This window comes from Trinickia camelliae (assembly GCF_053525655.1).
Genome location: NZ_JBCHAA010000011.1, coordinates 1 through 230686, shown reverse-complemented (window position 1 = coordinate 230686; position 230686 = coordinate 1). Strand labels below are relative to the sequence as shown.

The following is a 230686-nucleotide window of genomic DNA, read 5'->3' as shown; positions in this document are numbered from 1 at the left end:
GGGCGTGCCGTTCTCCGACCCGATGGCGGACGGCCCGGTCATCCAGCGCTCGTCGGAACGGGCGCTTGCGCGCGGCGTCTCGCTGCGCCAGGTGCTCGCCGACGTGAAGCGCTTTCGCGAGCGCGACGACAAGACTCCCGTCGTGCTGATGGGTTACGCGAATCCGATCGAGCGGATGGGCGCCGAAGCGTTCGCTGCGGCGGCCAAGGAAGCGGGCGTCGATGGCGTGCTGGTTGTCGATTATCCGCCGGAAGAATCGGCTAACTTCGCCGAACAGATGCGTTCTGCCGGCATCGATCCGATATTTTTGCTTGCGCCGACGTCGACCGACGAGCGCATCGCCGAAGTCGGCAAGATCGCGAGTGGCTACGTCTATTACGTGTCGCTAAAGGGCGTGACCGGCGCCGCAAATCTGGACGTTTCCAATATCGCGAGTAAAATCCCGGCCATCAAGTCGCGCGTACCCCTGCCGGTGGGCGTCGGCTTCGGCATTCGCGACGCCCAGACGGCGCGCGCGGTGGCCGAAGTGTCCGATGCCGTGGTGATCGGCAGCCGTATCGTGCAGTTGCTCGAGGAAACGGCGCCGGAAGCCGCCGTCGAAAAGCTGACCCAGTTCATCGCCGAGGTTCGGCGTGCTCTGGACAGCATCGGCGCAACTGCCGCGTAAGTAAAACGTAGAAAGGACAAACGATGAGCTGGCTCGACAAACTGTTGCCGCCGAAAATCAAGCAGACCGACCCGAAGAGCCGCAAGGGGATTCCCGAGGGCCTGTGGGTCAAGTGTCCGTCGTGCGAAGCGGTCCTGTACCGCAACGACGTCGAGGCGAATCTGCATGTCTGCCCGAAATGCAGCCATCACATGCGTATCGGCGCGCGCGAGCGCCTCGACGGCCTGCTCGACGCGGAAGGCCGCTACGAGATCGGCCAGGAAATCGTCCCGATCGATTCGCTCAAGTTCAAGGACCTTCGCAAGTACCCCGATCGCATCAAAGAAGCGATGGACGAGACGGACGAGACCGACGCGATGGTCGTGATGGGCGGCGCGATTCACACGCTGCCGGTGGTGGTCGCGTGCTTCGAGTTCGCGTTCATGGGCGGCTCGATGGGCTCGGTGGTCGGCGAACGTTTCGTGCGCGGCGCGCAGAACGCGCTCGAGCAGCAAGTGCCGTTCATCTGCGTCACCGCTTCGGGCGGCGCGCGCATGCAGGAGAGCCTGCTGTCGCTGATGCAGATGGCGAAGACCACGTCGATGCTCACGAAGCTGTCCGACGCGAAGCTGCCGTTCATTTCGGTGCTCACCGATCCGACGATGGGCGGCGTATCCGCGAGCTTCGCGTTCCTGGGCGACGTCGTGATTGCCGAGCCGAAGGCGCTGATCGGCTTTGCGGGCCCGCGCGTGATCGAGCAGACGGTGCGCGAGAAGCTGCCGGAAGGCTTCCAGCGTGCTGAATTCCTGCTGCAAAAGGGCGCGATCGACATGATCGTCGACCGTCGCAAGCTGCGCGAAGAAATCGCGCAGTTGATCGCGCTGCTGACGCGCCAGCCTGCCGACGCGGTGGCCTGAGCGGGCCATCTCGCCGCGTCACCGACTGTCGCGATCTGTCACCCGGAAAACCCGGAAAACGCGCAGACGTAAGTAGCAAACCTAGCGCGCCGCTTGAAGCGAATTCAAGCGGCGCGCTGTCATTTCCGCGATAATTACGGCCTTGTGAAAAGCCGTGCACCGATTGATCCCATGACCACATTCCCTACCTTGGACGCCTGGCTGGCGCATCTCGAGACCGCGCACCCAGTCGGCATCGACATGGGGCTCACCCGCATCGGCAAGGTCAAGGAGGCGCTCGGGCTGTCGTTCGAGTGTCCGGTCATCACGGTCGGCGGCACGAACGGCAAGGGCTCTACGTGCGCGATTCTCGAATCGATCCTGCTGCGCGCGGGGTATAGCGTCGGCTGCCATACGTCGCCGCATCTGCTCGCGTTCAACGAGCGCGCTCGCGTGAACGGCCAGATCGCGACCGATGCCGACCTGCTGCCGCATTTCGAAGCCGTCGAGGCGGCGCGCACGAGCTTTCCCGAACCGGTTTCGCTGACGTACTTCGAATTCACGACGCTCGCGATCATGCATTGGTTCGCATCGCGCGGGCTCGATGCCGTGATTCTCGAAGTGGGCTTGGGCGGGCGACTCGACGCGGTCAACATCATCGATACCGACTGCGCGATCGTCACGAGCATCGATATCGATCACACCGAGTACCTCGGCGATACGCGCGAGAAAATCGCTTTCGAAAAAGCCGGCATTTTCCGGCCGGGCAAGCCCGCCGTTTGCGGCGATCCGAGCGCGCCCCAGACGCTGATCGATCACGCCGAGAAGATCGGCGCCGATCTGTGGCTCTTCGGGCGCGATTTCCGCTACGAAGGGCAGGCGGGCAGCGAGCGCCAGCAATGGAGCTATGTCGGCCGCACGCTGCGGCGTTCGGCGCTCGCCTATCCGGCGCTGCGCGGCGCGAATCAGCTGATCAACACGTCGGCGGCGCTGGCAGCCCTCGAAGCGCTGCGCGAGCGTCTGCCGGTGTCGGCGCAGGACATTCGCCTTGGACTCGCGAACGTCGAGTTGCCGGGGCGCTTCCAGGTGCTGCCGGGCAAGCCGTCGATCGTGCTCGATGTGGCCCATAACCCGCATGCCGCAGCCGTCCTCGCGCAGAATCTCGGCAACATGGGCTATTTCCCCTACACCTACGCGGTATTCGGCGCGATGCGCGACAAGGACATCGCCGGCGTGCTCGCGCATCTGAAGGGCGAGATCGACCACTGGTGCGTGACCGACCTGCCGCTGCCGCGCGCGGCAGCGGCTGCGGAGCTCGAAGCCGCGCTGCGCGAAGCGGGCGTCGCCGACGCTTCCGACAGCAGCGTGACGCGCTTTGCAACGCCTGCGGACGCATTTCAAGACGCACTAAACCGGGCATCCGACAATGATAGAATCGTGGTTTTCGGCAGTTTCTATACGGTAGCGGGCGTCATGGCCTACCGTAAATCGCAGCAACACTGACGCGTCAGCCTCGAACACAGCCAGGATTCATGGGACTTTTCTCGTTCGGCAAAAAAGACGACGACGCGCCTAGCCGGCGCGGCGCGAATACCCGCACAGCACGTAACACGCGCGCGGAGCGCACAGAGCGGGTTGAGCGGCGAACCCGGCGCACGGAGCGCGCGGGCGATGTCGATGCGATGATGCTCGATCCCACCCTTCCGGAAAAACAGCGTGCGCGGCGGCGGCTCGTCGGCGCGATCGCGCTGGTGATTGCCGCTGTCGTGGTGCTTCCGATGGTGCTCGACTCGCATCCGAAGCCCGTCACCGACGACATCTCGATCGATATTCCGAACCGCCCGGCGCACGATACGCAAGCTGCCCGCGACGACGATACGCAAGCGGGCGTCGCGCCCGATAATCCGGCGCCCGAGGCGACGGCTGCGGCGTCCGGCGTTGCACCGCTTGTGGCTGGCAGCGATAAGGCCGCAGACAAGGCCGCGACAGGCGGCCAGGTCACGGCGCAAGCGAAGTCGCAATCGTCCGCACAAAGCACCACTCAATCGACGAAACAGACCGCGACTACACCGGCGGTTCCGGCACAGGCCAAGAAGCCGGCTACGCAGTCAGTCCAAGCTGCCGCCGCAAAACCGCCTGCGCCCGCCACACAAACGACGCAGCAATCGGCTGCCAACACGGCAACCGCGACGCCGAGCCCGGCCGAACCCGATTCAGGCACGCCCGCTGCGCCGCCTGGCGCGCGTTTCGCGGTGCAGCTCGGCTCGTTCGCGGACGACGCCAGCGCGCGCAATTGGGTGACCAAGTTGAAGGCAGCGGGCGTGCCCGCATATACCGAACATCGCAAGCAGGCCGACGGCTCGACGCGCATCCTGTTGCGCGCCGGCCCGTTCGCTGACCGCGCGGCAGCCTCCGCGGCCATCGCGAAGGTGCGCGAGGCGGGCCTGACGGCGAACGCGGGCGGTGGTGCCGCCGGCTCCGACCAATAGGGTAGCGGCGCCGATGTTGACCACGTTCGACTACGCCGTGATGGCGGTGATCGCTTTGTCGGCGCTGCGCGGCGCGTGGCGCGGCTTGCTGTCGGAAGTGTTCGGATTGATCGGCTGGATCGCGGCTTTTTTTATCGCGTGCCGTTGTGTTGGGCTCGTGGTGCCCTATATTCCAGCTAACTGGCCGGGCGGCGCATTGACACAATGGGTGCTCGCGTTTGCCGTGATCGTCATCGGCGTGGTGCTCGTGGCGAGCGTCGCGAATGCGCTGCTGGCCCGGCTCGTCGAAGTGAGCGGCCTCGGCGGTGTCGACCGCTCGCTCGGATTGATGTTCGGCCTCGCGCGCGGGGCCATTTTGGTGGTGCTCCTGGTCGCCCTCGCAGGCTTGACCGAGCTGCCACAACAGGAATTCTGGCGCCATGCGCTGCTGCGGCCCTATGCCGAGCAGGGCGTGCGCGAATTGAAATCGTTGCTTCCCCAACCGCTTGCCGATTACGTCCGCGTTTGATCCGGCAGCCTGCAGCGATTCCACAGTGCCCCTTTTCGTATTTTTGAAGGACATGCCATGTGCGGCATCGTAGGCGTAGTTTCCCAGTCCCCCGTCAATCAGCTGATCTATGACAGCCTGCTGCTCCTGCAGCACCGCGGTCAGGACGCCGCCGGCATCGCGACGGCGAACGGCAGCAACTTCCACATGTACAAGGCGAACGGCATGGTGCGCGACGTGTTCCGCACGCGCAACATGCGCAGCCTGCCAGGCACGGCTGGCATCGGCCAGGTGCGCTACCCGACCGCGGGTTCCGCTTCGAGCGAAGAGGAAGCGCAGCCGTTCTACGTGAACGCGCCGTTCGGCATCATCCTCGCGCACAACGGCAACCTGACTAACTGGCAGCAGTTGAAAGACGAGATGTTCCGCATCGACCGCCGCCACATCAACACCAATTCCGATACCGAAGTGCTGCTGAACGTGCTCGCGCACGAATTGCAGTTGTCCAGCTCGGGCCTGCAACTCGATCCGGCGGCGGTGTTCAAGGCGGTGTCGGGCGTGCATCGGCGGGTGCGCGGCTCGTACGCGATCGTGTCGCTGATTGCGGGCTACGGCCTGCTGGCGTTCCGCGATCCGTTCGGCATCCGCCCCCTTTGCCTCGGCAAGCAGGAAACGGCGCACGGCGTCGAGTGGATGGTGGCGTCGGAATCGGTGGCGGTCGAAGGCATCGGCTTCGAATTCGTGCGCGACCTGGCGCCGGGCGAAGCGGTGTTCATCGATATCGACGGCAACCTGCACAGCCAGCAATGCGCCGAGAAGCCGAGCCTGAACCCCTGCATCTTCGAATACGTGTATCTGGCGCGGCCGGACTCCGTGCTCGACGGCGTGCCGGTCTACAACGTGCGTTTGCGCATGGGTGACTACCTCGCCGAGAAGATCAAGCGCGAGTTGCCGGACGTCGCCATCGACGTCGTGATGCCCATCCCCGATTCGTCGCGGCCCGCGGCGATGCAGGTCGCGGCGAAGCTCGGCATCGAGTATCGCGAAGGCTTCTTCAAGAACCGCTACGTCGGCCGTACCTTCATCATGCCGGGCCAGGCGGTGCGCAAGAAATCGGTGCGCCAGAAGCTCAACGCGATGGCGATCGAGTTCAAGGGCAAGAACGTGCTGATCGTCGACGATTCGATCGTGCGCGGCACCACTTCGCACGAGATCGTGCAGATGGCGCGCGATGCGGGCGCGAACAAGGTGATCTTCGCGTCGGCGGCGCCGCCTGTGAAGTTCCCGAACGTCTACGGCATCGACATGCCGACGCGCGGCGAACTCGTCGCGCACGGCCGCACGGACGACGAAGTCGCGAAGATCATCGGCGCCGATTACCTCGTCTATCAGGACGTCGATGCGTTGAAGCAAGCGGTGCACGACATCAATCCGGCGCTGTCGCACTTCGAGGCGTCGTGCTTCGACGGCGACTACATCACCGGCGACGTGACGTCCGAGTATCTCGACAGGATCGAACGCGCGCGGCTTGCGCCGGACTCGCAGTCGGATCGCGACGCGGCAAGCGATGCGGTGGATGGCGGCTCGTCGCGCTCGCAACTGCACTTGCAGTTGTCGGTGGAGTAAGGACGGGCCTCGTCACGAGGCCAAGCATGGAGCGGCATCGATGCGCGACATAAACGCAAGGATGCCGCCGCCATGCTAGGATGCGATTCAGCGTCGATTTGATATCAGCTTGCGGACGCGGGGCAACCCGAAAACAGCTAAAGCGAAAGGGTAGCACCGCCGCCCGACGCTTTCCGCTGTGGCACCCCCGAAGCCCGCTTATGCCGACGCAAAGCGGGCTTTTTGTTGGCCGCTCAGTTTGCGACTCACGAACGAAACACAACGCGGAAAGACAACGAACATGGATGACTCCCTGAACTTCGACACCCTCGCCGTGCGCTCGGGTACCCTGCGCACCGAATACAACGAGCATTCGGAAGCGCTCTTCCTCACGTCGAGCTTTTGCTTCACGAGCGCGGCGCAGGCGGCCGAGCGCTTCAAGCACTCCGAGGACTACTACACGTACTCGCGCTTCACGAATCCGACGGTGACGATGTTCGAAGAGCGTCTCGCCGCGCTCGAAGGCGGCGAGGCGTGCATGGCGACGGCCTCGGGGATGAGCGCGATTTTGTCGGTCGTGATGGCCGCGATGAGCGCGGGCGATCACATGGTCAGCTCACAGAGCCTGTTCGGCTCGACGCTCGGCATGTTCTCGCAGATTTTCTCGCGCTTCGGCATCACGACGACCTTCGTCGATCCGAACGACCTCGACGCGTGGAAGAACGCCGTGCGTCCCGAGACGAAGATGTTCTTCCTAGAAACGCCGACGAACCCGCTCTGCGAGCTCGCCGACATCGAAGCGATCGGCAAGATCGCGAAGGCGTCGAACGCGATCTTCGTCGTCGACAATTCGTTCTGCAGCCCGGCGCTGCAGCAGCCGCTCAAGCTCGGCGCCGACGTCGTCATGCATTCGGCGACCAAGTTTCTCGACGGGCAGGGGCGTGTGCTGGGCGGCGCGCTCGTCGGCACCAAGCAATTCATCATGGAGAAGGTGTTCCCGTTCGTGCGCAGCGCCGGGCCGACGCTCTCCGCATTCAACGCGTGGGTGCTGCTCAAGGGGATGGAGACGCTGTCGCTGCGCGTCGAGCGTCAGTCGGCCAGCGCGCTCGAAGTGGCTCGTTTCCTCGAGTCGCATCCGGCGGTCAATCGTGTCTGGTATCCCGGGCTTGAGTCGCATCCGCAGTACGAGATCGCGAAGCGTCAGCAGAGCTCGGGCGGTGCGGTCGTCGCGTTCGAGCTGAAGGGCGACACGCCCGAGCAGCAGCGCGAGAACGCGTGGCGCGTGATCGACGGCACCAAGATCTGCTCGATCACGGCTAACCTCGGCGACACGCGCACGACGATCACGCACCCCGCGACGACGACGCATAGCCGCGTCACGCCTGAGGCGCGCGCGGCGGCGGGCATTACGGAAGGCGTGATTCGGCTTGCAGTGGGGCTCGAGAATGCGGGCGACATTTGCCGCGATCTGGCGCGTGGACTCGAGGGCTGAGGGCTAAGCCCCGGGGTGGTGGCGCGTGCTGCGATAGCGCGCGCTAGTGCCGCCCGGTCCGCCACTGTCCGGGCGCGCGCCCGAAACGCCGCGTGAACGCGTGCGTGAAGGCGCTCTGATCACCGAACCCGACTTGCAGCGCGACATCGGTCAGCGTATTGCGCGGGTCGTTGAGCAGCGCGAGCGCGGTGTCGAGCCGCAAGCGCTGCAAGTAGCGATGCGGCGTCTCGCCGAACGCCTCGATGAACAACTGATGGAACCGGCGCATGCCGAAGCCGCAATGCGCGGCGAGGTCCGCGATGCGCAGCGGCTCCGATAGATGCGCGCGCAACCATCGGTCGATGCGCGCATAGTCCAACCCCACAGGCCCCGCGAGTCCGCCGGCGGGCAGCGTCGTATTCGGATCGGCGACGAGCGCGGCACACAGGCGCGCGGCGGCGTCCCAGTGGAAACGATGCGCGTCGAGCGCGTTGCTTGCTGGCGCGCGGCCGGCCGCGCTTGCCGCGACGTTGCGCACGAGCAGGGTCAGCGACGCATCGATCGTCACCGCGCGGGCTCGATCGAACAGCCGTTCGGGCACCGCGAGCGAGGCCGCCGGCAAGTCGAGCACGAGCTGGCGGTTCTCGCCGATGCCCGCATAGTCGTGGCGCGCGCCGGCCGGCACGAGCCACGCGGAACGGCAATCGATGCGTTGCCCGATGCCGTCCACCGCCATCTCCATCGAACCGTCGAGCCCGAGCACGATCTGGTGAAAGTCGTGCACGTCCGACGCTTCGACGACGCCATAGCGGCGCAGCGAAACGGCGGGCGACAGCAACGGTTCATGGGAGTGGGCGGGATTCATACTCGATACGCGCGTTTCAAACGTCGAGCAATTCCACTTCGAACACGAGCGTTGCATTCGGCGGAATCACGCCGCCCGCGCCGCGCGGGCCATAGCCGAGCTGGGGCGGAATCGTCAGGCGCCGCACGCCGCCGACCTTCATGCCCTGGACGCCTTCGTCCCAGCCCTTGATGACCATCCCGCCGCCGAGCACGAAGGCGAACGGGTCGTTGCGGTCCTTGCTCGAATCGAACTTTTGACCGTCGGTCAGCCAGCCCGTGTAGTGGACGCTGACAGTTTTACCGGCGACCGCTTCGGCGCCCGTGCCTTCGGTCAGATCTTCATATTTGAGGCCGGATTCGGTGGTGACGATCGACATGGATTCCTCCCGTAAATAATGGAAACCGTCATTGTAGGCGTTCGAGCAGCAGTACGCGGCCGCTGCGCGCGTTGCCGTGCCTATAATGGTTTTTTCTTTCCTTCGATCGTACGAGGATCGACTGTGACGATGCCATCCACCGCCAACGATGCCGCGCTCGACGAGCGCTTCGCACGCCTATCCGCCGAGGCGGCGCTCTTCATGCGCGATCATGTGCTGTCGCTCGTCTCGCACGATTTGCGCAGCCCGCTGAACGCGATCCATAGTTGGGCCTATGTACTCGAACGCAAGCTCGATGCAAACGACGCATCCGCGCAGCGCGCGCTCACGGGCATCCGCGCCGGCGTCGATCAGCAGGTGAAGCTGCTGGAGGACGTGGTCGACAGCACGCGCGCGCAGACCAAGACGCTTCCACTCGCGCGCGAATCGTTCGCGCTGCGGCCGCTCATCGAGCGCGTCGCAGGCGACGTGCGAGCGATGCTTGCCGACGTGCGGCGCGTCTCGCTTTCGATCGAGTCGCCGCTCGATGCCGAAACCCTTGGCGGCGACCGCGAGCGTCTATCGCAGGCGTTGTGGACGATGCTGACGTTCGCGGTCGAGGCGAGCGCGCCCGGCGCGGCGGTGATGGTCGCGAGCGTGATCGAAGGGGGGCACTGGCGGGTCGAGGTCACGCACACCATGAGCTTCGCCGCGCTCGGCAACGCCGAGCTGCCGCACGCCTTCGAGCCGTTCGCCTGCAAACAGGCGACGCACCCGCGCGAAGCCGCACGGATTGCGTGGGTGCTTGCGCTACCGCAACGTGTCGCGACGGCGCACGGCGGCATGTTGACGCAGGGCGATGCCGCCGACGGCGAAACATCCACGCTGACGCTGCGCGTTCCGCTCGCCGCTTGAGCGCGCGAGCCGCGCATCGAGATGGGGCTGGCCGAAACGCCCCACGCATCTCTTTTAAGCCACCATTTATTCGGCTCCGGTTGCACGCATCTATACTAAGAACCTTTCATTTCCGGAGCCCCTCGCTTTGATTCAGATCGTCGCCGTTATCGGCGCGTTGTTGCTGGTTGCCCTCAACGGCTTTTTCGTCGCCGCCGAATTCGGACTCGTCAAACTGCGATCCACGGCCGTGCAGGCGCTGGCGCGCAAGAACGGCATCCGCGGCCGTCTGCTCGCGACGGTGCATGGGCGGCTCGACGCCTACCTGTCGGCGTGCCAGCTTGGCATCACGCTCGCTTCCCTTGGTCTCGGCTGGATCGGCGAGCCGGCCTTCGCGGATATGCTGTCGCCGGTCTTCAGGCTCCTAGGCATCACGTCGCCCGATCTGACCCATGCGATCTCGCTCTTCTTCGCGTTTTCCGTGATTTCGTTCCTGCACATCGTCGTCGGCGAGTTGGCGCCGAAGTCGATGGCGATCCGGCAGTCCGAGCAGGTCGCGCTATGGGTGGCGTTGCCGCTCTACGGCTTTTATTGGGCGATGTATCCGGCGATCTGGCTGCTCAACACGAGCGCGAACGCGGTGCTCAAGATCGCGGGCTTGTCGGCGGATCACGGCGGCGACTCGAACTACTCGACCGACGAGCTCAAGCTCATCCTGCGCGGCCGCCGCGGCGCGAGCGGCCCGACGCCGCGCATCGCCTATAACGCAGACGAATGGAACACGCTGGCGCATTCGCTCGACTTCTCGTCGATGACGGTGTCGGACTTGATGCGCCCCGCGCACGAGATGATCGGCCTGCGCCGCGATGTGCCGCTGCGCGACAACATGCAGGTCGTCGCGCGCCATCGCTTCAGCCGCTATCCGCTGTTCGAGGACGCGTCCGGCGAGCGCGTCGCCGGCTTGATCCACTTGAAGGACTTGCTGCTCGCGCGCCACGCGGGCTCGACGCTCGACGATCTGTCCGACTACGTGCGCCCCGTTCAGTACGTGAAGCCCGATACACCGGCGCTCGAACTCTTTCGCCGCTTTCGCCGTGGCGCGCCGCATTTTGCGCTGGTCGGCAGCAAGCATCAGAAGCCGATCGGCTTCCTCACGCTCGACAACTTGCTCGGTGCGCTGGTCGGTCAGATTCACGACGAATTCCGCCAGGGCGATGCCGACTGGACGCGCATGGACGACGGCACGCTGATGGGCAAGGGCAGCTTGCCGGTGGTGTCGCTGGAGCGCGTGCTCGGGATCGATATCGACGAGGGGACGGCGGAATCGGTCGGCGGCCTGGTGATTCATGCGCTCAATGATTTGCCGTCCGAAGGGCAGCGCATCGAGTTCGAGCGCTTCGATGTCGTCGTGAAGAAGATGCGCGGGCCGAAGATCGTGCTCGTGCGGGTGTATCCGAAGGCGTTTGAGGATGAGGGGGGGTGACGTAGAGGTCCCATCACCCCCTCGGCACCCCTTCCTCCACCAATATCGCCACCGGCAGCGCCGACAGCGCATCGCTCACCGACAGCTCGCCCGCGTCATCCGCTTTCGGCGCGGCCGGGCTCAGCCAGTCGAACAACGCGCGTGCGCCAAGCGGCTTCGGCAGCGTCACCACCGTGTCTCCCCACTTGGCCGGATCGACATGCGGCACATCGCGGCCGTCGTCGAGGAGCGTTGCCGAGAACCGCGTTCCGATCACGATCGCATACGCATCGCCATGCCGGCGCGCATACGCAATCACGTGACGAGCGAGCTTGCCGCGCACGGCGAGCGGAATATACGAACCTTCCAGAAACAGCGCAGGCGACACCGCCCGCAACGTCAGCGCGCGATGCACGATGCCGAGCTTGACGCGCGCATCGCGCCAGTTCGCAAGCTGCTCGCTCGGCGGCGTGCCGGTGAGCCACGCGTTGCGTTTCGCAAAATCGACAGGGCGCCGGTTGTCCGGATCGACGAGGCTGAAGTCCCATAGCTCGGTGCCTTGGTACAAGTCCGGCACGCCCGGCGACGTCAATCGAAGCACTGTCTGCAAGAGACTATTGAGCGCCCCAGCGCGTCCGATGCGCACGACGAACTCGGGCAGCGCTTGCAGAAAGCCGTCGCGCCGCTGCGGCGCGAGGATGTCGAACAGGAACTCGCGCGACGCCGCTTCGTACGCTTCATCGCGCGCATACCAGCTCGTGCGCAGCTTCGCCTCGCGCAACGCCTTCTCCTGCCATGCGGCGACGCGTTCCGCGAGCGCCTTCACGCCGCCTTCGTCGCTCGGGTCGAGGTCGAGCGGCCAGCAGCCGACGAGCGTCTGATACAGCATCGCTTCGGCAGCCGGGCCCGGCGCCCAGTCGCGATCGTTGCCGTTCAGCACGCGCCGCTGCGGCGTATTCAAGGTGGACCACGCGTGCAGCGTGGCGCTCCATTCCGCTGCGATTTCGCTCAGCACCGCGAGACGCGCGCGCGTGTCCTCGCCGCGCTTATGGTCGTGCGTGGCCGTCGCGAGCATCGCGTGCGGAAAATGCTGGGCGCGCGCGAGATTGGCGGCGTGAAAATCGTCGAGCGACAGCGCGAACTCGCCCGGGTCCGAGCCGACTTCGTTGCGCGACAGCAAGCGTCCATAGCGATAGCAGGCGGTGTCCTCGATCGCTTTCGCGGCGAGCGGCGCGGTGAGCTGGGAGAACAGCGCGGGCGCGGTGCGCCGTTGCGGCGCCGGGGCGTTGCCGCTCTGCTGCTGCGCTTGCATGGCGCCTTCGTCCGGCGCTTTGCCGCCGAGCCATCCGGCAATGCGCTCGAGCACTTCATGATCGGCGCGCGGCAGCGCATCTCGCGCGGCGTCGAGCGCTCGGTCGAAGTAGACGTCATCGGCTGCGCTGCGGATGCCGTTTTGCGGATAGAACCGGTACACCGGAAAACGCACCGCCAATTCGCCGAGCGCGCGGTGTATCGACGTGAACGTGAAATCGCGCGTCGCGGGGTTCTCGCGCGTGATGCGATGGAGCGCGCGCGCCGCGCGATCGTGTTCCGCCGACAAATGCTCGGTCAATATCTTGCGCCGCGCGATGAGCGCTTCGTCGGCGAACGAGCGCTTGCTGCCGCTGATCTCGGCCCATGCCGCGGTGAGCGGCGCGGCGCCGTCGGCGTCGTGCAGCAGCGCGCCGACGTCGTTCATGAAGTCGTAGCCGGTCGTGCCGTCTACGCCCCAGTCGTCGGCCAGCGCCTCGCCGCGGCCCAGAATTTTTTCGACGATCAGATACGCGCGCTGGCCATCGAGTTGCGGCGGTCTCTCGGCTTCGATTTCCGAGAGCCGCTGGCGCAACCGCAGACAGTATTCGCGCGGCTCGACGAGACCGTCGACGTGGTCGACGCGAACCCCGTCAATCACGCCAAGCGAGAACAGCTTCAAGATCAGCGCATGAGTCACCTCGAAGACTTCCGGACGTTCCGCGCGCATGGCCGCGAGCGTACTGACGTCGAAGAAGCGCCGCCAGTTCACTTCGTCCGCCGCGGTGCGCCACCATGCGAGGCGGAAGAATTGCCGTTCGAGCAGGCGATGCAGGCGATCTCGTCCGACCGGCGTATCAGGCGCGTAGGTGTCCAGCAGCGCGCCGATGGCCGGCATGCCGTGCGCGTGCGCGATGAACTCGCGCAGCGTCTTGCGGGCGCCCTCCGCGCGAGGTTGATCGGCGGGCTGCGGCGTGAGTCCGGCGAAGCCTTGGGCGAGCGCCGCCAGTTCCGGATGCTCCGCGGCTTGCAGGATCGATGCGTAGTCCGCTGGGCAAATCGGAAACACATGATGCGCGTAGCCCGCGAAAAACCGTACGGCATCCTTATCGAACTGAAGTGTGATCCTGCCTGCTTCCAACTCTTCGCCATAGGGGGCGCCCAGGCACGGCGCGAGCACCTTGCCGCGCAGCGCCGGATCGGGCGAATGCCAATCGACGTCGAAATAGCGGCTGTACGCGCTATGCCGTCCCCATTCGAGGATGTCGAGCCACCACGCGTTGTGCGCGCCGTCGATGCCCATGTGGTTCGGCACGATGTCGGCGATGAGGCCCATCTGGTGCGCGCGGGCGGCATCGGCCAGGCGCACGAGCGCGCTCTCTCCGCCGAGGTCGGGATTGACGCTCGAGTAGTCGACGGTGTCGTAGCCGTGCGTCGAGCCGGGCACGGCCGCTGTGATCGGCGACAGGTACAGGTGGCTCACGCCGAGCGTGGCGAAGTAGTCCAGTTGCGCCGCGGCATCGTCGAAGGTGAAGCCTCGATGCAGTTGAAGCCTGAGCGTGGAGCGCGGAACGGTCATGGCGTGCGGTCGGGGTTGGGCCGTGGGTGGGAGGGCGCTGCGTCCGAACGTTCGCGGGCGACGGCGAGCAGCCGGTCGGCGAAGACCGCGTCGGCAAACAATTCATCGACGGATTGAGCGATGCGCCGCCGCCAGTTCGGATGCTCGTCGATCGAGCCGGGCAGGTTCGGCTGATCGACCAAGCCCAGCAGGTCCTCGAGCGGATACGTGACGATCGGCGCGGGCGTCGCCGACACGAACGCTAGCGCTTCGTCGACGGGCGCGTGATCTTTCGGCGGCGCGCCGACGTTCCGCGGCGCGAGATGCGCGTTCTGAAACGCATGCCACAGCGCGTCGCGGTCGGCCGCGCGCTCGGCGTGCGCGAGCGCGACCGGATCGCGTCCGTCGGCGCGCGCGGCGGTTTGGCCGATGCGATTGCGCCAGTCGATATCAGCGCCGCGCCACCAGCCGGCGATGGTCGGCAAATCGTGCGTCGTCGTGGTGGCGAGCGCGGAGCGTCCCCATTCGCCGGGCGGCTTGAACGCGGCGCCGTGATGCGCGTGCTCGAACCACAGCACGCGAATGCCGAGCAGGCCGTGGTCGGCGAGACGCTCGCGAAAGCCGGGCGGAATGGTGCCGAGGTCCTCGCCGATCACGATCGCGCGATGACGCGACGATTCGAGCGCGATCAGCCGCAGCAGGTCCTCGGCCGGATAGCGCAGGTACGCGCCGTTCATCGCAAGCTCGCCCTCGGGGACGAGCCACAAACGCCGCAAGCCGAGAATGTGATCGATGCGGATGCCGCCCGAGTGCGCGAACGCGGCGCGCAGCATGTCGATGAACGCGGAAAAGCCTTGCGTGCGCATCGCGCGCGGCGAGAACGTCGTGAGTCCCCACGACTGGCCGGCTTGATTGAAGATGTCGGGCGGCGCGCCGACCGACACGCTCTGCAGCATGTCGTCGCGATACGACCACGCGTGGCTCCCCGCGCTGTCGCAGCCGACCGCGAGATCGGCGACGAGCCCGATCGCCATGCCCGCATCGCGCGCCGCGTGCTGTGCGTGGGCGAGCCCTTTTGCCGCGAGCCACTGCAGGAACAGATGGAACTCGACGTCGTGCCGATGCGCTTGCGCGAACGCTTCCACTTCGGCGCTGCGCGGATCGGCGAGAGGCGCGGGCCAGTTGCGCCAGTGGCCGTCGCCGCCGGCGTCGAGCTGCGCGGCCATCAGCGCTTCGAAACGCGCGTGGTCTTCGAGCGGCGCGCCGCCGTTCGCGCAAAACGCGTGGAATTCGAGTGCGCGCGGCGTGTCCTGGGCGCGCTCGTGCGTGCAGAACTGCTCGAACAGCACGCGCAGCACTTTGAGCTTCGCGGGCACCGCGCGCGGCCAATCGATGAGCGGCAGCGCTTCGAGCGCGGCCCACTCGCCGTTCATTTCGGCCTTGTCGAGCGCCGCGCGCGCGGCAGCCGCGCCGAACACGGCGGCCGGATCGATATGGGCGACGTTCAGGTACAACCGCGACGACGGCGCATACGGGCTGTACTTGTGCGGATCGGCGCTGAAGGCAGCGTGCATCGGGCTGATCGCGAGCGCGTGCGCCCCGCGCTTGGCGCTTTCGATTGCCAGCCTCGCGAGCGCCGAGTAATCGCCGATTCCGCCGTCGCCGTCGCGGCGCAAGCCGTAGGCCTGCACGCCGATGCCCCACAGCGTCGCGGGCGGCGCGGGCTCGCCCGCGAACGCGCGCCAGGCGTCGTCGACCGTATAGCAGCGGGGCGGCGCGACGGCGAGACGGATGTGCTGATCGTTGATGACGAGCGTGTGGTAGCCGGGCTCGCTGATCGGCGCGAGCAGAGCGGCTTCGCCTTTGGGCGCGGTGAAGCGTCCGTCGATCACCGAGCCGTTTTCGAGTTCGATCCGGTAGCGGCTTCCCGACTTGACCGCGGCGGCGGGCAGCGCGATCGCGCGCTCGCACTCGGCGGTCATGAGCGGCGGCAGCTTGCGGCCCGACAGCTCGGCATCGAGCGTGGCCATGCTGTGCTTCGCGTCGGCGGTCGTCGAGCAAGGCAGGCCGATGCGCTCGAGCAGCGCGGCGAGCGTGCCGGCCGGCACGTGGCGCGACATGCCGTGCGCGTCGTCCCATTGGATCTCGAAGCCGGCGCGCTCGGCGAGGCGTTCGATCAGCTCGGCATGCGTGCCCGCCGGCGCGGTTGATTTGAGCTGGTTCACGCCTCGCGCTCCCGTTCTTCGGCTTCGGCGATGCGCGCGTCGTGCCTGAGCGCGTAACTGTTCACGTCGCCCGTCATCCACGCGACGAACGAGTAGGGCGGCAGTTCGTACTCGTTCACGCGGTCGCGGGCGCGCGGCGGGGTTTCGAAGATCACCATGCCGTCGGGGCGATCGGCGAACGGCAGCGCATCTGGCGTCAGATTGAGCGCGACGGCGAGCGTCTCGCCGTCCGCGAGCCGCCAGCGCGCGACGAGCGCGTTCACCGGGTGGCCGCTCGCCGACTGCAGGACGGTCGCGCCGAGCGCGCGCACGGGCGAAAGGCGCGGTGTGATCAGCTTCGCGCGCACCGCGAGCGCCGATTTGTAGAAGTGGCGCCAGGCGTCGCGATCGCCGGTGCCGCGCGTGTCGCTCGCTTCGTCGTCGGCGGGGGACGATAGCGCGAACGTCTGCGGATCGTTCGGATCGGGGATGCGCGTGCGCGCCGATTCGTCGCTGAACGCGTTGAACTTCGCGAATTCGCGGCGGCGTCCTTCGCGCACGGCGTCGGCGAGATCGCCCGTGTAATCGGTGAAGAACAGGAACGGCTGCGTCGAGCCGTTTTCCTCCTCCATGAACAAGAGCGGGATCTGCGGCGAGAGCAACAGCAAGCCGGTCGCGGCCAAGAGCGCCTGCGGCGCGCACAGCGAGCGCAGCCGCTCGCCGAACGCGCGATTGCCGATCTGGTCGTGGTTCTGCAGGAACATCACGAAGACGGTCGGCGGCAAGTGCGCGCTCGGCTCGCCGCGCGGCTTGCCGTCGTGGGCCGGCGACGCGTCGCCCTGATATGCGAAGCCCTCGGCGAGCACGCGTGCGAGCTTGTCGATCGGTTTATCCGCGAACGCGCGGTAGTAGCCCTCCTTTTCGGCCGTCAGCAGCACGTGCAGCGCGTTGTGGGCGTCGTCGTTCCATTGCGCGTCGAAGTGCGTCTCCAGCAGGTTGGCCTCGTTGTGCTCGTTCTCGAGCACGAGGTGCACGTGACGCCCATGCTTGACCGAGCCGTGCACGTGATCGGCGAGCTCGCGCAGCCATTCGGCGTCGCCGATCGCGTGGACCGCGTCGAGCCGCAAGCCGTCGAAGCGATATTCGTTGATCCAGTACAGCGCGTTGTCGCAGAAGAAGTCGCGCACTTCGGAGCGTGAGAAGTCGATCGCGGGGCCCCAAGGCGTCGCGATGTCGTCGCGGAAAAATTCCTGCGCGTATTCGTGCAGGTAGTTGCCGTCGGGGCCGAAGTGGTTGTAGACGACATCGAGGAACACGGCGAGCCCGAGCCCGTGCGCGCAGTCGATCATGGCCTTGAGGTTGTCGGGCCGGCCGTACGACGAATCGGGCGCGTAGGGCAGCACGCCGTCGTAGCCCCAGTTGCGCGCGCCGGAGAAGTCGGCGAGCGGCATCAGCTCGATGGCGGTCACGCCGAGCTCGGCGATGCGCGGCAGCCGCTTTTGCACGCCCGCGTAGCCGCCGAGCGCGCCGACGTGCAGCTCGTAGAGCACCATCTCTTCCCAAGGCCGGCCGTGCCATCCGGTGTGTTGCCATTCATAGGCGCGTGCGTCGATGACTTCGCTCGGGCCGTGCACGTCGCCGGGCTGGAAGCGCGAGGCGGGATCGGGCACGGCGAGCGTGTCGTCGAGCCGGTAGCGATATTGCGTGCCCGCGCCGCAGTCGGCCTCGGCTTCGAACCAGCCGTTGCCGGCGGGCGTCATGTCGATGAGCGTCGCGTGGTCCGTCCCAACGATCTCGACTTGCACGGTGCGTTTGCTCGGCGCCCACAGGCGAAAGCGCGTGCGCGGCGAGGCGCCCCGTGCGCCGAGCAATTGGGCGCCGAACGGCAGGCATTGCACGTAGTGGCGTGCATGCGGATCGAAAGGAGAGTCGGACATGGTTCTCTATCCTCGAAAGAGCGCCAATCGGTTGATGACAAGAAGTTTAGGTTTACGTGGGGCCGCGGCGAGGGCGGTTTGCATCGGGCGCGGTCGGGTAAACGGTGGCGCCCGGTTCCTGACCGGCTGCGGCCGGCGGCTCGTCTTGCCGTGCGCCGTAGCTCGTGGGTCGCGCGGCCAGAACGACGAACGCGTGTTCGCCGACGGTCAGCTCGGCCGTGCCGAGCGGGTGCGCGGGGGCTTCCGGCGCGGCCGTGTCGATGAGCACGGTCCACTCCCAATGCGGCTGCGGAGGCTTGAAGCTGAGCGGCGTTGCCGCCCCGTTTAGCATCATCAGCAACACCTCGATTTCGCCGTCGAGGCCGGGGCCCGCGCGGCGCAGCGTGAGCGCGCGCCGTTCGGGGTCCTGCCACGCTTCGCTCGTCAGCGGCTCGCCGCGTTCGTCGAACCAGCCGACGTCGTTGATCCCGGGCAGCACTTCGTCGTCGCCACGCAGAAAACGCGTCTCGCGCAAGAGCGGATGGTGCTTGCGCAGCGCGATCAGGCGCGCGGTGAACGCCGTCATGGTCCGGCCTTCAGGCGTCGCCGCCTGGTTCCAGTCGAGCCATGAAATCTCGTTGTCCTGGCAGTACGCGTTGTTGTTGCCTTGCTGCGTGCGCAGGAATTCGTCGCCGGCGGCGAGCATCGGCGTGCCGAGCGACGTGAAGACGGTCGCGAGGATCGAGCGCGCGACGCGCGCGCGCGTGGCGTTGACCACCGCGTCGTCCGTCAGCCCCTCGGCGCCCCAGTTCGCGCTCCAGTTCTCGTTGTGGCCGTCGCGGTTCTCTTCGCCGTTCGCCTCGTTGTGCTTGTGCTCGTACGAGACGACGTCGCCGAGCGTGAAGCCGTCGTGCGACGCGACATAGTTGACCGACGCCCACGGCTTTCTGAAGCGGCGGTTGAAGAGTTCGGCCGAACCCGTGACGCGCGCCGCGAGATCGGGCCGCATGCCGGCGTCGCCGCGCCAGAAGCGGCGCACGCTGTCGCGGAACTTGTCGTTCCATTCGGCGAAGCCGGGCGGATGGTGGCCGACTTGGTAGCCGCCCGGCCCGACGTCCCACGGCTCGGAGATGAGCTTGCGCGTCGATAGCACGGGGTCTTGCCGGATCGCGTCGAAAAAGCCCGAGCCGGGGTCGAACCCGGAGCCTTCGCGGCCGAGCGTGACGCCGAGGTCGAAACGGAAGCCGTCGATGTTGTAAGCGGTCGACCAGTAGCGCAGCGAATCCATCACCATCTGCAGCACGCGCGGATGCGAGAGGTTCAGCGTGTTGCCGCAGCCGGTGTCGTTGATGTAGTGGCGCTCGCCGCCGGGAATCAGGCGGTAGTAGCTCGCGTTGTCGAGACCGCGCCACGCGATCGTCGGGCCGAGTTCGTTGCCTTCGCAGGTGTGGTTGTAGACGACGTCGAGGATCACTTCGATGCCCGCGGCATGCAGTTGCCGCACGGCGATGCGCATTTCGTTGAGGCGGCGCGTCGACAGATAAGTGGGGTCCGGCGCGAAGAAGGTCGCGGTGTTGTAGCCCCAGTAGTTGGTGAGCCCGCGCGCGACCAGAAAGCGTTCGTTGAGAAACGCATGCACGGGCAAGAGTTCGATCGAGGTGATGCCGAGTTCGCGCAGATGGTCGAGAAAGCGCGGCGAGCAGAGCGCCGAGAACGTGCCGCGTTCGTGCGGACGCAACTCCGGGTTCAGCATCGACACGCCCTTCACATGCGCTTCGTAGATGACCGTTTCGGACCACGGCACGTTGGGGCGCACGTCGAGCGACCAGTCGAACGCTTCATCGATGACGACGCACTTCGGCAGCGCCGGCGCCGAGTCGCGACGGTCCAGCGACAAGTCCTGCCGGTTCGAATGCACGCGATAGCCGAACAACGGATCGGACCAGCGGAACTGGCCGACGAGCTTCTTCGCGTACGGGTCGAGCAGCAGCTTGTACGGATTGAAGCGGTGGCCGTGTTGCGGCTGATACGGGCCGTAGGCGCGAAAGGCGTACACGGCGCCCGGATGCGCGCCCGGGAGGTAGCCGTGCCAGATCTCGTCGGTGCACTCGGGCAGCGGTAGGCGCGCGAGCTCCTTGCGGCCCGTCGTGTCGAACAGACACAGCTCGATTTTCTGCGCGTTCGCGGAGAACACGGCGAAGTTGACGCCGAGGCCGTCCCATGTCGAGCCAAGCGGGTAGGGCATGCCGGGCTCGAGCTTGTCGGGGAGGGAGTTGGCCATTTGATTTATTGGTTAAGAGACTTTTTTAGGCCGCGCTTAGTCCGCGCGCAGCACAATCGTCGCGAGCGGAGGCAGCGTCAGCGCCGCCGATTGCGGCCTGCCGTGGCTCGCGATGTCCTCCGTATGGATCTGCCCCGCGTTGCCCATGTTCGAGCCGCCGTAGAGGCTCGCATCGGTGTTGAGGATCTCGCTCCAGCGGCCCGCGCGCGCGAAGCCGATGCGATAGCCCTCGCGCGGCACCGGCGTCAGATTGCAGACGACGACGACCTCGTATCCCGCGCCGTCCATGCGGCGGTACGCGAACACGCTGTTGCCCGTGTCGTCGCCGACGATCCATTCGAAGCCGGCGGCGTCGCTATCGAGCGCATAGAGCGCGGACTCCGCCGCATACATCCGGTTCAGGTCTCGCACGAGCGTCTGCACGCCGTGGTGCATCGGGTCGTCGAGCAGATGCCAGTGCGGCGAGCCGTCGTGATCGAACTCGGCCATCTGCCCGAACTCGCCGCCCATGAAGATGAGCTTCTTGCCGGGATGCGTCCACATGAAGCCGAAATACGCGCGCAGGTTCGCGAAGCGCTGCCAGCGGTCGCCCGGCATCTTGCCGAGCAGCGACCCCTTGCCGTGCACCACCTCGTCGTGCGAGAGCGGCAGCACGAAGCGCTCGGAGTACGCGTAGACCATGCCGAAGGTCATCGTGTGATGGTGGAAGCGGCGATGGATCGGGTCTTCGTGCATGTAGTGGAGCGTGTCGTGCATCCAGCCCATGTTCCACTTGAACGTGAAGCCGAGGCCGCCTTCTTCGAGCCGCGCGGTGACGCCCGGCCACGCCGTCGATTCCTCGGCGACCGTCATCGCGCCGCGCACGCCCGGGGCGTGCGCGACTTCGTGATTCATGCGCTTCAGGAACGCGATCGATTCGAGGTTTTCGCGGCCGCCGTAGATGTTCGGCACCCATTCGCCCTCGCCGCGCGAGTAGTCGCGGTACAGCATCGACGCCACCGCGTCGACGCGCAGCCCGTCGACGTGATAGCGCAACAGCCACGCCAGCGCCGACGCGATCAGATACGCGCTCACCTCGTTGCGCCCGAGGTTGTAGATCATCGTGTTCCAGTCCTGATGGAACCCCTCGCGCGGATCGGCGTGCTCGTAGAGCGGCGTGCCGTCGAACGCGATCATGCCGTGCGCGTCGTTCGGGAAGTGCGCGGGCACCCAGTCGAGAATCACGCCGAGCCCTTCTTCATGCGCGCGGTTCACGAACGCGGCGAAGCCTTCGGGATGACCGAAGCGCGCGGACGGCGCGAACTGCGCGAGCGGTTGATAGCCCCACGAGCCGCCGAACGGATGTTCGGCGAGCGGCAGGAATTCGACGTGCGTGAAGCCCATGCTGAGCACGTACGGAATCAGGCGGTCGGCAAGTTCGGACCAGTCGAGATTGCGGCGGCCTTCTTCGTTCACGCGCAGCCACGACTCGGCGTGCACTTCGTAGATCGAGACGGGCACGCGCGGTGTCTGCCGGTCGGCGCGGCCCGTCATCCAGGCGCCGTCGGTCCACGGGAAGTGCTCGATGCGCGCGGCGTCGGCGACGACCGAGCCCGTCGCGGGCGGGCGCTCGGTCTGCATCGCGCAAGGGTCGGCCTTGAGCGGCAGCGTGTGGCCGTCGCGCGTGACGATTTCGTACTTGTAGACCGTGCCCGCGGCGAGGCGCGGCACGAACAGCTCCCACACGCCCGCGATATGGCGCAGCCGCATCGGATGGCGGCGTCCGTCCCAGGTGTTGAAGTCGCCGACCACCGACACGCGCCTTGCATTCGGCGCCCACACCGCGAAGCGCGCGCCCGGCACGCCGTCCATCTCCCACGGGCGCGAGCCGAGGCATTCGAGCACCGCGTACGGGTCCGCGTGCGCGAGGCGCTGCAGCGCGTCTTCGGACAGCACCGGGCCGAACGCGTAGGTGTCTTCGATCTCCTGCTGTGCGCCGTGCCAATCGACGCGCAGCCGATACGGCGCCGCGCGCTCGACAATGCCCGCGAACAAGCCGCCGGGATGCACCTGCGTCAAATGCCCGAGCGATGCGCCGGACTCGCGCTCGATCACTTCGACTTGCGCAGCGCCTGGCAGCATCGCGCGCACCGCGGGGCCGTCCGAGGTGCGGTGCGGGCCGAGTTGCGAAAACGGATCGGGGTGGCGCGCGTCGACGATGGCTTCGATGTCGAGCTCGTTCAAGCCCGCTCGCGGATCGCGACCGGCGATCGGCTTGACGAGGGGTTCGTGAGCTGCGCCGCCTTGTGCTTGCCCGGACGTCTGAGTGGACCGTTCGCTTTCACTCATCTGAGGCTCCCTCTGACGCGGCGTCCGGCCGGGCTCCATTCGGGGTCCCCGTGTCGCCGAGCATGCGGCTCGCGATCGACGCGAGGCCGCGCACCGGCAGCCCGAGCCACGATGGCCGGTTGGCGGCCTCATAGCGGATCTCGTAGGCGGCCTTCTCGACGAGGAACAGATCGAGCAGCGCGGCCTCGGCCTCGGGCGCGACGAGCGGCTGCGCCGCCTCGCCGACGGCGATCTGGTATTCGCGCAAGAAGCTCTCCTCGCCGTAGCCGCGCAGGCGCTCGAACAGCGCGCGCTTGCGGTCGGCCACTTGCGGCGGCGCGGCTTCCATCGTCGATTGCGCGGCGGCGCTCGCATACGACAGCGAACGCACCAGTCCCGCGACGTCGCGCATCGGGCTCGCTTTGCGGCGGCGTTCGTCGAGCGGACGCGCGGGCTCGCCTTCGAAGTCGATCAGGAAGGCGTCGCCCTGCGCGATCAGCACTTGGCCGAGATGGAAGTCGCCGTGGATGCGCGTGCGCCACGCGTCGACATCGAGCGGCACGCGCTGTTCGACCGCCTCGATCAAGAGCGCGCGGCGATCGATCAGGCTTTGCGCGAGGAGGCGCGTGTCTTCGCCGAGCGGGTCGTCGTCGCCGTACTTGGCAAGGCGCTCGGCGAGCAGATCGAGCGCGCTCGCGAGCATCGATTGCGTGCCGTCGATCCACGCCTTCACGTCCTCGCGCGTGGCGCGCTCGGGCGCGAACGCCGGGTCGTCGCAAGGCTGGCCGAGCGCGACGTGCAGCTCGCCGAGCCGCTTGCCGATGATGCCGATCAGCGTCTGATAGCCGGCGATCTTCTCGACGTCTTCGTCGGAGAATTCTTCCGCGTCGGCCGCAAGCGCCAGTTCGTCTACTGTGCGGCGCAAGTAGTCGAGCGCCCAGTTCCACGCGTCGCCCTGGTTGTCGATGAAGCCTTGCAGGATCGCGAGCGTGTGTGGCACGCCGGCCGGATCGACGCGCACGACCACGCCCAGGAGCGGCGCGGTATTCGCGAAGCCGATCTCGGTCAGATGCCGGCTGATCTCCACCTCGGGATGAACGCCGCCGACCACCCGCCGCACGAGCTTCAATACCGCGCGGTCGGCGATCACGAGCGAGCTGTTGCTTTGCTCGGCCGCGATCCAGCGGATTTCCTGCGGCTCGTCTTGCAGGTCGAGGTCGTCGAGTTCACTGAAGCGCGCGGTCGGCTCGAAGCGGATCTCGCTTTTCTGCACGGTCGGCACGGCCGCGTGCTCGCGCATTTTCTTGAGCACGCCATGCGCGAATTGCGGCACCGCGAACGCGTCGGTCAGGTGGCCGATGTTGCGGCCGCGCCGCACGCGCGCGAGCGCGAGCTGCATGTAGAGCGGCACGGTGGTGTCGCTGCCCCAGGAGATCGCGATCGGCAGCACGTAGCGCTCAGTGTGCTTGCCGACGTCCGCTTCGACTTCGGTGAACGCGAAGCCCGCGTCGGGGATCGTCGTCAGCGCGGCGAGGCGCACGCCGTGCAGCTTCTGGTCTTTCGAAGCAAACCAGCGGCGCCGGCTCAGATACGACGGCAGCACTTCCGATTCGAGCAAGCGCACGTTTTCCGGCGTCGGCCCCTGCTGCCCGACGCGGATCACGATCGTCACGAATTCGGGCAATTGCTGCGACGGCGCCTGGCTCCACGCCGGACGCGCATCGCCCGTGCACAGCAGGAACCAGAGGAAGCCGTACGGCGGGAACGTCAGCAGATAGGTGAGCTGGCCGATCGGCGGGAACACGGAGTCGGCCGTCATTTCGATCGGCACGTGTCCCGCGAATTCGGACAGATCGAGCTCGACCGCCTGCGGCGCGCGCGACAGGTTCGCCACGCACAGAATCGGCGCCTCGCCTTCCATCTCGCGCAGGTACGCGAGGATCTTGCGGTTGTTCGGCTTCAGGAAGCGGATCGTGCCGCGCCCGAAGGCGTGCTTCGAGCGGCGCGTCGCGAGCATGCGGCGGGTCCAGTTCAGGAGCGAATGCGGGTCGCGGCTCTGCGCTTCGACGTTGACCGCGTCGAAGCCGTAGAGCGAGCCCATCACGGGCGGCAGCACGAGCTGCTCGGGGTCCGCGCGCGAGAAGCCGCCGTTGCGGTCCGACGACCATTGCATCGGCGTGCGCACGCCGTCGCGGTCGCCCAAGTGGATGTTGTCGCCCATGCCGAGCTCGTCGCCGTAGTAGATGACCGGCGTGCCCGGCATCGACAACAGCAGCGAGTTGATCAGCTCGATGCGGCGCCGGTCGCGCTCCATGAGCGGCGCGAGGCGCCGCCGGATGCCGAGGTTCAGGCGCGCGCGCCGGTCGCTCGCGTAGGTGTTCCAGAGGTAGTCGCGCTCGGAATCGGTGACCATTTCGAGCGTCAGTTCGTCGTGGTTGCGCAGGAAGATCGCCCATTGGCAGGTCGGCAGCAAGTCAGGCGTCTGCCGCATGATGTCGGTGATCGGGAAGCGGTCCTCGCTCGCGATCGCCATGTAGATGCGCGGCATCAGCGGGAAGTGGAACGCCATGTGGCATTCGTCTTCGTCGCCGAAGTATTCCTGCACGTCCTCCGGCCATTGGTTCGCTTCGGCGAGCAGCATCCGGTTCGGATACTCGGCGTCGATCGTGGCGCGGATCTTCTTCAGGATCGCGTGCGTCTCCGGCAGGTTCTCGTTGATCGTGCCTTCGCGCTCGACGAGGTACGGCACCGCGTCGAGCCGCAGACCGTCGATCCCCATGTCGAGCCAGAAGCGCATCACCTGCAGCACTTCGCGCATCACGGCGGGGTTGTCGAAGTTCAGGTCGGGCTGGTGCGAATAGAAGCGGTGCCAGAAATACGCGCCCGCGACGGGATCGTGCGTCCAGTTCGACGGCTCGCTATCGATGAAGATGATGCGGGTGCCCGCGTACTTCGTATCGGTCTCGGACCACACGTAGTAGTTGCGATGGTTCGAGCCCGGCTTCGCGCGGCGCGCGCGCTGGAACCATGGGTGCTGGTCCGACGTGTGGTTGATGACGAGCTCCGTGATCACGCGGATGCCGCGCGAGTGCGCGGCCTGGATGAAGCGCTTCACGTCGGCGAGCGAGCCGTAGTCGGGGTGCACGTTGCGATAGTCGGCGATGTCGTAGCCGTCGTCGCGGCGCGGCGACGGGTAGAACGGCAGCAGCCAGATCGCGGTCACGCCGAGCTCCGCGATGTAGTCGAGCTTGGCGAGCAGGCCCGGAAAGTCGCCGATGCCGTCGTTGTTGGCGTCGAAAAACGACTTGATGTGGACCTGGTAGATGATCGCGTCCTTGTACCAGAGCGCGTCATCGGACAAGAGCGCCGGCTTCGCGCGGCGCGCCGCGCGCGGGGCTTTCTGCGCGTGCGCTTCGGAAGCGGCCGGGTTCATCTGTTCGTGCTGAGCGTCACGCTTCATCGTGTACCTCTGCAGCGGCGGGTTGGGCGAGCGCGCGTTCGTCGCGCGGCAAGCCGGCGGCCGGTGCGATCCGCCAGATCGCGAACGGCCGCGTATTCGGATCGAGCCGCACGTGCTGGCGGCGGCCATGCCATTCGAAGCGCTCGCCCGTCATCAGATCGGTGACGGCGAGCGCATCCCCGTCGTGAAGCCGCCAATGATTGTGCGTATGCCACGACAACTCGAAATCGGCGCCTTGCTCGTTGAACGGATCGAGATTGATCGCGACGACAATCACGTTGTCGCGCGCCTCGGTTGCTTTTTCGAAGCACAGGATGTGGTCGTTGAAAGCGTGCAGGAACGTGAGCCCGAGATGCGTGTGCAGCGCGGGGTTCGCGCGGCGGATGCGGTTGAGCGCCGTGATCGTGCCGACGATGTTGCCGGGGCGGTTCCAGTCCCACGCGCGCAGCTGGTACTTCTCGGAGTCGAGATATTCCTCGCTGTTGGGCAGCGCCGCCGCTTCGCACAGCTCGAAGCCGCAATAGACGCCCCACAGCCCCGACAGCATCGACGCCAGCGCCGCGCGGATCATGAAGCCCGCGCGGCCCTGCGCTTGCAGATGGCGCGGGTTGATGTCCGGCGTGTTGACGAAGAAGTTCGGACGGAAAAAGTCGCGCACGTTCGTCGTCGTCAGCTCGGTCAGGTACTCCGTGAAATCGCGCTTCGATTCGCGCCACGTGAAGTACGTGTACGACTGCGAGAAACCGAGCTTCGCGAGCCGGTACATGAGGCGCGGACGCGTGAACGCTTCGGAGAGAAAGATCACGTCCGGATGGCGCGAGCGGATGTCGGCGATCATCCATTCCCAGAACGGCAGCGGCTTCGTGTGCGGATTGTCGACCCGGAAAATGCGCACGCCCGCATCGATCCAGAACTGGATGATGTCGCGCAGCGCGAACCAGAGCGCGGGCTTGGCGTCGTGCGTGTAGAAGTCCGGGTTGACGATGTCCTGATACTTCTTCGGTGGATTCTCCGCGTAGCGCAGGGTGCCGTCGGGGCGCCAGGCGAACCACGCGGGGTTTTCGGTGAGCCACGGATGATCGGGCGCGCATTGGATCGCGAAGTCGAGCGCGATTTCGAGGCCGTGATCGTGCGCGGCGGCGAGCATGCGCTTGAAGTCGTCGAGCGTGCCGAGCTGCGGATGCAGCGCCGTATGGCCGCCTTCCTTGCCGCCGATCGCGTACGGGCTGCCGACGTCGCCCTCCTGCGCCTCCAGCGTGTTGTTGCGGCCCTTGCGGTTGATCTTGCCGATCGGGTGGATCGGCGGGAAGTAGAGCACGTCGAAGCCCATGTCGCGGATGCGCGGGAGCTTCGCGATCACGTCGTCGAAGGTGCCGTGGCGGTGCTCGTCGTCGCTCATCGAGCGCGGGAAGATCTCGTACCAGCTCGCGAAGCGCGCGGCGAGGCGCTCGGCGTCGATCCGGTAGATCGTCGCGTCGCGCGTGAGGAACGGGCGGTGGCGGGCTGCCGCGATCGTGTCCGCCGTCGAGGGCGCGAGCACGAGATTGAGCCTGCCTTGCGGGCTCGCGTGCGCGAACTGCGTGACGAGGTGTTTCAGTTGGCCAATGGCGGCGTGTTGCGAGGCGTGGTCGTGGTGTTCGTGGGCGGCGTCGGGTTCAGCCGATTGCGCGGCTTCCGCCGTTTCCACTTCGGCCAGCACGCGCGCGAACAGATGGCGCGCCTCCTCGACTTCGAGATCGACGGTCTGATTCGCGTTCAGCTTCTTCTTCATGTGATCGACGAGCGACGCGAAGTCGTCGCGCCACGCGATCACGGTGAATTCGTGCCGGCCGAGCCGTTCGAGCGGAATGCGCGCGCTCCACAGGTCCATGCCTGCCGGCTGCGCGGGCGACATCGGCGTTTCGTGCCACGCGGTCTCGTCGGCGGGGCGCCAGATCACGGCGGCGGCGATCTTGTCGTGGCCTTCGCCGAAGATCGCGGCGCTGATCTCGACGCGCTCGCCGACGACCCGCTTCACCACGAACCGTCCATGATCGATCGACGGCGACACGCTTTCGATCGCGACGCGCGGCGCTTCGAGCGCGTCGTGGATCGCGGCGGCGGCAAAGGCGGCGGCGTGCTTGCCGCTGCCCATCCGCGCGACGACCGGCGCGCCGGGCATCGCGCGATGGAGCTGCGTTGCGCCGGGCGCGAGCACGAACGGCTCGAGCGCGACGGCGGCATCGGTGCAGGGGCTTTCCAGCGGCTTGAAGCGCGTCAGATTGCCGGGGGCGCCGTCGAGAAAGCGCTCGGGGTCGACGAAGGCGGGCATGGTCAGTTCCGGATTGACGACGACGAGGACCGCTTCTTCGGCATCGCGCAGGTCGGCGCACGCGCCGCGCAGCAGCACGGCGACGTTCGCTCCGGCGGGCGACAGCGCGCGCAACTCGCCAGTCGACGCCAGCGCGGGCGTTTCGCGCCGCACGGCATTGGCGTGTTCGAGTTCGGTGCAGAGATTGAAGCGCGGCGCGGCGCACGCGGCCGCGTATTGATCGGCATTGCCCGACGTGTACGACAGCGCCTCCGCGACGCCGTATTCGAAGCCCATCGGCACGAGCCAGCCGGTGCCGAGCGCGGCCGCTGTCCATAGCGAGCGCCGATAGCCGCGCTCGACGATCGCGGCATCGCTCGCGCCGGCAAAGTCGCTGGCGAGGCGCGCGCCGTACGGCGCCTCGGGAAACGCGATCGGCGCGCCGATGCGCGAGAGCGCGGCGTGCTCGTCGAGCAGCCAGTCGGCGCGGAAATCCCACCAGCGCACGGAAGAAAACACGCTGTCGAACCTCGCGTCTTCGAGCGGCGCGAGATCGCCGCGGGCGATCCCCGGGGTCGCCGCGAGAAAGCGTATATCCGCGTGCTTCTCGCGCACCTTCGCGCCGAGTTGGCGCCACACGTGCGGCGGCACGCGATGCGGCGAATCGAAGCGAAAGCCCGCGATGCCTGCATCGGCGAATGCGATCAACTGGTTCGCCCACCAGTTGGTCAGGTGCGCCATGGCTTCGCCGCCGTTGAAGTTCGCATACGCGACGTTGTCCTCGCGCCGGGCGTGGCGCGGATCGAGCCGCGCATCTTCGGGCTCGAACGGCTGGAACCACTGCGGGTTGTGCAGATGCAGCGCGCTGTCGGCCGCCACGCGATCGACGATCACGTCGAGCAGCACCGCGAGTCCGGCCTTGCGCGCGACTTCGGCGAGCATGCCGAGCGCGTCGCGCGCGGGCAATTGCGATTCGAACGCGGGATGCAGGCGCTCGTGATCGGCGATCACTTGAAGATGGCCCGCATGCCCCGGCAGAAACGGCGAGCCGATCAGGACGTGATCGAAGCCGAGCGCGGCAGCATGCTCGAACTGCGCGGGCCATGCACCGAGCGGCCCGACGAGAAGGGGATGAAGGAAATAGATCCGCGGCGCATACGCGTGACGACGTTCCATCGGTCAGTTCCAGATTCGTCCTGCGGTGTGGATGCACGGCAAGGTGCGATCACATCATTAGGCTTCTAGAGCCCCGCGCGCGGTGCTGCATCGTTGCGGCGCGGGGAGCGAGTCCCCGAAGCCCAAGCAGATTGCATGCCGTACTCGACGAAATCCGGCGGCTGGCATCGTGCCGATCCGGATCGTCGAGCGACGGATCGGGCACGTTTGCATCGTCATGCATCGATCGGAACGATCGACTGCGGGCGACGTTGCGCGGCGGATTTCGGTATCTCAGAGAAGTGTATGCGCGCGATGCGGGAAAGGTGAGGGGAGGATTGCACTCCGTTACACCTGCGATTTGGTCGGATGTTTGCGCGGCCGGAATCGGTGGCGTGCGCCTGTAAAAGTGACATCTGGCGGCACCGCTTTTTTACATGACGGGCGGCGGCGGACGGACGGCCAACTCGACCCCATTTATTTCCGGCCTGGCTGCCTCGTTTTCCTGATGTGACCGGCGCGAGACGGTGGAACGGCGGCCTGCGCGACGTATCGACGCAAATTGGCAACAACGAATATTGGATTATTGCGGCGCAGCAGCTCTATCTCTATAATAAGGGTTATCCCTTAGGACAAAACCCTAATCATCATGAAAGCTCTGACTGCCTTCGTCGTGGAATCCTCGCTCTCCAAAGCCCTGGCCGAATTCGCCGCTGCGTTCCGTCGCGAAGCGGGCCGCGCGCTGACGCTGCATCTGCAAACGTGCGCGATCGTCGCCGAGTCGCATGAGCGCCGCGTGCGTGTCGAGTCGCGCCGCCAGTGGTGATTGGCAAGCGGACGGACGAATCATGGTGCCCTATCGTTTTCGAGTTTTCGAGCGGATCGCGTTCTCGTTGGTCGTGATGTTCGCGCTCGGCTGCACGGTGCTGATCGCGTACGAAAACCATCCGGACGCGTTCCAGAACGGCTTGCAGGCCGGCAAGGACGCGCTGAGCTGGACGGGCCAATACACGATGGCCTGTGCCTCGCCGCAAAGCGACGATTGCGAGCGCCTCGCGGCCAAGTAGTACCCGGCGCGGATTCAGCACGGCCACGTCGAAACAGAACGACAAGATCGACGAAAGCAGGCGTGCAACTTGCTCTTGCCAGCGCGGTGATGGCCGGACGGGATGAACCCGCCGATGTCAAGAATTGTGAAATGACCCCATCACCGCTATAGTTTCAGCCAGCGAAACGGCGGCCGATGTGGGACCGCTGCTACCGCCAGAGTGCACAAGACCGCCCTACGGCGGCGATAAGACCAACTCGGGGGCGGACAGCCGGACCAGGCCGGCTGAATCACACAAGACACAAGACATCGTCTGGAGCCCACATGACAGATGCCCAAGCGGACGGCGCGCCAGAGACGGCGTCATCCGCGGTCTCTCGCAGGCAGTTCGTGCTCGGAGCGTGCGCGTCGGCGGTTGCGCTCGCCTTCGGCGCGGCGGCCAGCATCGGTTTGCCGTTCGGCGTTTCGCCCGCGTTTGCGTTCACGCCGCCGGCGGGCGGCGGCGTCGACGCCTTCCTCGCGCTCTCGCAGCAACTCACCGGCCGCACGAGCTTCGATTCGATTCTCGGCAAGCGCGTCTACGACGCGCTTTCGAAAGCCGACAGCCAATTCACGCAGAACGTCGCCGCCCTCAACACGTGGCTGCAAGGGCATGCCTCGGTGCCGAGCGATACCGTCACGCAAGCGCTTGCGGTCGACCAGCCGAATCTCGCGAAGACGGTCGGCCAGGTCATGCGCGCGTGGTACCTGGGCCTCGTCGGCGAGATGCCGAACGTGCAGGTCGTCGCCTACGAGCGGGCGCTGATGTTCGATCCGGTGAAGGACGTGCTGACGATCCCCTCGTACTGCAGAGACGTGCCGTTTTATTGGGCGCAGAAACCGTCGCTCGCGTGAGCGCGAAACCGTTGAGGTCAGGAATGGCAGTCAACAATTCAGCCGATGTCGTCGTAGTCGGCTCGGGCGTCGCAGGCAGTCTGATCGCTCATCAGCTCGCGCTCGCGGGCGCGTCGGTGATCCTGCTCGAAGCGGGGCCGCGCATTCCGCGCTGGCAGATCGTCGAGAATTTCCGCAACTCGCCCGCCAAGGCCGATTTCGCGACGCCGTATCCTTCGGCGCCTTACGCGCCGCATCCCGAGTACTCGCCGTCGAACGACTACCTGATTCAGAAGGGCGCCTATCCGTACAACTCGCAGTACATCCGGCTCGTCGGCGGCACGACGTGGCATTGGGCGGCGGCGGCTTGGCGTCTTTTGCCGTCGGACTTCAAGCTGAAGACGATGTACGGCGTCGGCCGCGACTGGCCTTTTCCGTACGAGACGCTGGAGCCCTGGTACTACGCGGCCGAAGTGCAATTGGGCGTCTCCGGTCCCGATGTGTCGATCGACTTGGGTTCGCCGCGCAGCAAGCCCTACCCGATGCAGCCGCTGCCGCTGTCGTACATGGACCAGCGTTTCTCCGACGTCCTCAACGCAAACGACTTCAAGGTCGTGCCCGAGCCGGTCGCGCGCAACAGCCGTCCCTACGACGCGCGCCCGACCTGCTGCGGCAACAACAATTGCATGCCGATCTGCCCGATCGGGGCGATGTACAACGGCGCGATTCACGCCGAGAAGGCCGAGCAGGCCGGCGCGAAGCTGATTGCGCAGGCGGTGGTCTACCGCGTCGAGGCCGACGACAAGGGCCTCATCACAGCGGTCCACTACAAGGACCCGAGCGGCGCGACGGCGCGCATCACGGGCAAGCTCTTCGTGCTGGCCGCGAACGGCATCGAAACGCCGAAGCTGATGCTGATGTCGACCACCGACAAATTCCCGCATGGCATCGGCAACAGCTCCGATCAAGTGGGCCGCAATCTGATGGACCACCCCGGCACCGGCGTGAGCTTTCTGGCGAACGAGGCGCTGTGGCCGGGACGCGGGCCGATGGAGATGACATCGATCGTGAGCTTCCGCGACGGCGCGTTCCGCTCCGATTACGCGGCGAAGAAGCTGCATCTGTCGAACGGCGTGCCGACGATGGCGATCACCGCCGCGCTGCTGCAGAAGGGCCTGACGGGCGCCGAACTGGATCGCCAGATCCGCGACCGCGCCGCGCGGCTGCTCACGATCAACAGCTTTCACGAGCACCTGCCGGAGCCGGGCAACAGGATCGTCCCGTCGGCCGATCACAAGGACGCGCTCGGCATTCCGCACCCCGAGATCTACTACTCGATCAACGACTACGTGACGAAGAGCGCGGCGAACACGCACGAGCTCTATGCGCAGATCGCAGCGCTGTTCGGCGGCACCGAGGTCGCGTTCGACGATACCTTCGCGCCGAACAATCACATCATGGGCACGACGATCATGGGCAACGACGCGGGCGATTCGGTCGTCGACGCGGATTGCCGCACGCACGATCATCAGAACCTCTTTATCGCGAGCAGCGGCGTGATGCCCTCCGCTGCGTCCGTCAACTGCACGCTGACGATTGCCGCGCTGTCGCTGAAGCTCGCCGACAAGCTCAAGCACGAACTGTGAGACCTGACGGAGACACTCGATGACGAACCCCAGGTCTCGCCGCAAGCCCGCCGACCCGCGCCGCTGGCCCAAGCGCATGGGCGGCCTCGCCGCGGCGTTTTCGCTGTTTGCGCTGTATCTCGCGTGGCACGCGTCGGCCGAGCCGGACCCGTCGCCGGCCGACGAATCGCCGATCACGCTCGCATCCGCCGAGGGCCCGGCGAGCGCTTCGTCGGCATCGGACGCGGAAGGCGCGCTGCAAAGCGACGCAACGGGCGCGAGCCTCGTGAAGCGCGGCGAATATCTCGCGCGCGCGGGCGATTGCATCGCCTGCCATACCGTGGACAAGGCGCGCCCGTTCGCGGGCGGCGTGCCGATCTCGACGCCGTTCGGCACGATCTACACGCCGAACATCACGCCGGACCCCGATACCGGCATCGGCCGCTGGACCGACGCGGACTTCCTGCGCGCGATGCACGAAGGCATTGGCAAGAGCGGGGAGCGTTTGTATCCAGCGTTTCCGTACCCCGAATACACGCGCGTCGCGGAGCGCGACGTGCTCGCGATCCGCGCCTATCTGAACACAGTCGAGCCGATCCACTACGCACCGCCGCGCAACGAGCTCTCGTTTCCGTTCAACCTGCGCTGGCTGATGGTGGTCTGGAACCTGTTCAATTTCAACGAAGGCCGCTTCGTGCCCGACCCGAAGCAAAGCCCGGAATGGAATCGCGGTGCGTATCTGGTCGAAGGTCTCGCGCATTGCGAGGAATGCCACACGCCGCGCAATTTCATGCAAGGGCTGAAATCGAGCGACCGCTTCTCGGGTGAGAAGGTATCGGGCTGGCACGCGTTCAACATCACGCCTGACAAGACGAGCGGCATCGGCGCGTGGGCAGACGCAGACCTCGCGCACTATCTGTCGACGGGCGTTGCCCCGGGCCGTGCGAACGCGGCCGGGCCGATGGCCCAGGTCGTCGAGGACAGCACGCAGTACCTCACGGACGAAGACCTGCGCTCGATCGGCGTCTACCTGCGTTCGGTGCCGCCCGTCGCGGGCGGCGAGACGCGCGCTCGCGACCAATGGGGCCAGCCCGCACACGACGATGTGACCACCCTGCGCGGCACGAAGATCACGAGCGTCAACGGCGCACAGCTTTTCATCGCGAACTGCGCGACGTGTCACAGCTGGAGCGGGCAGGGCGTCGGCGCGAGCGCGCCGGGGGCGTATCCGTCGCTGATCCATAACAGCGTCGCGGGCGCTGCCGATGCGAACAATCTCGCGATGGTGATCCTGCACGGCGTCGAGCGGAAGACGAAGGATGCCGACGTGCTGATGCCGGAATTCGGATCGCAATTGTCCGACGACCAGGTGGCCGCGATCTCGAACTACGTGACCAGGCAGTTCGGCAACCCGGGCTCGACGATCACCGTCGATCAAGTCGCGAAGCTGCGCGCGCAGCAACAATGACAGCTTGTCAAAGCGTGCCTCGACGCGGTCCCGCGATATCTGCCGGGCCGCGCCGCGCGGCACGGTTAAGGTTTTCTTAAGGCACACGTGTTGCGCAGAGCCTACATGGCGTGCGCAAAATTCGCCAATCAGGCGACAAACAGCTTTCCGCCGTCGCCTAAACGTTTCTAGATGTTTCGAACGCTCGGCGCGCCGCAGACGTGTCACGCGGCCCGCACTATGATGCGCTTATGGATACCGAACTCTTCCCTGTCGTTTGCCGCCACGCGTCCAATAGCAACGGACGCGATTTCGTGGTGGGCGACCTGCATGGCTGCGTCGACGCGCTGCGCTACTTGCTGCGGGAAATCGCGTTCGACCCCACACGCGACCGTCTGTTTTCGGTCGGCGATCTGATCGATCGCGGCAGCCAGTCGGAGGACGCGCTCGCCTTGCTCGACAAGCCCTGGTTCTACGCGGTGCTCGGCAATCACGAGGAAGCGCTGTGCGCGGTGGTCGAAGGCACGATGCGGCGCAACTGGTGGTACGGGATCGGCGGCGCGTGGGCTGACGCGTTGAGCGAGGAGCAGTTGATCCTGTACGCCAAGCGTCTGCGGGAATTGCCGCTCGTGCGCGTGGTGGGGGCGGGCGCGGCGCGCTTCAATATTCTGCATGCCGAATTTTTCGGCAGCGACGCGGACCTCGATTCCGCCGATTTCACCGATCACGTGCGGCAGCAAATGCTATGGGGCCGCGAGCTGGCGCTCGGCAATAGCGACCCGGACCGGCAGGCCGGGCTCTCGATCACCTACTGCGGACACACGCCGATGCGCGACATGGGGCGCATCGGCTCGCAAGTGTTCGTCGATACCGGCGCCTTTGCGCTGACGGGCAAGCTGACGATCACCGAGGCGTTGACGCCGCGCGTCTGGTCGGTGTCGCTCGATACCGCGCTGGCCGAAGGCGCGGCGCACATCGCGTTGCCATGATTCAAGGTTGCCTTCGGCAACCCTTTCGCGCGGCTCACCCCACTTGGCTCAATTCGAACACGCTGTCGATCGCGCTGCCGTTCCAGTTGTATTCCAGATACGCCGCGTGATGGCAGTCGCGCAGGATCGTCGTCTTGAATGCCGCGAGGCATTCGCCGCCCTCGGTATCGCGCACGGACGGATACGCAATCCCCTCAGCACCCGCCGCCCGCGCCGCGCGCCCGAGCGCCTGGCCGGCCGTGTAGTCGGTCGGCGACAGCAAAGACGCATGGGCGCCCCCAGGGTCGAGCGCCGCATGGCCGCGCAAATCGACGGCATCGCCCTGCGCGATCACCGTATAGAGCCGCATCTGCTGCCGCATCGGCGCCTCGTTGGTGGCGGCGAGAAAGTTGCCGGTGTGAAAGCGTGTTTCGGCGATCGCCGTGCGGCGTTCGCGCGCGCAATAGAACACGCCGTACGTGCCGTCCGAAAAGCGGCTGCCGAGCGGATTCAGATGCGTGAACGCGGCCATGATCGGCCCGTAGCCCGGCCCGAAACGGCGTTCTTCGAGCGGCACCAGGTCGAGCTCGCCGACTTCGGTGCGCAGGCGGTCGTTGGTCATCGCTTCGAGCGCATAGAGCGCGTCGAAATCTTCGGGCGACGCGACGCGATCGAACAGGTTCACAGCCGGAAAGCGCGTGGGGATCACGCGATACGCGGGCGACCAATCGAGCGGCGTGATCGGCAATGAGTTGGGCAATGCGCGCCAATGGTCCTGCCAGTTCGTCTCCGTCACGCCCAGCCGCCCCGCATCGCATCGAGATATTGGCGCACCGCGACGAGATCGCTGATGTTGCCGGCGAGCATGCGGTCGAGCGCGCGCTTGCCGCCGAAGGGCGGCGCGCTGTTCGGACGCTTGACCCAGCCATCGGCCGCCGGCGGCTGCGGCAGCAGGATCTGCAGCGCCTTGTAGATGCCGAGCAAAAGCGACAGCCGCTCGAGCGTATCGCGGCCAAGGCGAGCGGTTTGCGGCGCGGACTTCCACTTGAAGAACGTCGAGCGGCCCGGCGAGCCGAGGAGGACGATTTGTTCCTCGACCGATAAATCCCAATCGCGGGCGATGTTGAAGAACGCGCGCAGGCCGGCCGCCGACATCTCGGCGAGCGACGCCGCGGAGCGCGGCGAGGGGGCTCGCGCGGACGGCGACAGGTGGGCGGCGGAAGACATGGCGTAATCTCTAAGTGAACTATGCGTAGATATTAGTCTATTTATGGATTTTAGCAAGGCCGAATGGGTGCGGCTCGGCGACGCGCAAGCGTTGCGGTAGATTGCAGGACGGCGGCGCGTCTGCGCCGCTCACGACCGATCACCGATGCGAGGCCGAATTCATGACGATCACGATACGAAGAATCGAAGCGCGCGATGAGATGCGCTGGCGCGAACTCTGGGACGGATACACGCGCTTCTACGAGCGAGAACCCGACGAAGCGATCACGCGTCACACCTGGACACGCATTTTCGACGCGGCTTCCCCCGTGTTCGCGATCGTCGCCGAGCAGGGAGACGGCACGGTGATCGGTATCGCGAACTATCTCGTCCACGAAAACACCTCGACGCTGACGCCGGTCTGCTATCTGCAGGATCTGTTCGTCGATCCGCAGGTGCGAGCGGGCGGCGCCGGCAAGCTGATGATCGACTGGCTCATCGACGAGATGCGGGCTCAGAAATGGTCGCGTCTCTACTGGAATACGCGGGAAACCAACTACCGCGCGCGCGGACTGTACGACAAGTACACGCCGCATAGCGGCTTTGTCCGCTACGTGATTGCCAATCCGGACGCGTAAGGCACGATGCTGCGCCGCGAGTCACGCGCGCTTGCGTTGCTTCGGCTTCGCCGGCGCTTGCCCGAGCGCCGCGCGCCCCAGCTCGACGATCTGCGCGGACAGCTTTTCCAGCCGCGGCGATTGCACTTTCCACGCATGCCAATACAGCTCGACGTCGGTCGGCTCGTTCGGCGCCAGATCGACCAGATCGCCGCGCGCGAGCGCATCGCCGAATTCGAACTCCGGCACCATCCCATACGCGAGACCGCGCTGAATCGCCATATAGCGCGGCAGCGGCACCGGCACGTAGTGGCGCGGATAGGCATCGGGCGCGAGGCCGAAGCGCGCCTCGAGAAAGCGCGCCTGCAGCGCGTCCTTGCGCGACGACAGGATGACCGGCGCCCGGCGCGCCGCCGCGCGGGTGAAGCCGTTCGCAAACCACCGCTCGACGAAAGCCGGCGACGCCACCAGCCGATAGCGCATTGCGCCGAGCCGTTCGGCGAAGCAGCCGCGCATCGGCAGCGGCTCGGTCGTGATGCAGCCGATCGCGAGACCCGTGGCGAGCAGCGCGTGCGTGTGGTCCTGATCGTCGACGGTGAGATCGAGCAGCACGTTCTCCTTCAGCAGCACTTCCGTCAGCGCGGGGAAGAACCACGTCGACAGCGTATCGGCGTTGACCGCGGCGACGACGTGCAGGAGCGCCTCGTTGGCGCCCGCGACGTCGCTCGCGAAGTCGCTTTCGAGCAGCGCCGCGCGGCGCAGGTACTGCAAGAGACGCTGCCCCATCGGCGTGGCGCGGCACGGACGGGTGCGGACGATCAGCGGATTGCCGAGCCGCGTTTCAAGCGCGCGCACGCGCTGCGAGACCGCCGAGGGCGTCACATTCAGACGGATCGCGGCCTGCTCGAAGCTGCCGGTTTCGATGACGGCGCGCACGGCGGCCGTTTGCCGGGGATCGATTTCCATTTGACTAGCCCTGTTTCAGCGCGTTGATCAGCACTCGCAAGGTTTCCATGCCGCGCGCCTCGCGCACTCGTGAATACATCACGACATGCGAATCGGGCAGCAACGGCAGCCCAAGGCGGCTGCCGACATCGACGAGCCCGCGGGGCGCCACCCGCTTGGCGAGCGCCGAAACGGCAAGCCCGGCCGAGACTGCGGCGCCCATCGCCGCCACGCCTCCGCCGACGAACACCTCGTTCCAAGCGATGCCCTCGCGTTCGAGCGCGCGCAGCGCCACGGCTCTGACTTTGCAAGGCTCGGTCTGCACCGCGAGCGGCAGCGGTTCGCCGGCTCGCGGCTCCCAGCCGGGCGCGGCGAGCCAGGAAATCGGCTCGGTGAAGAGCAACTGCCCGCCGTCGCGCGGACGTTCCTCATCGGGCTCGAAGCGCACGATGACCGCGTCGAGCTGCCGCGCGTCGAACTGATCGAGCAAGACGGATGACGTGCCCAGATGCATTTCGATCACGAGCCCGGGATCGTGCCGGTGCAGCGTGGCGAGCAGCGCCGGCAGCTCGGGCCCCGCGACATGCTCGCTCAAGCCGAGCGTCAGTCGCCGCGATTCGATGGCGAGCGACCCGAGCGCGCGCTCGTGCGCGCTCAGCAAATCGCGCGCGGCATCGAGAAACGCGCTGCCTTCCGCGGACAGGCGCACCGAGCGCGGCGTACGCTCCAGCAACGGCTTGCCGAGATGAGCTTCCAGCCGCTTCAACTTCAGGCTGACGGCCGACTGGGTCGTATCGAGCGAATCGGCGGCGCGCGTGAAGCTGCGCAAATCCGCGACCAGCACGAACGCGCGAACCGCGTCGAGATCGAGCACTTTCATTTCTGATTGAAATGGATGAAATCGGGATTGATATCTGTTAATTATGTCAGAGCTGCCGTAACCTGCAAGCACCCATCACGAGCAGGAGAGTCACATGCCGTTCACTCGCATCGCAGTCGGCCAGGGCAAGTCCGCCGAGTACAAGAAGGCGCTGATCAACGGAATTCAGCGTGCGCTGATCGCAACCTTCAACGTGCCCGAAGACGACTACTTCATGGTCATCAACGAATACGACGCCGAAAACTTCGTGTTCAACCGGAGCTACCTGAATATCGCGCGCAGCGACGATCTCGTGATCATTCAGATCACGGCGAATGCCACACGAGGCGTGGCGGAGAAGAAGAAACTCTATGCGGCGATCGCCGCTAATCTGGCGGAAAGCCCCGGTGTACGGGGCGAAGACGTGTTTGTGAACCTGGTGGACGTGCCCAAGGAAAACTGGTCTTTTGGTCTTGGAGTCGCACAGTACGCGTGACGATCCCGGTTTCGCGTCCGCAATTGCGGCGCGGTGTGCGCTCCCCCGTCATACCGCGCCGAACAGCAGCAGCACGATCACGACCACCACGACGATCCCGACGATGCCGGAAGGGTAGTAGCCCCAGGCGCGGCTATGTGGCCAGGTCGGGAACGCGCCGATGAGCATCAAGATCAATATGATCAGCAAGAGGGTTCCGATGGACATTTGGGCTCTCCTTGTTGTCTCTTTTGCATCTCTTTCGTCGCAAGCGGTGTGCCTCCGGTCTTGTTTGGCATGGCGCGCCGTGTAACATGAGGTAACGCTGTCCGCCCCTTTTTTCGGGTTTTTGCATCGATGGGCGTGGGCGGCATCGACTCGAAATGCTCGGGGGAGCGTACATGTCTCGTGTCGTCGAAATGTCGCTGGATGCGCCCGCGCTGGTCGCGCGCGAGTGGATGCAGCAGAGCGTCGAGGAACCGGCTGCAAGGAAAACCGCCTCGGCGCGGGCGAAGCGAAATGCGAGTGCAGGCGGGATCGGCGAGGCGATCGCCGAAGCGCTGAATCATGTCGTCGAGTTTTCTCCGCAGTTGTCGCTGGTTTCCGCCCGCACGCCGCTGACGATCTATCCGCTGGCGCTGAGTCGCAAGCTGGCCGAGGCCGGATGGCGCGCGTTGGTGGAGGCGTCGGGCGAGGGGCGGCGGCTCGTCGTTTCGCGCCGCGAGGCCCATTCGCCGGCCGTGACGGTTCGCGAGATCGTCTACGACGCGCGACTCGAATCCGGCGTCTCGCTCGCCGAGCAGGTGCGCGACTTGCCATCCGAACTGCGGCAGGCGCTGGACGCGGCAGGCGCGCTCGCGTCGTTGGAGTCGGTGCTTGAATTGCAGCGCACGGTCTGGCGCTGGACACCCCATGACGGCCACCCAGTCGACGTCGTCATGAACGACGCGTCGGACACGCCCCCGAACGCGATGCCGCAAGCGCAACCGCGCTTTTGCGAGCTGCTGGTGTCGACGCAGTGCGACGACGGCGAAGCGGAGACTCCCCCCGAAGACGAGCCGCCAGCCCCCGAGAGCGAACAGCCGGACCCGCAAGACGAGCAACCGGATCTCAAAGACGACCAGCCGGACTCGCTGACACGCGCGCTCCGGACGCTTTACGCGGCGGCGCACGCACTCGTCGCCGGGCTGCCCGTGTTCCCGGTCTTGCACGGCTTTCTCGAACGCCCGCCTCACGATCCAGCCGATGAAGAGCCAGCGCGCGCGATACCGGTCGATCTCATTGACATCCAAACGCCGCATGCCGCGCTGATCGCCATCGGCGCCAACGTGGCGCAGCAATGGTTCGGCAACGAACGCGGCGTGCGCGAAACCGCGACCATCGAGTTCGTGCATCAGATGCGCATTGCGCAGCGGCGTCTGCGGACCGCGCTCAGGATCTTCTCGAGCTGGGCCGATGAGGACTGGACGACCCGCGTCGAGCCCGAGTTGCGCTGGCTCGGCGAACGGCTCGGCGAGGCTCGCGATCTCGATGTGTTCACCGATTCGACGCTGCCCGCGCTGGCGGCCGCCGATGTCGACGCGTCCACGTGGTCCGCGGTGCTGGCCGAGGCCGATGCGCGACGGTTCGAAGCACGCGCGCGCCTGCAGGCGGCGATGCGATCGCGCCGGTACGCGCAACTGTCGCTGGCGTGGCTCGCATGGCTCGCCGAATTGCCCATGCGCCGCGCGCCGGAAGCGGCCGGTGATTTCACGTTGCGCGAGTTCGTGGCCAAGCGCGTGCGCAAGCATTTCAAGCGGCTGACCGATACGTCGAAGCTCTCGGAGCTCGATGCCGCAGCGCGCCATCGCCATCGCATCGAGGCGAAGCGTCTGCGCTACATGCTGGAGTTCTTCGAATCGATCGCGTCGGGGCGCACGCGCCGCGATGTCGCCCGGACGTTGCAGCGGATTCAGAGCGTGCTCGGCGACGGCAACGACGCCGTGGTCGCGTTGGGCTTTCTCGAGCAGCTCGACATCACGCCGTATCAGCAAGGCTTCGCGCGCGGATGGAGCCAGGCGGTCAATCACTGCGCGGCTCAGGAGGGCGAGCGTTTGCTGCGCATGCTCGATGAGCCGCGCATCAAGCGCGGTGCGTAGCGATTGCGGCTATATTTAACCGATTGATCACTCGATCTCTTTAAACTCCTCATGACCCATCCCTCTACCTCGTCATCGCCGTCGTCCGAATCGAGCGGCGAAGCGCTGGAACTCGGCGGCTCCGTCTGGCTGCGCGCGGGTCATGAAACGCTTGGCGGGGCGGCGCGCATTGCCCTCCTCGAGGCGATCGGCGCAACCGGCTCGATCACCGGCGCCGCGAAAGCCGTCGAGATGAGCTACAAGGCCGCCTGGGACGCCATCGATACCATGAACAATCTCGCCGGCGAACAGCTCGTCACTCGCGCGGCAGGCGGCAAGGGTGGTGGCGGCACCAAGCTGACGCCGCGCGCGATCCGGCTGATCGAGACGTTTCGCGTGGTCGAGCGCGAGCATCGCAAGTTTATTGAACGCGCCAGCGCGGCAATCGATGGTTTTGCCGGCGACTGGGATCTGATTGGGAGAATCGGCATGAAAATGAGCGCACGCAATCAACTGTCCGGCACGATCACGTCGATCAAGCACGGCGCCGTCAACGACGAAATCTCGCTCGGCTTGCCGGGCGGCCAGATCATCGTGGCGGTCGTCACGCACGAGAGCACCGAGTCGCTCGGGCTCGTCCAAGGCGGGACGGCGTTTGCGCTGATCAAGGCGTCGTCGGTGCTGATCCTGGTCGACGATACGGGTGGCGCGCCGATCAAGATCTCCGCGCGCAATCAGCTGAGCGGCACGGTCTCGAAGGTCACGCGCGGCGCGGTCAATTCCGAGGTCTCGCTGGAACTCGGCGGCGGCACGGTGGTGACCGCGATCATCACGAACGAAAGCGTCGACACGCTCGCGCTTGCCGCCGGCGGAAAGGCGGTGGCCGCGTTCAAGGCGTCCAGCGTGATTTTGGGCGTGAACGGCTAGGCGAGCGGCTGGCTAAGTGAGCGGCTAAGCGTCGACGGCGTCAGGCATCGGAAGGGGGGTGCGCGATCGGCCGCGTATTCTGCTCGATCGCGGCCGGGCGCGGATTGTCGCGTCCGGCTTTCCAGCGGGCCCGGATGAACGGGCGCTCATGGCCCGATAAATGAAGCGCGATGTGGGTGATCCAGCGCTGGGTTGGCACCCGCACATCGTGCAGCGCCACCGTCAGCATCAGAAGGCTCAACGCGACCGGCACCGCATGCAGATGCCCCGGCTTCGCATCCCACGACCACCAGACGAACACCACGGCGGCCAACGCACCAACCGCGCAGCCCGCCACCGCTTCCGACGGCGAGTGCGCGTCGAGCACGACGCGCGAGAGCCCGACCGCAACCCCCGCCGCGAGACCGATTACGACGCCAGCGAGGCGAACCGGCCGCCGAGTGGGCAGCAGCATCAGAAAGAGCGCGACGGGATAGACGGCGGTCGAGAGCATCGCGTGGCCGCTCACGCCGGTGAAATCGAGCTCGCGCACGCCGACGCCCCAGCCCAGAAACGCAATTTTGGTCAACGCGACGACCCCGATCGCCACACCCAAGAGCCCAAGCCACGCGGCCGCGAGCCGCCACGTATAGCCGAGCGCAAGCCAGAGCGCGATCGCGATTGCGAGGGGCAGCGTCAGACCCGCGCCGCCAAGACGCGTGATCGAAAGCCAGAGGTGAGTGGGCAAGTCAGGCATGAAACCAGGGGGCGCACAGCGCACGGCCAGTCGAAGGGATAAATTCTTAACGCGCCACGCGATCAAAGCGACTACAACGAATAGCATCGCGCAAATAGAAGTATAGCGAGGACGGCCGGGTTGCCGGAACGCATCTGTGATGCGCCCCACCAGGCTTGGGCCGGCAGCGTGGCAACGAGCCGCCAAAGCGATCGGCAGTCTCCCAAAAATAGTGTTATGGTGCATTGCACCATCCTTGTAGTTCGCTCGATTGGAACTGCCCCTATTTTTAGCGAGCCGACTCGATGACCAAAAGTCTGACGAAAATCTGGCTGGGCGGCTTGAAGCGCCTCCTGGCGATTCAAGCGGAACACGCGCAAAAGCGCGCCAAACGTACGGGACTCAAGGCGAAACGTCCCGTTGGGAAGCCCGACAAAAAAGCCCGCAAGAGCGCGGCCGTTGCGGCCGTGCCGCCGGCGCGCGAATCGCGCGTGCGTCCGCGAGCGGCGGCCTGGGCCGGCGGCAGCTGGACGCGCTCGTTCCACTCGGCGCCGCCCGCGCCCGGACGGCTCGTCAATCACTTGTCTTACGGGCTCTATCTTCCGGCCGGCGCTGCTAAGGCAGAATCGATGCCGCTGGTCGTGATGCTCCACGGCTGCAAGCAGACTATCGACGAGTTCGCCGAAGGCACGCGGATGAATCTGCTCGCCGACAAGTTCGGCTTTGCGGTCGTCTATCCGGAGCAGTCGAAGCATAGTCACGCGCACCGCTGCTGGCACTGGTACGACGACCGCGAGAACGCGGGCCTCGGCGAGGCGAGGGCGGTGGCGTCGCTCGTCGATGCGCTTGTCGATGAGCACGGATTCGACGCCGAAAGCGTCTATGTCGCGGGGCTGTCGGCGGGAGCGGGTCTGACGTCGCTGCTCGCGCTCCACTATCCCGAACGGATTGCCGCTGTCGCGCTGCATTCCGGGCCGGTGTTTGGCGATGCCCACTCTGGTATCGCCGCCATGGACGTCATGCGGCGCGGCAGCCATCACGATCCGGTTGCGCTCGTCGACCAGGCGACCGATGTCGCCGCGTACCCGGGGATGCCGGCCATCGTTATTCATGGCGACGCGGACCGGGTCGTCGCGCCGAAAAACGCCGATCAACTCGCGGTGGAGTTCGCGCGGCTCAATGGGCTCGTCGATGCCGAGGGCGCCAGCGTGGCCGGGGACGTTCGCGAAAAACGCAAAGACGGGGTGCTCACGCGCGACTATGTAAAGAAGGGCGGCCGGCGCGTGGTGACGCTGTGCCGCGTCGCGGGACTCGGCCATGAATGGTCTGGCGGCGACGACGCCGTACCGTTCCATTCTTCAAAGGGACCGGACGCGAGCGCGCTGATCTGGGACTTTTTTCAAAAGCAGCGCCGTCCGCAAGCCGAACGGGCCACCGCAAGCCCCGCCGCAGCGGGTCTGAGCTCAATCGAAGCAGGCCGTGTCAGTTGAGCAACAGCTCTAAATTTGAGACTAGCATTCAACTAGGGTAATCCCTATAATGCGGGTTATCCCCTAGGCATTAACGCTTAGTCAAATTCTGGAGTCCACCATGTATCTGCTGAGCCGCCTGTTCTTGTTCCTGACGAAGTCCACCGAGCAACGCGTGAAAGAGCACAACGACGCGTATCTGGCCGAAGCCACCGATCTGTACGATCTCGAATTCCGCATGCGCAAGATCGACCGCGAAGCGTCGGTTGCGTATCCCTCGTGGATGGTGCAGCGCTAAGCTGCGCCGGCTAGCGTCGGACGAAGCACATCAAAATGCCGGCCCGTGGGCCGGCATTTTGCATTTCGTTTCGACGCGAGGCCAAGACCTTTTTGATCGTTCGGCCGCGTCAATCAGGGAGCCGGCGTGTTGGGCGCCTCCGGCTTTTCGGGCGTTTGCACGCCGAAGCAGCCGCGATAGGTCGCGTAGAACGAGCAGTAGAGCATCGTGGTCAGGATGACCGATGCGGGCATCAACACGGCGAGTGCGTAGTCGGCCGCGCCGACTGCCTGAAGCAACGCCGACAGTCCGAGCGACACCGTGATGGCCGAAGCGAACCACAGCGCCGCATAGACGATGAACGCGCCGCGATTGCGCCAGCAGCTCACGACGCTGAAGAACATCGCTTTCGCGGGCGGCACGTCGTGCCATGCCGCTAGAACCGGCGCGAACCAGAACAGCATCGAGACGGGCACATAGCACCCCAGCGCAACCAGCACAGCGAGCGGAATCGCGCTGTTGGCAAACTCTGCCTGTGCGACTTCGGCATTGCCCATCATCAGTTTGAACAGCACGCCGCCGTCCGCGAGCGCGGAGCCAGCGAATACGAGCGCCATCGCCACGACGTACAACGCGCCGAGCACGGCCAGCCGTTGCGCGACGACACCACCATACGAGCGGAACCCGTCGATGAGAATCGTCGGAAACACAGGCTTGCCGGCGACCGTGTCGCGACACGCGGCCATGAAGCCCACCGCGACGCCGGGAATGAACGCGAGCGGCAGCACCGTGCCGACGACCGGAATCCGCGAGACGAGCGTCATCGCGACGAGATAGGTGAAGAAGAGCGTCAGGAACGCCAGCGGGTTTCTGCGGAACAGCCAGATGCCTTGCCGGAACCACACATAGCCGGTCTTTGCGGGGACTTCGATCAGTTGCATGTTGGGACGCCGGGGAGCGCGCTGCCGTTCAGGCGTTCACGCAAGATGCGCTCGAAATGGGTGGGGTCGTGCGGCTTGAGCATTTCGGCGGCACGCGGCATATGGAAATCATACAGGCGCGAAACCCAGAACCGATACGCGCCGGCGCGCAGCATGTCACTCCAGTGGCGGCGCTCCTCCTGGGTGAACGGACGCACGGTCTGGTAGGCACGCAGTAGCGCTTCGACACGCGCGGTATCGAGGCGACCGGTTGCGAGGTCGACGCACCAGTCGTTGACCGTGACCGCGACATCGAACAGCCACTTGTCGCAGCCCGCGAAGTAGAAATCGAAGAAACCGCCGAGACGCACTTCGTGGCCAGTGGCCGGGTCGGCATGCGCGAACAGCACGTTGTCGCGGAACAGGTCGCAGTGGCACGGACCTTCGGGCAGTGCCGCGTAATCGCGCGAGCCGAAAAACGCCTGCTGATGCGCAAGCTCGCTCGACAGCAAGTCGCGCTCGGCCTCGCTCAAGAACGCCAGCACGGACGGCACCGTCTCCCGCCACCACGGCAGGCTGCGCAGGTTCGGCTGATGATGCGGGAAATCGCGTCCGGCGAGGTGCATACGCGCGAGCATATGGCCGACTTCGGCGCAGTGCTCGCTAGTCGGCGCGAGCTGCGCCGCGCCTTCGAGCTTGGTCACGATCGCGGTGGGCTTGCCGTGCAGCATGCCGAAGAGGGCGCCGTCGTCGCGCGGAATCGGGTCGGGCACCGGCACGCGATGCGACGCGAGGTGGCGCATCAGGTCCAGATAGAACGGCAGTTGCGCGGCCGTCAGCTTTTCGAAGATCGTGAGAACGTATTCGCCGCGCGTCGTCGTCAGAAAAAAATTGCTGTTTTCGATGCCGGACGCAATGCCACGAAAATCGACGACATCGCCGAGATCGTAATGGCGCATCCATTGCGCGAGTTCTTGTTCGGTGACAGGGGTGAATACGGCCATGCAGGAAACTTCGGAGTCAGGTTGGTCGGACCGGCATTCGCGGCCAGTGCGGGAGTGTGTTGCCGGCTTCGGTCAGAGCCAGCCGTGGTGCCGCCTTTGACGAGGCGGCACGCGCCTTGCATCAATAGTGCAGGTTGATCGAGGGCAGGCGTGTGCTGGGCTGCCCGTTGTCGCGCACCTGCGGCGACGTATCGGCCGGTGCGCTCATTTGATAGTGGGTGCCGAAGTTGGATCGCACGTCGATTTCGACGGGCTTGCCTTTATCGCGGTATTCGGTGATTTCGGTGCCGTTCGGGGTCTTCTCGTAGTAGCTCGGCGTGCGCGGCACATTGATGTCGACTTTCGACGAGACTTGCGCTGCCGGGCGATTGATCGCGTCCAAATCGGGCAGGCCCGCCGCTTCGTTGGCGGCGTGCGCCTGCGCGTGGGCTTGCGCGTCGTCGGTAGGCTGAGCCGCCATGGCGACTCCGCCGAAGGCAAGCATCGCGGCTACGGCGACAGGAAGGTACGGCTTCATGGTGATTCTCCAAGAGAGTGTGCGAATTCTAGCAAATACGTATCCGTCCCCGGCGTGGACCATTCAGTTATTTTGCGCTTTTGCGCGCTCCGCTGCTCGCGCTCGCGGCCTTGCGCGGCGCGGGTGCGCTGGCGCACGGCGCGTCGTCAGGGCGTGATGGTTCCGTGGTAATGTCGTCTCAATTAAGCGAGGCGAATGAAGATGAAGAACGATCTAACGCACAACGGGCGCGCTGGGCTGCCCGCCGAATTTCCCACTGAAGCCTTTACTGATGCAGCGGACGCCGTCGCTCGCTTGTCGGCCATCTACGAATCGAACACGGCTTATCTGCGCGACGCGTTCGCGCGCTATCGGCGCAATGAAGCGTTCGATCGTCACGTGCGCGCGTGCTATCCGTTCGTGCGCATTCGCACCGAGGTCAACACGAACATCGATTCGCGCCGCTCGTACGGCTTCGTTGCCGGCCCGGGCGTCTTCGAGACGACGGTGACGCGTCCGGATCTCTTCGGCAACTACTATCGCGAGCAGCTGCGTCTGCTCGCGAAGAACCATCATGTGCTGATCGAAGTCGGGGTGTCCGACAAGCCGATTCCGATTCACTTCGCGTTTGCGGAAGGCATCCACCTCGAGGGCGATCTCGGTCGCGAGAAGCTCACGATGATGCGCGACGTGTTCGATACGCCGGACCTGGCGCAGCTCGACGACCGCATCGTGAACGGCACCTACGAGCCGCCTCCCGGCGAGCCGCATCCGCTCGCGCTCTTCACGGCGCCGCGGGTCGACTTCTCGCTGCACCGGTTGAAGCACTACACGGCCACTTCACCGACGCACTTCCAGAACTACGTGCTCTACACGAACTATCAGTTCTACATCGACGAGTTCGTGAAGCTTGGCCGCGAGCTGATGTCCCATACCGACGATGACGAGTTGCGCGCGTATCGCGGCGAATACACCTCGTTCATCGAGCCGGGCGACGTGGTCACATACAACGCCAATCTCGACGAGCAGCCGGAAGAGGGGACGGGCACCGTGCCGGCGCGTCTGCCGCAAATGCCCGCGTATCACTTGAAACGCGCGGACGGCAGCGGCATCACGATGGTCAACATCGGCGTGGGGCCGTCGAACGCGAAGACGATCACCGATCACATCGCCGTGCTGCGTCCGCATGCGTGGGTCATGCTCGGTCACTGCGCGGGGCTGCGCAATACGCAGCGTCTCGGTGACTACGTGCTGGCGCACGGGTATGTGCGCGAGGACCACGTGCTCGACGCGGACCTGCCGCTATGGGTGCCGATTCCGGCGCTCGCGGAAGTGCAGTTGGCGCTGGAGCGCGCGGTCGCGCAGGTGACGCTGCTCGAAGGCGCGGAGTTGAAGCGCGTGATGCGCACGGGAACGGTGGCGAGCGTCGATAACCGCAACTGGGAGTTGCGTGACTATCGTGAACCGGTGCAGCGGCTGTCGCAAAGTCGCGCGATTGCGCTCGACATGGAAAGCGCGACGATCGCCGCAAACGGCTTTCGCTTCCGCGTGCCGTACGGCACCTTGCTGTGTGTGTCCGACAAGCCGCTGCACGGCGAACTGAAGCTGCCCGGCATGGCCGATCAGTTCTATCGCGCGCAAGTCGACCAGCACTTGCAGATCGGCGTCAAAGCGATGGAATTGCTGCGGATGAACGGGCTCGACCGCTTGCACAGCCGCAAGCTGCGCAGCTTCGCGGAAGTCGCGTTCCAATAAGCGCTGGTAAGTTGGTAAGGGCCGGCAAGAAGTGTGGCGCGCTCAAGGGTGAGCGCGCCACATGATTACAAATAGAACATCCGGTCCTCGTCCGACTTCGCCGCGTGCGGCTCAGCTTCCTCGCGGTCCTCATAGAACGCGAGCACCGCTTCGAGCACCTGGTCGGGTTCGTCGATCACCTGCATCAGCTTCATGTCTTCGGGATTGATAAGACCCATCGGCACGAGCGCCGATTCGAACCAGCTGAGCAAGCCCTTCCAGAACTCCGCGCCCACGAGAATGATCGGCACGTGGCGCGACTTCTTCGTCTGGATGAGCGTGAGCACTTCAGCGAGTTCGTCGAGCGTGCCGAAGCCGCCGGGCATCACGATCACGGCATCCGAGTTCTTGACGAACGTGACCTTGCGCGTGAAGAAATGCCGGAAGCGCAGTGAGATGTCCTGCCATTGATTGCCCGATTGCTCGTGCGGCAACTCGATGTTCAAGCCGACCGACGGCGCCTTGCCTGCGTGCGCACCCTTGTTGGCCGCTTCCATGATGCCGGGGCCGCCGCCTGAGATCACGGCGAAGCCGGCATCGGACAGTTTTCGGGCGATGACGGTGGCGAGTTTGTAGTACGGCGAGGTCGGTTTTAGACGCGCTGAACCATAGATGCTGACGGCCGGGCGGATCTCCGAGAGGTACTCGGTCGCCTCGATAAACTCTGCCATAATCGTGAACATCTGCCACGATGCGCGGGCCTTCTTTGCCGTCGCGCGCTCTTGATCTGCGAGTGAACGCAGACTCGGAATCACTTTTCTCTTGTTCATAATGCCTGAAGAACGAAACCTAAAAGGTAAGACCCTGCTATTGGTCGACGGTTCGAGCTATCTGTATCGGGCCTACCATGCGATGCCTGATTTGCGTGGCCCGGATGGCGGACCGACGGGTGCGCTGTATGGAATCATCAACATGTTGCGGCGCATGCGCAAGGAAGTCACGGCAGAGTATAGCGCGTGCGTGTTCGATGCCAAGGGCAAGACGTTTCGCGACGACTGGTATCCCGAGTACAAGGCGAATCGTCCGTCGATGCCCGAAGACCTCGCGCGGCAGATCGAACCGATCCACGTCGCGGTGCGTGCGTTGGGGTGGCCGCTCTTGATGGTCGACGGCGTCGAGGCAGACGACGTGATCGGCACGCTCGCCACGCAAGCCGAGGCGCACGGCATGAACGTGATCGTCTCCACCGGCGACAAGGACTTGGCGCAACTGGTTAGCGATCATGTCACCCTCATCAATACGATGACGAACGAGACGCTCGATCGTGATGCGGTCATCGCGAAGTTCGGCGTGCCGCCGGAGCGCATCATCGATTACCTCTCGCTGGTCGGCGATACGGTCGACAACGTGCCGGGCGTCGACAAGTGCGGTCCGAAGACCGCTGTCAAATGGCTCACGCAATACGAGACGCTCGAAGGTATCGTCGCACATGCGGACGAGATCAAAGGTGCGGTAGGGGACAATCTGCGCCGCGCGCTCGATTTTCTGCCGATGGCGCAAAAGCTCGTCACCGTCGAGCGCGCGTGCGATCTGAATGAGCACGTCGAGTCGATTGATGCGACGCTTGCGACGCGTCCCGAGTCGCTCGGCGAGTTGCGCGACATCTTCCTGCGCCATGGCTTCAAGACCTGGCTGCGCGAAGCCGAGACGGCGCAGGCACAGGCTCAGGCGAGCGTTGTGGCTACGAATGGTGCGGAGGGTGTGGCCAAAGCCGCCGAGGCGCAACCCGCTTTGGCGCTCGAAGCGCCGCGCCACTACGACACCGTGCAGACCTGGGAGCAGTTCGACGCGTGGTTCGCGAAGATCGATGCGGCCGCGTTGACCTCCTTCGACACAGAGACGACCGCGCTCGATCCGATGGTCGCGCAGATCGTCGGCTTGTCGCTGTCGGTGGAGCCGGGATACGCCGCTTACGTGCCGCTCGCGCATCGCGGTCCTGATGCGCCGGAGCAGTTGCCGCGCGACGAGGTGCTGGCCAAGCTCAAGCCGTGGCTCGAAAACGCCGGGAAGAAGAAAGTCGGCCAGCATTTGAAGTACGACGAGCAGGTGCTCGCGAACTATGGCATCGAGCTGAACGGCATCGAGCACGACACGCTCTTGCAATCGTACGTGCTCGAATCGCACCGCACGCACGACATGGACAGCCTCGCGCTGCGCCACCTCGGCATCAAGACGATCAAGTACGAAGACGTGGCGGGCAAAGGCGCGCAGCAGATCGGCTTCGATGAAGTACCGCTGGAGAAAGCGGCCGAGTACGCCGCCGAAGACGCGGACATCACGCTGCAACTCCATCAAGCGCTCTATCCGCAGATCGAACCCGAAGCGGGCTTGCTGCGCGTCTATCGCGACATCGAGATCCCGACTTCGCGTGTGTTGCGGCGCATGGAGCGCAACGGGGTGCTGATCGATACCGAGCGGCTGCGCAAGCAAAGCAGCGAAATCGCGACGCGGCTCATCGAGCTCGAAGGGGAGGCTTATGAGTTGGCGGGCGGCGAGTTCAACATGGGCTCGCCGAAGCAGATCGGGCAGATCTTCTTCGAGCGCATGCAGTTGCCCGTGGTGAAGAAGACGCCGAGCGGCGCGCCGTCGACCGACGAAGAAGTGCTGCAGAAGCTCGCCGAAGACTACCCGCTGCCGAAGTTGTTGCTCGAGCACCGCGGCTTGTCGAAGCTCAAGTCCACCTACACGGACAAGCTTCCGCTGATGGTCAACGCGCAGACCGGGCGCGTCCATACGAACTACGCGCAAGCCGTCGCCGTGACGGGGCGGCTCGCCTCGAACGATCCGAACCTGCAGAACATCCCGGTGCGCACGGCCGAAGGCCGCCGCATCCGCGAGGCGTTCATCGCGCCGCCAGGCAGCAAGCTCGTGTCGGCGGACTACTCGCAGATCGAGCTGCGCATCATGGCGCACATCTCCGGCGATGAGTCGCTCCTGCGCGCGTTCGCCAACGGCGAGGACATCCACCGCGCCACGGCAGCCGAAGTTTTCAGCGTGACGCCGCTCGAGGTCTCGAGCGACCAGCGGCGCATCGCGAAGGTCATCAACTTCGGCTTGATCTATGGGATGAGCTCGTTCGGACTCGCATCGAACCTCGGCATCACGCGCGATGCGGCGAAGCTCTACATCGACCGCTACTTCGCGCGCTATCCGGGCGTTGCGCGCTACATGGACGAAACGCGTGCGAGCGCGAAAGAGAAGGGTTACGTCGAGACGGTGTTCGGGCGGCGCCTCTGGCTGCCCGAGATCAACGGCGGCAACGGTCCGCGCCGTCAGGCGGCCGAGCGCGCGGCGATCAACGCGCCGATGCAGGGCACCGCGGCCGACCTCATCAAGCTGTCGATGATCGCCGTGCAGAACTGGCTCGACGAGCAGAAGGGCGGCACGCGCATGATCATGCAGGTCCACGACGAATTGATCCTCGAAGTGCCGGAAGAGGAGTTGTCGCTGGTTCGCAAGCGGCTGCCCGAGCTGATGTGCGGCGTCGCCGAGCTGAAGGTGCCGCTCGTCGCGGAGGTCGGGGCTGGCGCGAGCTGGGAGGAAGCGCACTGAGGGCGCACTGAGCGTTCTTGTTCGCGCATCCGTTGAGCGCGCCTTGAAGACATCTTCAAGGCGCGACCGCAGACGAATGGCTAAACCGTCTATAGCGTCGCGCGCATGACACACATGCGGCGCGGCGGCTTGTCCTGGAAACGATCCCACCCTGACAATGGCCTATCTGGCTCGTCCATTTTTGGCCGAGGACAATTCGCACAACCGAACGGCAACCACGGAGAGTGTCAATGCATCGTTTCATCGTCGTTGGGGGAGGCGCAGGGGGACTTGAACTGGCGACGCGTCTTGGCGATCGCTACGGCAAAAAGAAGAGTGGCGAGGCGCCCGCACTGGTGACGCTTGTCGACCGTTATCCGACGCATATCTGGAAGCCCTTGCTGCACGAGGTCGCGGCCGGCAGCATGGACCCCTTCACGCAGGAGCTCGAATACGCGGCGCAGGCGCGCTGGCACGGTTTCGAGTTTCAGCAGGGCGAACTGGCCGGGCTCGATCGCAAGGCGAAAAAGATCAGGCTCGCGCCGGTCCTCGACGACGACGGCGCCGAATTGCTGCCCGAGCGCGAACTCCAATACGACACGCTCGTGATCGCGATCGGCAGTACGACGCATTTCTTTGGCGTGCAAGGCGCACCGGAATATTCGCTCGCGCTCGATACGGTCCATCAGGCCGAGCGTTTCCGCAAGCGCCTGATCGCGGCCTGCATGCGCGCCGAGCATCAGGAGCATGCGCGCGTCGAGAGCGGCGATGGCATGTCGCCCGATAAGGAAGCGCGCATTCAGGTGGCGATCGTCGGCGGCGGCGCGACGGGGGTCGAATTGTCTGCGGAATTGCGCAACACGGCGCAGGTGCTGTCGGCGTATGGGTTGCACAAGCTCGATCCGCGGCACGACGTGGGCATCGTGCTCATCGAGGCGGGGCCGCGCATTCTTCCGGCGCTGACGGAGCGTGTCTCCGGCGCGACGGCCGAGCTGCTGACCAAGCTCGGCGTGAAGCTCATGCTCGGCGAGACGGTGGCCGAAGTCGCGCCTGGCCTGGTGCGGACCGCGAGCGGCAAGACGGTGCGCGCCGACCTGACGGTCTGGGCCGCGGGCATCAAGGCGCCGCCGGTGCTGGCAAAGCTCGACGGGCTCACGGTGAACCGATTGGGTCAGCTCGAAGTGCGCCGTACGCTGCAGACCGTCAACGACGACGACATCTTCGCGCTCGGCGATTGCGCCGCATGCCAATGGCCCGGCAATGAGCGCAACGTGCCGCCGCGGGCGCAAGCGGCGCATCAGCAGGCGAGCTTCCTGTTGAAATCGCTCGTGAACCGGATGGAGGGCCGGCCGCTCGCGGAGTTCACGTATCGCGACTTCGGCTCGCTCGTGTCGCTCGGGCATTGGAGCGCGGTCGGCAATTTGATGGGCGGGCTGATCGGCGGAAACATGCTGATCGAAGGTCTCTTTGCGCGCTTTATGTACATGTCGCTGTACCGGCTGCATATCGCCGCGCTGCACGGTTATCCGCGGATGATGCTCGATACGTTCGCGCATTGGCTGCGGCGCACCACGCTGCCGCGCGTGAAGCTTCACTGATCGAAGACTGGAAGGGCGGGAAAGGCTCCTGCAAAGGGCGCAGCAAGGTAGATGAAGCCATGCGTCGCTAGAATCGATCGAACGCAGCAACGTCTGCGTGTCTCGGCGGGGCCGCCATCTGGCGGCCCTTGCCGTTCCGGTCGAATTCCGCCCGCCGTTGTGCTCAGCTCATCGCGTTCAGCTCAGGCAGCGGCCAAAACAAGGAGCGCCGTATGCTGAAGCCCGAAATCGACAGTCTGATCCCGCATGTTCCGTTCAACCGCCGCACGTTCATCAAAGCCGCGCTCGGCAGTGGCTTTGCCGCGTGCGTGCTGCCGGTCTCCGCGCAGACCATCCATACCGATAGCGTTGGGCTCGAAGCGGGCGAGATCGGCTTTAATTCGGGCGGCGATCTCATTCCCGCGTATCGCGCGCAGCCGGCGGGCAAGACGCATCTGCCGGTGATCATCGTGATCCACGAGATTTTCGGCGTGCACGAGCATATCGCCGATATCTGCCGGCGCTTTGCCAAGCTCGGCTATCTCGCGATCGCGCCGAACCTGTACTCGCGCGAAGGCGACCCGACCGCTTATCCGACGATGCAGCAACTGGACAAAGAGGTGGTTAGCAAGGTCTCCGATGCAACGGTGATGGCCGATCTCGACGCGGCCGTTCAATGGGCCGGCGGGCACGGCGGAGACTTGCGCCGGCTGGGTGTTGCCGGTTACTGCTGGGGCGGTCGCCAGGCGTGGCTCTTCGCGGAACACAACCCGCGCTTGAAGGCGGTAGTCGCCTGGTATGGGCGCGTGGCTGGCGAGCATGGCCCGATGACTCCGGTGAACCCGATCGATCGAGTGGCGGACCTGCATGCACCGGTATTCGGCTTCTACGGCGAGCAGGACAAGAGCATCCCGCAGGACACGCTCGAGCAAATGAAGGCGTTGATCGCGCAAGGGCCGATGGTGGCGCGAAGCTCGCAGTTCGACGTCTACGGCGACGCGGGGCACGCGTTCTTTGCGGACTATCGGCCGAGCTATCGCAAGGCTGAAGCCGAAGATAGCTGGCGCCGTGCCCTAGCGTGGTTTAACGAGCACGGAGTCGCCTGACGCGATGTCGTACGGCAGGCGCCGCGTGCGCCTGCCGTACGAACGCGCATTCGTTGCTTAGGGATTCGCGCCCGTCGCCACAGGACGCGACGGGTCAGCGCACCATTCGCTCCACGATCCCGAATACAGCGCGGCGCCGTGCAATCCGGCGATCTCCATCGCCAGCGCGTTGTGGCACGCTGTCACCCCCGACCCGCATTGCAGCATCACCTGCTCGGGCAACTTTCCGCTCAACACGGCACTGAAGTCCTCGCGCAGCGAGTGGGCGGACTTGAAGCGCCCGTCCGCCGTGAGGTTGTCCATGTAGAAGCGGTTCCGTGCCCCCGGAATGTGGCCGCCGACAGGGTCGATCGTTTCGTTCTCGCCGCGATAGCGATCCGGCGAGCGCGCGTCGATCACGATGCGATCGGGTGCCGACAAGTTGCGCAGCACGGCTTGGGCGTCGACGGTCGCGACGAGCGGGGCGACCGCCTTGAAGTTGCCTGCCGACTTGGCGGGCACCTGCGTATCGAGCGCGAACCCGGCAGCCTGCCATGCGAGCAAACCGCCGTCCAGAACCGCTGCCGAGTCGTGGCCAAGCCAGCGCAGCAGCCACCAAAGCCGCGCCGCATAAACGCCGCTTTGCGCGTCGTACGCGACGATCTGCTGATTTTGATTGAGGCCCTGCGCGGCCAGTGCCGCAACGAGCGCGGCGCGGTCCGGAAGTGGGTGACGTCCGTTCGTGCCGGTCTTCGCGCCCGACAGGTCGCGATCGAGATGCAGGTAGTGCGCGCCGGGGATATGGCCTGCTGCATAGGCTTGCTCGCCTGCGCCGGGGTCCGCGAGATTGAAGCTGCAATCGAAGACGAGCACGCTACCCGGTGCGTTGGCGATGCGTTCTGCGAGATTGGCGGCCGAAATGAGAGTGGTGTAGTGGGTATGAGGCATGACAGCTCCTGATAGACATGCGTCCGGCTCGTGCTGGAAGGCTGTTGTTAGTCTAAACAAAAAGACGGGCAAGAAGGGTTTCAAACCCAACTTGCCCGTCTTTTCATCTATCAGCGTGCTGTGGCCTAACCGCTCGGATCGCGCTCAGATCGGCCCGAGTTCGCGTCGCAGGAATTCGTGGAAGTGCTGCATGCCGTCTTCCATCGGGCTTTGGTACGGCCCGACCTGCGATTCGCCGCGATTCATCAGCGCCCGACGTCCTGCGTCCATGCGCTCGCCGATTTCGTCGTCTTCGCGAGCCGTTTCCATGTACGCGGCACGCTCGGCTTCGACGAATTCGCGCTCGAACAACGCGATTTCCTCGGGGTAGTAGAACTCGACGACGTTCGTCGTCTGAGTCGGGCTGCGCGGAATCAGCCACGAGACGACCAGCACGTGCGGATACCACTCGATCATGAGACCGGGGTAGTACACCATCCAGATCGCGCCGAACTCAGGCGGCTCGCCGCCGCGGAAGCGCAACACTTCGTCGTGCCACTTGCGGTACGTGGGGCTGCCCGGTTTCGCGAGCTGGTTGTGTACACCCACCGTCTGGACGCTGTACCACTCGCCGAATTCCCACTTGAGGTCGTCGCACGACACGAAGCTGCCGAGCCCCGGATGGAACGGCACGACGTGGTAGTCCTCCAGATAGACCTCGATGAAGGTCTTCCAGTTGTAGTTGCACTCGTGCACTTCGACGTGATCGAACATGAAGCCCGAGAAGTCGAAGTGATGCTTGGTGCCGAGGCGTGCGAGATCTTCCGCGACGTTGCGGCCCTGGGCTTCGAACAGCAGGCCCTGCCAGTTCTGCAACGGCGTGGCGCCGAGGTTCAGGCACGGGTTGTCGGCGAAGTGCGGCGCGCCGAGCAGGTTGCCGTTCAGGTCGTACGTCCAGCGATGGAGCGGACAGACGATGTTCTCCGTCTGGCCGCGGCCGTTGAGCATGATGGCTTGCCGGTGGCGGCACACGTTGGACAGCAGCTCGACTTGCGACTGCTGGTTGCGCACGAGCACGCGCCCTTCGCTTTCGCTCGGCAGCGCAAAATAACTCCCCGCTTCGGGGACCATCAAGTCGTGCCCGACGTAACGAGGACCTTGCTTGAAAAGTGTTTCGATTTCGCGCGTAAGAAGCGCTGGGTCAAAATAAGCTGTGACTGGCAGCTGACTGGAGATAGCCTTCAGCTGCAAAGCATTGCTCAGATTGGACATTCCCACTCCCGATGAAGACGTGAAAGCAGTGAACAACCCAACCATCGATAAGATTCGATTTGGGGAGCCCGCGATTATACCCTTTTCCCCCTCCTTGGGGTGCATAAGTATCTGATTTGGGTCAAAATTGCCCCCGGAGTTCACAGTTTTTCACTCGAATTCGTCGGGGAAATGGTGGATGCCTTCGGTCTGAGGATTGTGTCGGGCAGGTCGGGTTTGTCTCTTTTGCCGTAGAATGTCCGACTTGTTTTTAAATTCCGACTCTGCTCATGGCGAAGACCGCAGCCCAGGACACCGCTCGTGCCGCGCCAGGCGGCGATGGCGCGCCATCGCCGGAGAACTACGAAGCAGCTGTGGCGGAACTCGAGGAGCTGGTCGCGCGAATGGAAGGCGGCACGCTGAGCCTCGAGGAATCGCTTGCCGCGTATCGGCGCGGCGCCGCTCTTGTGGCGTTCTGTCAACAACAATTGGAAAAGGTGGAGCAGCAGGTCCGCGTTCTCGACAACGAGACGCTGAAGCCGCTTTCCTCCAACGCAGCTCCCGCGGATAGCGGAGATGATCTATGACATTTGAAGAATGGATGCGTTCGGTGCTCGGACGCGTCGAGGCGGCACTCGAACACTATTTGCCGGGGCCGGATACGGCGCCTGCCCAACTGCACGAAGCGATGCGCTATGCCGTGCTGGGCGGCGGCAAACGGGTGCGCCCGTTGCTGTGCCATGCGGCCGGCGAGTTGACCGGTGCCAGCGCGAAGGCGCTCGAAGCGGCGTCGGCGGCACTGGAAATGATTCACGTCTATTCGCTCGTGCACGACGACATGCCGTGCATGGACGACGACGAACTGCGCCGCGGCAAGCCCACGGTGCACGTCAAGTATGACGAGCCGACGGCCTTGCTCGTCGGCGACGCGCTGCAATCGCAGGCATTCGTCGCGCTGACCGACAGCGCGGCGCTCGCGCCCGCGGCGCAAGCCGCGCTCGTGCGCGAGCTGGCGCTCGCGAGCGGCTCGATCGGCATGGCCGGCGGCCAGGCGATCGATCTGGCGAGCGTGGGCCTCGCGCTCACGCGGCCGCAGCTCGAAACGATGCATCGGATGAAAACCGGTGCGCTTTTGCGTGCAGCCGTGCGCATGGGCGCGCTGGCGGGCGAGGCGCCGGGCGACGAGGCCCTGCGCTTGCTCGACGCGTATTCGGCCGCGGTCGGCCTCGCGTTCCAGGTCGTCGACGACATCCTCGACGTCACGACCGATTCCGCGACGCTCGGCAAGACCGCTGGCAAAGACGCGAAGGACGGCAAGCCGACCTACGTGTCGATCATCGGGCTCGACGCGTCCCGTGCACTGGCTGCGCAGTTGCGCAGCGAGGCGCACGAGGCGCTCGTGCCGTTCGGCGCACGCGCACAGCGCTTGGCCGAACTGGCTGACCTGGTTGTGAACCGGGTAAGTTGAACGCGGAAGTTAACGCTATAAGCCCGCCGCCGCGCACTAAGCATGACGGGAGTGCGCGAGAAAAGTGCGGGCGCGTAAGTTTTCCTACAATGGAACGACGATGTACGACTTGCTGAAAACTATCGACGACCCAGCGGACCTGCGCCGCCTCGATCGCCGCCAACTGCAGCCGCTCGCTGACGAGTTGCGTGCCTACGTGCTCGACAGCGTGTCGCAGACGGGCGGCCATTTGTCGTCCAATCTCGGTACGGTCGAACTGACGATCGCGCTGCACTATGTGTTCAATACGCCGAACGATCGCATCGTCTGGGACGTCGGACACCAAACGTATCCGCACAAGATCCTGACGGGCCGCCGCGACCAGATGCACTCGCTGCGCCAGTTCGGCGGCATCTCGGGCTTTCCGCGCCGCACGGAATCCGAGTACGACACGTTCGGCACGGCGCACTCGAGCACGTCGATTTCGGCTGCGCTCGGCATGGCGATCGGCAGCAAGCTCAAGGGCGACGACCGCTTCTCCATCGCCGTGATCGGCGATGGTGCGATGACGGCCGGCATGGCGTTCGAAGCGATGAACAACGCCGGTGTTTGCGACGATGTCCCGCTGCTGGTGATCCTGAACGACAACGACATGTCGATTTCGCCGCCGGTAGGCGCGCTGAATCGCCATCTCGCGCGCCTGATGTCGGGCCGCTTCTATGCAGCGGCTCGCGCCGGCGTCGAGCGCGTGCTGCGCGTGGCGCCGCCGATGCTCGAACTCGCCCGCAAGCTCGAAGAGCACGCGAAGGGCATGGTCGTGCCGGCCACGCTCTTCGAAGAGTTCGGCTTCAACTACATCGGGCCGATCGATGGCCACGATCTCGATTCGCTGATCCCGACGCTCGAGAACATCCGCGAATTGCGCGGCCCGCAATTCCTGCACGTCGTGACGAAGAAAGGCCAAGGCTACAAGCTCGCCGAGGCCGATCCGGTGCTCTATCACGGTCCGGGCAAGTTCAATCCGGTCGAGGGCATCAAGCCGTCGACGGCGCCTTCCAAGAAGACCTACACGCAAGTGTTCGGCGAATGGCTGTGCGATGCGGCCGAGCTCGATTCGCGTGTGGTCGGCATCACGCCCGCGATGCGCGAAGGCTCGGGCATGGTCGAGTTCGAGAAGCGCTTCAAGGACCGTTACTACGACGTGGGCATCGCAGAGCAGCATGCGGTGACGTTCGCGGGCGGTCTCGCCACCGAAGGGATGAAGCCGGTTGTCGCGATCTATTCGACGTTCCTGCAACGTGCATACGACCAGCTGATTCACGACGTCGCGCTGCAAAACCTGCCGGTGGTCTTCGCGATCGACCGCGCGGGCCTCGTCGGCGCGGACGGCGCGACACACGCGGGCGCGTATGACCTCGCGTTCCTGCGCTGCATTCCGAACATGACCGTGATGGCCGCGTCGGACGAAAACGAATGCCGCCAGATGCTGTACACGGCGTTGCAGCAGCCGAACCCGACTGCGGTGCGCTATCCGCGCGGCGCGGGCACGGGCGTGGCGACCGTCAAGCAGATGACTGCGATTCCGCTCGGCAAGGGCGAAGTCCGCCGTCAGTCGTCTGCGCCGAAGGGCAGCCGCATTGCGATTCTCGCGTTCGGCACGATGGTCGCGCCGGCGCTCGCCGCAGCCGAGGAACTCGATGCGACGGTCGCCAACATGCGCTTCGTCAAGCCGGTCGATGCCGAGCTTCTGCGCGAGCTTGCCGAGACCCACGATGCGCTCGTGACGGTCGAAGAAGGCTGCATCATGGGCGGCGCGGGTTCGGCTTGCGTCGAATCCCTCCTTGCCGATGGGGTTATGCGACCCGTACTACAATTGGGTCTTCCCGATACCTTCATCGACCACGGCGATCCGGCCAAGCTGCTCTCGATGGCTGGGCTCGATGGTGCGGGCATCGCGAAGTCGATTCGCGAGCGCTTTCTGAAGCCTGCGGCCGAAGGCGAAGCCACGAAGCTGGCAATGCGCGTCGCCTGAGGGCGCGGCCGCTATCGCGGCCGTGGGGCGCTTCGTATCCCCGTTTGAACTACATGGGCCTGCGGGCCCATGTTTCGTTACTGGCATCACGGATGCCAGCCGGCGCGCGGCCTTTTTTTGCGCGTTCGTGAATGTCAGAACAGGAAAGAACAAGATGAATCAGATGAACCCGGCCTTCGTGATGCCCGATGTGCAGAGCACGGTCGATACTCGCCAGATCCCGATTCAGCGAGTCGGCGTCAAGGCGGTGCGGCATCCGCTGACGGTTCGCACGCCTGACGGCGAGATCCAGCCGACGGTCGGCACATGGAATCTCGACGTCCATCTGCCTGCCGAGCAAAAGGGCACGCATATGTCGCGCTTCGTCGCGCTGCTCGAGGAAAACAAGGCGCCGCTCGAACCGGCGACGTTCCGCGCCATGCTCGCGTCGATGCTCGAGAAGCTCGAGGCGAAGGCCGGCCGCATCGAAGTGACGTTTCCTTACTTCGTGAACAAGATCGCGCCGGTGTCAGGCGTGAAGAGTTTGCTCGATTACGAAGTGACGCTCACGGGCGACACGCGCAACGGCATGACGCGCCTGTTCTTGCGCGTGCTCGTGCCGGTGACGAGCCTGTGCCCGTGCTCGAAGAAGATCTCGCAATACGGCGCGCACAATCAGCGCTCGCACGTGACGATCAACGCTGAGCTGGCTGGCGATCTGCCGGTTGAGGAACTGATTCGGATCGCTGAAGAAGAGGCGTCGTGCGAGCTCTGGGGGCTGTTGAAGCGTCCCGACGAGAAGTTCGTGACGGAGCGCGCTTACGAAAATCCCAAGTTCGTCGAAGATCTCGTGCGCGACGTGGCGCAGCGTCTGAATCGGGACGGGCGCGTCGTAGCGTATGTGCTCGAAGCCGAGAACTTCGAGTCGATCCACAATCACAGCGCGTATGCGGTCATCGAGCATGACAAGCGTGATGCGGTCGATGGGGTTTAAGGCGACTGCCTGGAGCCAGAGCCGCGGCTAAGCTAGGCGATGCTTGCGGGCCGTCGCATTGCAAGGTGTGCGGCAAAAACGAAGGGGCGCTTTCAAGCGCCCCTTGTTCGTTCTGGACACGATTTCAGCGTGATTCAGCGTGCTAAAGCGTGAACGGTTACCGCGCGAGCGAAGCAAGGTCCCAGCGCGGCTTCACGGTGAACGCATAGTCCCGGCTGAGCTGCTCGGGCCAGCGCGCGAGACGCAGCGCGCCGGCGAGCGCGATCATTGCGCCGTTGTCCGTGCAGAGTGAGAGATCCGGGTAGTGCACGTCGAAGCCGCGTTTTTGCGCCGCGGCGGAAAGCGCCTCGCGCAATTGCCGGTTTGCACCTACACCGCCTGCGACGACGAGGCGCTTGAGCTTCGTCTTCTTGAGCGCGGCGAGCGACTTGGCCGCCAGCACGTCGACGGCCGCATCGACGAAGCCCCGCGCAAGATCCGCTTTCGCCTGCTCGCAGACGTTCGATCCGAGCTTCTTCATGTGCGTCAACACGGCGGTCTTCAAGCCGCTGAAGCTGAAATCGAGGTCGCCCGAATGCAGCATCGGACGCGGCAGCACAACCGCGCCCGGCGTGCCGAACTCCGCGAGCCGCGACACTTCGGGGCCGCCCGGATAGCCGAGCCCGAGCAGCTTCGCGGTTTTGTCGAAGGCTTCGCCGGCTGCATCGTCGAGCGTCTCGCCAAGCGTTTCGTAGACCCCGACGTCGGTCACGCGCATCAGCTGCGTATGCCCGCCGGACACGAGCAGCGCGACGAACGGAAAGGGCGGAGGCGCGTCGACGAGCAGCGGCGACAGCAAGTGCCCTTCGAGATGATGGATGCCGATGGTGGGCTTGTCCCAAGCCATGGCGAGCGCGTTCGCGACGCTCGCGCCGACCAGCAGCGCGCCCGCGAGACCGGGCCCTTGCGTGAATGCGATCGCGTCGATGTCCGAGCGGGCCGCACCGGCGCGCGCGAGCACCTCTTCGAGCAGCGGCAGCGCGCGGCGGATATGGTCGCGCGAAGCCAGCTCCGGCACGACGCCGCCGTATTCGCGGTGCATCGCGATCTGCGAGTGCAGCGCGTGGGCGAGCAGGCCGCGCTCGGTGTCGTAGAGCGCGAGGCCGGTTTCGTCGCAGGAGCTTTCGATGCCGAGAACAAGCATGGTGTGTATCGCGTGTGGCGTGGAAAAACGCCAGGAGAAGGGGCGTTGGGCCAGCCGTAAAAGGGCTAAAGAGAGCTATTAGGCAAGCCTAAAAGTATACCAGTGCGGCCACGGGTCCCGCAGGCGGCGCAGGTACAATGCGCGCCATGGAATCTTTCGATATAGCGGTGATTGGCGCCGGCGCGGCCGGCATGATGTGCGCGGCGGTCGCCGGACAATTGGGGCGGCGCGTCGTGCTGATCGACCATTCGCCGCGGCTCGCCGAGAAAATCCGCATTTCCGGCGGCGGGCGCTGCAACTTCACGAATCTGCAAGCGGGCCCGGCCAACTATCTGTCGGCGAATCCGCATTTCTGCCGCTCGGCGCTCGCACGTTATACACCGCGCGATTTTCTGGCGTTGTTGAAGCAACATCGCGTCTCGTGGCACGAAAAGCATCGCGGGCAGCTCTTCTGCGACCATTCGAGCGATGCGGTCATCGATATGCTCAAGGTCGAATGCGACACGGGGCGGATTGCGTGGCGCCGGCCGGTCGCGGTCGATGCCGTGCGCCATCAGGACGCCGACGGCTTCGCGCTCGATACCAACGCGGGGCCGATCGGCGCTCGCGCGCTCGTCGTGGCAACGGGCGGCTTGTCGATCCCGAAGATCGGCGCCACTGATTTCGCCTACCGCCTCGCGAAGCAATTCGGCCACAAGCTCGTCGACACGCGTCCCGCGCTGGTCCCGCTGACCTTTTCGACTGACGAATGGGCGCCGTTCGTGCCGCTTTCCGGCGTCTCGCTCGAGGTCGCCTTGGCAACGGGCCAGAAAAAGACCGGCGGTGAGTTCGTCGAAGATTTGCTGCTCACGCATCGCGGCTTGTCGGGGCCCGGCGTGCTGCAGATTTCGAGCTATTGGAAGCCGGGCGAGCCGATTTGCGTTGACCTGCTGCCCGAGCGCGACGCGACCGCCGATCTGCTCGAGGCGAAGGCCGGCACCAAGCGCCGGATCGGCAACTTGCTGGCCGAATGGGTGCCGGCGCGTCTCGCGCATGTCTGGCTCGAAACCCACGGCGTTCCCGTCGAGGCGCGCATCGCCGATCTGCCGGACAAGACGCTGCGCCGGGTTGGTGATGCGCTCAAGCGTTGGACGCTGACCCCGAACGGCACCGAAGGCTACAAGAAGGCCGAGGTGACGAAGGGCGGCGTCGATACGCGCGAATTGTCGTCGGCGACGATGATGAGCGAGCGCGTGCCGGGGCTCTATTTCATCGGCGAAGCCGTCGACGTGACGGGCTGGCTCGGCGGCTACAACTTCCAGTGGGCGTGGGCATCGGGCGTCGCGGCAGGGCAGGCTGCAGCCGATTACGTCCGTAGCGCTTGACAACGCCCGTATACTTATGCCAAAGGTCTGCTATACTCCGCTCTCTTTGGAAAGCTCCCGTTATTGAAAAATGACGATCATCCGCGTAAAAGAAAACGAGCCCTTTGAAGTCGCGATGCGCCGTTTCAAGCGCACGATCGAGAAGAACGGTCTCTTGACCGAACTTCGTGCGCGAGAGTTTTACGAAAAGCCTACGGCTGAGCGCAAGCGCAAGAAGGCTGCCGCAGTGAAGCGCCATTTCAAGCGTCTGCGCAGCCAGATGCTGCCGAAGAAGTTCTACTGATTTTGTTGCGCGCCGCCGGTTTTCCGGCGGCGCGTGCGTCTGGCGAACCCGCGCCATGCCTTGATCATGTCGCATGCCGCGCAAACCCGCTTGAGGAAACGTCCCAAGCGGGTTTTTGTGTTCATGCCTGCCAGGCCGCCGGGGCCTTAACCACTCCAACGCATCCAGGTGAAAGATGAGTCTGAAGGATCGCATCAACGACGATATGAAAGCAGCCATGCGGGCGCGCGAGACCGGGCGTCTCGGCACGGTCCGGCTGCTGCTCGCAGCGATCAAGCAACGCGAAGTCGATGAGCAGATCACGCTCGACGACGCGGCCGTCACCGCCGTCGTCGACAAGATGATCAAGCAACGCAAGGATTCGATCGCCCAGTTCGAAGCAGCGGGCCGGGCCGATCTCGTCGCTCAGGAAAGCGCGGAGCTCGCGGTGCTGGCTGCGTACATGCCGGAGCAGCTCTCCGATGCCGAAATCGCAGCGGAAGTCCAGGCGGCAGTCGCTCAGACGGGCGCCGCCGGTCCGCAGGACATGGGCAAGGTGATGGGCGTGCTCAAGGGCAAGCTCGCCGGCCGTGCCGATATGACGGCGGTGTCCGCGCTCGTCAAAGCGGCGCTCGCGAAGTAATTCGCGCGCTCACGCATTGGTCGAGCATTCGTCACGCGTTAGTTACACGTTGAATCGCTCCGTTCCCTCGGCAGGTTGTGCGGCATGCCTCGCGGCGTGCCCCAGCGACCTGCTTGCCGATGAGGTCGCGAAGCCTGTCCGTTCTAAGTTCGCCAGCCAACCGTGATTCCGCATTCATTCCTTCAGGACCTGTTGAACCGCGTCGATATCGTCGACGTGGTCGGCCGGTACGTGCAGCTGAAGAAGGGTGGCGCGAATTTCATGGGGCTCTGCCCGTTTCACAACGAGAAGAGCCCGTCGTTCACGGTTAGCCCGACTAAGCAGTTTTATCACTGCTTCGGCTGCGGCGCGCACGGCACCGCGATCGGCTTCCTGATGGAACACGCCGGGCTCTCGTTTCCCGAAGCGGTGAACGAGCTGGCGCAATCGGTGGGGCTGACGGTGCCGCAAGAGCCGTCGCCGGTGCGCGGCGGAGGAAAGTTCGGCGGGGGCGGTGAAGGCTTTGCTCCAGCGGTGTCGAAAGCCGTGACGACCGCGCTCTCGGACGTGATGCAGCAGGCTTGCGACTACTACCGCAAGCAGCTGCGCGGCGCGCCGAATGCGATCCAGTACCTGAAAAAACGCGGCCTCACGGGTGAGATCGCCGCGCGCTTCGGGCTTGGCTATGCGCCCGATGGCTGGCAGAACCTCGAAGCCGTGTTTCCCGACTATCGGGACGATTCGCTCGTCGAATCGGGTCTCGTGATCGTCAGCGAGAAGACCGACGCGCAGGGCGTCGCGCGCCGCTACGACCGGTTCCGCGAGCGGATCATGTTCCCGATCCGCAATGTGAAGGGGCAGGTGATCGGCTTCGGCGGGCGAGTGCTCGACGGCGGCGAGCCGAAGTATTTGAATTCGCCGGAAACGCCGCTATTTAACAAAGGCAGCGAGCTGTACGGGCTTTTCGAAGCGCGTCTCGCGATTCGCGAGTCGCATTACGTGCTGGTGGTCGAAGGCTACATGGACGTCGTGGCGCTCGCGCAGCTCGGGTTTCCGAACGCGGTGGCGACGCTCGGCACAGCTTGCACGCCGATTCATGTGCAGAAATTGCTGCGCCAGACGGATACGGTCATTTTCAGCTTCGACGGCGACGCCGCGGGCCGGCGCGCCGCGCGTCGCGCGATGGATGCCTGCCTGCCGCACGCAGGGGACAACCGCACGATCCGGTTCCTGTTCCTGCCGTCCGAGCATGATCCGGACAGCTACGTGCGCGAGTTCGGTTCCGACGCGTTTTCGGAGCAGGTCGAGCACGCGATGCCGCTGTCGCAGTTCATGTTGAACGAGGTGCTGGTCGGCAAGGAGCTCGATACGCCCGAAGGCCGCGCGAAAGCGCTGTTCGATGCGAAGCCGCTTTTGCAGGCGCTCCCGCCGAACGCGCTGCGTGCGCAGATCATGCACATGTTCGCGGATCGCCTCGATATTCCGTTCGAGGAGGTGGCGGCGTTGTGCGAGGTCGATACGCGGATCGCCGCGCCCGCACGCAAGGCGCCCGCCAAGAGCGAGCGGCGCCGCGTGACCGGCAGCGAGGAGCGTGCATTGCGCAATCTGGTGATGCATCCGCGGATCGTTGCCGGGCTCGATGAGGAAAGCGAACAAGCGCTCTTGACGAGCGCCCGCAATGCCGAATTGTTTGAGGAAGTGATCGTGCACGCCCGCGCACTGGGCGATGCGGCGGAGTTCCGGCTGTTGTCGGATCTCCTTCGAGAGTCGGCGAATGCGCCCACTTTCGAAGAAATTTTTCGGGAAATTCTGGTCTATGATGAAAATGTACGAGACCTGTTGCTGCAGAACCCGGAAGACGAGACCGTCATCGAACAGCACCGCGAGCGTGAGCGTATCGCGGGGGAAGAGTTTCAGGCGGCGATTCTGAAGATGCGCTACGACGCCTGCTGCGAGCGGCTCGAGCGCTTGTCTCGGCAGTCGAAGTTCACCCCCGAAGAGATTGCGGAGTTTGCAGATTTGAACCAGAGGCGGGCTGACATGAAACGTCAGCTCGGGTTGTGACTCGGGAAGGGCTGGAACCGACGTGCTATAATAAAAGGTTTTCAGCGGTTTGTTTTCTAAGCAAAGGCGAGATTCGCGATGGCAAAGACGACAGGCGTAACTGCGGGTGGAAAAAAAGCGGCGGACAAAGGCACACAGGGCTCAATGGAGCCGACCAATAAGGTCACAAAGGCCAGGTCCGCAACTTCTTCCGCCAGGAGATCGCCTGTTGCCAGCGTAGCGAGCCCTGCGACGAAAAAGTCCTCGACCGCGCCGGCAGCACGAGCGGCTCCTGCAACGGTGGCCAAGGCCGCCAAAGCAACGAGGACGGCCCCGAAGCCGGAGGTGAAACCCTCCGCGAAGCGGGCGAGTTTGAAAAGCGTAAGGGGCGCGGTTGCCATGCCGGACGATTCGGCAGCCAGCGACACTCCAGTATCCACGGTTCAAACGGCTGAAGTCCAGCAGCCGCGAGTCGAGACTATAGCCGGTACGGCGAACTCCATGACGAAAAAGCTGAACGAAGTATCCGTCGATGACGACGCAACCCAGAGCGAAGAGCCGCAAGCCGCTCCGGGCAAGGTCGAAAAGGCCAAGGCACGCGATCGTCGCGCGAAGGAAAAGGCGCTCCTGAAGGACGCTTTTGCGTCGACGCAGCCGGGCACGGCCGAGGAACTCGAAGAGCGCCGCTCGAAGCTGCGCGCGCTCATCAAGCTCGGCAAGGAGCGCGGGTTCCTCACGTACGCGGAAATCAACGACCACCTCCCCGATAACTTCGCGGAAACCGAAGCGATCGAAGGCATCATCAGCACGTTCAACGACATGGGCGTGGCGGTCTACGAACAGGCCCCCGATGCCGAGACGCTGCTCCTGAACGACAACGCGCCCGCCGCGTCGTCGGACGATGAAGTCGAAGAAGAAGCCGAAGTCGCGCTGTCGACGGTCGATTCCGAATTCGGCCGCACGACCGACCCCGTCCGCATGTACATGCGTGAAATGGGCACGGTCGAGCTGCTCACGCGCGAAGGCGAAATCGAAATCGCGAAGCGTATCGAAGACGGCCTCAAGCACATGGTGATGGCCATCTCCGCGTGCCCGACGACGATCGCCGACATCCTCGCGATGGCCGAGCGCGTCGCGAACGAGGAAATCCGCGTCGACGAACTCGTTGACGGCCTGATCGATCCGAATGCCGAAGATACCGACGGCTTCTCGGCGCAGGAAGCCGAAGCGATCGAGAACGAAGAAGAGGAAGCCGAAGAGGAAGAAGAGGAAGAAGAGGAAGAGGACGACGGCACCGCGCAAGCGACGGCCAACGCCGCTCAACTCGAAGCCTTGAAGCGCACGTCGCTCGAGAAGTTCGCGCTCATCAGCGAATGGTTCGACAAGATGCGCCGCGCGTTCGAGAAGGAAGGCTACAAGTCGAAGGCTTACCTGAAGGCGCAAGAGACGATTCAGGAAGAGCTGATGTCGATCCGCTTCACCGCGCGTACCGTCGAGCGCCTGTGCGATACGCTGCGCGCGCAAGTGGACGAAGTGCGTCAGGTCGAGCGCCAGATCCTGCATACGGTGGTCGACAAGTGCGGCATGCCGCGTGCGGAGTTCATCGCGCGCTTCCCGGGCAACGAAACGGATCTCGAGTGGTCGGAAAAGATCGTCGGCGAGAACCATTCGTACAGCGCGATCCTGTCGCGCAACATCCCGGCGATCCGCGAACAGCAGCAGCGCCTGCTCGATCTGCAAGCGCGTGTCGTGCTGCCACTCAAGGACCTGAAGGAAACCAATCGCCAGATGGCCGCCGGCGAACTGAAGGCGCGTCAGGCGAAGCGCGAAATGACCGAGGCGAACCTGCGTCTCGTGATCTCGATCGCGAAGAAGTACACGAACCGTGGCCTGCAGTTCCTCGATCTGATCCAGGAAGGCAACATCGGTCTGATGAAGGCGGTGGACAAGTTCGAATATCGCCGCGGCTACAAGTTCTCGACGTACGCCACGTGGTGGATCCGTCAGGCCATCACGCGTTCGATCGCGGACCAGGCGCGCACGATCCGGATTCCGGTTCACATGATCGAAACGATCAACAAGATGAACCGCATCTCGCGTCAGATTCTGCAGGAAACCGGTCTCGAGCCGGATCCGGCAACGCTGGCCGAGAAGATGGAGATGCCGGAAGACAAGATCCGCAAGATCATGAAGATCGCGAAGGAGCCGATCTCGATGGAAACGCCGATCGGCGACGACGACGATTCCCATCTGGGCGACTTCATCGAGGATACGAACACGGTTGCGCCGTCGGATGCCGCTTTGCACGCGAGCATGCGCGATGTCGTGAAGGACGTGCTCGATTCGCTGACGCCGCGTGAAGCGAAGGTGCTGCGCATGCGCTTCGGCATCGAGATGAGCACCGATCACACGCTCGAGGAAGTGGGCAAGCAGTTCGACGTGACGCGTGAGCGGATTCGCCAGATCGAAGCGAAGGCGCTGCGCAAGCTGCGTCACCCGAGCCGCTCGGACAAGCTCAAGTCGTTCCTCGAAGGCAATTGATCGAGATGGCGTGAAATGCGCGATTCGATGTACTGCTAAGCGGTTTTAGGCTAAGCTTCGCGTCGAATTGCGATTTGATCGTGCCAATGATCGAATCACGCCGTCAATCGTAGTGCCGGACCCGGCCTAATACACCGGGTCTTTTTTTGTGCAGAGCAGTGAAGTTTCATTGCAGGGCCTGTAGCTCAGGGGTTAGAGCAGTCGACTCATAATCGATTGGTCGTGGGTTCGAAACCCACCGGGCCCACCATCTCTTGTTCCGCCAAGTTCCAAGGCGGTCCGCCTGGATCTCCCAAATCCTTATTGCGCAAGCATTTCCGGCCATCGAGATACTTTCGCTCAGATGTGACGGTAACTTTCGTATGGAATGCAGATTATTTTCCCCTGCACCATGAAAGATACTTCTCGGAATAAAACATAAACTAGAACAAGCGCAAAGTCTGAAAGACGCAGTGTCGGTATTCAGGTCGTAGCGCGCGTCAAGCACAAACATCCGATGCCGCAATGTCGGCAGTGTCCGAGCGGACGATGTTGCATAATTTCCTGTCCAGCCCGCGGACATTTCCCATGGAAAACCTGCTGAGAAAGCTCGACCTGACATCGCTGCGCCTGTTCGTGGCCGTCTGCCAGGAGAAGAACATCGCGCGCGCAGCGGAGCGCGAATTCATTGCGCCATCGGCGGTCAGCCGGCGAATCGCTGAAATCGAGGCCGTGATCGGCCTGCCGGTGATCCAGCGACAGTCGCGCGGGATCGCGATCACCGTGGTCGGCGAAACGGTCCTGAGGCATGCGCAGGCCATCATCGCGAACGTCGAGGCGCTCGGCGCCGACCTGTCGCAATTCTTCTCCGGCGCGAAGGGCAGCGTTCGAGTGGTCGCGAACCTGTCCTCCATCGTGCAATTCCTGCCTGAGGATGTCGCCGCCTTCCAGCGGCTCTTCCCTGCCGTTCAGATCGATCTCGAAGAACAGCACAGCGCGGACGTCCTGAGCGCGATCGACGAGCGCCGGGCGGATTTCGGCATCTGCAATGCCATTGCGGGCATCGAGGCATTCGAGTCCCTCCCGTACCGGAACGACCGGCTGTCGGTGATCGTTCCGCGCGGACACCGGTTGGCGGCCGCTGCACAGGTTCGGTTTGCCGACCTCTTGTCCGAGAGCTTCGTCGGCTTGCGCGGCGAAAGCACCCTCTCGAAGATGCTCGCTGCCGAGGCCACGAAGACCGGCCACGCCCTCGACGTGAGGATCCGCGTCGGCAGCCTCGACGCACTGTGTCGGATGGTGCATGTCGGGCTTGGCATCGCGGTGGTCCCGGAGCAGGTGGGACAGCTGTATGTGAATGCGCTCGAGGTGAATCTGCTGCCGCTCGCAGAGCCCTGGGCGGCGCGCAGGCTCGTCGTCGTGTTCCGCGCGCGCGAGGAGCTCAGTGCGAGCGCGGCGGCGCTGGTGAACTTCCTCGTGCCGAATCGAGACGGCTGACTTGCCAAGACGTCACTTCGGGGCACGCGGCACGGCCGCTATATTCGCGACCAGGAGGAGACGCCATGGAAGATTCGTTTCAACTGACGGGCCGCGTGCTGTATCTCTCGCAGGACCCCGGCTGCATCGACGCGCAACTGGCCGGCCACCCGGTCTCGCTGGCCGACGCCGCACCGCTGAGGGACAACGTATCGACAGACGAAATCACTCCCGTGACGGTGATGCTGACCTACGACGAACGTCTGGGGCAGTTTCCGTATGTCGGCTTCAAAGCCGGCGAGCGGATGCCGATCGGCCGCGACGCGATCCGCAACGGCGGCTTTCAGGTTACGGTGGCTGGCAAGCGCTATGGAAAGGGTTCGTCGCGTGAATCGAGCCCGCTCGCGGAGCTCTCCGCCGGCATCAAGCTGATCGTCGCCGAGAGCTTCGAGCGCATCTATCAGCAGAACTGCGACAACATCGGCATCCTAACGACCACCGATTTCACCGTGCTCGACCGTCTTCTCGCCGGCGAGGCGGTGCCGATCGAAGCGTTTCTCGAGGGCCGCGATGCGCTGACGCAGCGCATTATCCGCAGTGGCGGCCTGCTCGCCTACAGTAAGTTCGCGGACTGGCCCGCTCCGGGCGAGGCGCGTGGCGATCACACGGCCTCGCCCTGCACGCTGGTAGAGAAGATCATCGCGCGACACCTGCATCCGGGCGCCGGCGCGGCGGCGCGCGGCGACGGCGTGTTCATCGCAGCCGACTGGCGGTTCAGCCACGACTACTTCACCGGCATGTGCGCGCACCTGATGCACCGCGCGTTCGGCAATCCGGCTCCGCTTGTCGCCCCCGATCACATCGTCGCGTTCCAGGACCATTTGGTGCTGGCCGCGCAAAGCGTTCCTCACGTGCGTGACGGGCTGCTGCCCGGCGTGGCCAACCTGACACAGGGGCACACGACCTTCGCGCGCGAATACGCGGTGCGCGCGCACGGCGAACTGAATGGCGAACCCGGCTCCGAGGGCATCTGTCACGCGCTGATGGCGGAGAAGTACGCACTGCCCGGCCAGGTCGTCGCAGGGACCGACTCGCACACGCCTCATTCGGGCGCGCTCGGTTGCCTCGCGTTCGGCGCGGGCGCCACCGAAATAGCCAACAGCTGGGTGACGGGCTACGTGCGCTGCAAGGTGCCGCACACGCTGCGCGTCGAAGTGAGCGGCAGGCTGCGCGCGGGCGTCACCGCCAAGGATCTCGTGCTGCATTTGCTGCGGATGGAGCGGATCCGGTCCGGCGGCGCGATCGGCCTCGTGTTCGAATATGGCGGTGCGGCCGTGCGCGAGCTGTCGATTGACGAACGCGCGACGCTCACCAACATGGTCGCGGAGCTTGGCGGCTTCACCGGCATCGTCGAGCCGGATGAGACGACAGTCGCGTTCCTCAAGGAGCGGCGCGGCATTGATTTCATCGTCGAGCCGTGGATGAAAAGCGACCCGGGCGCCGTCTATCACGACGTCATTCAGATCGACGCGAATGAGATCGAGCCCATGCTCGCGCGTCCGGGCGATCCTGGAAACGGCGTGGCGGCCGGCGCGGTGGAGCATGACGTCCAGGTCAACCTCGCTTACGGCGGTTCATGCACGGCCGGAAAGCGCGCGGACTTCGACTTCTATCACGAAGTGCTGCGCTGGGGGCTCGACCACGGGCGGCGCGTTTCCCCGCATACCAAGCTGTTCCTTCAGTTCGGCACGCTTGCCGTGCGCGACTACTGCGAGGAACGCGGCTATCTGCCGACTTTCGAGCAAGCCGGCGTGACCCTGGTGATGCCTGGCTGCGGCTCCTGCGCGAACTGCGGCCCGGGCCAGTCGACCACGGCCGACGACGTGACGATCAGCGCAATCAACCGCAACTTCCCGAGGCGTTCCGGGCCGGGCAACGTCTGGCTCGCCAGTCCCTACACCGTGGCCGCGAGCGCACTGGCTGGCCGCATCACGACGTTCGAAGCGCTCCAGCGCGACGCCCGATGAACGTGTCTGCATGACGGTGATTGCCCGCATCCGGCAGCATAAACACCCAATCAGATGAAGGCCGGCAGAAGACTGGCCTCTCAGCTTTGCATGGGGCCGGAGTAAGTGCTGAAGCACTAACTCCGGCCGACAAAGGAGACAATTGATGACACCGTCCGACAAGGCGATCGCATCGCCTGACGTCGTCGCACGCGCTGCTTCAGCGCATGCGGCCGATCCGCTCAACGTGAATGGCTCGGCGGGTTGCGTTCCGCAGAGCGCGGCACCGGATACGTTGACCGCCGGCAGCATCTCGGCGCGGCTCGACAGGCTTCCCGCGACGCGCACGATATGGAAGCAGGTGGTGCTGCTCAGCCTCGGATTCTTCTTCGAACTCTACGATCTGCTTTACACGGGCTACGTCGCGCCCGGTCTCGTCAGGAGCGGCCTGCTGACCCCGACGACACACGGCCTCTTCGGCACGACAGGAATCGCGAGCTTCATCGCGGCGCTTTTCGCGGGTCTGTTCGTCGGCACGATCGCATGCGGCTTCCTCGCGGATCGGTTCGGCCGGCGGGCGATCTTCACCTGGTCGCTGCTGTGGTACGTCGCGGCAAACGTCGTCATGGCGTTCCAGCATTCGGCGGCCGGGCTCAACACATGGCGCTTCATCGCGGGTGTCGGCATCGGTGTCGAGCTCGTGACGATCGGCACCTACATTTCCGAGTTGGTGCCCAAGCACATTCGCGGCCGCGCGTTCGCCTGTGAACAGGCCGTTGGGTTCACCGCCGTGCCGATGGTCGCTTTCCTTTCCTGGTGGCTGGTACCGCGAGCGCCGTTCGGCATCGACGGCTGGCGCTGGGTGGTGCTGATCGGCGCACACGGCGCGGTGTTCGTCTGGTGGATACGCCGGCATTTGCCGGAGAGCCCGCGCTGGCTCGCGCAAAAGGGGCGCCTCGAAGAGGCCGATCGCGTGATGACGAAGCTCGAGCTGGCGGTCGAGGCCGAGAGCGGCAAGCCGCTGCCGTTGCCCGCCATGGCGCAACCGGTGCCGGCGCATGGGCGCTTTGCCGATATGTGGAAGCCGCCGTATCGGCGACGCACGATCATGTTGATCGTTTTCAACGTGTTTCAGACCATCGGCTACTTCGGCTTCGCGAACTGGGTGCCGACACTCCTCATCAAGCAGGGCATCACGGTCACGACCAGCCTGATGTACTCGAGCATCATCGCCATTGCAGCGCCGCTCGGGCCGGTGATCGGCCTGTATATCGGCGATCGGTTCGAACGTAAGACAGTGATCGTTGCGATGGCCGGCGTCAATGTCGCTTGCGGACTGTGGTTCAGCCAGGCGGCGAGCACCGTTCTGCTGGTGTCGCTCGGCGTTTGCCTGACGCTCGCGGGCAACATCATTTCGTATAGCTACCACGCGTACCAGACCGAGCTGTTCCCCACGAGCATACGTGCTCGCGCGGTCGGATTCGTGTATTCATGGAGCCGCTTCTCGGCGATTTTCACGGCTTTCATCATCGCGGGCGTGCTAAGGGACTTCGGTGTGACAGGCGTCTTTGCTTTCATTGCGTCGGCGATGGCGATCGTCATGATTGCAATCGGCACGTTGGGCCCAAGAACGCGTGATGTCGCGCTCGAAGAAATTTCGCAATAGCGGCGCGTCCGTCCGTAAGCTGCTGCGAGTCAGACCATCATGCAAAAGCCGACCTTTGGGGTCGGCTTTTTTGTTGCTCCGATACTTCTTGAGGTCGCCGAACGCACGTCGAGCTGGCCTTTCCGAGCGAACAGAACAGACGGTGGCAGGGATTGCATGACATCTGTATATTTATACAGTATTCTATTCATCCGGTGCTGTCAGGTTGTCGAATTTGGCTTAAAGGTGGGGAGACAAGATGTTGCGAGTTCTGGGCGTGATGCTGCTGGCCGGCTGTTCCATTGCCAACGCAGGCGAACACTACGTGGAAGTGTGGAACCCGCCTGAGGCCCGGCAAGCGCCCCATGCCGGCAGCCACGCCGCGGTAAAGCCAAAACCACATCGTGTGTCAGCGACCGTCCGCACGGCGAAGGTGAAGCCGAATCATGTTGCGGCGAGCACACAGAAGCCGGCTAAACACGCTCACGCTGTACGCACGCTGACTTGGAACGCGTCCCCGCAAGCCAGGGACCTCCCACCCTTGCTGACGCCGGAAGGCAATGTGCTGCGCGTCGGTGCGCAAGGTGCTCAGCCCCAGGTGACCCGTTAATGGAAGCGGAGCTCTACAACGGCTACTCGATTTGGGGGCACGCCATCCGTCAGGGCACGGGGTATGCCGCCGGCGGCACTGTCACGCGCGACAACAAACTCATAGAAACGTCGGGCGTGTTGGGCAGTTTCGAAACTGAGCTGGATGCGGAGCTCGTCGGCCTGAACTGGTGTCGGGCCTGGGTAGACAATCACGGTTGAACAAGCGATGGGTCGGCTCGGGGACGAGAACACCTCTACAATCGAGCGTTCGAACTAGACAGGGCGGCGGCACGACGAGATGTGTGTCGAACGCGCTGGGTGAGATAACGACGACCTTGGAAGCGAGGCTGCCTGGACACCATGTCAACTGTTTATGACACGCTGGTAACCCTTCTCGAACAAGAGGGTGCCAAATATCGAATTATCGAACACCCCTCCGAGGGACGCTCGGATCTGGTTGCCGCAATCCGCGGAACCGCACCGGGGCAGGGCGCGAAGGCAATGCTCTGCAAGAGCAAGGACGATAGTCAGACGTTGATTCTCGCCATCCTCCCGGGAGACAAGAAGCTGGACTTCAAAAAAGTCGCTGCTGCAGGCCAGATTAAGAAGGCCACACTGGCGTCGGCCGAGGAAGCGGAACGCGAAACCGGATGCGTCATCGGCGCCATCCCGCCCTTTACGTTTTCTCCGGCTATCAAGCTTGTTGTCGATCCGGGACTCGTAGAGAGCTTCGACGAAATCGCCTTCAACGCTGGGCGTCTGGATAAGTCGATCGTCCTTGACTCGGCTGACTACGTGCGAATCGCACAACCCCTGCTCGAACCACTATGCGTTTAGGCAAGGTATCCGGAATTTCCTTCGATCTGGACGACACGCTGTGGTCGTTCGAGTTTGTGGTCGAACGGGCCGAGGCGGCGCTGCATGCGTGGCTCCTCGAACACGCTCCCGAGACTGCGAGTGTTTTGACCGCACCGCAAGCGCTCGCGCAGTTCCGGAATGAGTACGAGCGCTCACGTCCCGACCTGGCCGGCGACTTTCGTGCGTTGCGAATCGGTTCAATCAGTCTTGCGTTAGCGCTGGCAAAGGAAGACGTCACGCTGGCTAACCCGGCCTATGACGTTTTCTATTCCGCTCGGCACCAGGTCGAGTTCTTTGAAGACGTGATGCCAGCGTTGCAATGGCTTAGTGCCAGGTTTCCACTCGTCGCCGTGACCAACGGCAATGCAGACCTTCGTCTGACCGGTGGCGGGGAGTTTTTCCGCGAGACGTTGAGCGCCGCTTCAGTGGGCGTTGCGAAGCCTGAAGCCGAAATATTCCACGCAGCGGCGCGAGCCGTGAATGTCGCGCCAGCGGAAATGCTCCATGTCGGCGACGATTTCCACTTCGATGTTCTAGGCGCGTTGGATGCAGGCTTTCAGGCAGCATGGCTCGTTCGCCGGAGTCGGCTCGAGATCGCGCCGGTAGAGAACAATACGCGCGAGCCTCATCTCACCATCAGCGATTTGTCGATGCTTTGCCAAGCCCTCGGCGGACCTGGCTCGTTGTGATCGTTGAATGGCAAAGGCCGCTGCACCAGCGATAGTGCAGCGGCCTTTGCGTGAAGCATTGCGGTCGGCTTCTAGCCGAACGTAAAGGAGTAGGCCCGCACGCCCGGATCGAGGAATTCGATGGTGAAGGTCCGGTCGCTCACGGTGCCGGTCTGGCGCACGAGCTGATACAGGCGGGCGGCGGTGACCGTGCCGGTGCCGTCCGCGGCGACATCGGCGCCGTGCGAGTCGCCGGGAGGCGCGCCGTCGATCGTGATGCGAAAGCGCACGGGCTTCCCATTCGCGTTCGGGGCGAGCACGAAATGCAAATCGCGCGCATGGAAGCGGTAGGCAATGCGTCCGTTGGCTTCGTTCAGCACGGCAGCTTCGCCGCCGACAGCCCATTGTCCGCCCAGCGCCCAGCGGTTGAGCCGCAACTTCGACGGAACGCTATATGCAGCGACGGCATCGGGGCGGACGTCTTCCGGCGAGGCAAAACCTGTTGCCTGCTTGTAGCCCACATACGTTTCGCCCGAGCCTAAATCCGCTTCATCCGCGGCAGCCTGCGCGCCAGATCCGGAGATCGGCGGCAGCTCGCGGGCCTGCGTTGTCTTCCCCGATTCGGCGAGCAACTGTCGGATGGCTTTTTCGGCTCCGTCATAGTCGCCTTCGCCAAAATGGTGGTAACGGATACGTCCTTGTGCATCGACGATATAGAAGGCTGGCCAATACTCGTTGCCGAACGCCTGCCAGATCGCATAGTCGTTGTCGATGGCGACAGGGTATCGAATGCCGAGATCCGTAAGGGCACGCTTCACGTTCGACGGGTCGTGCTCGAATCCGAATTCGGGTGTGTTCACGCCGATCACGACGAGGCCGTCGTTGCGATAGCGATCCGCCCATGTTTTCAGATACGGCAGCGCGCGCAGGCTATTGATGCACGAATAGGTCCAGAAATTGACGACCACGACTTTGCCGCGCAACGCCTCGCGCGTAAGCGGCGGCGAGTTGAGCCAGTTTTGCGCGCCGTCGAGAGATGGCAGTTGTCCTTCGACGGGAAGCGCCGAAGGCGCCTGAAAGCCAACGCGCTGGATGTGTGCCGTGTTCGCGTTACCAGCGCCATCGGCGCTAGAAGCGTTAGAGGTGTGACCTGCGGCGAGCAAGCCGACCAAACGGCTTTCCACGCCCGTGGTCGAGGTCGAAGGCACGTGTGCAAGTGCACGCGTGTCGAAGCCGAACGCGATCGCCGTGACGCTCAACAGCACCAGCGCGCCCATGACGCGGCGCACGCGCTCGCCGAAACCCAGTGAGCGCTTGAGCGCGTCCAGCGCCTGCTTGCCGAGCCCGCAGACGACGGCAAGCGAACTGGCCGCGCCGAGCGCGTACGCCGTCAGCGCCGCCGCCGTTTGCCAAGTCGCGCCATGCAGCGCCGCTCCCGTGAGAATCAAGCCGAGAATCGGGCCCGCACAGGGCGCCCACAACAGGCCCGTCGCCACGCCGAGCAGCAGCGCGGAGCCGATCTGAAAGCGCGTATCGTGCATATGCGAAAAACTCGCGAACCGGTTGCCGATCTCGGACAACGGGCGCGACAGGCGCGTCGAAATCTCGGGAAACAGCAGCGAAGCGCCGAAGACGGCGAAAAGGCCGAGCGACACCCAGCGTCCGTAGTGACTCAACTGCGCGGCGCCGCTCAACCCGGCAAACCCGACGCTTGTGATGAGCGCGAAGGTGAGCGCGAGGCCGAGCAGCATCGGAAGCCGGCTCGTCGCGAACGGCCGGTCGGAGCGCGCGAAGACAAAAGGCACGACAGGCAGGATGCACGGGCTGAGGATGGTGAGCACGCCGCCGAGAAATGCAATGACAATGAGTAACATGAAGTCAGCTCCCTGATTCGGAATCCGTTGGTCCAACGGGGCACGGTCCACGAGGTGGATGCCACGTGCCTACATGCCGGATTAGAGTCCGCTCACGTATCCGGCGCATTTCAGGGAGGGGGCATTGCGTATTGCGATGTATAGGTCGCGATGGAAGATACACAGCGATACAAACAGTTGGCGGCGCGGATCATGGCCGTGGGACGAAGGCGGACCGTCAGGCGTACATGACAGGTCGAGCAACGGGGCACGCGTCAGGCCGCGTTGCGGGGGATCGAGATGATTCCGTCAGCGACGGCTTGCGCGCTCCATCAGAGATCCGACCATTCGCTGAAGGTCGCCGCTTGCCCATGGTAGACGCCGTCGAGATCAATCAAATTCCACACGATCGCGCTTTCGATCCAGAAGCGGCGTCCCGACTTGGCAATCCGTTGCCCACGATAGTTTGCCGAATAGCCTTTGCTGCGCACTTCGTCGAGCAGACGTGCTCGCTCGTCGCGATTGGGCTGTTCGGCTGAAAGCCTGGAACGCAACGCGGTAAATTCATCCCACGCATATTCGAAGCAGCGCTGCGCGGTCCGGTTGGCGTAGATGAAGCGCGGATCGTCGTCCGTGTTGTGTGCGAGCACAACGAACGGTGCATCGGCATAGAGCCAACGCGCGGTGTCGGCGACTGCGATGTGGGCAGGCACCAATGCGGTGCCGACCAGACGCTGGTAACTATCGGCGAGCAAGGCGGCGAAGGCGGGATCAGTGGCCAGAGATGTCATTGAGAAACCGGCAATGAATCAATTCGGACGTAGCGTGCATGGGTAGCCGCGAATGCGGCTGGCGGGCAAAGATGCTATCACGCGGCCGAAAGCCTAGTGCTTCAAGGCCGCGCGGATCCACCAAACATCCTTCCGCTCAGTGCCGTCGAGTACGGAAAACGCACTGGACCTGGGACATTCCCTATGGCGCGGTTCAAGTTGCATGAGACCTGAACGGGCGCTACAGCCGACCTGAAGCCTGCCATCGGCCGCAAAACCTTGCCGAGACTGGCTGCGCAGAAGTCACATCGTTAGCAGCCCTTTTCCACGCCCGCTACACAAGCGCCTTGCATTACCAAAGGTATGGAAAAGTGCCCAGAAAATGTAGCTGGATGGGTCAATTTGGCTTGCTACTCTGCAATCAATGCATTAAGCACCGACGAGCTTGAGAACCGACGCACGAATATTCTGCATATCGTGCGATGAATGGTGACTTGTTCGACTTAATCTTGAACTTGCCAGTTGGGAAGACAGAATGGCCCCAAACCTGACATTCGCGCGAGAAGGCGTCGTCCATCCGGGCGCGATCCAAGCGGAAGATGTTTCCGCTGCGGCAAAACCCATCGCAGTTTCCGCGACCGATATTCTCACGGTCAGAAACTTGTCGAAGATCTTTGGGCCGAAGCCCGAGCGCGCAGCTCAACTCGTCAAGCAAGGTCTTGGCCGGAACGAAATTTTCGAGCAGACCGGCAACATGGTGGCGGTCAACGACGTCAGTCTCAGCGTCAAGGCGGGTGAGATTTTCGTCGTCATGGGTCTCTCGGGTTCCGGCAAATCGACGCTGGTTCGACTGCTCAATCGGTTGATCGAGCCGACGTCCGGCCAGGTCATTCTCGAAGGCCGCGACATCGCGCCCATGTCTACCTTGGAGCTACGCGAGATCCGCCGCAAGAAGATGGCGATGGTGTTCCAGTCGTTCGCGCTTCTGCCGAACCGCACGGTGCTCGACAACATCGCGTACGGATTGGAAGTCGCCGGCTTGAAGAAGGTAGAGCGGTACGGTATCGCGCGCGCCGCGCTGACGCGAGTCGGTCTAGGTTCTTACGAAAAGCTGCTGCCCAGCGAACTGTCCGGCGGCATGCAGCAGCGGGTGGGGCTCGCACGCGCGCTCGCGGTGAATCCGTCTGTACTGCTGATGGATGAAGCCTTCTCGGCACTCGATCCGCTGATCCGGTTTGAAATGCAGAACGAGCTGTTGCGGCTCCAGAAGGAAGAGCAACGGACGATCGTCTTCATTTCGCACGACATCGAAGAAGCCATCAAGATCGGCGGCCGGATCGGCATCATGAAGGATGGCTGTCTGATTCAAGTCGGCACGCCTGCCGAGCTGATCCAGTCGCCTGCCGACGACTACGTACGCGACTTCTTCCGCAATGTCGACGTTTCGCGGTTTCTCAAGGCCTCGAGTCTCATGGCCCGCGTGGAGCGGGGACTGATTTCCTGCGACATCGGCACGTCCTCGGAGCGTTACCTCAATCCGCTGATCGATAGCGGCGTCGAATGCGGTTACGTATGCGACGAAGCGGGCAGGTACCAAGGTTGTGTCACGCCGGCGTCGCTTCACAAGGCGGGTGCTCGGCCTGTCCGGGACGCGTTGCTCCGCGATATGAAGGCTGTTTCGCTGGATGCGGATTTGCATCAGCTTGCTGATATCGCGTTGAGCCAGGAGCACGACGTACCCGTCACCGACACAGCCGGGAAACTCGCAGGCGTCGTGTCGTGCCGGACGATACTCAAGCAGGTCATGGAACGGAGAGCAGCATGAACTCGTCGATCATCGGCAAGTTGGCGGAAGACGCCGTCAACTTTCTCTTCCAGCATTTCCGCGGCGGCTTCGATGCTTTCTCCGCCGCGCTAGGGGCAGTGGTCAAGCTGCTTGAGGACGGGCTGGGCGCCATTCCGTTCATCGCCATGCTTATCCTCCTCATGGCGTTTGCGTTGTGGCGGCGCGGAGTCGTGTTTTCGGCGTTCGTGGGCGTTGCGCTGCTGGCTATCCATTACATGGGGCTTTGGACTCAAACCGTCTCCACTCTCGCACTCGTTGTTGCCGCAACGTTCTTTAGTCTGGTTATCGGCGTGCCGATGGGCATTTGGGGCGCAAGGAATAGGCGAGTGGAAGTGGTGTTGCGCACGCTGCTGGATTTCATGCAGACGATGCCCGCGTTTGTCTATCTGATTCCAGCCGTCATCCTGTTCGGCTTGGGCCGGGTGCCGGCCGTGATTGCGACCATCGTGTTCGCCATGCCGCCCGTCGTGCGCCTCACGACTTTGGGCATCCGGCAGGTGCGCGAGGAGTTGCTGGAGGCAGGGCGCTCGTTTGGCAGCACGGATTCGCAGCTCCTCTGGAAAATCCAGCTGCCGAACGCGCTGCCGTCCATCATGGCCGGCGTGAATCAAACCATCATGATGTCGCTTTCGATGGTGGTGATCGCATCGATGATCGGCGCCGGCGGGCTCGGCGAGTATGTGCTGAGCGGCATTCAGCGCCTGGACATCGGGATTGGCTTCGAGGGCGGGCTTGGCGTCGTGCTGCTTGCCATCGTGCTCGACCGCCTGACGGAAAGCTTCGGTGTGAAGGCAAAGAAGGCGAGACCCGGTGCTCGCACCGCAAAGCCCGGCGCCCGCGCCGCAGCACGGACCTGACTGACGACTTCGCGGGACAGCCGTCACTTTTTATTCTCAAGTAGGAGTGCTACATGAAAAGCAGTCTCTTCAAATCGCTCATGGCGAAACTGGCGGTGTCGACGGCCGTTGCGATGGGCGTCGGCGTGGGTTCCGCCGTTGCGGCCGAACCGCTCAAGATCGCGGTGACCAACTGGGCAGACGTTCTGGCCGTGGCTAACGTGGCCAAATACGTGCTCGAGACCAACCTCCAACAGCCGGTCAAGTTCGTGCAGGCTGACATTGGCATCCAGTATCAAGGCGTCGCCCGCGGCGATCTCGACATCATGGTCGGCGGGTGGCTGCCGGTGACTCACGCAACGTATTACGCGAAGTACAAGAACGACATGGATGATGTCGGCATCATCTACACCGGCGGAAGAAACGGCTGGGCCGTGCCGGCATACATTCCGGAGTCGCAGCTGTCGACGATTTCCGACCTCAACAAGCCGGACGTCAAGAGCAAGCTGAGCGGGACGATCGACGGTATCGAGCCTGGCGGCGGTTTGATGCAGGCATCCGAAAAGACCATCAAGGCTTACGATCTGAACGGGTACAACCTGCAGTCGTCGAGCGAGGCCGGGATGCTCGCAGGCGTTTCGCGCGCCTATCAGTCGAAGCAATGGGTGGTTGCCACGGTCTGGAGCCCCCATTGGCTCTTCCAGAAGTGGCAGATGCGCTACCTCAAAGACCCGAAGGGCACGCTGGGCGGCGAAGAGCAGGTTCACGCCTTCGCTTCCAAGCAGTTCGCTACCCAGTTTCCGCGGGCGGACGTCTTCTTCAAGCATTTCAAGCTGACTCTTGCTGACGTCGAATCGATCGAGTTCGATGGCAATGCCACGAACGACTACGCAGCGGCAGCGAAGAAGTTCGTCGACGCGCATCCGGAAAAACTGAAAGCCTGGTTGCAGCAGTAAATCTGCCTCACGTCGACTGAATTCGAAGTCCTGCAAGACATGCACTACACGATCTATTCCGGAGTGACCACGTGAACGAGAACTCGCGCTTTTTTGCTGAAACCCTCCAGAGCCGTGACCCCGTTATCGCATCGGAGATTGCGCTCGAGTTGCGCCGCCAGCAAACTCAGATCGAGCTGATTGCCTCCGAGAACATCGTCTCGGCGGCGGTGATGGAAGCGCAAGGGACGGTGCTGACGAACAAATACGCCGAAGGGTATCCGTCAAAGCGCTATTACGGCGGTTGCGAGCACGTCGACAGGATCGAAGCGCTTGCCATCGACCGCGTGAAGGCGCTCTTCGAAGCCGAATACGCCAACGTGCAGCCTCATTCTGGAGCGCAGGCGAACGGCGCGGTGATGCTCGCGCTCGTGAAGCCGGGCGATACGGTGATGGGCATGTCGCTCGATGCGGGAGGGCACCTGACGCATGGGGCCCGTCCCGCGCTTTCCGGCAAGTGGTTCAACGCCGTCCAATACGGCGTGAGTCCCGACACGTATCGCATCGACTACGAGCAGGTTCGCCGGCTCGCCGAGGAGCATCGTCCGAAGCTCATCATCGCGGGTTATTCGGCCTATCCGCGTGCTTTGGATTTCGCTGCGTTCCGCGAGATCGCCGATAGCGTGGATGCCTTGTTGATGGTCGACATGGCGCACATCGCGGGCATCGTCGCGGCGGGCAGGCACGCGAACCCCGTGCGGTTCGCCGACGTGGTGACGTCCACCACCCACAAGACACTGCGCGGGCCGCGAGGCGGATTCATCCTGACCAACAACGGCGACATTGCCAAGAAAATCAATTCGGCTGTGTTCCCGGGGCTGCAGGGCGGTCCGCTCATGCATGTCATCGCCGGTAAAGCGGTCGCGTTTGGCGAAGCGCTTCGTCCCGAGTTCACCGCGTACATCGACCAGGTGCTACGCAACGCTCAGGCACTCGGCAGCGTCCTGAAGTCGGGCGGCCTGAACCTGGTGACGGACGGGACCGACAACCACCTGTTGCTGGTCGATTTGCGTTCGAAGCGGCTAACCGGCACGCAGGCCGAAAAAGCGCTGGAGCGCGCGGGCATCACCTGCAACAAGAACGGTATCCCGTTCGATACGGAGAACCCAACCGTCACCTCGGGAATCCGTCTCGGCACCCCTGCGGGGACCACGCGCGGCTTCGGCACCGAGCAGTTCGAGCAGGTCGGGCAAATGATTCTGGAGGTCTTGTCGTCGCTCGAACGAGAGCCTGGCGGCGATGAGCGGGTCGAGCGCGCCGTGCGTAACCGAGTGCGAGATCTCTGCAGCCAGTTCCCCATCTATTCACACGCCGAAGTCCTTGTTTAGCCAATACGGCGTCTTTATTGAAGAGAGAATTGAAAATGAGCTTCGAGGGAGTCCATACACCGCTCGTCACACCGTTCAATGCGGACGGTGAAATCAACCATGATTTGCTCGGCAAGCATGCCGTCAATCTTGCGGGCCGTGTTTCGGGTCTGGGGATCGGCGGGACCACGGGCGAATACTATGCGCTGAGTTTCGACGAACGGGTTCAGACATTCGACACCGTCGCGGAAGCGGCGGGCGGCAAGACGTATCTGACGGCCGGCATCAACGCGACGACGACGAAGGAGGTCATTCGCCTGGGGCACGAAGCGAAACGCGCCGGCATGTCCGCCTTGCTGGTTGCCGCGCCTTACTACACTCAACCGACGCAGGAAGAACTGCTCAACCACCTTCTGAAAGTGGACGACAGTCTCGACATGCCGATCATGCTGTACAACTTCCCGGCACGCACGGGAACGGAAATCAGCGATGGCGTTCTGGAAAAACTGCTCGAACGGCCGAACTTCATCGCGATGAAGGAAAGCACCGGCGACATCTCGCATCTGCATCATCTTGCAACCCACTTTAGCGGCAAGCTCGTGCTGAGCTGCGGGATGGATGACCAGGCGCTCGAATTCTTCGCGTGGGGCGCAAAGAGCTGGGTCGGCGGTGCTTCCAACTTCTTGCCGGAAGCGCATACCGCGCTCTTCGACGCATGCGTGAAGCGCGCCGACTTCGAAACTGGCCGCAAGCTGATGGCGCAACTGCTGCCGGTGCTCGAACTGCTGGAGCGCAGCGGGAAATTCATTCAATACGTTCGATACGGATGCGAGTTGGCCGGGCTGCCAGTCGGTGTCGCCCGGGCACCGCTCGGCGCGCTCACGGATGAAGAGCGCAGCGCGTTTGCGAAACTCGTTCAACCTATGTTGCGCAACGCGCAGTAACTTGCATGGCCTCGAATCTGGAATTCGTGCGGTTTCCTGCTCCGGACGGTGTGAACGGGTGGTGGGAAAGTCTGCCCGCGCCGCACTCTGCCACCACGGTGTCGTCCGAACATCGATATGACTGGGTGGTGGTCGGAGGTGGCATTACAGGGCTATGCGCAGCCCGGCGCTTGGCTGAGCTGGCGCCCGATGCTTCGATCGCGCTGGTCGAGGCGGACCGTATAGGGCGCACCACAGCCGGACGAAATTCCGGATTCTTCGTCGATTTGCCGCATGACATCAGCAGCGAAAGCTATTCGCGAAGTGTGGAAGCGGACAAGGCCGATGTCCGCTTGCAACGTCACGGCATCGACTACGTGCGCGCTGCGGTGAAGCAACACAACATCGACTGCGATTGGCGGGACGACGGCAAGGTTCATGCATCGGTGAACAAGAAGGGTCACGCTGCATTGGCTCATTTCGCCGAAGGGCTCGCTCGCATCGACGAAGCTTGTGAGTGGCTCGACGAAGCGGCAATCGCGAAGGTCACCGGCACGAGCTTTTATCAGGGCGCGCTGTTTACGCCAGGGTGCAGTACGGTTCAGCCGGCAGCCCTCATGCGTGGTCTTGCTGCGAGCTTGCCGGAAAACGTGAAGGTCTTCGAGCTTAGCGCGGCAAAGGCAATAGAGGACCAGGGTTCGAATAAGGTTCTGACCTTTGCAAGCGGCAAGATTGTGGCGAAGCGCGTGATGCTGTGCACCAACGCTTATGCGGCGAAATTCGGGGGGCATCCGAACGGTCTGCTGCCCGTGTACACGTTTGCTTCGATGACGCGCGTGATGAATCCGGACGAAGTGCAGCGGCTTGGCGGCACGAGATCGTGGGCACTGATTCCGGCCGATCCAATGGGCTCGACCGTTCGACGTCTGATCACCGACCGCATTTGCGTTCGCAACCACTTCGCGTTTCGACCCAATCTCGAAGTGTCCGCAGCCGACTTGGCGAAGGCAAAGAGTCTGCATCAGCGCTCGTTCGACCGGCGTTTTCCGATGTTGAAGGACGTCGAGCTCGAGTACACGTGGGGCGGACCTTTGTGTTTGTCCGTCAACAACGGTGCGCTTTTTGGACGCCGCGGCGATGGTGTCTTTGAAGCTGTCGGATGCAATGGCCTTGGTCTGAGCCGAGGGTCGGCATCAGGCAAGCTCATCGCCGAGTACGCGCTCGGACACGACAACGCGCTCATTCGCCAGCTTTTGAACCAGCCGCATCCGCGCTCGCTGCCGGTTCGTCCGATTGCGGACGTCGCGGTATCCGCGGCTATCTGGGTCAAGGAGTTCTCGGCGGGGGCCGAGCTTTGAACTTTTGAGGACAGCACATGACGACTTATCACGAATGGAAGCAGAAAGCAGAAGGCTTGTCGCTCGACGGACGGGCGTTCATCGCGGGGCAACGCTGTCCGGCTGCTTCGAATGAAACGTTCCAAACCCTCAATCCTTCGACTGGAAAAGGTCTGGCCGATATCGCGAAGTGCGATGCGAAAGATATCGACCGCGCGGTCGTGGCAGCCAGGAATGCGTTCGAGTCCGGCGTGTGGTCGAAGGCCGCGCCGGCGCAGCGAAAAGCCGTGCTGTTGCGGCTGGCGCAACTGATCGAGGAAAACGCCGAAGAACTGGCGCTTCTCGAAGCGCTCGAAGCGGGCAAGCCGATCAGCGAGTGCATGGGGCTGGATATCCCCGAGTCGGCAGCCTGTATCCGTTGGCACGCGGAGGTTACCGACAAGCGATACGACGCGCTGTCGCCGTCGGGCGCGAGCGTCGTGAGCATGATTACGCGCGAGCCGATTGGTGTGGTGGGCGCGGTCCTGCCGTGGAATTTCCCGGCGCTCATGCTTGCCTGGAAAATCGGCCCGGCGCTTTCAGTCGGCAACAGCGTCATCGTGAAGCCTGCCGAGCAGACCTCACTGTCGACGCTGCGCATCGCCGACCTCGCAATCGAAGCCGGCGTGCCCGCGGGTGTCTTCAGTGTCGTGACCGGGTTCGGGGAAAGCGCGGGCCAAGCGTTGGGCAGGCACGCCGACGTCGACCTCGTTGCGTTCACTGGCTCCACGGAAACCGGCAAGCGATTTCTTCATTACTCGGCGGACACGAACCTCAAGCGGGTCGTGTTGGAATGCGGCGGCAAGAACCCTCAAGTTGTGCTGCCCGACGTCGCGAATCTCGACGCTGTCGCCGAACAAGCGGTCGCGGCCGCCTTCTGGAACATGGGCGAGAACTGCAGCGCGGGCTCTCGCATTCTGGTGCCTTCGACGCTGAAAGCGCGCTTGCTCGAAAAGGTCGAGGCCGTTCTGGAAGGATGGAAAACGGGCGACCCGCTCGACCCTGACGTCAAGCTTGGTTCTCTGATCGAAGAAAAGCACTATGAAAAGGTGCTTGCCCACATCGAGAAGGCGAAGGCGGAAGGGGCGCGCTTGGTGTGCGGCGGCAAGGCGACGCGTACCGATACGGGCGGCTGGTTCGTCGAGCCGACCATCTTCGATAACGTCTCGCCGGAGATGAGCATCGCTCGTGAGGAGGTCTTTGGCCCTGTGGTCTGCTTTATCGAATATGCCGATATCGACGAAGCGGTTCGAATTGCCAACGACACATGCTATGGCTTGGCCGCTTCGCTTTGGACGGACAACGTCAACAACGCCCACAAGATTGCCGCGCGAATCCGTGCCGGTACGGTGACGGTGAACTGCTTCGGCGAGGGCGACCTGTCGACGCCATTCGGCGGATTCAAGCAATCGGGCTTCGGCGGCCGCGACAAATCCGTCTATGCGCATGACCAGTACTGCGAGCTGAAGACCACCTGGTTGAAGCTCGACTGAAGCGCGTCATGCAAAAAGAGTCCGACCTGTTAGGTCGGACATAGACCAACCGAGATTAGAACCATGCTCAACACCACACGAAAAATGCTTGTCTTCGCATCGACTGTCGTCGCTATGTCGATTGCGAGCGTTCCATCCTTTGCGCAGCAGGTCGTAAAGATCGGCTTGTCGGCCCCATTGACGGGAGCCGGAGCGCAGAACGGGAAGGACATGGAGAATGGCGTGCTCCTCGCCATCGAGGAGGCTAACGCCCAGCACATCAAGCTGGGCGGGCAGGCGGTGCGCTTCGAGTTGAACACAGTCGATGACCAGGGCGACCCGCGCATCGGTGTGCAGGTGGCTCAGAAACTGGTCGACGATGGCGTAGTGGCGGTTGTGGGCTACTACAACTCCGGCGTCGCATTGCCGTCCTCTCCGATTTTTGCCAAAGCCGGCATTCCTTTGATCGACCCCGCTGCTACGGCCCCCGCCATCACCCGGCAAGGCCTGAAGAACGTGTTTCGTATCATTGCTACCGACGCTCAGAACTCCGGAAGCGCAGGAAAGTACGCGGTAACGGTAAGCAAGGCGCAACGTATTGCCCTGATGGACGACCGCACGGCATTTGGTCAGGGCGCTACGGATGAATTCAAGAAGGCGGCATTGGCGGCCGGCGGGCAAATCGTGACGGCCGAATTTACCAATGACAAAGCGGTCGAATTCAACGCTCAACTGACGAACATCAAGGCGGCGAACGCCGACCTTCTCTTCTTCTCCGGCCTGGACAACCAAGCAGGCCTGCTGGTCAAGCGAATGAAGCAACTGGGCATGAAGACCCAGTTCGTCGGCAGCGGCGGTATCGCTGACAGCATCTTCATCAGCATTGCAGGCAATGCCGCGGAAGGCGCCATGGCGTGGGAGTACGGACGGCCAATCGAGTCGCTTCCTCAAGGAAAGGCATTCGCGGAAAAATTCAAGAAACGATTTGGCGCAGACAGTTTGACGTTTGCTCCATTTGCCTATGACAGCGCCTGGGTAGCGATCAACGCAATGAAGCAGGCGGACTCGGCAAAGCCTGAGGTGTTCATGCCTGTGCTGCGAACCACCCAGTACGACGGCATCACCGGGAAGATTGCATTCGATTCGTACGGTGACTTGAAGCATCCGACCTCGACGCTCTATCAAGTCAAGGATGGGAAGTGGGTGGCGATAACGACGATAGGCGGGGAGTGACCTGCGAAGGGGGCTTGTGCAAACCGCTATTGTCGGGGGCGGTTCGGTTGCGGGCCTCGGTTGCTTGCTACTCGGCTTAGGGAGGACCACTCTTGCCAGTGAGCCGCGGGAATCGCAAACTATTTTGTCTGAGGTGTTTTTCGGCTCCCGCCTGAAAGGTGACAACGATGCAAAAGAAGCAGCTATTTGCTGACCGGCTTCTCGCCCAAATGCCGTCATTGCGGGCGCTCAGATGTTTCGTCACGGCAGCCCGTTACGAAAGCTTCACTCAGGCGGCGGAGGTGCTCTGCGTCACCCAGGCGGCAATCAGCAGACAAATCAAGGAGCTCGAAGATTCCCTCGACGTGGCGCTGTTCGAGCGCGCTGGGAGGCACATTGCGCTCACGGACGCCGGGCGCATTCTCTACAACGCCTCGTACCTCTCGATCATGAACATCGCGGAAGCGGCGCAGGCGGTACGCCGCTCCGACAAACATGCGCTGACCGTTTGGGTCTCGCATACCTTCTCGGCGCTGTGGTTGGCGGCCAGGCTGCCCACGTTCCGCAAGCGATATCCGGATATCCGATTGCACGTGATGGTGACGGAGCATTTCATGGAGCTCGACGAGCTCATGGAGCCCGATGTCATCATCACCAAGAATCCACCTCGCGAAGCGGAATACGACGTCGAGCCGCTCTTCCATGACATCGTCTATCCGGTCTGCAGCCGGTCGTTTTACGAGCGTCACTTCCACGGCAGGTCGTTGAAGCCGCTGGATCTGCTCTCGCATCCCACCTTGAATCTTTCGTTGCTGGGGCGCGCCCAGGTTTGCGAGCACGTGGATTGGCGCGTATGGAGAAACTGGTTTCAGCAAGGCGATGGTTCGGACCGGCTGGTCGAGAACGAACACCTGGAAAGCAACGACTATCGGCTCCTGGTCTCACAGGCGGAAGCGGGCGAGGGGACGCTGCTTGGCTGGCACCACCTCGTCCATCGTCAGGTCGAGCAGGGCCTTTTGCTTCGACCGGTGCAGGATGCGCTCGTATTCCACGACCGTTACCACTATCTGATCACGCACAAAAACGCCAAGCTTCGGCCCGAGTATTTGCAATTCCGTGAGTGGCTTGGCGAGGAGGTCGGCGTCATGATGCGCGAATGGCAACACGCCGAAGCCGAGACCATCAAATAACGTTGGCTTCATGTTTAACGAGCCCATTCATTCCAAAGCCGGCACCACCCGGCCACTGCGCTTTGGAATCGTGCTATTGCCGAACTTCACGTTGACCGCGTTTTCCGGTTTCGTCGATCTGCTCAGGCTCGCAAGCGACGAAGGCGACATGAGCCGGCCCGTTCGCTGTTCATGGACCATCGTCGGAGAATCGCTGGTGCCGGTCAGGGCAAGCTGTGGCATCCAGGTCACGCCTTGGACAACCTTTGAGGAAGCCGGGACATTCGATTACGTTGTCGTCGTTGGCGGTTTGCTGCATTCGGGGCCGTCGGCAAGCAAAGCCACGCTGCAGTTCATTCGTGACGCTGCGCAAACGCCGGCCACCTTGGTCGGGATTTGCACAGGGGTATTCGCCTTGATGCGGGCGGAGGTCATGGACGGATATCGGATGTGCGTGAGCTGGTTCCACTACTGGGATTTCGTTGAACGCTTTCCGGGCGCCGACGAACGCAACCTCGTCGCGGACCGGTTGTTCGTCATCGACAGACGCCGCATTACTTGCTCAGGCGGCCGCGCTTCGATTGATGTGGCCGCGGCGATCCTGCTGCGGCACTTTGAGGCCACGATCGTCCAGAAGGCGCTGCGTATCATGCTGGTCGACGACGCTCAGAAAGGCAACGCCCCGCAGCCTCATCCTCCGGGACTGGAGCCCGCGACACATCCCAAGGTCAGGCGCGCAATCCTGTTGATGGAGCAGCATATTGGGCAACCGCTGAGCCTCGCGGAGCTGGCTCGACGCCTCGAGATGTCGGTCCGGCAACTCGAGCGGCTCTTCGCTGCGGAGACCGGCAAATCTCCCCACGCTTACGGACGGCAGATCCGGATACGGATGGCGTCGTGGCTGCTGACGAGTTCGGACCGTACCGTCGCCGATATTGCCTCGTCGTGCGGCTTCTCGGATGCCTCTCATCTTGGCCGCGAGTTCAGAAAAGAATTTGGAGAATCGCCGAACGCTTATCGCGTGGCGCGACCGCAGAGCCAATCGCCCGCATTGGCCGCTACGTAGCCGCTACGTGAGTCGCTGACCTATGTTGACCAAAGAGTCGAGATGAAACCGGCAACAGGGACTAAAGGATACCGGCGGCTCATTCCGTCCATGACCGCGCTCGTCGAGTTTGAATCGGTCGCGCGTTTGAGCAGCTTTACCCTCGCGGCGAACGAACTTGGCGTCACGCAGGCCGCGGTGAGCCGGCAAGTCAAATTCATCGAGGAAACGCTGGGGATTCGTCTCTTTCATCGTCTGCACCGCTCAATCGAACTCACCGAGGAAGGGGAAGCGCTCTATCTCGTCGTTGCCGAGTCGATGCAGAAAATTGCGGGTGTGTTCGACCGGCTAGGCAGTGGCCCGGTTCATCAGGAGCTGGTGCTTGCGGCCACTTCCGCGTTCTCGCATTTTCGTCTCCTGCCACGTCTCGCGTCTCTCAAGCAGGCGCAACCGAATCTTCAGCTTCGCCTTGCCACGCAGATGTTCACCGCCGATCTCCGGCACAAGGAGATCGATGTCGCCGTGCGATACGGAAACGGTCGATGGGGAGACGGCACCGCAACGCTGCTGTTCGACGAAGAGGTATTCCCTGTCTGCTCGCCGAAGTGGGCGGAATCGCACGGTACGCCGGTAACGCTGCAGGACGTCGCTAACGCCCCGCTCATCGAATCGGACGCAACGTCGGAAGGTTGGATGGATTGGGAAGCGTGGTTTCAGGCTGTGGGCTTGGGACTGCCGTTGCGACTGAACTTTGCCTTGCGATGCAGTCTCTATACGGATGCCGTTCAAGCTGCACGTTTCGGCCAGGGCATCGCGCTTGGGTGGGGACGCATGGTCCACGATCTCATCGAGGCAGGTGAACTCGTCAGGCTGCCGGTCGCCTCGTTCAAGGTCAGCGACGCTTATTACGTAGTGGTGCCGCATGGGCGCACCATCACCCCCGCAATCGATGGCCTGATCGACTGGCTGCAGCAGGACTCCATCGAGCGTTGAGGCGTTTGCGAGGGCTCGCGGCCTGCGTCAAGAACAGGTTCGGCTCTCGCATAATCCAAAGTCATGCCAGACAGAAAATAAAGCGCGTTGACGCTCATTTTCGTCAATCCAATACTCAAGTCATAGCGGGAACCATCGAAGTCCCGAGACCTTGAACATTGGAGAGCGACGATGTCCGAAGTGCAATTCAAGACCCATGGCGAGTTGATTCGAAGCCGTCGGCCCGGTCACGGCATGCCCGGCGAGCTGTTCGGTCGCCAGGACGTTTTCGAAACGGACGTCGAGGTCTTTTTCCACAAGCATTGGATTCTGGTCGGGGTCACGGCCGATGTGCCCGAGCCCGGCGATGTGTCAACCGTCGATATCGGCAAGGCATCCATCATCATCGTGCGCGACGACGACGAGAACATCCGCACCTACCGGAACGTCTGTCGCCATCGCGGCGCGCGTCTGAAAGAAGCGGGGAAGTCGACAGTCGGCATGCTCGTATGTCCTTACCATCAGTGGACGTACGACCTCGATGGAAGCCTGCGCCACGCTGCCCACATGGGAAAGGACTTCGACGCGACCTGCCGCAGCCTGATTCCGGTGCACACCAGGATTGTCGGGACGCACATCTTCGTGTGCCTCGACGAGCATGCGCCGGAGGACATCTCGAAGCTCGAACAAACGTTGACGCCGCGTTTCGCACCGTACGACCTTCGGAACACCAAGATTGCCTTCGAGCAGGAAATCATCGAGAACGGCAACTGGAAACTCGTGATGGAAAACAATCGCGAGTGCTACCACTGCCAGGCCACGCATCCGGAATTGACGGCGTCGTTCTTGCCGGAAGACTTCGGCTTCTGCCCAGAGAATCTCAGTGACGAATCGCTTCACGCGCTCGAGGACTACAAGGCCCGCAACGCAGCCTGTCAAGCAAGCTGGGAGCGCGACGGGTTTGTCAGCACGTCTGTCGAGTGGCTGGACGAGGAGGCGGTCACGCAGTTCAGAACGCAGCAACTCGTCATCGCCGGTAACGGCGAATCGCAGACCCTCAGCACGAAGGTCGCGAGCACCAAGCTGTTTGGCGATCTTCAGCGGCGCGACCTCGGCGATACGCACCTCTGGACCCACAATTCATGGACGCACGTCATGAGCGACCATGCGGTGATCAGCTACATCATTCCGCTCGCCCCCGACAAAACGCTGGTCCGCTCCAAATGGCTCGTGCATGCCGACGCCGTTGAAGGCGTGGATTACGATCTCAAGGATTTAACGGAAGTTTGGATTGCGACCAACACGCAAGACAAGCACCTCGTCGAAATCACGCATGAAGGCACTCAGGACCCGGCGTACGTACCTGGCACGTTTTCGCCTTTCACGGAAACCTACGTGGACCAGTTCTCGCGCTGGTACGCGGCCCGATTGAACGCACACGGTATCTGAAGAGCTAAGGCCATGAACGCTGTTGAAAGCATTTTCAATCCCGCACCCATGGCGGCCGACCGGTTCGCCGACGCCAGCACGTGGGAAAGCGGCGGCAGTCCCTGGGCGAGCAACGAGCAGCGGACGCTGACGTGCTGCCGTGTCGTCGACGAAACGCACGACGTCAAGAGCTTTGCGTTCCGCGCGGGAGATGGATTGCCCGTGCGCTTCGAGCCGGGCCAATTCATGACTGTGTCGGCGAATGTGCAGGGACAATCGGTTGAGCGCTGCTACACGATTTCATCGCCTCCGACGCGTCCCTATCTGCTGTCCATCACGGTGAAGCGGGTGCCGGGCGGGGTCATGTCCAATTGGCTCCACGACAACATGAAGCCGGGGTGCCAGTTGCAGGCGTACGGCCCTTCCGGAACCTTCACGCCGACCGCTGCTCCTGCGGCGGCAAAGTCGATATACCTGTCGGCGGGTTCAGGCGTGACGCCGTTGATGTCGATGACGCGCGCGAGCATCGACCTCGGGCTCGACCGCGATATCGCGTTCGTGCACAGCGCGAGGACGCCCGCCGATATCGTCTTCCGTGAGGAGTTGCACAGGCTCGCAAAACTGTCTCCCCGTCTGCGCCTTTTCTTCGTGTGCGAAAGCATCGAGGATGAGACGGATTGGCCCGGAGCAACGGGGCGGCTCAGTCTCGAACTCCTGTCGGAGTGGATACCGGATTACGCAGACCGCGAAGTATTCACGTGCGGGCCAGCGGGCTACATGAAGGCGGTCAGAGCATTGCTTCAAGAAGGCGGCCACGACCCGTTGCGCTATCACCAGGAAAGCTTCGACATCACGGCGGGTGCAACGCCGGAGTCCGCTTCATCGAAAGGCGACGCTGCGCAACACACCTACACGGTCAAGCTTTCCCGTTCCGCGAAGACGTTCACGATGAGCTCATCGGAAACCGTACTTGCCGCGGCGAAAAAGGCGGGGGTGGCAATTGCATCGTCGTGCACCCAGGGCGTGTGCGGCACCTGCAAAACCAAAGTGCTCGAAGGCACGGTCGATATGCATCACAACGGCGGGATTCGGGACAGAGAAGTCCAGAAGGGTTTTCATCTTCTGTGCTGCAGCCGCCCTACATCCGATTTAGTGCTTGAACTTTGACCCGGCATCCCATGAACCAAGGCAACGTTGCGTGCGGCGAGAGGATTGATGTGAGCACTGTCGCTCATCAGAAAGGAACAGAAACCACTCTGCTCGACGTCCGGGCGTACAGACTGGCACGCGTGACGGAGCAATTGCGCAAGAACAACTGCCCCGCGATCTTGCTGTACGACCCGGTCAATATCCGTTACGCGACGGATGCGTCCAACATGCAGATCTGGACGGGCCGCAACCCGTCGCGATACGTAATGGTGTTTGCCGATGGCCGCGTCGTCGCCTGGGAATTTCATAGCTGCGAACACGTGTGGGACGGATTGAATCTGGACCTCGAAATGCGCAGCGCGGTCAGTTGGACCTTCTTCAACGCGGGTACCGAAGCGGAGCGCCGCGCCGACGTATGGGGCGCCGAGATAGTCGGAGTGCTGAGCCAGCGTGCGCCGAATGAACTTCGTCTGGCGGTGGACCGGCTCGACCCCGTCGGCGCGGCCTACCTGAGCAAGCATGGCCTGAATCTCCTCGATGGGCAGGCGGTGATGGAGATGGCTCGCGCAGTGAAGTCTCCGGGGGAACTCGTGCTCATGGGCGAGTCGCTACGCGCATGCGAGAAGGGGATCGAGCGCATGCATCGCGAGCTGCGGCCGGGAATGACCGAGCAGGACCTCTGGGCCAACCTTCACTACGAGAATATCCGGCACGGTGGAGAGTGGATCGAGACGCGTCTTCTCGCGTCGGGCGACCGGACCAATCCATGGATGCATGAATGTTCCTCGCGGGTTCTGCAAGAAGGCGAGTTGCTGGCCTTCGATACCGACATGGTCGGGCCGCATGGCTATTGCTCGGATATCTCCCGGACGTGGACCGTAGGCCATACCCAACCTTCCGACGAGCAGCGAAAGCTTTATGAAATGGCCTATTCGCAAGTCCACTTCAACATGGATCTGTTGCGTCCAGGCATGACATTCCGCGAGTTCTCGGAACGGGCCTGGAAAATACCCGAGATCTATCTGAAGAATCGGTACACGTGCGTGGCGCATGGCATCGGCATGGTCGACGAATATCCGAACATTGCGCACCAGGTCGATTGGGAAACGGGCGGCTATGACGGCCGGTTTGAAGTCGGCATGACGCTTTGCGTCGAGAGCTATATCGGTGCGGAGGGAGGGGGTCAAGGCGTGAAGCTCGAGCAGCAGGTCGTGCTCACGGAGAGCGGTTGCGTGCCGCTGACGTCGTGCAGCTTTGAAACCGACTGGCTGTGAGATGGCCGGCGGGCGATTTGCATCCCGGCACGAACAATGTTTTCAGGAATTGAGATCGACTTGGCCCTTTTGCGTGCCGATACTGTGCGCATTCCAGACTGAGCCGAGGGGCAAGCAAATGGACGAGCGTAAGCGAGACAGCATGGTTGCGTATCTGCGCCGCCGCATGGCGCAGGTTGGCATCAAGGTGGCCGACCTCGCGGCGGCGATTGCTGAGGAGCGGATGCGGCAGAAATCGGTGCGTTATCGCAATGCGTTTGGCGACACGTGGGATGGCAAGGGAGCGATGCCGCAATGGCTTATTCAAGCTACGAGCGCCGGGCAGTCGCTGGAGCACTTCGCCGTCGCAGCGAAGTCGGCAAAGAAGCCCGCCCCTGCCAGCCGCGCACCCGCGACCGTCGACTGGAGCAAAGACCCGTTTGCCGGCACTCGTTTGGCGACAGCTCGTTCGTAATACGGCGCAGCGCGCCGGTCATCCTAAGACCGGCTTCAGCCTGGACTGCCGTCCTTTTGAGCCGATTTATCGCATACCGTAGAAATTCTATAGTCAGACCGAAGAAATCATGATTCGACAGCGTCCTGCTATCGCCGTACAGTGTGCCGTGGCAGGCGGATGGAGGCCCTGAAGTGGCGCTCCGCCGGATCTTAACGGAGAGCAGGATGACTGTAGAAAAAGTAGCGTTGATGACGGCGGCCGGCAAGGGCATGGGTGCGGCGATCGCCAAGGATCTTGCGGCGAATGGCTATCGTGTGGCGCTGATGTCGCCGTCGGGCAGTGCTGTCGAGTTGGCGAAGGAATTGGGCGGATTCGGCGTAGCGGGGTCCGTCACCGAGGAGGCGGATATCGATCGTTTTGTTTCCGAAACCCTAGCGAAATATGGCCGTATCGACGCGGTCGTGAACAATACGGGCCATCCGCCCAAGGGCGATCTCCTTGCCATCGAGGACAGCAAATGGCACGAGGGGCTGGATCTGATCGTGCTGAACGTCGCGCGTGTGCTGCGTCGTGTCACGCCGGTTTTTCTGAAGCAGGGCGGCGGAGCGGTCGTCAATATTTCGAGCTTCGCGGCAGATGCGCCGGAGCAGGCCATGCCGGTTTCCTCCGCACTGCGCGCGGCACTCAGTGCATTCACGCGCTTGTATGCCGATCGTTACGCCAAGGACAACATCCGGATCAACTCGGTTCTGCCGGGCTTCATCGACAGCTGGCCGGAGACGCCTGAAATCGTCGCGCGCATTCCGGTCGGCCGGTTTGGCAAGACCCAGGAGATCGCTAAGACGGTAACGTTCCTGCTTTCCGATGGCGCGGGTTACATGACCGGTCAGAACATTCGGGTCGACGGCGGCATCGTGCGAGCTTTGTAAAAGCACGCGGACCTATGAGCGATATGACCGATCTACTCGACCGGATATGGTCGCTGCTGAGTTCCGGCGCAAATGCAGGAGCGACGCGCTCGCCGTTCACCATGCTCCAGGCCGCAACTTTGGGGCTGGACGGGGCGCCGAAGGCGCGCACGATCGTGCTGCGGGGGGTAAGCAAAGATGAAGCCTCATTGACCTTCCATACCGATGCGCGATCGGAAAAGGTCTCGGAACTGAGGAAAGACAGCCGGATTGCGCTCACGGGCTGTGATCTGGACGCGGGCATTCAGATTCGTGTCGAAGGCGTCGCGCGGATAGTGGATAGCGCGGATGAGCGAAGAGAGTACTGGAACGCAAGCCGGCCTCGCACGCTGATCGTCTACCGCGCGCCGCTGGTCCCTGGCACGGTCATCGAGTCGCCGATAGACGCGCATGCGACAGCCAAGCAAGGGAACGTCGACCCGAACGCCGGCTTTGAAAATTTTTGCCTCGTGACTGTCGACGTGAGCAGATTCGACTATCTGGACCTATCGCCAACCGGTCATGCTCGCGCGAGGTTTGTTCGCGAGAACGGGATTTGGCACGGCAGCTGGGTGGCACCATAAGTCCGTCGCCACCGCCCGTCCGTTACAGAGACTCAGCTCGCTCCCTGCAAAGGTTGAGCATTCTCTGAATCATGGTGCTCGAATAGTTGAGCCCCATTTCCTCCGTAAAGAGCGCCTGAACACTCGAGAGCCGCACGGCGATGCCGGCAGTGAGCAGTTCTCTTTCGGCAATTTTCAGCGCAAGTTGGCCGAGTTCGACGCGCTCGAGCCAATCCATCGACACCAGATGCCGCGCGAGCCACGCACGGCAATTGGCCACCACGTGGTCCACTCGCCACTCTTGGGTCAGTGCGTAAGACGCAGCGGCCGTTGCGACTAGAAAGCAGAGCAACTCGGCGCGCCCGTCGGGGATTTGGTTGATATCGCGATTGTTCATCGTTGCTTCGGGTAGGCAAGTGCGGCGAAGTTCAATCAGATCAGAGTAGTCGATTTTTTTGGCGCCGTACGCCTCGCGTGCATCTGCGACGCGGATTGTCGACGTCCTTCCTTTGCCGCGCGGCGCTCTTCCCATGCGGCCAGCGCCGCTTCATAGCGTTCGAGCGCCTCGTCGTACAAATCGAACACACAGGGTGAGCAGCCGCTATGGCAGCAATCCTCGAGGTCCGGCTTCTCCGGCGGAGTCGGGCGTGGATCGTCGAGCGATTGTTCCGGATGGGGCGCTTTTGACACGATTTCATCCGCCTGATGTGGAGTGGTCAGTATAGGTTGAGCGCCATGATCGGCACATTTGCTTCCCGCGCCTGAAATGACAAAGGACCTGAGACTCTCGTGTGAGGATCTCAGGTCCCAGGTTGGCGCACTCCGCGGGAAATACAAGGTGCCCGCGAACTAAGCCGCCGTCAGTGACGGCGCATCAAGCCTCGATCGCAGCCGTCTCTTCGACCAACGGCGTGCGAATCAGGTAATCGAACGCGCTCAGCGCCGCCTTCGCGCCGTCGCCCGCAGCGATCACGATCTGCTTGTACGGCACGGTCGTGCAGTCGCCGGCGCCAAAGACGCCCGGCACGTTCGTGTGCCCCTTGGCATCGACGACGATCTCGCCGAACCGGCTCAGCTCCACCGTGCCCTTGAGCCACTCGGTGTTCGGCACCAGGCCGATCTGCACGAACACGCCTTCGAGCGCGACCGTGTGTTCCGCGCCGCTCACGCGGTCCTTGAAGCGCAGACCGTTGACCTTGTTGCCGTCGCCCGTGATCTCGGTCGTTTGCGCGTTCACGTTCACGGTCACGTTGGGCAGGCTGTTGAGCTTCGCCACGAGTACCGCGTCGGCCTTGAGCTGGTCGGCGAACTCGATCAGCGTGACGTGCGCAACGACGCCCGCCAGATCGATCGCCGCTTCGACGCCCGAGTTGCCGCCGCCGATCACCGCGACGCGCTTGCCCTTGAAGAGCGGGCCGTCGCAGTGCGGGCAGTAGGCCACGCCCTTGTTCTTGTATTCCTGCTCGCCCGGCACGTTGACGTTGCGCCAGCGCGCGCCGGTCGAGAGGATGACGCTGCGGCTTTGCAGCACGCCGCCGTTCTCCATCCGCACGCCGACCAGGCCGCCCGGCTGCGTGGCCGGAATCAGCTCGACGGCGCGCTGCTGCGACATGATGTCGACGCCGTAGTGACGCACTTGCGCTTCGAGCGCCGCGCCGAACTTCGGGCCGTCGGTTTCGAGCACCGAGATGTAATTCTCGATCGACAGCGTGTCGTTGACCTGGCCGCCCATGCGTTCGACCGCGATGCCGGTATCGATGCCCTTGCGCGCCGCGTAGACCGCCGCCGCCGATCCGGCAGGGCCGCCGCCGACGATCAGCACATCGAATGCGTCCTTGGCGTTGAGCTTGGCCGCTTCGCGCTCGGCGGAACCCGTGTCGAGCTTGGCGACGATCTCCGCGAGATCCATGCGTCCGGCGCCGAACACCTCGCCGTTCAGATAGACACACGGCACGGCCATGATCTGGCGCTCGTCGACTTCGCTCTGGAACAGCCCGCCGTCGATCACCACGGTCTGCACACGCGGATTCAGCACGGCCATCAGGCTCAGCGCTTGCACGACGTCCGGGCAGTTATGGCAGGTCAGCGACATATAGACCTCGAAGCGATAGTCGCCGTCGAGTGCCTTGATTTGCTCGATCAGCTCGGGCTCGACCTTGGGCGGATGGCCGCCGGTCCAGAGGAGCGCGAGTACGAGCGAGGTGAATTCGTGTCCGAGCGGGATGGCCGCAAAGCGCAGGCTTTGCTTGCCGCCCACCGGGTTCAGGCTGAACGACGGTTTGCGTGCGTCGTTGCCGTCGGTGCGCACGGTGATCTTGTCGGACAGCCCGGCGATGGTTTGCAGCAGCTCATTGAGCTCGTGCGAGCTCGACTGCTCGTCCAGCGACGCCACGATTTCGAACGGCTGGTTCACGCGCTGCAAATAGGCTTGCAGTTGGGCCTTGAGGTTGTCGTCCAACATGATGATCCCCGATGCTTGAGAGGTTACGAACGTGGTGATTCAGTGCCGGCCGGGAGGACCCCGGCCGGTTCGTCAAATCAAATCAATGACGATGCAGACTCGGGAGAGCCTTAGATCTTGCCGACCAGGTCGAGCGACGGGGTCAGCGTCTTCGCGCCTTCCTTCCACTTGGCCGGGCAGACTTGGCCAGGGTTCTTGGCGACGAATTGCGCAGCCTTCAGCTTGCGCAGCGTTTCCGAGACGTCGCGAGCGATCGCGTTGTCATGCACTTCCATCGTCTTGATCTGGCCTTCCGGGTTGATGATGAAGGTGCCGCGCAGCGCCAGGCCTTCTTCCGGGATGTGCACGCCGAACGCGTTGGTCAGCTGGTGCGTCGGGTCTCCGACCAGCGGGAACTTCGCCTTGCCCACGGCTTCCGACGTTTCGTGCCACACCTTGTGCGAGAAATGCGTGTCGGTCGTGACGATGTAGACTTCCGCCTCGGCCTTCTGGAATGCAGCGTAGTTTTCTGCCGCGTCTTCGACTTCCGTCGGGCAGTTGAAAGTGAATGCAGCCGGCATGAAGATCACGACCGACCACTTGCCCAAGAGCGACTGCTCAGTGACTTCCACGAACTTGCCGTTGTGGAATGCTTGTGCTTTGAACGGTTGGACTTGGGTGTTGATGAGCGACATAGAGTTTCCTTCAGCAGTGGGTGGGTAGAACGGTTGGCGTGTAACCAGGCTCTATACTGAAGGAAAGCTATCGTTTTTGCAATTCGATAGTATCTATCTGTCCGATAGAAAAAATCTACTTAGGTCATAGTGTCGCGGGAAAAGAAGGCAATCAGGTGTCCGGCAACGCCAGCATCCGGTCCCTGCGATCGATCTCAAAACATGCGAAAGATAAATATTGGATCGAGATAAACATATAAAAATAGAATAATTCTCACACCGGTTCTTCGTCGTTACGCTGTGCTCACTATCGACGGCGAGGACCTATGACCGCTACTGTTTCAACGTCTTTTTTCGTGCGGCGGCGCGTCCTGCGCGCACTTGCGGCGGCGCCGCTGGCCGCGGCCGCTTTCGCTTCGGAGCTGCGCCGCGCGAGCGCCGCCGACAGCTTGACGTTGGTGCTCGGTGATCAGGCTGGCGGCACACGGGCGCTCGTCGAAGCGGCCAAGGTGCTGGACGGCGCACCGTACGCCTACCGCTGGGCCAACTTCCAGGGCGCCGCGCCGCTTTTCGAAGCCCAGCGCGCAGGCGCCGTCGATCTTGCGCCGGCGGGCGACTTGCCGGTTCTCGCGGCGGCCGTCGGCGATCCGACCCTGAAGATCGTGGCGACGCGCGTCGGTTCGGGCGCGCAGCTCGGCATTCTCGTCGGCCCGCGCTCGACGATCCGCACCGTTGCCGATCTGAAGGGACGCACGGTTCACGTTTCGTCGGCGCGCGGCAGCATTTCGCAGTTCCAGTTGTACGGCGCGCTCGCGGAAGCGGGGCTCGCGAAAGACGACGTGTCGGTGCGCTTCATCCTGCCCGTCGATGCCTTTGCCGCCTTCGAATCCGGCGCGATCGAGGTGTGGGCGACGTTCGATCCGTACTACGGCATCGCCGTGCAGCATGGCGCGCGGATTCTGCGCGACGGCACCGGCATCAACAGCGGGCTCGGCTTCATCACCGCATCGGGCGAAGCGCTTGCCGACGCGAAGAAACGCGCGGCCATCGCGGACGTCCTGCTGCGCTATCAGCGCGCGGGCGACTGGGCGCTCGCGAATCCCGACGCCTACGCACAGATCTACGCGACGCTCACGCGCTCGCCGCTCGACGCCGCGAAACAAATCACGAAGCGCGCATCGCTCAAACAGCGTTTCGTCAACGACGCCGATATCGAGTCCCTGCAGAAAGTGGCCGACAGCGCGTTTCGGGATGCGATCCTGCCGCGCCGCATTGATGTGCGCGCGATTTCGGACACGCGCATTGCCAGCGCCGCATGACCTCGCATTGACGGAACGCCTAGCCATGTCTACACAAACGCAGACTTTCGACGTCGCCCGTTTCCCCGCGGACGACACACCCGCTTCGCGCGAGAGCGGCAAGCGCATCGTCGCGCTGCTGGCCGCGCTCGGCTGGCTTGGCGGCGCGGCCGTGACGCAATGGTGGCCGGCACTCGACGATTGGCCGCACACGCGCGAGTGGCTGATCGTCAAGCTGCTGCTTGCCGCGCTGTCGCTGGCCATCGCCGTCGCCGGTTGGCGCTCCGTTGCATCGGCGAAAACGCGAACGCAGCCGGGGCGTTTGAGTCTCGAAGCCTGGCTGAACGCGACGCCGTGGCTTCTTGCGCTGTCTTTAGTTCTGACCGCATGGGAAGTGGCCACGGCGCAGCTCGAATGGTTGCCGCGGCCGTTCTTCGCGCCGCCGCAAGCGTTGATTGCCGTCTTCGCCGACGATCTGCCGAGGCTCGCGTCGAGCGTCGCGCATTCTTTCGTGCTGCTCGCCTACGGCTATCTGGCGGGCGCGCTGACGGGCTTCGTGATCGGCGTGAGCATCGGCTGGTCGAAGGCGGTCGGCTACTGGCTGCACCCCGTGCTGCGTCTGATCGGCCCATTGCCCGCGACCGCGTGGCTGCCGCTCGCCTTCTTCTTTTTCCCGTCGAGCTTCAGCGCGAGCGTGTTCCTGATCGCGCTGGCCACGGCGTTTCCCGTCGCGGTGCTGACCTGGTCGGGCGTCGCGAGCGTGAACTCCGCCTATTACGACGTGGCGCGCACACTCGGCGCGCGGCCCTCGTTCCTGATTCTGCGCGTCGCGATTCCCGCCGCGCTGCCTTCCGTGTTCGTAGGGCTTTTCATGGGGCTCGGCGCGTCGTTTGCGGTGCTGATCGTCGCCGAAATGATGGGCGTGAAAGCGGGGCTCGGCTGGTATCTGCAGTGGGCGCAGGGCTGGGCGGCGTATTCGAATATGTACGCGGCGCTCTTCGTGATGGCGCTGATGTGCTCCGGGCTCATCACGCTGCTATTCCGCGTGCGAGACCGGCTGCTCGCCTGGCAAAAGGGGTTGCTCAAATGGTAGCCGCATCGTTCGCACCTTCTCACGCCGGTTCCGAGCCCGCCCAAAAGCGGCAAGGCTCTCGCATCGATATCCGCAACGTCAGTCATCGGTTCGCGCTGCGCGGCGACGTGCTGCCCGTGCTCGACGATATCAGCCTCACCATCGAGCCGGGCGAGTTCGTCGCAGTGCTCGGGGCGAGCGGGTGCGGGAAATCGACCTTGCTGCGTCTCGTCGCCGGCCTCGACGCGCCCGAGCGTGGCTCGATACACGCGGATGGCGAACGCGTGGCAGGCCCGGACCCTTCGCGCGTCGTCGTGTTCCAGGACCCGACGCTGTTTCCGTGGCGCACCGTGCGCAACAACGTGGCGCTGGGTCCGCAGGCGCAGCAGCGCGCGAAGCGCAAGGCACCGGCAGGCGAAGCGCAGCACGACGTCGATAAGCGTATCGATGCCGCGCTCGAACTGGTTGGCCTCGCGGCATTCGCGCAGGCTTTTCCGCATCAGCTTTCGGGCGGCATGGCGCAGCGCGCGGCGCTGGCGCGCGCGCTCGTCAACGATCCGCACCTGCTCCTGCTCGACGAGCCGTTCGGCAAGCTCGATTCGCTCACGCGCCTCCGCATGCAGGGCGAGCTCGTCCGTCTGTGGCAGGCGGAAGGCTTTTCGGTGCTGTTCGTCACGCACGACGTGGAAGAAGCGCTGGTTGTCGCGAATCGCGTCATCGTGCTGAGCGAGCGCCCGGCACGCATCGTCGCGCAGGTCCGCAACGACGCGCCGTATCCGCGTCATCGCGACGACCCGGCACTCGTGTCGTTGCGCCGCGAGGTCTTGGGGCTGCTGGGCCTCGAGACGTAGCCAAGGCAGCGGCGCTAAAAAAACATCACTTCACGCATTGGGAAAGCAACGACATGACTCTCTTCGACGAGAACACACCTTCGAACCTCGCGCGCCGCGCGTGGCTGCGCAACACGGGACGGGTGGCGGGCGCTGTGGCGCTCTCTGGCGCCGCGTTCGGATTGCCTGCCATGCGCGCGTCCGCGGACGAAGGTCTGAAGCCGCTCAAGCTCTCGTGGAACGCGGGCGCGATCTGCACGGCACCCGTCCCGGTCGCCGTCAAGCAGGGTTTTTTTCGCAAGCACGGTCTGGAGGTCGAACTCGTCAACTTCGCAGGCTCGACCGACCAACTGCTCGAAGCCATCGCGACGGGAAAGTCGGACGCCGGCGTCGGCATGGCGCTGCGCTGGATCAAGCCGCTGGAGCAGGGCTTCGACGTCAAGCTGACGGCGGGCATCCACGGCGGCTGCATGCGCCTGCTCGCGACGCGGGCCTCCGGCATCGTCGATCTGCAAGGGCTCAAGGGCCGCACGGTGGGTGTGAGCGACATGGCGAGCCCGGCGAAGAATTTCTTCGCGATCTCGCTGAAGAAGGTCGGCGTCGATCCCGACAACGATGTCCACTGGCGGCAATATCCGGCGCCGCTCCTGGGCGAGGCGCTCAAGAAGGGCGAAGTGCACGCGATCGCCGATGGCGATCCGACCATCTGGACGCTGCGCGAGACGGACCATTTGCAGGAAGTGTCGAACAACTTGTGCGGCGAGTACGCCAACCGCGTGTGCTGCGTACTGGGCGTGCGCGGCTCGCTCGTCCGCCGCGATCGCGCGACTGCGCAGGCGTTGACTCAAGCGCTGCTCGAAGCCACCGAGTGGACCGCGGATCACCCGGCCGAAGCCGCGGCGATCTTCGCGCCGAATGCGCCGGGCGCGAATGTCGAGCAACTGACTGCGATGCTCAAGAGCCATACGGACCGTCATCACCCTGTCGGTGATGCATTCAAGAAGGAAATCGCGCTGTATGCCGACGATCTGAAATCGGTCGGCGTGTTGAATGACGGGACGAGTTCGGATCGTTTCGCTACGCGGGTGTTTGCGGATGTGCTGGTTTGAAAGGCGTCTGCCGTGAGTTGGTGTCGCCGAGTTTTTCCGCTTACGAAGGTCTTCGACGCTGGTATCACCAAGTATCATCGATTTTGATACTTATCGTATTCAGTGAAACCGCATGAAGCCTTCCACGCCGGATACGTGGCTATTTGTGGCGCGGAAGGTTCTCTTGGGGACGAAGCCGCGCAGACGGTCAACGATCAGGGCGCCGCAAACGCAGCGCGCCCGATACTGCCAAGCACCGTATCGTTCTGCGGCGTATGAATGCGCGCGCACAGCACATCGCGATAGTGGCGCTCCAGCGCGTTGTTTCGGCTCAAGCCCGGATTGCTGCTCGCTTCGAGCGCAAGCGCGACGGCGTCGATTGCGTGCTTGCTGACGAGATACTTGATCGTCGGCGCTTCCGACGCGCTAACTTGTCCCGCCGCGCCGGCGTCGAGCAAGACGCGGTTGTTGAACAGCAAGGCGTCGATGCGACCCACGATCTGCTGAAAGCTGTCGAGGCTGGAAAGCGGCGCGCTCAATCCCGAGGGTACGCGATGCGCGGCCCATTGCACGAACCAGTCGCGCGCGGCCCGAGCGACGCCGTCGTAGATCGCGGGCAGCAGCACGTTCATCCAGACGTTCGTCACCGGGTCTAGACCTTGCCCCGGCCCGGGCGCTTGCAGATCGACAGCTTGATCAAGCGGTACGCGCACGTTCTCGAAGATCACTTCGTGGCTGCCCGTCGCGCGCATGCCGAGGTGGTTCCATAGCTCGCCGAAGCGGATGCCCGGCGTGTCGCGATGGACGAGCCAGGTGCCGGAACGCGGCGAGGCTTCGTCCGTGCGTCCCCAAACGGCGAACCACGTGAGCCCCGGGCTGCCCGTCGAGTAGAGCTTGCGGCCGTTCAGAATCCAGTGATCGCCTTCGATCCTACCAACCGTCGCGGGCAGGCCGCCGCGCGAAGGGGAGCCGAGTTCAGGCTCGACGCGTAGCGAATTGATCAGCGCGCCGCGTTCGACGGCGTCGCGCGCGATGCGTTCTTTCAATGCCACGGGCCAATTCGGATTGGCCTGCAAACGCAGATGGTAAAGGCACTGCATCACGAGAATCAGCGCCGTCGACGGCTCGCCGCGCGCGACGCCGCGTATCACCTTCAGCGTTTGCGCGAGCGTCGCTTCGCGGCCGCCGAGCGCGCGCGGCACGGTCAGCGAAAGCAGGCCGGCGCGGCGCAGGCGCGCGAGGTTGTCGTGAGGAAAGATCGGGCCCGCGTCGAGCTCAGCGGCGCTTGCCGCGAATTCTTCCGTGAGTGCGGCGAGCCAGGCGTCGGCGCGCGGACTGTCGAGATCGGCGAGCGCCTCCAGTGCTGCGGCGTCGCGCTCGACGTCGGCGAGTGCGCTATCGGGTTGACGGCTGGTCATGGGCAAAGTCCGTATCGATGCATTCGGACGCGGGCGCGAAGTCAAGGCGCGGCCAGCGGAAATTGCTTGTCGAAGCTCGGCGCCACATCGAGGCGGGTCTTGATGACGTCCGCGCGGTGATAGAGGTCGGCCGTCTTTTGCTGTTCGGCGATGAGGCCATCGTCGATGGAAACGGGATGCAGTTGCGCGCGCTGATACATGGTCTTCAGCACGCCGGGCGGCAATCCCGTGACCTTCGATTGCATCGCCGCCACTTCGTCCGGATGCGTCAGCGCCCAGCGCTGGCCCGCCGCAACGCGCTTCAGGAAGTCGGCGATTTCGGCGTGCTTGGCCTTGATCGAGGCTTCCGTCGCGGCCTGGAAGCTGAGGCCGGAAGACAGGTTCACGCCGTTCGCGATGCTGCGGTCGCCATCGCGCTGCTCCGCGAGCGCAACGTAGGGGTCCCATGTGGACCACGCATCGACGTTGCCCGAGGCGAGCGCCGCCTTGGCGTCCGCCGGCTGCATGAACCGCAGGTCCACGTCGGTGAGCTTGAGGCCCGCGCGCTCCAGCGTCGCGATCACGAGGTAATGACCGATCGAGCCGCGCGTCGTCGCGATGCGTTTGCCCTTCAGGTCGGCGGCCGTTTTGATCGGCGAGGTGTCGGGCACGACGATCGCGAGATCGACCGGCGTCGAGCGCGTTGCAGCCACGGCGCGTACTTGCGCGCCTGCCGCATAGGCGAAGATCAGCGGGGCGTCGCCGAGTCCGCCGATGTCGATCGCGCCCGCGTTGAGCGCTTCGCCGAGCGGCTGTGCGGCCGGGAAGTTGAACCATTCGATCTTGTACCGGACGTCTTTCAGTTGGCCAGAAGCTTCGAGAATTCCGCGCGTCTGCAACTGCTGATCGCCGACTTTCAAGGTGGTGTCGGCAAGCGCGGCATGCGTTACGCAGGCGGTGAGCGCTACGAGCAGGAGGCGAGCAACCAAGGATTGCGGGAAACGATGAGCGGGATGGGCCATGAGAAATGCGATGCTTGAATGAAGTGGCGTAAAACGAAGCTACATAAGCGAAGTCGCCGAAAAGCACACGATACGTACACGCTTTTTATAAGGCAAACGCATTGTTCTTCTTTCCTAATATGCGAGTGAGAAAAGCGATCAGGTGCTTGAATGCGGTTGCGGCGACGCGTTAAGCTCCCGAATCCGCCGTGCAGTTGTCGGCGATTTCATCATTCCATCAAGCAGAAAAGCATCCATGAAACTCGATGAAATTGAAGCTTTCGTCGCCGTTGTGCACAGTCAGTCGCTGAGTCAGGCGGCCGATTTTCTCGAGCTGACGCAGCCCGCCGTCACGCGCCGCATCCAGAACTTCGAGGAAGCGCTCGGTGTCGAGCTGCTCGATCGCAATACCAAGCCGCTGAAGACGACACCGATGGGCCGCGTCGTGTACGAGCAATGCCGTGCGATCGTGCGCGAAGTGGATGCGCTCAGGCACCTCGTGACGGACGACGCGCCGCTCGCCGGAGTCCTGCGCTTGGGCGTCGCGCAGACGGTCGCCGACGTCGCGATGCTCAAGGCGTTGCATGCGCTGCGCGGCGCGCATCCGGAGCTGCAGGCGCGGGTCTCGACAGGATGGGGCAATCCGTTGCTGCAGAAAGTGGAAGACGGGGAATTGGATGCGGCCATCGTGCTGCTGCCGGCGAATCGCATGTTGCCGGAGACGCTCGTGGGCGAGGCGCTCGGCACCTTGAAAATGGCCGTGGTTGCGCAAAAGGGTAGTTTGAAAAAGCGCTCGCTGACGCTGGCCGAATGCCAGCCGCACGGTTGGGTGTTGAATCCCGACGGCTGCGGATTTCGCGCGGGGTTGCAGCAGGCGCTCGCGGCGCAGGGGTATTCGCTGAAGCTCAATCTCGAGACTCTCGGTATGGAGCTTCAACTGGGTCTCGTGGCCGATGGGGTCGGGTTGGGGCTCGTGCCGCTGCCGCTGTTACGCACCAGCGCCCATGCCGCGCAACTCGACGTGCTGCAGGTGAGCGACTTCAAGCCCGAGATCTCGGTGTGGATCGTGCGGGCACGGGCGCTCGGGAAGATGCAGTCGGCGCTCGCTGTGCTTGCCGAGAGTGTGAAGCAGAGCTTCAAGGCGGCGCAGCTTTCGCGAGCCGCGTGACGCTAAGGACGGCGCGATGCAGACAGCCTAAATCGGTTATCCGCATCGCGCCTTGGCGCTGTCGTCAAATCACAAAGAACCCGTGCGTGCCGTCGCGTTCGAGTTGCACGACGAGCCCGTATTCCCACTCCAAGTACGCGTTCATGGCTTCGCGTGCGTTGTCGGTGCCTTCATACGGGCGTCGATAGCGATCGATGCGCGGCGACGCCAAGCGTTCGCTCCCGCTTTCGGTGGGCAAGCCAGCGCGAATCCACGCCGACGTCCCGCCTTCGAGCACATGCACGGGCTTGCCCGTCAGCGCGGCGATTTCAGGCGCGGCGAACACCGCAAGCGCGCTCGTCGCACAGGTGAGCACGTAGCGCTTTGCATCGGGCAGCGCGCGCAGATCGTCGATGGCGTTGACGAGACGCGAGCGCACGATCCAATACGCGCCCGGTATATGCGCTTTTACGTGATTCGCGCTCGACGTGACGTCGATGACGAGCGTGCCGCTCGCGGGGTCGGCGAGGAGCTTGGCGAGTTCGTCGGCGCAGACGCCGGGCGTCGTCGATACAGGCTCAGGCTTCGCGCTTCGCCACGCACCGCTTTCGGTGAGATCCGAGGTTGTCGCGCCATCGACGACGACCACCTCGATGTTCATCTGCGCGAGCCACGAAGCGGTCATGTTCGCGCGCACGCCGTCGTCGTCGAACAGGACGATGCGCGCGCCGCGCACGGGCGCGAACATCTCCGTCTCCTGCACGAGCTGCCCGCCCGGCGCGTTCTGAAATCCTGGCGCATGGGCGCGTTCGTACTCGGCGGGCGTGCGCACGTCGAAGCGATAGGTGGTGCGAGACGCATCGGCCGCCCAGCGCGCGGCCTCGGCGATCGCGATGCGGTTCACGCCTGCGCGGTCGGCCAGCGCACGCGATGCGCTGCGCGAAGCGGCGAGCGACGCGTCGTCGATCCCGGCTTGGAGATCGAACTGACGTTGACTGCCGTGTTCGAGCGTCTGCCCCGCGAGCGTCCAGCCGATCGTGCCGTTGCGCAACGCCGCGACGGGATTCGGCAACCCCGCGTTCACGAGCGATTGCGCGCCGATGATGCTGCGCGTGCGGCCCGCGCAATTGACGATCACGCGTGTCTTGGGATTCGGCGCTAGCGCACGCGCGCGCAAAACGAGCTCGCCGCCGGGCACGCTGACGCTGCCGGGAATGTTCATCGTCTGATATTCGTCGAAGCGGCGGGCATCGAGCACCACGACATCGTCGCCGCCCTTGAGCAGCGTATCGACCGCTTCGGCGGAGAGCGACGGCGTGTGCCGCCGCGCTTCGACGAGTTCGCCGAACGCCTTGCTCGGCACGTTGACGTCGCGAAACACCTCGCCGCCGGCGCGAATCCAACCGTCGAGGCCGCCCGCCAGCAACGCGATTTGCGTGTAGCCGAGCGAAGCGAGCTTGTCGGCGGCTCGTTCGGCCAAGCCTTCGCCCGCGTCGAACAGAACGATGGGCACGTCGCGGCGCGGCAAGCGCGTGTAGGCATCGAGCTCGATCTTCGAATATGAAAAATTGGCGGCGAAGAGCGGATGACATTGCGCATGCGGGTCTTCTTCGCGCACGTCGAGCAGGGCGATTTCGTGTCGCGCGAGCAGTGCTTCGCGCACGTCTTCATAAGTGCGGACTGGGTAGGACGTCATGAGTGTTGCAGTTCCTTGCTGATGTCCCACAGGTTCGGGAGCGTTTCGTTCGAGTAGCCGGAAATGAACGGCTTTGGCAGGCCGTCGGGGGAGTAGGTCGAGCGGCGCACCGCGCCGATATTCGCGCCATAGACGTGGATGCTGATCGAGGTGCGGTCTTCAAAGGCATTGCGCACGCGATGAATATCGCCGATGTGCGGCGACACCGCTTCGACATCGCCCGCTTCGAGACGCACTTCATCGCCGGTCTGACGCAGCGTGCCGTCGTCGTTTCGCGCGTACGGCGCGGCCAGCTCGGCGCCGCGCAGCACGCCGATGAGGCCCCACACCGTGTGATCGTGAATCGGTGTCTGCTGCCCTGGTCCCCACACGAAACTGACGACGCTGAAGCGCTGGCGGGCATCGGCATACAGAAGGAATTGCTGATAGCGCTCGATGGAAGGTTGGGCGTAGGCGTCGGGCAGCCAGTCGTCGACGCGTATCAGTTCGCGCAAGGCATTCGCGCCGTGTTCGAGGCGCTCGGCTTCGCTCGCGCCCGAATCGACGAGCGCGGCAATCTCGCCGACGAAGCGCCGGAGTTTGTCGATGGCCATCAGTCGAGCAGCTCCGGTTCGGTTTCGACGAGCCCTTCATACAGACTCTCGAACGCATGCCGCGCGCCGTTGGCGCGGCCGATCTGCTGATGCGTCAAATCCGCCACGTCGTGCGGAATTGGCTGCGGGGTGCCTGCCGCTTCGGCGAGCAGTTGCGCGTGGCACGCGTTTTCGAGCGCGATGTACCACCATGCCGCTGCTTCGACGGAAGGGCCTGCCGTCAGAATGCCGTGGTTCTTCAGGATCACCGCTTTGTAGGAACCCAGCGCATCGGCGATGCGTGCGCCTTCCGTCGTGTCGAGCACGACGCCGCGAAAATCGTCGAACAGTGCATGGTCTTCGTAGAACGCGCACGAGTCCTGCGTGAGCGGATCGAGCTTGCGGCCGAGCGTGGACCAGGCCTTGCCATACAGCGAATGCGTATGCGCCGCAGCGACGACATCCGGGTGTGCTTCGTGAATTGCGGCGTGAATGGCGAAGGCGGCCTGATTCACGGGACCAACGCCCACCACGATCTCGCCATGTCGATTGACGAGCAACAGATCCGACACCCGTATGCGCCCAAAGTGACGGCCGAGCGGATTGACCCAGAAATGGTCCGTCCACTCCGGATCACGCGCGGTGATGTGGCCTGCGAGCCCTTGTGCAAAGCCGTATTGCGCGAAGAGACGAAAAGCGCCGGCCAGGCGCTGCTGCCGATGCAGACGTTCTTCCGCAAGCGAGCGCTGGGGCGCTTGGTCGTCGTCGAACCAGAACTTGCGGATGGGCGGGTTGCGAAAAGCGAGCTGGGGTTTCTCAGTGGCGATGGTGCTCATGGCGCGATGGCAATTTCGGTTTCAAGCAGCGTGGCGTACGCGTGAAGTCAGCTCACGTGTGGCGGGAATCAACTCGCGTCCGTAGTCGACGGCATCTTCGAGCGGATCGAAGCCGCGAATCAAAAACGTTGTCACGCCGAGCTCGTAGTACTCGGCAAGCGTCTGCGCGACCTGCGCCGGCGTCCCGACGAGGGCGGTGGAATTCGAGCGGCCGCCGATCTCTTTTGCGACGGCTGTCCAAAGTCGATCGTCCGCGCGCACGCCATCACCCGCGGCGGCGAGCAAGCGCCGCGCGCCTTCGCTTTGCTGCGGGCCGCCGCGCGAAAAGCCTTGTTCGACGCGCAGGCGGCGTGTCTCTTCGAGGATGTGTTCTGCTCGCTCCCAGGCCGCTTTTTCTGTCGACGCGAGGATCGGGCGGAACGACACCGAGAAGCGCACGGACCTGCCGTGCTTCGCGGCCTCGGCGCGCACACGGGTCACCTGCTCAAGCACCTGCTGCTTCGATTCACCCCACAAGGCGTAGACGTCAGCGTGTTTGCCGGCGACCGCGAGAGCCGGTTCGGACGCGCCGCCGAAATAGATCGGCACGTGCGGGGTCTGTTTGGGCTTGACGTCGGAGAAAGCCTTTTCGAAGCGGTAGAAGCGCCCCTCGTGATCGAACGGCTGCTCTTCGGTCCATACGCGGCGCAGGATCTGCAGATACTCGTCGGTGCGTGCGTAACGTTCGTCGTGGCTCAGATAGTCGCCGTCGCGCCGCTGGTCTTCGTCGCTGCCGCCGGAGATGAAGTGCACGGCGAGCCGGCCTCCCGAAAAGTGATCGAGCGTGGCGATCTGCCGTGCCGCGAGCGTCGGCGCCACAAAACCCGGGCGATGCGCGAGCATGAAATGAACCCGGGACGTGACGCTCGCCGCGTATGCGATCGTGATGGTCGCGTCGGGACTCGTCGAACTGTGCGGCACCAGAATGCGATTGAAGCCGGCATTTTCGTGCGCCTGCGCGAATGCACGCACGTATTCGGTATCGATTGCGGGGCCCTGCGGAAGATGGGTTTCCGATACCTTGCGCTGCTGGATCATGCCGATGAATTCGACGCTCACGTTGGCTCCTTGCGGGCATCCGCCGCATTGAAGGAATGGCTGTGGAAGCAGACGCGCCGGGCAATGGCGCGTCTGCGAGTCGAATTCAGGCTAACACTGCGTTATGCAAAGGCTAAATAGTAAATTCAGATAAAGATATCGGATGCGCATGTTGCGGACTGCCGCGAGGGATTACTTGGTCTTCGCCTTGCGCGCAGGGGTTGCGGTGTCCGCGAACAGATCGACCACCACCCCGCGCAGCCAGCGATTGCCCTCGTCGTGATGAACTCGTGTATGCCAAAGCAGATGGATCGGCGCGGCGGGCAGCGACATGGGCAACGCGCGCACGCTGAGCGAGAAGGGCGTGGACAATTGCAGGGCGAGGCGCTCCGGCACCGTGGCGATCAGATCGGTGCGTTGCAGGATGTAGCCCACGCTCATGAAGTGCGGCACTGTCAGTCGTATTTGGCGCCGCACGCCGCGCCGTTTCAGCCAGTCCTCTACCTGGCCGTGGCCGGTGCCCGCCGATACCACCACGAGATGTTCGGCCTCGCGCCAGGCAGCGAGCGTGAGCGGCGTGTCCTCGAGCGGATGGCCGCTCCGGAACAGGCAGACATACCGCTGATCGAACAGGCGCCGCTGATAGAAGCCCCCCTTGAGCTGCGGCAGCAAGCCGATGGCGAGATCGACTCGGCCGTCGGCCATCTCTTCGCTCAGATTGATGCTCGTGTTTCGGACGGTATTCAGCGCGATGCCAGGCGCCACGCGCGACAGGCGTTCGAGCAGCGCGGGCAGGAATACGACCTCGCCTATATCCGTCATGCCGATCGTCATCGTGCGTGTGGCGAGCAACGGATCGAAACCGGTCTCGGGATTGAGCGCGGCATGCAGGGTCGCGAGCGCCTGCGAAACCGGTTCTGCCAGACGCAGCGCGAAAGGCGTGGGCACCACACCGCCCGGCCCGCGCACGAACAGCGGATCGCCAAGCCGGCGACGCAGCTTGGCGAGCGCATTGCTGACGCCGGGCTGACTCATGTTCATCTGCTCGGCGACGGTCGACACGCGCCGCTCCTGCATCAACCGTTCGAAAAGCAGCAGCAAATTAAGGTCGACATCGCTCAGTTCCATGGCTCGGGCCTCGCACTCGCTCATTCAATCCGGTGATGAAGCAGATTCCTCGCATTTTATTGTGGGATGAGTCTCCCGTCCTGAGAATACTGACACGGCGCACGCATTCGACACGTTTCTTGCCTGATGCCTCGCCAACTCAAGCCTATAAACCTGGATATCGGAGACACAGTGATGAAGCGGATGGATCTGAGGATAGCGATCATTGGCGCCGGCATTGGTGGCCTGACGCTTGCGCTCGCGCTTCGCGAGCACGGCATTGATGCGCAGCTTTATGAGCAGACCGACGAGCTGCGCGAGGTAGGGGCGGCTGTTGCGCTGTCAGCCAATGCGACGCGCTTCTACGATCGCATGGGACTGCGCGAAGCTTTCGACAGCGTGTGCGCGGAAATACCTGCTCTTGTCTATCGTGACGGGCGCAGCGGCGCGGTCATCGGACATCACAGCGGCGCACCCAGCTATCGCGAACAATTCGGCGGCTCGTACTGGGGCGTGCATCGCGCCGATCTGCAGGCTGTGCTCTCCAAGGCGGTCGGCCTCGAGCGCATCCACCTTAGCCATCGGCTGATCGATCTCACGCAGTATCCGGATCGTGTGAGTTTGACTTTCGATAATGGCCAACGTATCGAGGCCGATCTGGTGATCGGCGCCGACGGCGCGCGTTCGATCACGCGGCGCTGGATGCTTGGCTACGACGACGCCTTGTATTCAGGCTGCTCAGGCTTTCGCGGCGTGGTGCCGGCGGAGCGCATGGACTTGCTGCCCGATCCCGAGACCATCCAGTTCTGGATCGGACCACAGGGACATCTGCTGCACTATCCGATCGGCGACAAAGGCGACCAGAATTTTCTGCTGGTCGAGCGCCATCCGTCGCCGTGGCCGTCGCGCGAGTGGGTCATGCCGGCTAGCGAGGGCGAGCAGCTGCGCCTGTTCGGGGACTGGCATGCGGCCGTAGTGCAGATGATCAGCGCAGTGCCCATCAGTCAGCGGTGGGGCTTGTTCCATCGTCCTCCGCTCGGCCGTTGGAGCAAGGGCCGTGTGACGCTGATCGGCGATGCCGCGCATGCACTGGTGCCGCATCACGGCCAGGGCGCCAATCAGTCGATCGAGGATGCCGTGGTGCTGGCCGCGCAGCTTGCCAAGGCGGGTCCAGGCAATTGGCGCGAGGCGCAGGAAGCCTACGAGCGCTTGCGAAGGGGTCGCACGCGCAAGGTGCAGTACGCGTCGATCACGACTGCGGACGTGCTGCATCTGCCCGACGGGCCGGCCGCGCAGGCGCGCAACGCCCGGCTCGGCGAGCGCGACAGCGTGATGCATCACTTGGATTGGATTCATGGGTTCGATGCGCTTACGGAAGAGCCGAATGAACGTCAGGGGGGCACCTGGCTTTGAGCCGCGCGCGCTTTCGCGAAACGCGAAAGCTGACTTCGTCTCTTTGTCCTTCTCCGCAACCGACCGCTTCAGCAAGATGTCTCCCAGCGCCGGCAAGAGCGCCTGACTAACTGATCGCCGCAGCTCACGCACCAATGGGCGCGGCGACTACTGGAGACACTTGTGAACGAGATCACATCATCGACCCTGCGTGAGACACGTCTAGCGCATGCCAATGAATCGCATGTCGTGCGCAAGGTTGCGTGGCGAATCATGCCCCTTGTCATGGTGTGCTACTTGTTCGCGTTCTTCGACCGCATCAATATCAGCTTTGCCAAGTTCGCGCTGCAGACCGATCTCGGCTTGAGCAACACGGCTTACGGCTTGGGCGCGGGCTTGTTCGTCGTCGGCTATGTGCTGTTCGAAGTGCCCAGCAACCTGATGCTCTATAAGGTTGGCGCGCGCCGCTGGATCGCCAGAATCATGATCTCGTGGGGCATCGCCACCGCCTTGATGGCTCTCGTCCATAACGAGTGGCAGTTCTACACGTTGCGATTTTTGATCGGCGCGATGGAGGCGGGGTTCGCGCCCGGCGTTCTGTTCTACCTGACGCTTTGGTTCCCGGTCGACTATCGCGGCCGTATTACCTCGCTGCTCTTCTTGGCCTCGGCTTTCGCTGGGATCGTCGGCGCGCCCGTCGCGGGACTCGTTCTATCAGGCATGGAAGGCGTCCTATCGATGCGTGGCTGGCACTGGCTGTTTCTGGTCGGCGGCTTGCCGTGCGTCGGGCTCGGGTACCTCGTGCTCAAAACGCTGAAAGACCGTGTCGAAGACGCCGCTTGGCTCACGTCCGATGAGCAGGCGCTGTTGTCTCGTCGTATCGCCGCGCAGAACAAGGACATCGGCGGGCACTCGTTGCTCGAAGCATTGAAGACTCCCGGCTTCCTCACACTCGGGCTGATCTACTTCCTGATTCAAGTCAGTTCGTATGGCCTCAATTTCTGGGCGCCGCAGTTGATTCGTTCTTCGGGGATCGTCGATCCGACCACCATCGGCTTTCTCACGGCGGTGCCTTATCTGTGCGGGGCGGCCACGATGGTGCTGGTCGGCCGTCTGTCCGACGCCAGCGGTCATCGCAGCCGGTTCGTCGTTGCGCTGATGTTCCTCGCTGCAATCGGCTTCTTTGCCGCGGGAATATTCGACAAGCACGTCAGCTTCCTCATCGCCGCCCTCGCGATCATGGGCGCCGGCACGATCGCGTCTATCCCGGCTTTCTGGGCGTTGCCTCCCAAACTCGTCACCGGCGTCGGCGCCGCGGGAGGGATTGCGCTGATCAACACCTTGGGCCAGCTGGGTGGCATCGTCAGCCCAGTGATGGTGGGGCGGATCAAGGACGTCACCGGCAGCACGACACCGGCGTTGTACGTCATCGGCTGCCTTTCACTGCTCTGTGCGGCGATTCTGATGTACGGATTGCCGGCGCGATTGCGTGTCAAAGAAGGGCAACGGCTGTGAGGGTTGCTTACGCGCATCTCATTTGCTGAGGTGCGCGGAAATCATTCTTCGTTCGGACAAGTCGAAATTCGCACAAAAAACGCGCTTTAGAATATCTAAACCCGATCCTCAAATTAAATCGTTTGTGTGCCGCGGCAAGCGACTCTACGCTTGCCAGCAACGATCTCAAGCAAGCGTTCCACCTTCAAACCGGTGTTGCCGCCCGCTTCATTGCACGCATTCGACGGAGGATATTTAGAATGTCTTTGGCGCACATTCAATCTCGGCCAAATAAAATTTTTGAGGTCAATCTCGATCAAGCCGACATTTCGATCGAGCAATTCATTGCAATAGCACGACATGGCGCACGCGTGTCCTTCTCTTCCGCTTATCGCGAACGCGTGTTGAATTCGCGCCGCCTGGTGGATCTTTTTCTCAACCAGAATCGGCTTGTCTATGGCGTAACGTCCGGCTTTGGTGCGAATTCGACACGCGTCATCAGTCCGAGCGACGCGGAACAACTTCAACGAAATATCGTGCGCTCGCATGCCGTCTCGGTCGGCGAGCCGCTGCCTCGCGAAATTGTTCGCGCCACGCTCCTCATGATGCTGATTAGCCTCGGCAAGGGCTATTCCGGCGTAAGCATTGAATTGCTGCAGCAAATCGCCGGGCTATTGAACAACGACATCACCCCGTTCGCGCCGGGCGACGGATCGGTCGGCTATCTCGCACCCGAGGCACATATGGCTCTCGTGCTGATCGGCGAAGGAGAGGCTTACTACGGCGGTGAGCGCATGAGCGGCGCCGAAGCATTGGAGCGCGCGGGGCTAAAACCGCACTCGCTGCGATGCAAGGAGGGGCTTGCGCTCACCAACGGCACCACGTCGGTAACCGCGATCGGAATGCTTTCGCTTTACAACGCGATCGAGCTTGCAAAGACTGCCGACATTGCGGCATCGATGTCCCTGCAGCCGCTCAAGGCAACCACACGCTCGTTGGACGCCCGGTACCACTCCGTCAAGAAGCATGTCCATCAACGAAACACCGCCGACAACATCCGGCGAATGCTGGCAGGAAGTGCGCTATGCGATCGCTTTGCCGATTACAGACTGCAGGACACCTACAGCCTTCGCGGCATTGCTCAGGTACACGGGGCGTCCAAGCGGGCGATCAATGACGCATATGACGCGATTCTCGATGAGGTGGGATCGTGCGGCGACAATCCAGTGATCTACCCAGAGGGCGACGACGGTACCGCGATTTCCGGCGCCAACTTCGACGGTACGTTCGTCGGCATTGCCTGCGATCTCCTTTGTATCGCCATGACGACGCTCGCGAAGATCTCGGAGCGCCGGACTGATCGGCTCGTCAACCCCTACTTCAGTGAACTGCCGGCGTTCCTTGCAAAAGATCCGGGGCTGAACAGCGGTTACATGATCATTCAGTACACCGCGGCAGGATTGCTCGGCGAGATGCGCAACCTCGCGCAACCCGCCAGCGTCGACAGCGTATCGACGAGCGGCAATCAGGAAGACCCGGTGAGCTTCGCCTATCACGCCGCACGGAAAGCCTACGCCACCTCCCGCAAATTGCAGCATGTCTTGGCCATCGAGTTGCTCACTGCCGCGCAGGCGCTTGACTTCTTCGATCCCGCCGACGCATCGCCGGCGACAGCGGCGGTCTATTCGCGAATTCGGCAGGTGGCCCCGACCGCGGAAGGCGACCGTTTTTTCTATCCGGACATGGTGGAAGTGCACAAGCTGGTCGAGCAGGGCGACTTGTTGAGCATCGTCGAGAACATCGCGGGCACGTTGCACAGCTGAAGCGGATACCGCCGGCAACGATTGTGGAGCCAGGACGGCGAGCCGGCGGCCGTGGTTCGATTCAACGATATGGAGGTGTGGTGTGAAAACGGTTTTCGCAAATGCGTTGAAGGTCTCTTTCGTCACAATGCTCAGCGCACTGGCATTGACGGGAAACGGTGCTCAAGCGAAGGAATGGAAGACCGTCAAGGTCGCCCTGGAAGGGAGTTACGCCCCTTGGAACCTGACCTTGCCGAACGGAAAGATTTCTGGATTCGAGCCGGAATTGCTCGACAACCTGTGCAAGCGCGTCAACCTGCAGTGCGAGACGGTCGCCCAGGACTTTGACGGACTGATCACCGGCCTGCAGGCCGGCAAATTCGATGTCGTGATGGACGCGCTTGCCATCACGCCGGATCGCGAAAAGGTCATTGCCTTCTCCAAGCCCTACGCTGCTACGCCGGCCGCGTTTGCGGTGGTGGATGGGCATGGATTGACGAATACGGCCGGAAAAACCGGTTTCCTCAAGCTGACGGGTGACCCGGAGACCGACAGGCCCACGATCGCCCCGCTACGCGATCAGCTGAAAGGAAAGACGATCGGCATCCAGTCCGGCACGGTTTACACCAAGTTCATCTCCGACAACTTCAAGGACGTCGCGTCCGTACGCTTCTACAAGACCTCAGCCGAACGTGACCTCGACTTGGTTAATGGACGTATCGACATGGCATTCGACGACGTGACCTATTACGCCGGAATTGCCGACAACAAGGACACCGCCCGAATCCGGATCACCGGACCCGCGATCGGCGGTGCGATCTGGGGGCCGGGAGAAGGTCTTGGATTTCGCAAACAGGATACGGATCTGAAAGCAAAATTCGACACGGCCATCGCGGAAGCACTGGCGGACGGTACCGTGAGACGGCTTTCGGAAAAGTGGTTCAAGACCGATGTACAACCGTAAGCGTGCGGCAGTGCATGACGTGATCGCGTCTTAAGGCGACGTCTTGAAGGCGACCCTATTCCAAACGACCGTCACGAGCCAGTCTTTGCTAGACTGGCTTCGCGAGTTGACAATGCTTCCCGGCTTGGCATTCCCAACGGCATTGTCTAGGTCAACGACATGAATCGCCTTCCGCCTCTTCGAGCCTTGCAGATATTCGATGCCGTCATTCGTTACGGCAGTGTCGTGGCCGCCGCAGAGGCGCTTCACGTTACGCCGGGGGCGATTAGTCAGCAGATTCGCGTGCTTGAAGACTTTCTTGGGGTTACGCTTTTCGACCGGGAGAATACCGGTCTGCGACCAACGCCACTCTGCGAGTTGTACCACTCGCACATTTCCCGGGGATTCGAGTGCTTCCATGACGCCCAGGCAGCGCTCAAGGCACAGACGGGCCGCCGGCTCACCCTGATGACGTTTCCGTCGGTAGCGACCCACTGGCTTGCCTCAAGATTGGACAAATGGCACGCCATTTGCCCTTACGTGCAGGTTCATCTCGAGGTCGTCGACCACGAAACCAATATCAGCGCGAGAAATGCCGATGTCCGGCTGACTTATGGGGCGCCTCCGGGCGACGGAACGCCCTATCACATTGTCTTTACCGACAGAGTCGCACCTGTATGTGCACCCTCGCTACTGCAGTCGGAAGCGCCGATTTCGCAACCAGCGGATATCTTGCGCTACCCGCTGATTCACGTTGAGTGGGGATGGGGAAAGATGTCGCCACCAACGTGGAAAAACTGGTTTCATGCGGTCGGCGTACCGCTACCTGAGGTGTTGGCGCCACTCACATACTCCGTGTCCGGCATGGCAATCGATGCGGCAATCAGAGGGCGAGGCATTTCGCTGGGGCAGGGCTTCTTTGCCATTGACAGCATCAAGCGACACGATCTTGTCTTGCCGTTCAAGATTGCACTACCCATGCCATTCCCATACTTTATTTGCTGGAAGCAGTCCGTGGAGGACTCCCCGATAGCCAGGCAGTTTCTCGACTGGCTAATCGAGGAAGCCGAGCAAGCGGGACGCGACATAACGGCCATGTTCGGTTGACGGTCAGTCTCTGTCCAGCAAGCGCATGCGGCGTTCAAGTTCGGCCAGGTCTCGTGCGCCCAGCAGGTACTCGTCGTTGCGTTGTTGTTCGATGTGCTCGAGCCAGTGGCTAATCTGCGTGAAAAGAAAGGCAAGCATGACAATCTCCAAGAGGTTGCGCGTGGGACACCGTCGTCCTACCGCGGCGCTGCGCCTATGTCTCGATGATGTTCTCTGGCGCCGATCTGCAACTCAATCGTAGGCAATGGATATGCTTATGTATATTGATCTTTTTTGATCTAATACATTAGCAATTCTGTCGAATGTCCATGGCTCATCGAGGGGAAAAATCATGGAAGTCGGGCGTCTGCGGGCGCTGCTGGAGCTGGCGAGGTGCGGCACGATGGCAGCGGCCGCGGAGGCTCTGTTCCTGACACCGTCGGCGGTGTCGCAGCAGATCGCGCAACTGGAAGAGGAGGCCGGTGTCGAGCTCACGGAGCGCATTGGCCGCGGAGTGAGGCTTACGCCCGCCGGACATGCGCTAGTGGGCTACGCCGAACGCGTGATGGTCGTGTTGGACGAGGCTCGCTCGGAATTGGCGGTGCTGCGGCGCGAGATAGCGGGCGAGCTGCGCGTCGCGGCGTTTCCGTCGATCGCGTCGGCGGTGCTGCCCGAGACATTCAAGGCGTTGCAGCACGCCTATCCGCGCTTGGAGATTGTTCTTGAAGAATTCGATCCGATTGAGGGGCTGACGGCGTTGAAGTCGTGGCGAACGGACGTCGCCCTGATTGACGATCTCTCGGTCGTGGTGGGCGATAGTCAAGAAAGCGTAGGGGCGGTGCAGGTCGCAGAGGATGCGCTCTACGTTGCTGTCGCGGCCGATCATGCGCTGAGCAAAAGGCCGTCTGTGAGCGTAACCGATCTTCGGAATGAAACCTGGGCCATCGAATCGACCTGGAGTGGCTGGGGGGACGTCGTCACCAATTTATGCCGCCGCGCCGGATATGAGCCCAAGGTCAACGCCAAATGTCGTGGCTCCGAGATGGTTGAAGCGATGGTGGCCTCCGGCTGCTCGGTGTCGATCGCCCCCGGACTCAGAATGCTACGCTCGCCGGTCGGCGTGTCATGGATCAAGCTGAGGCCAGAGGTTCGTCGCAAGATCTTCGTCGCTTATCGCCGCGGCGAGCGTAACCACCCAACGGTCAAGGTGTTCGTCGAGGAAATTGTCCGAACGGCATCGCGGCTTCTCGGTTAGCGATGCCGTTGACGGCAAGGGGCAATGCTAAAGAATGGGGCGCTTGCGAGGAGGGCAAAACGGCAAGCAACGCTCCCGTCACTCAGTTCGTACTGGATCACCTGAAGAATCAAGCCAAGCGCTTGACCATGAATACCCGCTTCAGGCCCTTCTCCTCGGCCCTGTGCGTCTCGGTATAGCCGATGCGAGAGTAAAGCGCGATATTTTCCGTCATGGTCTCGTGGGTGTAGAGCCTGAGGATGCGGTAGCCTGCCGCTCTGGCTGAGCGCTCAGCGTATTCGAGCAAGCTGCGGCCTATTCCTGTTCCCTTGGCGGAAGGTGCTACGGCCACGTTGTCCAGTAGCATCGCATCCGGCTCCGGAATGAGCACGACAAGCCCTTGTATGGCGCCTTCCCGTTCGACAACATAGACTCGGCCCGCGGCGATCAAAGCTTCGTAGTCGTCCAACATCGGTCCCGGCGGCCGCCCGATACGATCGATGTAGGGCGAGTAGGCGTCTCGGACGATCTCCTCGATAGCTTGACGGTCGGCGAGAGTGGCGGGTCGGGGATCGGGATGCTTTGTCATTCCGCCATCATACGGCGCCCCGCGTGGCCATGTTCCACTCGTTGGTTCCGTAGGGCTTCAGATCGTTCAAGCGGCCCACGTACCCGCGAGCGGCAGCATCGTCATGTTTGACGAAGCGTTCATAGGCAGCCGCCATGAACCATGTTTCGGCAAGGGCATTCTCAAGCGCGGCGCCATCCGGGATGATGATGACCTGCGTATAGACTTGGTCGATGGACATGCGTCCCTGCATGTACAGCAGCAGCCAGCGGCGATAGTTACCGAACAGCGGCTGTTGGTTGCGGCGAATGTAATCCTCGAAGTACGCGTCCGTGGGCGCCGCGCCATCGCTGCGTGCGCGGGCATACAAGTAGAGCGAGGCCAGGTAGTCCTGATCGAACGGATCGGAGCCGCGCGCGAGGTCCGAGAGCAGGGCGATGGTGTGAGTCCAGTCGCCCTTGAGCAGGTAGGCCCAGGCGGACGACCCCATCGCTTCGACGTATTTCTTATAGACGGAGTTCGGCTCGGCCGCGCCCGCCAGCTCGCCATGCATCTGCGAGAGCAGCGGGGCGGCGAGCGTGATCGCATCATCGACCCGGTTTAGATCGACAAGTGTGGTGATCTTCGATTGTTGCAAGTGGGTGTCGTTTGGCGCTAATGCGATCGCCTTATCGATCGCTGAAAGCGCTTCTTCATGGCGGTTCGTATCGTCCAGGTACACCGAGATATCGCCATAAGCCTTGGCCTTTTCCTGTGACGTCGAGGCCGTCGTCAGCGAGTGCTGAGCGGTCTTGAGCGACTGCTCGGCGTATTCGCGCAATGGATTCGCCGCGCCGAACGGATGCTGTCTTTCGGCTGCCGGATCGATATGCAACTGGGACAGCTTCGTCTGCAACGCCGCGTCGATGGCGGGCTCGGGCGCCCAGCGCGCAAACTGAACGTAATCGTCGCGTGCGCCCGCCATGTCGCCAACGGCTTCGCGCTCCGCGGCGCGCAGGGCATACGAACCGGCAAGCGCGGGCGCGAGAGAAATGCCCTTCGATAGGGCGTCGATCGCTTGCTGGTGATGCCCCGTGTCTGAAAGCAGGCGGCCAAGCACCAGATAGTACGGTGCGCCGAATGTGCTATCCAGATCTTGCTTCGTCTCGTGCGCCGCCCGGATTCGGTCCAGGGTCGCGAGGCCATCCTCGTAGCGGCGATCGTTTTCGTACAGCTTGGCGAGAGAGAAAAGCTGAAGATCGGTTGGCGCGGGCGTGAGGTCGATCGCCGCTCGTTGCGCGTCGAGGGCAGCGTTGGCGTGATGAAGCGCGCTTTCGAGCAGCGCCAGCTGCTGCAGCACGGCTACCCTGGAGGAGACCGGCACACTGTGCGAGGCAAGGCACTGCCGCGCGAGTTCGGCTGCGTCCGCGAGCCGCCCCTCAACCGATGCAGCACCTACGCCCCGGCAAGCGACCTGCACGTCGGGCGGTACGTTGTCCCACGCATTCGCCATACTCGCGGCGTTCATGGCATTACCGGCGTTCGCATTGGGACCGGCGTTGGCGCCAGTGGCCGACGGGGCGGGGGTGTGTGCGCATGCAGATAGACACAATGCGACAGCGACAAGCGTGACGCGGTGGCCGAAGTTGTTGTTTTTCATAGCGTGTTTCGGAGAGAGTGCGCTGAGAATCGCAGGCGCCGCGCCGACGTGATCGGCACGATACGAAAGCCTATTTAACGGCAGATCTTTAACGTTCTTGAGGAAGGGGGGAGTTCAGTGCAAGATGAATTTGACGGCGAGATTCAGCGACCGTCGAACGGTTACACGTCGACGCTATTTCCCCGGCCTTGCACAAACCTCTGCGCCAGCTGCTTCCACAATTGATCGGCCGCCGACCCGCGCGCGTCATCATCTGGCTCGCGAACTCACGGAAGAGCCGAACCTGACAAGCAGACGTTCGCCCTGGATGAGGTGACCGGGGCCGCCCGTACTCACGGATGCGCAGTATTCACTTTCTCCATTAGGCCAGCAGCACGCGTGACACTTATCGCAATGAACTGAACCTGTAGAGCGGGCATCACACTAGAACAGCCTGCGGCCATCCGTCAGCATGTGACCTCACGCAGGCATCGATGTCTGAATTGCCCATTGATCGGCCCTGATCCGGGAGAAAAGGCGGACGTCGTGAAATGCATCCTTCCAGTAACCCCACTGCCGCATTACGCCTTCCTCAACAAATCCCAAGCTTCTTAGAAGCCGGATCGAGGCGTGATTGTCGAGGCACGTTACCGCCTGGATGCGGTTGATATACCAATGCTCATAGGCATGCGTAATTGCCGCGTTCAGGGCTTCGCGCATCAAGCCCTGTCGCCACGCATCACGTTCCAATTCGAAGCTGATACTTGCCGAATTGAACTTGGAATCGAATCTAAACCCGCAAGAGCCGATGAAACGCATGCTGCGTGTCGACACGATGGCCCAGCGCACACTTAATCCTTCCGCCAGCTCTTTAACCATAGCGGAGACAAGCAGCCGGGCATCATCGACGCTGTTTAGCGGTGCTATGTCGTAGAAGCGCATCACTTCGCGATCAGACCAGATGTCGAAAAACCTCTGGGCGTCGGACATTTCGATTGGGCGAAGCTGAACGCGGGCTGCCTTAGGGACGTAGACGTCGGTAAAGAGTGGGGGCATGGGTTTGTCGCGCGTTGACTGGCTTCGATAACGACTGAATGAAGCATAGCAACCCAGTGCGCCGATCTGATCGGCGCCTCTGCGCGGATATTTACTAGCGTTTACGAAAACCACGCTATGTAACCTCTCGTAACCCGAGGGCGCGTAACGATGCCGCCAGGTCCCCGCCAATGGGCAGTGTGGTGATGGAGTCGGAGTCGGAGTGCTTCGCCTGATCGGGCAGAGAACAAGCGGACGGCGGTTGATCTATTTCCCCCCGCCTTGCATAAAACTCTGCGCCAGTTGCTTCCACAAATGATCGGCCGCCGGCGACAGCCGCCGCCCCACGCGCGTCATCATCTGGCTCGCGAACCCCGCCGCGATCGGGTGGTCGATCGGCACCGCAACCAGCTCGCCGAGTTCGATCCCGCGCCGCGCGGTAATCGAGGACATGAACGCGACACCGAGACCCGCAGCCGCCAGCGTCTGCGCCGTGTTGAACAGGTCTACGCGGTAGGCGGGCATCACGTTCAGCCGCACGTCGTCGAGCAGCGACTGCACGAAGTGCTGCACGCCAAACGCTTCAGTCATGAAGATGAGGCGCTCGTGTGCAAGCTCGGTCGGCGGCACCATCGCCATCTTCGCGAAGCGATGCGACGGCGCGACCACCGCGCAGAGCGGTCTCGCCGCGAACGGATGAATGCGCATGGCCGGGTCGTCGGCGGAACGCGCGCACAAGCCGATGTCGACGACATCGTCGCGCACCAGCGAAAGCACGACGGGGGTCGGCCCCGAGCGGATCTCGACGAGGATGTCGGGATAGGTCCTCGAAAAACCTTGCAGCGCGCGGGCGATCAGGTTGCCGATGAAGCCCTCGCCGACGCCGAGCGCCACCCGGCCGCGCTTCAGGTGCCGATACTCTTCCAGCCGCGCGGCCAGATCGCGCTGGCGCCGCTGGCCGTCGCGGTAGTGGTCGATGAGCACCTGGCCGATTTCGGTCACGACCACGTGGCGCCCGCGCCGCTCGATCAGCGAAAAGCGCAGCCGCCGCTCCAGCGCCGCCACCTGCCGGCTGATCACCGATGCATTCACGCCGAGCGCCTCGGCGGCCATCCGCACGCCTCCGGTGGCGGCGATCTCGGCGAGGTAGCGCAGCGACCGCTCGCCGATCTCGTCGATGTCTCTGTCCGCCGGCGCACTCGCGCCGTGATCCGTCTTGCCCATCCCGCCGTCCCTCCCGCGTGGGTGCGGCTTGCGCCGCCACGCCGATCGTTGCCTCAAAGGCAACATTTTCGACGGGTTTCTGTCATCGGTCGAATTTTTCGTCGGTGCAATACTCGGCCGGAATCGTTGGCGGCTCGTGCCTGACACTTTCCTTTCGCCGCCATGATCCACCGCCTATCCGCCGCATTCATTGCGCACGCGTCCAAGAAGGAGCCGCACCGAACCATGAGCGAAAGCCATTACTGCACCGTCGCCGATCTCGCAGAAGCCCGTCCGCAACTCGACGAAATCCGTCATCACCTCCACCAGCATCCCGAACTGTCGTACGAGGAAGCCGACACGTCGCGCTTCGTCGCCGACAAGCTCGAAGCCTGGGGCTACGAGGTGACGCGCAATGTCGGCGGGCATGGGCTCGTCGCGTCGCTGAAGGCGGGGAGCGGCACGCGCACGGTGGGCGTGCGCGCCGACATGGATGCGTTGCCGATCCTGGAGCAGACGGGCCTCGACTATGCGAGCATCCACGACGGCAAGATGCACGCGTGCGGTCACGACGGCCACACCACGGTGTTGCTCGGCGCCGCGCAGCATCTCGCGAAGACGCGCCGCTTCGACGGCACCGTGCACCTGATTTTCCAGCCGGCCGAAGAGGCCGGCTCGGACAGCGGCGCCGTGCGCATGATCGCCGACGGCCTGTTCGAGCGTTTCCCGTGCGACGCGATCTTCGGACTCCACAATCATCCGGGCGTGCCGGTCGGCACGTTCGGCTTTCGCGCGGGGCCGCTCATGGCCGCGTGCGACACCGTCAAGGTGCGTATCGTCGGCCGCGGTGGCCACGCGGCGCGGCCGCATCTGGCCGTCGATCCGATCGTGGTGGGCAGCAGCATCGTGATGGTGCTGCAAACGGTGGTGGCCCGCAACGTCGATCCGAACGAAGCCGCCGTGGTGACGGTCGGCTCGTTCAAATCTGGTCACGCGCCGAACGTGATTCCCGAGGACGCCGTGCTCGAATTGAGCGTTCGCTCGTTCTCGCCGACGGTGCGCGAGACGCTCGAAGCGCGCATCCGCGCCATCGTCGACTCGCAGGCGCAAGCCTACGGCGCGACGGCCGAGATCGACTTCATCCGCGGCTATCCGGTACTCGTCAACAGCGAGGCCGAGACCGAGTTCGCGCGCCAGGTGGCCGTCGAGCTGGTCGGGCCGGAGCACGTCATCGCGCCGTTCCCGCCGATCGCGGGCAGCGAGGACTTCGCGTATTACCTGCAGCAGCGCCCCGGCTGCTTCGTGCGGCTCGGCAACGGCGAAGGCAGGCCGATGCTGCACAACGCCCGTTACGACTTCAACGACGACAACCTGACCATTGGCGCCGCATTCTGGACACGTCTCGTCGAACGCTTCTTAGCCAAGGAGCGCGCATGAACATCGCGACGGACACGCTTTCCGGCGCGGGTTCTGAAGCGCCGCCGATGACGCCCGCCCTGCAGCGCAAGATCGTGCTGGCGGCGGTGATCGGCAACCTGCTCGAGTTCTTCGACTTCACCGTCTACAGCTACTTCGCGCTGACGATCGGCCACCTGTTCTTTCCGGCCGACGATCCGATCACGTCGTCGCTGCTCGCCTTCGCGGTGTTCGCCGTCGGCTTCGTGATGCGTCCGCTGGGCGGCATCGTGCTCGGGCGCTATGCGGACCGTGCGGGCCGCAAGCCCGCGCTCACGCTCACGATCCTGTTGATGGCGATCGGCTCCGCCGCCATCGGCCTCGCGCCGACGTATGCGCAGATCGGGCTGGCCGCGCCGGCGCTGATCGTGATCGCGCGTCTCGTGCAAGGTTTCGCTCAAGGCGGCGAGTTCGGCGCCGCGACCGCGACGCTCCTGGAGATGGGCGGCTCGGCGAGCCGTGGCTTTCGCGCGAGCTGGCAGCTCGCGAGCCAAGGCGCGGCGGCGCTGCTCGGCTCGGGCCTGGCGGCGAGCCTCGGTTTCTTGCTGTCTTCGGAGACGATGCACAGCTGGGGCTGGCGCATCCCGTTCCTGCTCGGCACGCTGATCGCGCCGGTCGGCATCTACCTGCGCCGCCACATTCAAGAGGAGCCTCCGGCGGCCAAGGCCGTGGCAAGCCACGACGATCCTAAGCGCGGCCTGTACGTGCGCAATTGGTTTCTGACGATCTTCTCGATCATGGGCATGTCGGTATCGACCTACGTGATGATGTATTACATGCCCACGTACTGCATTCAGTATCTCGGCCTGCCGCCGAAGATGTCGATGCTGGCGGGCGTCGCGTCGAGCACGATCTCGCTCGTGATGTGCCCGATCTACGGCGCGTGGTCGGATCGCATGGGACGACGCAAGCCGCTCACGGTGATCGGCCGTATTGCGCTGATCCTGCTGCTGTATCCGGCGTTCTGGATCATGACGCACTTTCCGTCGCTGCCGGTCGTGCTCGCCGCGCTGATCGTGCTGATGCTCTGCTACACGATGGGCTCAGCTCCTGCCTACGCGCTGATGCCGGAAAACTTCCCGAAGCATCTGCGCGCGGGGTACATGTCGAGCGCGTATGCGATTGCCGTTTCGGTGTTCGGCGGCACGGCGCAGCTCGTCGCGGGCTGGCTGATCCGCGCGACCGGCAGCAAGATGGCGCCGGCGTGGTACATGATCGGGTGTGTGCTGATCTCGCTCATCGCCGTTTCGATGTTCGAGGAGACCGGCAATAAAGCGCTCGATTGAACGCGTTGGATGCTTTGCACGGATATGACGTCAGCGCAGCGGCGTGGGTCGCTGCTGTTGCATCGCTCTAAACACGATATCGAAAGCGGGAAATCTTGTTTGTCGCAGGGAAGTGCCTTCGTTAGCATCTGCACGACCGTTTCACGTGCACGACGTGCACAACGTGCATTACGCAGGATTTCTCTCACGCGACATGTCCATCTCTTCCGAATCTCCCGTTGCCGAATCCGCCGGTGACGAAACCAGTCACGTAACGCGCGGGCTGGCTGCCGCGATCGCCGCCGCCAACCCGCTCGACGATGTCGACGCGATCGCCGCTGCCCGTCGCGGCCTGCTCGATTTTTTGGCGGCTGCGTTTGCCGGCGCCGACGACGCAGGCTATCGCAAGCTGCTCACCGTGGTCGCCGGCGGCAGCCGCGGCGAGGCATCGGTGATCGGCTATCCGCAGACAGTTGGCGTGCTCGACGCTGCGCTGCTCAACGGCTATGCGGGTCACGCGCTCGATTACGACGACGTCCATAGCAGTGTGCGCGGCCATCCGGGCACGGTGTTGCTGCCCGCGTTGCTCGCACTGGCGCAGACGCGGCGCAGCAGTGCGCGCGATTTTCTGGCGGCCTATGTGGTCGGCGTCGAGACGATGGCGCGGCTCGGACTCGCGCTCGGCAGCCGCCATTACGAGCAGGGCTTTCACAACACCGCGACGCTCGGCACGCTGGGCGCTGCTGCAGCGGCTGCTCATCTGCTGGGTCTCGATGCGGACGCTGTCGAGAATGCGCTAGGCCTTGCCGCGACGCAGTCTGCGGGCTTGCGCCTGCAGTTCGGCAGCGAAGCGAAGCCGCTGCACGCGGGTCAGGCGGCGCGTGCCGGTCTCTTCGCAGCGCAGCTTGCTGCGCAGGGCTTGCAAGGCTCGCGCGCGGCGCTCGACGGTCCGACCGGCTTCCTGGCGGTGTTCGGCGCGGGCGCGCAAGCGCCGCAACGCGTGCTCGACGGTTGGGGCGCGCCTTGGCAGATCGTCGCTCCGGGGCTGTATTTCAAGCGGTGGCCGTGCTGTACCGCGACGCACTACGCGCTCGACGCCGCGCTGACGCTGCGCGCCGCACACGGGCTCGCCGTCAGCGACATCGAACGGATCACCGTCAACTTTCCGCCCGCAGGCGACACGCCGCTCCTTAAGCACTTGCCCGTAACGGGACTCGAAGCGCGCTTCAGCGTCGAATATGCGCTGGCCGCTGCGTTGACCGACGGGCACGCCGGTGTCGCCACCTTCGCCGACGTGCCGGTGCGCCCGGATCTAATCGCGCTCGCCGCACGCGTGACGCGCCAGCACGATCACGCTGCGCCGCGTGCGTCGACCGATCCGGCCACGCGTTTTTCGGTGGTCGAGATCAGGCTCGAGAACGGCGCGACGGTGAGCCACAAAACCGATCGTCTCGTCAGCGCCGCAGACCTGCACGCCAAATTCGCCGACGCGGTCAATCACGCACCCGCATTGCTCGAATTGCCCGCCGCGATCGAGACGATGCAAAGCGCCGACGATCTCGCATCCGTATTCCAAGCCTTCACCGATATCCAAGCATGAGTCAATCGCAACCCGTTTCCCGCGTGCGCCAGATGCGCCTGGGGCTCTTCATCCAGGGCGCCGGTCATCACGTCGCGGGCTGGCGCCATCCCGACGCGCAATCCGGCAGCGAAAATCTCGCGCTGATGCAGCGGATCACGCAGACCGCCGAGCGCGCGAAGTTCGACATGGTGTTTCTCGCCGATGGCCTGACGAGCGGAGCGGATGCGCATCCGTCGATGGCGATGCGCATCGAGCCGCTGTGCCTGCTGTCGGCGCTCGCGATGGGCACGCGTCATATCGGCCTCGCGGCGACGGCGTCGACGACCTATAGCGAGCCGTATCACATCGCCCGCGCTTTCGCGTCGCTCGATCATTTGAGCCAAGGCCGCGCCGCATGGAACGTCGTCACTACGTCCTACGATCGCACTGCGGCGAACTTCACGCGCGGCAATCACCCCGATCATGCGTTGCGCTATGAGATGGCGGGCGAGTTCGTCGACGTCGTCAAAGGGCTGTGGGACAGCTGGGACGACGATGCCGTGGTGCGCGACAAAGCGAACGGCATCTACTTCGATCCGGACAAAGTACATACGCTCGCGCATGAGGGACGCTTCTTCTCGGTGAACGGGCCTTTGAACGCGTCGCGTCCGCCGCAAGGGCATCCGGTGGTGATTCAAGCCGGCTCGTCGGGGCCGGGGCAGGAGCTGGCCGCGCGCACGGCGGAAGTGGTGTTCACCGCGCAGCAGACGCTCGACGAAGCGCGCGTGTTCTATCGCGATCTCAAGGGGCGGCTCGCGAAGTACGGCCGCGAGAACGAGCAGCTTCACGTGATGCCGGGTGTGTTCCCAGTCATCGGGCGCACCGAGCAGGAAGCCAAGGACAAGTACGCGCAACTGCAGGAGTGGACCGATACGTCCGGCGCGTTGACGCTGTTGTCGGACCGGCTCGGCCACGATGTGTCGAAGTATCCGCTTGATGGCCCGCTGCCGGATCTGCCCGAATCGGAGCAGTTGAAGAGCCGAGCTAAATTGCTGACCGACCTCGCGCGCCGCGAGAACCTGACGTTGCGCGAGCTTTATCACCTTGTCGCTGGCGCGCGCGGGCATCGGATCGTTTGGGGCACAGCGGTGCAGGTCGCCGATGCGCTGGAGGAATGGTTCGTCGGTGAGGGGGCGGACGGTTTCAACATCATGCCGCCGTATTTTCCGGGCGGGCTTGATGATTTCGTCGAGCTGGTGGTGCCGGAGTTGCAGCGGCGCGGTTTGTTTCGCACCGAGTATTCGGGGACGACGCTGCGGGAGCATCTTGGGTTGCGGCGGCCGGTGAGCCGATATGCGGTGGGGTGAGGCGGGGGCGCGCGCAACACACTGTGTGAACCAAAGCGCATACGTATTGCTGACATCTGTTGGCGATACGTATGCGCTTTGACCTTATACAAAGAATCGCCAAATTGAGATTCGTCTCATAGACAAGCGGTTACCTACGTCGGTAAAGTAATAAGGTATCCAAAGCGACGTGCATTTTCAATGCACGCGTAGCCTTTCAATCCGTCCGACAACATATCCACGTACTACGTCGCCCGATTCTGTCTGACCGCCCTGTCGAAAGGTAGGAGGCGGACTTGCCTTATTGGTTCGCAGCGGATGAACGTCGAGAACGTGAACGAGTGAGGGAAACGATGACCATTTTCTACGCAGCCGTCGAAGACGATCCGCTGGACAGTGGAGGCCGCGTGATCGAAGGCGGGCCAATCGGCAATATCCAGGGTGAAGACGGCAAGTATCGCAGGATGGCGTACCTCGGCCAGAAGGCGTGGTGTTCCCAGTGCAAGACTGCTGGAACTATTGTGGCCGCACCGGGTTCGCCGTCGAAAAAGCGGATTAACGACAAGCAGCGTGGCAGACAACAGGCGCTCGGCGGAGATTTGGTCATTTGCAAGTGCGAGCGGCATCCGCGAATCGTGCCGATCTACGGCAGAAAGTGCAAGATTTTGCCCGACGGTGGGAGCGTGGCAAGCGAGTCTACTGGGCAGCTGCGAAGCTTCGCTGAACAACTCGCTCGGCATGACGAGCAGTTCACGTTGCGCGATCAACAAACCGGCAATCCACTGAAATGTGTCGTCTATCGAATCACGTCGAGTTCGGGCGCAGTGTACGGCGGGATGACTGATGAAAACGGTCGAACACAGCGGGTACAGGTCAGTGGTGTTGAAAGTTTGCGAGTGGAAATACGACAAAGGAGCTTTGAATGAGCGGGGAGGACTGGGTAGAAGTGGGGAGTGGCGTAGCCAATACCAAGCCCGATTCTAACGTGAATATTTTTCTGTCACTCGAGGGGCCGCCCATCTGTCCGAACATGACAGATGTGGAATTTCGCCGTAAGGTCATGACGTTACGCGACAGGGCAGTTCAAATGATTGAGGTGCGGCTCGCCGATTTGCGTGGGTGGGGTCCAGCAGAGCAACAACGTGTCGTAACTTGGTTCGGCTCGGGCGATGAAACGATTCGGCAGCGCCTGATAGTTGGTCTTTCGGCAGTAATCCGTGTCATGCACGAACTCAAGCCAAAGAACTTCGTTCGTCAGTCAGCGGAACTAGATCGTTATCTCGGTTGCACACCGAATAATAAGAATCCAGATGGTGTCGTAGCGCACGTTTGCGGCCCTGATACCGCGACACATACAATTTGCATACACACGAATTTTTGCGAAATGCGCGCTGTGTCTAGTTCGAAAGATTCAATGCTTTCCACGTTGATTCACGAGTGCACTCATTTTTCCGATACGTTTGGATCGCACGATCATCAATATTTTATGCGCGAGTGTTTGACATTTGCCAAGACGCATCCTGAACTTGCGATAGATAACGCGGACAGCATTGCCGGATACATAGTTTACGAAGACTAAGACCGGAATGACGGCTCGTTTCATGTCACGAGAGACTACTTTGGAATTCATATCGTTATGGTTAAAAGGTTAGCATGCGCCCTAATGGGAGCTATCACATCCGGGGCGTTTGCGTGTTCTCCTGTGCATTCATTAGATGTTTCTTTTGACAGGGATTCTGCCAATGTGCCAGGAAAGGAAATCGTAAAGCTCGCCAATTGGGCGATAGACCTTCAGATCAAATACCCAAATCTTGAGCGCACGGCTGTCGGCGGCCTTGCTGAATCCGATGAAAACGAGCCGAACTCGTTGGCGGTGCAACGCGCGGAGAACGTTAAGCGGCTTCTAACTTCATTTGGGCTTGGCAGAGCACCCATTGATGTAGATGCAAAGCTTTATAAGCCATCACATCTAGAAGGAATTCCAGAAAATGGTCGGCGCGTAGAAATTGACTTCCTTCCTGGCTGTCCGCACGAATGCCCCTGCCAAGTGAAATAAGGCGCTTCTTTCGCCTTTCGCGGTTCGAGTCGCCCCGACTTTCGTAGAGGGGCACTCACTCTAGCGCCACATACACAACACGCTGCGGCTGAACGGCAACACTGCCTCACCACATCAAACCGCGAATTTGCTCAGATCGAGCTTGATCGGCGCGTGAACCGCCACGCTCGAATCGCGGCTACGCCCCTCGCCACTCACCGCAAGCGACCGCGCCAAAAACGCCTGCGTCCTCGGGCTAGCAGGCTCGCGAAACACCCGCGCCGCAGGCCCATGCTCGACGATCACACCGGCCTCGGTAAAGAACACCGCATCACTGACTTCCTCAGCAAACCGCATCTCATGCGTGACGAGCACGCACGTCATCCCATCCCTGACGAGATCGCGTATCACGTTCAGCACTTCGCCGACCATCTCCGGATCGAGCGCCGACGTCACTTCGTCGAAAAGGATCAAATCCGGCTGCATCGCCAACGCGCGTGCAATTGCGACGCGCTGTTGCTGTCCGCCGGAGAGTTCGCCCGGATAGGCGTGTGCCTTGTCTGCGAGCCTCACGCGCGCGAGCAACTCGTGCGCGCTGTGTATCGCACTGCGCTTGTCGCGACCGAGAATCCGCACCGGCGCTGCTACCAGATTGTCGAGCACGCTCAGATGCGGAAACAGGTTGTATTGCTGGAACACAAAACCGACCCGCTTGCGCAGCGCAATTTCGTCGCGCTCGGAAGCGAGCAGATCGACGCGCGTGCCGTCGACTTCGATCGTGCCGCTCTGCGGTTTCAGCAAGCCGGTGATGCAGCGCAGGATCGTCGATTTTCCCGATCCTGACGGCCCGATGATCGACACTGCCTGGCCGCGGCACACGTCGAGGTCGATGCCGTTCAACACGGGGTTCGCGCCGAACGACAAGTGCACGTCGCGCAGGCTGACGAGCGGTCGCGGCGCGTCGTTCGCAGCGGTGGAGATGAAGGGTTCAACTGAGCGCATAACGTTGTTCCAGGCGTCGCGTGAAGCGCGCAATCGGATAGCAATAGGCGAAGAAGAGGCCCAGCACGGTGAAATACACGAGCACGGTGAAGTCCGCGCGCGCGACGGTGTTGCTTGCCACCTGTGCGGTATCGAGCAGGTCGTGCACGCCGACCAATGACGCGAGCGACGTGCCCATCGTGATGCTTGCATACAGGTTCATCCAAGGCGGCAGCATGCGCTTCACGCACTGCGGCAGGATGATCCATCGAAACACCTGAGCACGTGAAAACGCGAGCGACCGCGCGGCATCCCATTGCGCGTGCGGAATCGATTGGATCGCGCCGCGAAAAATCTCCGCGACGTTCGCGCTCGCCGGCAGCGCGAGTCCCAGCGTGACCTTGAACCAGTCGGGGAAGGGCAGCGCGTGATGACCGAGCGGGATCTCGAACGGAAACACGTAAGTCGAAAAATAGATCAGCACGAGAAGCGGTGCATTGCGAAACACCTGCACGTACGCACGTGCCGCGACGCGCGCGGCGGCCAACGGCGACAGCAGCAGCGGCCCCAGTGCGAGCCCGGCCACGCTGCCGATCAACACCGCGAGCACGCTGATTTCGATGTTGACCAAGAGCGACTTGCCGAGCGCGGGCGCCCATTTGAGCAACGCCGCGAACGCGACGTTGCGTGTGTCGCCGCCAAGTTCGTGCTCGCCTAACGCGAGCAGCGCAGCGAATACGAGCACGGCAGCGAGCGCGCCAGGGCGCCGGCTTGGCGCGGGAGCGGGGAGCGAGACGACCGGCTCAGTGGCCATATCCAGGCATCCTCAAGCGGTTCTCGAGCCAGCGGCCCGCATGATTCACCGCGAAGGTGAGCGCGCCGAAGAACAGCAGGATCAGGATCATCAATTCGAGCACGTTGTCGCGCTGCGTCCAGATCATGATCGATGCGTACGTCACGTCGCCGACCGCGATCGCCGAAGCGATCGTCGTCATCTTCACGAGATCGACCATGTTGTTGACGAGCGCCGGCAAGGCGAAGCGCAGCGCGAGCGGCAACTGCACGTGCCAAAACCGTTGCCGGCGGCTGTAGCCGAGCGCCGCTGCGGCTTCGAGCATGGTGCGCGGCACCGCTTCGATGCCGGCGCGCAGCGCTTCCGCGTGAAACGCGCCCTTGTGCAACGCGATCACCGCGACGCTCCAGATGAACGGCGTCAACGGATTGCCGCCGAGGCTGCGTAGTGCTTCGCTCAACAGCATGTTGAGCACGAGAAACGCGCAGAAGAGCTGCACCAGCGTCGGCGTATTGCGCGTGACTTCGATGAAGGCGCGCGCGCTTCGGGCGAGCGCCGCATGCGGCGATCTCAGCATCGACGCGAGCAGCACGCCGGCCACGATGCTGAAGCATGCGGTGACGACAGCCAGCTCGACTGTCACGAACATGCCGTGGACGAACGACAGGCGGTCGTCGGCGTCGAGCACGAAGCCGTAGTCGAGCCCGGCGCGCTTGAGCGCGGCGACGGCCGCTTCGAGCGGCGCGGCATTCATGCAGGCTGCGCCTTGAATTTCGCGTGCAGGTCGAGCACCGCTTGTGACGGCTGCATGCCGTTCTTGCGCTCGGTGTCGATGAGCCAGCCGCTGCGGTGCCAGTCCTCGACAATCTTTTCGAACGCGTGTTGCGTGTCGGTTTCGCCTTTGCGAACCCAGATCACGGATGGCGAGGGGATCAGATCGTTCGAGACCGGAATCGTGTAGTCCTTCCAGTCCGGGTTTTTGGCGGCCAAGAGGCGCAGCGTCGGCGCGACGTGCACCGCGGCGACGCAATTGTTGCCGCGCAGCGCGAGCAGCGATTCCGGCTGGCCGCGGAATGCCTTGACCTGTGCGCCATATTCGTCGGCGAGCGGCTTGGCGTAGTTGCTCCCTTGCGACACGCACACAGGTTTGCCGCGCAGGTCGGTCCAGTTCTTGATGCCGCTGTCCTTACGCGTGATCAGCGCGCCGCCGATTTCCTCGAACGGCGTCGGCGGATACGTGAGTATGTCGGCTCGCTCCTTTGTGACTTCCATGTTGGCGATGAGCGCGTCGACCTTGCCTTGCTGCAGGAATTGCACGCGATTCGACGGCTGCACCGGCACCATGTCGAGCGCGACGCCGAGGTGGCTCGCGAGACTTTCGGCGAGATCGACGTTCAGGCCGACCGGCTTCTGCGTCGCGGGATCAAGGGAGCCGAACGGCGGCCCGGACAGGATTACGCCGACCACGAGCTTGTGGCGATCATGGATGCGATCGAGCGTGCTGTCCGCGTGCGCGGCGTTTGCTGCGAAGGCGGCTGCGGCTAGAACGAGGACGCCCGCCCATGGGTGAAAGAGGCGGGGTAGCGGGTTGTTTAGGGTGAAGCGCTTGAGCATGACAGTAACGGTTCGCTTAGAGGTCGGTGTGCGTCGCGTGTGTGCACCGGCTTGGAGCGGTGACGCCCAAGCGGCGCAGACGCAGCGTTAGCGGCTATTGTCAAGAACGGCCGCGCGATCCAGAACCAACCATTTTTCATACCGTTATCTGATTTGAGCATTTCAAGCGGAGATGTAACGACACCCTACGCGGAGCTCTTGAATCAGCTTGAAAAGGGCACGCTACGGATTAAGGTAGGAAAGGTGTTTCGGCTGCAAGACATCGTCGAAGCGCACCGCTGCATGGAGGAGAACAGCGCGGGCGGGAAGATCGTCGTGCTGACGTGAAAGGCTCGATCGTCGCCGCGAGCGCGAGCGGGTTATGCCGGGCCGTCGCGGCCATATGCTCAAGGAGGAGTTATGAAAGACACAGTGAATGATGCCGGACTCGATCTTCTGTTTCGTGAAGCGCGTACCTACAACGCGTGGTTGAACGAACCTGTCTCGGACGAAACCTTGCGCCACCTTTACGACCTGCTGAAGTGGGCTCCCACCAGCGCCAATTGCAGTCCCGCCCGGATTCTCTTCTTGCGCACTAAGGCAGCGAAAGAGAGGCTGTTGCCGGCCCTCGCTCCAGGAAACGTGGACAAGACGATGAGCGCGCCAGTTACGGCCATCGTCGCTTACGACCTGAAGTTCTACGAGAAGCTGCCGCTGCTCTTTCCGCACAATCCCGGCATGCGCGATTACTTCGCCAACTCGCCGGAAATGGTCGACGTGACCGCGAAACGCAATTCCAGTTTGCAGGGGGCCTATCTGATCCTGGCCGCGCGAGCGGTAGGGCTGGATTGCGGGCCGATGTCGGGGTTCGACAACACCAAAGTCGACGAGACGTTCTTCGGCGCCGGAACGAGCGAGCAGTATTCCGTCGAGGAATTCTTTCCCGAAGGTCACATCAAATCGAATTTCCTTTGCAACCTCGGGTACGGCGATAAGTCGGGGCTCTTTGCACGCGGACCTCGGCTCGAATTCGATCAAGCCTGCACGCTTTTATGAGCTTTTTTCTTAGCAGACTCATCGGTCGCACGGAACGAAAGTGCCGCGCGCTGCGAAACCAAGAGCGGTTTCGCGGCGGCGCGGCCCATCGCGCTTACGCTGTCCTTTCTCCCGTAACGAACGGTTAATTTCCAGAAACAAACCACGCTCCGAATCCTGTTAACTTCCCGCTACAGCTTGGTCAGGGAAAGTCGCAATCGAGAAGCGGCACGACGGCCGCGCTTCATTTATCGATTCGTTTTCTTTGATCCCCATGAAGCACGACAAGCACCCAGACACGGCAGAAGACTGGTTCGCGCGCGGCAATGCTCTGGCAGCCCGCGGTGAACTCGAACAGGCGATCGCGTGCTACGAAAGGGTGCGCGCGATGTTTCCTCTTGCGGCCGGCGTCTATCACAACCTCGGCTCGACGCTATGCAGGCTGAGGCGCTTTCCCGAGGCCCTGGTGCAATTCCAGAAGGCGAAGTCGCTTGCGCCGGATAACGCCGACATTCGCCACAACCTTGGCTGGGTACTCCAGCAGATGGATCGGCTGGACGAGGCGTTGCCTTGCTACCGGCAAGCGGTGCGATTGAATCCGCAACTGCACGGCTCCCACAACAATCTTGGGAATTGCTTGCAATCGCTTGGACGTGCTGACGAAGCGCGGGATGCCTATCGCCGGGCGATCGATGCCGCGCCCGACAATGCGCTTTACTACGGCAACCTTATGCAATTGCAGCGGCTCGACTCCGACAGTCCTTATTTCGCCGCGTTGGAAAAGCTCGCGTCGCGCGCCGATTCGCTGACGCCGGACAATCAGGCGCAACTGCATTTCGCGTTTGGCAATGCATTGGCCGACGCCGGGCAAAGCGAGCGCTCGTTCACGCATATCTTGCAGGGCAACGCCCTGTATCGGCGAGGCGTTCACTATGACGAAGCAACGACGCTTGCGCTGCTGGAACGTTTGCCCGGGTGGTTCGCCAAGGACGTGTTCAACTCGGTGGACCCTCATCGCGATGCGCCCAACGGTCCGATTTTTATCGTCGGCATGCCGCGTTCGGGTTCTTCGCTGATCGAGCAGATACTCGCGAGCCATCCGCATGTTTTCGGCGCAGGTGAGCGGGCCGAATTCGGGCATGCGGTCTTTACCGCTATTACGCCCGACGGCCTGAACCCTCCCGAGATCAACATTCAGGCCGTGCACCATGTGTCCGCCCGGCAGTTCGCATCGCTGGGTGCGGACTATTTGCAGCGTATTCACACGGCCTTGCCGAACGCACGACACTTTCCGCGCTTCACCGACAAGTACCCGTTCAACTTCTCTCACCTGGGGCTCATTCACCTGGCGTTGCCGAACGCGCGGATCATCCATTGCCGTCGCGCGCCTGTCGAAACGTGCCTGTCGATTTTTTCGCGGACGTTCCGGGACGTGTCGTTCGGTTATGACCTGGGCGAGCTGGGGCGCTACTACCGCGCCTACGACGCGCTCATGGCGCACTGGCGGCGCGTCTTGCCCGCGCACGTCATGCTCGAAGTGCAATACGAAGCGTTGGTCGACGATCTGGAGGGCACGGCGCGCAAGATGCTCGCGCATTGCGGACTCGATTGGGACGAACGCTGCCTCGCGTTCCATCAGACGCGCCGGCAAGTGACGACCGCGAGCGCGTCGCAGGTTCGCCAGCCGTTGTATCGAACTTCGCTGCAACGGTGGCGGCCTGCCGACGATTTGCTGAAACCGTTGCTCGATGGGCTCGGGCCGGAGCTGGCGGGTTAGGGCGGTCAGCCGTGGCGGTCGGTTGGGTTGGATTGAAGGCTGAATTAAAGTAATTCGTAATGAGAGTGATTGTCATTTGCGTTTTCATTGACACTGGATCGTGGCGTGAGTAGGATGCGCACGCGCAGAGATGCACTGCGCGTGCCATGCCACCCACCGAATTGATTGAGTCCGCTACTGAACGTGTCTTTGAAAACGATGCCTGGAACGGTAATGAATGACGCCGATCGGACTGGCAGCTTGCGCGTTGCCGTAGCGCGCGCCCCGTTCGTGACGCATGAAAGGCCTGCCTTTGCGCGGCCCCATCGCGACCTCGATCGCTACGACCGCGTCGCGCGCGCGTTTCACTGGATATTCGCCGTCACCATCATCTACGTCAGCTTCGCCGGGTACGCGCTCTCGCGGATTGGAAGCCGGCCGGTGCACGATTTCGTGTCGCGGCTCAATATGTCGTTGGCCACGATTCTGATTCTGTTGTTTCCGTTGCGCGTGCTGTGGAAATTCAAGCGCGTGGAGCCGAGGCCGCTCGCGGGCGTTTCCGCCACGCAGCGCCGGCTCGCACACGGCGTGCATGGCGTGATGTATCTGACGATTTTTCTCGTGCTGGCCAGCGGCTTTTTGATGGTGCCGCACGGGTACTCGTTCTTCGGCTTATTCGAGGTTCGCACGCCGTTCGAAAAGGGGACGTTGACCGATACGCTGTTCCTGCTGCATCGAGGCGGCTGTGCACTGCTGGCCGGACTGGTAGGCCTGCACGTGCTTGCCGTCATCAAGCATCAGTTCGTGAGCCGCAACAACGTGCTGCGCCGGATGCTCTAAGTAATTCGAAGCACGTCAGACCCAGCTCGGCTCAGCCCTGGTCGCCGCCGCCTACCGGCAACACTGTGCCCGTGATGTAAGAGGCTTCGTCGGAAGCGAGGAACAGAATCGCGCGGACTTGCTCGTCGATCGTTCCGTAGCGGTGCATCAGGCTCGACGCGAGCGTCTGATCGACGATGCCTTGATACCAGGTTGCCTCTTGCTCGCTCTGTTTCTCCGCGTTGCGCGGCACGCGCCGCGGCGGCGCTTCAGTGCCGCCCGTCGCGACGGCGTTCACGCGAATGCCGTCCTGCGCGTGCTCGAAGGCGAGACTCGCCGTCATCGCGTTGACACCGCCTTTGGATGCGGCATACGGTACGCGGTATACACTTCGCGTCGCGATCGATGACACGTTGACGATCGCGCCGCGCTTCTTCTCGATCATCGAAGGCAACACGGCGCGGCAGCACCAGAGCGTCGGAAAGAGCGAGCGCCGCACTTCGGCTTCGATCTGCGCTTCCTCGTACTCCTGATACGGCCGGGTCCAAATCGTGCCGCCCACGTTATTGATCAAGATGTCGATGCGGCCGAAGGCGTCGAGCGCCGCGCGCGTCATCTCGCACGCGCCGGCATAGGTCTCGAGATCGGCTGTCACCCCGATACACCGCGCACCCGCAATCGAGATTTCATCGGCGACATCGCGTACCCACTCGGAGCGGTCGCAGAGGACGACGCTCGCGCCTTCCGCGGCGGCGGCGAGCGCGACGCCGCGCCCGATGCCTTGCGCCGCGCCGGTCACGACGACGACTTTGTCTTCAAAGCGCTGATTGGTTCTCATGGGGCTCACGCGACGTTGCTTGCCGAGAATTTCTCGTAGTAGAAGTTGGCGGGCGTCACGCCGGTTTCGCGCAGCCAGCCCTGCACCGCCTCGACCATCGCGACCGGGCCGCACAGATAAATATCGACGTCGCCACCGTTGAGCCATTCGGGCTCGACGTGGCCGGTGACGTAGCCCTTGCGCGGATGTGCGCTTGCGGCGTCGGCCACGCAGGTGCGGTATACAAAATTCTGAATCTTGCATGCCGCATCGTCGAGTTGTTCGATGCTGACCAGATCGACATCGTTCGTGACGCCATAAACCATTCTGACCGGCTGCGCGCCTTCGTTTGCGGCGAGCACGTCGAGCATCGACAGGAACGGCGCGATGCCGGTGCCGCCCGCGAGAAAGAGAATCGGTCTTGTGGGCTCGCGCAGATAGAAGCTGCCGTACGGGCCGGAGAAGCCGATCTTCTCGCCCGGCTTCGCGTGCTCGGCAAGGTATTGGCTCATGCGCCCGTTCGGCACGTTGCGCACGACGAACGAGACGCGCGAGGCTCCCGGCGGCGAGCTGAACGAATACGAGCGCGTGAGTTCGCTGCCCGGTATCTCGACGTTCACGTACTGCCCGGGCAAGAAGCCGAGCTTGCCCGGTTCATCGACGTCGATCGAAAAGTGGATCGTCGACTCGGTCAACTGCTCGACCGACGCGAGCGTGCCCCCATGATGCGATACGCCGGTCTTGCACGCAGCGGACGAGGCGGGCACGCGAATCACGCAATCCGAACGCGGCCGCGTCTGGCACGCGAGGACATGGCCTTGCGCGGCTTCGTCGGCGGTCAACGCATCTTCGATATAGCTCGACTCGGGAAGATCGTAGTGGCCCGATTCGCAGAAATTGCGGCACGTCCCGCAGGCGCCGTCGCGGCAATCGAGCGGAATGTTGATCTGATGACGGTACGCGGCATCCGCGAGCGTTTCGTTCTCGCGGCAGGAGATGAAGCGGGTGACCCCGTCTTCGAATTGAAGTGCGATGCTGTGTTCCATGAGACTGCTCCTCGCCCGCGACGGATCAGATGTGGTAGATGTCGATGACCTGATTGATGTAGTCGTTCTTCAACACGACGTACTTGTTCAGGATCTGCGGCTTGTCGCCGGAAAAATCGATCACGTAGCGCGACATGCCGAAGTAGCTGTAGTTGGTCTTGTAGCGATGGCTCAGCGTGTGCCAGTTGAAGCGCACCGTGAGCACACCGTTCTCTTCGCTTTCCAATTCGACATTGGCGATGTTGTGGCTCGTGCGCGTGTCGGGCATCGTGGCGCTCGAGCGCTCGGTCTTGATGCGGAAGACGCGGTCCTCGAGCCCCTGACGGCTCGGGTAGTAGATCAGCGAGATCTCGCGCTGCGGGTCCGTGATCAGCTGGTCCGAGTCGTCCCACGATGGCATCCAGAACACCGCGTCGGGGTGATAGCAGGTGAGCCATTCGTCCCACTGCTCGTCGTCGAGCAAGCGGCTTTCGCGGTAGAGGAACGTTTGGATATCGGTGAGCGTGGTCGTCTTCATGCGTGGCTTCCTTCGGCGGCAAGCGCTTTTTTCATCGTCTCGACCCAGTACCGGTGCTGGACCGTGTACAAGCCTTCGTCTTCGGTCTTCACGCCGCTCATCACCGGGTTCAGGCCGATTTTCTTGGCCGCATCGTCGGGGCCGTGGACCCAGTGCGTAGCGCCCCGGCACATATCGTTCCATTCGAGCGCGCGGCCCGCGTAGCCTTGCTGGCAGGCGCGGAATTCCTCGAGATCGTCGGGCGTCGCCATGCCGCTCACGTTGAAGAAGTCTTCGTATTGGCGGATGCGCCGAGCACGCGCCTCGTCCGATTCGCCTTTCGGCGCGATGCAGTAGATCGTCACCTCGGTCTTGTTGACCGCGAGCGGGCGTAGCACGCGGATCTGCGACCCGAACTGGTCCATCAGGTACACGTTCGGATAGAGGCACAGATTGCGCGAGTTCTGGATCATCCAGTCGGCCTTCTCGGGGCCGCAGCGTGTCGCGAACTCGTCGCGGCGGCTGAAGTTGGGACGGTCCTCGGGGTTCGCCCAGCGCGACCACAGCAGCATGTGTCCGTGCTCGAACGCGTAGAAGCCGCCGCCTTGACGCCCCCAGCTGCCGGCATCCATCGCGCGGATCTGATCCTCGCGCGCGTTTTCTTGTTTGCGATGGTTGGTCGTCGCCGCGTAGTTCCAGTGCACGGCCGAGACGTGATAGCCGTCCGCGCCGTTTTCGGCGGTCAGCTTCCAGTTTCCTTCATACGTATAGGTCGATGCGCCGCGCAGCACTTCGAGTCCGTCTTCGGACTGGTCGACGATCATGTCGATGATCTGCGCCGCTTCGCCGAGAAAGGTTTCGAGCGGAGGCACGTCCGCGTTCAGGCTGCCGAACAGGAAGCCGCGATAGTTCGCAAAGCGCGCGACTTTCTTCAGATCGTGTGAGCCTTCCTTGTTGAAGCAATCGGGGTAGCCGGCTTGCTCGGGGTCTTTGACCTTGAGCAGCTTGCCGCTGTTGTTGAAGGTCCAGCCATGAAACGGGCACGTGTAGGTCGCTTTGTTGCCGCGCTTGTGGCGGCACAGCATGGCGCCGCGATGCGTGCATGCGTTGATGAACGCATTGAGTTCGCCTTGGCGATTGCGCGCGATGAAAATCGGCTGGCGGCCGATGTAGGTCGTGTAGTAATCGTTGTTGTTGGGGATCTGGCTTTCGTGCGCGAGGTAGATCCAGTTGCCCTCGAAGATGTGCTGCATTTCGAGTTCGAAGAGCGCCTCGTCGGTGAACGCGCTGCGGTGCAAGCGATAGTCGCCGCGCGCTTCGTCTTCGACGAGGAAGTCGTCGAGCGAGCTCAGCCGGGGGGTACGGTCCGGGTAAATCGGGATCATGCGTGTCTCCATCCAGAATCGTTATGCGGACGGTCTGCCAGGTGCGAATCCGCCTGTGTTGTGTAATGCTCGGAAGGTATAATTTCCGTTGGCGTCAACCGTAGTCGAAGCATAGTTGGCGGCCAATTAGCGCGTCCAACACTGATTTAGTATCCGTTTGATATCTAAAAGGTATGGTCATGGAGCTGCGCCACCTGCGTTACTTCGTTGCCGTGGCCGAGGAGCGCAATTTCACGCGCGCCGCGCAACGGCTGCACATCGCTCAGCCGCCGCTGTCCCGCCAGATTCAGCAGCTCGAGGAGATGCTCGGCGTTCAGTTGTTCGAGCGCGAATCGCGTCCGCTCAAGCTCACCGATACCGGCCGCTTCTTCTACTCGCACGCGGTGCAGCTTCTCGCTCAGACGGCCGAGCTCGAATCGATGACCAAGCGTGTCGGCAAGATCGAGCGCAGCATGTCGATCGGCTTCGTCGGCTCGACGCTCTATGGAATGCTGCCGAAGATCATCCGGCGCTATCGCGCGGAAAACGGCGCGGTCGAATTGAGCCTGCACGAAATGTCGACGATGGATCAGATCAAAGCCTTGAAGGAAGGCCGCATCGACGTCGGCTTCGGCCGGATTCGACATGAAGACCCGAGCGTCCGCCGCGTCGTGCTGCGCGAGGAGCGCATGATCGTGGCGCTGCCGATCGGCCATTCGCTGGAGTCGGCCAAGCCCGTGCTATCGCTGCACGACTTGATCGGCGAGACGCTGATCATCTTTCCGAAAGCGCCGCGTCCGAGCTATGCCGACCAGGTGCTGGCCGCCTTTCACGATCGCGCGTTGAAGCCGCATCGCATCTTCGAGACGCGCGAATTGCAGATCGCGCTAGGGCTCGTGGCGATGGGCGAGGGGATCTCGATCGTCCCGAGCAGCGTCTACGGCTTGAAGCGCGACGACGTGAGCTACAAGGAGCTCGACGACCCGAAGCTCGTCTCGCCGATCATCATGAGCATGCGCATGCTCGACGAATCGGAGGACGTTCGCGCGATGCTCGAATTGATCTACGCGCTTTACGTCGAGGAGAAGATGGAGTTTTTGCCGCCGCCGGAGATGTAGGCGGGATGTCTGGAATTGTGTGCTGTAAAGAGAACCGCTCAATCGCTTGAGATTTGGACTTCTCTCGAACGTTGGCTATCGCGCGTCGAAGTGCGTGCCGGGCGAGTGGCTGTTCCCGCGCGGGTCGATGGCAACGTCGCGCGTACCTTGTCTGTCAGCTAGCGTTGCATGGGACGAAACTGATTAATTTTGATAGAGCGCGCTTGCCAAATAGCGGCGGCGCAATTCGCGCAACGCCGTCGCAAGTATCGCGCTGACTGGCAGCGCCAGCAGCACGCCGAAAAAACCAAACAGTTGTCCGAACGCGAGTAAGGCAAATACCACCGCGAGCGGATGCAGGCCGATGCGCTCGCCGATGAACCGCGGGGTAAGAAAGAAGCTTTCGAGGATCTGGCCGGTGCCGTATATCACGGCCACTACAGCGAAGCCGTACCAACTGCCGAACTGCATTAGAGCGGCGAGTAACGCCAGTGCGAGCCCGGTTGCGAAGCCGACGTAAGGAATAAACACGGCAAGACCGGTGACGACGCCAACGGGCAGCGCGATTTCGAACCCGGCAATCATCAGCGCGATCGGATAGAACGCGGCGAGCACGGCCATCACGAGCATTTGGCCGCGAAGGTATTGCGAAAGCATCTGGTCCATCTCGGTCACGAGGTCGCGCGTCTTAGCGAGCCAGCGGCGTGGCACTAGACTCTCCATGCGAGCGAACATCTGTTGCCTGTCGTGGAGCAGATAGAACAGCACGAGCGGCGCTAACACGACGTTGCCGACTACGGTGATCATCGCATTTCCCCCAGAGCGCAAGTAGCGCCACACGGTGAAGGCGACTGTCTGTCCACTGCCTTCGAGCGGGCTCGTCAGCATAGTGCGGACATTGGCAAGGTCGAAAGAGCGACTTAGGCCGAGCGAGGCCAGCTTCGGCTGCAGCCATGCGTTCAGCGTCGCAGTCAAGGCGGGAATCTGCATCTGGAGCTCAGGCCCTTCCTTCTGGATTACGGCGAGCACGAGCAAGGCGAGTGACGTAATCAGCGAAGCGAAGAAGAACATCATCACGAGGGCAGCGAACCCGCGTGGCACGCGTTTGCTTACCAACCACTCGACGCCGGGTTGCAACACGTATGCGATGAGTCCACCGAGCAGGAACGGTGTGAGGACGGGCCGCAAGGTCCACATTAGGATACCGATCCCGAGGGCGACGGCACCCCAGAGCAGAGTCTGTCGATGGTATGGAGTGAGGAGTGGGGCGTTCTGCGACACAGCGGCTTAATCCAAGATGTGGTGGGAACCGGGGGCTATCCAACCAAACCGGTCGATATCGGGCAAATTGACGGACGGCAGTCCATACGTAAAAGGTACGAACCTTGTTTTGCAACGGTCACGGAGTGGCTAGCTGCAGGAATCCGCGCTTTTACTCCGTACCGCCGGAATTAAAGGCAGAGCCGCGTCCGAGTAGGACGGCGGCTCCTGCGCTCAACGCGGGTTGGTTTATTGCTTGAGGGTTGTCAGCAGCGGCTCAATGTCGGGCGCTTGGCGGTAGGGGGAACGACGCTCCATGAGCCGTCGTCGTGACGAAAAAAGAAGATTGTCACCTTGCGGTCTCGCGCGGTCGCCGCGAGGCAAATGCAGCGCACCGCTGATGATTGAAAACCGCGTGAGCGGGTCAGGCGAATTGGCGTTCCGGGTGCGTAACCACCCCACTTATCGACGAGCGAACGCAAGCTACGTACGTCTCCTTCCACTTCTGTCTCCTGAGCTGAATCCGGACCGTTGCTCGGCCCGACACGTTCCGCGCAGTTTTATCGACATTTGAAGTCCTCGTTCTTGTGCTGTCGGTACTACTTCGCGACGGCAAGTACGCGATGACCACCCGGCTTCAATCGATCATAGAATTGATATTAAACTCTACACTGATTAAAGTGTCAAGAATGACGACGACGGATGAAGTATAACCGCTGCTGGTTACCTGTGAAACGAAGCGCGGTGAGCGTGGAACCTGCAAGACGGGGGCAATGGGGCCGTATTCTCGAGCGCGTACCGCTAACGCACGCGATGTGCACCAAGAGCTAAACCAGACATGCGTGCAATCTTTCCGAACACTGGGGCGGACCAGATGGCACTTGGCACAGTTGGCCGACCCCAGTCAGACAGCGCTGTTTTGTGATCGAGTATCTACAAATGACTAAATGATCATTTACGATCTTGTAATCTATACTGGGGAATAAACACAGATCGGAGCTGTCATGTCGAACAATACCGAGAGCCGCCGGACACCGAAGCGCTCCATCCCAGAGGCCACCACCATTTCCGAACCAGCTGTCGAAGAGCGCGAGCCGCGCGGCGCGCGCCGCAAGCGAGAGACGCGTACCCGCCTGCTCGACGCTGCGTTGATACTGATGGCCGAAAAAGGAATGGAAGGCGTAGCTGTCAATGAAATCACCGAGGCTGCCGACGTCGGTTTCGGCTCCTTCTACAATCATTTCGAATCGAAGGAGGCGATCTATTCCGCGCTCATCGACCGCGTATTCGAGGACTTCGCCGATATGCTCGACCGCCTCGCCGACGGTTTGTCCGACCCGGCCGAAGTCATCGCGGTCTCCGTGCGTCACACCTTGATGCGTACCCGGCGCGAGTCGGTATGGGGGCGGCTCCTAATACGTGAAGGGTTTTCCGCGCACGTTCTCAGCCGTGGCCTGGGGCAGCGCCTGCTGCGGGACGTCCAACGCGGTATTGCCGCCAAGCGCTTCGTACTCGCCGATCCCTACATCGGCTTCCTTGCGATTGGGGGCACGGTGCTGGCGGCAATCGCCGCCGAACTGCACTTCGTCGGACCGGGCGCGTCGGCGGCCGGAGTGCTGCAGGAACTCGGCTTCAGCGGCGAACATTTCGCAGAGCGCACCGCTGCAGGCCTCTTGCAGGTACTAGGCCTGCCGCGTGCGGAGGCAGAGGACATCGCAACGCGCGCCTTGCCAGGTACGGAACTGAAAGTCGAACCAAGCTGAGCGCGGCCGGGGCGGCTTCGATGATGATTCAGCAGACCGTGAGTCGTGGGCGCAGCGGCGCCACGCCGGAAGGGCAGTCACGTGCCGAAACTAGAGCTCACGCGAGCAAAGAATTTCTGTACGTGATCGATGGAGAACTGCAATTGGAACATGAGCAGAAAAGACTCACGCTGAGTGCTGGTGATCCGTCTCACTATCAGTCGGCGGGGCGGCACCGCTGAACAAATACGGGCAAGAGAGAGGTGGTCGTGATCTGGTTTGGAACGCCAGGGCTCATCTAGGCGCCCGTACGTCGATGCAACTCATGCTCCCATCGGCGGTGGGCAAGCCCCACCGATTTCTTCCATGCAGGCTCAACTGGCGCGGATGTGCGTGGCCTTGATATCGCTATTGCCGGCGGGGATCCCTCAACCGGTTTTGACTTCCGAGTTGCTCAATGGCAACGGAAGCCCAGCAATTTTTTCCGCCTCTTCACCTTTAAGACCAAGCGCCTGCAGTACAAATGCAGCGGTGCGCTCCGCGAATTTCTCCCCGCCCCAGTCGGGCTCCGTTTGCCCACGCGCCGCTGCCACAATTGAAGTGGCAAAGTGCAGCTCAACCGCGATGCCGGCGAGAATGATGCCAGTGGCGGAGATAAGGCACAGGAAGGGGTCAGCGACGACGAAGCGTCCTGCGGCGATGCCTCGTTTGCTATCTCGCAGCAGCCGAGGACCGAGGCCCCAGTTGAGAATTCGTGCCGAAAACCCTTCACGTATCAACAGTTGTCCCCACACCGGTTCTCGCCGCGCGCGCATCAGGGTGTGACGCACGGACACGGCGATGACTTCAGCTGGGTCCGACAAGCCGCTGGCGAGGCGATCGAGCGCGTCAGCGAACTCGTCGAACACCCATTCGAAGACTGCTGCGAAGATCGCTTCCTTCGATTCGAAGTGGTTGTAGAACGAGCCGGAGCCGACGTCGGCGGTTTCGGTGATGTCATTAATAGTCACGCAGTCCATACCCTTGTCAGCCACCAGCCTCAGCGTGGCGTCAAGCAGGCGGGCGCGCGTCTCCCGCTTGCGACGCGCGCCGCGCGGCTGGCGCGCTTCAGTCACTTCGGCCGCCTCGGTGGATGCGCAAGGCACTTTCGTGACGCGCTGCCGCGTCGTGCGGCGGTTTGGCAACTCTTTCATGTCAGGTCCTGTTTCATCATACTTCAATTCTGAAATGAAATCTCATTGTTGACAAGAATATCAGTTATGGGTCTAATGTCACCGTATCAGACTGGTAGGAGTCGACTAGTCCGAGGGGTGTTTTGCAGTGCTGCCGCCGTGGCGGGGTGCTGCTCAGTGAAGTCAACTCGACCTTTGCGAGCCGAAGCACGTTAGTCCGATAGCGGTGAGCGTAGGCGGCCAGTGGATCGAATGTCGTTGCTGTACCTCGCCAACGCCGCATTTCGGCGCGGCAGCGAGGACGCGGTGACGTGCGGTAAAGCATGCGACGACGAAGTCTGAAAGATTGCCAAATGTCTTAATGAAATAAAAACGTAGGATTACTACGGAAAATAGAATCTTGTGCGTTTACGCGAAGTGCGAGCTGTGCTCGGTAACACCGAGCCTTGCGGAAGCGTCGCGAACCTATTTCTGGACCACCACCTGCATTGGGAACATCGTGAAACTTTCTGGTCTAAGCGCGCCTAATCCCGCGCGCCAATTCTTGTCTTCCATCGCGCGGCCGCCACAGCGGATGCGGATCATTATCGTGGCTTGTGGCGCAATTCTCCTTGCGGCGTGTCACCAGCGCGAAATCGTCGCGCCGGAACCCAAGCCCGTCGTCGCGCTCGTGGTTCATCCCGATGGCGTCGCGCCGAATGCGTCGTTGCCGGCTCAGGTACAGGCGCGGTATTCCACGCCCCTTTCGTTCCGCGTAGGCGGCAAGATAATTGAGCGACGCGTCAGAATTGGCGATACCGTGAAGGCAGGCCAGGTCGTCGCCTTGCTCGACGAGACCGATCTGCGCATCAACCTGACCACCGCTCGCGCCCAGCTCGATGCAGCCGAGCACAATCTGGTCTACGCGAAGCAGCAACTCGATCGCGATACGGCCCAGGCAAAGGCCAACCTGATCGCCACTGCTCAGCTGGAACAGTCACAGAACGCGTATGCGTCCGCCCTCGCGCAGCGCGATTCAGCGCTTGCCCAAATGGCGCTTGCCACGGACCATCTGCGCTATGCAACGCTTACGGCGGATCATGACGGCGTAATCGCGTCGGAAGATGCCGACACGGACCAGAACGTACAGGCCACTCAGGCCGTCTATCACCTCGACTGGACCGGTGACGTGGATATCGTCTGCGACGCACCGGAAGGGACGCTGAACTCGCTGACTGTCGGCAGCACCGCGCGCGTGAGCCTGCCCGCGCTGCCCGGCAAGACCTTCGAGGCGAGCGTGCGTGAGGTATCGGGCGCGGCCGACCCAGAAAGTCGAACTTGGCGCGTGAAGCTCACGCTCGTTGCGCCGAGCCCGCAAGTGCGCCTCGGCATGACGGCGAACGTCACGTTCGACGCCGTCGGCGATGCGCCGGCGAGTGATCCGTACACGGTGCCGGCGACAGCGCTCTTTCACCGCGGAGAGGACCCCGCCGTCTGGGTGGTGCGCTCGGGCGGCGACACACTCGAGCTGCGCCCCGTCACCGTCCAGCGATACGATGAGCGCACTGTCTCGATCTCCTCGGGCTTGCACAACGGCGAGCGCGTTGTGGTGCAAGGCGTGCACGCGGTCAGCGCTGGCCAACATGTGCAAGTAATGCCCCCCCTGCATCCCGAGGATCTCGCATCATGAGCAGCGTCGACCGAGAAAAATTGCGCGACGGTGCACCCCTCACTTCGCCGGACGCCGAAGAGAAGAGCGAAGGCCGTTTCAATCTGTCAGAGTGGGCGTTGCGCCATCAGCATCTCGTAATTTATTTGATCGGGCTCATGACACTCTTTGGTGTCATCGGTTACACCCATCTTGCGCAGTCCGAAGACCCGCCGTTCACGTTCCGGACGATGGTGATTCAAACCTATTGGCCCGGCGCGACCGCTCGCGAAGTGCAGGAGCAGATCACTGACCGCATCGGCCGCCAGTTGCAGGCTGCGCCGTACGTCGACAACATCAAGAGCTACTCGCGTCCAGGCGAGTCGATGATCTTCTTTGCGATGAAAGACACGGCGCCCGTCAAGGACGTTCCCGAAACCTGGTACCAGGTGCGTAAGAAGGTCGGCGACATCAAGGCGACGTTGCCGCCGGGGACGGTCGGGCCGTTCTACAACGACGAGTTCGGCGACGTCTATACCAACATCTACGCACTGGAGGGCGATGGCTTTACGCCCGCGCAAATGCACGACTACGCCGATCAGTTGCGTACGGTACTGCTGCGCGTGCCCGGCGTTGCCAAGGTCGATTACTTCGGCGATCCGGACCAGCACATTTTTGTAGAAGTATCGAATACGCAGCTGACGAGGCTCTCGATCACGCCACAGCAACTTGCTCAGGCCATCGATGCGCAAAACGCAGTTGCGCCGGTCGGCACGATTACGACGGCGGACGACCGAGTGTTCGTGCGACCGAGCGGCGAGTTCAAGGACGTTCAGGCACTCGCCGACGTTCTGATTACGGTCAACAAGCGCACGTTCCGGCTCGGCGACATCGCGAAGATCACGCGCGGCTATGACGATCCGCCCGTCACCCAGATGCGCGCCAACGGTCAAGCGGTGCTGGGCATTGGCGTCACGATGCAAAAGGGCGGCGACGTGGTTCGCCTCGGCAAAGCGCTTGACGCCAAGAGTGCCGAACTGCAAGCACAGTTGCCGGCAGGGCTCAAGCTGATGCAAGTCTCCAGCATGCCGCACACCGTCAAGCATTCGGTCGACGATTTCGTTGAGGCGGTTGCCGAAGCGGTAGCCATTGTGCTTGTCGTGAGCCTTGTTTCGCTCGGTCTGCGCACTGGGCTTGTCGTCGTCATCACAATTCCGATCGTGCTGGCCGTGACGGCACTCGCTATGCATCTGTTCGGTATCGGGCTGGACAAAGTCTCGCTCGGCACGCTCGTGCTGGCGCTGGGGCTTCTCGTCGACGATGCCATCATCGCCGTTGAGATGATGGCCGTGAAGCTCGAGCAGGGTTACAGTCGTATGCGCTCGGCCGCCTTCGCCTATACGAGCACTGCGTTCCCGATGCTGACCGGCACGCTCGTCACGGTGTCGGGGTTCCTGCCCATCGCGCTCGCCAAATCGAGCACGGGCGAGTACACGCGGTCGATCTTCGAAGTGTCAGCAATTTCGCTGATCGTTTCGTGGTTCGCAGCCGTGGTGCTGGTGCCGGTGCTCGGTTATCACCTGCTGCCCGAGCAAAAGCGGGACGGTAGCGCGGGACACCATCACGAGCACGATGTCTACGACACAGGCTTTTACCGTCGCCTGTCGGTCTGGATCACGTGGTGTCTCGAGCGCCGCTTGGCCGTACTAGGCGTCACAGCCGTGCTATTCGCAATCGCGATGGCGGCCTTCACGCGCGTTCCGCAGCAGTTCTTTCCGAACTCGGAACGGCCGGAGTTGATTGTCGACATGCGGTTGCCGGAGGGCGCCTCGTTCGAGGCGACGCTGCGTGAGGCGAAGCGCCTTGAAACTTCGCTCGACGGTCGCCCGGAGATCGATCACTTCGTCGATTTCGTCGGTACCGGCGCGCCCCGCTTTTACTTGCCGCTCGATCAGCAGCTTCAGCAGCCCAACTTCGCGCAGTTCGTGATCACGGCCAAAGACCTCGAAACCCGCGAGAAGCTCTTGCACTTGCTTGATGGCGCGCTCGAGAAGCAATTTCCCGGTGTGCGCACGCGTGTGGCGCGGCTCGAGAACGGTCCGCCCGTGGGCTTTCCGATCAAGTTCCGTGTGAGCGGTGATGACATTGCAACCGTGCGTAGCATCGCAGATAAGGTCGCCGAAACGGCGCGCGCCGATGCTCGCACGCGCAACGTGCAATTAGACTGGGACGAGCCGGCGGAGCGTTCGGTCTCGTTCGAGATCGACCAGGACAGGGCGCGTCAGCTCGGCGTAACGTCACAAGACGTATCGAACTTCCTGGCCATGACGCTCTCGGGCTACACGGTTACCCAATACCGCGAGCGCGACAAGTTGATCAACGTCGATTTGCGTTCGCCGAAGAGTGAGCGCGTCGATCCCGCGAAGCTAACGAGCATCGCGATTCCGACGCCGAACGGACCGGTACCGCTGGGCTCGCTCGGACACATCCGGGACACGCTCGAATACGGCGTGATCTGGGAGCGCGACCGCCAGCCGACGATCACCGTGCAAGCCGACGTTCGGGGCAGCGCACAAGGCATCGATGTGGCGCGCGACATCGATCACTCGCTCGCTGCGGTACGCGCCAAGTTACCGGTCGGCTACCACATCGACATCGGCGGCTCGGTCGAGGAAAGCGAGAAAGGTCAGACGTCGATCAACGCGGAGATGCCGATCATGATCATCGCCGTGGTGACGCTGCTCATGATTCAGCTACAAAGTTTTTCGCGGACGTTCATCGTCGTACTGACCGCTCCGCTCGGACTGATTGGCGTGGTACCCGCGCTGCTTCTGTTCAACAAGCCCTTCGGCTTCGTTGCCCTGCTAGGGGTGATAGCGATGTTCGGCATCATCATGCGCAACTCAGTGATTCTGGTTGACCAGATCGATCAGGACATCGCTGCGGGCCAATCGCGCTTCGAGGCGATCGTCGGTGCAACTGTGAGGCGCTTCAGGCCAATCATGCTGACCGCCGCCGCCGCTGTGCTCGCTCTGGTTCCGCTGCTGCGGTCCGGCTTCTTCGGGCCGATGGCGACGGCGCTGATGGGCGGCATCACGATTGCCACTGTGCTGACCTTGTTCTTCCTGCCGGCCCTCTATGCAACGTGCTTCAGAGTCCGCCCCGGCGAGCCCCGGCTGCAACAGGTCGTCGCTGAGCATACGGAGATTTGATCATGAACCTTGCCTGTAAGACATCTGTCGTCGCCGTGGCCGCGACGCTTGCATTGACTGCCTGCGCGTTCGGGCCCAGTGGTGCGGCGCCAGCGATGCCGTCGCCCGCGCACTATGGCGCCGAGGCGCAGCCGTCTAAAACCGTCACTGCGGGCGGTGTTGCGCAGCAGTTCGACGTCGGAGCTGCGCTGGTGCCACAGTGGTGGCGCCTTTACTGCTCCGACTCTCTGGACGCGCTCGTCGAGGAGGGCTTGCGCAACAGCCCGACACTTGCAGCTGCGCAGAAACACCTCGCCGCGGCACAGGAGGACCTTCGCGCGCAAATCGGCGCCTCGACGCTGCCTTCCGTCGACGGACAGGCAGTGGTCGCGCGCGAGCGCAACCCTGTCGTCACGCCGACCGGAACGGACAGCGTGCGCTACAACGTGTTCGTCGGGCAGATCCAGGCGCATTACACCTTCGACCTGTTCGGCGCGACGCGCTACGCAAACGCGGCAAGCGCCGCACGCGTGAACGTGCAGGCATATGAGCTCGAAGCGGCACGCCGCGCGCTCGCCGCCAATATTGTCGGCTCGGCGATTGACGTGGCTTCGCTCGACCGTCAGGTCGCGCTTACCGAACGGCTCGTTGCCGTGGCGAATGAGCAAGCCCGCGACGATCAGCAACGCTATACGCTCGGATCGGTTTCGCGCGCGCAGGCGCTTGCCTCGACGCAAAACGCGGCGTCGATCGCGGCGAGTCTTCCCGCCTTGCGCCAGCAGCGCGCCGCGGCGATCCATGGGCTGGCGGTGCTGATGGGCCGTACGCCCGATAACACCCCGACCGTCCCCGACATCGACAGTCTGTCGTTGCCCGATCATGTGCCTATCGCCGTGCCATCTGATCTGCTGCGTTCGCGTCCTGACATTCAGGCCGCCGACGCCGCCGTGAAGGCCGCGGCAGCCGACGCTGGGGAGGCGACGGCACAACTCTTCCCGAGCTTGTCGCTGACGGCTTCAATGGGTCGTGGCGGCTTTAGCTGGCCTATGTTGCTTTCAGGGGCCGGCGGACTGTGGGCGCTCGGCGCGGGCCTCTCACAGCCGATCTTCCATGGCGGAGCGTTATTCGCGCAACGCCGGGCGGCGATCGACAACTACGATGCGGCGGTCCTGCAATACAAGTCGACGGTGCTGTCGGCGTTCGAGAACGTCGCCGATACGCTCGCGGCGCTGGATAACGACGCGCAAACCTTCGCGTCTGCCCAAATGGCGTCGGACGCGGCGCGTGTGGCATTCGACGATACGGCGTTGCGTCGCCGCATGGGGTCCTTGCCATTAACGGCAGAACACGTGAGCGCGCAGCAATACCTGGATGCCCAGCTTAATGCGGTTCGCGCGGCGAGCCGGCGCATGAGCGATACCGCAGCGCTGTTCCAGGCCATGGGCGAATTGCCGAGCAAGGTCGCTGACCCACAAACGGCATCCAGAGAATGAGTCCATCAGCGTGAGGAGGCGGAGCGGCTCATGTGAGGTGGGTCGCTCTTCATGTCGTGCGTCGTTCGGACATGGCTCCGCCCGCGTTCGTTGAATGCAGCGCCGAGGGATTGTAGGGCGCGACGCTCGCAAGCCGTACTAACACCATTTGTATTGTCGCTTTCCAGTATGGAACATGAGAATCTGATTGCCTGCCACGAGTGCGACCTCCTGTTTCGCAAGCCTCCTCGTTTGAATGGGCTCATCGCTCCCTGAAGTCGTAACGGATCGAAGAAAGAATGGAGAGAACCCGCTGCCGCGAAACGGCAACCAACCTAACCTGCGTTCAGGCCAAAACAGTCACCAGCAGTGTTGAGGTCGATTTCGATTTGCACCGGCAAATCGATGAACTCTGCATCGCGCTTTTCGACCGGTGGTGTGAGCGCCGCGAGCTCACACCACTTATCTATCTGCTGCATGCGTGGCCGTTTTATCCGGCGACACTTCGACTTATCGAGACGCGTCAGCAGTCCTGCGCAAACTGCTGATCTTCCACGCAGACACAATTGACGAACTAGATCGCCAGTTGAATGGCGACATCCATGCGATAGGCCGCTGTTGAACCGAGATCGTCGGCGCGAGACTCGGTTGCGCTTTCACGAGCATGCGTTAGTCGCAAACCGCGCTTCTCGCATCACTCCACATTGACTTCCGACTCGACGACCGGAAGGCGGCGGTGGGCGACCTTTTCGGCCTCGGCTCGCTTGAGCCCGAGCGTTTGCAGGAGGCCTGCGGCAGCACGCTCGGCGAAATGCTCTCCGCTGAAGCTGAATTTCTTCAGGGCGTCTGCCGCCGGCGCGCCAGGGGCGACGAAGTGCAACTCGGCGGCGATCGCGGCAAGCACCATGCCACCGACCGAAAGGAAGGCAATGAAGGGGTCGGCGACGACGAAACGTTTCGCGGCGATGCCCCGTTCGATATCCCGCAGTAGCCGCTGACCCAGGCCGCGGCTCATCATTCGCACCGAAAACCCTTCCCGTATCAGGAACTGTCCCCACACCGGCTCGCGCCGGGCACGCATCAAGGTGTGACGCGTGGAGACGGCGATGACTTCGGCCGGGTCCGCCAGGTCGCCGGTAAGGCGGTCGAGCCAGTCGGCGAACTCCTCGAACACGGAATCGACGAGCGTGGAATAGATCGCCTCCTTGGATTCGAAGTGATTGTAGAAGGAACCGAAGCCGACGTCGGCGGCTTCGGTGATTTCGTTGATGGCTACGCCTTCCATGCCTTTTACGGCCATCAGTCGAAGTGCGGCGTCGAGGAGACGGGCACGCGTCTCACGCTTGCGGCGCGCGCCGCGCGGCTCGCGCTCATCGGCCTCCACGGCGGGGGGGACAGGCGCCTGCGGAATGGGGCGCTTTTTTGTCTGGCGATTCGGGGTGCTCGGCATGACGGTTCCGGTCTCTGGTTTTTCCTAAGTATAGATTCGATTGTCTATATTGACAAAATCATCAGCTATGACTCTAATGTCACAAAACACGGCCGATTGAGACCGGACGAATAAACAAAGCGATGAACGGAGTCAGAGTGGAGACAGGAACACAAACCGGAGTTGAGCCGGTCGAGCTAAATGAGCCCGTTCAGTCAGGGACGGGTGTGCTGCCGTCGGCGGTGGACGTCCTCGTGGTCGGATACGGCCCGGTAGGGGCCGTGATAGCCGTGCTGCTGGCGCGTCACGGCGTGCGTGTCATGGTGGTCGACAAGGCCACCGGGATTTTCATGGCGCCCCGCGCAATCGCGCTCGACAACGAAGCGTTACGTATCCTGCAACTTGCCGGCATAGCGGAGCGCGATTTCGATACCGTTGCCATACCGTACGTTCGCATGTGGTCGCCCACCCTGGGTCAGTTCGGCAAGGTGAATTCGCTTGGCAGTCTGGACGGCCATCCGAAGCTCGTCACGTTCTATCAGCCCGACCTCGAGCGGTGTCTGCGCGAGCGGCTACAAACCTATGACTGCGCGTATATCGCCCTCGGCTCCGAACTACTCGCCTTCACCGAGGAACGCGACCACGTGCTCGCCACGCTGGACGTCGGGCGAGGGCGCACTCATACCGTCCGGGCTCGTTATCTTGTCGGTGCCGACGGTGCGAGCTCGCTCGTTCGCCAGCTCATCGGGCAGGAATTCAAGGGCAAGACCTTCGCTGAGGACTGGCTCATCGTCGATGCCCGCAACGTCCCGAGGCCCATCGATCATATCGAGTTCATTTGCGATCATCGCCGGCCGATTCCCCACATGGTGGCGCCCGGCGGGCGGGAGCGCTGGGAGTTCATGCTGCGCCCTGGCGAGCGTCGCGAGGAAATGGAATCCGACGCCCGCGTCCGAGAGCTGCTCGCGCCATGGGGCGACGTCGACGGCATGATCATCGAGCGCAAGGCCGTCTACCGTTTTCACGCCAGGACCGTCGATGCATTCAGCAAGGGCCGCGTGTTTCTGGCTGGCGACGCTGCCCACATCACGCCCCCGTTCGTGGGACAAGGGTTGGTCGCCGGACTGCGGGATGCGGCCAATCTCTGCTGGAAGCTGGCCTGGGTCATTCAGGGACGCGCGGGGCCGCGGATTCTCGAAACCTACGACGAGGAACGGCGCCCTCATGCGAAGGCGATGATCGACCTTGCGAAGTTCATGGGAAAGCTCGTGATGCCGCGCAATGCCGCCATCGCGTTCATCACTCACGGGTTGATGCGTCTGTCGCGGATGGTGCCGCGGTTGCGCGCGCAGTTCGAGGAGCTGGAAATCAAGCCGAGGAACGCATTCCGCCGCGGACTCTTCGTCAAAGGGCGCTCGGCCACGCGGCTCGTTCGCGGCGCTGTCTTACCGCAGGGCTGGGTGAGAGCGCCCGACGGCAGCACGTGCCTGAGCGACGAGGCGCTCGGGCAAGGACTTGCGCTGATTGGCTTCGGCCGCGACTTGAGAGCGTCGCTCGACTCCGCCACGGCGGCAGCCTTTGCTCGCGCTGGCGGCACAGTCGTCCATATCGCCCATCGGGGACAGCGGCTGCACCCGGCTAGACAGGAAAGCTGGGAGGACCTCGACGGCGTATTCATTCCCGGTCTCGTGCCAGTCGGATGGGCTGCAGTCGTCCGGCCCGACAGGACAATTGTTCACGACGGACCGGCGACTGATGTTTCCCGAATCGTGCGGGAGAGTCTCGCGTTGCTGGGTACCCCAGTGAGCGTGGCGACGCCCGCAGTCGAAACCGCTCTTCGAATCGCCTGACCTCTTCTCGCCATGAAAATGACCAATGTACAGCCGGCCCGTCATCCGAATCCCACGACCAAAGCGTCGGCGCTGGCCTACCTGATATTCGATCGTCCGGACCTCGAGAAAGCCGAGCAGTTTCTCGCTGACTTCGGACTCCAACCTGTCTCATGGGATGAATCGCAACTACTTTTGCGGGGCACAGGCGCCGCGCATTTCTGTTACGTGGTCCGCAAGGCGCCAAAGGCGCGGTTCGTCGGTTTCGGACTGCAGCTCGACAGCAAAGCCGATCTGGACGCGCTTGCAAAGATCTCTGGCGCTTCGGGGGTGGAACCTTCCCCTTGGCCGGGCGGCGGCTACTACGTGCGACTCACCGATCCCTCCGGCTTTCGCGTCGACGCCATAGCGGGGCAGACGCCTGCCGTGTTCTTGCCGCATCGTCCGCCGTTGCGATTCAACTCCGTTGATGCGGCGGTCCGCATCAACGGGACGCAGCGGCCACCCACAGGTGCGCCGGAGGTCATCAAGCTGGGACATGTCGTACTGGAATTGGCGGACTTTCAGGAGACTTGCGCATGGTACACGCAGCATTTCGGGTTCATCCCGAGCGATGTGCAGGTGCTTCCAGACGGCTCGCCGGCCGTTGCATTCATGCGGCTCGATCGTGGCGACCGGCCCGCCGATCACCACACGCTCGCACTGGCCCAAGGGTTCGTACCGACTTATAGCCACAGCGCCTATGAATTGGTAGACGCCGATGCGCTGGGCATGGGGAACCGCGTTCTGCGCGAGAAAGGGTGGACGCACGCTTGGGGAATCGGGCGGCACATCCTTGGCAGCCAGGTCTTCGATTACTGGCAGGACCCGTGGGGCGACAAACACGAGCACTACTGCGACGGCGACCTGTTCACGGCCGACAAGCCGACGGGCACGCACGACGTGAGCCGCGAAGCAATGGCTCAATGGGGGCCGACGATGCCACGCACCTTTACGAAGCCAAAGTTCACGCCGTCCAGCTTGATGGCGCTGCTTCGCAACCTGCGCCGTAGCCCTGACTTGACGGTAAGAAAGCTTTTGACCCTGGCCAAGATTTTTGCCTGAAGGCCAACCGATTTCCTGACACACGAGAGACGCACATATGCCACTGCACGTTCTGCATTACAAGCACCAAGGCCGCGCCCAATGGGGTGTGGTCAGCAAGGGTGTCATTACGCCGATCCCAGGCGACTTCAAGACGACCGCCGATTTTATTGAAGCCAATCCGGTCGAAAGGCTGAGCTTGCTCAGCGGTCCAACGATTCCGGAATCCGAGGTGGAGTGGCTGTCGCCCGTCACCGTCAATCAGCAATTCATTTGCCAAGGTGCGAACTACAGGCAGCACATGATCGAGTCGGGCATGGACCCGGATGCGAAGAAGTTCAACATGATCTTCACGAAGGCGACAAGTTGCATCGTCTCCGCCGACTCGCCGCTCGTGAAGCCCAAGCATGTGAAGTTCCTCGACTACGAGATCGAACTGGGCCTTGTGCTCAAGCGCGACATCACGTCCGGACGGACCATCACGGACGAGGACTTGCACGAGTACATCGCCGGCCTGGTGATCGTTAACGATTACTCCGCTCGCGACATCCAGATTCCCCAGATGCAGTTCTACAAGGGCAAGAGCTATCGCACATTCGGGCCGGTCGGCCCTTACCTGTGCCTGCTCGAGCAGCAGGATATCCCGAAGCTCAAGGCGCTCGACCTCACCTTGACGGTCAATGACGAGGTTCGCCAGAAGGACTCGACGGCCAATCTGGTCTACGGTCCGGCGGAGACCTTGACGGAGCTTTCCAGCGTGCACGATCTTCACACCGGGGATTTGCTCGCAACGGGCACGCCCGCCGGTTGCGCACTGAGCATTCCGTCGCCGGAAAAGATGCGCGCGGCGGCACAGTTGCCTGAAGCGGAAAAATGGAGGCTCTTCATAGAGCTGCAGGCGCAAAGGCCGCAGTATCTGCGGGCGGGTGACCTCGTGGAGGCGCGTATCACGAGCCTCGACGGGTCGATCAATCTCGGTGTTCAGCACAACCTTGTCGTAGACGAGGCCGCATGAAAGGCATCGCGACCCGGAAAGACGTTCTTGCGATCGAAGCGCAAGGGCTGCCGGCTGACCTCCCGATCAGCACATACGAGATGATCCGTCGCGCCGCGGCTATCGATCCGTCGGCGCCTGCGCTCTCGTTTTTTCTGACCGCGGACGCTCATCGGGATGCCGAGTGTTGGACCTACGGCGAACTGGTACGTGATATTACGCGTACCGCGAACATGTTCACGCGCCTTGGTGTACGCCGGGATTCCGTAGTTGCCTATGTTCTTCCCAATCTTCCAGAAACGCATTTCGTGATCTGGGGAGGGGAAGCGGCAGGCATCGTCTGTGCGATTAATCCTTTGCTCGAAGGCGAGGCGATTGCGGAGTTGCTCAACGCATCGGGTGCCAGTGTGCTGGTGACGCTCGCGCCGTTTCCGGGCACGGATATTTGGCAAAAGGTGCACGCGGTCATCGACAAGATCACGTCTTTGCAACATGTGGTGCTCGTGAATCTGGCCGAACGCGTACCGGGGGCAGAACGGTTCGCAGCGCGGATGCTGCAACGTAGCGAGTGCTTGAGGCTGCACGGAAAGGGGGGGATGCGCAGCGCGGTTCCAGCGCACATCGAGATTCACGACTTCGGCACTGCCATTGCGCAGGAGTCGGGGACAGCACTCCGTAGTGAGCGGCACTTCTTCGCCGACGATGTGTCGTCGTACTTCTGTACAGGCGGGACGACCGGGTTGCCGAAAATCGCGATGCGCTGCCACGGCAATGAGGTGGCCAATGCCTGGAGCACGGGTCAATTCTTCGGCGAAAGCATCGGGCCAGGAAAGACGCTTTTCTGCGGACTCCCACTCTTTCACGTGAATGCCGTGATGGCGACGGGTCTGTTGCCTTTCTCCAAAGGCGCGCATGTTGTGCTCGGCACGCCACAAGGCTATCGAGGCGATGGCCTTGTCAAACATTTCTGGGAAATCGTTGAGCACTACCGCATCAATTTCTTTAGCGGTGTCCCGACGCTTTATGCGGGGTTACTCGATATTCCTGTCGGCGAGCGCGATGTGAGATCGCTGGAGTATGGACTGTGCGGTGCGGCTCCCATGCCGGTCGAAGTTTTCCGGTCCTTTCAGGAAACGACGCGGATCCGGATTCTCGAGGGCTATGGCCTGACCGAGGGGACCTGCGTGAGCAGCGCCAATCCGCCGTTGGGGGAGCGAAGGCTCGGATCGATTGGGCTTCGCATCCCTGGCCAGGAGATGAAAGCCATCATCGTAGACGCCGACGGACGATATGTACGGAATTGCGAGATCGATGAGGTCGGTCTGCTTGTTATTTCCGGCCGGAACGTCTTTCTCGGATATATCGTGCAAGAGCAGAACAGGGGCCTCTGGCTGGACCTTGGCGATGGTAGGCGCTGGCTTAATACCGGCGACCTCGGGCGTTGCGATGCTGAAGGGTATTTCTGGCTGACTGGCCGCAGGAAGGACTTGATCATTCGAGGCGGTCACAACATCGATCCCGCTGCAATAGAGGAACCGCTTCATCGCCATCCCGCCGTCCAGATTGCTGCGGCGGTTGGGCGTCCCGATGCACATGCCGGCGAGTTGCCGATTGCCTATGTCCAACTCAAGCCGGGTGCAACCACGACTGTAGATGAACTCATCGAATATGTGCGACGCGAGATTGGCGAGCGGGCAGCGCTGCCTAAGCAGATCAAAATCCTCGACGTGATGCCGCTTACCGGGGTAGGCAAAATTTTCAAGCTGGAACTGAAGCGGCGCGAAACGGTGGACGCACTACGCTCGGCACTCTCGGAGGCCGGTGTCGAGGGGGCAACCGTGAGTGTCACTGAAGACACGTCGCGTGGAATTGCACTCCATGTCGAATTTTCCGATCCGGCGCTCGTAGCACTAGCGACGTCGGTGCTCGGCCGATTTCCGTTTGCATTTTCGATTTCCATCAACTCGGCGCATTCCGTTGCACCCCTAGATTAAAGGTTAATCACCGCCTATGCGTCCTTGCTCGGCATTCAAAATGTAACTTTATAGAGTTAGTAGTGCAAATTTATTTAAACGAGAGGAAGTGGGTGTTGCATTAACAAGGTCCTCGCGTTTGCTGATCGAAAAATGGCTCGGGCCAGCTCGTTCAAGGCCGATTGGGGTTGCCCGATTCGGTCGTGCATGTGCGGATAGGGGGCTATGTACGTATTGAGATTTCGATGCCGACGAGCCCGATTGTTTCTTTTTCTCTCGACACCGCGACGGCGCGTGATGCCTGGTCTCGGGCGAGGCAGAACACTTGGCGATGCACGCTTACTAGAGTTCAGGGCCTTTGAGGCATGCGGTACCCACTACAAATCGCTGAGCACGAGTGAGTGCCCGGTTCGAACGGCATCCCGCTGATTTACAAAATTTTCACACCAAGAGACAGGACGAGACACATGAGGAACTATAGGAGAACGGTCAGCTTTGCTGCCGTGGTGGCTTCCATCTGCGTGGCTGCATTTACCGGTAATGCGAATGCTCAGTCGGCCGGAAGCGCGACGCTATCAGTAGGTTGGCTCCACGTCGCGCCGCAGGGAGATGCAACGCCGCTGACGGTGGAAAGTGTTGGCGGCGTGCCGGTGAATCAACAACTGGTCGGTAGCGGGGCGCACGCGACCTCCACGGATACGATAGGGATTACCACGGAGTACTACGTCACGGATAACATCGGTGTCGCGCTGCTTTATGGACTCCCACTCAAAGTAAATCTGGTTGGCAATGGGACGCTCCAGAAGTACGGCACCCTCGGCTCAACGACGCCGATGCCGCCCGCCCTCGACCTTCGATACCACCTGTTTTCGGCCGAGTCGAATTTCCGTCCATTCATCGGACTAGGTGTGAACTACACGTGGTTCACACAGGTCCGGGCGACCAACAGCCAGTTTATTACCGATAGTTTTGGTCCCGGCGGTTCCGCACACGCGACGCTCAGTTCATCGTGGAATCCGGTATTCGAACTTGGGGCAAATTACGCGATTACAAAACACTGGTCTGTCGGTGCCTCTCTTAACTACATTCCGGTGAAGACAAACCTTACGCTATACGGGCAGACCGCAATGGGAACGCAGATCGTGTCCAAATCGACGCTTCGACTCAATCCCCTTAGCGTCTTCTTGAACGTTGGCTATACGTTCTAGCCGCGCTGCTCCAAAGCGAGCCGACCTTCCCTGGACTCTTACCCGCAGCCCCGCAAAACCCGCGTTCTCCCGAGCTGCTCACCACCTCGGGAGAAACGGTCGGTTATTCCCTGATACCACCGACTACGCACCAAAGCTTCATTTTGGATCGAACGATGAAACGACAGGTCCTGAAGACCATTCTCTTTGCCTTGCCAAAGGTCCTTGGCCTGACGGCACGCCGCTTCCCCGCCTATCGTGATCGCCTGAAGGAGCGCGATCTCGTCGCCTGGATTGGGCTCATGGATGAAAGCGTCGGCCGCGTCATCGAGTTCAAGAACGGCCGCATTCGGTCACGCGCCGGCAGGCGTTCGCGGCCCGACGTGCGCATGGCCTTTAAGGATGTCGCTACCGCCCTGAAGTTTCTTTCGCCCAATCCGGACCAGGGCGAAATCATCCACGCCGCCAAGAACTTCAAGGTGGTGACCGACGGCGAGGACGAGTTGTTGGTTTGGCTCATGCAAACTCTGGGCATGATGAAGACCGTCGGTCTGCCGATGGGCACGCCCATGCGTGACGGCACCCGCCGCTACACCACCTGTACCAATGGCGGACCGCTCTTCGTCTACGTCAAGGATGGCCGCATCGTCCGCGTGACCCCCATCGAACTGGACAATACGGATCCGCCAAGTTGGGTGATCGAGGCGCGCGGACGCCGCTTCAGTCCGCCACGGCGTGGATTGGTCGCGCCTCACGCCTTGACTCTCAAGTCGCTGGTTTACTCTGACAAGCGAATCCTTCATCCCATGAAGCGGGTCGACTTCGACCCCGACGGTGAACGCAATCCCCAGAACCGAGGCAAGTCCGGCTACGTGCCTATCAGCTGGGATGAGGCTCTGGACATCGTTGCCAAGGAGATTAACCGACAGAAGCGCGTTCACGGTCCCGGTTCGATCACATTCCCAATGTCGTCCCACCACCAGTGGGGCAACGTCGGCTACTACCTCAGCGCGCTGACGCGCTTTGCTAACCTGATTGGCTTCACTCGCGTCGCCGCGAATCCAGACAGCTGGGAAGGTTGGTACTGGGGCGCCATGCATCATTTCGGCAACTCGATGCGCATCGGCGTTCCCTCCGGCTATGGCGGCGTCGAGGATGGCCTCAAGGAAGCCGACATGATCGTCTTCTGGTCCTGCGACCCCGAGAGCACCAATGGGGCCTATGCGGGATTTGAGGGTACGCCGCGACGTTTGTGGGCCAAGGAACTCGGCATTGAGTTCGTTCATATCGACCCACACTGCAACCCTACCGCCCAGTTGCTGGGCGGGCGCTGGATCCCGATCCGACCGCAAACCGACGCCGCCTTGGCGACCGCCATCATGTACGTATGGGCGGTGGAGGGTCTGTACGACAAGGCTTATGTTGCCACCCGCACGACAGGATTCGATGAGTGGAGGGCGTATCTTCTCGGTGAATCCGACAGTATTCCCAAGACTCCCGAGTGGCAGGAAAGCGAGACCGGCGTGCCCGCCAAGGACGTTCGTGCGCTTGCGCGCCTATGGGGAAATAAGAAGGTCCATTTGGCCGTCGGGATGACCGGCGCCGGATTCGGTGGCGCGGGCCGCGGGGCGACCGGAGCGCAATGGGCGCGCTGCATGATCATGATGATGGCCATGCAAGGCTGGGGCAAGCCGGGAGTCAATTTCGGCTGCCTCGAGGTCGGTGCTCCCCACGATCTCCATTTCTACTTTCCCGGCTACGCGGACGGCGGCATTTCCGGCGACCTTGCCTGGACCGCCAACGCGGTGAACAACTATCAGCGCATGCCGCACATCTTGACCATGAATCCGGTCAAGCAGATGGTGCCGCGGCAGCAATTGCCCGATGCCATCCTCAACGGGCACGCCACCGGCTACCTCTGGGACGGGATGTCCCAGGAAGCCCAGTTTGCGCCGTTCAGCTACCCCATGCCCGGGTATTCGCCGATCCATATGATTTATCGCTACGGAGGGTCCGCCTTCAGCACCGTGACCAATTCCGGACGCTGGGCCGACGCCTATCGGCACACGAGCATCGAGTTCGTCGTCAACCAGTCGATCTGGATGGAGGGCGAGGCTCAGTTCGCCGACATCATCCTACCGGCGTGCACTCCGCTGGAGCGCTGGGATATCGGCGAATGGGCGAATTCTGGTGGCTACGCCCACCATGGGTTTGGCACAGTGAATCATCGGATGCTGACGCTGCAGCACAAGTGCATCGAGCCTTTGGGCGAGTCCCGCTCCGATTACGATATTTTCACTGCCATCCTGACGCGGCTGGACTTGGGCGGGGTGTTCACCGAAGGATGCGGTGAGCTGGACTGGGTCAAGCGGGTGTTCGACTCCTCGGATCTGCCCGATCACATTTCATGGCGCGAGTTCTGCCGCAAGGGCTATTTCGTCGTGCCGCCCGAAAAGCCGGAGTTGCGCCATCCCGTGGACATGCGTTGGTTCGCGGAGGGCCAGCGAAAGGACTTGCAAGAACCGCATCCGCTGCCGTCGCAGTTCGCCGAAAAGTTCGGTGTGGGCTTGCAGACGCCGAGCGGCAAGATCGAGTTCGTGCCGGAGTTACTGAAGAGGCACACTGCGGACAATCCCGACCGGCCACCGCTCAACCGATATATCCCATCCTGGGAGGGCCTGCGCTCGGACCTGGCCCGGCGCTATCCGCTGCAATTGATCGCCACGCACAGCCGCTACAGCTTCCATACCCATTGTGACGGCAAGAATTCGTCGGTCAACAGCGTCGAGGACCACCGCGCCCTGATAAGCGGGCACCGCTTCTGGCTACTGAGGCTCAGTCCGGCTGACGCCGCCATTCGAGGCATTGCCCATCGCGACCTCGTCAAAGTGCACAACGACCGTGGAGCCGTGATCTGCGCGGCCGACGTCTCGCCGCTGGTTAGCGCGGGAGTGGTCAAGTCGTACGAGGCGAGCGCTGAATATCAGCTAATCGAAATCGACGGCGAGCACGTCGAGATTGGCGGTTGCATGAACGTGCTCACACCCGACCGGCCTCAAACCGCCGGCACCAGCAGCATGAGCCCGAATTCCTGCCTGGTGCAGGTCGAAAAGTGGCGAGGCGCCGAGGCGTTCATGCTCGGTCGCGCAGCGTGAGGAACATGGAATGAGCAAGTGGAATCTGGTTATCAAAGTCGGGCGTTGCGAGAACTGCCAGAACTGTGTCATTGCCGCGCGGGACGAGCACGTCGGCAACGACTTCCCCGGTTATGCCGCGCCCGCCGCGGCTAACGCCGACAGTCCCGTGCGCATCGTGCGCCGTGTTCAGGGCGACTCGCATATGGTCGAGACCACGTATCTGCCGGTCATGTGCAACCATTGTGACGAAGCGCCGTGCATGCGTGTGGGCGGTAGCGCCATTCGCAAGCGAGCCGACGGCATCGTCATTATCGATCCCGAGAAGGCGCGGGGAAGGAAGGACATCGTGAAGTCGTGCCCGTACAAAGCGATCGTCTGGAATGAAGAACTGCAACTGCCGCAGACCTGGATCTTCGATGCCCACCTGCTCGATCAGGGGTGGCGCCAGCCGCGTTGCCAGCAGTCCTGTCCCACCGACGTTTTCGAGACGGTCAAGCTCGATGACGCGGCGATGGCCGAGAAGGCTCGGCGCGAGGGACTCAAGGTATTGCGTCCCAACCTGGGCACGAAGCCACGCGTGTGGTACAGCGGCCTCGAGCGCTGGGAAACCTGCTTCATCGGCGGAAGCGTCAGCGCGCGGATGGGAGATGCGGTCGAGTGCGTCACGGATGCGGTCGTTGCGCTATACGTCGGCAATCAGAAGGTGGCCGAAACCGTCTCGGACGGCTTCGGCGATTTCCGGTTCGGCGGCCTTGTCAAGGAAAGCGGCACCTATAGAGTCGAAATCCGTCATTCCCTCGGCAACGCCTGGCGCAATTGCGAATTGGACGAAAGCGTTTACCTGGGCGAGATCCGGCTTGTCCTGCCGACAAACAGCGTGGGGGGCGCGTGATCATGAGCACCGCGACGAAGCTGCTTTGCCTGAGACCGGCGGACCCTATCGCACTGGAGACACGAAGAACCGCGATGCCACGACCGGGAAAGGGCGAGGTTCTGGTCCGGGTCGAGGCGACATCGGTCAATCCCATCGACGTCAAGCGCGCCAAGGGGTACGGCCGGCGTCTCCTGAGCCTCAAGGGGGCAGGAAAGTATCCTCTGTCCCTCGGCAACGATTTTGCCGGAGAGATCGTTTCAGTGGGCGCCGGTGTCAGCCCGTGGCTACCGGGCGACCGGGTCATGGGGTTGGTGCCCACAGGTAAGAAGGGCGGTGCGCATGCCACGCACCTGACGGTGAACGCTCGCCTAGTGCGGCCGACGGTCGGCGGGCTCGCTTCCAACGAATTGGCCGCTTTTCCCTATACGTTTACCACGCTCTGGTTGGCGCTACGCGGCGCTGGCATCAATGAAGGCAATACAAAAGGGCGGAACGTGCTGGTGCACGGTGCATCGGGTGGTCTCGGCCAGTTGGCGCTTCAGGTCCTTGGGGCGTGGGGAGCTTCAGTCACCGCCATCTGCAGCAAGGCAAACATCGACCTCTGCCGGAATCTCGGCGCGACCAGCGTATGGGACAGGACCCGCGGCCGCCTGGACGAACTGCCCGATTATTTCGACGCCTGCCTGAATTTCGGCGCCTGGGAGGATGAGGCAACCCTTCTCAGCCGGCTCCGGCAGGGAGCCCTGGGATACGCCACAACCGTTCATCCGCTCCTCAGCAACATCGACCGCTGCGGTCTTCTATTGGGGGCTTGGCGCTCGCGCCAGGACTGGCGGTGTATGCAATCGCTGGCCGAAGCGAAGGGCGCACAATACCGCTGGATCATCTTCCAACCGGATGGAAACGCCCTCGACATGCTGCACCAATTCCTCACGAAGGGCGCGCTGACGCTGTCCGTGGGCGTCTCGGTGCCATTTTCCGATGCAAAGCTGGCGTTCGAACACGCCGCCCAACACAAGAAAGGGCGCGCGATTTTGCTTCCCATGGAGGCTCCAGCAAGTTGACGAGCGCGGAGTCTCTGCGCGGCTCAAGAATAGCCGGTACGAGCTCGCTCATCGCACACTTCGATTTCCTCTGCGCGTCCGAAAGAGGCGTCGCCCGCTACGTTCTCGTGCTTTTAATATTGACATAAATATCAATGTTGAGTTTAATGTCGTTATTGTGGCCTGCCCGATGTCACGATGGAGGGCGATGTCGTGGGCGCAGTCGCGCGGCTGCGTGGTGTTGGGGCGTGTGCCGATGCAGCCTCCCGTTGGCGCGCGACGTGAACTCGTGCGCGTCGTCGACTGACGGCGTATTCTCACCGTCGCATACGAAGGCAGTAAGGCGGGCTTCATCAAATTGAGTAGGTTGATAACGCTTGCCGAGGCGGCACTTTGAATGCAACGCTCCTATCAGCAATGGCGGCACTGTTCGGTGCAGCGATCGCCGGCCTGACATCCGTTGTCGCGCAACGAACGCAGGCCAAGGCAGAGTGGCTTGCGCACGACCGCATCCACCGGCAGGAACTCTATAAGGAGTTCATCGAGGAGTCCTCACGTTGCTATGTACACGCGCTTCAGCACAATGAGCCGGACCTTGCTGCTCTCGTCAGTCTGTTCGCGAAGATAAGCCGTATGCGTGTCCAATCCTCGACTGAGGTTGCGAACGAGGCCGCTTTGGTTGGGCGAAGGATTGTGGATACCTATCACGCGCCGGGAAAAACGTTTCTACAACTGAGCGAAATGCTCGACGACGGTTCGATTGACATCCTCGGACGATTCAGCGACGTTTGCCGCGCCGAGTTCGCTTCGCTGCGGGAGCGACAATTGTGAGTGACGAGTCAACGCGGAGGTTGCACGAATTGGTCGGGGTAGGCCGGGACACTGTCAAATCCTGTGTCGAGAGAACCAATGCGAACCCCGTCATCTGACATGCGCGCCTATGTCGTGGCACTACCGATGGTGATCTCATTAGTACGGGTTCCATGAAGCGGGAACGCACGACACATGCACAGCGCAGAGAACAGACGCGTGAGCACCTAGTTGAGGCCGCGCGGACGATGTTCGTCAAAAAGGGGTTGGCCGCCACAAGCGTGGAGGACATCGCTGCGGCGGCCGGCTACACGCGCGGCGCGTTCTACTCGAATTTCGACGGTAAGCCGGAACTGCTGCTTGAGTTGCTGCGCCGGGACCACGACAGCGCGCAAGCCAACCTGCGAGCGATCATGGAAGAAGGCGGCACGTCCGCTGGAACGACGGCGTGCGCCATCGCGTACGACAGCCGATATTTTCGTGATCAAGACTTCTTTCTGCTTTGGGTCGAAGCGAAACTCCTCGCGTATCGAGACGCGGGGTTTCAGGAACGCCTTAACGCCTTGCGGCACGAAAAGCTCGACCAGATCAGCGCGTACATCCGCGCGTTTTCGGAGCGCGACGGCAGATCATTGCCCCTGCAGGCGGACGCCCTCGCGCTCGGCTTAGTGAGCCTGTGCGATGGAGTGCAGTTCTTCAGACTGTGCGATCCGCAGATGGTGAGCGATCAGGTGATGCAGACATTGCTCGCCGGATTTTTTTCGTGCGTATTGCGGCGAGGGGCGGAAGAAATACCGCAGACCGATCATCGAGAGGGCGTGCCCGACCGAGGCCACGGACGTTCGACGCCCACCGCGGGCGCCGACAAGGCCCGTGACCCGGGCCCAGCACAATGAAATTGCAGGCAATTGCCTTGCCAACGCGCTGTACCCCTGTCACCCTGGCGGCCGTCAGAACTCGAAGCCCCACGGAGGTTTTCAGTCTCGTACGGTTGGCGCCGGTAGTTGTGTATGTGAAGCTGAAAAGGAGACTGGCAATGTATTACGACCGTACGAATTCCCCAATTATTGATCACAGAAGCGGCACGAATGACCCGAGCGACGTGGGTTCGGCTTCGAACGATGTCGTCGAGCTGATCAATGTCACTCCGGCGAGGAATTGGGCATGGGCGCACCATAGCGACTTATACGACTGGATGGACTCGCATAGTCCGTTTCCTGCATCAGGCTCGTCGGAGTGACTGCGGAATGGCGGCGCAAGCTATCGGCGATTCAGGGAACTCGAATCGCGTCGGTCGTCCATTGGCGACTGACTGGGAAAATCGCCGCAGACTTAAGCCAGACTTCTCGAGGTTACCCATGCATAACGAATACTTTCAGATCAGCAACGAATCCGGCATCGCACATCTCCAGCTGAACCGTCCCGACCGCTTCAATACGATGGGCCAGGCCTTCTTTACCGGGTTGCGCGACGCCGTACTGACGCTCGATGGCACGGGCGATACTCGCGCCCTTGTCATCAGTTCCACCGGAAAGCATTTTTCGGCCGGCATGGCGCTCGACGTGTTCACCGGCACGATGGATGGGTTTGACAACAGCAGTCCACGGGCCCGGTTGGGCTTCCAGCACGCATTGAGAAATCTGATGGATTGCCTCGATACGCTCGATCAGGTCAGGTTTCCCGTCATCTGCGCAATTCAGGGCGGCTGCATCGGCGGCGGCCTCGATCTTGCCGTCGCCTGCGACATTCGCGTTTGCACGACCGATGCATTCTTCGCACTGCAGGAGACTCAGATCGGCATGACGGCTGACCTCGGCGTGCTCCAGCGCCTGCCGAAAATCATTCCCGCCGGCGTGGCTCGCCAGATGGCCTACACCAGTGAGCGGTTGAGCGCTGAGCGTGCATTGGCAGTGGGCCTGGTGAATGCCATGTTGCCCGATGCCGAGGCGCTGCTCCTACACGCGATGGAGCTGGCCCGAACCATCGCGTCGAAGTCCCCACTGGCCGTTGCCGGGTGCAAGACTGCGATCAACTTCGCGCGCGATCACAGTACGTCCGAATCTCTGCGTCATATGGCCTTGCTGCAGAGCGCGATCTTCGACACCCAAGATCTTGCCGAGGCAATTTCGGCCTGGCATGGAAAGCGAGAGGGTCGCTTCGACGCACTGTCGCCGCTGGTAACCCGCGCGACAGGCAATCCGCGGTGACAGGGAACCGCTGCAGGCCAGTCGCGCACTCGCTGGTTTGCAGCCGTCTCGCTGGGAAGGTCAAAATCCGACGGGAACGTCCTGCTCCGCTCGACCTATCAGACTCGATCCACCCGACACGTGATCTCGAGTCCAGCGGAAAAAATGGAGTTTCCACACGGACTCATCGTTGATTCTGGCGCAAGCTGACGCTCGCCGATATATTGAGGTGGATTGGTGGACTGAGTCCGCGCGGTGAAGCCAGCGGTTGCGATGATAACCTCCGCCTTATCGCGGCTAGCGCAGTGAGGAAGGGCAGAGGACGCATCGGACCGCAATTCGGTGCGGATTCAACCGGTTTCGGCAAATGGCGGCGCCCTCAAGCCGCGCTCGCGGCCCGCTTGTTCACGGGCGCGGTGGAACCGCGCTTGACGAGAAACGGCGTGGACGTCTCGACGACGCTCTTACCGCCGGAGTGTCCCGACATCAACGCAAGCAACAACTCCACGCTCTTGGATGCGATCTCCTCAGTGGGGATCGCAACGGTGGTCAGCGGCGGCCGAGAGCGTTGCGCAGGCTCGATATCCGTGATGCTCACGATCGACAGATCTCGCGGCACGTCCAGGCCGAAGTCGGCCGCGGCATTGAGCGCCCCAAGTGCGGGGAGGTCATTGGACACGAATAGCGCTGTCAGGTCCGGGCGCGCCTTCAGCAGTTCGATCGTGGTGTCGTAACCGCTCTCGTAGCTGTCGCTTGCGAACCGCTCATCGGCGGCGCTTGGCCGGATGCCCGCGCTGCGCAGCGCGTCGCGATAGCCGCGGTAACGGCCACGATGGATGCCTGTCTTGGGGCTGCCGATAACGGCGCCGATCCGACGATGACCGAGCTCGATCAGGTGAGCGGTGGCGATCCGCCCGGCCGCCTTCGAATCGAATGCAACGCATGGAATACCCGGCGGTTCGTCGGGAAGCTCCCAGATGCTGATGACGACCGGGATGCCACGCACTTCGACTTCGCGCAACTGCTCGACGGGCAAGTCTCCGTGATTGGCGACCAGCACGCCGTCCGCGAGCGACCCGCCGACTTCCTCCAGAAACCGCGTGCCGCCGTCTTGCTCATGGTCGGTGTTGCAGACCAGCAGGTATCGCCCGTGCCGAAGGGCCGCGAGATTCGTCGCGAGCGTGAATTCCGGGTAGAACGGGTTGGTGATGCAGCCGAGCATCAGCGCCAGCGTCGGTGCCTTGCGCTCGACGAGCGCCCGCGCGGCCAGGTTGGGGCGATACCCCTCGCGTTCGGCAACCTCGAGCACGCGCCTGCGCGTTTCCTCGCCCACGCGCCCCTTGCCGCGCAACACGTTCGATACCGTCATGGGTGAAACACCCGCGTGTTCCGCAACGTCCTTGATGGTCGCCGCTGCGTCCCGTTTCTTGTGCATCCGCGTGAGCCGTCCGCCGAGGGGCTGTTAGTCTGAGACGCAATATAGCGTCAGGGCGCAGGCGACGCCAGAGCCAGATATCCGGGCAAACCACGACGAAATTTGCACTTGCAACGGCTAGGCGACCGGCGTACATTCCGCAAAAACAATAGAACGTTTTCTGGCGCGATGGCCCTTGGGGCCATTTTTCAGCGCCGATTGATTTAACGTTAAATCAAAGGTGGAGACATGGCTGCAATTACGTTATCGGAGGTGTCCAAGGCGTACGGCGAGCATCCGCCGGTGCTGCGCGACATCAACCTGGAAATCGGCGCCAACGAGTTCTGCGTCTTCCTCGGCCCGTCTGGCTGCGGGAAGTCGACACTGCTGAGGATCATCGCGGGACTCGAGGATGCGACGGACGGCGAGGTCAGGATCTCCGGCAAGCTCATGAACGACGTGCCGCCGTCGCAGCGCGGCGTGGCGATGGTGTTCCAGAGCTATGCGCTGTTTCCGCACATGACGGTGGCCGAGAACATGGGCTTCGGCCTGAAGCTCGCCAAGACGCCGCGCGATGAAATCGAGCGCCGGGTCGGCAAGGCCGCGCAAACACTGCAACTCGACGCGCTGCTCGAGCGCAAGCCGGCCGCGCTGTCGGGCGGGCAGCGGCAGCGGGTTGCCATTGGCCGCGCGATCGTGCGCGAACCGGGCGTGTTCCTGTTCGACGAGCCGCTCTCGAATCTGGACGCCATGCTGCGCGGACAGACGCGCGTCGAAATCGCCCGGCTGCACAACCAGTTCGCGCAGGCCAGCACGGTCTACGTCACCCACGACCAGATCGAGGCCATGACGCTGGGCGACAAGATCGTGTTGCTGCATGCGGGCAAGGATGCTGAGCGCTTCGGCAGCATCGCGCAGATCGGCGCGCCGCTCGACCTTTATCACCGGCCAAACAGCCGCTTTGTCGCGGGCTTCATCGGCACGCCGCGCATGAATTTTCTGGAGGCCAAGGTCGTGTCGAGCGATGCGCTCGGCGTCGCGGTGCGGCTCGACGGCTCCGGCGAGATGTTGCGCGTGTCGGCGTCCGGCGCTGCGTTGACGGCTGCGCAGCCCGTCACGCTCGGCATTCGTCCCGAGCATCTGCAGGCTGGAGAACGGGCCGAGGCAAGTGGCGCCGAGGCGCCGCCGCAGGCCATCGTGCGCAAGGTCGCGCTCGTGGAGCGGCTTGGCGAGCAGAGCTATCTGCATCTCGACGATCCGGCCGGCGCGACATTGCTGGCGAAAGTGCAGGGCGACACGGCCAGCCACGCCGGCGACACGATTCGACTCATGGCGCCGGCGCCATGCTGTCACCTCTTCACCGCGGACGGCCGCGCCGTGCCGCCGCTTCATTAAAAACAATCCGGAGACACTTCATGAAGACGATTCGCCGACTGCCGGCGCTTGCCGTTGCGTTAGCCCTTGCCACCGGCGCCCACGCGGGCACCTTGAACTTCAACGTCGCGTTCAAGGGCGCCAATCAGCGCGCCCTGTGGGAGAGCGTCATCGCCGACTTCGAGAAGGCGAATCCCGACGTGAAGGTGAAAGCGAATTTCGTCGAGGAGGAAGCGTACAAGGTTCAACTGCCGGCGTGGCTCACGACCGTCGCACCCGACGTCGTCAAGTGGCACGAGGGTGAGCGCATGGCGTATTACGCGAAGCGGGGCTTGTTCGAGGACCTGTCGGCCGACTGGCAGAAGAACAGCTGGAACACCGAGTTCGCTTCGCTGAAGCAGGCGTCGTCTTACGCCGGAAAGCAGTACGCAGTCCCAACCGACTATTTCTCGTGGGGGCTCTTCTATCGCAAGGACCTGTTCCAGAAGGCCGGTATCGCGAGCGAGCCGAAGACCTGGGACGAATTTCTCGAAGCGTGCCGCAAGCTGAAAGCCGCGGGCATTGCGCCGATCGCCGTGGGCGGCCGCGATGCGTGGACGCTTGCCGCGTGGTTCGACTACCTTGACCTGCGGCTGAACGGCTACGCCTTCCACATGCAGTTGATGGCAGGCCAGGTGCCCTATACCGATGCCCGCGTCAAGAAGGTGTACCAGGCGTGGAAGACGCTCATCGACGAAAAGTACTTCATCGACAACCCGCTCTCGTACAGCCTCGATTCGGTGCAGCCGCTCTATATCCAGGGCAAGGCCGCGATGATGCTGATGGGGACCTTCCTCTCAGCTGGCTTGCCCTCGTCGATCAAACCGGAAACGGGCTACTTCCAGTTTCCGGTGGTCGATCCGAAGGTGTCGGTCGCGGAAGACGGGTCGGCGGAGTGCCTCAACATCCCGGCTCGCGCCACCAACAAAGCGGACGCGCGGCGTTTTCTGGCGTTCGTCGCCCAGGCGGACGTCGACGGAAAGTATGCCGCTGCGTTCGGCTCGTTGCCGGCCAACAATCAGTCGCCGTTGCCGGACGATCCGATCGCGCGCAAGGGGTTCGACATCCTGTCGAAAACCAGCGCCGGCATCGCCCAGTTCTACGACCGCGACATGACCAAGGAGATGGCCGACGAAGGCATGAAGGGCATGCAGCGCTTCATGAGCGACCCGTCCCAGCTCGATTCGATCCTCGCTCACCTCGAGCAGGAGCGTCAGCGGATCTACTCGAAGTCGTAACCGGTCGAGGCCCATCATGCGTCCGTTGCAGATCGCGCAGTCTACGCGTCCGCCGGCATCCGCCCGTGCGCAGGAAGAAGGGGGACGTGCCGCATCTCGCTCACGCGCCCGCGCGCCGCTCGCGCGCCGGCGCATGCGGGCAGCTTGGTTCTTCCTGCTGCCCGCGTGCGTGATGTTCGGCGTCTACGTCATCTATCCGATCGTCAGCAGCATCGTCTTGAGCTTCTACAACTGGGACGGCATGACCGAGAAGACCTTCGTCGGCCTGGCGAACTACGTGGAGCTGCTGCACAGCGACACGTTCTACGTCGCGCTCAGGAACAACGTCATCTGGCTCGCGCTGTTCCTGCTCGCGCCGCCCATCGGCCTCGCTTTCGCGCTGTACCTGAATCAGAGCGTGCGCGGCATGCGGCTCGTGAAGTCGCTGTTCTTCTCGCCGTTCGTGCTCTCCGGCGTGGTCGTCGGCCTCGTGTTCAGCTGGTTCTACGATCCGTCGTTCGGCTTGCTGAAGGTGTTCGTCGGTCACGGCATCCCGGTGCTCGGCGACGAACGCTACGCGACCTTCGGAATCATCGCGGCGGCGCTCTGGCCGCAGATCCCGTTCTGCATGCTGCTCTATCTGACGAACCTGACCGGCATCAATCCGGAAATCATCGAGGCGGGGCGGATGGAAGGGGCAAGAGGCTGGCCGCTGCTGTGGCATGTGGTGTTGCCGCAGCTCAAGCCGGCCACGTTCCTGTCGGTAGTGCTTACCGTCATCGGGGCGCTGCGCAGCTTCGATCTGATCGCGGTGATGACGGGCGGCGGTCCGTTCGACAGCTCGACGGTGCTCGCGTACTTCATGTACGACCAGGCCATCAAGTACTTCCGCTTCGGCTATTCCGCCGCGATCGCAGTCGTGCTCTTTCTCATCATGCTGGTCTTCATCGTCTATCAGCTGCGGCGCCTGCTGCATACCGATCGATAAAGGAAAGGAACCGTCATGTATCCGATGCCCGTTGCGAAATGGAAGCCCGCAAGCCGAGGGCTCTACAAGGCTTCGCTGCCGCTCGCGCTCATCGTCTGGCTGCTGCCGCTCATCGCCGTGATGGTGACGTCAGTGCGTTCGTCGAACGAGCTGGTGGAAGGCAACTATTGGGGCTGGCCGCATCAGTTCGCGCTGTTCGAGAACTACCGGACCGTGCTCGTCGATTCGCCGATGCTGCATTACTTCGTGAACAGCTGCCTCATCACGATTCCGTCGGTGGTCGGCGCCATGGCGCTGGCGTCGATGGCCGGGTTCGCGCTCGCGACCTATCCGTTCAAGGCCAACGCCGCGCTGCTCGGCACCTTCGTGGCCGGCAACTTCGTGCCGATTCAAGTTTTGATGATTCCGGTTCGGCAATTGACGCTGAGCCTGGGGTTGTTCAATACCGTCGAAGGTCTCGTGCTTTTTCACGTTGCGTTTCAGACCGGGTTCTGCACGCTCTTCCTGCGCAACTTCATCAAGGAGCTGCCATTCGAGCTGATCGAGGCCGCGCGCATCGAAGGGGCGAACGAGTGGCAATTGTTCTACCGCATCATCCTGCCGCTCATTGCGCCCGCGCTCGCGGCACTGGCCATTCTCGTCTTCACGTTCGTGTGGAACGACTACTTCTGGGCCTTGTGCCTGACGCAGGGCGACGATGCGGCGCCGATCACGGTCGGCGTGGCCGCGCTGAAAGGGCAGTGGACGACGGCGTGGAACCTCGTGTCGGCGGGCTCGCTGCTGGCGGCGCTGCCATCGGTCGCGATGTTCTTCGCGATGCAGAAGCATTTCGTTGCTGGCCTGACCTTTGGATCGACCAAGGGTTAGGGCGAGTTTCATTTCCACGGCGGCACGAACGCCTTAACCGTGCCGCTGCCCCAATCACTCAATTAGAACCGTTTCAGGACGATCCATATGAAGGTCGGAGTCGACTATTACCCCGAACATTGGGACCCCGCGATGTGGGAGCAGGACGCGCAGCGCATGCAGCAAGCGGGAATCGGCATCGTACGCCTCGCCGAGTTTGCGTGGTCTCGACTCGAGCCCCGAGAGGGCGAGTTCGACTTCGACTGGCTCGATGCCGCCATTGCGACGCTGGCGCGTCACGGCATCGACATCGTGCTCGGCACGCCGACCGCGACGCCGCCGAACTGGCTCGTCGAAAAGCATCCCGATGTGCTGCCGGTCGACAGCAAGCGTCAGCCCGTGTATCCCGGCGTGCGCTGCCATCGCTGCTACAACAGCCCCTCGCTACGCCAGTACTCGGAGCGCATCATCGGCCGGCTGACGAAGCACTACGGCCCCCATCCGGCGGTGATCGGCTGGCAGACCGACAACGAGCTCGCCGCGAACGACTGCCATTGCGAACATTGCACGCGCGGCTTCCGCGCGTGGCTGCAGAAGAAGTACGGCAGCCTGGAAAACCTGAACCGCGAATGGGGCACGGTGGTCTGGAGCGGCGAGTACAGCGCGTGGACGCAGGTGACGACGCCGTTGGGCGGCTCGCCCCATCTGAACCCGTCGTTTCTGCTCGATTTCCAGCGCTTCTCGTCAGATTCGGTGGCCGACTTCAACCGCTTCCAGGCGGCGTTGATACGCGCGAACAGCACCGGAAAATTCGTGACGCACAACCTGTGGGGCTATCCCGTCACGACCGACTACTACGATCTGTTCGAGAGCATGGATTTCGCATCGGTCGACTACTATCCGAGCACCGATCTCACCAACGATGCGAAGTCGAAGGTCTACCACGGCGCGCTCACGCACGACCTGACGCGCGGCCTGAAGCGGAAAAACTACTGGGTCATGGAGCAACTGAGCGGCACGCCGGGCTGTTGGCATCCGATGTCGCGCACGCCGTTTCCCGGCATGATCCGCGTCCACGCGTGGCAGAGCGTGTCGCGCGGCGCGGACGTCGTGGTGCATTTTCGGTGGCGCACCGCGCGCATCGGAGCGGAGCAGTTCTGGCATGGCTTGCTCGATCATCACGGCGAGCCGGGCCGCCGTTTTGCGGAGTTCGAACGATTCAGCAGGGAAGCGCGAAAGCTCGCGCCTTTGTTGGAGGGCACGACGCTCCAGAACGACGTGGCCATGCTGTTCTCCCATGAGCAGCTCAATGCGCTTCGTATCCAGCCGCAGTCGGACGGATTCGACTACCTCGGCAACTTCAAGCAGATGCATGCCGCTTTTGTGCGGCTCGGGATCGGCACCGATGTCATCAATTGGACCGAGGCGATCGACGGCTACAAGCTCGTGGTTGCGCCGTCTCTCTACCTGCTTGATGACGCAGTAGCCGGCAAGCTGCGCCGCTATGTCGAAAGCGGCGGCACGCTGGTGTTGACCGCGCGGACCGGCGTCAAGAACATGAACAATGTCTGCTGGCCGGGCCGTCTGCCGAATCTCGTCGGCGACGTGACCGGAGTGCAGGTCGACGAATACGATCCCGTGGGACGCGACACGCAGCACGTGGTGCTTTACGGCGATCAACAGTTCGACTGCGAACAGTGGTGTGACATCCTGGAGCCGCTGTCCGCCGAGACGATCGGGACTTACGCCAGCGAGTACTTCTCCGGCCGCGCGGCGGTGACGCGCAATGGCTTCGGCAGGGGCGTGTCGTACTACCTGGGCACCGTGCTGGACGATGACGCCTATCGCGCCTTCTTCCGGCGCGTGGCGCAGGAAACGTCCATCGACTTCGTGCCCGATCTGCCCGAGGGCGTCGAGCTGTCCGTGCGCAGCGGCAACGGCAAGCGGCTGCTTTTCGTGCTGAACCTGACGAAGGAGCCGAAGCGCGTGTCACTGCACGTTCGCGGATTGGCAAGCGCGCTCACGGGAGAGCGCTGTGACGGCGTGATCGAGCTTGCCTCGGGAGGCGTCGAGATTTTCGTCGATGAGGAGGCTCACGGGATCCAGTTTCAACTGCGCAAAGGGAGCGCGCAGGAATTTTCATAAGTCTTTCGTATCGCTCCAGAACAAACCCGTCTTGGCGTTGGTCCGGCGAGGCTCGTACTGTTATGCCTGTGATCACTGGCCGTCGCCCGATCGATAAAGCATGCTTCGGCGATTGGCAGATCCACAGGCTAGCGGTCTCTGCATACCGCCCGAAACGGCGTGCCATGCAGAGGCCGTGCTCCCTTCCTCTTCGCCTGTCTGCGCGCTGCGCTGCGAGATTGCGACTGACCATGTACAAAGCCATTAGAAAGAATCCCCCTGCCACTCAAGCGGGTGAAGCACTGCTCGAGGCACTGAGAGGCATTCCCGTATCGGCACTGAGCGACAGCATGCACCGAAACATCGGCACTGTCGGACTGCAACCGTATCAACGGCCCGGCAAGAAGACGATGGCCGGCACGGCCGTTACGATGCGCTCGCGCGGCGGTGACAATCTGACTTATTTGCGTGCACTCGATTTTTGCCGCCCCGGCGACGTGCTGGTAATCGATGCGGGTGGCGATCTCAACAACGCGGTCGTGGGCGGCATTTTGTCGTTCTATGCGGCGAGCGTAGGCGTGGCGGGTCTCGTGATCGATGGCGCCATTCGCGACGTCGCGGAAATCCGCGAGCGCGATTTCCCGGTTTACGCGCGCAGTGTTACCCATAGGGGGCCATACAAAGATGGCCCTGGCGAAATCAACGTGCCGGTATCGGTCGGCGGGATGGTGGTGAATCCGGGCGATATCGTCGTCGGCGACCAGGATGGGCTGCTTGCGATTCCGCAGATCGACGCGGGGGAGGTCATAGAGAAAGCGCGTGCGGTGCTCGAGGCGGAGGCCGAGACGATCCGTGCGATGAAGGAAGGGCGCTGGAACCGCGCGTTTGTCGATGCGCTCGAAGCGCGTTGCAACAACTGAGCGAGCCGGGGTGCAAAGCAAAAGCCGACGTCTGGTTAACAGCGTCGGCTTTTTGCATTGCAGCCGCCGCATGTGAGGTCCGAAGTAATCATCCTGCTGCGTGACCAGCCGCGCATTGTCCATTGCGCGACTGGTCGTTACGTCCACGCCATCAATCGAACGTCACCAACACCTTCATCGACTTCGATCGATCACCAGCGCTTTGAAATGCCTTGACGGACTCCTGATACGGAAAGACGCCAGAGATCAGGGGTTTGACGTCGATCAGCCCTTTGTTCAGCAGCTCGACCGCCACTGCGAACTCTTCGTGAAAGCGGAACGCGCCGCGCAGATCGAACTCCTTGGCGACCAGCACGTTCATCGGCAATGCGATGTCGCCGCCCAGTCCGACCTGCACGATGACGCCGCGCGGTTTGAGCACGTCGAACGCGCCGCGCAGCGCAGCCGCGTTGCCGCTTGCCTCGAACAGCACATCGAAGCTGCCTTTGTCGACGGCGAACGGTTGCAGTGCATCCGGCGTGTCGGCCACGTTGAACGCGAGGTCGGCGCCGACTTTCTTCGCGCTTTCCAGCGGCAGCGTATTCACGTCCGTGACCGCGATCGTGGCGGCGCCGGCTCGGCGCGCGGCGGCGACGATCAGCGCGCCGATCGGCCCGCAGCCTGTCACGAGCACGCGTTTGCCGAGCATCGGACCGGCACGTCTGACCGCATGCAACGCAACCGACAGCGGCTCGGCCATCGCCGCTTCGGCATCGCTCAACGAGTCGGCCACGACGTGGGCCTGCGAGCGCTCGATCACGATCTCCTGGCGAAATGCGCCTTGCACGTGCGGCATGCGCATCGCGCTGCCGTAATAGCGCATATCGAGGCAGTGATTCTGCAGGCCTTGCTGACAGTACTGGCACAGCCCGCAAGGCCGGCTCGGGCTGATCGCGATGCGCGTGCCGGCAGGCATGTCGCTCACGGCCGAGCCGACGCGCGACACGACGCCCGACACCTCATGTCCGAGCACCATCGGCTCGCGAATGCGGACGGTGCCGAATCCGCCATGGTTGAAATAGTGAAGGTCGGAGCCGCAGATGCCGCCGGCCCGAACCCGCACGAGCAGCTGATCGGCTTCGGGTTCCGGGGTGGGGATGTCTTCGATGCGCAGATCCAGCGGCGCGTGGATAACAAGTGCGTGCATGGTGATTGCCTGTATGGGTTGAGACGTGAACCGTCCTTCTATACGGTAGCGGCGAATGGGACCCGAGACAAAGATCGATGTCGTATGGGCCGATAGCCGCCGCTTATGTCGGGCTAGTCGAGCGCCTTGCTCATGTTTTCGATGACTTTCTTCGCATCCGAAAACACCATCATCGTCTTGTCCATGTAGAAGAGTTCGTTGTCGAGGCCGGCGTACCCGGACGCCATCGACCGCTTGTTGACGATCACGGTGCGCGCCTTGTAGGCCTCGAGAATGGGCATGCCGGCGATCGGCGAGGACGGGTCGGTTTTCGCGGCGGGGTTGACCACGTCGTTGGCGCCGAGCACGAGCACGACATCGGTCTGGCCGAACTCCGCGTTGATGTCTTCCATTTCGAACACCTGCTCGTAAGGCACTTCCGCTTCGGCCAGCAGCACGTTCATGTGCCCGGGCATGCGTCCGGCCACCGGGTGAATCGCATAGCGGACGTCGACCCCCTTGCCGGTGAGCTTGTCGGTCAGCTCTTTCAGCGCATGCTGGGCCCGCGCGACGGCGAGTCCATAGCCGGGCACGATGACCACCGACTCGGCGTTGCCGAGCAGGAACGCCGCATCGTCAGCGGAACCCGACTTGACCGGGCGCTGTTCGCGTTTCGCTGCGCCGTTATCCGCGCTTTCCGCGCCGAAGCCGCCGAGCAGCACGCTGAAGAACGAGCGGTTCATGGCGCGGCACATGATGTACGACAGGATCGCCCCGGACGAACCGACGAGCGAGCCGGAGATGATGAGCATCGGGTTGTTCAGTGAGAAGCCGATGCCCGCGGCGGCCCAGCCAGAGTACGAGTTGAGCATCGAGACCACGACCGGCATGTCGGCGCCGCCGATCGGGATGATGATGAGCACGCCCAGCGCAAACGCGATGACGGTCACCGCGACGAACGGCAACCACGCTTGCGTGACGACGAATGCAATGCCGAAGGCAATCGCGGCGATCGCCAGCGCGAGATTGACCAGGTGCTGCCCGCGGTACACCACAGGCGTGCCCTGAAACAGGCGAAAGCGATATTTGCCGGACAGCTTGCCGAACGCGATGACCGAGCCGGAAAACGTCACCGCGCCGATGAACGCGCCAATGAACAGCTCGACGCGGTTGCCGGCAGGCAGCGAACCGCCGGCCTCCGCGAGGCCGAACGCGGATGGCTCGACGACTACCGCGCAGGCAATGCACACCGCGGCGAGGCCGATCAGCGAGTGCATCGCCGCGATCAGCTCCGGCATTTTCGTCATCTCGACGCGAGCGGCGATCACCGTGCCGATCGAGCCGCCGACGACGAGCGCGACGAACAGCACCGAGCACCCAAGCATCAGATCGGAGCCCAGCGTCGCGGCCTGCTTCGCGATGAGCGCGACGGTCGTCAGGATCGCGACCGCCATGCCGGCCATGCCGAACGTATTGCCCCGCCGCGCGCTCTTCGGATGGGACAGGCCCTTGAGCGCCTGGATGAAACAGACGGAGGCGACGAGATACAGCAGCGTGACGAGATTTAAGCTCATCGATTGTCTCCGTCTGCGGCCGCCTTCGCGCCGGCCTTTTTTCTAAACATGTCGAGCATGCGGCGTGTCACGAGAAAGCCTCCGAACACGTTGACCGCCGCGAGCGTCACGGCGAACGCCCCCAATGCCTTGCCTGCGGCGCCGACGGTCAAGCCGGCCGCGAGCATGGCGCCGACGATCACGATTGCCGATATCGCGTTCGTGACGGCCATCAGCGGCGTGTGCAGCGCAGGCGTCACGTTCCATACGACGTGGTAGCCGACATAGACGGCGAGCACGAAGATGATCAAATTGGTCGTGGTGTGAGAGATGAGTTCCATCGCGTGTCCGTCATGCGGTTTCCAGGGCCGACGCGTCGTGGCCCAACAGGGTGGCGGCGACGATGTCGTCGCTGGTGTCTATCTTCGGACGGCCTTCGGCGTCGATGATCAGCTTCAGGAAATCGAGCACGTTGCGCGCGTAGAGCGACGACGCTTCGGTCGCCACCATCGCGGGAAGATTCGTATGGCCGGCGAGGTGGACGCCGTGCCGGATCACGATCTCGTCGGCTACGGTCAACGTGCAGTTGCCGCCGCGACGGCCCTCAAAGCTCGCGCCTCGGCCGGCGGCGAGGTCGACGATCACCGAACCGGGCTTCATCGCGCGGACGGCGTTTTCGTCGAGCAGCGTCGGCGCGGTACGTCCCGGGATCAGCGCCGTCGTGATCACGATGTCGGCTTGCGCGGCCCGCTCGTGCACCAGTGCGCTCTGGCGCGCGAGCCACGAGGCGGGCATCGGGCGCGCGTAGCCGCCGACGCCCTGCGCGATTTCGCGCTCTTCGTCTGTTTCATAGGGGACGTCGAGAAACTTGGCGCCCAGCGATTCGATCTGCTCGCGCGCGGCAGGGCGCACATCGGATGCCTCGACCACCGCGCCGAGGCGCTTTGCCGTTGCGATCGCCTGGAGGCCCGCGACGCCCGCGCCGAGCACGAGCACGCGCGCTGCCTTCACGGTGCCGGCGGCCGTCATCAGCATGGGAAAGAAGCGCTGATAGAGCGATGCCGCTTCCAGCACCGCCTTGTAGCCTGCGATGTTGGCCTGCGACGACAGCACGTCCATGCTTTGCGCACGCGTGGTGCGCGGAATCGCTTCGAGCGCGAACGCACGGGCGCCGCTTGCGGCGATGCGGGCGACACGCTCGGCGTCGAAAGGATCGAGCATGCCGACGAGCAGGCTGCCGCTTCTGATGTGCGCGAGCTCAGCGTCCGTCGGCGACTGGACCTTCAGCACGAGTTCGGCATCCCAGGCTTCGGCCGCGCTCACGAGCGTGGCGCCGGCCTGCGCATAGGCGGCATCGGGAAAATGCGCGCGCTCGCCGGCCGTTCTCTCGATCAGTACCGTATGACTTTGCGCGACCAGTTTTTTGACCGTCTCCGGGGTGCCGGCGACGCGCGTTTCGCCGGCGCGGGTTTCGGCAGGGATGCCGATTCTCATCTGGGTCTCCTCCTGAAATGGCGGGGGTGATGCAAGGGTGGGGAATCCGTCTGCTCGTCGAGACGGGAAGGGATGATCGGGACACTTGACGCGTCCCGATGCGATCGACGAACAGCCAAATCGGCTGGCGCCGCGCGCGCGGGGAACGCGGGGCGCTCGCGATGCGGGAACCTAGAACCGGTGACGCAGGCCGATGGTGGCCTCGAACAGCGAATTGAAGCCATAGAACGGCTGATTCGAACCCGAAGCGGCTGCGAGCTTCGTCCAAGCGCCCGTCAGATGGTTGTAGTCGACGCCGACGTAGACATCGGTGCGCTTGCTCAGCAGATAGTCGAAGGTCGGGCCGCCCGTGATGCGGGTGCCGCTCTGGCCGGCGTGATGCACGAAGTCGACATAGAGAGGCAGGTCGAGCACGAATGCGGGCGTGATGTAGTACTGAACCGCCGTCGAGAACGAGTCGTTGCGGTAGTCGGCGGGATAGACGTGGCTGTAGATGTACGACCCGTAGAGCTTGGCTGAGCCGAACGTGTACGTCGCGCCGGTCGTGAAGATCTTTTGCGAGCTGTCGGGGATCGTCAGGCCGAAGTACGTGCTGCCGTAAACCGAGCTGGACGGATTGAGACCGCCGATGTCGTTGACGACTTGATAGGCCGCGCCGACGCTCAGCGGGCCGTTATCGTACGAAACGCTCACCGCCGGCGACGAGTTCGCGTGGAAGTTGCCCGCCTGCTGTCCGAACGTATAGGCGCCCTTGACGGTAAAGCCGGCCAGCGTCGGCGACGTGTAGCGGACCGTATTGTCCAGCCGGCCGCCGCCCGTTTCGCCCGCGCCCTGGAAGCCGACCGTGCCCGTGTAGTTGGCGAACGCGTAGATGTCGTGCGTCCAGCCCGTCTCGTGCACCAGCGTGTACTGGCGCCCCAGCGTCACGGTTCCGTACGGGCTGCTCAAACCGACCAGGGCGGTGCGGCCGAACAGCCGCACGGCGCCGGAGGGCGTCGACTGTTGCGTGACTCCGGTGTTGGGCGTGAAGCCGCCTTCCAGCTGGAATAGAGCCGCGTAGCCGCTGCCCAGATCTTCTTTCCCCTGCATCCCCCAGCGGCTGCCTGAAAGCTGCCCGCCGCTACCCATCGTGAAGAGCTTGCCGCCAGACGTGTTCTGATGCGTGTCGTAGCGCACCGCTTCGTCGATGATGCCGTAGAGGGTGACGCTCGATTGCGCACAGGCGGCGCCGGATGCCGCCATCGTCGATACGGTTAGTATGCCTAAGGTTAGTTTCTTCACGGATAGATCCCCTTGTCGGTTTGCCTGGAAATGAATGCACTAAGGAATGCACTAAGCCGACTGCCGCGTCTCGACGGCGCGGCATGTCTTTATAGGACGCGGCGGTCCCGCTGGCGAGGCCGCCGCCTGACTCTTAGTCGAGCGCGGCGACGGCGGCTGCGATCTTGCGGCAGCCCTCGTCGATGATGTCGATGCTCGTCGCGATCGACATGCGGAAGAACGGCGAGACGCCATAGGCGGAGCCCGCGACCACGGCGACGCCGGCCTGCTCGAGCAGATAGAGCACGACGTCCGCATCGCCATCGAGACGCTTGCCTTGCGGCGTCATGCGCCCGATCAATCCACTGCAATTGACATAGAGATAGAACGCGCCGCCGGGCGTCTTGCAACTGATGCCGGGAATCGCGTTGAGTGCTTCGAGTGCGCGATCGCGCCGCGCCTTGTAGGTCTGCACGGACTGCTGGACGAAGGTCTGATCGCCCGTCAGCGCGGCGAGCGCCGCAGCCTGGCTGATCGAGCACGCGTTGCTGGTCGACTGCGACTGCAGCGTGTCCAGCGCGGCGATGAGCTCGGCTGGGCCGGCCACGTAGCCGATGCGCCAGCCCGTCATTGCGTAGGTTTTCGACACGCCGTTGACCACGAGCGTGCGTGAGGCGAGCTGCGGTTCGATCGCGAGCAGGTGCGGCACGGCATCGCCTTCGAAGCGGATGTGCTCGTAGATGTCGTCCATCATCACGAGCACCTGCGGATGACGCAGCAGGACGTCGGCGAGCGCTCGCAGTTCGCTTTCCGTGTAGGTGGCGCCCGTCGGATTGGTCGGGGAATTGATGATCAGCCAGCGCGTGCGCGGCGTGATCGCGGCCTCGAGCGCGGCGGACGTGAGCTTGAAGCCGTCCTGTTCGCTGCACGTCACGACGACAGGCACGCCGTCGCAAGCGAGCGTCATGTCGGGATAGGACACCCAGTAGGGCGCGGGAATCAGCACCTCGTCACCGGTTTCCACCGTGACGGCGAGCGCGTTGAAGATCGCATGTTTGGCACCGCACGTCACGACGATGTGCCGCGCGTCGTAGGTGAGCCCGTTCTCGCGTTGCAGTTTCGCCGCGATCGCCGCGCGCAGTGCGGGCGTGCCGGCCGTCGGCGTGTAGCGTGTTTCGCCGCGCTCCATCGCCTCGAACGCCGCCTGGCGGATGTGGGCTGGCGTGTCGAAGTCCGGCTCGCCGACGACGAGATTGACGATCTGCTTGCCCTGCCGGCGCAACTCGGCGGCCCGGTCGGCTGCGGCGCTGCTCGGCGATGGTTTGATCCGCTGGACACGGGCGGCGATGCGCGCTGCACTCACACTGGACTCCTCGACGGTATTTGACGAGGCTTCACATTAAGCGCGCGAAAAAGTTGAAGCCAAGATGTCTTTCCGCTGGTGCAATAACATCCGCTTATGACGCGACGAGGTGCGCGATGCAGGGCTATGGATTTTGCCGACTGGGCGCGCGCGGGCGCTTGACCTATCATAAGCGCTACCCTTCATCCCTCAGGTGAAAATACCGTGAATCTTCGGCGTCTTAAGTACTTCGTGAAGATCGTCGACATCGGCAGCTTGACCCAGGCCGCCGAAGTGCTTCATATCGCCCAGCCCGCGTTGAGCCAGCAACTGATCACGCTCGAGGACGAGTTCCAGCAGCAGCTGCTCGTGCGCACGAAGCGCGGCGTGACGGTCACGGAAGCGGGCGCGACCCTGTACCGCCACGCGCAGTTGATCCTGCGCCAGTACGAACAGGCGCAGGCGGACGTCAAGAGCGCTGGGCAGACCCTTTCCGGGCAGGTGTCGGTGGGACTTGCGCCGGGCACCGGCGCCTCGGCGCTGTCGTTGCCGCTGTTGCGCACGGTCCGCGCCCGCCACCCGAACATCCTGCTCTATATCAACGAGAACTTCGGCACGACGCTTAGCGAGCTGATCATGAACGGCCGCATGGACATGGCCGTGCTGTATGGCGACAAGCCGGTTCATGGGCTCTCATTCCAACTGCTGATGAACGAGGAGCTGTTCCTCGTCTCGCCGCGCAGCATGGGCATCACGCAGGAGCGGATCCCCGTCAGCGGCCTGCGCGACGTGCCGCTGCTGTTGCCGCGCCCGTACAACTATCTGCGCAAGTATGTCGACGAAGGATTCGCGAGCGTGCAGATGATCCCGAACGTGGTCGCCGAGATCGAGTCCGCCTCGACGCTTTCGGCTGCCGTTGGCGCTGGGATCGGCGCGACCATTCTTCCCGAATCCACCGCGCGGGTGGTGGCCGCCGCGGGCGACATCGTGCAGTCGCGCATCGTCTCGCCGGTCATCAAGATCCCGCTGTCGGTCTGCCTCTCGGACCATCTGCCGCTTTCCGAACCGGCCGCGGCCGTCAAGGACATCCTGCTGGAGCTCGCGGGCGACCTCGCGCTGGGCGTGCGCGTCGAGCCCGGCGCCGATGCATAAGCGCGCCTTATCGCGACAAAGCCAAACCCTCTTGGCGCAATTTTTCTGCGCCAGATACATTGAGTCCATCGCCACTCGCCTGGCGCGCTGAGCCCGGGCGACGAGGCTTGCCATCGAGCTGGCGACACGGACCGGGCCTGGGCTGCGGTCATCGCGCAGCCGCGGTGCTTCGTGCGTGCCGGCGTGACGGCGCGTGCCCAACCGGCTACGGACTCAAGGATGGATCTTCAGAAGATAAAGGCACTGATCGATTTGCTGGCGGAGTCGCCGCTGGCGAGTCTGGAAGTGATCGAGGGCGACGAGCGGGTCAAGCTCGTGAAGACGACGCAGCGCGGCAGGGGTGGCGACGTCCGGCCGGCCGGTGACGGCGCGGCACGCGTTGCCGAACCGATACCCGCCACGTTCTCGTCAGCAACCGCGGACGACATGGGCGGTACGACGACCCAGCTCATCTGCGCGCCGATGTTCGGCGTCGTCCACCTCACGCCGTCCCCCGGCGAGGCGCCGTTCGTGCAATTGGGCGACGCGGTCGGCGAAGGGCAGGTGCTGTGCACGATCGAAGCGATGAAGATGTTCAACGCGATCGAATGCGAGCGCAGCGGCACGATCCGCGAGATTCTCGTCGAGCCCGGCAGTGAAGTGGAATCCGGCCAACCGCTCTTTCGCATCGGCTGATCGACCATGTTCAACAAGGTATTGATTGCCAATCGCGGCGAAATTGCGCTGCGTGTGCTGCGGGCGTGCCGCGAACTCGATTTGCGGACGGTCGCGGTGTATTCGGAGGCGGACGCGGACGCGCGTTACGTGCGGCTTGCCGACGAAGCGCTGTGCATCGGTCCCGCCGCTCCGGGGCGCAGCTATTTGAACCGCGCGGCGATCCTGTTCGCCGCGCACGTGAGCGGCGCGGAAGCGATACATCCGGGCTATGGGTTTCTGTCCGAGAACGCCGAGTTCGCTGAGGAAGTCGAACGCGCCGGGTTGACCTTCATCGGTCCGGCGCCAGAGTCGATCCGCACGATGGGCGACAAGGTCGCAGCCAAGCGCGCGATGCGCGCGGCCGGCGTGCCGTGCGTGCCCGGCCCCGACGGCGGCCTGCCCGACGATCCCGGCGCGATCATGCGGACCGCCGAGGAGATCGGCTTTCCCGTGATCGTGAAGGCCGCGGGCGGTGGCGGCGGCCGTGGCATGCGCGTCGTGCGCGCCGCCGATCAGCTGCTCGAAGCGGTCAACGTGACGCGTGAAGAGGCGCGTCGCGCGTTCGGCAAGCCTGAGCTCTACCTCGAGAAATTTCTCGAGCATCCGCGTCACGTCGAGATTCAAGTGCTGTGCGACACGCACGGCAACGCGCTGTGGCTCGGGTCGCGCGACTGCTCGCTGCAACGCCGGCACCAGAAGGTGCTCGAGGAGGCGCCCGCGCCGGACATCGATCCGGAACGGATCCGCCACGTCGGCGAGCGCTGCGTCGAAGCGTGCCGGCAGATCGGTTATCGGGGGGCAGGCACGTTCGAATTCCTGTTCGAGGACGGCCGCTTCTACTTCATTGAAATGAATACGCGGCTGCAGGTCGAGCATCCGGTGACGGAGATGACCTCGGGCATCGATATCGTGCGGGAACAGATTCGCATCGCACAGGGACACGCGCTGAGCGTCACGCAACGCGAGATCCAGACGCTGGGTCACGCGCTCGAATGCCGGATCAATGCGGAAGATCCGGTTTCCTTCCTGCCTTGTCCGGGCACGATCGGCGTGTGGGAACTGCCGGGCGGCAACGGCGTGAGAGTGGATTCGCACGTGAGCAGCGGTTCGGTCGTACCGCCTTACTACGACTCGCTGATCGCGAAGGTGATCACGCACGGCGCGACGCGCGACGAGGCGCTGACGCGCATGCGCGCCGCGCTCGCGGAGCTGCGCGTGGAAGGTATTCGCACCAACGTGCCGCTGCATCTGTCGATGCTCGACGAGGCAGGCTTTCGGGCGGGCGGAGTCGACATTCATCATCTGGAGCGCTGGCTCGCAGAAAGGGAGCAGGCATGACGCTGACCATCGAGCACGCGTCGTCCGTCCTGGGCGGCCGACGACAGCACAGCGGGCGGACCGCGACGGCGATGAACCACGACGAAGTGGAGCAACAACTGTGCATCAGCATGCTGGGCACGACGGCGATGCTGTTCGAAGCGCCGGGCGCGCTCGATCTGCCCGCGCAACGGCGCATCTGGTCGCTCGCGCGCGAAGTCGCCGCATGGCCGGGCGTGCGTGAAGCCGTGCCCGGCGTCACCAACCTGATGCTGACATTCGTTCGTCCGCCCGCCGACCCGGATGCGCTTGCCGACGCATTGCGCGACGCGTGGGCGGCGGCCGGCGAACTGCGGATCGAAGGCAAGGTGGTCGAGCTGCCGGTCGCGTATGGCGGCGAGTTCGGGCCGCATCTGCAGGACGTCGTCGATCACACGGGGCTGTCCGTCGACGAGGTCGTCGAGCGGCACTGCGCGCCGCTGTATACCGTGTATGCGCTGGGCAGCCACCCGGGGTACTGCTATCTGGGCGGGATGGACCCGCGCATCGCCACGCCGCGCCGCAAGGTGCCGGTGCTGGGCCTGCCGGGCGGCGCGGTGTCGATCGGCGGCGTGCAGACGGGGGTGTCGGCGTCCGCCGGGCCGAGCGGCTGGAATACGATCGGCCATACGTCGATGGCGTTCTTCGATCCGTCGCGCGACGAGCCGGCAACGCTCGCGCCGGGCGACATGATCCGCTTTTGCATCGAGAGGGTAGTGCGATGATCGAAGTGCTGTCTTCGGCCGCGCTGGCCACGGTGCAGGATCACGGCCGCGAAGGGTATCTGCGCTACGGCGTGGGCACGGCGGGCGCGATGGACCGGCTCGCGCTCGCGGTCGGCAACTTGCTGCTCGGCAATCCCGATGACGCGGCGGGCATCGAAATTCCGGTGTTTCCGTTTCGTATCCGCTTTCTCGAGGATCTGGATTTTGCGCTCACGGGCGCTGATTGCGCGGCGCGGCTCGGCGACAAGCCCGTGCTGCCGTGGTGGACGACGCACGCGAAGAAGGGCGACGTGCTGACGGTCGGCGTGCCGGCCAACGGCACGCGCTGCTACCTGTCGCTCGCGGGCGGCGTGGACGTGCCCGTCGTGCTCGGCTCGCGCAGCACCCAGTTGCGCGGTCAGTTCGGCGGTTTCGAAGGGCGTCAGCTGCAGAAGGGCGATGTGGTGAAGGCGGCCGGTCTTGCCGGCAGGCCCGGACCCGATGCGATGGCGCAGGGGCAGGGCGCGGGTTTCGGCACGGTGCCGCCCGAGCACGCGTTGCCGGCTCCGCCGTGCACGCCGTCCGCGCAATCGGACGAGACCGTGGTGCGCGTGCTGCCCGCGGCCGAATACGACTGCTACCAGCCGGAATCGATCGACGCGTTCTGGCGCGAAGGATGGAAGGTTACGCCGCAAAGCGACCGGTATGGCTATCGTCTCGCCGGGCCGGCGCTCGAACCCGTGCGCCCCATCGAAAAGCGCTCGCATGGCATCGTGCCCGGCGTGATCCAGGTGCCGTACAGCGGCCAGCCGATCATCCAGCTGCGCGACGCGCAGCCGTCCGGCGGCTATCCGAAGATCGGCACGGTGATCGAGGCGGACCTCTGGCGGCTCGCGCAGGCCCGCATCGGGACGAAGATCCGCTTCGTGCAGACGTCGTACCACGAAGCGGTTGCGGCGCTCGAAGAACTCGATGCGTATCTGCTGCGGGTCCGCAATCTGATTGGCCTGGTTCGTTCCTCGAGACACTGATACATGACACAAAAACCGGAAGTGGACCTCGGGGAGCTGCGGCAGATCACATCGTGGTTGGCGGCCAGGGATATCGGCTTCATCGAGGTCAGCAGAGCAGGCACGACGGTGCGGCTGAAGCTGGATACCCGCCGTGGCGGTGACGATGCGTCGCTGCCGTTGCCGACGCAACGCGCACTAGACGGCCGCGCGGGCGGTGCGCAACCGGCACGCGCTGATGCCGTCAGCGTGGTGGCCGACACCGTGGGGACATTTGTCGTGACGCATCCGGCGCGCCAGGCGCCGTTCGTCGAAGTTGGCGCGCGTGTCGTGCAGGGCGAGGTGATCGGGCTGCTGCAGATAGCGCAGCTGTACTTGCCGGTGGTTGCGCCGGGAGCGGGCGTGGTGAAGCAGCGGTTCGTCGCGCATGGCGAGACCGTGGGCTACGGCACACCGCTGTTCGAGATTTCACCGGCGCCCTGAGCACGTCGATCAATGGCATCCGGACGGCAGCGGCTTGCACCTCATTGCGCCGCGCCGGACGGATCGAAGAACGGAGAGTCGATGATGGAAATAGATCTCAACGCTGACCTGGGAGAAGGCTTCGGACCTTACCGGATGGGTGAGGACGAAGCGATGCTCGATGTCGTTTCGTCCGCGAATGTCGCGTGCGGTTTTCACGCGGGCGATCCGGTCATCATGAACAAGACCGTGCGTCTTGCACTCGCGCGCGGAATCGAAGTGGGCGCGCATGTCGGTTTTCCCGATCTGCTCGGCTTCGGCCGCCGTCCGATCGAGGCCGATCCGCTCGAACTGGCGAACTACGTGGTGTACCAGATGGGCGCGCTTGCGGGCATCGCGAAGGCGGCGGGGCATCGCGTCACGCACATGAGCTTTCATGGCGCGCTCGGCAACATGGCGGCGGCCTCTTACGCGCTGGCCGAGCCGCTGGTGAGAGCCGTGGCGGAATTCGACCGCGATCTGATCATCAGCGTGTCCACCCATACCGAGATCGAACGCGCGGCGGACCGCATCGGCATGCGCACGGCCAACACGTTTCTTGCCGACCGCGCGTACGACGATCAGGGCGCGCTCGTGTCGCGCAAGCTCGAAGGCGCGGTGATCAAGGACCGCGCGGCGGTGTTGGCGCGCGTGAAGGCGCTGCTCGAGGACGGCACGATCACGACCATCACCGGCAACAGGCTCAAGGTCGCCGTGCAATCGATCCTGCTGCACGGCGACACGCCGGGCGCGGTCGACCTTGCGCGCGCGGTGCGTGGCGCGATTGAAGCGGCGGGTGGCCGCGTGGTGCCGGTCTCGAAGCTGGCGCGCTAGCCTGCAGCTTTTTATAGCGGGCGTCGCCGGGCCATAAGCGAGCCTTATCGTGACAAAGCCATTCCGTCTTTGCCGCGCGTTTTCGCGTCATCTACATTTCCAACAGACGTATCGCAGGTGTCGTGATGCGATACACAGCGTTCTAGACAGAGGTCATCAATGCCGTTTTCAGACTACAAGACCGCGCTCGTGACGGGCGCTTCCACCGGAATGGGGGCCGCGATCGTCGAGCGATTCTGCCGCGAAGGGCTCGAAGTGCATGCGCTTGCGCGCAGCGCGGAGCGCCTGAACGAACTCGCGAAGCGCACCGGCTGCATTGCGCACGCGATCGACGTCAGCGATCTGCCGGCCGTGACGAAGCTCACGCAGGAGGTGCCGTTCGATATCGTCGTCAACAACGCCGGCGTATCGCGCAAAGGCTCGATACTGGACGCGGGCATCGAGGACATCGACGTGCAGGTGGAAGTGAACCTGCAGGCGGTCCTGCATATCGTCCGGCTCACGATGCCGGGTATGGTCGCGCGCGATCGCGGTCACATCGTCAACATCAGCTCGATTGCCGCGATCTACAACTTCAACGGCAATTCGATCTATCACGCCACCAAGGCCGCGATTCATGCGCTGTCGCGTCAGCTGCGCGTCGATGCGACCGGCAGGCGCGTGCGGGTGACCGAGATCTGCCCGGGCCGCGTGGCGACCGACATCTTCGGTCACGTGCACGGCAACATCGAAGAGGCGCGCAAGACGTTCATCGAGGGCTTCGAGCTGCCCACGCCCGAAGACATCGCGGATGCGATCGCCTTTGCGATCGCCGCGCCGCTCGCGGTGAACATCAGCAACATGGAAATCCTGCCCACGCTGCAGGTGCCGGGCGGTCTCACGACGATCAAACGTGAGCCGGGTGACAACGAAGCGTAGGCGCAAAGCCCCAGACAAGGAGAGTGTTCATGCGTGCACCGGTACTCGTTACCCGGGCTTCTTTCCCGGATGTCGTCGATCGCCTGCGTGTGGACTTCGACGTCACCGACAATCCGGACGACACGATCTGGACGCAGCCCGAACTGATCGCCCGGTTGCAGGGCAAGGTCGGCGCAATGACGGCGGGCAGCGACCGGATCGATGCGACGCTGCTCGATGCCTGTCCGCAGCTGAAGGCCGTGTGCAACATCGGCGTCGGCTACAACAACATCGACGTGGAGGCGTGCACGGCGCGTGGCGTCATCGTGACCAATACGCCGGACGTGCTCACCGACACCACAGCCGATTTCGGCTTCGCGCTGATGATGGCCACGGCGCGGCGGATCAGCGAGTCCGAGCACTATCTGCGCGGCGGCCTATGGACGAAGACGGGGCGCTACGACATGTTCGTCGGCGGCGATATTCACGGCTCGACGCTCGGCATTCTCGGCATGGGACGCATCGGGCGCGCGATCGCGCGGCGCGGCGCATTCGGCTTCGACATGCGCGTGATCTATCACAACCGGTCGCAGCTCGCGCCGGAGCTGGAAGAAGGTTGCCGCGCGCACTACGTCGACAAGGAGACGCTGTTGCGCGAGTCCGACCATCTGATCGTGGTGGTGCCATATTCGGCCAGCTCGCATCATGCGATCGGCGCGGGCGAGCTCAAGCAGATGAAGTCGTCGGCCACGCTGACGAATATCGCGCGAGGCGGTGTGGTGGACGACGCGGCGCTCGCCGTCGCGCTGAACGAAGGCAGCATCGCGGCGGCCGGCTTGGATGTATTCGAAGGCGAGCCGCAAGTGTGTCCGGCGCTGCTCGCTCAGAAGAACGTGGTGCTGACGCCGCATATCGGCAGCGCATCGGTTGCGACGCGGCGCGCGATGGCCTCGCTTTGCGCGGACAACCTGATCGCTGCGCTCGGCTGCGGTCCGGCGGCGGGCAAACCGCCTACGCCCGTGAATCCGCAGGTGCTGGGTTCGCGCGCTACGGCGGCAAGCGCGATCGGCGCCGCGTGAAGCAACGGCATTGAGAGACGAACCGCGTTTTCCCCATCATTCCCGAAACTTATTGCACCAGATAAAAGGCGTCTGCAACGGCTTTTTTTCGCGGGCTAGTATCGATTCAACCCTGTAGCAGATAGCAGCGCAGGATGACGCGCGGCGCTGCCGCACGCCGAACGGGCCGGGGCGTGGCCCGGGTCTGAATCACTGGGATGGGCATCATGAAACTTCACTTCGACTTGGCGACCGTGCTGCAAGGCGACAATGGAGCGCTGTTCCTCCATGGCGTGGAACTCACGCTCGCGATGGCCGCGTCAGCCTGGGTGCTTTCGCTGATGGTGGGCATCCTTCTGACCTTGATACGCATGACCAACGCGCGCCCGGCGACCGCCTTCGTCGCCACGTTCGTCGCGTATCACCGCAACGTGCCGATGCTGGTGCAGATCCTGTTCTGGTACTTCGGCATCTCGAACATCCTGCCCGATCAGGTGCAGGCCATCCTGAACCACTACAACGGCCAGTTCATCTTCGCGGTGATCGCGATCGGCCTGTGCAGCGGAGCCTATCTGTCGGAGGATATCCGCAGCGGCCTGCGGGCCATCCCCTATGGACAGTACGAAGCATCGCGCGCGCTGGGTCTGAATTTCCTTTCCGGCATGCGTCACGTCGTGCTGCCGCAGGCGCTGCGCAACGCTATCCCGCCGATGGTCAACCACGCCGTGCTGCTCTTCAAGAACACCAGTCTCGCGATGGCGATCGGCGCGGCGGAACTCACCTATGTGACGCGTCAGATCGAGAACGAGACCTTCCTGTCGTTCGAATCGTACTTCGTCGCGACGGCGGTCTACCTCGGCCTCTCACTCGTCATCATGTTCTGCGGTGCAAGAATCGCGGCGCACTTCCGGATCCCAGGAGTCAAGTGATCATGTTCGAAATCCTGCGAGAGAACTGGACGCTGCTGCTGATCGGGCAGTACCCGCACGGGCCGCTGGGCGGCATCGTCCTGACGATCCTGCTGTCGCTGTCGGCGCTCGTGATCGCGTTTCCGCTGGGCATTCTGGTGGCGCTCGCGCGCATCAGTCCGTTCAAGGTGCTGCGCGCGCCCGCGACCGGGCTCGTCTATCTGGTGCGCGGCGTGCCGCTGTTGATGGTGATCTTCTGGGTGTACTTCCTCGTGCCCGTACTGACCGGCTATCCGGTTACCGGGTTCGTGACGATGCTGTGCGCGCTGGTGGTGTACGACTCCGCGTACCTCGGTGAAATCATCCGCGCCGGGATCGAGGGACTGCCGCGCGGCCAGACGGAAGCGTCGCGCGCACTCGGCCTCAGCTATTTGAAGACGATGCGCGCCGTGATTCTGCCGCAGGCGCTCTACAACGTGGTGCCGAGCATGCTCACGCAGTTCGTCTCGACGATCAAGGAGACGTCGCTCGGCTACATCATCAACGTTCAGGAGATTTCGTTCGCGGCGGACCAGATCAACAACCGCCTGCTGACGAAGCCGTTTCCCGTCTACCTGATTCTTGCACTGAGCTATTTCGCGCTGTGCTATGCGTTGACGCAGTTCGCACAGCATCTGGAGCGGCGTGTGACCCGCAAGCGGGCCGGCATGTCTGCCGCGAACACGAAGGCGAGTGTCGTCGCGCTGGCCGAACCGCTGCCTGGCAAGAACTAGGCGCCCACTCACGTCGAGGTATGTCGCATGATCAAGTTTTCCAGCGTCAACAAATGGTACGGCGAGTATCACGCTCTCGTGGACGTGAATGCCGAAGTGCGCAAAGGCGAAGTCGTCGTCGTATGTGGTCCTTCCGGGTCCGGCAAGTCGACGTTGATCCGCACGGTCAACCGGCTCGAGGAAATCAACCGCGGCCGGATCTTCTTCGACGGACAGGACATTCACGACCGGAAGCTGCGTCTGAACACCTTTCGCAGCCGCATTGGCTTCGTGTTCCAGCAGTTCAACCTGTTCCCGCATCTGTCGGTGCTCGACAACATCACGCTTTCGCCGATGCGCGTGAATGGTCTCAAGCGCGCGGAAGCGGAGCGGAAGGCACTGGACCTGCTATCGCGCGTGGGACTGTCGAGCAAGGCGAAATCGTATCCGGCTCAACTGTCGGGCGGCCAGCAGCAGCGTGTCGCGATCGCTCGGGCGCTGGCGATGGATCCGCCCGCGATGCTGTTCGACGAGCCCACCAGCGCGCTCGACCCCGAAATGGTCGGGGAAGTGCTGAACGTCATGAAGAGCCTCGCGCAGGAGGGGATGACGATGATGTGCGTCACGCACGAAATGGGTTTTGCACGCGAGGTGGCAGACCGCGTGTGGTTCATGGATGCGGGCCAGATTCTCGAGGCGGCGGAGCCCGAAGAGTTCTTCTCGCGTCCGAAGCATGCGCGTGCGCAGCGCTTTCTGTCGGATCTTCGCACGCACTAGGCGAGGTTGGCGTCGCGCTGACGAAGCGAGTCCACACCGTTCGATCAACGGGTTGAATTGCTCTATATAACGATGAGGAGTCTGGCAATGCAGGTAACGAAGATTTGCACCGCGATGTTGATCGTGTGCGGCGCTGCCGCAGTAATCGCTCCGGCTTACGCCGATCAGTTGGCCGACGTGAAGAGCCATGGGGAACTGTCCTGCGGCGTGTACTCGAACGTCGAACCGTTTTCGTATCCGAATGCGCAGACGCGCCAGCTCGAGGGCATGGACGTCGACCTGTGCAATGCGATTGCGAAACAGCTTGGCGTGAAGGCGACGCTCGAGCCGCTCGCCGTCGAGGCCCGGATTCCGCAACTGAAGCTGGGGCGCGTCGACATTGTCGTGGCGAACCTCGCGTACACGAAGACGCGCGCGACGCAGATCGATTTCAGCAACGCCTACTATTCGACGAAGGAAGTGCTGGTCGTGAAGAAAGTCGATGCGAACAAGAAGCTCGCGGATTTCGCCGGACAGAAGATCAGTGCCGCGGACGGATCGACGTCCGCGCAGTCGATTCCGATCTCGATCAAGGATGGTCAAGCGGTCACGTTCCATGACACCAGCTCGGCGTTCCTCGCATTGGAGCAGAACAAGGTGAAGGGCTTCGTCACCAATCAGATGACGGCGACGAAGATTGCGAAACAGGTCGAAGGGACTGATGGAGCCGTAGCCATCGCGTCCGAGCCGATGCTGATCGAACCGATTGCGGTGGGCCTGAGGCAGAACGAGCCGGCCATGCTCGGCGCCGTCAACAAGGCGCTGCTGGCGATGGAGCAAAGCGGCGAGATGAACAGCATCTTCAACAAGTGGCTCGGGCCGAAGACGCCGTACGGTATCACTCGGACCGACAAGGTCACGCCGATCAACGAGCTCAAGTTCACGCCGGTGTCGTGATCCGGCAATAAGACTGGACTAGATGAAAGAGGAGTCGAAGTGGAAAGCAATCTGCAGTTGTTCAGTCTTGCCGGTCGCCGTGCGCTTATTACGGGATCGAGCACGGGAATCGGCTTTGCGCTTGCCCGAGGGCTGGCGGGGGCGGGGGCCGAAGTCATCTTGAACGGGCGCAACGAGGCGCGCCTGGCCGCCGCTGTCGAACGCCTGCGCGGCGAAGGCGCAACGGCGCACGCGGCAGGTTTCGACGTGACGTCGCCGGACGAAGTCGGAACCGCAATCGCGGGCATCGAACGGGACATCGGCGCGCTCGACATCCTCGTCAACAACGCCGGCATGCAGCGCCGCGCGCCGCTGGAGCAGTTCTCCCACGATCAATGGCACGAACTGATGAAAACCAACGTCGATAGCGTGTTTCTGGTCGGGCAAGCTGTCGCGCGGCACATGATCGAACGCAAGCGCGGCAAGATCATCAATATCTGCTCGGTGCAGAGCGAACTCGGTCGTCCCAACATCGCGGCCTATACCGCGAGCAAAGGGGCCGTGAAGATGCTGACCAAAGGCATGGCGATCGACTGGGGGCAGCACGGCATTCAAGTGAACGGATTGGGCCCGGGCTACTTCAAGACCGAGTTGACCGAGGCGCTGGTGAAGGACGAGAAATTCAGCGACTGGCTGATCGGCCGCACGCCGTCGCGTCGTTGGGGTGATGTCGAGGATCTGGTCGGCGCCGCGGTGTTCCTCGCGAGTGAGGCATCGAGTTTTGTGAATGGGCACGTTCTGTATGTGGATGGAGGTGTCACAGCGACGCTTTAGGTAAGCGTTCGGCAGGGTCGCGCTATATGGCAGCGGGACGTGTACCGCTAGCTGTGATAATTCGCGCTCATCGCGGCTCGGTGAGCACCCCACAGCCCGGGCAAACGCCGTGCTGAACGCACTCGAAGACTGGAAGCCGACGGCAAAGGCGATTTCGCTGATGCTGCACGTTCCGCGGCGCAGTTCATCCTTGGCGAGGGCCATTCGCCAATGCTGCAGGTACTCGATCGGTCCTGTTCCAACGATCTGACGAAACCGAGCGGCTAGCGTGGAGCGCGAGACATTACATAGCTGGGCGAGACCGGAGACGGTCCAGTCACGCGCCGCATCTCCATACATTGCCGATAACGCACGCGCTGTTACAGGGTCGGCAAGACCTGCCAGCAGACCCGTATGCTCCCGGTTGACCCGCAGCGCCGGATTTCGAAGTATCTCCACCAGGATCAGCTCCATTAGGCGCGCGGTGACGAACTCGCTGCCAGGTCCCTGTTGCAGAGACTCCGTCTCATTCATTTTTAACAGAGAACGCACGCGCCACGAGGACGTGTCGCCAGCTGCGACGTGAACCAGTGCCGGAAGCAAACCCGTCAACAACGCCTCGTTCGCTGTATCGAATACAAATTTGCCGCCATGAATGGTCACTGGAGAACCGGTGCCCTCACCGAGCTTCAGCTTTGTATCCCTTGTGGTCGCGACTAGCGTCTCGCTATCAGCAGGCTCGACGGACGGGTCCGAAGTGAGCGCGAACGGCGTATCGGTACGAATCAGAACGAAGTCGTCGGGCTGCAGATGCACGGGCGCAACATGCGGGCGTGTCAGCTGGCACTCGCCCCGCTCCACCCAGCAAAACAGCAATTCGTCTCTCTTGCGAAACGACACGCCCCAGCGGCCGACGCCATCAGTGCGGCCCCATAGCGTAACCCGCGGCCGAAGCAGACGAATGAGATCAAGAAATGGAGCCATGCGGTATTGGACGAGAGATAAATACTTTCGGAGTTACGGTCATCGACAGTGCAAAGGCTACCACCTATCCTAGAAGCCAGGTGGAGGCGTCAGACCGAGCGTTTCACCAAAACCGCTAAACCTCAGTGCGAACAATTAATAAAGGACTACAAATGAACCAAGACACAATCGAACAGCTTTGGAAATCCTACCTGGACGCCTACGCCGACATCGCAGTAGCTGACCGAGAACGCCTGCTCAGGCAAAGCGTGACAGATGACATCGTGTTTTCGAGCCCGGCCCTGGAGGACCAAGGATTCGCCAATCTGGTCGAGCACACTAGCCACTTCCAACAGCGGTTCCCAGGAGCGTACTTTAAGCCGCATCGGCTTCTTTTCCACCACGGCCAGCTCTTAGCGGACGTGGGGTTATGCAACAAAGAAGGGGGGGAGTTCAGAAGCGCTCAGATATTCGCTCGCTTCAATGAGCAAGGGCGCTTGACCCATGTGACCGGCTTCTTCTAGAGACTGCAATGCCGAAGAAATGAACGACGAGGCATCGCGCGACTCACTAATTCATGATGATGTCCTCTGGTCAATGGCGCTGCCGGTCGGGTGCGCGAGGTTTGCACTTTAGTTATTCGTAGGGTGCAAGGTAGACGTGCGTTACGCTACGCGAGTTGCAGCGTCGCCGCCGTTGGTGTGGTGTCGCTCCGCGATGCAGGGCTTCTTCGGCTGCGCAAGGAGTACGGCCAGCGCCGCTCCCGCCGAGGCGATGGACAACGCGACCAGCATGGCGGACGTTCCGCCAAACGACTGCTGAATCGCTCCGCCGATGACAGGACCGAGAATGGCGCCAAGACGGCCGATCCCCAATTCCATGCCGACTGCCGTCGCGCGCATGCCGGTCTCGTAGGACGCGGCCGTGAAGTTATTCAGGACAAACTGGCCACCGATGATGAAAAAGCCCGCCGCGGCGCTGCCGAGTAAGTTGACTAAGTGCTGATGAAAGAGAATCAGCATCGCGATCGACACGGCTCCGCCGAGCCACCACAGACAGAGCCAGAATCGCGCAGAGCCGCAACGGTCGACTAGACGGGCGCACACGAGTCCACCGACGAACGACATCACTTGCATGAGCGCGCCGAATGCGAAGCTGGCGGCGAAGTTTTCGCCGCGAAGCTGCATGAGCGTGGGAATCCAGGCCGACAGTCCGAAGATGCAGAAAAGACTCAGAAAGCTCGTGGTCCAGATGGAAAGCGAAAGCTGACGATACGACTTGCCGAGGAGAACCGCGACCGGCACGCCGATCGACGATGGCACGGGTGCCAGCTCTACGGCTTGATAGTGGTTCGCGCGTTCGGGCCTGAGTTTTTGCAGTAGCGACTTTACTTCGGCCGTACGCCCGCGCAGTAGGGAGAATTTGGGCGACTCCGGTAGGTAGCAGTGGACGAGCGGCAGCAGAAAGACAGAAAGGGACCCGACCCAATACAGACCGCGCCAGCCGATGAGCGGCGTCAGGTACACCCCAACGATCCCGGCCGCGGCGCCCCCAATAGCCCAGCCAAGGGCGACGCCCCATAGCGAATACGTGTTGGCGACGTGGCGGGGGGCCAGCTCGTTGATGTATGTCGTCGACAGCGGAAGGAGTACCCCAAGACCTAATCCGGTCAAGATACGCAGTAAGCAGAACGAGCCGAACGAATGGGCGAGCAGGGCGGTGAGGAGCGAGAATATCGTCGTGATCCAGAGCCCGGCAAGGAGTGTGACGCGCCGGCCGATACGATCCGCGATGGCGCCGTGCAGCGCTGCACCGAAGAGGAAGCCGATCAGTCCGCTCGATACGAGCATGCCAGCCTGTTGCAGCGTCAAATTCCAGGGTCCGCGGACGTAATGAAGGACATACGCCGGGTTGAAGGTGTCGTACCCGTCGAACAGGGTAAGAAGGGCGAGGAGTATGCCGAGCCGCACGTGTACGGCGCCCACCGGCGCGTGCGCGAGCTCGTCTTGCGCATCGATCATATTCGGTTGCATGGTGTCTCGCTCCGTGACTGGCCTGAGCCGGCGGTCCGTCATGGCAGCGGGACGGCCGGTCAGGCTTCATTCGTCTATTGCAACAAAATTCTTTCACGCCTCAAGTTTGAAGAGACGCGCTGCGTTAGTCCGGCCGATCTTGACCCGGTCGTTTTCGCTGATTGCCGCGGAGTCGAACCAGCGGGCCGCATGGTCGACGTTCTCGAACGGCCAATCTGTCGAGAAAAGGATGCGGTCCGCCCCAATTTCCAACATGGCGTCGATGAGCGTCTGAGTCCGGAAATTGCCGGAGGTCGTCAGCCAGAAATTGGCGCGAAAGTATTCGGCAATGCCCTTTTTCGCGGGATAGTTTGGCGGAGTCTCAACCCACGCGTTGCGATTGTCGATGCGCCACATGCTGTAAGGCAGGCCTTCACCCATGTGCCCGAGGACGATTTTCAAATGCGGGAATTCGTCGAACAGGCCCGATCCCATGAGGCGCAGCGCATGCACCGCGGTTTCCTGACCGAAGGCCCAGGTTGGTCCAAGTAGCCACGGATGGCCTTCGTAAATGCGCGCGTGCGCCGACAAAGGGTTGCGCGGATGCAGATAGAACGGGACGTCGAGCGTCTGAACCGTTGCCCAGAAGGGGCGATACTGAGGCAGATCGTAGTACAGCATGCCGGGCTCTCCCTCGACCTGGGAGAATCCGTTGACGAGAGCGCCCACGAATCCCAGCTCCTTGACGCAACGTTCGAGTTCACGGGCGGCGCGCTCGGGGTCCTGCATCGGAAGCGCCGCAAAACCGCGAAAGCGGTCCGGCCGTTTTGCGATCTGCTGAGCCAGAAAGTCGTTGGCGCGCGTCGCCAATTCACAGGCGGCTCGGGTATCCGAAATCGCCTGAACAGTGGGCGCGTTGAGCGACAGTATCATCAACTCAATGCCGTTTTCGTCCATTTCGCGAATGCGACGTTCATGGATGTCCAGTAAGCGATGCTTTAATTCTGGCCAGTATGTTGCGGGGACGAAGCCCGCTGAGTCCTGCACGGTTTCCTCGATGGCAAAGTGCTCCTCGAGGGCAATCTTGCGTCGCGTAGTGAATGACATTGGCTTCCCCATAACATTCAATATTGACCCTTGGGTTCAAGGCCGAGCTCCAGTTGACCGTACATGGTGCCAACGGTATCCCAGTTCATGCTGATGTGGCGGCCCACCGCATTGGCGTCGCGCCAGGCGCGTTGAACCGGATGGGACAAGTCGAGCCCCTGACCGCCCGTCGATGCGTTGAGTGCTTCCGTCGCGCGGATGGCCAGGGAAACGGCAAACGCCTGGCCTCGACGACTCGTAATCCGTTCCGCGACGGAAATCTGTTGCCCCTGGTTCACCGTGGCTTCCCGCTCCTGCAGATCGGCGAGCAAGACCTTCTTCGCTGCATCGCAACTGGCGGCGGCTTCAGCGACGCGAAGCTGGATGGTTGGAAACTCCGCCATCCTGTTTTGTGCGCCGGCTACGGCTCCGCGAGTCACGCGCCGGCTGGTGCGTTCGAGATAGTCCTCGAGCGCGCCATAAGCCGCGCCGACCGCCACCGAGGCGAGGCAGGACGGAATGACGCTGAGCATGGGGATGGAAAAGCCCGGTTGATGCCGATGGAGAGCGGCGCCGGGGGTCTGTCCACTCGTCGTTTCCGAGAACAGGAGTACGCGATGCGCGGGCACGAACACCTTGTCGAGAACGAGTGTCTTGCTTCCGGTTCCGGCGAGGCCCACGACATGCCACGTGTCGTCGATGACGTAATCCGTGGCGGGCACGAGAAGGAAAGCCGGCCCCGCTGCCGGCCGGTCACTCGTCGACGGGAGCACTGCCGCACACAATGCCCACTGTGCGCAGTCACAACCGCTCGCGAAACTCCAGCGGCCGCTGATGACGTAACCATCCGCAACGGCCTCCGCTTGGCATACCGGGGCATAGGAGCCGCAAACGAGCGCATCGGGATTGCTGTCCCACACGTCGTGTTGCGCTTGTCCCGGGAAGCTCGCGACGAGCCACTGGTGGGCGGCAAGCAGGCCGGCAACCCAGGCCGTTGAGGCGCACCATTTGGCCAGATCGATATTCAGGTCGACGAGTGTCGAAAAGTCGAATTCGTACCCTCCAAACTCGTGCGGTCGCAGAATGTCGAAGTACCCGGCCTCGCGTAGCGCCTCAATGCTCTCTGCAGGGACACGGCGATCGGCCTCGACCCGCGACGCACGCGATAGCAATGTGCCGCGCAAAGTCGCAATGCGTGAGCGGAGTTCGCTGACACTCGGCGCAGATGGTTGAGGGGCATTCGTAGCTTCAGTCTGTCTTTCGACAACAATCATGACATCTCCTCCATGGACTCGGGTCTGAAAGCAGCGGTATATCTGGAAATTGCGGCGTTACCGGGTGAGATAAAAGTTCGCCGGCTTTTAGGCGGCGCGCATTGTCGGTCGTTCCGGACTCGGCGGGAATACGCGCCACGCGCCGTCTTGGTGACGAAAGAAGAACAGCGCAACGGGACCTGTCGCCGTCAAGGTCTCGACGCATACATAGCATTCGCGCGTGGATCGTCTGTTTCTGAATTCGGTGACCCGAAGCCCGTTCGTCGGATCCGCGGCGAGCCAGTGCTCGACCGTCTCGCGCAAAGCGTTTTTCGCGCTATTCATGGCTGCTCCTTCGTCCGATTGGATGCCACGGCCCTGCATACGCACTTCTAACTTTGGACTAGCAGTACGCCGCGTTGCGATAAAGGAGCGGCCGGGCGTCCTCGTTCAGCAATACTTCCGTGACCGTACCGATGAATATCGTGTGTGTACCGAAGGGCAGCGCGGCGGCCTTGGTGCAGAAAATGCTGACCGGGGCGTCCTGTAGGTAGTCGATACCCTCGGATGTTCTGCTCCAGTTGCCGACCTGGAAGCGTTCGTGCGAACTGGCCTTGCCGCTGAACGCATCCGAAACAGGCGCATGCTCGTGGCGCAGGACGTTCACGCAGAAGCGTCTTGCGGAATGAAGAATGTCGTGCAAATAGGTCGACTGATTCACGCAGATGAGCAGCGACGGCGGATCCATCGACAAGGAACTCACCGCGGTCATCGTCATGCCATGACGCCGATCCTCACCCGAAGTGGTCACGATGGTCACTGTCGATGCGATGCGTCGCATCGCGGCGCGGAACACTTCGCTGATCGGTGCGCTGACCTCTGGCTGCATGAGCGAGGTGGCATTCATAGCGTCTCCTTCGTTGGCATGGGAGCGGGACGTTCCCCGGTGAATTCACTATAGTTTCATATGCAACTGTTGTCAATGGAAATGATGGTGGTGGAACTTTTGTTGGTAGAATCCACTGACGACTTCGAGGGAAACGATCCGTGTACAAATTGACCGACTCTTTTCCGTACCTCCTCAATCGCGTTGGGGTACGTATGGGTGAGCTTTTTTCACGAAGAATTGCTGAGTACGGCGTCACGTTGCCGATGTACCGGATCATGGCCGCGCTATGGGAAATTCCTGATCAGAGACTCAACGATCTGGCAGACATGACGACGGTGGAGCTATCCACGCTATCCCGTCTGATCGGGACCATGGGGAAGATGAAACTGGTGTCCCGCAGCAGGCTCGAAAACAACGCGCGAACCGTGGCGATCAGGCTTACGCGAGAGGGCGAGAAATTGGTCGCGGAACTCATGCCCATTGCGCAGCATTTCGAAGATGTCGCCGTGAGCCGACTGTCGTCGGCAAACGTCAAGATGCTGAAGAAGACGCTCGCGGACGTCTACACGAGCCTCGATAGCATTGAAGAGGAGATTGCTGCGCGTGACGAGGTCGAGGAAGGCCGCTAGACGGGCCGCTCGGCGGCTGCAGATCAGAACTTCTGCTGCAGGCCGACCATGACGCCCAGCTGGTTCATGCCGGTTCCGACAGTGCCGCCGGCCGCGACGGCGTTGTTGGCCAACGCGCTGTTGAACATGTACCCGACCGACGTATACACCATCGTGCGCTTCGACAGCAGGTAATTCGCGCGCGCGACCAGCAGCGTAGAACTTGCGTCATTCTTGCCCGCCGGCCCGCGCTGCAGGTATCTCACGCCCTGCCCGTCAAGGGAAAACGCCGGCGTGACGTAGTACGTCGCCCCCGCGAAGAGAATATCGGTCTGCAGATGAACGGCGGCCGCCACGTTGTTTCGGATCCAGCCGAAACCTACTTTGGTCGGACCGAACATCACATAGCCGTCGACGATGTTATGGGTATCGGTGTAGGCACTGTTATTGAGCGGCGCCGAAGCACCGGCGCCACCGCGCATGACGTCGTAGGATGCGGCCACTCCGAAGTTCGCCGAGTCATAGGCAAGGAGCGCCGTGTATTGGCGGCACGCAACGATGTTGCCCGGCACCTGTCCCGCGCAGTTGGTGGCCGACGGGCCCGCCGGACCCGCAGCGTCACGGCCGAAGCTGTAGGTTCCTCCAACGGAGACGCCATGGAATTTGCCGAGGTAGCCGACTGCGTTGTCGCTGCGTGAGTTCGGCAGATAAGCATCGAAGACGCTCAGCGAATGAATCGACGGGCCGATCACATCGGCGTTCGTCAGCGCGTACATCGTCATGTTCATCTGACGGCCGAGCGTGAGTGCACCGTAGTTGTCGTTGCTGATGCCCACGTTGGCTTGACGGCCGAAGAGGCGCCCGCCGTAGTTCAGCCCGCCGGTGCCCGGCTGAAAGCCGTTTTCGAGCACGAAGAACGCTTTGTAGCCTGCGCCCAGGTCCTCGACACCCTTCAATCCCCAGCGCGACGGCACTTCACCGGTCAGAATAGGCATCCCGACCGTCGATCCGCCGCTGGCGGTAGCGTGGTCGTAGTAGGACACGCCGGTATCGACGATGCCATAAAGCGTGACGCCGCTTTGGCCGTACGCGAACCCTGTCGCCGCGGCAAGCACGGCCGCGCTCCATCTTGTCTTCATGACGATTTTGTCTCCACTTCGTTTGGCGCAGTGCCTATACGAAAAGTAGTACTAAATTATTTAGACCTAGAACAGGGCGCATAAACCGGCCCCGATGGCAATTTACGTGGCGACCTGCGCGGTCGCCGTGCGCCGATTCATGGCGCTCGCCCGCCTGTGGTCCGTCCGTCACGTCTGAAGTCGAGATCACGCGGGTGCCTCCGTTCTCACATTCGATTTGTGTGCTCTATAAAATTGTATATGGAAAAGTTGCAAACGCAAGTTAATTGAATCACAGTCGACGACATACGACAAGCGCGGCCAGACACGAGTCCGCTAGTGACAAACCCTGGTGCCGGACGGCTGCTTCGATTGATTCGCGATAGGAGGCAAGACTGATCTCGAAGCGCAGCGTCAACGCTGGCCTGAGTGCGCCAGGGTCGTCTGCAGCGCGTACGCAAGACCCGTGCGAATGGTGAGGAGACTAACCGCCGGGATAGGTGTTTACGCGAGCCGTGGTCACCTGACACACATTTCCATCTACAATACTTGCTAATGCAAGTGTGTAATGAGTGAAGGATCTTCAGAGCGACATAGGAGCGAAGCAATGTCTTATCGGGTTGTTCTCAAGCCTAGTGGTCAAGCGTTTGAAGTCCAGGAAGGTATGACGATTCTTTCGGCTGGTCTGGCTGCTGGCAGGTTCTTGCCCTACAGCTGTCGCACGGGCGTTTGCAATACGTGCAAGGCGCGCGTGCTCGAAGGAACGGTGGACCACGGCGCGGTGCTGAAGACGTATCTCAACGACGACACACGGGCGGAAGGTTACGCACTAATCTGCTGTGCGCGGCCCCGCAGCGACCTGGTCGTGGAGATCGACGAGCTCGAGGGTATGGCGGCGATCGATCCGAAGGTCTATCCATGCCGGGTTGCACGGATGGAACGTCCAGCGCCCGATGTGATGATCGTCACTCTGCGCATGCCGATGAATGAAAACATGACATTTATGGCAGGGCAGTACATCGAAATGATGCTGCCGGACGGCGATCGACGCAGCTACTCGATCGCGACAGCGCCGAGTGTCGAAGGGTTGCCCCATATCCAACTGCACATACGTCACGCGCCGGGGGGGAAGTTCACCGATCGCGTCTTTTCCTCTCTGAAGGAGCGCGAGGTCTTGCGTTTCGAAGGGCCGTTCGGCACCTTCTTTCTTCGGGAGGATTCGGACAAGCCCATCATCATGCTGGCAAGCGGAACGGGCTTTGGTCCAATCAAGTCGATCGTCGAATACGCGCTCAAGAAGGGCATCAAGCGCGACATTCACATCTTCTGGGGAGGTCGCCGCCGACAGGATCTCTATTTGATGGAACTGGCCGAGTCATGGTCGAGAGCGCATGACCACATCAGCTTTCATCCCGTCCTTTCGGAACCGACCGAGGCCTGCGGCTGGAGCGGACATGTTGGCTTTGTCCATCGCGCGGCCATGGCGCATTTCCCCGACATGTCGAATCACGAGGTTTATGCATGTGGCGTGCCGGTGATGGTGGACAGTGCCCGACGCGAGTTTTCACAGCAGTGCGGCCTTCCACCTTCTGCGTTTTATGCGGATTCCTTCCTGACCGCCGTGGAAAAGAGCGGCAGAGGCGCGATGACCAACCCATTGGAGGATATTAAGCAATGATTCCAGAACCCGCTTCCGTTGAGACGAATAACGACAATTCGGCCGTCAAGCCCTACGTGCTTTCGCATGGGACCCTGGAGTGCTACGACCTCGAGCGGTCACGCCGATTCTACGAAGAGTTTCTCGGACTTCAGTGCGTGCGTCACGCCAAGCCAGCGCTGGCTATCCGATGCGGTCTGCGCTTTCACATCGTGTGTGTAGAGACACCCGAAGTTCATCCCAACAACGTGCTCAATCATTGGGGGCTCGATGTCACCAGCAAGGAGGCGGTGGACAACGCGCATAAGCAAGCGCTGGCCCTCAGGGATCGTTACGGGATCAGGCAGGTGCTCGACATCGTCGAGCAGCATGGCGTGTACTCGTTTTATATGGAGGACCTCGACCACAACTGGTGGGAAGTCCAGTATTACGAAGGTTTTCAGCACGACGATTACTTCGACTTCGGTGACCGGTTCTGATCGCCACACGTCTGTGCCGTTTCTAAGGTTCGTGCGTTTGATTTGGAGTCCGATGTGACTAATCCGTTTTCGCTGGTGACGTTTGCTTCCGAAGAAGGCCGTCCGCAAGCCGGGCTGGTGGTGCGAGAAACGGTCTATCCGGCGGGGGGTGCTATCTCGACGGTCCTGGACGTTTCCGCTGACCGATATGGCAGCGTTCTCGCCATTCTTGAGGAGTGGCCGTCCGCCATCGATGCACTCGCGGCAGCCGCCGCGAAGCTCGATTCAGATTGCCGCCGTGAAGCTTTACCGGGTGTGCCGTTGGAGGAGGCGCGGTTATTCGCGCCGGTTTTGTATCCATCCGCCATTTACGGATCCGGCGCTAATTACACGGATCACATGGAGGAGATGGCCGCGGTGTTGAATGCCACTATCGAGAATCCGAAGGCACAAGGGCAGTTGCCGTGGCATTTCGTCAAGACGCCGCGCAGCGTCTTAGTGGGCCACGGTGCCGTCATCCAGATTCCGGCCTATTCAACAATGGTGGACTGGGAAATAGAGCTTGCCGCTGTGATCGGAAAGATCACTCGAAATGTTTCGGTCGAGGACGCAATTGGCTGCGTAGCCGCTTACACGATCGCGAACGATTTGTCGGCTCGCGACCACGTGCGACGGAACAATGTGAAGCCGGATTCGCCGTTTGCATATGACTGGGTTTCACAGAAGTGCTTCGACGGTTCGTGTCCAATGGGACCGTTTCTGGTTCCGGCGTGCCTCGTGAAAGATCCGCTCAACCTCTCCCTGAGGTTGTGGATCAATGGCGTTCTGAAACAGGATTCGAGTACGAGCCGGATGATCTTCAATGTCGCCGAGCAGGTGGCCTATTTGAGCTCGCGGACAACGTTATATCCGGGTGATGTCGTTCTCACCGGGACCCCGGCCGGCGTAGGTATGGCTAGGCAGGAATTTCTCAAGTCGGGTGATGTGATGACGCTCGAGATCGAGGGTCTCGGGCGTCTTGCGAATGTCATCGCATAAGCGTGTGAGGAACAGGAATCGTGAATATAGGAGTCAAGTAGCATGGAAAATAGTGGAGGCGGTCAAGCTGATAGCGGCGAGCGATTGACGAGCACGGTAACGCCGGAGAATGTTCGCGCCGTGCTCGGGAAGATGCTCAACCTGAAATTGATTGTCATGTTGCGAGAACCTGCCGCGAAGCCCATGCGCGATGTGGATTTGAGCGAACACTTGAGTTGGATGATAGCGAAAGAAAAGGAGGGGAAGGTCTTCGCGTCAGGTCCTTTCGTCAGTTCGAACGCAGCGTTGGGTTCGACGGGCGGAATGACAATATTGCGAGTTCGCGATCTGGAGCAGGCGCGCGAGGTAGCTGAGTCGGATCCGTTGGTTGAAAGCGGCATTGTTCGTTATCAGCTGCGCGAATGGTTGCTGATGGAGGGCGGTGTGACCGTCAAGCTGTCTTTCTCGGACGGAGCAGGTTCTCTTCTATAAACACGATCGGGAAGGTCATGCGCGAACTGGCGCACTCGCCAAGCATGCCGTAGGCGATCGATGTCGTCGTACTCAAATCCTTTAACAGAGCAAAGAGAAATGAGCTCGTTAGCGAATACACAGAAGTCCATGGTCGGAATTGTCGGCCTGGGCGCGATTGGCGGTGCGATCGCTAAGCATCTTTTGGATCGGCGAATCGTGGTTAGTGCCTTCAGTCGAGGTTCCATGGAGGCGTTCATCCGCGAGGGGGGAACAGGCTGCCCTGACGCGGAAGCTTTGGCCCGCTCCTCTCCAGTACTGCTGCTGGCGTTACCCGACGGTGAGTCGCTGGCATCCCTCTTCCAGGACGAACGCTTTCTCAGTGTGCTCGGGGCCGATCACGTGATCGCGAGCCTGGGCACCTATCCACTGCGGAAAAAAGAGCAGGTTCGACGTGTTGCCGCTGAGCGTGGGGCGACAATGCTCGATTGTGAGGTGAGTGGAACGCCGCAGATGCTTGCGGCCCGGAAAGCGAGCGTGTTCGCGTCGGGTGACGAGGCGGCGTTTCAAAAAATCAGATTCGTTCTCGACGCATGCGCAGAGCAAGTCGCATTTCTGGGCGAGTTTGGCGCGGCGACCGCAATGAAGCTATTGGCCCAACAGCTTGTCGCCATCCATACAGCGGCTGCCGCCGAAACCATCGCATTGGGGAAGCGCTATGGCCTCGACGCCGAAATGATTGTTCGGGTGCTTTCCGCATCCGCGGCAGGATCGGCGATGCTATCCGTGCGAGGATCGAACATGGCTAGGGAGGACTTCGCTTCTCGTGGGGGAACTGTGGCTTCCTTTTCGAAGTCCCTGCAACTGGTGCGTCAACTTGCGGCCGACACCCATGCGGCAACGCCGTTGCTTGAGATCGCCGATGTTTGCTACAAGCAGGCCATAGAGCTAGGGTGTGGCGAGGCAGACATTAGCTCAGTGCTTCGTGTATTTTCCGGGTGTGCGGACAGCAATGGGAAAGGCAGGTGAAGGCCGCGCGGCCGCGTGAGACGCCCCGATGGATGACAAATGGCGTGCTTTCGCGAAGCAGAGCATCATGTGCATCGTTGCAATGCGGATGTGCTAAGACGGGCGGGGCGAAGCAACTGATAATTTCTCACCATGCGGAAGTTCTTGGCTGGCGGTCCGGCGAGTGTCTGCTACGCACACCGTACCCGTCGTTGGTCGATGATCGTGCCAGCGGCGGCTCTGGCCGACAACCCGCCTGACGGTATTGATCGGAAAGCGCCTGCGCCTTGATATAGGACCGGCATTCGCGTGGATTGCGGAGGCGCCGGCCGGACTTGAGATTCCTGCGAGTCGCTCTGCGTCTGAACCCACGCTGACGAGCGTCCGGCGAAACCCTCGCTCACTTCACATACGGTCAAACAAAAAAGGTAGGGCCCGGCTGCGCAACGTCATGACGGTCGTTCGCTTGAGGCGAGTTGCCGTACTCAACGGCTAGCGAGGCGAACACGGCGCGTGGCTGGATCCACGTACCCGTGTGTCGGGCATTTTTACATCGACGCATCGTTACCAGACTACGACCGTGCCGCGACCGAGAAAACGTGGGCACGAGTGCAGGCCTTCCTTGGAAGCATCCGATGACATTAATACATCTGGAATGCCAGAGATGGTCCGGCCTGTGCCTCCCGCATACCTTTCCGCAACTAGGTACTAGCTGAGCCGGCGGGACGTAGCGTTACTCGGGAGCGGATGAAGTTGAAGAAACGCGGCAGTCGCGCCGCGGGCACGAGCCGCGAGTTCGCGTGAGTTCGGCTGCTTGGCCACGCCGAGCAGCAGGCTGACCATCAAGTTACCCCACAGCAGCCCGCCGAACAGTTCGGCAAGTTCGGCGGGACGGCCTTCGAGAAGTCCGGACGTCTGAGCCCGGCCCATGATTTGACGCAAGGCGGCGCGACTCGTCTCGCGCCCTATGGAGTCGAGCGCTTGCGCCACCTCGGGCGCGTGGACGGCCTCGGCGATCGCCAGTCGGAATACCGCTATGACCGTTGGATCGGTTATCTCGCGGACGAGCTGCGTGCCGAGGGACGTCAGTACTTGCGCGAGGGTCTCGCGATCGTGGGGCACGGGCAAGTCAGCGGGTACCTGCAATCGCGTGGCGCGCGCGCTGATGCATGCGATCAGTAGTTCCTTCTTGTTGCCCACCAGCGCGTACAGCTCTCGTTTCGAAACGCGCGCGCGCGTGGCGATCTCAAGCGTGCTGGTTGCCGCGTAGCCACTCTTCATGAACGCCGCGAACGCTGCATCGAGGATGCGCGCGCGCACCTCATCTTCGTCGCCGCCTTCTTGACGTTCCTTTTCAAGCGATACCGTGGGCATTATCGTCTTCCTTGACTTTCGGTACCACAGAGTACCATACTGGAGCAACGTTACGGTACTTATCGGTACCGTCACTTCAGGAGGTTATCGTGCTCAAGCCAAGGATCCTCGTAACCGGCGCAACCGGAAAGACAGGCAGCGTCGTCGTTGCCGAACTGCTGAAGGCCGGCTATCCCGTGCGCGCTATGGTGCATCGAGACGACGGCCGCAGCGCGCAGCTAAAAGCGCAGGGGGCCGAGATAGCGGTCGCCGACATGAGTGATGTCGAGCGCGTCGCCGACGCGCTGAAGGACGTTCAGCGCGCCTACTATTGCCCCCCTTTTGATCCTCACATGATTCAGGGCGCGGTCGCCTTCGCGGCCGTTGCTAGGGAATCGCGGCTCGAACACATTGTTAGTCTGACCCAATGGCTGTCGAGTCCTTCGCATCCCGCCCTCATGACCCGCCAACTCTGGCTCGTCGATCGGCTGTTCTCGATGACGCCTGGAGTCGCGCATACGATCGTGAGGCCGGGTTTCTTCGCTGACGCCTACCTCGAATTGACTGGGTTTGCTGCGCACCTTGGAGTTTTTCCTTGGATCTTTGGCGATAGCCGTAACGCGCCACCGTCCAACGAGGACATCGCGCGGGTCGGCGTCGCGGCCCTGATGGATCCCGCGCGGCACGCCGGGAAGCGCTACCGCCCCACTGGGCCGGAACTCCTTGGTGCGAGGGACATGGCCAAGGCGATCGGCCGGGCCGTCGGGCGATCCGTCAGGGCCGTACCGATACCGACTTGGCTATTCATGAAGGCCGCCCGGATGGGGGGCTTGCCGATCGACGTGATCAGCGGCATCCGCTACTACGTTGACGATCACAAACGCGGGGCTTTTGAGTTGGGCGCACCGACTTCCGACGTGCTCGATGTGACCGGTCAGCCCGCCGAGGACTTCGAGACAATCGCGCGTCGCTACGCGGCACTTCCACGCAACCGGCGAACGTTCGGCAATTGGCTTCGCCAGTTCACGCAGTTCGTGATCGCCCCGCTCAGCCCCGGCTTCGATCTCGACCGCTACGACCGTGAGCTGCGCCGACCATTCCCGTCAGAACCGCAGTTTGCGTCTGAGTCCAAGGTCTGGCTGAACGAGCATGTCATGGCTCACGCGGAGCGAGACGCCGTGATCGCAGAGCTACGCACGCTGCGCGCTTAGGTTCTCACAGTCGATCGCGGGAATTTGAACCAAAGGAGAGAGTCATGCAGCCGCAACTCTGTTTTTTCGTTAGCATCGCATTCAGTTTCAGCGCGTGGGGAATCGTCGCGAAGCGATACATCTGGCCAAAACTCCGCCTCTTGCAACGTGACGAAGCGCTGCGGCCTCTTCTCATGCTGCACAGCTTCCGGTTTGTTGGGTTGGCTTTCCTCGTCCCAGGTGTCGTGTCGCCCGAACTGCCATCTGCCTTCGCGCATTCCGCTGCCTACGGGGACTTGGTTGCGGCGACACTCGCGTTGCTCTCGCTGGTGTCGCTGCCACGCGGGGCCGGCATTGTTATCGCATGGATCTTCAACTGTTGGGGCTTGGCGGATCTCTTGAACGCGTTCTATCAGGGCAATCATGCAGGGCTAGTGGCGGGGCAGTTGGGCGCTACTTACTTCATTCCGACTCTCGTTGTACCGCTACTGATAATCACTCATGGATTCGTATTCCGGATTCTTCTGCAAGACCAAAACCAGTCCTCAATGCGGAGAAGCCGGCATCCCGGAGAAGAGCTAACAAGTGGAGGGCACGCAGCGCTACATTCACAGCCCGGGTACAGCGACGCCGAACGTTTGCAACAGCAGGACCGCATTGAGAGCCAGAATCACGACAGTGCCAAGAATGGCTGCGCAGGCCACCCATCCACGATTCGCAAACGGACCCATCACGTCGCGGCGTGAGGTCAGAATAACCAGGGCGATCATCGGCACGGGTAACGCGAAGCTCAGCACGACCTGACTGTAAATCAAAGCGTCGGTCGCGTTGACGCCGAGCGCGACGACCAAGAAGGCCGGCGCCATGGTGGCAAGCCGGCGAATCCCGACCGGGATACGCATTCCAGTGAAACCCTGCATGATCATCTGCCCTGCCATCGTTCCGACCACTGAGCTGGATACGCCGGATGCCAGTAATGAAATGAGAAAGACGCAGGCCGCAGCGGAGCCGAGTAACGGCGTCAGGCTGTGATACGCCGTTTCTATTTCGGCCACTTCGGGGTGGCCCGCGTGAAATGCGCTCGAGGCCATGATGACCATCGCCATGTTAACGAGCCCCGCCACGGTGAGGGCAATCAGAACCTCGACATTCGAAAAACGCACCAGCTTGAAGCGTTCCGTGTGGTTGCGTGCTCGGGTACGGTGTTGCGTCAGACCTGAATGCAGATAGATCGCGTGCGGCATGACCGTTGCGCCCAAAATTCCGACTGCGACAGACAAGGCGCCGGGGCCGCTGAGTTGCGGTACGAATGTTCCCGTCATCGCAGCGGGCCAATCGACATGAACGATTAGAAGTTCGATCACGTAAGACAACGCGACGGCCGCGACAAGTCCGCCAATGATCAACTCGAGGGGGCGGTAGCCCTGCTTCTGTCCAGTGAGAATGGCATACGTCACGATACCTGTGACGATCATGCCGGGTAGCAACGGTATGTGGAAGAGAAGAGATAAACCGATTGCGCCGCCGAGAAACTCGGCAAGATCTGTCGCCATTGCCGCGATCTCGCTCACGCCCCACATTCCGTAGACAACCGCAACCGGAAAATGCTCGCGGCTGAGCTCGGCGAGGTTACGGTTCGTGACGATGCCGAGCTTGGCAGAAAGAGCCTGGAACAGCATCGCAATGATGTTCGCGGCGAGCACCACCCAGAGCAGTGAATAGCCGTACTTTGCCCCAGCCTGAATGTTGGTCGCGAAATTGCCCGGATCCATGTACGCAATGGAGGCGACGACGGCGGGGCCGGCGAACAGCAGCTTCGAACTCCAGTTCTTGTTGCGCCCGGCCAGTACTTCGACGATTCCTCGCGAGGTGCGCTCGGTCAATCCCAATTGTGCTTCAGCGGTGCTCATCTCGATCCTCTAGCTCAAATCGGGCAGTCAGGTGGATGCCGATGCGCCAACGTTGGACGTGGATCAATGATGCCGGGAGTCCGCAAGAAACAACAATTGAACATTCCAATAGTCGCGATAAGGTTTTGGCACAAGCATCACCTATCCGAAATAGCCGATCCGCTCCCCTTAGAGGAACGGCGAAATGTTCGCCATCGCGCGGGTCACGTAGGTTTCCTTCTCTCCCACCGGGGCGACATAATGAATCGCGCTGCGTGCCGCCTCGAGGCCTTCCAGACGCGCGATGAACCACGCCGCCAGATACTGCGATGACAGGCACCCGCCTGCAGTCGCGACGTTTCGTCTGGCCACGAACGGCTGGTTGAGCACAGCCGTGCCGGCCTCCTCGACCCACGGCCTGGTGGTCAGGTCGGTGCAGGCCGGAACGCCGTCCAGCAGGCCCAGCTTGGCGAGTATCAGCGTGCCCGAGCATTGCGCGCCCAACAACTGGCGCGTCGGGTCGAGCTTAAGCTGCGACATCAACCCGGCATCGGCGACGACGTCCCGGGTCCGTATCCCGCTGCCGACCAGCACCGCATCGGCGTCGCAGGCGTCCTTAAGCGACGCTTGCGCCTCCAGCGCCACCCCGTTCATCGAACGCACCTTGGACGCCGGACTTGCAATCGAAACCCGCCAGCCGGGCTTCTTGACCCGGCTGAGGATGCTAAGGGCGATCAGCGAGTCGAGTTCGTTGAAGCCTTCGAAGGTCAGGATGGCGATGTGCATGGCGTCCTCGCTAAGGGGAAGAGGTTGTGTCGCGCCATAGTAGGACCCAAAATCAATACACTCAAATAATTGTCATGGAAACAACCGACTATGCCCAAGCTCCGCTACAAGCAATTGGTCGACAAGCTCGCGGCAGATATCCGTGAGGGTCGGCTGCGTCCCGGAACGCGGCTGCCTACCCACCGCGAACTTGCCGCGCGAGAAGGGCTGGCACTGGTGACGGCCACGCGTGTCTACGCGGAACTGCACGCCATGGGACTGGTGAGCGGCGAGACCGGCCGCGGTACGTTCGTGAAGGAGGCGCTTCCTCGCGGGCAGGGTATCGACCTGCCGGCCTGGAGCGCCGACACGGTAGACCTGAGCTTCAACAATCCGTCCCTGCCAGGGCAGGCGGATCTACTGAGGGCGGCGCTGCGCCAGCTTGCAGGCGCTGGCGACCTGGAAGCGTTGCTTCGCTACCATCCCCACGGCGGCCGGGAACACGAGCGGGCGATCGTGGCGCGCCATCTGGCCAGTCGCGGTCTGACGGCTTCGGCCGACACCACGGTGCTTGTGAGCGGTGCGCAGCACGGACTGACCGTCGCGGCCATGGCCTTGCTGGAGCCGGGCGACGTGGTGGCAGTGGACGCCCTGACCTATCCAGGGTTCAAGCTCACCGCTGAAGCCAGCCGGCTTGAACTTGTGGCGATTCCAGCCGCCGGGCGCGGTCCCGATCTCAATGTGTTGGCCGGTTTTTGCAGGCGACGGCGAGTGCGCGCCGTCTACACGATGCCGACGCTGCACAACCCGCTAGGGTGGGTGATGGGTGCGCAAAGACGGCGGGAGCTTGTGGGCATCGCTCGAAAGCACGGACTGATCCTGATCGAAGACGGGGCCTACGCGTTCCTGGAGGAAGGTGCGCCCCCGCCGTTGGCTGCACTGGCGCCCGAACTGACGGTTTATGTGTCGGGCTTGTCGAAGAGTGTCGCTACGGGGCTTCGGGTGGGGCTCGTTCACGCCCCTCAGGAGTGGATGGCCAGGCTGGAACGCGCCATTCGTGCGACGACGTGGAACACCCCGGCCACCATGACGGCGATCGCTTGCGGCTGGATCGAGGACGGTACCGTAGCCAGGCTGGAAGCCGAAAAGCGCCGTGATGCCAAACTGCGGCAGGACGTCGTGAGCGAGGTATTAGGCCATCTGAAGCCAGTTCGCCATTCCGCGTCGTACTTCGTGTGGCTTCCGATGCCAGAGGAGGTGCGCGCCGATGCCATTGCCAAGGCGTTGATGCGCGAGCGTATATCGGTGTCGACAGCGCATCCGTTCGCCGCGTCGAAGCAGGTGCCGCACGCCATACGCCTTGCACTTGGCTCGGTTGACCTGGATACGCTCAGGCAATCGCTGCAAGCCGTGTTTAGGGCCGTGGCGGATCGGGCGTACTGAACGTGTGCACCGACGTTACCTGCGGCCGGATCGCCTATGCACGAACTGCCATATCAGGATTGCTCCGCCGATACAGTACAGGGTTGTCGCGAAGCGTATCCATGACAATTATTTGAATGTGCTGGCTTCCGGCTCTACGATGTCGTCGTGCACTCGTTGGCCGCAAAGTCACGGATTCCAATTGACGTCAGCCGGTGCTACCGGGTCGGTTCTAACTCAACCCAACATGAAGGAGAACAAATGAAATCGTCGGAAACTTCGCTCAAGGCTTTGGTGAAGGAATCGTCATGGATGACTTTCTGATTGCCTTTGGCGCGCTTTGGTTTGTGGTCTGTGTGTGCGTCTGCCTCCTGTACCGCATCAGGGGAAACGATGCGGAGGCGGACGTATCGACCACGTCTCCTCCATGGACCGGCAAGGAGGCATTCACTTCAGCGGGCCATGTATCCGCTGTTTCGGCTTGCTATTCGCACAGTTCACGGAGGAATGCGCGGCGCCGATCACAGCGTTGTGCAGCGAGGTTGCAGGGGCGGATTGTTCGTTCTTCGCGCACTTAAGGTCGCACGAAACACGCGTCGACGACTTTCGTCGCCGTTGGACTGCGACGCCGATGGAGGGCGAGCCTATGTCAATTTTCTGACAGGGATCGGACGCTCGCTACGCACGATTTCAACGTCCGTTCGACCCCGAAGTTGTTATCGATCCTGGATTCAGTGCGCCGTTACCTGCCGACCTGATGCACGCCGAAGCTGCACCGCTGCCTGCCAGCGGGCAGCAAACCGCCAGCCTGTTCCAGGGCTGGCGTTACTCATCCCCACGGATCAGGGTTGGCGTTTGCCGCGGCCACCAGCGGGTTTGCCAGCCGGCTTACGTGAACCCGCAGCTGGCTTGCTGGCGGGTTTGCTGCGTGGCTTTTGCACGCTGAATGGGTTGCCGCTGGACAAGCTTGTGCCTTTACCCGCGGCCGCAGCCCGCTGCGCCGCAGGCTTGCGTTTGTTTTCGCCGCTTTGCGGGCGCGGTTTGTTGCTGAGCACTTGCATGGCACCCGGCGCAGCTTGCGGTACTTTGGGTTTCTTAGGCTTTTTGGGTTTCTTGATGATCTGGCCCGTCGCGCTGGTTTGCGGCACGCGGTGCTCGGCTTCAAAACCCGGCTCTTCTTCACGGGGCAGCGTTTGCCGGATCAGCGCTTCAATCGCGGCCAGTTGCGGCGCCTCATCGGCACACACGAGGGACACCGCCACGCCGCTGGCGCCCGCGCGGCCGGTACGGCCAATACGGTGCACATAGTCTTGCGCCACGATCGGCAGATCAACGTTGATCACCAGCGGCAAGTCGTCGATATCCAGCCCGCGCGCCGCCACATCGGTGGCTACCAGCATATGTACTTCGCCCGTCTTGAAGCGCTCCAGCGCACGCAGGCGCGCGGGTTGCGGTTTGTCGCCGTGGATGGTGTCGACCGCATAGCCCGCTTCATCCAGCATGGCCGCCAGGTAATCCACGCCATTGCGGGTTTTGACGAACACCAGCGCGTGCTTCCAGTTGTTCTCAGCCACAAGGTGCATGAAGAGGTCAGGCTTGTTCCTTTTATCCACCGGCACCACCCACTGCTTGATCTTGCTGGCCGTGGCATTGGGCGGGCTGACGCTGATATTGATCGGGCCGCGCAGAATGCTCGCCGCCATGGCGCGGATATCGTCGGTAAACGTGGCAGAAAACAGCAGGGTCTGGCGCTGAACAGGCAAGGCAGCAAAAACGGCGTTGAGTTCGCGCGCAAAGCCCAGATCCAGCATGCGGTCGGCTTCATCCAGCACCAGCGTTTGTACTTGATCAAACTGCACTGCGTTTTGGCGATTGAGATCTAGCAAACGGCCCGGCGTGGCAACGAGCACATCCACGCCTTTGCGCAACTTCATCATCTGCGGGTTGATACTCACACCGCCGTAGGCGGCCAGAAATCGTAAGTCGAGGCCTTTACCGTATTCGATAAAGCTTTGCAGCACTTGTTCAGCCAGTTCACGCGTGGGCACCAGCACCAGAACACGCGCGCGGTTGCTGGACACCGCCGGGCCGTGTTGCACCAGCCGTTGCAACAGCGGCAGCGCAAAACCCGCCGTTTTTCCAGTGCCGGTCTGCGCCGCAGCCATGACGTCCTTGCCACTGAGCACAGCAGGAATCGCCTTGGCCTGCACCGGCGTAGGTGTCTGGTAATTGAGGTTCTGCAGATTACGCAGCAACGAATCGATCAGGCCAAGCGAGGCAAAAGACATGGCGTATTCCGGGCTAAAACCGCAATTCTAGCGGTTGCCGCGCTGAACACTGATAAGACTCCATGGTGGCCACAGCGTTGGTGGATGGCCAGCGCATTGTCCGCATCCATGTGTAGCGCAACCCTGGCAAGCTGGCGCGCATCGCGGCGGCATGCGCCAACGGTTGAGCGCCGGTCTTTGCGGCGGGCACGTGCGGTTCATATCGTCGATTGATGCAGCACATACAACATCGTGAGCCCGTTCGCACGACTTCCGCAACACGCTGTGCTCGCCTACGATGAATTCGTGCGGCTCGTTGCCGCTATCGGCACCCGCGAGGCTCGGGTGCTCACTCATCGTTGCTGGGAGAAATCATGACACTGCGTATCAACTACATAAAGGAATCGCCGGAACTTTTCAAAAAATTCCTCGAACTTACCAATCTGCTGAAGGACAGCGCCATCGAAGAATCGATCCGTGACCTCGTGTCGCTCCGCGCGTCGCAGATCAACGGTTGTGCATTCTGCGTCGACATGCACGTGAAGGAAGCACGCATCCATGGCGAGCGGGAACTGCGCCTCCATCACGTCGCGATTTGGCGCGAGTCGACGCTCTTCGCGCCGCGCGAACGCGCCGCGCTCGCCTGGACGGAAGCGCTCACGACGCTGCCCGAGCACGGCGTGCCCGACGATATCTACGAACACGTGCGTACCCAGTTCTCCGAGAAGGAATTGTCGGACCTGACGTTCGAAGTGATGGTCATCAACGGATGGAACCGCGCGAGCATCGCGTTCAAGGCCGTGCCGGGTTCGTCGGACAAGGCATACGGTCTCGACAAAGCAAACCTGGCCTGAACGATATTCACACAAATTTGCATGGGACCGGAGTAAGCGCTGAAGCGCTTACTCCGGTCGACATCGAGTGACGAAACATCAAACGACGATGCATTGACTGATGCATCTCGATGCAACACGGTGGGTCCCTCGGCGTCTCCATCGCGCTTCGGCAGTTCCCCCGGGAACGTCCGTCATGCCAGTACGTAGTTATAGGCATCGAACGCGATGCGCCTTACGGGCCTCGCCGACATGAGCTTCGCACCGCCAGTTCGATCACGCAAATGGACGAAGTGACTTGGCAAAACGCGGAAGGCGACCGCAGCCGCGCAATCGCTCGACGATCAGGTGACGAGCGATTTTATCTACCAACGGAGCATGCAATATGAAGCTTGAACCTCTCCTGACTCCCGACGACACGAACCGTCGAAACCTGATACTAGGCGGCGTCGCAGCGACGATCGCGTCTGTCGTACCGACTGCCGCGATGGCCGAGACTGGCCGCGCGTCGACGTCTGCTGCCGTGCCAGGCCCTGCGGGAAATCAATCGGTGGGCAGGATCACCACCAAAGATGGCGTCGAGATCTATTACAAGGACTGGGGCCCGACGAGCGGTCCGGTCGTCACACTTAGCCATGGGTGGCCGCTTAGCTCGGACAGTTGGGACAATCAGGCTTTCTTCCTTGCGTCGAATGGCTTCCGGGTGGTCGCCCATGATCGGCGCGGGCATGGCAGATCCAGCCAGCCCTGGGATGGCAACGACATGGATCACTACGCGGACGACTTGGCTGCGGTAATCGATACGTTGAACCTGAGGAATGTGACAACGATCGGCTTCTCGACCGGAGGCGGCGAAGTTGCCCGGTATGTTGGCCGCCACGGCACCGCGCGCGTAGCAAGGATCGGCCTGATCTCAGCGGTACCTCCATTAATGGTCAAGACCGCCGCCAACCCCGGTGGGGTGCCTATTGAGGTTTTTGACGGAATCCGCGCAGGAATGATTGCAGATCGCTCGCAACTGTTCCGGGATATCGCAAGCGGCCCCTTTTATGGCTTCAACCGCCCCGGCGCAAAGGCTTCTCAAGGGATGATCGAATCGTGGTGGATGCAGGGAATGATGGGCGGCTTCAAGAATACCTACGAATCGATTCGCGCGTTCTCGGAAACGGACTTCGCTGCGGACTTGAAGAAGTTCAACAAGCCGACGCTGATCGTGCATGGCGACGACGATCAGGTGGTGCCGGTCGACGTTGGCGGACGCGCGTCGAAGAAACTGGTGCCGCACGCCATTCTGAAGATCTACGAGGGTGCGCCGCACGGCCTGGCTGAGACACACAAGGATCAACTCAACCAGGATCTCTTGGCCTTCCTGCGTAGCTGACCAAAGTCAACGAGGGAGCCGGTCTGCCCGGTTCCCGCCGTCTGCCGTTCCTGCCAACCATGCTTGAAGAAAGCATCAATGTCCACACAGCATCAGAGCGCGAAAGCAGCGACAAGGCATACAGAGACGGCAACCACGCTCACATGCAGAAACGGAGAATCGAACGGTGCACCATCTAAGCATTGCCGTCATTGTGTTTGCATGCGTGTTTGGTAGCGCCCTGCTCGGATTGTATCTGCGCTCTCTGTTGCCAGAGCGCCATCTCAGCGATGAATCGGTCAGCGTTATCAAACTGACGATCGGATTGATTGCCACGATGGCCGCTTTAGTGCTTGGACTGTTGATCTCGTCGGCGAAAAGTTCGTTCGATACCGCGAACGCCGCGGTCGTACGCGACGCCACCGAAATCATTCTGCTCGATCGCACACTTTCCCAGTATGGGCCTGAGACGCAGGAAATCCGTGCCTTGCTGAAGCAGTCCGTCGTCAGGGGAATCCAGAAGGCCAGTTCTGGCGACTCGGAACAACTGGCAAGCCTGCGTAGTCCCGACGAGCTTAGACAGGGGGAAACCATTCAACGCAGGCTGGCGGAACTCTCGCCGCACAGCGAAGCACAGCGTCAGCTACAGGCGCGTGCCATCCAGATCGCCGGCGAAGGGCTGGCGATGCGAGAGCTTGCGCTGTTGCAAGCGGTAGGCTCAACTCCCATGCCGCTACTGATAACGCTTGTGTTGTGGCTGTGCATCATCTTCGGCTCGTTTGGTCTGTTCACGTCCCCCAACACGACTGTTGCCACGACGTTTTTTCTGGGTGCGGTATCCACTTCCATCGCAATATTTCTGATTCTGGAAATGAACACGCCGCTCGGCGGGACTATCGCTGTCTCGCTTGCGCCGTTGCGCGAGGCGCTCACCATGCTTGGCCAGTAGCCACGGAATCCCCGACTCAACCGGCGTCCACGCCCATCGATACGGGAACGGCAGGAAAGCGACTTAAAGCTGCCTCACCGGCGGAGTCACCTGAACGTCAACTTTGGCCGAATTGCTCTCTCCGAGAAGCCGGCCTGGATGACCGGTCCACTTTGCGGTTGCCCCCTGATAGTGCGACCGGGGGCGGCACGTTGGTCTAGTCCCTTCGATTCGCGTAGGAGAAGGTGTTTACGCAAGGAGCGAAGCGATCGGATCCATGAGGCGAGTAGGCGCTACCAACGGCTAGGGAGGCAGTAAGGGTGCGGAACTGGAACTGGGGTTGGGCCCGCACAATGGAAGACAATTGGTTAAGTAGCGCGAAACTTGGAAGTTAATTGGTTAAGCGTACCCCAATTTGAACTAGTTCCAATGGGGCCCTTGAGGCAGGATACGGAAGCCAATTGGTTAATTTTCCGGAAGCCAATCGAGTTCCTCCACAGCTGTGGTGGCAACCAGAAGACTTCCGTTTGGAAGCCTTTTGGTGAACCGTATTCGGGACAAACTACATATTGCTACATTCCAATTAGCGCTCGCTGCACCCCGTTGACGACATCCCGAGTATGGGCCGTAGCCATATTTTGCATCCTCGATGCGATGTAAGCCGGAACCGCGGATTTTTCCGCGATGGGTGTAATGCCGCACTGATGCGGGTTGTCATCAAATATCTGCTTTACGACACGGCGGCGGCAACCAGAATCCACGCCGACGCCGACGCCGACGCCGACGCCGACGCCGGCGCCGCATACGCTCGTCCCAGGCACTGAAGAGATAAATTGCACAAGGCTTTAGTGGATGCTGTCGGCGTGCAGCAGCTCAAACAGCTCGTGGTTATCACGATAATCCACGTGAACACCGACGATTACCGGTCCGGGCGTTTTGAAAGCCTGCTTGAGGACGGAAGCGATCTCGTCCGGTTTGTTAATCATCAGCCCCTTCGCTCCGAAGGCTTCTGCGTATCGGAGGTAGTCGACCGGACCAAAATCGGTTCCCGAGGGCCTTCCGTACTTAAGCTTCTCCTGCGTTGCTACCATGTCGTAGGACCCATCGATCCAAACCATGTGCACGATGTTTGTCTTGAGCCGGACGGCCGTCTCCAATTCCATCGAAGAGTAGAGAAATCCACCATCGCCGGAAATGGAAAGCACTTTCTCGTGGGGCCTGACAATCGAGGCAGCAATCGCCCAGGGAAGGGCCACCCCCAACGTTTGTTGGCCGTTCGTAACGAGGACCTGTCGTGGCCTAAAGCTATATAAGTGGCGTGCGATCCAGAGATGGAACGAGCCCATGTCCAGACATACGGTGATGTCGTCTCTGACAAACTGCTGCAACTCGTGAACGAGCCGCAGAGGGTGGATCGGTGTGCCATTGCGGGCAGCCGAATCCTTGGCGAGCCGGAGGTGTTCTGCCTGGATCAACTGGAGAATCCCCGAGGAAATTGCCGATTTTCTGGAACGATCGATCAGGGATGTCAACGCCTGCAGAGTCTGCGCAATGTCGCCCGTCAACTCGACATAGGGGTAGTAATTGTTGTCGAGATCCGCAGGAAGCACATCGACATGAACGATCTTGCGCTGGCTTCCCCCATTCCACAAGTCAGGCCCATATTCCACCGGATCGTAGCCGATGGTAATAACCAGATCGGCGGAATCAAGCAATCGATCGGCTGGCTGGTTGGCGAGTTGACCGACCCTGCCGCCGAAATTGCTGGACAGCATCGCTCCAACAGCACCCGCCGCCTGAAAGGTTCCGACCGTAGGAAGATTGCCTTTGCCGATGAATTCCTGCAAAGCTGCGGCATGTGTCGGCTTGCTCGCCAACATACCCAGCAAAACGACGGGCGTTGACGCCGCGTTGATCAGCCTTGCTGCTTCCTTGATTGCAGAGTTGTCGGCCAAACCCAAGCCCGCAAATGCGGGAGGGGGTAGGGGCGTATGTGGGCATGCATCGGCCATTACATCTTTGGGTAAGTTAACGTAAGCCGCGCCAGGACGACCAGCCTCGGCAACCCTGAAGGCGTTGGCCATAACTTCGTTGACCTGCTCGGGCGCGCCGACTGTTGCGCTGAACTTCGTCACTGGTTTCAGTATTGACACCGCGTCCATGGTCTGGTGAATTTGTTTGAGCGCCTCACCGGTGGCCACCGCACCACCAAGGGCAACTACAGGATCCCCTTCGGAGTTCGCTGTCGCCAGGCCTGTGACAAGGTTGGAAACGCCTGGACCAGACGTTGCAATGGCAACACCGGCTTTCCCTGTCATACGCCCTATGCCACCGGCGATAAAGGCCGCGTTCTGTTCATGCCGACAGACTACGGTCTCGATTCTGGAGTCGACCAGTGCGTTAAAAACCGTATCGATCTTTGCACCCGGCACTCCGAACACGTGGGTAACGCCGTGTGCTTCCAGGGTTCTCACGACCAGTTCGGCGCCAATTTGCTGTGTATCTTTAAGTTTGTCGTTCATCGTATCAACTCCTTAGTGGGCTTGTTCGGCGTAGGCGAGCTCTTCGGCACTGTTCTTGCTGAGATCGGCTTTGAGGAAGGCTTCTGATTCGGGCAATGCCAAATGGAAATTTGTGAGGGCTTCGACTCGAAGACGCAGTGGCCCTGCGCAGACATCCAGCAGATGCCCGCCGTGCTGACGATCCTTGGAGAGAAAATGAAAGTGATAACCTGCGACGCTGAACGCACTTGAAAAACCGGGCGACCAAAGGCCAATGAGCGTTCCCTCGATTGAATGGAAATTGAATTCGCTCTGGTCTTTTGCCGCATCGACCAGGCGAGTGCCTGGTTGAGGAGGATTGACGGCGCGGGTGCGCACGCACTGAAAATTCCCGTCGAGGCGAATTGCATAGAAGATGTTGCCCGACTTGCGATAGCGATCGCAACAAGCCTCCAGTTCCTTGAAGCTGACGACGGGAACAGATGTCTCATCGATTTGCGGCGTAAAGCGAGTTACCACGGCGAAAGGTGCACCAGCGTCCATGCCGGCCTCAAAAACGCGACCATTGCCCTGCACCTGGTATGCACGTCCATCCAGTACAACCATTTCCCCGTCCAGGTGAGCAAACGTGCCCAGTCCAAAATCCCCGTGTTCGAGAATCGATTCGACGCTTGTCTCCCGGTCGAACACCCCTGCCACCAGAGCTCCGGATGTTGAAACCTGGAACAACGTGTGCACGGGTACGCACAGATACTGCGATAACGCGGCCGTGATGACCGAAGAGTAAGTTCTCTTCGTTCTGGAGAGTTCATCATCCAGCGCCCTCTTGAGCGACTGCGGAATAGTGACGGGCAACGTGCTCATTGAATTCTCCATTCAGTAGACAAGAGTGTTTCCTCACTGCGGCGCCGCTGCACAAAAATTGACCGGCTTGCTTCTCCGTCAATCGTGGCTCAACGACAAGGCAACGAAATGTTGAGGCACACCGTGCGTACCGGTTAGGCCTACATGTCGATTGGTATAGATGGCTTAGTGTCAACCTGACGTTGATGGTAGTCGTCGTGTTCCACGACGGCTATTACATAAAGCTGGAATCAGTTCGCTCTTGCGTTCGACCGGGGATGATTGTCATCAGCTACCGGGCGATGCGCTTATGGCGATGCAGGTTCTTCACCGCAAGAACGCGCCGCCGTGACCGGTTGTCTAATTTTACATAGCATAACTAATATTCAACTCGAAATCAGCGCGGGATGGGCGGTGGACCCGTAGTCGGTGATCGAGAGACCCCATGCGGCTCATCGCGATCGTGTCAACGGCCAGCGTGTTGTTCAACAGCTTCGAACGCCAATGGCTTCGCAAGGTTGATCTGAATCGCCCCGGCCCCAGTAGACACCTGCAAGCCTCAAACTAGAGGTTAGACAG

Annotated in this window: 197 protein-coding genes, 1 tRNA gene and 3 pseudogenes (1 of these 201 cut by a window edge); 131 read left to right on the top strand and 70 right to left on the bottom strand. The window is 62.6% G+C overall.

Annotation, left to right across the window (positions count from 1 at the left end; genetic code table 11):
- From trpA to AAHK20_RS19600, 7 genes are all read left to right on the top strand, one after another.
- Positions 1-667: the 3' portion of a tryptophan synthase subunit alpha gene (gene trpA / locus AAHK20_RS19630; protein ID WP_137337364.1), read on the top strand. 149 nt of this gene lie to the left of the window's left edge; 667 of the gene's 816 nt are visible here — the last part of the coding sequence; its start codon lies off the left edge, out of view; it ends in the stop codon at positions 665-667.
- A 23-nt stretch (positions 668-690) separates the two neighbouring features.
- On the top strand, positions 691-1563 hold the full coding sequence (accD, locus tag AAHK20_RS19625) for an acetyl-CoA carboxylase, carboxyltransferase subunit beta (protein ID WP_449183170.1): 873 nt from the start codon (positions 691-693) through the stop codon (positions 1561-1563).
- A 171-nt stretch (positions 1564-1734) separates the two neighbouring features.
- Positions 1735-3045 (top strand): bifunctional tetrahydrofolate synthase/dihydrofolate synthase, encoded by a 1311-nt coding sequence (gene folC / locus AAHK20_RS19620; RefSeq protein ID WP_449183169.1) that lies wholly within the window; start codon positions 1735-1737, stop codon positions 3043-3045.
- Between the two features lie 29 nt (positions 3046-3074).
- Entirely contained in the window at positions 3075-4031 is a 957-nt protein-coding gene (locus AAHK20_RS19615; RefSeq protein WP_449183168.1) for an SPOR domain-containing protein, read from the top strand.
- Between the two features lie 13 nt (positions 4032-4044).
- The gene (locus tag AAHK20_RS19610) at positions 4045-4539 is read left to right on the top strand and encodes a CvpA family protein (protein ID WP_449183167.1); all 495 of its coding nucleotides are present in this window, start codon (positions 4045-4047) and stop codon (positions 4537-4539) included.
- A gap of 57 nt (positions 4540-4596) precedes the next feature.
- A complete protein-coding gene (purF, locus tag AAHK20_RS19605) occupies positions 4597-6144 on the top strand; it encodes an amidophosphoribosyltransferase (protein WP_449183166.1) in 1548 nt (515 codons plus the stop codon).
- A 280-nt stretch (positions 6145-6424) separates the two neighbouring features.
- Positions 6425-7615, top strand: coding sequence for an O-succinylhomoserine sulfhydrylase (locus AAHK20_RS19600; RefSeq protein WP_449183165.1), 1191 nt, complete (start codon positions 6425-6427; stop codon positions 7613-7615).
- Between the two features lie 43 nt (positions 7616-7658).
- Here AAHK20_RS19600 and AAHK20_RS19595 read toward each other — a convergent pair whose 3' ends face one another.
- Together AAHK20_RS19595 and AAHK20_RS19590 are read right to left on the bottom strand one after the other, a co-directional pair.
- Positions 7659-8459, bottom strand: coding sequence for a helix-turn-helix domain-containing protein (locus AAHK20_RS19595; protein WP_449183164.1), 801 nt, complete (start codon positions 8457-8459; stop codon positions 7659-7661).
- Positions 8460-8475: 16 nt separating this feature from the next.
- A complete protein-coding gene (locus AAHK20_RS19590) occupies positions 8476-8817 on the bottom strand; it encodes an FKBP-type peptidyl-prolyl cis-trans isomerase (RefSeq protein ID WP_449183163.1) in 342 nt (113 codons plus the stop codon).
- A 129-nt stretch (positions 8818-8946) separates the two neighbouring features.
- Between AAHK20_RS19590 and AAHK20_RS19585 the strand changes: the two genes are divergently transcribed.
- Together AAHK20_RS19585 and AAHK20_RS19580 are read left to right on the top strand one after the other, a co-directional pair.
- The gene (locus AAHK20_RS19585; RefSeq protein WP_449183162.1) at positions 8947-9711 is read left to right on the top strand and encodes a sensor histidine kinase; all 765 of its coding nucleotides are present in this window, start codon (positions 8947-8949) and stop codon (positions 9709-9711) included.
- A gap of 127 nt (positions 9712-9838) precedes the next feature.
- Complete coding sequence (locus tag AAHK20_RS19580) at positions 9839-11173, top strand: hemolysin family protein (protein ID WP_449183161.1); 1335 nt, start codon at positions 9839-9841, stop codon at positions 11171-11173.
- Between the two features lie 13 nt (positions 11174-11186).
- On the opposite strand, the gene treY is transcribed toward AAHK20_RS19580, so the two are convergent.
- The 7 genes from treY to AAHK20_RS19545 are packed head-to-tail and all read right to left on the bottom strand — an operon-like array spanning position 11187 to position 29634.
- A complete protein-coding gene (treY, locus tag AAHK20_RS19575; RefSeq protein WP_449183160.1) occupies positions 11187-14021 on the bottom strand; it encodes a malto-oligosyltrehalose synthase in 2835 nt (944 codons plus the stop codon).
- Complete coding sequence (gene malQ, locus AAHK20_RS19570; protein ID WP_449183159.1) at positions 14018-16225, bottom strand: 4-alpha-glucanotransferase; 2208 nt, start codon at positions 16223-16225, stop codon at positions 14018-14020. Before malQ ends, treY begins: the two co-directional genes overlap by 4 nt.
- Positions 16222-18141, bottom strand: a complete 1920-nt coding sequence (gene treZ / locus AAHK20_RS19565) for a malto-oligosyltrehalose trehalohydrolase (protein ID WP_449183158.1) — start codon at positions 18139-18141, stop codon at positions 16222-16224. The genes malQ and treZ overlap by 4 nt, the downstream gene beginning before the upstream one ends.
- A gap of 52 nt (positions 18142-18193) precedes the next feature.
- Entirely contained in the window at positions 18194-20401 is a 2208-nt protein-coding gene (gene glgX, locus AAHK20_RS19560; protein WP_449183157.1) for a glycogen debranching protein GlgX, read from the bottom strand.
- Positions 20402-20437: 36 nt separating this feature from the next.
- Positions 20438-22729: a 1,4-alpha-glucan branching protein GlgB gene (gene glgB, locus AAHK20_RS19555; RefSeq protein WP_449183156.1), complete on the bottom strand. Its 2292-nt coding sequence runs from the start codon at positions 22727-22729 to the stop codon at positions 20438-20440.
- Positions 22722-26168, bottom strand: coding sequence for a maltose alpha-D-glucosyltransferase (gene treS, locus AAHK20_RS19550; RefSeq protein ID WP_449183155.1), 3447 nt, complete (start codon positions 26166-26168; stop codon positions 22722-22724). The genes glgB and treS overlap by 8 nt, the downstream gene beginning before the upstream one ends.
- Positions 26158-29634 (bottom strand): maltotransferase domain-containing protein, encoded by a 3477-nt coding sequence (locus tag AAHK20_RS19545; RefSeq protein ID WP_449183154.1) that lies wholly within the window; start codon positions 29632-29634, stop codon positions 26158-26160. Before AAHK20_RS19545 ends, treS begins: the two co-directional genes overlap by 11 nt.
- Positions 29635-30262: 628 nt before the next feature.
- Here AAHK20_RS19545 and AAHK20_RS19540 point away from each other — a divergent pair.
- The 6 genes from AAHK20_RS19540 to AAHK20_RS19515 all read left to right on the top strand — a co-directional run bounded on the left by AAHK20_RS19540 (position 30263) and on the right by AAHK20_RS19515 (position 35595).
- The gene (locus AAHK20_RS19540) at positions 30263-30439 is read left to right on the top strand and encodes a hypothetical protein (RefSeq protein WP_449183153.1); all 177 of its coding nucleotides are present in this window, start codon (positions 30263-30265) and stop codon (positions 30437-30439) included.
- Positions 30440-30461: 22 nt separating this feature from the next.
- On the top strand, positions 30462-30680 hold the full coding sequence (locus tag AAHK20_RS19535) for a hypothetical protein (RefSeq protein WP_449183152.1): 219 nt from the start codon (positions 30462-30464) through the stop codon (positions 30678-30680).
- 305 nt (positions 30681-30985) lie between these two features.
- On the top strand, positions 30986-31555 hold the full coding sequence (locus AAHK20_RS19530; protein ID WP_449183151.1) for a sugar dehydrogenase complex small subunit: 570 nt from the start codon (positions 30986-30988) through the stop codon (positions 31553-31555).
- Between the two features lie 23 nt (positions 31556-31578).
- The gene (locus AAHK20_RS19525) at positions 31579-33180 is read left to right on the top strand and encodes a GMC family oxidoreductase (protein WP_449183150.1); all 1602 of its coding nucleotides are present in this window, start codon (positions 31579-31581) and stop codon (positions 33178-33180) included.
- A 19-nt stretch (positions 33181-33199) separates the two neighbouring features.
- Complete coding sequence (locus AAHK20_RS19520) at positions 33200-34627, top strand: c-type cytochrome (protein WP_449183149.1); 1428 nt, start codon at positions 33200-33202, stop codon at positions 34625-34627.
- Positions 34628-34857: 230 nt separating this feature from the next.
- The gene (locus AAHK20_RS19515; protein WP_449183148.1) at positions 34858-35595 is read left to right on the top strand and encodes a metallophosphoesterase; all 738 of its coding nucleotides are present in this window, start codon (positions 34858-34860) and stop codon (positions 35593-35595) included.
- Positions 35596-35629: 34 nt separating this feature from the next.
- Here AAHK20_RS19515 and AAHK20_RS19510 read toward each other — a convergent pair whose 3' ends face one another.
- Together AAHK20_RS19510 and AAHK20_RS19505 are read right to left on the bottom strand one after the other, a co-directional pair.
- Positions 35630-36370 carry an RES family NAD+ phosphorylase gene (locus AAHK20_RS19510; RefSeq protein ID WP_449183147.1) on the bottom strand — a complete coding sequence of 247 codons (741 nt, stop codon included), beginning with the start codon at positions 36368-36370 and terminating at the stop codon, positions 35630-35632.
- Positions 36367-36801, bottom strand: coding sequence for an MbcA/ParS/Xre antitoxin family protein (locus AAHK20_RS19505; RefSeq protein WP_449183146.1), 435 nt, complete (start codon positions 36799-36801; stop codon positions 36367-36369). The genes AAHK20_RS19510 and AAHK20_RS19505 overlap by 4 nt, the downstream gene beginning before the upstream one ends.
- A 161-nt stretch (positions 36802-36962) precedes the next feature.
- Here AAHK20_RS19505 and AAHK20_RS19500 point away from each other — a divergent pair, with 161 nt between their 5' ends.
- Positions 36963-37418, top strand: a complete 456-nt coding sequence (locus AAHK20_RS19500) for a GNAT family N-acetyltransferase (protein WP_449183145.1) — start codon at positions 36963-36965, stop codon at positions 37416-37418.
- Positions 37419-37439: 21 nt separating this feature from the next.
- Here AAHK20_RS19500 and AAHK20_RS19495 read toward each other — a convergent pair whose 3' ends face one another.
- The gene (locus AAHK20_RS19495; RefSeq protein ID WP_449183144.1) at positions 37440-38363 is read right to left on the bottom strand and encodes an HTH-type transcriptional regulator ArgP; all 924 of its coding nucleotides are present in this window, start codon (positions 38361-38363) and stop codon (positions 37440-37442) included.
- Positions 38364-38367: 4 nt separating this feature from the next.
- Positions 38368-39222, bottom strand: a complete 855-nt coding sequence (locus tag AAHK20_RS19490) for a LysR family transcriptional regulator (protein ID WP_449183143.1) — start codon at positions 39220-39222, stop codon at positions 38368-38370.
- Between the two features lie 94 nt (positions 39223-39316).
- Between AAHK20_RS19490 and AAHK20_RS19485 the strand changes: the two genes are divergently transcribed.
- Positions 39317-39697 (top strand): tautomerase family protein, encoded by a 381-nt coding sequence (locus AAHK20_RS19485; protein WP_449183142.1) that lies wholly within the window; start codon positions 39317-39319, stop codon positions 39695-39697.
- A 48-nt stretch (positions 39698-39745) separates the two neighbouring features.
- On the opposite strand, the gene AAHK20_RS19480 is transcribed toward AAHK20_RS19485, so the two are convergent.
- Positions 39746-39904 carry a DUF3309 family protein gene (locus tag AAHK20_RS19480; RefSeq protein ID WP_449183141.1) on the bottom strand — a complete coding sequence of 53 codons (159 nt, stop codon included), beginning with the start codon at positions 39902-39904 and terminating at the stop codon, positions 39746-39748.
- A 173-nt stretch (positions 39905-40077) separates the two neighbouring features.
- On the opposite strand from AAHK20_RS19480, the gene AAHK20_RS19475 reads away from it, so the two are divergent.
- Positions 40078-41814, top strand: a complete 1737-nt coding sequence (locus AAHK20_RS19475) for a CHAD domain-containing protein (RefSeq protein WP_449183140.1) — start codon at positions 40078-40080, stop codon at positions 41812-41814.
- 51 nt (positions 41815-41865) lie between these two features.
- On the top strand, positions 41866-42720 hold the full coding sequence (locus tag AAHK20_RS19470; protein ID WP_449183139.1) for a TOBE domain-containing protein: 855 nt from the start codon (positions 41866-41868) through the stop codon (positions 42718-42720).
- A 40-nt stretch (positions 42721-42760) separates the two neighbouring features.
- On the opposite strand, the gene AAHK20_RS19465 is transcribed toward AAHK20_RS19470, so the two are convergent.
- Positions 42761-43456, bottom strand: coding sequence for a phosphatase PAP2 family protein (locus AAHK20_RS19465; RefSeq protein WP_449183138.1), 696 nt, complete (start codon positions 43454-43456; stop codon positions 42761-42763).
- Between the two features lie 284 nt (positions 43457-43740).
- Between AAHK20_RS19465 and AAHK20_RS19460 the strand changes: the two genes are divergently transcribed.
- Together AAHK20_RS19460 and AAHK20_RS19455 are read left to right on the top strand one after the other, a co-directional pair.
- Positions 43741-44925: an extracellular catalytic domain type 1 short-chain-length polyhydroxyalkanoate depolymerase gene (locus AAHK20_RS19460; RefSeq protein ID WP_449183137.1), complete on the top strand. Its 1185-nt coding sequence runs from the start codon at positions 43741-43743 to the stop codon at positions 44923-44925.
- A gap of 100 nt (positions 44926-45025) precedes the next feature.
- On the top strand, positions 45026-45202 hold the full coding sequence (locus AAHK20_RS19455; RefSeq protein ID WP_449183136.1) for a DUF3563 family protein: 177 nt from the start codon (positions 45026-45028) through the stop codon (positions 45200-45202).
- A 113-nt stretch (positions 45203-45315) separates the two neighbouring features.
- On the opposite strand, the gene AAHK20_RS19450 is transcribed toward AAHK20_RS19455, so the two are convergent.
- From AAHK20_RS19450 to AAHK20_RS19440, 3 genes are all read right to left on the bottom strand, one after another.
- Positions 45316-46122, bottom strand: coding sequence for a BPSS1780 family membrane protein (locus tag AAHK20_RS19450; RefSeq protein WP_449183135.1), 807 nt, complete (start codon positions 46120-46122; stop codon positions 45316-45318).
- Positions 46113-47105, bottom strand: a complete 993-nt coding sequence (locus tag AAHK20_RS19445; RefSeq protein ID WP_449183134.1) for a homoserine kinase — start codon at positions 47103-47105, stop codon at positions 46113-46115. Before AAHK20_RS19445 ends, AAHK20_RS19450 begins: the two co-directional genes overlap by 10 nt.
- A gap of 121 nt (positions 47106-47226) precedes the next feature.
- Positions 47227-47622: a hypothetical protein gene (locus AAHK20_RS19440; RefSeq protein WP_449183133.1), complete on the bottom strand. Its 396-nt coding sequence runs from the start codon at positions 47620-47622 to the stop codon at positions 47227-47229.
- A 201-nt stretch (positions 47623-47823) separates the two neighbouring features.
- Between AAHK20_RS19440 and AAHK20_RS19435 the strand changes: the two genes are divergently transcribed.
- Positions 47824-49356, top strand: coding sequence for an AMP nucleosidase (locus AAHK20_RS19435; RefSeq protein ID WP_449183132.1), 1533 nt, complete (start codon positions 47824-47826; stop codon positions 49354-49356).
- 65 nt (positions 49357-49421) lie between these two features.
- On the opposite strand, the gene AAHK20_RS19430 is transcribed toward AAHK20_RS19435, so the two are convergent.
- On the bottom strand, positions 49422-50165 hold the full coding sequence (locus tag AAHK20_RS19430; protein WP_449183131.1) for an LOG family protein: 744 nt from the start codon (positions 50163-50165) through the stop codon (positions 49422-49424).
- Between the two features lies 1 nt (position 50166).
- Between AAHK20_RS19430 and polA the strand changes: the two genes are divergently transcribed.
- From polA to AAHK20_RS19415, 3 genes are all read left to right on the top strand, one after another.
- The gene (gene polA, locus AAHK20_RS19425; protein WP_449183130.1) at positions 50167-52947 is read left to right on the top strand and encodes a DNA polymerase I; all 2781 of its coding nucleotides are present in this window, start codon (positions 50167-50169) and stop codon (positions 52945-52947) included.
- Positions 52948-53177: 230 nt separating this feature from the next.
- Positions 53178-54524, top strand: a complete 1347-nt coding sequence (locus AAHK20_RS19420; RefSeq protein ID WP_449183129.1) for an NAD(P)/FAD-dependent oxidoreductase — start codon at positions 53178-53180, stop codon at positions 54522-54524.
- Positions 54525-54736: 212 nt separating this feature from the next.
- The gene (locus AAHK20_RS19415; protein WP_449183128.1) at positions 54737-55609 is read left to right on the top strand and encodes a dienelactone hydrolase family protein; all 873 of its coding nucleotides are present in this window, start codon (positions 54737-54739) and stop codon (positions 55607-55609) included.
- A 57-nt stretch (positions 55610-55666) separates the two neighbouring features.
- On the opposite strand, the gene AAHK20_RS19410 is transcribed toward AAHK20_RS19415, so the two are convergent.
- Complete coding sequence (locus AAHK20_RS19410) at positions 55667-56536, bottom strand: sulfurtransferase (RefSeq protein WP_449183127.1); 870 nt, start codon at positions 56534-56536, stop codon at positions 55667-55669.
- 144 nt (positions 56537-56680) lie between these two features.
- Complete coding sequence (locus AAHK20_RS19405) at positions 56681-57787, bottom strand: aromatic ring-hydroxylating oxygenase subunit alpha (protein WP_449183126.1); 1107 nt, start codon at positions 57785-57787, stop codon at positions 56681-56683.
- A gap of 269 nt (positions 57788-58056) precedes the next feature.
- Here AAHK20_RS19405 and AAHK20_RS19400 point away from each other — a divergent pair, with 269 nt between their 5' ends.
- The 4 genes from AAHK20_RS19400 (at position 58057) to folE2 (ending at position 62218) form a co-directional block, all read left to right on the top strand.
- Entirely contained in the window at positions 58057-58353 is a 297-nt protein-coding gene (locus AAHK20_RS19400) for an exodeoxyribonuclease VII small subunit (protein WP_449183125.1), read from the top strand.
- Positions 58350-59234: a polyprenyl synthetase family protein gene (locus AAHK20_RS19395; protein WP_449183124.1), complete on the top strand. Its 885-nt coding sequence runs from the start codon at positions 58350-58352 to the stop codon at positions 59232-59234. The genes AAHK20_RS19400 and AAHK20_RS19395 overlap by 4 nt, the downstream gene beginning before the upstream one ends.
- 100 nt (positions 59235-59334) lie before the next feature.
- Complete coding sequence (gene dxs / locus AAHK20_RS19390; RefSeq protein ID WP_449183123.1) at positions 59335-61245, top strand: 1-deoxy-D-xylulose-5-phosphate synthase; 1911 nt, start codon at positions 59335-59337, stop codon at positions 61243-61245.
- Between the two features lie 154 nt (positions 61246-61399).
- A complete protein-coding gene (gene folE2, locus AAHK20_RS19385; RefSeq protein WP_449183122.1) occupies positions 61400-62218 on the top strand; it encodes a GTP cyclohydrolase FolE2 in 819 nt (272 codons plus the stop codon).
- A 157-nt stretch (positions 62219-62375) separates the two neighbouring features.
- Here folE2 and tsaD read toward each other — a convergent pair whose 3' ends face one another.
- Positions 62376-63401, bottom strand: a complete 1026-nt coding sequence (gene tsaD, locus AAHK20_RS19380) for a tRNA (adenosine(37)-N6)-threonylcarbamoyltransferase complex transferase subunit TsaD (RefSeq protein ID WP_449183121.1) — start codon at positions 63399-63401, stop codon at positions 62376-62378.
- Positions 63402-63538: 137 nt separating this feature from the next.
- Here tsaD and AAHK20_RS19375 point away from each other — a divergent pair, with 137 nt between their 5' ends.
- The 13 genes from AAHK20_RS19375 to AAHK20_RS19315 all read left to right on the top strand — a co-directional run bounded on the left by AAHK20_RS19375 (position 63539) and on the right by AAHK20_RS19315 (position 77477).
- On the top strand, positions 63539-64765 hold the full coding sequence (locus AAHK20_RS19375; protein ID WP_449183120.1) for a BaiN/RdsA family NAD(P)/FAD-dependent oxidoreductase: 1227 nt from the start codon (positions 63539-63541) through the stop codon (positions 64763-64765).
- 70 nt (positions 64766-64835) lie between these two features.
- The gene (gene rpsU / locus AAHK20_RS19370) at positions 64836-65048 is read left to right on the top strand and encodes a 30S ribosomal protein S21 (protein ID WP_018439737.1); all 213 of its coding nucleotides are present in this window, start codon (positions 64836-64838) and stop codon (positions 65046-65048) included.
- 175 nt (positions 65049-65223) lie between these two features.
- Positions 65224-65670, top strand: a complete 447-nt coding sequence (locus AAHK20_RS19365; protein WP_449183119.1) for a GatB/YqeY domain-containing protein — start codon at positions 65224-65226, stop codon at positions 65668-65670.
- 162 nt (positions 65671-65832) lie between these two features.
- Positions 65833-67713: a DNA primase gene (gene dnaG, locus AAHK20_RS19360; RefSeq protein ID WP_449183118.1), complete on the top strand. Its 1881-nt coding sequence runs from the start codon at positions 65833-65835 to the stop codon at positions 67711-67713.
- A 78-nt stretch (positions 67714-67791) separates the two neighbouring features.
- Positions 67792-70233 carry an RNA polymerase sigma factor RpoD gene (rpoD, locus tag AAHK20_RS19355; RefSeq protein WP_449183117.1) on the top strand — a complete coding sequence of 814 codons (2442 nt, stop codon included), beginning with the start codon at positions 67792-67794 and terminating at the stop codon, positions 70231-70233.
- A gap of 174 nt (positions 70234-70407) precedes the next feature.
- Positions 70408-70483, top strand: a tRNA-Ile gene (locus AAHK20_RS19350).
- 254 nt (positions 70484-70737) lie between these two features.
- On the top strand, positions 70738-71709 hold the full coding sequence (locus tag AAHK20_RS19345; RefSeq protein ID WP_461859103.1) for a LysR family transcriptional regulator: 972 nt from the start codon (positions 70738-70740) through the stop codon (positions 71707-71709).
- Positions 71710-71774: 65 nt separating this feature from the next.
- The gene (locus AAHK20_RS19340; RefSeq protein WP_449183116.1) at positions 71775-73715 is read left to right on the top strand and encodes an aconitase family protein; all 1941 of its coding nucleotides are present in this window, start codon (positions 71775-71777) and stop codon (positions 73713-73715) included.
- A gap of 166 nt (positions 73716-73881) precedes the next feature.
- Positions 73882-75360, top strand: a complete 1479-nt coding sequence (locus tag AAHK20_RS19335; RefSeq protein WP_449183199.1) for an MFS transporter — start codon at positions 73882-73884, stop codon at positions 75358-75360.
- A gap of 238 nt (positions 75361-75598) precedes the next feature.
- Positions 75599-75949, top strand: a complete 351-nt coding sequence (locus AAHK20_RS19330) for a hypothetical protein (protein WP_449183115.1) — start codon at positions 75599-75601, stop codon at positions 75947-75949.
- Positions 75949-76149, top strand: coding sequence for a hypothetical protein (locus AAHK20_RS19325; RefSeq protein WP_449183114.1), 201 nt, complete (start codon positions 75949-75951; stop codon positions 76147-76149). Before AAHK20_RS19330 ends, AAHK20_RS19325 begins: the two co-directional genes overlap by 1 nt.
- A 141-nt stretch (positions 76150-76290) precedes the next feature.
- Positions 76291-76767 carry a YbaK/prolyl-tRNA synthetase associated domain-containing protein gene (locus AAHK20_RS19320; protein ID WP_449183113.1) on the top strand — a complete coding sequence of 159 codons (477 nt, stop codon included), beginning with the start codon at positions 76291-76293 and terminating at the stop codon, positions 76765-76767.
- Positions 76758-77477, top strand: coding sequence for an HAD family hydrolase (locus tag AAHK20_RS19315; RefSeq protein WP_449183112.1), 720 nt, complete (start codon positions 76758-76760; stop codon positions 77475-77477). Before AAHK20_RS19320 ends, AAHK20_RS19315 begins: the two co-directional genes overlap by 10 nt.
- Positions 77478-77548: 71 nt before the next feature.
- Here AAHK20_RS19315 and AAHK20_RS19310 read toward each other — a convergent pair whose 3' ends face one another.
- Both AAHK20_RS19310 and AAHK20_RS19305 read right to left on the bottom strand, forming a co-directional pair.
- Positions 77549-79330, bottom strand: a complete 1782-nt coding sequence (locus AAHK20_RS19310; protein ID WP_449183111.1) for a cytochrome c biogenesis protein DipZ — start codon at positions 79328-79330, stop codon at positions 77549-77551.
- Positions 79331-79641: 311 nt separating this feature from the next.
- Positions 79642-80100, bottom strand: coding sequence for an MEKHLA domain-containing protein (locus AAHK20_RS19305; RefSeq protein ID WP_449183110.1), 459 nt, complete (start codon positions 80098-80100; stop codon positions 79642-79644).
- Between the two features lie 514 nt (positions 80101-80614).
- Here AAHK20_RS19305 and AAHK20_RS19300 point away from each other — a divergent pair.
- The 17 genes from AAHK20_RS19300 (at position 80615) to AAHK20_RS19220 (ending at position 99050) form a co-directional block, all read left to right on the top strand.
- Positions 80615-81904: a quaternary amine ABC transporter ATP-binding protein gene (locus AAHK20_RS19300; RefSeq protein ID WP_449183109.1), complete on the top strand. Its 1290-nt coding sequence runs from the start codon at positions 80615-80617 to the stop codon at positions 81902-81904.
- Positions 81901-82782 carry an ABC transporter permease gene (locus tag AAHK20_RS19295; RefSeq protein ID WP_449183108.1) on the top strand — a complete coding sequence of 294 codons (882 nt, stop codon included), beginning with the start codon at positions 81901-81903 and terminating at the stop codon, positions 82780-82782. Before AAHK20_RS19300 ends, AAHK20_RS19295 begins: the two co-directional genes overlap by 4 nt.
- A 53-nt stretch (positions 82783-82835) precedes the next feature.
- Complete coding sequence (locus AAHK20_RS19290) at positions 82836-83717, top strand: glycine betaine ABC transporter substrate-binding protein (protein WP_449183107.1); 882 nt, start codon at positions 82836-82838, stop codon at positions 83715-83717.
- A gap of 71 nt (positions 83718-83788) precedes the next feature.
- The gene (gene glyA / locus AAHK20_RS19285; protein WP_449183106.1) at positions 83789-85084 is read left to right on the top strand and encodes a serine hydroxymethyltransferase; all 1296 of its coding nucleotides are present in this window, start codon (positions 83789-83791) and stop codon (positions 85082-85084) included.
- A gap of 35 nt (positions 85085-85119) precedes the next feature.
- Positions 85120-86007, top strand: a complete 888-nt coding sequence (locus tag AAHK20_RS19280; RefSeq protein WP_449183105.1) for a dihydrodipicolinate synthase family protein — start codon at positions 85120-85122, stop codon at positions 86005-86007.
- Positions 86008-86012: 5 nt separating this feature from the next.
- Positions 86013-87344 (top strand): NAD(P)/FAD-dependent oxidoreductase, encoded by a 1332-nt coding sequence (locus AAHK20_RS19275; protein ID WP_449183104.1) that lies wholly within the window; start codon positions 86013-86015, stop codon positions 87342-87344.
- A 17-nt stretch (positions 87345-87361) separates the two neighbouring features.
- Positions 87362-88855: an aldehyde dehydrogenase gene (locus AAHK20_RS19270; RefSeq protein WP_449183103.1), complete on the top strand. Its 1494-nt coding sequence runs from the start codon at positions 87362-87364 to the stop codon at positions 88853-88855.
- A gap of 63 nt (positions 88856-88918) precedes the next feature.
- On the top strand, positions 88919-90067 hold the full coding sequence (locus AAHK20_RS19265; protein ID WP_449183102.1) for a branched-chain amino acid ABC transporter substrate-binding protein: 1149 nt from the start codon (positions 88919-88921) through the stop codon (positions 90065-90067).
- A 167-nt stretch (positions 90068-90234) separates the two neighbouring features.
- Positions 90235-91236 (top strand): LysR substrate-binding domain-containing protein, encoded by a 1002-nt coding sequence (locus tag AAHK20_RS19260; RefSeq protein WP_449183101.1) that lies wholly within the window; start codon positions 90235-90237, stop codon positions 91234-91236.
- A gap of 10 nt (positions 91237-91246) precedes the next feature.
- Entirely contained in the window at positions 91247-92281 is a 1035-nt protein-coding gene (locus AAHK20_RS19255) for a GlxA family transcriptional regulator (protein WP_449183100.1), read from the top strand.
- A gap of 42 nt (positions 92282-92323) precedes the next feature.
- Positions 92324-93253, top strand: a complete 930-nt coding sequence (locus AAHK20_RS19250) for a LysR substrate-binding domain-containing protein (RefSeq protein WP_449183099.1) — start codon at positions 92324-92326, stop codon at positions 93251-93253.
- Positions 93254-93424: 171 nt separating this feature from the next.
- The gene (locus tag AAHK20_RS19245) at positions 93425-94681 is read left to right on the top strand and encodes an aromatic ring-hydroxylating oxygenase subunit alpha (RefSeq protein WP_449183098.1); all 1257 of its coding nucleotides are present in this window, start codon (positions 93425-93427) and stop codon (positions 94679-94681) included.
- A 12-nt stretch (positions 94682-94693) separates the two neighbouring features.
- Positions 94694-95827 carry an FAD-binding oxidoreductase gene (locus AAHK20_RS19240; RefSeq protein WP_449183097.1) on the top strand — a complete coding sequence of 378 codons (1134 nt, stop codon included), beginning with the start codon at positions 94694-94696 and terminating at the stop codon, positions 95825-95827.
- Between the two features lie 11 nt (positions 95828-95838).
- On the top strand, positions 95839-97083 hold the full coding sequence (locus AAHK20_RS19235; protein WP_449183096.1) for a M24 family metallopeptidase: 1245 nt from the start codon (positions 95839-95841) through the stop codon (positions 97081-97083).
- A 118-nt stretch (positions 97084-97201) separates the two neighbouring features.
- Positions 97202-97537: an H-NS family nucleoid-associated regulatory protein gene (locus AAHK20_RS19230; protein ID WP_449183095.1), complete on the top strand. Its 336-nt coding sequence runs from the start codon at positions 97202-97204 to the stop codon at positions 97535-97537.
- 206 nt (positions 97538-97743) lie between these two features.
- Positions 97744-98448 (top strand): SDR family oxidoreductase, encoded by a 705-nt coding sequence (locus tag AAHK20_RS19225; RefSeq protein ID WP_449183198.1) that lies wholly within the window; start codon positions 97744-97746, stop codon positions 98446-98448.
- A gap of 23 nt (positions 98449-98471) precedes the next feature.
- Positions 98472-99050, top strand: coding sequence for a pyridoxamine 5'-phosphate oxidase family protein (locus AAHK20_RS19220; protein ID WP_449183197.1), 579 nt, complete (start codon positions 98472-98474; stop codon positions 99048-99050).
- 22 nt (positions 99051-99072) lie between these two features.
- On the opposite strand, the gene AAHK20_RS19215 is transcribed toward AAHK20_RS19220, so the two are convergent.
- The 4 genes from AAHK20_RS19215 to ahpC form a co-directional block, all read right to left on the bottom strand.
- Entirely contained in the window at positions 99073-99426 is a 354-nt protein-coding gene (locus AAHK20_RS19215) for a hypothetical protein (protein ID WP_449183094.1), read from the bottom strand.
- A gap of 35 nt (positions 99427-99461) precedes the next feature.
- Positions 99462-99719 (bottom strand): oxidoreductase-like domain-containing protein, encoded by a 258-nt coding sequence (locus AAHK20_RS19210; protein WP_449183093.1) that lies wholly within the window; start codon positions 99717-99719, stop codon positions 99462-99464.
- 184 nt (positions 99720-99903) lie between these two features.
- Positions 99904-101490: an alkyl hydroperoxide reductase subunit F gene (ahpF, locus tag AAHK20_RS19205; protein WP_449183092.1), complete on the bottom strand. Its 1587-nt coding sequence runs from the start codon at positions 101488-101490 to the stop codon at positions 99904-99906.
- Positions 101491-101600: 110 nt separating this feature from the next.
- Complete coding sequence (gene ahpC, locus AAHK20_RS19200) at positions 101601-102164, bottom strand: alkyl hydroperoxide reductase subunit C (RefSeq protein ID WP_449183091.1); 564 nt, start codon at positions 102162-102164, stop codon at positions 101601-101603.
- A gap of 305 nt (positions 102165-102469) precedes the next feature.
- Here ahpC and AAHK20_RS19195 point away from each other — a divergent pair, with 305 nt between their 5' ends.
- Genes AAHK20_RS19195 through AAHK20_RS19180 form a run of 4 tightly spaced genes read left to right on the top strand, consistent with a single transcriptional unit; the run spans position 102470 to position 106452 of the window.
- Positions 102470-103462 carry an ABC transporter substrate-binding protein gene (locus AAHK20_RS19195; RefSeq protein ID WP_449183090.1) on the top strand — a complete coding sequence of 331 codons (993 nt, stop codon included), beginning with the start codon at positions 102470-102472 and terminating at the stop codon, positions 103460-103462.
- Positions 103463-103487: 25 nt separating this feature from the next.
- Positions 103488-104534 (top strand): ABC transporter permease, encoded by a 1047-nt coding sequence (locus AAHK20_RS19190; RefSeq protein WP_449183089.1) that lies wholly within the window; start codon positions 103488-103490, stop codon positions 104532-104534.
- Positions 104528-105364: an ABC transporter ATP-binding protein gene (locus AAHK20_RS19185; RefSeq protein WP_449183088.1), complete on the top strand. Its 837-nt coding sequence runs from the start codon at positions 104528-104530 to the stop codon at positions 105362-105364. The genes AAHK20_RS19190 and AAHK20_RS19185 overlap by 7 nt, the downstream gene beginning before the upstream one ends.
- Positions 105365-105417: 53 nt before the next feature.
- Positions 105418-106452, top strand: a complete 1035-nt coding sequence (locus tag AAHK20_RS19180) for an ABC transporter substrate-binding protein (protein ID WP_449183087.1) — start codon at positions 105418-105420, stop codon at positions 106450-106452.
- Positions 106453-106646: 194 nt separating this feature from the next.
- On the opposite strand, the gene AAHK20_RS19175 is transcribed toward AAHK20_RS19180, so the two are convergent.
- Both AAHK20_RS19175 and AAHK20_RS19170 read right to left on the bottom strand, forming a co-directional pair.
- Entirely contained in the window at positions 106647-107849 is a 1203-nt protein-coding gene (locus tag AAHK20_RS19175) for an acyl-CoA dehydrogenase family protein (RefSeq protein ID WP_449183086.1), read from the bottom strand.
- 41 nt (positions 107850-107890) lie between these two features.
- Entirely contained in the window at positions 107891-108850 is a 960-nt protein-coding gene (locus tag AAHK20_RS19170) for an ABC transporter substrate-binding protein (protein ID WP_449183085.1), read from the bottom strand.
- A 235-nt stretch (positions 108851-109085) separates the two neighbouring features.
- Between AAHK20_RS19170 and AAHK20_RS19165 the strand changes: the two genes are divergently transcribed.
- On the top strand, positions 109086-109997 hold the full coding sequence (locus AAHK20_RS19165; protein ID WP_449183084.1) for a LysR family transcriptional regulator: 912 nt from the start codon (positions 109086-109088) through the stop codon (positions 109995-109997).
- 64 nt (positions 109998-110061) lie between these two features.
- Here the strand turns inward: AAHK20_RS19165 and AAHK20_RS19160 are convergent, their stop codons facing one another.
- The 5 genes from AAHK20_RS19160 to AAHK20_RS19140 all read right to left on the bottom strand — a co-directional run bounded on the left by AAHK20_RS19160 (position 110062) and on the right by AAHK20_RS19140 (position 115285).
- On the bottom strand, positions 110062-111672 hold the full coding sequence (locus tag AAHK20_RS19160; RefSeq protein ID WP_449183083.1) for a rhodanese-related sulfurtransferase: 1611 nt from the start codon (positions 111670-111672) through the stop codon (positions 110062-110064).
- Entirely contained in the window at positions 111669-112265 is a 597-nt protein-coding gene (locus tag AAHK20_RS19155) for a cysteine dioxygenase family protein (protein ID WP_449183082.1), read from the bottom strand. The genes AAHK20_RS19160 and AAHK20_RS19155 overlap by 4 nt, the downstream gene beginning before the upstream one ends.
- Positions 112265-113080 carry a class II aldolase/adducin family protein gene (locus AAHK20_RS19150; protein WP_449183081.1) on the bottom strand — a complete coding sequence of 272 codons (816 nt, stop codon included), beginning with the start codon at positions 113078-113080 and terminating at the stop codon, positions 112265-112267. The genes AAHK20_RS19155 and AAHK20_RS19150 overlap by 1 nt, the downstream gene beginning before the upstream one ends.
- A 21-nt stretch (positions 113081-113101) precedes the next feature.
- Entirely contained in the window at positions 113102-114178 is a 1077-nt protein-coding gene (locus AAHK20_RS19145) for an LLM class flavin-dependent oxidoreductase (RefSeq protein WP_449183080.1), read from the bottom strand.
- Between the two features lie 171 nt (positions 114179-114349).
- On the bottom strand, positions 114350-115285 hold the full coding sequence (locus AAHK20_RS19140) for a LysR family transcriptional regulator (RefSeq protein WP_449183079.1): 936 nt from the start codon (positions 115283-115285) through the stop codon (positions 114350-114352).
- Between the two features lie 174 nt (positions 115286-115459).
- On the opposite strand from AAHK20_RS19140, the gene AAHK20_RS19135 reads away from it, so the two are divergent.
- The 5 genes from AAHK20_RS19135 to AAHK20_RS19115 all read left to right on the top strand — a co-directional run bounded on the left by AAHK20_RS19135 (position 115460) and on the right by AAHK20_RS19115 (position 122002).
- Positions 115460-116677, top strand: a complete 1218-nt coding sequence (locus tag AAHK20_RS19135; RefSeq protein ID WP_449183078.1) for an FAD-dependent monooxygenase — start codon at positions 115460-115462, stop codon at positions 116675-116677.
- 171 nt (positions 116678-116848) lie between these two features.
- On the top strand, positions 116849-118171 hold the full coding sequence (locus AAHK20_RS19130) for an MFS transporter (protein WP_449183196.1): 1323 nt from the start codon (positions 116849-116851) through the stop codon (positions 118169-118171).
- Between the two features lie 239 nt (positions 118172-118410).
- Positions 118411-119973 (top strand): histidine ammonia-lyase, encoded by a 1563-nt coding sequence (gene hutH / locus AAHK20_RS19125; RefSeq protein WP_449183077.1) that lies wholly within the window; start codon positions 118411-118413, stop codon positions 119971-119973.
- A gap of 127 nt (positions 119974-120100) precedes the next feature.
- Positions 120101-120916 (top strand): transporter substrate-binding domain-containing protein, encoded by an 816-nt coding sequence (locus tag AAHK20_RS19120; protein WP_449183195.1) that lies wholly within the window; start codon positions 120101-120103, stop codon positions 120914-120916.
- Between the two features lie 159 nt (positions 120917-121075).
- A complete protein-coding gene (locus AAHK20_RS19115) occupies positions 121076-122002 on the top strand; it encodes a LysR substrate-binding domain-containing protein (RefSeq protein ID WP_449183076.1) in 927 nt (308 codons plus the stop codon).
- A 3-nt stretch (positions 122003-122005) separates the two neighbouring features.
- On the opposite strand, the gene AAHK20_RS19110 is transcribed toward AAHK20_RS19115, so the two are convergent.
- Positions 122006-122140: a DUF3563 family protein gene (locus AAHK20_RS19110; protein ID WP_449183075.1), complete on the bottom strand. Its 135-nt coding sequence runs from the start codon at positions 122138-122140 to the stop codon at positions 122006-122008.
- 193 nt (positions 122141-122333) lie between these two features.
- Between AAHK20_RS19110 and AAHK20_RS19105 the strand changes: the two genes are divergently transcribed.
- Positions 122334-123236 (top strand): LysR family transcriptional regulator, encoded by a 903-nt coding sequence (locus AAHK20_RS19105; protein ID WP_449183074.1) that lies wholly within the window; start codon positions 122334-122336, stop codon positions 123234-123236.
- Positions 123237-123345: 109 nt separating this feature from the next.
- Here AAHK20_RS19105 and AAHK20_RS19100 read toward each other — a convergent pair whose 3' ends face one another.
- The 4 genes from AAHK20_RS19100 to AAHK20_RS19085 form a co-directional block, all read right to left on the bottom strand.
- A complete protein-coding gene (locus AAHK20_RS19100) occupies positions 123346-123804 on the bottom strand; it encodes a GNAT family N-acetyltransferase (RefSeq protein WP_449183073.1) in 459 nt (152 codons plus the stop codon).
- A gap of 7 nt (positions 123805-123811) precedes the next feature.
- Positions 123812-125422, bottom strand: coding sequence for a tetratricopeptide repeat protein (locus AAHK20_RS19095; RefSeq protein WP_449183072.1), 1611 nt, complete (start codon positions 125420-125422; stop codon positions 123812-123814).
- Positions 125423-125881: 459 nt separating this feature from the next.
- Positions 125882-126457 carry a GNAT family N-acetyltransferase gene (locus AAHK20_RS19090; RefSeq protein ID WP_449183071.1) on the bottom strand — a complete coding sequence of 192 codons (576 nt, stop codon included), beginning with the start codon at positions 126455-126457 and terminating at the stop codon, positions 125882-125884.
- Positions 126458-126703: 246 nt separating this feature from the next.
- A complete protein-coding gene (locus AAHK20_RS19085) occupies positions 126704-127660 on the bottom strand; it encodes a LysR family transcriptional regulator (protein ID WP_449183070.1) in 957 nt (318 codons plus the stop codon).
- 225 nt (positions 127661-127885) lie between these two features.
- Between AAHK20_RS19085 and AAHK20_RS19080 the strand changes: the two genes are divergently transcribed.
- From AAHK20_RS19080 to AAHK20_RS19050, 7 genes are all read left to right on the top strand, one after another.
- Positions 127886-129076, top strand: coding sequence for a M20 aminoacylase family protein (locus AAHK20_RS19080; protein WP_449183069.1), 1191 nt, complete (start codon positions 127886-127888; stop codon positions 129074-129076).
- Positions 129073-130380, top strand: a complete 1308-nt coding sequence (locus tag AAHK20_RS19075; protein ID WP_449183068.1) for an MFS transporter — start codon at positions 129073-129075, stop codon at positions 130378-130380. Before AAHK20_RS19080 ends, AAHK20_RS19075 begins: the two co-directional genes overlap by 4 nt.
- A gap of 193 nt (positions 130381-130573) precedes the next feature.
- A complete protein-coding gene (locus AAHK20_RS19070) occupies positions 130574-131959 on the top strand; it encodes an MmgE/PrpD family protein (RefSeq protein ID WP_449183067.1) in 1386 nt (461 codons plus the stop codon).
- Positions 131956-133287 carry an LLM class flavin-dependent oxidoreductase gene (locus AAHK20_RS19065; protein ID WP_449183066.1) on the top strand — a complete coding sequence of 444 codons (1332 nt, stop codon included), beginning with the start codon at positions 131956-131958 and terminating at the stop codon, positions 133285-133287. The genes AAHK20_RS19070 and AAHK20_RS19065 overlap by 4 nt, the downstream gene beginning before the upstream one ends.
- A 332-nt stretch (positions 133288-133619) precedes the next feature.
- A complete protein-coding gene (locus AAHK20_RS19060; protein ID WP_449183065.1) occupies positions 133620-134192 on the top strand; it encodes a PAAR domain-containing protein in 573 nt (190 codons plus the stop codon).
- On the top strand, positions 134189-134845 hold the full coding sequence (locus tag AAHK20_RS19055; protein WP_449183064.1) for a M35 family metalloendopeptidase: 657 nt from the start codon (positions 134189-134191) through the stop codon (positions 134843-134845). The genes AAHK20_RS19060 and AAHK20_RS19055 overlap by 4 nt, the downstream gene beginning before the upstream one ends.
- An 84-nt stretch (positions 134846-134929) precedes the next feature.
- Positions 134930-135322 (top strand): OmpA family protein, encoded by a 393-nt coding sequence (locus AAHK20_RS19050; protein ID WP_449183063.1) that lies wholly within the window; start codon positions 134930-134932, stop codon positions 135320-135322.
- A gap of 114 nt (positions 135323-135436) precedes the next feature.
- On the opposite strand, the gene AAHK20_RS19045 is transcribed toward AAHK20_RS19050, so the two are convergent.
- From AAHK20_RS19045 to AAHK20_RS19030, 4 genes are read right to left on the bottom strand one after another with little or no spacing between them, the layout of a single operon-like run.
- Complete coding sequence (locus tag AAHK20_RS19045) at positions 135437-136303, bottom strand: amino acid ABC transporter ATP-binding protein (protein ID WP_449183062.1); 867 nt, start codon at positions 136301-136303, stop codon at positions 135437-135439.
- Positions 136290-137096, bottom strand: coding sequence for an amino acid ABC transporter permease (locus AAHK20_RS19040; protein WP_449183061.1), 807 nt, complete (start codon positions 137094-137096; stop codon positions 136290-136292). Before AAHK20_RS19040 ends, AAHK20_RS19045 begins: the two co-directional genes overlap by 14 nt.
- Positions 137086-137829: an amino acid ABC transporter permease gene (locus AAHK20_RS19035; RefSeq protein WP_449183060.1), complete on the bottom strand. Its 744-nt coding sequence runs from the start codon at positions 137827-137829 to the stop codon at positions 137086-137088. The genes AAHK20_RS19040 and AAHK20_RS19035 overlap by 11 nt, the downstream gene beginning before the upstream one ends.
- Entirely contained in the window at positions 137826-138689 is an 864-nt protein-coding gene (locus tag AAHK20_RS19030; RefSeq protein WP_449183059.1) for a transporter substrate-binding domain-containing protein, read from the bottom strand. The genes AAHK20_RS19035 and AAHK20_RS19030 overlap by 4 nt, the downstream gene beginning before the upstream one ends.
- 153 nt (positions 138690-138842) lie before the next feature.
- Between AAHK20_RS19030 and AAHK20_RS19025 the strand changes: the two genes are divergently transcribed.
- From AAHK20_RS19025 to AAHK20_RS19010, 4 genes are all read left to right on the top strand, one after another.
- Positions 138843-139016 (top strand): zinc-binding dehydrogenase, encoded by a 174-nt coding sequence (locus tag AAHK20_RS19025; protein ID WP_449183058.1) that lies wholly within the window; start codon positions 138843-138845, stop codon positions 139014-139016.
- 72 nt (positions 139017-139088) lie between these two features.
- Positions 139089-139724 (top strand): malonic semialdehyde reductase, encoded by a 636-nt coding sequence (locus AAHK20_RS19020; RefSeq protein ID WP_449183057.1) that lies wholly within the window; start codon positions 139089-139091, stop codon positions 139722-139724.
- A 253-nt stretch (positions 139725-139977) separates the two neighbouring features.
- Positions 139978-141480 carry a tetratricopeptide repeat-containing sulfotransferase family protein gene (locus AAHK20_RS19015; protein ID WP_449183056.1) on the top strand — a complete coding sequence of 501 codons (1503 nt, stop codon included), beginning with the start codon at positions 139978-139980 and terminating at the stop codon, positions 141478-141480.
- 213 nt (positions 141481-141693) lie between these two features.
- Positions 141694-142299, top strand: a complete 606-nt coding sequence (locus tag AAHK20_RS19010) for a cytochrome b (protein ID WP_449183055.1) — start codon at positions 141694-141696, stop codon at positions 142297-142299.
- Positions 142300-142330: 31 nt separating this feature from the next.
- Here AAHK20_RS19010 and AAHK20_RS19005 read toward each other — a convergent pair whose 3' ends face one another.
- Genes AAHK20_RS19005 through benA form a run of 4 tightly spaced genes read right to left on the bottom strand, consistent with a single transcriptional unit; the run spans position 142331 to position 146022 of the window.
- A complete protein-coding gene (locus tag AAHK20_RS19005; protein ID WP_449183054.1) occupies positions 142331-143116 on the bottom strand; it encodes a 1,6-dihydroxycyclohexa-2,4-diene-1-carboxylate dehydrogenase in 786 nt (261 codons plus the stop codon).
- Positions 143117-143121: 5 nt separating this feature from the next.
- Positions 143122-144141 (bottom strand): benzoate 1,2-dioxygenase electron transfer component BenC, encoded by a 1020-nt coding sequence (gene benC, locus AAHK20_RS19000; protein WP_449183053.1) that lies wholly within the window; start codon positions 144139-144141, stop codon positions 143122-143124.
- 25 nt (positions 144142-144166) lie between these two features.
- On the bottom strand, positions 144167-144658 hold the full coding sequence (gene benB, locus AAHK20_RS18995; RefSeq protein WP_449183052.1) for a benzoate 1,2-dioxygenase small subunit: 492 nt from the start codon (positions 144656-144658) through the stop codon (positions 144167-144169).
- Positions 144655-146022 carry a benzoate 1,2-dioxygenase large subunit gene (gene benA, locus AAHK20_RS18990; protein ID WP_449183051.1) on the bottom strand — a complete coding sequence of 456 codons (1368 nt, stop codon included), beginning with the start codon at positions 146020-146022 and terminating at the stop codon, positions 144655-144657. Before benA ends, benB begins: the two co-directional genes overlap by 4 nt.
- A gap of 179 nt (positions 146023-146201) precedes the next feature.
- Here benA and AAHK20_RS18985 point away from each other — a divergent pair, with 179 nt between their 5' ends.
- On the top strand, positions 146202-147119 hold the full coding sequence (locus tag AAHK20_RS18985; RefSeq protein WP_449183050.1) for a LysR family transcriptional regulator: 918 nt from the start codon (positions 146202-146204) through the stop codon (positions 147117-147119).
- Positions 147120-147302: 183 nt separating this feature from the next.
- Here AAHK20_RS18985 and AAHK20_RS18980 read toward each other — a convergent pair whose 3' ends face one another.
- The gene (locus tag AAHK20_RS18980; RefSeq protein WP_449183049.1) at positions 147303-148379 is read right to left on the bottom strand and encodes an AI-2E family transporter; all 1077 of its coding nucleotides are present in this window, start codon (positions 148377-148379) and stop codon (positions 147303-147305) included.
- A gap of 983 nt (positions 148380-149362) precedes the next feature.
- Here AAHK20_RS18980 and AAHK20_RS18975 point away from each other — a divergent pair.
- The gene (locus AAHK20_RS18975; RefSeq protein WP_449183048.1) at positions 149363-150121 is read left to right on the top strand and encodes a TetR/AcrR family transcriptional regulator; all 759 of its coding nucleotides are present in this window, start codon (positions 149363-149365) and stop codon (positions 150119-150121) included.
- 407 nt (positions 150122-150528) lie between these two features.
- Here the strand turns inward: AAHK20_RS18975 and AAHK20_RS18970 are convergent, their stop codons facing one another.
- Positions 150529-151293: a TetR/AcrR family transcriptional regulator gene (locus tag AAHK20_RS18970; RefSeq protein WP_449183047.1), complete on the bottom strand. Its 765-nt coding sequence runs from the start codon at positions 151291-151293 to the stop codon at positions 150529-150531.
- 478 nt (positions 151294-151771) lie between these two features.
- Between AAHK20_RS18970 and AAHK20_RS18965 the strand changes: the two genes are divergently transcribed.
- From AAHK20_RS18965 to AAHK20_RS18950, 4 genes are all read left to right on the top strand, one after another.
- Positions 151772-152941 carry an efflux RND transporter periplasmic adaptor subunit gene (locus AAHK20_RS18965; RefSeq protein WP_449183046.1) on the top strand — a complete coding sequence of 390 codons (1170 nt, stop codon included), beginning with the start codon at positions 151772-151774 and terminating at the stop codon, positions 152939-152941.
- Entirely contained in the window at positions 152938-156111 is a 3174-nt protein-coding gene (locus AAHK20_RS18960) for an efflux RND transporter permease subunit (protein WP_449183045.1), read from the top strand. Before AAHK20_RS18965 ends, AAHK20_RS18960 begins: the two co-directional genes overlap by 4 nt.
- A 2-nt stretch (positions 156112-156113) precedes the next feature.
- Positions 156114-157583 carry an efflux transporter outer membrane subunit gene (locus AAHK20_RS18955; protein ID WP_449183044.1) on the top strand — a complete coding sequence of 490 codons (1470 nt, stop codon included), beginning with the start codon at positions 156114-156116 and terminating at the stop codon, positions 157581-157583.
- Positions 157584-157861: 278 nt separating this feature from the next.
- Positions 157862-158110, top strand: coding sequence for a hypothetical protein (locus tag AAHK20_RS18950; protein ID WP_449183043.1), 249 nt, complete (start codon positions 157862-157864; stop codon positions 158108-158110).
- Positions 158111-158256: 146 nt separating this feature from the next.
- Here AAHK20_RS18950 and AAHK20_RS18945 read toward each other — a convergent pair whose 3' ends face one another.
- Positions 158257-159012: a TetR/AcrR family transcriptional regulator gene (locus tag AAHK20_RS18945; RefSeq protein WP_449183042.1), complete on the bottom strand. Its 756-nt coding sequence runs from the start codon at positions 159010-159012 to the stop codon at positions 158257-158259.
- Positions 159013-159218: 206 nt separating this feature from the next.
- Here AAHK20_RS18945 and AAHK20_RS18940 point away from each other — a divergent pair, with 206 nt between their 5' ends.
- The 11 genes and pseudogenes from AAHK20_RS18940 (at position 159219) to AAHK20_RS18890 (ending at position 174128) form a co-directional block, all read left to right on the top strand.
- A complete protein-coding gene (locus AAHK20_RS18940; RefSeq protein ID WP_449183194.1) occupies positions 159219-160841 on the top strand; it encodes a bifunctional 3-(3-hydroxy-phenyl)propionate/3-hydroxycinnamic acid hydroxylase in 1623 nt (540 codons plus the stop codon).
- Positions 160842-160853: 12 nt separating this feature from the next.
- Positions 160854-161924 carry a VOC family protein gene (locus tag AAHK20_RS18935; RefSeq protein ID WP_449183041.1) on the top strand — a complete coding sequence of 357 codons (1071 nt, stop codon included), beginning with the start codon at positions 160854-160856 and terminating at the stop codon, positions 161922-161924.
- 37 nt (positions 161925-161961) lie between these two features.
- The gene (locus AAHK20_RS18930) at positions 161962-162918 is read left to right on the top strand and encodes a fumarylacetoacetate hydrolase family protein (RefSeq protein ID WP_449183040.1); all 957 of its coding nucleotides are present in this window, start codon (positions 161962-161964) and stop codon (positions 162916-162918) included.
- A complete protein-coding gene (locus AAHK20_RS18925) occupies positions 162915-164891 on the top strand; it encodes an acyl-CoA synthetase (protein WP_449183039.1) in 1977 nt (658 codons plus the stop codon). The genes AAHK20_RS18930 and AAHK20_RS18925 overlap by 4 nt, the downstream gene beginning before the upstream one ends.
- A gap of 446 nt (positions 164892-165337) precedes the next feature.
- Positions 165338-166078, top strand: a complete 741-nt coding sequence (locus AAHK20_RS18920; RefSeq protein ID WP_449183038.1) for an OmpW/AlkL family protein — start codon at positions 165338-165340, stop codon at positions 166076-166078.
- Between the two features lie 155 nt (positions 166079-166233).
- The gene (locus AAHK20_RS18915) at positions 166234-169212 is read left to right on the top strand and encodes a molybdopterin-dependent oxidoreductase (protein WP_449183037.1); all 2979 of its coding nucleotides are present in this window, start codon (positions 166234-166236) and stop codon (positions 169210-169212) included.
- Positions 169213-169222: 10 nt separating this feature from the next.
- The gene (locus AAHK20_RS18910) at positions 169223-170086 is read left to right on the top strand and encodes a 4Fe-4S dicluster domain-containing protein (protein ID WP_449183036.1); all 864 of its coding nucleotides are present in this window, start codon (positions 169223-169225) and stop codon (positions 170084-170086) included.
- 2 nt (positions 170087-170088) lie between these two features.
- Positions 170089-171132 carry an alcohol dehydrogenase catalytic domain-containing protein gene (locus AAHK20_RS18905; RefSeq protein WP_449183035.1) on the top strand — a complete coding sequence of 348 codons (1044 nt, stop codon included), beginning with the start codon at positions 170089-170091 and terminating at the stop codon, positions 171130-171132.
- Between the two features lie 372 nt (positions 171133-171504).
- Positions 171505-171942 (top strand): hypothetical protein, encoded by a 438-nt coding sequence (locus AAHK20_RS18900; RefSeq protein WP_449183034.1) that lies wholly within the window; start codon positions 171505-171507, stop codon positions 171940-171942.
- A 152-nt stretch (positions 171943-172094) separates the two neighbouring features.
- A pseudogene (locus AAHK20_RS18895) lies at positions 172095-172694 on the top strand (TetR/AcrR family transcriptional regulator); the annotation flags it as partial.
- Positions 172695-173279: 585 nt separating this feature from the next.
- A complete protein-coding gene (locus AAHK20_RS18890) occupies positions 173280-174128 on the top strand; it encodes an enoyl-CoA hydratase-related protein (RefSeq protein WP_449183033.1) in 849 nt (282 codons plus the stop codon).
- A gap of 358 nt (positions 174129-174486) precedes the next feature.
- On the opposite strand, the gene AAHK20_RS18885 is transcribed toward AAHK20_RS18890, so the two are convergent.
- Positions 174487-175542, bottom strand: coding sequence for a LacI family DNA-binding transcriptional regulator (locus AAHK20_RS18885; protein WP_449183032.1), 1056 nt, complete (start codon positions 175540-175542; stop codon positions 174487-174489).
- Between the two features lie 228 nt (positions 175543-175770).
- Here AAHK20_RS18885 and AAHK20_RS18880 point away from each other — a divergent pair, with 228 nt between their 5' ends.
- The 6 genes from AAHK20_RS18880 (at position 175771) to AAHK20_RS18855 (ending at position 183029) form a co-directional block, all read left to right on the top strand.
- Complete coding sequence (locus AAHK20_RS18880) at positions 175771-176916, top strand: ABC transporter ATP-binding protein (RefSeq protein WP_449183031.1); 1146 nt, start codon at positions 175771-175773, stop codon at positions 176914-176916.
- Positions 176917-176936: 20 nt separating this feature from the next.
- Positions 176937-178172: an ABC transporter substrate-binding protein gene (locus AAHK20_RS18875; protein WP_449183030.1), complete on the top strand. Its 1236-nt coding sequence runs from the start codon at positions 176937-176939 to the stop codon at positions 178170-178172.
- A gap of 16 nt (positions 178173-178188) precedes the next feature.
- On the top strand, positions 178189-179139 hold the full coding sequence (locus tag AAHK20_RS18870) for a carbohydrate ABC transporter permease (protein ID WP_449183029.1): 951 nt from the start codon (positions 178189-178191) through the stop codon (positions 179137-179139).
- Positions 179140-179154: 15 nt separating this feature from the next.
- The gene (locus tag AAHK20_RS18865) at positions 179155-180006 is read left to right on the top strand and encodes a carbohydrate ABC transporter permease (protein WP_449183028.1); all 852 of its coding nucleotides are present in this window, start codon (positions 179155-179157) and stop codon (positions 180004-180006) included.
- Positions 180007-180093: 87 nt separating this feature from the next.
- Positions 180094-182130 carry a beta-galactosidase gene (locus tag AAHK20_RS18860; protein WP_449183027.1) on the top strand — a complete coding sequence of 679 codons (2037 nt, stop codon included), beginning with the start codon at positions 180094-180096 and terminating at the stop codon, positions 182128-182130.
- Between the two features lie 230 nt (positions 182131-182360).
- Positions 182361-183029 carry an RraA family protein gene (locus AAHK20_RS18855; RefSeq protein ID WP_449183026.1) on the top strand — a complete coding sequence of 223 codons (669 nt, stop codon included), beginning with the start codon at positions 182361-182363 and terminating at the stop codon, positions 183027-183029.
- Positions 183030-183180: 151 nt separating this feature from the next.
- On the opposite strand, the gene AAHK20_RS18850 is transcribed toward AAHK20_RS18855, so the two are convergent.
- The 6 genes from AAHK20_RS18850 to AAHK20_RS18825 all read right to left on the bottom strand — a co-directional run bounded on the left by AAHK20_RS18850 (position 183181) and on the right by AAHK20_RS18825 (position 189864).
- Positions 183181-184215: an L-idonate 5-dehydrogenase gene (locus tag AAHK20_RS18850; protein ID WP_449183025.1), complete on the bottom strand. Its 1035-nt coding sequence runs from the start codon at positions 184213-184215 to the stop codon at positions 183181-183183.
- 113 nt (positions 184216-184328) lie between these two features.
- Positions 184329-185768, bottom strand: a complete 1440-nt coding sequence (locus AAHK20_RS18845; RefSeq protein ID WP_449183024.1) for an NAD(P)(+) transhydrogenase (Re/Si-specific) subunit beta — start codon at positions 185766-185768, stop codon at positions 184329-184331.
- Complete coding sequence (locus tag AAHK20_RS18840; RefSeq protein ID WP_449183023.1) at positions 185765-186088, bottom strand: NAD(P) transhydrogenase subunit alpha part 2; 324 nt, start codon at positions 186086-186088, stop codon at positions 185765-185767. The genes AAHK20_RS18845 and AAHK20_RS18840 overlap by 4 nt, the downstream gene beginning before the upstream one ends.
- Positions 186089-186098: 10 nt before the next feature.
- Positions 186099-187241, bottom strand: coding sequence for a Re/Si-specific NAD(P)(+) transhydrogenase subunit alpha (locus AAHK20_RS18835; RefSeq protein WP_449183022.1), 1143 nt, complete (start codon positions 187239-187241; stop codon positions 186099-186101).
- 171 nt (positions 187242-187412) lie between these two features.
- Positions 187413-188483 carry a porin gene (locus AAHK20_RS18830; RefSeq protein WP_449183193.1) on the bottom strand — a complete coding sequence of 357 codons (1071 nt, stop codon included), beginning with the start codon at positions 188481-188483 and terminating at the stop codon, positions 187413-187415.
- A gap of 172 nt (positions 188484-188655) precedes the next feature.
- On the bottom strand, positions 188656-189864 hold the full coding sequence (locus AAHK20_RS18825) for an aspartate transaminase (protein WP_449183021.1): 1209 nt from the start codon (positions 189862-189864) through the stop codon (positions 188656-188658).
- 204 nt (positions 189865-190068) lie between these two features.
- Between AAHK20_RS18825 and nac the strand changes: the two genes are divergently transcribed.
- The 14 genes from nac (at position 190069) to AAHK20_RS18755 (ending at position 202237) form a co-directional block, all read left to right on the top strand.
- Positions 190069-190995: a nitrogen assimilation transcriptional regulator NAC gene (gene nac, locus AAHK20_RS18820; protein WP_449183020.1), complete on the top strand. Its 927-nt coding sequence runs from the start codon at positions 190069-190071 to the stop codon at positions 190993-190995.
- A gap of 219 nt (positions 190996-191214) precedes the next feature.
- Positions 191215-191670 (top strand): acetyl-CoA carboxylase biotin carboxyl carrier protein, encoded by a 456-nt coding sequence (locus AAHK20_RS18815; RefSeq protein WP_449183019.1) that lies wholly within the window; start codon positions 191215-191217, stop codon positions 191668-191670.
- Between the two features lie 6 nt (positions 191671-191676).
- Positions 191677-193029: an acetyl-CoA carboxylase biotin carboxylase subunit gene (gene accC / locus AAHK20_RS18810; RefSeq protein WP_449183018.1), complete on the top strand. Its 1353-nt coding sequence runs from the start codon at positions 191677-191679 to the stop codon at positions 193027-193029.
- Between the two features lie 71 nt (positions 193030-193100).
- Entirely contained in the window at positions 193101-193772 is a 672-nt protein-coding gene (gene pxpB / locus AAHK20_RS18805) for a 5-oxoprolinase subunit PxpB (protein ID WP_449183192.1), read from the top strand.
- Entirely contained in the window at positions 193769-194782 is a 1014-nt protein-coding gene (locus AAHK20_RS18800; RefSeq protein WP_449183017.1) for a 5-oxoprolinase subunit C family protein, read from the top strand. The genes pxpB and AAHK20_RS18800 overlap by 4 nt, the downstream gene beginning before the upstream one ends.
- Before the next feature lie 3 nt (positions 194783-194785).
- A complete protein-coding gene (locus tag AAHK20_RS18795; RefSeq protein ID WP_449183016.1) occupies positions 194786-195244 on the top strand; it encodes an acetyl-CoA carboxylase biotin carboxyl carrier protein in 459 nt (152 codons plus the stop codon).
- An 84-nt stretch (positions 195245-195328) separates the two neighbouring features.
- Positions 195329-196096 (top strand): LamB/YcsF family protein, encoded by a 768-nt coding sequence (locus AAHK20_RS18790; protein WP_449183191.1) that lies wholly within the window; start codon positions 195329-195331, stop codon positions 196094-196096.
- A gap of 159 nt (positions 196097-196255) precedes the next feature.
- On the top strand, positions 196256-197014 hold the full coding sequence (locus AAHK20_RS18785) for an SDR family oxidoreductase (protein WP_449183015.1): 759 nt from the start codon (positions 196256-196258) through the stop codon (positions 197012-197014).
- Between the two features lie 29 nt (positions 197015-197043).
- The gene (locus AAHK20_RS18780) at positions 197044-198072 is read left to right on the top strand and encodes a 2-hydroxyacid dehydrogenase (protein ID WP_449183014.1); all 1029 of its coding nucleotides are present in this window, start codon (positions 197044-197046) and stop codon (positions 198070-198072) included.
- Positions 198073-198278: 206 nt separating this feature from the next.
- Positions 198279-198980: an amino acid ABC transporter permease gene (locus AAHK20_RS18775; RefSeq protein WP_449183013.1), complete on the top strand. Its 702-nt coding sequence runs from the start codon at positions 198279-198281 to the stop codon at positions 198978-198980.
- Positions 198981-198982: 2 nt separating this feature from the next.
- Positions 198983-199732 (top strand): amino acid ABC transporter permease, encoded by a 750-nt coding sequence (locus AAHK20_RS18770; RefSeq protein ID WP_449183012.1) that lies wholly within the window; start codon positions 198983-198985, stop codon positions 199730-199732.
- A 27-nt stretch (positions 199733-199759) separates the two neighbouring features.
- Positions 199760-200488: an amino acid ABC transporter ATP-binding protein gene (locus AAHK20_RS18765; RefSeq protein ID WP_449183011.1), complete on the top strand. Its 729-nt coding sequence runs from the start codon at positions 199760-199762 to the stop codon at positions 200486-200488.
- An 87-nt stretch (positions 200489-200575) separates the two neighbouring features.
- The gene (locus AAHK20_RS18760) at positions 200576-201424 is read left to right on the top strand and encodes a transporter substrate-binding domain-containing protein (RefSeq protein WP_449183010.1); all 849 of its coding nucleotides are present in this window, start codon (positions 200576-200578) and stop codon (positions 201422-201424) included.
- 39 nt (positions 201425-201463) lie between these two features.
- Positions 201464-202237 (top strand): glucose 1-dehydrogenase, encoded by a 774-nt coding sequence (locus AAHK20_RS18755; protein WP_449183009.1) that lies wholly within the window; start codon positions 201464-201466, stop codon positions 202235-202237.
- 84 nt (positions 202238-202321) lie between these two features.
- On the opposite strand, the pseudogene AAHK20_RS18750 reads toward AAHK20_RS18755, so the two are convergent.
- Positions 202322-203200 (bottom strand): annotated as a pseudogene (locus AAHK20_RS18750) (AraC family transcriptional regulator); the annotation flags it as partial.
- 152 nt (positions 203201-203352) lie between these two features.
- Between AAHK20_RS18750 and AAHK20_RS18745 the strand changes: the two are divergent.
- Positions 203353-203703 carry a hypothetical protein gene (locus AAHK20_RS18745; RefSeq protein ID WP_449183008.1) on the top strand — a complete coding sequence of 117 codons (351 nt, stop codon included), beginning with the start codon at positions 203353-203355 and terminating at the stop codon, positions 203701-203703.
- 141 nt (positions 203704-203844) lie between these two features.
- Here the strand turns inward: AAHK20_RS18745 and AAHK20_RS18740 are convergent, their stop codons facing one another.
- From AAHK20_RS18740 to AAHK20_RS18725, 4 genes are all read right to left on the bottom strand, one after another.
- The gene (locus tag AAHK20_RS18740) at positions 203845-205212 is read right to left on the bottom strand and encodes an MFS transporter (protein WP_449183007.1); all 1368 of its coding nucleotides are present in this window, start codon (positions 205210-205212) and stop codon (positions 203845-203847) included.
- 93 nt (positions 205213-205305) lie between these two features.
- Positions 205306-206298, bottom strand: coding sequence for an amidohydrolase family protein (locus AAHK20_RS18735; protein WP_449183006.1), 993 nt, complete (start codon positions 206296-206298; stop codon positions 205306-205308).
- Between the two features lie 17 nt (positions 206299-206315).
- Positions 206316-207551 carry an acyl-CoA dehydrogenase family protein gene (locus AAHK20_RS18730; protein WP_449183005.1) on the bottom strand — a complete coding sequence of 412 codons (1236 nt, stop codon included), beginning with the start codon at positions 207549-207551 and terminating at the stop codon, positions 206316-206318.
- Positions 207552-207933: 382 nt separating this feature from the next.
- A complete protein-coding gene (locus AAHK20_RS18725; RefSeq protein ID WP_449183004.1) occupies positions 207934-208437 on the bottom strand; it encodes a flavin reductase family protein in 504 nt (167 codons plus the stop codon).
- 140 nt (positions 208438-208577) lie between these two features.
- Between AAHK20_RS18725 and AAHK20_RS18720 the strand changes: the two genes are divergently transcribed.
- The gene (locus AAHK20_RS18720; RefSeq protein WP_449183003.1) at positions 208578-209048 is read left to right on the top strand and encodes a MarR family winged helix-turn-helix transcriptional regulator; all 471 of its coding nucleotides are present in this window, start codon (positions 208578-208580) and stop codon (positions 209046-209048) included.
- 23 nt (positions 209049-209071) lie between these two features.
- Here the strand turns inward: AAHK20_RS18720 and AAHK20_RS18715 are convergent, their stop codons facing one another.
- Positions 209072-210166, bottom strand: coding sequence for a porin (locus AAHK20_RS18715; protein WP_449183002.1), 1095 nt, complete (start codon positions 210164-210166; stop codon positions 209072-209074).
- Positions 210167-210752: 586 nt separating this feature from the next.
- Between AAHK20_RS18715 and AAHK20_RS18710 the strand changes: the two genes are divergently transcribed.
- From AAHK20_RS18710 to AAHK20_RS18690, 5 genes are all read left to right on the top strand, one after another.
- Positions 210753-211823 carry a CDP-6-deoxy-delta-3,4-glucoseen reductase gene (locus AAHK20_RS18710; RefSeq protein ID WP_449183001.1) on the top strand — a complete coding sequence of 357 codons (1071 nt, stop codon included), beginning with the start codon at positions 210753-210755 and terminating at the stop codon, positions 211821-211823.
- Positions 211820-212281 (top strand): VOC family protein, encoded by a 462-nt coding sequence (locus AAHK20_RS18705; RefSeq protein ID WP_449183000.1) that lies wholly within the window; start codon positions 211820-211822, stop codon positions 212279-212281. Before AAHK20_RS18710 ends, AAHK20_RS18705 begins: the two co-directional genes overlap by 4 nt.
- Positions 212282-212335: 54 nt before the next feature.
- Positions 212336-213298: a fumarylacetoacetate hydrolase family protein gene (locus tag AAHK20_RS18700; RefSeq protein WP_449182999.1), complete on the top strand. Its 963-nt coding sequence runs from the start codon at positions 212336-212338 to the stop codon at positions 213296-213298.
- Positions 213299-213340: 42 nt separating this feature from the next.
- Positions 213341-213769, top strand: coding sequence for a YciI family protein (locus AAHK20_RS18695; RefSeq protein ID WP_449182998.1), 429 nt, complete (start codon positions 213341-213343; stop codon positions 213767-213769).
- A 99-nt stretch (positions 213770-213868) separates the two neighbouring features.
- Positions 213869-214777 carry an NAD(P)-dependent oxidoreductase gene (locus tag AAHK20_RS18690; RefSeq protein ID WP_449182997.1) on the top strand — a complete coding sequence of 303 codons (909 nt, stop codon included), beginning with the start codon at positions 213869-213871 and terminating at the stop codon, positions 214775-214777.
- 687 nt (positions 214778-215464) lie between these two features.
- On the opposite strand, the gene AAHK20_RS18685 is transcribed toward AAHK20_RS18690, so the two are convergent.
- A complete protein-coding gene (locus tag AAHK20_RS18685; RefSeq protein WP_449182996.1) occupies positions 215465-216130 on the bottom strand; it encodes a TetR/AcrR family transcriptional regulator in 666 nt (221 codons plus the stop codon).
- Between the two features lie 89 nt (positions 216131-216219).
- On the opposite strand from AAHK20_RS18685, the gene AAHK20_RS18680 reads away from it, so the two are divergent.
- Both AAHK20_RS18680 and AAHK20_RS33500 read left to right on the top strand, forming a co-directional pair.
- A complete protein-coding gene (locus AAHK20_RS18680) occupies positions 216220-217320 on the top strand; it encodes an NmrA family NAD(P)-binding protein (RefSeq protein ID WP_449182995.1) in 1101 nt (366 codons plus the stop codon).
- A 44-nt stretch (positions 217321-217364) separates the two neighbouring features.
- Positions 217365-217814, top strand: a pseudogene (locus tag AAHK20_RS33500) (DUF8737 domain-containing protein); the annotation flags it as partial.
- 93 nt (positions 217815-217907) lie between these two features.
- Here AAHK20_RS33500 and AAHK20_RS18675 read toward each other — a convergent pair.
- Both AAHK20_RS18675 and AAHK20_RS18670 read right to left on the bottom strand, forming a co-directional pair.
- On the bottom strand, positions 217908-219209 hold the full coding sequence (locus AAHK20_RS18675) for an Nramp family divalent metal transporter (RefSeq protein ID WP_449182994.1): 1302 nt from the start codon (positions 219207-219209) through the stop codon (positions 217908-217910).
- Between the two features lie 168 nt (positions 219210-219377).
- The gene (locus AAHK20_RS18670) at positions 219378-219974 is read right to left on the bottom strand and encodes a DJ-1/PfpI family protein (protein WP_449182993.1); all 597 of its coding nucleotides are present in this window, start codon (positions 219972-219974) and stop codon (positions 219378-219380) included.
- A gap of 90 nt (positions 219975-220064) precedes the next feature.
- Here AAHK20_RS18670 and AAHK20_RS18665 point away from each other — a divergent pair, with 90 nt between their 5' ends.
- The gene (locus AAHK20_RS18665) at positions 220065-221396 is read left to right on the top strand and encodes an aminotransferase-like domain-containing protein (protein ID WP_449182992.1); all 1332 of its coding nucleotides are present in this window, start codon (positions 220065-220067) and stop codon (positions 221394-221396) included.
- Between the two features lie 821 nt (positions 221397-222217).
- Here AAHK20_RS18665 and AAHK20_RS18660 read toward each other — a convergent pair.
- The gene (locus AAHK20_RS18660) at positions 222218-223663 is read right to left on the bottom strand and encodes a DEAD/DEAH box helicase (protein ID WP_449182991.1); all 1446 of its coding nucleotides are present in this window, start codon (positions 223661-223663) and stop codon (positions 222218-222220) included.
- Between the two features lie 353 nt (positions 223664-224016).
- Here AAHK20_RS18660 and AAHK20_RS18655 point away from each other — a divergent pair, with 353 nt between their 5' ends.
- From AAHK20_RS18655 to AAHK20_RS18645, 3 genes are all read left to right on the top strand, one after another.
- On the top strand, positions 224017-224496 hold the full coding sequence (locus AAHK20_RS18655) for a carboxymuconolactone decarboxylase family protein (RefSeq protein WP_449182990.1): 480 nt from the start codon (positions 224017-224019) through the stop codon (positions 224494-224496).
- Between the two features lie 364 nt (positions 224497-224860).
- Positions 224861-225856: an alpha/beta fold hydrolase gene (locus AAHK20_RS18650; RefSeq protein ID WP_449182989.1), complete on the top strand. Its 996-nt coding sequence runs from the start codon at positions 224861-224863 to the stop codon at positions 225854-225856.
- A gap of 166 nt (positions 225857-226022) precedes the next feature.
- On the top strand, positions 226023-226784 hold the full coding sequence (locus tag AAHK20_RS18645) for a bestrophin-like domain (protein ID WP_449182988.1): 762 nt from the start codon (positions 226023-226025) through the stop codon (positions 226782-226784).
- 824 nt (positions 226785-227608) lie between these two features.
- On the opposite strand, the gene alsS is transcribed toward AAHK20_RS18645, so the two are convergent.
- On the bottom strand, positions 227609-229285 hold the full coding sequence (gene alsS, locus AAHK20_RS18640) for an acetolactate synthase AlsS (RefSeq protein WP_449182987.1): 1677 nt from the start codon (positions 229283-229285) through the stop codon (positions 227609-227611).
- Between the two features lie 12 nt (positions 229286-229297).
- Positions 229298-230128: an acetolactate decarboxylase gene (gene budA / locus AAHK20_RS18635; protein ID WP_449182986.1), complete on the bottom strand. Its 831-nt coding sequence runs from the start codon at positions 230126-230128 to the stop codon at positions 229298-229300.
- Positions 230129-230686 lie beyond the last annotated feature (558 nt).

Excerpts from the sequence above, each read along its gene's own strand:
- AAHK20_RS19225 (WP_449183198.1), top strand. The coding sequence starts at position 97,744 with ATGACTGTAGAAAAAGTAGCGTTGATGACGGCGGCCGGCAAGGGCATG.
- AAHK20_RS18855 (WP_449183026.1), top strand. The coding sequence starts at position 182,361 with ATGTACAAAGCCATTAGAAAGAATCCCCCTGCCACTCAAGCGGGTGAA.
- AAHK20_RS18785 (WP_449183015.1), top strand. The coding sequence starts at position 196,256 with ATGCCGTTTTCAGACTACAAGACCGCGCTCGTGACGGGCGCTTCCACC.
- AAHK20_RS18690 (WP_449182997.1), top strand. The coding sequence starts at position 213,869 with ATGAGCTCGTTAGCGAATACACAGAAGTCCATGGTCGGAATTGTCGGC.
- AAHK20_RS19220 (WP_449183197.1), top strand. The coding sequence starts at position 98,472 with ATGACCGATCTACTCGACCGGATATGGTCGCTGCTGAGTTCCGGCGCA.
- rpoD (WP_449183117.1), top strand. The coding sequence starts at position 67,792 with ATGGCAAAGACGACAGGCGTAACTGCGGGTGGAAAAAAAGCGGCGGAC.
- AAHK20_RS19505 (WP_449183146.1), bottom strand. The coding sequence starts at position 36,801 with ATGTCTTCCGCCGCCCACCTGTCGCCGTCCGCGCGAGCCCCCTCGCCG.
- AAHK20_RS19090 (WP_449183071.1), bottom strand. The coding sequence starts at position 126,457 with ATGCCCCCACTCTTTACCGACGTCTACGTCCCTAAGGCAGCCCGCGTT.
- polA (WP_449183130.1), top strand. The coding sequence starts at position 50,167 with ATGCCTGAAGAACGAAACCTAAAAGGTAAGACCCTGCTATTGGTCGAC.
- AAHK20_RS18845 (WP_449183024.1), bottom strand. The coding sequence starts at position 185,768 with ATGAGCTTAAATCTCGTCACGCTGCTGTATCTCGTCGCCTCCGTCTGT.
- AAHK20_RS19460 (WP_449183137.1), top strand. The coding sequence starts at position 43,741 with ATGACCAAAAGTCTGACGAAAATCTGGCTGGGCGGCTTGAAGCGCCTC.
- AAHK20_RS18765 (WP_449183011.1), top strand. The coding sequence starts at position 199,760 with ATGATCAAGTTTTCCAGCGTCAACAAATGGTACGGCGAGTATCACGCT.
- AAHK20_RS19140 (WP_449183079.1), bottom strand. The coding sequence starts at position 115,285 with ATGGAACTGAGCGATGTCGACCTTAATTTGCTGCTGCTTTTCGAACGG.
- AAHK20_RS19595 (WP_449183164.1), bottom strand. The coding sequence starts at position 8,459 with ATGAATCCCGCCCACTCCCATGAACCGTTGCTGTCGCCCGCCGTTTCG.
- AAHK20_RS19540 (WP_449183153.1), top strand. The coding sequence starts at position 30,263 with ATGAAAGCTCTGACTGCCTTCGTCGTGGAATCCTCGCTCTCCAAAGCC.
- AAHK20_RS18930 (WP_449183040.1), top strand. The coding sequence starts at position 161,962 with ATGCCACTGCACGTTCTGCATTACAAGCACCAAGGCCGCGCCCAATGG.
- dxs (WP_449183123.1), top strand. The coding sequence starts at position 59,335 with ATGTACGACTTGCTGAAAACTATCGACGACCCAGCGGACCTGCGCCGC.
- AAHK20_RS19375 (WP_449183120.1), top strand. The coding sequence starts at position 63,539 with ATGCGCGCCATGGAATCTTTCGATATAGCGGTGATTGGCGCCGGCGCG.
- AAHK20_RS19095 (WP_449183072.1), bottom strand. The coding sequence starts at position 125,422 with ATGAAAAACAACAACTTCGGCCACCGCGTCACGCTTGTCGCTGTCGCA.
- AAHK20_RS18920 (WP_449183038.1), top strand. The coding sequence starts at position 165,338 with ATGAGGAACTATAGGAGAACGGTCAGCTTTGCTGCCGTGGTGGCTTCC.
- AAHK20_RS19260 (WP_449183101.1), top strand. The coding sequence starts at position 90,235 with ATGCAAAAGAAGCAGCTATTTGCTGACCGGCTTCTCGCCCAAATGCCG.
- AAHK20_RS19465 (WP_449183138.1), bottom strand. The coding sequence starts at position 43,456 with ATGCCTGACTTGCCCACTCACCTCTGGCTTTCGATCACGCGTCTTGGC.
- AAHK20_RS19520 (WP_449183149.1), top strand. The coding sequence starts at position 33,200 with ATGACGAACCCCAGGTCTCGCCGCAAGCCCGCCGACCCGCGCCGCTGG.
- AAHK20_RS18760 (WP_449183010.1), top strand. The coding sequence starts at position 200,576 with ATGCAGGTAACGAAGATTTGCACCGCGATGTTGATCGTGTGCGGCGCT.
- AAHK20_RS19615 (WP_449183168.1), top strand. The coding sequence starts at position 3,075 with ATGGGACTTTTCTCGTTCGGCAAAAAAGACGACGACGCGCCTAGCCGG.
- AAHK20_RS18970 (WP_449183047.1), bottom strand. The coding sequence starts at position 151,293 with ATGAAAGAGTTGCCAAACCGCCGCACGACGCGGCAGCGCGTCACGAAA.
- glgX (WP_449183157.1), bottom strand. The coding sequence starts at position 20,401 with ATGGCCAACTCCCTCCCCGACAAGCTCGAGCCCGGCATGCCCTACCCG.
- AAHK20_RS19310 (WP_449183111.1), bottom strand. The coding sequence starts at position 79,330 with ATGTTACTCATTGTCATTGCATTTCTCGGCGGCGTGCTCACCATCCTC.
- tsaD (WP_449183121.1), bottom strand. The coding sequence starts at position 63,401 with ATGCTTGTTCTCGGCATCGAAAGCTCCTGCGACGAAACCGGCCTCGCG.
- AAHK20_RS19080 (WP_449183069.1), top strand. The coding sequence starts at position 127,886 with ATGAGCGAAAGCCATTACTGCACCGTCGCCGATCTCGCAGAAGCCCGT.
- ahpF (WP_449183092.1), bottom strand. The coding sequence starts at position 101,490 with ATGTTGGACGACAACCTCAAGGCCCAACTGCAAGCCTATTTGCAGCGC.
- AAHK20_RS18915 (WP_449183037.1), top strand. The coding sequence starts at position 166,234 with ATGAAACGACAGGTCCTGAAGACCATTCTCTTTGCCTTGCCAAAGGTC.
- AAHK20_RS18870 (WP_449183029.1), top strand. The coding sequence starts at position 178,189 with ATGCGTCCGTTGCAGATCGCGCAGTCTACGCGTCCGCCGGCATCCGCC.
- treY (WP_449183160.1), bottom strand. The coding sequence starts at position 14,021 with ATGACCGTTCCGCGCTCCACGCTCAGGCTTCAACTGCATCGAGGCTTC.
- AAHK20_RS18685 (WP_449182996.1), bottom strand. The coding sequence starts at position 216,130 with ATGCCCACGGTATCGCTTGAAAAGGAACGTCAAGAAGGCGGCGACGAA.
- AAHK20_RS19180 (WP_449183087.1), top strand. The coding sequence starts at position 105,418 with ATGACTCTCTTCGACGAGAACACACCTTCGAACCTCGCGCGCCGCGCG.
- AAHK20_RS18655 (WP_449182990.1), top strand. The coding sequence starts at position 224,017 with ATGACACTGCGTATCAACTACATAAAGGAATCGCCGGAACTTTTCAAA.
- AAHK20_RS19185 (WP_449183088.1), top strand. The coding sequence starts at position 104,528 with ATGGTAGCCGCATCGTTCGCACCTTCTCACGCCGGTTCCGAGCCCGCC.
- rpsU (WP_018439737.1), top strand. The coding sequence starts at position 64,836 with ATGACGATCATCCGCGTAAAAGAAAACGAGCCCTTTGAAGTCGCGATG.
- AAHK20_RS19470 (WP_449183139.1), top strand. The coding sequence starts at position 41,866 with ATGACCCATCCCTCTACCTCGTCATCGCCGTCGTCCGAATCGAGCGGC.
- AAHK20_RS18875 (WP_449183030.1), top strand. The coding sequence starts at position 176,937 with ATGAAGACGATTCGCCGACTGCCGGCGCTTGCCGTTGCGTTAGCCCTT.
- AAHK20_RS18800 (WP_449183017.1), top strand. The coding sequence starts at position 193,769 with ATGATCGAAGTGCTGTCTTCGGCCGCGCTGGCCACGGTGCAGGATCAC.
- AAHK20_RS18675 (WP_449182994.1), bottom strand. The coding sequence starts at position 219,209 with ATGAGCACCGCTGAAGCACAATTGGGATTGACCGAGCGCACCTCGCGA.
- AAHK20_RS19320 (WP_449183113.1), top strand. The coding sequence starts at position 76,291 with ATGTCAACTGTTTATGACACGCTGGTAACCCTTCTCGAACAAGAGGGT.
- benB (WP_449183052.1), bottom strand. The coding sequence starts at position 144,658 with ATGAAGACGACCACGCTCACCGATATCCAAACGTTCCTCTACCGCGAA.
- AAHK20_RS19535 (WP_449183152.1), top strand. The coding sequence starts at position 30,462 with ATGGTGCCCTATCGTTTTCGAGTTTTCGAGCGGATCGCGTTCTCGTTG.
- AAHK20_RS18710 (WP_449183001.1), top strand. The coding sequence starts at position 210,753 with ATGTCTTATCGGGTTGTTCTCAAGCCTAGTGGTCAAGCGTTTGAAGTC.
- AAHK20_RS19110 (WP_449183075.1), bottom strand. The coding sequence starts at position 122,140 with ATGCTTGCCTTTCTTTTCACGCAGATTAGCCACTGGCTCGAGCACATC.
- AAHK20_RS19600 (WP_449183165.1), top strand. The coding sequence starts at position 6,425 with ATGGATGACTCCCTGAACTTCGACACCCTCGCCGTGCGCTCGGGTACC.
- AAHK20_RS19250 (WP_449183099.1), top strand. The coding sequence starts at position 92,324 with ATGAAACCGGCAACAGGGACTAAAGGATACCGGCGGCTCATTCCGTCC.
- AAHK20_RS19120 (WP_449183195.1), top strand. The coding sequence starts at position 120,101 with ATGCTCAGCGCACTGGCATTGACGGGAAACGGTGCTCAAGCGAAGGAA.
- glgB (WP_449183156.1), bottom strand. The coding sequence starts at position 22,729 with ATGAGTGAAAGCGAACGGTCCACTCAGACGTCCGGGCAAGCACAAGGC.
- AAHK20_RS19365 (WP_449183119.1), top strand. The coding sequence starts at position 65,224 with ATGAGTCTGAAGGATCGCATCAACGACGATATGAAAGCAGCCATGCGG.
- AAHK20_RS19075 (WP_449183068.1), top strand. The coding sequence starts at position 129,073 with ATGAACATCGCGACGGACACGCTTTCCGGCGCGGGTTCTGAAGCGCCG.
- AAHK20_RS19105 (WP_449183074.1), top strand. The coding sequence starts at position 122,334 with ATGGAAGTCGGGCGTCTGCGGGCGCTGCTGGAGCTGGCGAGGTGCGGC.
- AAHK20_RS19175 (WP_449183086.1), bottom strand. The coding sequence starts at position 107,849 with ATGACCAGCCGTCAACCCGATAGCGCACTCGCCGACGTCGAGCGCGAC.
- AAHK20_RS19030 (WP_449183059.1), bottom strand. The coding sequence starts at position 138,689 with ATGCTCAAGCGCTTCACCCTAAACAACCCGCTACCCCGCCTCTTTCAC.
- AAHK20_RS19010 (WP_449183055.1), top strand. The coding sequence starts at position 141,694 with ATGAATGACGCCGATCGGACTGGCAGCTTGCGCGTTGCCGTAGCGCGC.
- AAHK20_RS18790 (WP_449183191.1), top strand. The coding sequence starts at position 195,329 with ATGGAAATAGATCTCAACGCTGACCTGGGAGAAGGCTTCGGACCTTAC.
- ahpC (WP_449183091.1), bottom strand. The coding sequence starts at position 102,164 with ATGTCGCTCATCAACACCCAAGTCCAACCGTTCAAAGCACAAGCATTC.
- AAHK20_RS19270 (WP_449183103.1), top strand. The coding sequence starts at position 87,362 with ATGACGACTTATCACGAATGGAAGCAGAAAGCAGAAGGCTTGTCGCTC.
- AAHK20_RS19545 (WP_449183154.1), bottom strand. The coding sequence starts at position 29,634 with ATGGAACGTCGTCACGCGTATGCGCCGCGGATCTATTTCCTTCATCCC.
- AAHK20_RS19610 (WP_449183167.1), top strand. The coding sequence starts at position 4,045 with ATGTTGACCACGTTCGACTACGCCGTGATGGCGGTGATCGCTTTGTCG.
- AAHK20_RS18830 (WP_449183193.1), bottom strand. The coding sequence starts at position 188,483 with ATGGCGGCATCCGGCGCCGCCTGTGCGCAATCGAGCGTCACCCTCTAC.
- accC (WP_449183018.1), top strand. The coding sequence starts at position 191,677 with ATGTTCAACAAGGTATTGATTGCCAATCGCGGCGAAATTGCGCTGCGT.
- AAHK20_RS19065 (WP_449183066.1), top strand. The coding sequence starts at position 131,956 with ATGAGTCAATCGCAACCCGTTTCCCGCGTGCGCCAGATGCGCCTGGGG.
- AAHK20_RS19410 (WP_449183127.1), bottom strand. The coding sequence starts at position 56,536 with ATGCCTCATACCCACTACACCACTCTCATTTCGGCCGCCAATCTCGCA.
- AAHK20_RS18695 (WP_449182998.1), top strand. The coding sequence starts at position 213,341 with ATGGAAAATAGTGGAGGCGGTCAAGCTGATAGCGGCGAGCGATTGACG.
- budA (WP_449182986.1), bottom strand. The coding sequence starts at position 230,128 with ATGAGCACGTTGCCCGTCACTATTCCGCAGTCGCTCAAGAGGGCGCTG.
- AAHK20_RS19230 (WP_449183095.1), top strand. The coding sequence starts at position 97,202 with ATGGACGAGCGTAAGCGAGACAGCATGGTTGCGTATCTGCGCCGCCGC.
- AAHK20_RS19280 (WP_449183105.1), top strand. The coding sequence starts at position 85,120 with ATGAGCTTCGAGGGAGTCCATACACCGCTCGTCACACCGTTCAATGCG.
- AAHK20_RS18945 (WP_449183042.1), bottom strand. The coding sequence starts at position 159,012 with ATGCCGAGCACCCCGAATCGCCAGACAAAAAAGCGCCCCATTCCGCAG.
- AAHK20_RS19435 (WP_449183132.1), top strand. The coding sequence starts at position 47,824 with ATGAAGAACGATCTAACGCACAACGGGCGCGCTGGGCTGCCCGCCGAA.
- AAHK20_RS19100 (WP_449183073.1), bottom strand. The coding sequence starts at position 123,804 with ATGACAAAGCATCCCGATCCCCGACCCGCCACTCTCGCCGACCGTCAA.
- AAHK20_RS18890 (WP_449183033.1), top strand. The coding sequence starts at position 173,280 with ATGCATAACGAATACTTTCAGATCAGCAACGAATCCGGCATCGCACAT.
- AAHK20_RS19135 (WP_449183078.1), top strand. The coding sequence starts at position 115,460 with ATGAAGCGGATGGATCTGAGGATAGCGATCATTGGCGCCGGCATTGGT.
- AAHK20_RS18725 (WP_449183004.1), bottom strand. The coding sequence starts at position 208,437 with ATGAATGCCACCTCGCTCATGCAGCCAGAGGTCAGCGCACCGATCAGC.
- AAHK20_RS18865 (WP_449183028.1), top strand. The coding sequence starts at position 179,155 with ATGTATCCGATGCCCGTTGCGAAATGGAAGCCCGCAAGCCGAGGGCTC.
- AAHK20_RS19525 (WP_449183150.1), top strand. The coding sequence starts at position 31,579 with ATGGCAGTCAACAATTCAGCCGATGTCGTCGTAGTCGGCTCGGGCGTC.
- AAHK20_RS19155 (WP_449183082.1), bottom strand. The coding sequence starts at position 112,265 with ATGGCCATCGACAAACTCCGGCGCTTCGTCGGCGAGATTGCCGCGCTC.
- AAHK20_RS19085 (WP_449183070.1), bottom strand. The coding sequence starts at position 127,660 with ATGGGCAAGACGGATCACGGCGCGAGTGCGCCGGCGGACAGAGACATC.
- AAHK20_RS19015 (WP_449183056.1), top strand. The coding sequence starts at position 139,978 with ATGAAGCACGACAAGCACCCAGACACGGCAGAAGACTGGTTCGCGCGC.
- AAHK20_RS19275 (WP_449183104.1), top strand. The coding sequence starts at position 86,013 with ATGGCCTCGAATCTGGAATTCGTGCGGTTTCCTGCTCCGGACGGTGTG.
- AAHK20_RS18730 (WP_449183005.1), bottom strand. The coding sequence starts at position 207,551 with ATGATTGTTGTCGAAAGACAGACTGAAGCTACGAATGCCCCTCAACCA.
- AAHK20_RS19255 (WP_449183100.1), top strand. The coding sequence starts at position 91,247 with ATGTTTAACGAGCCCATTCATTCCAAAGCCGGCACCACCCGGCCACTG.
- AAHK20_RS19340 (WP_449183116.1), top strand. The coding sequence starts at position 71,775 with ATGGAAGATTCGTTTCAACTGACGGGCCGCGTGCTGTATCTCTCGCAG.
- AAHK20_RS18950 (WP_449183043.1), top strand. The coding sequence starts at position 157,862 with ATGGAGAGAACCCGCTGCCGCGAAACGGCAACCAACCTAACCTGCGTT.
- AAHK20_RS18705 (WP_449183000.1), top strand. The coding sequence starts at position 211,820 with ATGATTCCAGAACCCGCTTCCGTTGAGACGAATAACGACAATTCGGCC.
- AAHK20_RS19235 (WP_449183096.1), top strand. The coding sequence starts at position 95,839 with ATGAACCAAGGCAACGTTGCGTGCGGCGAGAGGATTGATGTGAGCACT.
- AAHK20_RS18795 (WP_449183016.1), top strand. The coding sequence starts at position 194,786 with ATGACACAAAAACCGGAAGTGGACCTCGGGGAGCTGCGGCAGATCACA.
- AAHK20_RS19440 (WP_449183133.1), bottom strand. The coding sequence starts at position 47,622 with ATGAAGCCGTACCTTCCTGTCGCCGTAGCCGCGATGCTTGCCTTCGGC.
- AAHK20_RS18960 (WP_449183045.1), top strand. The coding sequence starts at position 152,938 with ATGAGCAGCGTCGACCGAGAAAAATTGCGCGACGGTGCACCCCTCACT.
- AAHK20_RS19405 (WP_449183126.1), bottom strand. The coding sequence starts at position 57,787 with ATGTCCAATCTGAGCAATGCTTTGCAGCTGAAGGCTATCTCCAGTCAG.
- alsS (WP_449182987.1), bottom strand. The coding sequence starts at position 229,285 with ATGAACGACAAACTTAAAGATACACAGCAAATTGGCGCCGAACTGGTC.
- AAHK20_RS18905 (WP_449183035.1), top strand. The coding sequence starts at position 170,089 with ATGAGCACCGCGACGAAGCTGCTTTGCCTGAGACCGGCGGACCCTATC.
- AAHK20_RS19295 (WP_449183108.1), top strand. The coding sequence starts at position 81,901 with ATGAACTCGTCGATCATCGGCAAGTTGGCGGAAGACGCCGTCAACTTT.
- AAHK20_RS19050 (WP_449183063.1), top strand. The coding sequence starts at position 134,930 with ATGGGAGCTATCACATCCGGGGCGTTTGCGTGTTCTCCTGTGCATTCA.
- AAHK20_RS18775 (WP_449183013.1), top strand. The coding sequence starts at position 198,279 with ATGAAACTTCACTTCGACTTGGCGACCGTGCTGCAAGGCGACAATGGA.
- AAHK20_RS19490 (WP_449183143.1), bottom strand. The coding sequence starts at position 39,222 with ATGAAAGTGCTCGATCTCGACGCGGTTCGCGCGTTCGTGCTGGTCGCG.
- AAHK20_RS19290 (WP_449183107.1), top strand. The coding sequence starts at position 82,836 with ATGAAAAGCAGTCTCTTCAAATCGCTCATGGCGAAACTGGCGGTGTCG.
- AAHK20_RS19345 (WP_461859103.1), top strand. The coding sequence starts at position 70,738 with ATGTCGGCAGTGTCCGAGCGGACGATGTTGCATAATTTCCTGTCCAGC.
- AAHK20_RS19485 (WP_449183142.1), top strand. The coding sequence starts at position 39,317 with ATGCCGTTCACTCGCATCGCAGTCGGCCAGGGCAAGTCCGCCGAGTAC.
- folE2 (WP_449183122.1), top strand. The coding sequence starts at position 61,400 with ATGAATCAGATGAACCCGGCCTTCGTGATGCCCGATGTGCAGAGCACG.
- AAHK20_RS19315 (WP_449183112.1), top strand. The coding sequence starts at position 76,758 with ATGCGTTTAGGCAAGGTATCCGGAATTTCCTTCGATCTGGACGACACG.
- AAHK20_RS18835 (WP_449183022.1), bottom strand. The coding sequence starts at position 187,241 with ATGAGAATCGGCATCCCTGCCGAAACCCGCGCCGGCGAAACGCGCGTC.
- AAHK20_RS19265 (WP_449183102.1), top strand. The coding sequence starts at position 88,919 with ATGCTCAACACCACACGAAAAATGCTTGTCTTCGCATCGACTGTCGTC.
- AAHK20_RS18650 (WP_449182989.1), top strand. The coding sequence starts at position 224,861 with ATGAAGCTTGAACCTCTCCTGACTCCCGACGACACGAACCGTCGAAAC.
- AAHK20_RS18715 (WP_449183002.1), bottom strand. The coding sequence starts at position 210,166 with ATGAAGACAAGATGGAGCGCGGCCGTGCTTGCCGCGGCGACAGGGTTC.
- treZ (WP_449183158.1), bottom strand. The coding sequence starts at position 18,141 with ATGTCCGACTCTCCTTTCGATCCGCATGCACGCCACTACGTGCAATGC.
- AAHK20_RS18935 (WP_449183041.1), top strand. The coding sequence starts at position 160,854 with ATGAAAATGACCAATGTACAGCCGGCCCGTCATCCGAATCCCACGACC.
- AAHK20_RS19500 (WP_449183145.1), top strand. The coding sequence starts at position 36,963 with ATGACGATCACGATACGAAGAATCGAAGCGCGCGATGAGATGCGCTGG.
- AAHK20_RS19245 (WP_449183098.1), top strand. The coding sequence starts at position 93,425 with ATGTCCGAAGTGCAATTCAAGACCCATGGCGAGTTGATTCGAAGCCGT.
- AAHK20_RS19070 (WP_449183067.1), top strand. The coding sequence starts at position 130,574 with ATGTCCATCTCTTCCGAATCTCCCGTTGCCGAATCCGCCGGTGACGAA.
- AAHK20_RS18660 (WP_449182991.1), bottom strand. The coding sequence starts at position 223,663 with ATGTCTTTTGCCTCGCTTGGCCTGATCGATTCGTTGCTGCGTAATCTG.
- AAHK20_RS18745 (WP_449183008.1), top strand. The coding sequence starts at position 203,353 with ATGAACCAAGACACAATCGAACAGCTTTGGAAATCCTACCTGGACGCC.
- AAHK20_RS19445 (WP_449183134.1), bottom strand. The coding sequence starts at position 47,105 with ATGGCCGTATTCACCCCTGTCACCGAACAAGAACTCGCGCAATGGATG.
- AAHK20_RS19430 (WP_449183131.1), bottom strand. The coding sequence starts at position 50,165 with ATGAACAAGAGAAAAGTGATTCCGAGTCTGCGTTCACTCGCAGATCAA.
- AAHK20_RS18955 (WP_449183044.1), top strand. The coding sequence starts at position 156,114 with ATGAACCTTGCCTGTAAGACATCTGTCGTCGCCGTGGCCGCGACGCTT.
- AAHK20_RS19395 (WP_449183124.1), top strand. The coding sequence starts at position 58,350 with ATGACATTTGAAGAATGGATGCGTTCGGTGCTCGGACGCGTCGAGGCG.
- hutH (WP_449183077.1), top strand. The coding sequence starts at position 118,411 with ATGTCTTTGGCGCACATTCAATCTCGGCCAAATAAAATTTTTGAGGTC.
- AAHK20_RS19045 (WP_449183062.1), bottom strand. The coding sequence starts at position 136,303 with ATGCGCTCAGTTGAACCCTTCATCTCCACCGCTGCGAACGACGCGCCG.
- purF (WP_449183166.1), top strand. The coding sequence starts at position 4,597 with ATGTGCGGCATCGTAGGCGTAGTTTCCCAGTCCCCCGTCAATCAGCTG.
- AAHK20_RS19055 (WP_449183064.1), top strand. The coding sequence starts at position 134,189 with ATGAGCGGGGAGGACTGGGTAGAAGTGGGGAGTGGCGTAGCCAATACC.
- AAHK20_RS19325 (WP_449183114.1), top strand. The coding sequence starts at position 75,949 with ATGGAAGCGGAGCTCTACAACGGCTACTCGATTTGGGGGCACGCCATC.
- AAHK20_RS19450 (WP_449183135.1), bottom strand. The coding sequence starts at position 46,122 with ATGCAACTGATCGAAGTCCCCGCAAAGACCGGCTATGTGTGGTTCCGG.
- AAHK20_RS19455 (WP_449183136.1), top strand. The coding sequence starts at position 45,026 with ATGTATCTGCTGAGCCGCCTGTTCTTGTTCCTGACGAAGTCCACCGAG.
- treS (WP_449183155.1), bottom strand. The coding sequence starts at position 26,168 with ATGAAGCGTGACGCTCAGCACGAACAGATGAACCCGGCCGCTTCCGAA.
- benA (WP_449183051.1), bottom strand. The coding sequence starts at position 146,022 with ATGATCCCGATTTACCCGGACCGTACCCCCCGGCTGAGCTCGCTCGAC.
- AAHK20_RS19060 (WP_449183065.1), top strand. The coding sequence starts at position 133,620 with ATGACCATTTTCTACGCAGCCGTCGAAGACGATCCGCTGGACAGTGGA.
- AAHK20_RS19530 (WP_449183151.1), top strand. The coding sequence starts at position 30,986 with ATGACAGATGCCCAAGCGGACGGCGCGCCAGAGACGGCGTCATCCGCG.
- AAHK20_RS19165 (WP_449183084.1), top strand. The coding sequence starts at position 109,086 with ATGAAACTCGATGAAATTGAAGCTTTCGTCGCCGTTGTGCACAGTCAG.
- AAHK20_RS18860 (WP_449183027.1), top strand. The coding sequence starts at position 180,094 with ATGAAGGTCGGAGTCGACTATTACCCCGAACATTGGGACCCCGCGATG.
- AAHK20_RS18815 (WP_449183019.1), top strand. The coding sequence starts at position 191,215 with ATGGATCTTCAGAAGATAAAGGCACTGATCGATTTGCTGGCGGAGTCG.
- AAHK20_RS19115 (WP_449183076.1), top strand. The coding sequence starts at position 121,076 with ATGAATCGCCTTCCGCCTCTTCGAGCCTTGCAGATATTCGATGCCGTC.
- AAHK20_RS18740 (WP_449183007.1), bottom strand. The coding sequence starts at position 205,212 with ATGCAACCGAATATGATCGATGCGCAAGACGAGCTCGCGCACGCGCCG.
- AAHK20_RS19300 (WP_449183109.1), top strand. The coding sequence starts at position 80,615 with ATGGCCCCAAACCTGACATTCGCGCGAGAAGGCGTCGTCCATCCGGGC.
- AAHK20_RS19190 (WP_449183089.1), top strand. The coding sequence starts at position 103,488 with ATGTCTACACAAACGCAGACTTTCGACGTCGCCCGTTTCCCCGCGGAC.
- AAHK20_RS19150 (WP_449183081.1), bottom strand. The coding sequence starts at position 113,080 with ATGAGCACCATCGCCACTGAGAAACCCCAGCTCGCTTTTCGCAACCCG.
- AAHK20_RS19590 (WP_449183163.1), bottom strand. The coding sequence starts at position 8,817 with ATGTCGATCGTCACCACCGAATCCGGCCTCAAATATGAAGATCTGACC.
- AAHK20_RS19240 (WP_449183097.1), top strand. The coding sequence starts at position 94,694 with ATGAACGCTGTTGAAAGCATTTTCAATCCCGCACCCATGGCGGCCGAC.
- AAHK20_RS19170 (WP_449183085.1), bottom strand. The coding sequence starts at position 108,850 with ATGGCCCATCCCGCTCATCGTTTCCCGCAATCCTTGGTTGCTCGCCTC.
- AAHK20_RS18840 (WP_449183023.1), bottom strand. The coding sequence starts at position 186,088 with ATGGAACTCATCTCTCACACCACGACCAATTTGATCATCTTCGTGCTC.
- AAHK20_RS18985 (WP_449183050.1), top strand. The coding sequence starts at position 146,202 with ATGGAGCTGCGCCACCTGCGTTACTTCGTTGCCGTGGCCGAGGAGCGC.
- AAHK20_RS19475 (WP_449183140.1), top strand. The coding sequence starts at position 40,078 with ATGTCTCGTGTCGTCGAAATGTCGCTGGATGCGCCCGCGCTGGTCGCG.
- AAHK20_RS18925 (WP_449183039.1), top strand. The coding sequence starts at position 162,915 with ATGAAAGGCATCGCGACCCGGAAAGACGTTCTTGCGATCGAAGCGCAA.
- AAHK20_RS19195 (WP_449183090.1), top strand. The coding sequence starts at position 102,470 with ATGACCGCTACTGTTTCAACGTCTTTTTTCGTGCGGCGGCGCGTCCTG.
- AAHK20_RS18975 (WP_449183048.1), top strand. The coding sequence starts at position 149,363 with ATGTCGAACAATACCGAGAGCCGCCGGACACCGAAGCGCTCCATCCCA.
- AAHK20_RS18780 (WP_449183014.1), top strand. The coding sequence starts at position 197,044 with ATGCGTGCACCGGTACTCGTTACCCGGGCTTCTTTCCCGGATGTCGTC.
- folC (WP_449183169.1), top strand. The coding sequence starts at position 1,735 with ATGACCACATTCCCTACCTTGGACGCCTGGCTGGCGCATCTCGAGACC.
- AAHK20_RS19160 (WP_449183083.1), bottom strand. The coding sequence starts at position 111,672 with ATGACGTCCTACCCAGTCCGCACTTATGAAGACGTGCGCGAAGCACTG.
- AAHK20_RS18735 (WP_449183006.1), bottom strand. The coding sequence starts at position 206,298 with ATGTCATTCACTACGCGACGCAAGATTGCCCTCGAGGAGCACTTTGCC.
- pxpB (WP_449183192.1), top strand. The coding sequence starts at position 193,101 with ATGAACCACGACGAAGTGGAGCAACAACTGTGCATCAGCATGCTGGGC.
- AAHK20_RS19330 (WP_449183115.1), top strand. The coding sequence starts at position 75,599 with ATGTTGCGAGTTCTGGGCGTGATGCTGCTGGCCGGCTGTTCCATTGCC.
- AAHK20_RS19035 (WP_449183060.1), bottom strand. The coding sequence starts at position 137,829 with ATGAATGCCGCGCCGCTCGAAGCGGCCGTCGCCGCGCTCAAGCGCGCC.
- AAHK20_RS19020 (WP_449183057.1), top strand. The coding sequence starts at position 139,089 with ATGAAAGACACAGTGAATGATGCCGGACTCGATCTTCTGTTTCGTGAA.
- AAHK20_RS19515 (WP_449183148.1), top strand. The coding sequence starts at position 34,858 with ATGGATACCGAACTCTTCCCTGTCGTTTGCCGCCACGCGTCCAATAGC.
- AAHK20_RS19495 (WP_449183144.1), bottom strand. The coding sequence starts at position 38,363 with ATGGAAATCGATCCCCGGCAAACGGCCGCCGTGCGCGCCGTCATCGAA.
- accD (WP_449183170.1), top strand. The coding sequence starts at position 691 with ATGAGCTGGCTCGACAAACTGTTGCCGCCGAAAATCAAGCAGACCGAC.
- AAHK20_RS19420 (WP_449183129.1), top strand. The coding sequence starts at position 53,178 with ATGCATCGTTTCATCGTCGTTGGGGGAGGCGCAGGGGGACTTGAACTG.
- AAHK20_RS19480 (WP_449183141.1), bottom strand. The coding sequence starts at position 39,904 with ATGTCCATCGGAACCCTCTTGCTGATCATATTGATCTTGATGCTCATC.
- AAHK20_RS18770 (WP_449183012.1), top strand. The coding sequence starts at position 198,983 with ATGTTCGAAATCCTGCGAGAGAACTGGACGCTGCTGCTGATCGGGCAG.
- AAHK20_RS19415 (WP_449183128.1), top strand. The coding sequence starts at position 54,737 with ATGCTGAAGCCCGAAATCGACAGTCTGATCCCGCATGTTCCGTTCAAC.
- AAHK20_RS18880 (WP_449183031.1), top strand. The coding sequence starts at position 175,771 with ATGGCTGCAATTACGTTATCGGAGGTGTCCAAGGCGTACGGCGAGCAT.
- AAHK20_RS18850 (WP_449183025.1), bottom strand. The coding sequence starts at position 184,215 with ATGCACGCACTTGTTATCCACGCGCCGCTGGATCTGCGCATCGAAGAC.
- AAHK20_RS19305 (WP_449183110.1), bottom strand. The coding sequence starts at position 80,100 with ATGACATCTCTGGCCACTGATCCCGCCTTCGCCGCCTTGCTCGCCGAT.
- AAHK20_RS18885 (WP_449183032.1), bottom strand. The coding sequence starts at position 175,542 with ATGCACAAGAAACGGGACGCAGCGGCGACCATCAAGGACGTTGCGGAA.
- AAHK20_RS18665 (WP_449182992.1), top strand. The coding sequence starts at position 220,065 with ATGCCCAAGCTCCGCTACAAGCAATTGGTCGACAAGCTCGCGGCAGAT.
- benC (WP_449183053.1), bottom strand. The coding sequence starts at position 144,141 with ATGGAACACAGCATCGCACTTCAATTCGAAGACGGGGTCACCCGCTTC.
- AAHK20_RS19400 (WP_449183125.1), top strand. The coding sequence starts at position 58,057 with ATGGCGAAGACCGCAGCCCAGGACACCGCTCGTGCCGCGCCAGGCGGC.
- AAHK20_RS18670 (WP_449182993.1), bottom strand. The coding sequence starts at position 219,974 with ATGCACATCGCCATCCTGACCTTCGAAGGCTTCAACGAACTCGACTCG.
- AAHK20_RS19040 (WP_449183061.1), bottom strand. The coding sequence starts at position 137,096 with ATGGCCACTGAGCCGGTCGTCTCGCTCCCCGCTCCCGCGCCAAGCCGG.
- AAHK20_RS19005 (WP_449183054.1), bottom strand. The coding sequence starts at position 143,116 with ATGAGAACCAATCAGCGCTTTGAAGACAAAGTCGTCGTCGTGACCGGC.
- AAHK20_RS19215 (WP_449183094.1), bottom strand. The coding sequence starts at position 99,426 with ATGAACAATCGCGATATCAACCAAATCCCCGACGGGCGCGCCGAGTTG.
- AAHK20_RS19585 (WP_449183162.1), top strand. The coding sequence starts at position 8,947 with ATGCCATCCACCGCCAACGATGCCGCGCTCGACGAGCGCTTCGCACGC.
- AAHK20_RS18910 (WP_449183036.1), top strand. The coding sequence starts at position 169,223 with ATGAGCAAGTGGAATCTGGTTATCAAAGTCGGGCGTTGCGAGAACTGC.